Source organism: Mesorhizobium sp. MC2-1-1 (assembly GCF_057597255.1).
Window position 1 is genome coordinate 1,998,876 of the sequence record NZ_CP195205.1, and the last position, 219,646, is coordinate 2,218,521.

223 protein-coding genes, 5 tRNA genes, 6 pseudogenes and 1 riboswitch (2 of these 235 only partly in view) are annotated in these 219,646 nt (G+C 62.8%); of the genes and pseudogenes, 96 read left to right on the forward strand and 138 right to left on the reverse strand.

Annotated elements, in window-relative coordinates:
- Both ACR64R_RS10095 and ACR64R_RS10100 read left to right on the forward strand, forming a co-directional pair.
- Positions 1-874: the 3' portion of a carbohydrate kinase family protein gene (locus ACR64R_RS10095; RefSeq protein WP_487361491.1), read on the forward strand. 65 nt of this gene lie to the left of the window's left edge; only the last 874 of its 939 coding nucleotides appear in the window; its start codon lies off the left edge, out of view; its stop codon occupies positions 872-874.
- Positions 875-913: 39 nt separating this feature from the next.
- Complete coding sequence (locus tag ACR64R_RS10100; RefSeq protein ID WP_487361492.1) at positions 914-1,831, forward strand: pseudouridine-5'-phosphate glycosidase; 918 nt, start codon at positions 914-916, stop codon at positions 1,829-1,831.
- A 2-nt stretch (positions 1,832-1,833) separates the two neighbouring features.
- On the opposite strand, the gene ACR64R_RS10105 is transcribed toward ACR64R_RS10100, so the two are convergent.
- Positions 1,834-2,157, reverse strand: a complete 324-nt coding sequence (locus ACR64R_RS10105) for a TfoX/Sxy family protein (protein ID WP_487361493.1) — start codon at positions 2,155-2,157, stop codon at positions 1,834-1,836.
- A gap of 88 nt (positions 2,158-2,245) precedes the next feature.
- On the opposite strand from ACR64R_RS10105, the gene ACR64R_RS10110 reads away from it, so the two are divergent.
- Entirely contained in the window at positions 2,246-2,743 is a 498-nt protein-coding gene (locus ACR64R_RS10110) for a GFA family protein (protein ID WP_487361494.1), read from the forward strand.
- Between the two features lie 133 nt (positions 2,744-2,876).
- Here ACR64R_RS10110 and sufA read toward each other — a convergent pair whose 3' ends face one another.
- The 8 genes from sufA to ACR64R_RS10150 form a co-directional block, all read right to left on the reverse strand.
- Positions 2,877-3,257, reverse strand: a complete 381-nt coding sequence (gene sufA / locus ACR64R_RS10115) for a Fe-S cluster assembly scaffold SufA (protein WP_487361495.1) — start codon at positions 3,255-3,257, stop codon at positions 2,877-2,879.
- 88 nt (positions 3,258-3,345) lie between these two features.
- Entirely contained in the window at positions 3,346-3,738 is a 393-nt protein-coding gene (locus ACR64R_RS10120) for an SUF system Fe-S cluster assembly protein (RefSeq protein WP_487361496.1), read from the reverse strand.
- A 5-nt stretch (positions 3,739-3,743) separates the two neighbouring features.
- Complete coding sequence (locus tag ACR64R_RS10125; protein WP_487361497.1) at positions 3,744-4,985, reverse strand: cysteine desulfurase; 1,242 nt, start codon at positions 4,983-4,985, stop codon at positions 3,744-3,746.
- 104 nt (positions 4,986-5,089) lie between these two features.
- Positions 5,090-6,361, reverse strand: coding sequence for a Fe-S cluster assembly protein SufD (sufD, locus tag ACR64R_RS10130; RefSeq protein WP_487361498.1), 1,272 nt, complete (start codon positions 6,359-6,361; stop codon positions 5,090-5,092).
- A gap of 22 nt (positions 6,362-6,383) precedes the next feature.
- A complete protein-coding gene (gene sufC, locus ACR64R_RS10135; protein WP_487361499.1) occupies positions 6,384-7,139 on the reverse strand; it encodes a Fe-S cluster assembly ATPase SufC in 756 nt (251 codons plus the stop codon).
- A 34-nt stretch (positions 7,140-7,173) separates the two neighbouring features.
- Complete coding sequence (locus tag ACR64R_RS10140; protein WP_487361500.1) at positions 7,174-7,371, reverse strand: hypothetical protein; 198 nt, start codon at positions 7,369-7,371, stop codon at positions 7,174-7,176.
- Positions 7,368-8,891 (reverse strand): Fe-S cluster assembly protein SufB, encoded by a 1,524-nt coding sequence (sufB, locus tag ACR64R_RS10145; RefSeq protein WP_487361501.1) that lies wholly within the window; start codon positions 8,889-8,891, stop codon positions 7,368-7,370. Before sufB ends, ACR64R_RS10140 begins: the two co-directional genes overlap by 4 nt.
- Before the next feature lie 237 nt (positions 8,892-9,128).
- Complete coding sequence (locus ACR64R_RS10150; protein WP_487361502.1) at positions 9,129-10,289, reverse strand: cysteine desulfurase family protein; 1,161 nt, start codon at positions 10,287-10,289, stop codon at positions 9,129-9,131.
- Between the two features lie 267 nt (positions 10,290-10,556).
- Here ACR64R_RS10150 and ACR64R_RS10155 point away from each other — a divergent pair, with 267 nt between their 5' ends.
- Positions 10,557-11,231 carry an alpha/beta hydrolase gene (locus ACR64R_RS10155; RefSeq protein ID WP_320235596.1) on the forward strand — a complete coding sequence of 225 codons (675 nt, stop codon included), beginning with the start codon at positions 10,557-10,559 and terminating at the stop codon, positions 11,229-11,231.
- A 42-nt stretch (positions 11,232-11,273) separates the two neighbouring features.
- Here ACR64R_RS10155 and ACR64R_RS10160 read toward each other — a convergent pair whose 3' ends face one another.
- Both ACR64R_RS10160 and ACR64R_RS10165 read right to left on the reverse strand, forming a co-directional pair.
- Complete coding sequence (locus ACR64R_RS10160) at positions 11,274-12,113, reverse strand: phosphatase PAP2 family protein (RefSeq protein ID WP_487361503.1); 840 nt, start codon at positions 12,111-12,113, stop codon at positions 11,274-11,276.
- A gap of 48 nt (positions 12,114-12,161) precedes the next feature.
- The gene (locus tag ACR64R_RS10165; protein ID WP_487361504.1) at positions 12,162-13,805 is read right to left on the reverse strand and encodes an ArnT family glycosyltransferase; all 1,644 of its coding nucleotides are present in this window, start codon (positions 13,803-13,805) and stop codon (positions 12,162-12,164) included.
- A 337-nt stretch (positions 13,806-14,142) separates the two neighbouring features.
- On the opposite strand from ACR64R_RS10165, the gene tyrS reads away from it, so the two are divergent.
- Positions 14,143-15,396, forward strand: a complete 1,254-nt coding sequence (gene tyrS, locus ACR64R_RS10170) for a tyrosine--tRNA ligase (RefSeq protein ID WP_487361505.1) — start codon at positions 14,143-14,145, stop codon at positions 15,394-15,396.
- Between the two features lie 64 nt (positions 15,397-15,460).
- Here tyrS and ACR64R_RS10175 read toward each other — a convergent pair whose 3' ends face one another.
- Positions 15,461-18,868: a YhdP family protein gene (locus ACR64R_RS10175; RefSeq protein WP_487361506.1), complete on the reverse strand. Its 3,408-nt coding sequence runs from the start codon at positions 18,866-18,868 to the stop codon at positions 15,461-15,463.
- 94 nt (positions 18,869-18,962) lie between these two features.
- Here ACR64R_RS10175 and ACR64R_RS10180 point away from each other — a divergent pair, with 94 nt between their 5' ends.
- The 3 genes from ACR64R_RS10180 (at position 18,963) to ACR64R_RS10190 (ending at position 21,548) form a co-directional block, all read left to right on the forward strand.
- Complete coding sequence (locus ACR64R_RS10180; protein ID WP_487361507.1) at positions 18,963-19,430, forward strand: peroxiredoxin; 468 nt, start codon at positions 18,963-18,965, stop codon at positions 19,428-19,430.
- 133 nt (positions 19,431-19,563) lie between these two features.
- Complete coding sequence (locus tag ACR64R_RS10185) at positions 19,564-20,823, forward strand: M23 family metallopeptidase (protein ID WP_487361508.1); 1,260 nt, start codon at positions 19,564-19,566, stop codon at positions 20,821-20,823.
- A gap of 191 nt (positions 20,824-21,014) precedes the next feature.
- Entirely contained in the window at positions 21,015-21,548 is a 534-nt protein-coding gene (locus ACR64R_RS10190; protein WP_487361509.1) for a hypothetical protein, read from the forward strand.
- Between the two features lie 122 nt (positions 21,549-21,670).
- On the opposite strand, the gene ACR64R_RS10195 is transcribed toward ACR64R_RS10190, so the two are convergent.
- Positions 21,671-21,747 (reverse strand) — tRNA-Asp (locus ACR64R_RS10195).
- 219 nt (positions 21,748-21,966) lie between these two features.
- Here ACR64R_RS10195 and ACR64R_RS10200 point away from each other — a divergent pair.
- A tRNA-Val gene (locus ACR64R_RS10200) sits at positions 21,967-22,042 on the forward strand.
- 271 nt (positions 22,043-22,313) lie between these two features.
- Here ACR64R_RS10200 and rbsK read toward each other — a convergent pair.
- Genes rbsK through ACR64R_RS10215 form a run of 3 tightly spaced genes read right to left on the reverse strand, consistent with a single transcriptional unit; the run spans position 22,314 to position 24,785 of the window.
- Positions 22,314-23,243, reverse strand: a complete 930-nt coding sequence (gene rbsK, locus ACR64R_RS10205; protein WP_487361510.1) for a ribokinase — start codon at positions 23,241-23,243, stop codon at positions 22,314-22,316.
- 4 nt (positions 23,244-23,247) lie between these two features.
- A complete protein-coding gene (locus ACR64R_RS10210; RefSeq protein WP_487361511.1) occupies positions 23,248-23,700 on the reverse strand; it encodes an RbsD/FucU family protein in 453 nt (150 codons plus the stop codon).
- A 26-nt stretch (positions 23,701-23,726) separates the two neighbouring features.
- Complete coding sequence (locus ACR64R_RS10215) at positions 23,727-24,785, reverse strand: ABC transporter ATP-binding protein (protein WP_487361512.1); 1,059 nt, start codon at positions 24,783-24,785, stop codon at positions 23,727-23,729.
- A gap of 283 nt (positions 24,786-25,068) precedes the next feature.
- On the opposite strand from ACR64R_RS10215, the gene ACR64R_RS10220 reads away from it, so the two are divergent.
- The 3 genes from ACR64R_RS10220 to ACR64R_RS10230 all read left to right on the forward strand — a co-directional run bounded on the left by ACR64R_RS10220 (position 25,069) and on the right by ACR64R_RS10230 (position 28,869).
- Positions 25,069-26,733, forward strand: a complete 1,665-nt coding sequence (locus tag ACR64R_RS10220; protein WP_487361513.1) for a type 2 periplasmic-binding domain-containing protein — start codon at positions 25,069-25,071, stop codon at positions 26,731-26,733.
- Positions 26,734-26,826: 93 nt separating this feature from the next.
- Entirely contained in the window at positions 26,827-27,942 is a 1,116-nt protein-coding gene (locus ACR64R_RS10225) for a carbohydrate ABC transporter permease (RefSeq protein WP_487361514.1), read from the forward strand.
- A gap of 9 nt (positions 27,943-27,951) precedes the next feature.
- Positions 27,952-28,869 (forward strand): carbohydrate ABC transporter permease, encoded by a 918-nt coding sequence (locus ACR64R_RS10230; RefSeq protein WP_487361515.1) that lies wholly within the window; start codon positions 27,952-27,954, stop codon positions 28,867-28,869.
- 38 nt (positions 28,870-28,907) lie between these two features.
- Here the strand turns inward: ACR64R_RS10230 and ACR64R_RS10235 are convergent, their stop codons facing one another.
- Together ACR64R_RS10235 and hxlB are read right to left on the reverse strand one after the other, a co-directional pair.
- A complete protein-coding gene (locus ACR64R_RS10235) occupies positions 28,908-29,651 on the reverse strand; it encodes a creatininase family protein (protein WP_487361516.1) in 744 nt (247 codons plus the stop codon).
- A 3-nt stretch (positions 29,652-29,654) separates the two neighbouring features.
- Complete coding sequence (hxlB, locus tag ACR64R_RS10240) at positions 29,655-30,200, reverse strand: 6-phospho-3-hexuloisomerase (RefSeq protein ID WP_487361517.1); 546 nt, start codon at positions 30,198-30,200, stop codon at positions 29,655-29,657.
- A gap of 202 nt (positions 30,201-30,402) precedes the next feature.
- On the opposite strand from hxlB, the gene ACR64R_RS10245 reads away from it, so the two are divergent.
- Positions 30,403-31,425: an aldo/keto reductase gene (locus ACR64R_RS10245; RefSeq protein ID WP_487361518.1), complete on the forward strand. Its 1,023-nt coding sequence runs from the start codon at positions 30,403-30,405 to the stop codon at positions 31,423-31,425.
- Positions 31,426-31,496: 71 nt separating this feature from the next.
- Here ACR64R_RS10245 and hupB read toward each other — a convergent pair whose 3' ends face one another.
- The 4 genes from hupB to clpP all read right to left on the reverse strand — a co-directional run bounded on the left by hupB (position 31,497) and on the right by clpP (position 36,854).
- Positions 31,497-31,769 (reverse strand): DNA-binding protein HupB, encoded by a 273-nt coding sequence (gene hupB, locus ACR64R_RS10250; RefSeq protein WP_040969493.1) that lies wholly within the window; start codon positions 31,767-31,769, stop codon positions 31,497-31,499.
- 196 nt (positions 31,770-31,965) lie between these two features.
- Positions 31,966-34,377, reverse strand: coding sequence for an endopeptidase La (gene lon, locus ACR64R_RS10255; RefSeq protein ID WP_487361519.1), 2,412 nt, complete (start codon positions 34,375-34,377; stop codon positions 31,966-31,968).
- A 275-nt stretch (positions 34,378-34,652) separates the two neighbouring features.
- Positions 34,653-35,927: an ATP-dependent Clp protease ATP-binding subunit ClpX gene (gene clpX, locus ACR64R_RS10260; protein ID WP_040981372.1), complete on the reverse strand. Its 1,275-nt coding sequence runs from the start codon at positions 35,925-35,927 to the stop codon at positions 34,653-34,655.
- 291 nt (positions 35,928-36,218) lie between these two features.
- Positions 36,219-36,854: an ATP-dependent Clp endopeptidase proteolytic subunit ClpP gene (gene clpP / locus ACR64R_RS10265; RefSeq protein ID WP_487361520.1), complete on the reverse strand. Its 636-nt coding sequence runs from the start codon at positions 36,852-36,854 to the stop codon at positions 36,219-36,221.
- Positions 36,855-37,199: 345 nt separating this feature from the next.
- On the opposite strand from clpP, the gene ACR64R_RS10270 reads away from it, so the two are divergent.
- Positions 37,200-37,787 carry a hypothetical protein gene (locus tag ACR64R_RS10270; RefSeq protein WP_487361521.1) on the forward strand — a complete coding sequence of 196 codons (588 nt, stop codon included), beginning with the start codon at positions 37,200-37,202 and terminating at the stop codon, positions 37,785-37,787.
- 61 nt (positions 37,788-37,848) lie between these two features.
- Here the strand turns inward: ACR64R_RS10270 and ACR64R_RS10275 are convergent, their stop codons facing one another.
- Positions 37,849-38,052, reverse strand: coding sequence for a DUF3126 family protein (locus ACR64R_RS10275; RefSeq protein WP_040969488.1), 204 nt, complete (start codon positions 38,050-38,052; stop codon positions 37,849-37,851).
- A gap of 146 nt (positions 38,053-38,198) precedes the next feature.
- Entirely contained in the window at positions 38,199-39,047 is an 849-nt protein-coding gene (cysE, locus tag ACR64R_RS10280) for a serine O-acetyltransferase (protein ID WP_042644430.1), read from the reverse strand.
- A gap of 121 nt (positions 39,048-39,168) precedes the next feature.
- Between cysE and ACR64R_RS10285 the strand changes: the two genes are divergently transcribed.
- Entirely contained in the window at positions 39,169-39,768 is a 600-nt protein-coding gene (locus ACR64R_RS10285; protein WP_487361522.1) for an HD domain-containing protein, read from the forward strand.
- 107 nt (positions 39,769-39,875) lie between these two features.
- Here ACR64R_RS10285 and ACR64R_RS10290 read toward each other — a convergent pair whose 3' ends face one another.
- From ACR64R_RS10290 to ACR64R_RS10305, 4 genes are all read right to left on the reverse strand, one after another.
- Complete coding sequence (locus ACR64R_RS10290) at positions 39,876-40,376, reverse strand: GNAT family N-acetyltransferase (protein ID WP_487361523.1); 501 nt, start codon at positions 40,374-40,376, stop codon at positions 39,876-39,878.
- Between the two features lie 16 nt (positions 40,377-40,392).
- Positions 40,393-41,160 carry an alpha/beta fold hydrolase gene (locus ACR64R_RS10295; RefSeq protein WP_487361524.1) on the reverse strand — a complete coding sequence of 256 codons (768 nt, stop codon included), beginning with the start codon at positions 41,158-41,160 and terminating at the stop codon, positions 40,393-40,395.
- A gap of 15 nt (positions 41,161-41,175) precedes the next feature.
- The gene (locus ACR64R_RS10300) at positions 41,176-41,670 is read right to left on the reverse strand and encodes a DUF192 domain-containing protein (protein WP_487361525.1); all 495 of its coding nucleotides are present in this window, start codon (positions 41,668-41,670) and stop codon (positions 41,176-41,178) included.
- A 111-nt stretch (positions 41,671-41,781) separates the two neighbouring features.
- The gene (locus ACR64R_RS10305; RefSeq protein WP_487361526.1) at positions 41,782-42,375 is read right to left on the reverse strand and encodes a cold-shock protein; all 594 of its coding nucleotides are present in this window, start codon (positions 42,373-42,375) and stop codon (positions 41,782-41,784) included.
- A gap of 260 nt (positions 42,376-42,635) precedes the next feature.
- Here ACR64R_RS10305 and gloA point away from each other — a divergent pair, with 260 nt between their 5' ends.
- Both gloA and ACR64R_RS10315 read left to right on the forward strand, forming a co-directional pair.
- Positions 42,636-43,076 carry a lactoylglutathione lyase gene (gene gloA / locus ACR64R_RS10310; protein WP_487361527.1) on the forward strand — a complete coding sequence of 147 codons (441 nt, stop codon included), beginning with the start codon at positions 42,636-42,638 and terminating at the stop codon, positions 43,074-43,076.
- Between the two features lie 119 nt (positions 43,077-43,195).
- Positions 43,196-43,483, forward strand: a complete 288-nt coding sequence (locus tag ACR64R_RS10315; RefSeq protein WP_487362410.1) for a DUF2218 domain-containing protein — start codon at positions 43,196-43,198, stop codon at positions 43,481-43,483.
- Between the two features lie 10 nt (positions 43,484-43,493).
- Here the strand turns inward: ACR64R_RS10315 and ACR64R_RS10320 are convergent.
- A pseudogene (locus ACR64R_RS10320) lies at positions 43,494-44,055 on the reverse strand (DUF1697 domain-containing protein).
- Positions 44,052-45,308 (reverse strand): threonine ammonia-lyase IlvA, encoded by a 1,257-nt coding sequence (gene ilvA, locus ACR64R_RS10325; protein WP_487361528.1) that lies wholly within the window; start codon positions 45,306-45,308, stop codon positions 44,052-44,054. Before ilvA ends, ACR64R_RS10320 begins: the two are co-directional and overlap by 4 nt.
- Positions 45,309-45,565: 257 nt before the next feature.
- Here ilvA and ACR64R_RS10330 point away from each other — a divergent pair, with 257 nt between their 5' ends.
- Positions 45,566-46,621: an alpha/beta hydrolase gene (locus ACR64R_RS10330; protein ID WP_487362411.1), complete on the forward strand. Its 1,056-nt coding sequence runs from the start codon at positions 45,566-45,568 to the stop codon at positions 46,619-46,621.
- A gap of 104 nt (positions 46,622-46,725) precedes the next feature.
- Positions 46,726-47,892 carry an alpha/beta hydrolase gene (locus ACR64R_RS10335; protein ID WP_487361529.1) on the forward strand — a complete coding sequence of 389 codons (1,167 nt, stop codon included), beginning with the start codon at positions 46,726-46,728 and terminating at the stop codon, positions 47,890-47,892.
- A 6-nt stretch (positions 47,893-47,898) separates the two neighbouring features.
- Here ACR64R_RS10335 and ade read toward each other — a convergent pair.
- Positions 47,899-49,717 (reverse strand): annotated as a pseudogene (gene ade, locus ACR64R_RS10340) (adenine deaminase).
- Positions 49,718-49,875: 158 nt separating this feature from the next.
- Here ade and ACR64R_RS10345 point away from each other — a divergent pair.
- Entirely contained in the window at positions 49,876-50,541 is a 666-nt protein-coding gene (locus ACR64R_RS10345) for an outer membrane protein (protein ID WP_487361530.1), read from the forward strand.
- A gap of 236 nt (positions 50,542-50,777) precedes the next feature.
- On the opposite strand, the gene ACR64R_RS10350 is transcribed toward ACR64R_RS10345, so the two are convergent.
- Positions 50,778-51,005: a hypothetical protein gene (locus ACR64R_RS10350; RefSeq protein WP_487361531.1), complete on the reverse strand. Its 228-nt coding sequence runs from the start codon at positions 51,003-51,005 to the stop codon at positions 50,778-50,780.
- A 193-nt stretch (positions 51,006-51,198) separates the two neighbouring features.
- On the opposite strand from ACR64R_RS10350, the gene ACR64R_RS10355 reads away from it, so the two are divergent.
- Positions 51,199-51,284: transfer RNA gene (locus ACR64R_RS10355), tRNA-Leu, on the forward strand.
- A gap of 165 nt (positions 51,285-51,449) precedes the next feature.
- Here the strand turns inward: ACR64R_RS10355 and ACR64R_RS10360 are convergent.
- On the reverse strand, positions 51,450-52,028 hold the full coding sequence (locus tag ACR64R_RS10360; RefSeq protein ID WP_487361532.1) for an NUDIX domain-containing protein: 579 nt from the start codon (positions 52,026-52,028) through the stop codon (positions 51,450-51,452).
- 151 nt (positions 52,029-52,179) lie between these two features.
- Between ACR64R_RS10360 and ACR64R_RS10365 the strand changes: the two genes are divergently transcribed.
- From ACR64R_RS10365 to ACR64R_RS10375, 3 genes are all read left to right on the forward strand, one after another.
- Positions 52,180-53,283 (forward strand): NADH:flavin oxidoreductase/NADH oxidase, encoded by a 1,104-nt coding sequence (locus tag ACR64R_RS10365; RefSeq protein ID WP_487361533.1) that lies wholly within the window; start codon positions 52,180-52,182, stop codon positions 53,281-53,283.
- An 86-nt stretch (positions 53,284-53,369) separates the two neighbouring features.
- Positions 53,370-53,648 (forward strand): DUF982 domain-containing protein, encoded by a 279-nt coding sequence (locus ACR64R_RS10370; RefSeq protein WP_487361534.1) that lies wholly within the window; start codon positions 53,370-53,372, stop codon positions 53,646-53,648.
- Between the two features lie 25 nt (positions 53,649-53,673).
- The gene (locus tag ACR64R_RS10375) at positions 53,674-53,913 is read left to right on the forward strand and encodes a DUF2188 domain-containing protein (RefSeq protein WP_487361535.1); all 240 of its coding nucleotides are present in this window, start codon (positions 53,674-53,676) and stop codon (positions 53,911-53,913) included.
- Between the two features lie 160 nt (positions 53,914-54,073).
- On the opposite strand, the gene ACR64R_RS10380 is transcribed toward ACR64R_RS10375, so the two are convergent.
- Positions 54,074-55,048, reverse strand: coding sequence for an alpha/beta fold hydrolase (locus tag ACR64R_RS10380; RefSeq protein ID WP_487361536.1), 975 nt, complete (start codon positions 55,046-55,048; stop codon positions 54,074-54,076).
- Between the two features lie 130 nt (positions 55,049-55,178).
- Between ACR64R_RS10380 and ACR64R_RS10385 the strand changes: the two genes are divergently transcribed.
- The 4 genes from ACR64R_RS10385 (at position 55,179) to ACR64R_RS10400 (ending at position 58,272) form a co-directional block, all read left to right on the forward strand.
- A complete protein-coding gene (locus tag ACR64R_RS10385) occupies positions 55,179-55,919 on the forward strand; it encodes a competence/damage-inducible protein A (protein ID WP_487361537.1) in 741 nt (246 codons plus the stop codon).
- Between the two features lie 89 nt (positions 55,920-56,008).
- On the forward strand, positions 56,009-56,842 hold the full coding sequence (locus ACR64R_RS10390) for a universal stress protein (protein ID WP_487361538.1): 834 nt from the start codon (positions 56,009-56,011) through the stop codon (positions 56,840-56,842).
- 222 nt (positions 56,843-57,064) lie between these two features.
- Positions 57,065-57,565 (forward strand): xanthine phosphoribosyltransferase, encoded by a 501-nt coding sequence (gene gpt, locus ACR64R_RS10395; protein ID WP_487361539.1) that lies wholly within the window; start codon positions 57,065-57,067, stop codon positions 57,563-57,565.
- A 218-nt stretch (positions 57,566-57,783) separates the two neighbouring features.
- Positions 57,784-58,272: an NUDIX hydrolase gene (locus tag ACR64R_RS10400; RefSeq protein ID WP_487361540.1), complete on the forward strand. Its 489-nt coding sequence runs from the start codon at positions 57,784-57,786 to the stop codon at positions 58,270-58,272.
- 128 nt (positions 58,273-58,400) lie between these two features.
- Here the strand turns inward: ACR64R_RS10400 and ACR64R_RS10405 are convergent, their stop codons facing one another.
- The 3 genes from ACR64R_RS10405 to ACR64R_RS10415 form a co-directional block, all read right to left on the reverse strand.
- Positions 58,401-58,814 (reverse strand): GNAT family N-acetyltransferase, encoded by a 414-nt coding sequence (locus ACR64R_RS10405; RefSeq protein WP_487361541.1) that lies wholly within the window; start codon positions 58,812-58,814, stop codon positions 58,401-58,403.
- 31 nt (positions 58,815-58,845) lie between these two features.
- Entirely contained in the window at positions 58,846-60,525 is a 1,680-nt protein-coding gene (locus tag ACR64R_RS10410; protein ID WP_487361542.1) for an NAD+ synthase, read from the reverse strand.
- 166 nt (positions 60,526-60,691) lie between these two features.
- Positions 60,692-61,405, reverse strand: a complete 714-nt coding sequence (locus ACR64R_RS10415) for a DNA-3-methyladenine glycosylase I (protein ID WP_487361543.1) — start codon at positions 61,403-61,405, stop codon at positions 60,692-60,694.
- A gap of 91 nt (positions 61,406-61,496) precedes the next feature.
- Here ACR64R_RS10415 and ACR64R_RS10420 point away from each other — a divergent pair, with 91 nt between their 5' ends.
- On the forward strand, positions 61,497-62,060 hold the full coding sequence (locus ACR64R_RS10420; RefSeq protein WP_487361544.1) for a DUF1003 domain-containing protein: 564 nt from the start codon (positions 61,497-61,499) through the stop codon (positions 62,058-62,060).
- Positions 62,057-62,656, forward strand: a complete 600-nt coding sequence (locus ACR64R_RS10425; protein ID WP_487361545.1) for a DedA family protein — start codon at positions 62,057-62,059, stop codon at positions 62,654-62,656. Before ACR64R_RS10420 ends, ACR64R_RS10425 begins: the two co-directional genes overlap by 4 nt.
- Before the next feature lie 22 nt (positions 62,657-62,678).
- On the opposite strand, the gene ACR64R_RS10430 is transcribed toward ACR64R_RS10425, so the two are convergent.
- Both ACR64R_RS10430 and ACR64R_RS10435 read right to left on the reverse strand, forming a co-directional pair.
- Positions 62,679-63,038: a diacylglycerol kinase gene (locus ACR64R_RS10430; protein ID WP_487361546.1), complete on the reverse strand. Its 360-nt coding sequence runs from the start codon at positions 63,036-63,038 to the stop codon at positions 62,679-62,681.
- Positions 63,039-63,116: 78 nt separating this feature from the next.
- On the reverse strand, positions 63,117-63,536 hold the full coding sequence (locus tag ACR64R_RS10435; protein ID WP_487361547.1) for a GFA family protein: 420 nt from the start codon (positions 63,534-63,536) through the stop codon (positions 63,117-63,119).
- Positions 63,537-63,856: 320 nt separating this feature from the next.
- Between ACR64R_RS10435 and ACR64R_RS10440 the strand changes: the two genes are divergently transcribed.
- The 3 genes from ACR64R_RS10440 to ACR64R_RS10450 all read left to right on the forward strand — a co-directional run bounded on the left by ACR64R_RS10440 (position 63,857) and on the right by ACR64R_RS10450 (position 66,095).
- The gene (locus ACR64R_RS10440) at positions 63,857-64,927 is read left to right on the forward strand and encodes a GGDEF domain-containing protein (protein WP_487361548.1); all 1,071 of its coding nucleotides are present in this window, start codon (positions 63,857-63,859) and stop codon (positions 64,925-64,927) included.
- 63 nt (positions 64,928-64,990) lie between these two features.
- Positions 64,991-65,368 carry an antitoxin Xre/MbcA/ParS toxin-binding domain-containing protein gene (locus ACR64R_RS10445; protein WP_487361549.1) on the forward strand — a complete coding sequence of 126 codons (378 nt, stop codon included), beginning with the start codon at positions 64,991-64,993 and terminating at the stop codon, positions 65,366-65,368.
- Positions 65,328-66,095 carry an RES family NAD+ phosphorylase gene (locus ACR64R_RS10450; protein ID WP_487361550.1) on the forward strand — a complete coding sequence of 256 codons (768 nt, stop codon included), beginning with the start codon at positions 65,328-65,330 and terminating at the stop codon, positions 66,093-66,095. Before ACR64R_RS10445 ends, ACR64R_RS10450 begins: the two co-directional genes overlap by 41 nt.
- 53 nt (positions 66,096-66,148) lie before the next feature.
- Here ACR64R_RS10450 and ACR64R_RS10455 read toward each other — a convergent pair whose 3' ends face one another.
- Positions 66,149-66,853, reverse strand: coding sequence for a hypothetical protein (locus ACR64R_RS10455; protein ID WP_487361551.1), 705 nt, complete (start codon positions 66,851-66,853; stop codon positions 66,149-66,151).
- Between the two features lie 49 nt (positions 66,854-66,902).
- Entirely contained in the window at positions 66,903-67,466 is a 564-nt protein-coding gene (locus ACR64R_RS10460) for a DUF4337 family protein (protein ID WP_487361552.1), read from the reverse strand.
- 182 nt (positions 67,467-67,648) lie between these two features.
- On the opposite strand from ACR64R_RS10460, the gene ACR64R_RS10465 reads away from it, so the two are divergent.
- Complete coding sequence (locus ACR64R_RS10465; protein ID WP_487361553.1) at positions 67,649-69,238, forward strand: glycosyltransferase family 39 protein; 1,590 nt, start codon at positions 67,649-67,651, stop codon at positions 69,236-69,238.
- A gap of 85 nt (positions 69,239-69,323) precedes the next feature.
- Here ACR64R_RS10465 and ACR64R_RS10470 read toward each other — a convergent pair whose 3' ends face one another.
- From ACR64R_RS10470 to ACR64R_RS10480, 3 genes and pseudogenes are all read right to left on the reverse strand, one after another.
- On the reverse strand, positions 69,324-70,697 hold the full coding sequence (locus ACR64R_RS10470; RefSeq protein WP_487361554.1) for a class II 3-deoxy-7-phosphoheptulonate synthase: 1,374 nt from the start codon (positions 70,695-70,697) through the stop codon (positions 69,324-69,326).
- A 157-nt stretch (positions 70,698-70,854) separates the two neighbouring features.
- Positions 70,855-74,353 (reverse strand): annotated as a pseudogene (gene mfd / locus ACR64R_RS10475) (transcription-repair coupling factor).
- Positions 74,354-74,366: 13 nt separating this feature from the next.
- Positions 74,367-74,654 carry an FAD assembly factor SdhE gene (locus ACR64R_RS10480; RefSeq protein WP_487361555.1) on the reverse strand — a complete coding sequence of 96 codons (288 nt, stop codon included), beginning with the start codon at positions 74,652-74,654 and terminating at the stop codon, positions 74,367-74,369.
- A 91-nt stretch (positions 74,655-74,745) separates the two neighbouring features.
- On the opposite strand from ACR64R_RS10480, the gene recG reads away from it, so the two are divergent.
- Positions 74,746-76,854 (forward strand): ATP-dependent DNA helicase RecG, encoded by a 2,109-nt coding sequence (gene recG, locus ACR64R_RS10485; protein ID WP_487361556.1) that lies wholly within the window; start codon positions 74,746-74,748, stop codon positions 76,852-76,854.
- Here the strand turns inward: recG and ACR64R_RS10490 are convergent.
- From ACR64R_RS10490 to ACR64R_RS10505, 4 genes are all read right to left on the reverse strand, one after another.
- Positions 76,806-77,558 carry a DUF502 domain-containing protein gene (locus ACR64R_RS10490; protein ID WP_487361557.1) on the reverse strand — a complete coding sequence of 251 codons (753 nt, stop codon included), beginning with the start codon at positions 77,556-77,558 and terminating at the stop codon, positions 76,806-76,808. The genes recG and ACR64R_RS10490 overlap by 49 nt on opposite strands.
- Before the next feature lie 106 nt (positions 77,559-77,664).
- Entirely contained in the window at positions 77,665-79,488 is a 1,824-nt protein-coding gene (gene glmS / locus ACR64R_RS10495) for a glutamine--fructose-6-phosphate transaminase (isomerizing) (protein ID WP_487361558.1), read from the reverse strand.
- A 244-nt stretch (positions 79,489-79,732) separates the two neighbouring features.
- Positions 79,733-81,100: a bifunctional UDP-N-acetylglucosamine diphosphorylase/glucosamine-1-phosphate N-acetyltransferase GlmU gene (glmU, locus tag ACR64R_RS10500; protein ID WP_487361559.1), complete on the reverse strand. Its 1,368-nt coding sequence runs from the start codon at positions 81,098-81,100 to the stop codon at positions 79,733-79,735.
- 139 nt (positions 81,101-81,239) lie between these two features.
- Positions 81,240-81,986, reverse strand: a complete 747-nt coding sequence (locus tag ACR64R_RS10505) for a cytochrome c biogenesis CcdA family protein (RefSeq protein ID WP_487361560.1) — start codon at positions 81,984-81,986, stop codon at positions 81,240-81,242.
- Between the two features lie 165 nt (positions 81,987-82,151).
- On the opposite strand from ACR64R_RS10505, the gene ACR64R_RS10510 reads away from it, so the two are divergent.
- The 8 genes from ACR64R_RS10510 to rpmG all read left to right on the forward strand — a co-directional run bounded on the left by ACR64R_RS10510 (position 82,152) and on the right by rpmG (position 91,028).
- Positions 82,152-82,529 (forward strand): COG4315 family predicted lipoprotein, encoded by a 378-nt coding sequence (locus tag ACR64R_RS10510; protein WP_487361561.1) that lies wholly within the window; start codon positions 82,152-82,154, stop codon positions 82,527-82,529.
- A 272-nt stretch (positions 82,530-82,801) separates the two neighbouring features.
- On the forward strand, positions 82,802-85,369 hold the full coding sequence (gene topA / locus ACR64R_RS10515) for a type I DNA topoisomerase (RefSeq protein ID WP_487361562.1): 2,568 nt from the start codon (positions 82,802-82,804) through the stop codon (positions 85,367-85,369).
- 5 nt (positions 85,370-85,374) lie between these two features.
- Positions 85,375-87,681 (forward strand): ribonuclease R, encoded by a 2,307-nt coding sequence (gene rnr, locus ACR64R_RS10520; protein ID WP_487361563.1) that lies wholly within the window; start codon positions 85,375-85,377, stop codon positions 87,679-87,681.
- Positions 87,681-88,127 (forward strand): DUF983 domain-containing protein, encoded by a 447-nt coding sequence (locus ACR64R_RS10525; RefSeq protein ID WP_487361564.1) that lies wholly within the window; start codon positions 87,681-87,683, stop codon positions 88,125-88,127. Before rnr ends, ACR64R_RS10525 begins: the two co-directional genes overlap by 1 nt.
- 88 nt (positions 88,128-88,215) lie before the next feature.
- A complete protein-coding gene (locus tag ACR64R_RS10530; protein WP_487361565.1) occupies positions 88,216-88,956 on the forward strand; it encodes an NUDIX hydrolase in 741 nt (246 codons plus the stop codon).
- Between the two features lie 20 nt (positions 88,957-88,976).
- Positions 88,977-90,152, forward strand: coding sequence for an MFS transporter (locus tag ACR64R_RS10535; protein ID WP_487361566.1), 1,176 nt, complete (start codon positions 88,977-88,979; stop codon positions 90,150-90,152).
- 93 nt (positions 90,153-90,245) lie between these two features.
- The gene (locus tag ACR64R_RS10540; protein WP_487361567.1) at positions 90,246-90,704 is read left to right on the forward strand and encodes a YqfO family protein; all 459 of its coding nucleotides are present in this window, start codon (positions 90,246-90,248) and stop codon (positions 90,702-90,704) included.
- Between the two features lie 156 nt (positions 90,705-90,860).
- Positions 90,861-91,028, forward strand: a complete 168-nt coding sequence (gene rpmG / locus ACR64R_RS10545) for a 50S ribosomal protein L33 (protein WP_040995604.1) — start codon at positions 90,861-90,863, stop codon at positions 91,026-91,028.
- Between the two features lie 491 nt (positions 91,029-91,519).
- Here the strand turns inward: rpmG and ACR64R_RS10550 are convergent, their stop codons facing one another.
- Both ACR64R_RS10550 and ACR64R_RS10555 read right to left on the reverse strand, forming a co-directional pair.
- The gene (locus tag ACR64R_RS10550; RefSeq protein WP_487361568.1) at positions 91,520-92,893 is read right to left on the reverse strand and encodes a PleD family two-component system response regulator; all 1,374 of its coding nucleotides are present in this window, start codon (positions 92,891-92,893) and stop codon (positions 91,520-91,522) included.
- 33 nt (positions 92,894-92,926) lie between these two features.
- Positions 92,927-93,298: a response regulator gene (locus tag ACR64R_RS10555; RefSeq protein WP_027166515.1), complete on the reverse strand. Its 372-nt coding sequence runs from the start codon at positions 93,296-93,298 to the stop codon at positions 92,927-92,929.
- Positions 93,299-93,534: 236 nt separating this feature from the next.
- Here ACR64R_RS10555 and ACR64R_RS10560 point away from each other — a divergent pair, with 236 nt between their 5' ends.
- Both ACR64R_RS10560 and ACR64R_RS10565 read left to right on the forward strand, forming a co-directional pair.
- Positions 93,535-93,834: a DUF3572 domain-containing protein gene (locus tag ACR64R_RS10560; protein WP_487362412.1), complete on the forward strand. Its 300-nt coding sequence runs from the start codon at positions 93,535-93,537 to the stop codon at positions 93,832-93,834.
- Complete coding sequence (locus ACR64R_RS10565) at positions 93,831-94,484, forward strand: type 1 periplasmic-binding domain-containing protein (protein ID WP_487361569.1); 654 nt, start codon at positions 93,831-93,833, stop codon at positions 94,482-94,484. Before ACR64R_RS10560 ends, ACR64R_RS10565 begins: the two co-directional genes overlap by 4 nt.
- A 9-nt stretch (positions 94,485-94,493) precedes the next feature.
- Here the strand turns inward: ACR64R_RS10565 and ACR64R_RS10570 are convergent, their stop codons facing one another.
- Positions 94,494-96,074, reverse strand: coding sequence for a hypothetical protein (locus tag ACR64R_RS10570; RefSeq protein WP_487361570.1), 1,581 nt, complete (start codon positions 96,072-96,074; stop codon positions 94,494-94,496).
- 100 nt (positions 96,075-96,174) lie between these two features.
- A pseudogene (locus tag ACR64R_RS10575) lies at positions 96,175-96,751 on the reverse strand (N-acetyltransferase family protein).
- A gap of 65 nt (positions 96,752-96,816) precedes the next feature.
- Between ACR64R_RS10575 and ACR64R_RS10580 the strand changes: the two are divergent.
- Positions 96,817-98,145 carry a DNA polymerase IV gene (locus tag ACR64R_RS10580; RefSeq protein WP_487361571.1) on the forward strand — a complete coding sequence of 443 codons (1,329 nt, stop codon included), beginning with the start codon at positions 96,817-96,819 and terminating at the stop codon, positions 98,143-98,145.
- A 4-nt stretch (positions 98,146-98,149) separates the two neighbouring features.
- Here ACR64R_RS10580 and ACR64R_RS10585 read toward each other — a convergent pair whose 3' ends face one another.
- Positions 98,150-98,797: a hypothetical protein gene (locus tag ACR64R_RS10585; RefSeq protein WP_487361572.1), complete on the reverse strand. Its 648-nt coding sequence runs from the start codon at positions 98,795-98,797 to the stop codon at positions 98,150-98,152.
- Between the two features lie 74 nt (positions 98,798-98,871).
- On the opposite strand from ACR64R_RS10585, the gene ACR64R_RS10590 reads away from it, so the two are divergent.
- Positions 98,872-99,759 (forward strand): DMT family transporter, encoded by an 888-nt coding sequence (locus ACR64R_RS10590; protein ID WP_487361573.1) that lies wholly within the window; start codon positions 98,872-98,874, stop codon positions 99,757-99,759.
- Positions 99,760-99,775: 16 nt separating this feature from the next.
- Here ACR64R_RS10590 and dnaE read toward each other — a convergent pair whose 3' ends face one another.
- Together dnaE and ACR64R_RS10600 are read right to left on the reverse strand one after the other, a co-directional pair.
- Positions 99,776-103,303, reverse strand: coding sequence for a DNA polymerase III subunit alpha (dnaE, locus tag ACR64R_RS10595; protein ID WP_487361574.1), 3,528 nt, complete (start codon positions 103,301-103,303; stop codon positions 99,776-99,778).
- A 120-nt stretch (positions 103,304-103,423) separates the two neighbouring features.
- Positions 103,424-105,436, reverse strand: coding sequence for an acetyl-CoA carboxylase biotin carboxylase subunit (locus tag ACR64R_RS10600; protein ID WP_487361575.1), 2,013 nt, complete (start codon positions 105,434-105,436; stop codon positions 103,424-103,426).
- Between the two features lie 249 nt (positions 105,437-105,685).
- Between ACR64R_RS10600 and ACR64R_RS10605 the strand changes: the two genes are divergently transcribed.
- The 8 genes from ACR64R_RS10605 (at position 105,686) to ACR64R_RS10640 (ending at position 111,276) form a co-directional block, all read left to right on the forward strand.
- Positions 105,686-106,813, forward strand: coding sequence for an S-(hydroxymethyl)glutathione dehydrogenase/class III alcohol dehydrogenase (locus ACR64R_RS10605; protein WP_487361576.1), 1,128 nt, complete (start codon positions 105,686-105,688; stop codon positions 106,811-106,813).
- Between the two features lie 66 nt (positions 106,814-106,879).
- Positions 106,880-107,449 carry an S-(hydroxymethyl)glutathione synthase gene (gfa, locus tag ACR64R_RS10610; protein ID WP_487361577.1) on the forward strand — a complete coding sequence of 190 codons (570 nt, stop codon included), beginning with the start codon at positions 106,880-106,882 and terminating at the stop codon, positions 107,447-107,449.
- Between the two features lie 59 nt (positions 107,450-107,508).
- Positions 107,509-107,835 (forward strand): hypothetical protein, encoded by a 327-nt coding sequence (locus ACR64R_RS10615; protein ID WP_487361578.1) that lies wholly within the window; start codon positions 107,509-107,511, stop codon positions 107,833-107,835.
- Complete coding sequence (locus ACR64R_RS10620; RefSeq protein WP_487361579.1) at positions 107,822-108,322, forward strand: YaiI/YqxD family protein; 501 nt, start codon at positions 107,822-107,824, stop codon at positions 108,320-108,322. Before ACR64R_RS10615 ends, ACR64R_RS10620 begins: the two co-directional genes overlap by 14 nt.
- 26 nt (positions 108,323-108,348) lie before the next feature.
- On the forward strand, positions 108,349-109,029 hold the full coding sequence (locus tag ACR64R_RS10625; RefSeq protein WP_487361580.1) for a DUF1345 domain-containing protein: 681 nt from the start codon (positions 108,349-108,351) through the stop codon (positions 109,027-109,029).
- Positions 109,030-109,131: 102 nt separating this feature from the next.
- Positions 109,132-110,010 (forward strand): cytochrome b/b6 domain-containing protein, encoded by an 879-nt coding sequence (locus tag ACR64R_RS10630; RefSeq protein WP_487361581.1) that lies wholly within the window; start codon positions 109,132-109,134, stop codon positions 110,008-110,010.
- Between the two features lies 1 nt (position 110,011).
- Positions 110,012-110,803: a molybdopterin-binding protein gene (locus tag ACR64R_RS10635; protein WP_487361582.1), complete on the forward strand. Its 792-nt coding sequence runs from the start codon at positions 110,012-110,014 to the stop codon at positions 110,801-110,803.
- Positions 110,803-111,276 (forward strand): GNAT family N-acetyltransferase, encoded by a 474-nt coding sequence (locus ACR64R_RS10640; RefSeq protein ID WP_487361583.1) that lies wholly within the window; start codon positions 110,803-110,805, stop codon positions 111,274-111,276. Before ACR64R_RS10635 ends, ACR64R_RS10640 begins: the two co-directional genes overlap by 1 nt.
- On the opposite strand, the gene ACR64R_RS10645 is transcribed toward ACR64R_RS10640, so the two are convergent.
- Positions 111,237-112,241 (reverse strand): hypothetical protein, encoded by a 1,005-nt coding sequence (locus ACR64R_RS10645; protein ID WP_487361584.1) that lies wholly within the window; start codon positions 112,239-112,241, stop codon positions 111,237-111,239. The genes ACR64R_RS10640 and ACR64R_RS10645 overlap by 40 nt on opposite strands.
- Positions 112,242-112,454: 213 nt before the next feature.
- Positions 112,455-112,541: riboswitch (glycine riboswitch) on the forward strand.
- Between the two features lie 149 nt (positions 112,542-112,690).
- On the opposite strand from ACR64R_RS10645, the gene gcvT reads away from it, so the two are divergent.
- From gcvT to gcvP, 3 genes and pseudogenes are all read left to right on the forward strand, one after another.
- On the forward strand, positions 112,691-113,788 hold the full coding sequence (gene gcvT / locus ACR64R_RS10650) for a glycine cleavage system aminomethyltransferase GcvT (RefSeq protein ID WP_487361585.1): 1,098 nt from the start codon (positions 112,691-112,693) through the stop codon (positions 113,786-113,788).
- A 7-nt stretch (positions 113,789-113,795) separates the two neighbouring features.
- Positions 113,796-114,164: a glycine cleavage system protein GcvH gene (gcvH, locus tag ACR64R_RS10655; RefSeq protein WP_487361586.1), complete on the forward strand. Its 369-nt coding sequence runs from the start codon at positions 113,796-113,798 to the stop codon at positions 114,162-114,164.
- A 16-nt stretch (positions 114,165-114,180) separates the two neighbouring features.
- A pseudogene (gene gcvP / locus ACR64R_RS10660) lies at positions 114,181-116,989 on the forward strand (aminomethyl-transferring glycine dehydrogenase).
- An 88-nt stretch (positions 116,990-117,077) separates the two neighbouring features.
- Here gcvP and ACR64R_RS10665 read toward each other — a convergent pair.
- The 8 genes from ACR64R_RS10665 to cpaB form a co-directional block, all read right to left on the reverse strand.
- Entirely contained in the window at positions 117,078-117,551 is a 474-nt protein-coding gene (locus ACR64R_RS10665; protein ID WP_487361587.1) for a tetratricopeptide repeat protein, read from the reverse strand.
- Between the two features lie 213 nt (positions 117,552-117,764).
- A complete protein-coding gene (locus ACR64R_RS10670) occupies positions 117,765-118,730 on the reverse strand; it encodes a type II secretion system F family protein (RefSeq protein ID WP_487361588.1) in 966 nt (321 codons plus the stop codon).
- A gap of 1 nt (position 118,731) precedes the next feature.
- A complete protein-coding gene (locus ACR64R_RS10675; protein ID WP_487361589.1) occupies positions 118,732-119,697 on the reverse strand; it encodes a type II secretion system F family protein in 966 nt (321 codons plus the stop codon).
- Positions 119,698-119,701: 4 nt separating this feature from the next.
- Entirely contained in the window at positions 119,702-121,123 is a 1,422-nt protein-coding gene (locus tag ACR64R_RS10680) for a TadA family conjugal transfer-associated ATPase (RefSeq protein ID WP_487361590.1), read from the reverse strand.
- On the reverse strand, positions 121,120-122,334 hold the full coding sequence (locus ACR64R_RS10685) for a CpaE/TadZ family protein (protein WP_487361591.1): 1,215 nt from the start codon (positions 122,332-122,334) through the stop codon (positions 121,120-121,122). The genes ACR64R_RS10680 and ACR64R_RS10685 overlap by 4 nt, the downstream gene beginning before the upstream one ends.
- Before the next feature lie 13 nt (positions 122,335-122,347).
- Positions 122,348-122,620, reverse strand: coding sequence for a hypothetical protein (locus ACR64R_RS10690; protein WP_487361592.1), 273 nt, complete (start codon positions 122,618-122,620; stop codon positions 122,348-122,350).
- A gap of 4 nt (positions 122,621-122,624) precedes the next feature.
- Positions 122,625-124,064, reverse strand: coding sequence for a type II and III secretion system protein family protein (locus ACR64R_RS10695; protein ID WP_487361593.1), 1,440 nt, complete (start codon positions 124,062-124,064; stop codon positions 122,625-122,627).
- A gap of 29 nt (positions 124,065-124,093) precedes the next feature.
- Positions 124,094-125,014, reverse strand: a complete 921-nt coding sequence (cpaB, locus tag ACR64R_RS10700) for a Flp pilus assembly protein CpaB (protein ID WP_487361594.1) — start codon at positions 125,012-125,014, stop codon at positions 124,094-124,096.
- Positions 125,015-125,265: 251 nt separating this feature from the next.
- Between cpaB and parE the strand changes: the two genes are divergently transcribed.
- Together parE and ACR64R_RS10710 are read left to right on the forward strand one after the other, a co-directional pair.
- Positions 125,266-127,320: a DNA topoisomerase IV subunit B gene (gene parE, locus ACR64R_RS10705; RefSeq protein ID WP_487361595.1), complete on the forward strand. Its 2,055-nt coding sequence runs from the start codon at positions 125,266-125,268 to the stop codon at positions 127,318-127,320.
- A 42-nt stretch (positions 127,321-127,362) separates the two neighbouring features.
- A complete protein-coding gene (locus ACR64R_RS10710; RefSeq protein WP_487361596.1) occupies positions 127,363-129,444 on the forward strand; it encodes an FUSC family protein in 2,082 nt (693 codons plus the stop codon).
- 4 nt (positions 129,445-129,448) lie between these two features.
- On the opposite strand, the gene ACR64R_RS10715 is transcribed toward ACR64R_RS10710, so the two are convergent.
- Positions 129,449-130,570 (reverse strand): DUF2336 domain-containing protein, encoded by a 1,122-nt coding sequence (locus ACR64R_RS10715; RefSeq protein WP_487361597.1) that lies wholly within the window; start codon positions 130,568-130,570, stop codon positions 129,449-129,451.
- A gap of 151 nt (positions 130,571-130,721) precedes the next feature.
- Here ACR64R_RS10715 and ACR64R_RS10720 point away from each other — a divergent pair, with 151 nt between their 5' ends.
- Positions 130,722-131,174: a MaoC family dehydratase gene (locus ACR64R_RS10720; RefSeq protein ID WP_487361598.1), complete on the forward strand. Its 453-nt coding sequence runs from the start codon at positions 130,722-130,724 to the stop codon at positions 131,172-131,174.
- The gene (locus ACR64R_RS10725; protein ID WP_487361599.1) at positions 131,174-132,055 is read left to right on the forward strand and encodes an HpcH/HpaI aldolase/citrate lyase family protein; all 882 of its coding nucleotides are present in this window, start codon (positions 131,174-131,176) and stop codon (positions 132,053-132,055) included. Before ACR64R_RS10720 ends, ACR64R_RS10725 begins: the two co-directional genes overlap by 1 nt.
- A gap of 265 nt (positions 132,056-132,320) precedes the next feature.
- Here ACR64R_RS10725 and ACR64R_RS10730 read toward each other — a convergent pair whose 3' ends face one another.
- Together ACR64R_RS10730 and ACR64R_RS10735 are read right to left on the reverse strand one after the other, a co-directional pair.
- A complete protein-coding gene (locus ACR64R_RS10730) occupies positions 132,321-132,929 on the reverse strand; it encodes a flavin reductase family protein (protein ID WP_487361600.1) in 609 nt (202 codons plus the stop codon).
- A 6-nt stretch (positions 132,930-132,935) separates the two neighbouring features.
- Positions 132,936-133,520 carry a nitroreductase family protein gene (locus ACR64R_RS10735; RefSeq protein WP_487361601.1) on the reverse strand — a complete coding sequence of 195 codons (585 nt, stop codon included), beginning with the start codon at positions 133,518-133,520 and terminating at the stop codon, positions 132,936-132,938.
- Between the two features lie 161 nt (positions 133,521-133,681).
- Between ACR64R_RS10735 and ACR64R_RS10740 the strand changes: the two genes are divergently transcribed.
- Positions 133,682-134,647: a hypothetical protein gene (locus ACR64R_RS10740; RefSeq protein WP_487361602.1), complete on the forward strand. Its 966-nt coding sequence runs from the start codon at positions 133,682-133,684 to the stop codon at positions 134,645-134,647.
- Positions 134,648-134,671: 24 nt separating this feature from the next.
- Here ACR64R_RS10740 and ACR64R_RS10745 read toward each other — a convergent pair whose 3' ends face one another.
- The 5 genes from ACR64R_RS10745 to ACR64R_RS10765 form a co-directional block, all read right to left on the reverse strand.
- Positions 134,672-135,613 (reverse strand): lysophospholipid acyltransferase family protein, encoded by a 942-nt coding sequence (locus tag ACR64R_RS10745; protein WP_487361603.1) that lies wholly within the window; start codon positions 135,611-135,613, stop codon positions 134,672-134,674.
- Between the two features lie 83 nt (positions 135,614-135,696).
- The gene (gene thrS / locus ACR64R_RS10750; RefSeq protein ID WP_487361604.1) at positions 135,697-137,670 is read right to left on the reverse strand and encodes a threonine--tRNA ligase; all 1,974 of its coding nucleotides are present in this window, start codon (positions 137,668-137,670) and stop codon (positions 135,697-135,699) included.
- Positions 137,671-137,818: 148 nt separating this feature from the next.
- Positions 137,819-138,631 carry a class D beta-lactamase gene (gene blaOXA / locus ACR64R_RS10755; protein WP_487361605.1) on the reverse strand — a complete coding sequence of 271 codons (813 nt, stop codon included), beginning with the start codon at positions 138,629-138,631 and terminating at the stop codon, positions 137,819-137,821.
- Positions 138,632-138,776: 145 nt separating this feature from the next.
- Positions 138,777-139,151: a membrane protein insertion efficiency factor YidD gene (gene yidD / locus ACR64R_RS10760; protein ID WP_487361606.1), complete on the reverse strand. Its 375-nt coding sequence runs from the start codon at positions 139,149-139,151 to the stop codon at positions 138,777-138,779.
- A gap of 287 nt (positions 139,152-139,438) precedes the next feature.
- Positions 139,439-139,885 (reverse strand): iron-sulfur cluster assembly scaffold protein, encoded by a 447-nt coding sequence (locus ACR64R_RS10765; protein ID WP_487361607.1) that lies wholly within the window; start codon positions 139,883-139,885, stop codon positions 139,439-139,441.
- Positions 139,886-140,116: 231 nt separating this feature from the next.
- Here ACR64R_RS10765 and folE point away from each other — a divergent pair, with 231 nt between their 5' ends.
- The 3 genes from folE to ACR64R_RS10780 all read left to right on the forward strand — a co-directional run bounded on the left by folE (position 140,117) and on the right by ACR64R_RS10780 (position 142,299).
- A complete protein-coding gene (gene folE, locus ACR64R_RS10770; RefSeq protein WP_487361608.1) occupies positions 140,117-140,749 on the forward strand; it encodes a GTP cyclohydrolase I FolE in 633 nt (210 codons plus the stop codon).
- A 40-nt stretch (positions 140,750-140,789) separates the two neighbouring features.
- Positions 140,790-141,248, forward strand: a complete 459-nt coding sequence (gene hisI / locus ACR64R_RS10775) for a phosphoribosyl-AMP cyclohydrolase (RefSeq protein WP_487361609.1) — start codon at positions 140,790-140,792, stop codon at positions 141,246-141,248.
- A gap of 85 nt (positions 141,249-141,333) precedes the next feature.
- A complete protein-coding gene (locus ACR64R_RS10780) occupies positions 141,334-142,299 on the forward strand; it encodes a patatin family protein (protein ID WP_487361610.1) in 966 nt (321 codons plus the stop codon).
- A gap of 181 nt (positions 142,300-142,480) precedes the next feature.
- Here the strand turns inward: ACR64R_RS10780 and recJ are convergent, their stop codons facing one another.
- The 6 genes from recJ to ACR64R_RS10810 form a co-directional block, all read right to left on the reverse strand.
- Positions 142,481-144,265 (reverse strand): single-stranded-DNA-specific exonuclease RecJ, encoded by a 1,785-nt coding sequence (recJ, locus tag ACR64R_RS10785; RefSeq protein ID WP_487361611.1) that lies wholly within the window; start codon positions 144,263-144,265, stop codon positions 142,481-142,483.
- The gene (locus tag ACR64R_RS10790) at positions 144,262-144,444 is read right to left on the reverse strand and encodes a DUF6434 domain-containing protein (protein ID WP_487362413.1); all 183 of its coding nucleotides are present in this window, start codon (positions 144,442-144,444) and stop codon (positions 144,262-144,264) included. Before ACR64R_RS10790 ends, recJ begins: the two co-directional genes overlap by 4 nt.
- Positions 144,445-144,498: 54 nt before the next feature.
- Complete coding sequence (gene glpX, locus ACR64R_RS10795; protein ID WP_487361612.1) at positions 144,499-145,482, reverse strand: class II fructose-bisphosphatase; 984 nt, start codon at positions 145,480-145,482, stop codon at positions 144,499-144,501.
- Between the two features lie 295 nt (positions 145,483-145,777).
- Positions 145,778-147,091: a homoserine dehydrogenase gene (locus ACR64R_RS10800; RefSeq protein ID WP_487361613.1), complete on the reverse strand. Its 1,314-nt coding sequence runs from the start codon at positions 147,089-147,091 to the stop codon at positions 145,778-145,780.
- Between the two features lie 42 nt (positions 147,092-147,133).
- Complete coding sequence (locus ACR64R_RS10805; RefSeq protein ID WP_487361614.1) at positions 147,134-148,351, reverse strand: LL-diaminopimelate aminotransferase; 1,218 nt, start codon at positions 148,349-148,351, stop codon at positions 147,134-147,136.
- A 48-nt stretch (positions 148,352-148,399) separates the two neighbouring features.
- Positions 148,400-148,867: a hypothetical protein gene (locus ACR64R_RS10810; protein ID WP_487361615.1), complete on the reverse strand. Its 468-nt coding sequence runs from the start codon at positions 148,865-148,867 to the stop codon at positions 148,400-148,402.
- A gap of 43 nt (positions 148,868-148,910) precedes the next feature.
- On the opposite strand from ACR64R_RS10810, the gene phaC reads away from it, so the two are divergent.
- The 3 genes from phaC to ACR64R_RS10825 all read left to right on the forward strand — a co-directional run bounded on the left by phaC (position 148,911) and on the right by ACR64R_RS10825 (position 152,448).
- Positions 148,911-150,746, forward strand: coding sequence for a class I poly(R)-hydroxyalkanoic acid synthase (gene phaC, locus ACR64R_RS10815; protein WP_487361616.1), 1,836 nt, complete (start codon positions 148,911-148,913; stop codon positions 150,744-150,746).
- A gap of 326 nt (positions 150,747-151,072) precedes the next feature.
- A complete protein-coding gene (locus ACR64R_RS10820) occupies positions 151,073-152,230 on the forward strand; it encodes a YcbK family protein (RefSeq protein WP_487362414.1) in 1,158 nt (385 codons plus the stop codon).
- A 143-nt stretch (positions 152,231-152,373) separates the two neighbouring features.
- Positions 152,374-152,448 (forward strand) — tRNA-Glu (locus ACR64R_RS10825).
- Between the two features lie 161 nt (positions 152,449-152,609).
- On the opposite strand, the gene ACR64R_RS10830 is transcribed toward ACR64R_RS10825, so the two are convergent.
- From ACR64R_RS10830 to ACR64R_RS10860, 7 genes are all read right to left on the reverse strand, one after another.
- Positions 152,610-152,903: a hypothetical protein gene (locus ACR64R_RS10830; protein WP_487361617.1), complete on the reverse strand. Its 294-nt coding sequence runs from the start codon at positions 152,901-152,903 to the stop codon at positions 152,610-152,612.
- Positions 152,900-153,127, reverse strand: a complete 228-nt coding sequence (locus ACR64R_RS10835) for a hypothetical protein (protein ID WP_487361618.1) — start codon at positions 153,125-153,127, stop codon at positions 152,900-152,902. The genes ACR64R_RS10830 and ACR64R_RS10835 overlap by 4 nt, the downstream gene beginning before the upstream one ends.
- Positions 153,124-153,372, reverse strand: a complete 249-nt coding sequence (locus ACR64R_RS10840) for a hypothetical protein (RefSeq protein WP_487361619.1) — start codon at positions 153,370-153,372, stop codon at positions 153,124-153,126. The genes ACR64R_RS10835 and ACR64R_RS10840 overlap by 4 nt, the downstream gene beginning before the upstream one ends.
- The gene (locus ACR64R_RS10845) at positions 153,369-154,154 is read right to left on the reverse strand and encodes a hypothetical protein (protein ID WP_487361620.1); all 786 of its coding nucleotides are present in this window, start codon (positions 154,152-154,154) and stop codon (positions 153,369-153,371) included. The genes ACR64R_RS10840 and ACR64R_RS10845 overlap by 4 nt, the downstream gene beginning before the upstream one ends.
- A 144-nt stretch (positions 154,155-154,298) precedes the next feature.
- Complete coding sequence (locus ACR64R_RS10850; protein ID WP_487361621.1) at positions 154,299-154,481, reverse strand: hypothetical protein; 183 nt, start codon at positions 154,479-154,481, stop codon at positions 154,299-154,301.
- Positions 154,482-154,562: 81 nt separating this feature from the next.
- On the reverse strand, positions 154,563-154,769 hold the full coding sequence (locus tag ACR64R_RS10855) for a hypothetical protein (protein WP_487361622.1): 207 nt from the start codon (positions 154,767-154,769) through the stop codon (positions 154,563-154,565).
- Positions 154,766-155,314: a hypothetical protein gene (locus ACR64R_RS10860; RefSeq protein WP_487361623.1), complete on the reverse strand. Its 549-nt coding sequence runs from the start codon at positions 155,312-155,314 to the stop codon at positions 154,766-154,768. The genes ACR64R_RS10855 and ACR64R_RS10860 overlap by 4 nt, the downstream gene beginning before the upstream one ends.
- 354 nt (positions 155,315-155,668) lie before the next feature.
- Between ACR64R_RS10860 and ACR64R_RS10865 the strand changes: the two genes are divergently transcribed.
- Positions 155,669-155,863, forward strand: coding sequence for a hypothetical protein (locus ACR64R_RS10865; protein ID WP_487361624.1), 195 nt, complete (start codon positions 155,669-155,671; stop codon positions 155,861-155,863).
- A gap of 12 nt (positions 155,864-155,875) precedes the next feature.
- On the opposite strand, the gene ACR64R_RS10870 is transcribed toward ACR64R_RS10865, so the two are convergent.
- On the reverse strand, positions 155,876-156,160 hold the full coding sequence (locus tag ACR64R_RS10870; RefSeq protein ID WP_487361625.1) for a hypothetical protein: 285 nt from the start codon (positions 156,158-156,160) through the stop codon (positions 155,876-155,878).
- Positions 156,161-156,914: 754 nt separating this feature from the next.
- On the opposite strand from ACR64R_RS10870, the gene ACR64R_RS10875 reads away from it, so the two are divergent.
- On the forward strand, positions 156,915-157,151 hold the full coding sequence (locus ACR64R_RS10875) for a hypothetical protein (protein WP_487361626.1): 237 nt from the start codon (positions 156,915-156,917) through the stop codon (positions 157,149-157,151).
- Between the two features lie 296 nt (positions 157,152-157,447).
- A complete protein-coding gene (locus ACR64R_RS10880; RefSeq protein WP_487361627.1) occupies positions 157,448-157,732 on the forward strand; it encodes a hypothetical protein in 285 nt (94 codons plus the stop codon).
- 281 nt (positions 157,733-158,013) lie between these two features.
- Here ACR64R_RS10880 and ACR64R_RS10885 read toward each other — a convergent pair whose 3' ends face one another.
- The 8 genes from ACR64R_RS10885 to ACR64R_RS10920 all read right to left on the reverse strand — a co-directional run bounded on the left by ACR64R_RS10885 (position 158,014) and on the right by ACR64R_RS10920 (position 162,327).
- Entirely contained in the window at positions 158,014-158,400 is a 387-nt protein-coding gene (locus ACR64R_RS10885; protein ID WP_487361628.1) for a hypothetical protein, read from the reverse strand.
- Positions 158,401-158,570: 170 nt separating this feature from the next.
- Positions 158,571-159,014 (reverse strand): hypothetical protein, encoded by a 444-nt coding sequence (locus tag ACR64R_RS10890; protein ID WP_487361629.1) that lies wholly within the window; start codon positions 159,012-159,014, stop codon positions 158,571-158,573.
- 178 nt (positions 159,015-159,192) lie between these two features.
- Positions 159,193-159,852 (reverse strand): hypothetical protein, encoded by a 660-nt coding sequence (locus ACR64R_RS10895; protein WP_487361630.1) that lies wholly within the window; start codon positions 159,850-159,852, stop codon positions 159,193-159,195.
- A 151-nt stretch (positions 159,853-160,003) separates the two neighbouring features.
- Positions 160,004-160,438: a hypothetical protein gene (locus ACR64R_RS10900; RefSeq protein ID WP_487361631.1), complete on the reverse strand. Its 435-nt coding sequence runs from the start codon at positions 160,436-160,438 to the stop codon at positions 160,004-160,006.
- A 178-nt stretch (positions 160,439-160,616) separates the two neighbouring features.
- Complete coding sequence (locus ACR64R_RS10905; RefSeq protein ID WP_487361632.1) at positions 160,617-160,856, reverse strand: hypothetical protein; 240 nt, start codon at positions 160,854-160,856, stop codon at positions 160,617-160,619.
- A gap of 99 nt (positions 160,857-160,955) precedes the next feature.
- A complete protein-coding gene (locus ACR64R_RS10910) occupies positions 160,956-161,180 on the reverse strand; it encodes a hypothetical protein (RefSeq protein WP_487361633.1) in 225 nt (74 codons plus the stop codon).
- A gap of 12 nt (positions 161,181-161,192) precedes the next feature.
- On the reverse strand, positions 161,193-161,978 hold the full coding sequence (locus tag ACR64R_RS10915; RefSeq protein ID WP_487361634.1) for a glycoside hydrolase family 108 protein: 786 nt from the start codon (positions 161,976-161,978) through the stop codon (positions 161,193-161,195).
- A gap of 25 nt (positions 161,979-162,003) precedes the next feature.
- On the reverse strand, positions 162,004-162,327 hold the full coding sequence (locus tag ACR64R_RS10920) for a hypothetical protein (RefSeq protein ID WP_487361635.1): 324 nt from the start codon (positions 162,325-162,327) through the stop codon (positions 162,004-162,006).
- A gap of 62 nt (positions 162,328-162,389) precedes the next feature.
- Between ACR64R_RS10920 and ACR64R_RS10925 the strand changes: the two genes are divergently transcribed.
- The gene (locus tag ACR64R_RS10925) at positions 162,390-163,049 is read left to right on the forward strand and encodes an FkbM family methyltransferase (RefSeq protein ID WP_487361636.1); all 660 of its coding nucleotides are present in this window, start codon (positions 162,390-162,392) and stop codon (positions 163,047-163,049) included.
- 1 nt (position 163,050) lies between these two features.
- Here ACR64R_RS10925 and ACR64R_RS10930 read toward each other — a convergent pair whose 3' ends face one another.
- A complete protein-coding gene (locus tag ACR64R_RS10930) occupies positions 163,051-164,655 on the reverse strand; it encodes a hypothetical protein (protein WP_487361637.1) in 1,605 nt (534 codons plus the stop codon).
- Positions 164,656-164,698: 43 nt separating this feature from the next.
- Here ACR64R_RS10930 and ACR64R_RS10935 point away from each other — a divergent pair, with 43 nt between their 5' ends.
- Positions 164,699-164,947 (forward strand): hypothetical protein, encoded by a 249-nt coding sequence (locus ACR64R_RS10935; protein ID WP_487361638.1) that lies wholly within the window; start codon positions 164,699-164,701, stop codon positions 164,945-164,947.
- Here the strand turns inward: ACR64R_RS10935 and ACR64R_RS10940 are convergent.
- The 17 genes from ACR64R_RS10940 to ACR64R_RS11020 form a co-directional block, all read right to left on the reverse strand.
- Positions 164,912-166,813, reverse strand: a complete 1,902-nt coding sequence (locus ACR64R_RS10940; protein ID WP_487361639.1) for a hypothetical protein — start codon at positions 166,811-166,813, stop codon at positions 164,912-164,914. The two genes, ACR64R_RS10935 and ACR64R_RS10940, sit on opposite strands and share 36 nt — an antisense overlap.
- A complete protein-coding gene (locus ACR64R_RS10945; RefSeq protein ID WP_487361640.1) occupies positions 166,728-167,069 on the reverse strand; it encodes a hypothetical protein in 342 nt (113 codons plus the stop codon). Before ACR64R_RS10945 ends, ACR64R_RS10940 begins: the two co-directional genes overlap by 86 nt.
- A gap of 174 nt (positions 167,070-167,243) precedes the next feature.
- Positions 167,244-169,382: a phage tail tip lysozyme gene (locus tag ACR64R_RS10950; protein ID WP_487361641.1), complete on the reverse strand. Its 2,139-nt coding sequence runs from the start codon at positions 169,380-169,382 to the stop codon at positions 167,244-167,246.
- Between the two features lie 3 nt (positions 169,383-169,385).
- Complete coding sequence (locus ACR64R_RS10955) at positions 169,386-170,303, reverse strand: tail fiber domain-containing protein (RefSeq protein WP_487361642.1); 918 nt, start codon at positions 170,301-170,303, stop codon at positions 169,386-169,388.
- 98 nt (positions 170,304-170,401) lie between these two features.
- Positions 170,402-170,860: a GNAT family N-acetyltransferase gene (locus ACR64R_RS10960; protein WP_487361643.1), complete on the reverse strand. Its 459-nt coding sequence runs from the start codon at positions 170,858-170,860 to the stop codon at positions 170,402-170,404.
- Positions 170,857-172,446 carry a hypothetical protein gene (locus ACR64R_RS10965; protein WP_487361644.1) on the reverse strand — a complete coding sequence of 530 codons (1,590 nt, stop codon included), beginning with the start codon at positions 172,444-172,446 and terminating at the stop codon, positions 170,857-170,859. Before ACR64R_RS10965 ends, ACR64R_RS10960 begins: the two co-directional genes overlap by 4 nt.
- Positions 172,443-173,150 (reverse strand): hypothetical protein, encoded by a 708-nt coding sequence (locus ACR64R_RS10970; RefSeq protein WP_487361645.1) that lies wholly within the window; start codon positions 173,148-173,150, stop codon positions 172,443-172,445. Before ACR64R_RS10970 ends, ACR64R_RS10965 begins: the two co-directional genes overlap by 4 nt.
- A 6-nt stretch (positions 173,151-173,156) precedes the next feature.
- Entirely contained in the window at positions 173,157-173,957 is an 801-nt protein-coding gene (locus tag ACR64R_RS10975; protein ID WP_487361646.1) for a hypothetical protein, read from the reverse strand.
- Positions 173,958-174,041: 84 nt separating this feature from the next.
- Complete coding sequence (locus ACR64R_RS10980) at positions 174,042-174,590, reverse strand: hypothetical protein (RefSeq protein WP_487361647.1); 549 nt, start codon at positions 174,588-174,590, stop codon at positions 174,042-174,044.
- Between the two features lie 12 nt (positions 174,591-174,602).
- On the reverse strand, positions 174,603-175,604 hold the full coding sequence (locus ACR64R_RS10985) for a phage major capsid protein (RefSeq protein ID WP_487361648.1): 1,002 nt from the start codon (positions 175,602-175,604) through the stop codon (positions 174,603-174,605).
- Positions 175,605-175,630: 26 nt separating this feature from the next.
- Positions 175,631-176,770, reverse strand: a complete 1,140-nt coding sequence (locus ACR64R_RS10990) for a hypothetical protein (protein ID WP_487361649.1) — start codon at positions 176,768-176,770, stop codon at positions 175,631-175,633.
- Positions 176,771-176,795: 25 nt separating this feature from the next.
- On the reverse strand, positions 176,796-177,125 hold the full coding sequence (locus ACR64R_RS10995; RefSeq protein WP_487361650.1) for a hypothetical protein: 330 nt from the start codon (positions 177,123-177,125) through the stop codon (positions 176,796-176,798).
- A gap of 2 nt (positions 177,126-177,127) precedes the next feature.
- Positions 177,128-177,304: a hypothetical protein gene (locus ACR64R_RS11000; RefSeq protein WP_487361651.1), complete on the reverse strand. Its 177-nt coding sequence runs from the start codon at positions 177,302-177,304 to the stop codon at positions 177,128-177,130.
- Between the two features lie 3 nt (positions 177,305-177,307).
- Positions 177,308-177,559 (reverse strand): hypothetical protein, encoded by a 252-nt coding sequence (locus ACR64R_RS11005; RefSeq protein WP_487361652.1) that lies wholly within the window; start codon positions 177,557-177,559, stop codon positions 177,308-177,310.
- A gap of 3 nt (positions 177,560-177,562) precedes the next feature.
- Positions 177,563-179,956 carry an HlyD family secretion protein gene (locus ACR64R_RS11010; RefSeq protein WP_487361653.1) on the reverse strand — a complete coding sequence of 798 codons (2,394 nt, stop codon included), beginning with the start codon at positions 179,954-179,956 and terminating at the stop codon, positions 177,563-177,565.
- On the reverse strand, positions 179,953-181,317 hold the full coding sequence (locus ACR64R_RS11015) for a hypothetical protein (protein ID WP_487361654.1): 1,365 nt from the start codon (positions 181,315-181,317) through the stop codon (positions 179,953-179,955). Before ACR64R_RS11015 ends, ACR64R_RS11010 begins: the two co-directional genes overlap by 4 nt.
- Positions 181,314-181,598, reverse strand: coding sequence for a DUF5681 domain-containing protein (locus ACR64R_RS11020; RefSeq protein WP_487361655.1), 285 nt, complete (start codon positions 181,596-181,598; stop codon positions 181,314-181,316). Before ACR64R_RS11020 ends, ACR64R_RS11015 begins: the two co-directional genes overlap by 4 nt.
- Positions 181,599-181,650: 52 nt before the next feature.
- Here ACR64R_RS11020 and ACR64R_RS11025 point away from each other — a divergent pair, with 52 nt between their 5' ends.
- The 4 genes from ACR64R_RS11025 to ACR64R_RS11040 all read left to right on the forward strand — a co-directional run bounded on the left by ACR64R_RS11025 (position 181,651) and on the right by ACR64R_RS11040 (position 184,100).
- Positions 181,651-181,806: a hypothetical protein gene (locus ACR64R_RS11025; protein ID WP_487361656.1), complete on the forward strand. Its 156-nt coding sequence runs from the start codon at positions 181,651-181,653 to the stop codon at positions 181,804-181,806.
- Between the two features lie 86 nt (positions 181,807-181,892).
- Positions 181,893-182,534, forward strand: coding sequence for a recombinase family protein (locus tag ACR64R_RS11030; RefSeq protein WP_487361657.1), 642 nt, complete (start codon positions 181,893-181,895; stop codon positions 182,532-182,534).
- Between the two features lie 495 nt (positions 182,535-183,029).
- Positions 183,030-183,665, forward strand: coding sequence for a hypothetical protein (locus ACR64R_RS11035; RefSeq protein WP_487361658.1), 636 nt, complete (start codon positions 183,030-183,032; stop codon positions 183,663-183,665).
- Between the two features lie 60 nt (positions 183,666-183,725).
- Entirely contained in the window at positions 183,726-184,100 is a 375-nt protein-coding gene (locus ACR64R_RS11040; RefSeq protein WP_487361659.1) for a DUF6166 domain-containing protein, read from the forward strand.
- Between the two features lie 49 nt (positions 184,101-184,149).
- On the opposite strand, the gene ACR64R_RS11045 is transcribed toward ACR64R_RS11040, so the two are convergent.
- Entirely contained in the window at positions 184,150-184,440 is a 291-nt protein-coding gene (locus ACR64R_RS11045; RefSeq protein WP_487361660.1) for a hypothetical protein, read from the reverse strand.
- Between the two features lie 120 nt (positions 184,441-184,560).
- Here ACR64R_RS11045 and ACR64R_RS11050 point away from each other — a divergent pair, with 120 nt between their 5' ends.
- Positions 184,561-185,058, forward strand: a complete 498-nt coding sequence (locus ACR64R_RS11050) for a hypothetical protein (protein WP_487361661.1) — start codon at positions 184,561-184,563, stop codon at positions 185,056-185,058.
- Positions 185,059-185,787: 729 nt separating this feature from the next.
- Positions 185,788-186,159 carry a DUF6173 family protein gene (locus ACR64R_RS11055; protein WP_487361662.1) on the forward strand — a complete coding sequence of 124 codons (372 nt, stop codon included), beginning with the start codon at positions 185,788-185,790 and terminating at the stop codon, positions 186,157-186,159.
- Positions 186,160-186,246: 87 nt separating this feature from the next.
- Here ACR64R_RS11055 and ACR64R_RS11060 read toward each other — a convergent pair whose 3' ends face one another.
- The 10 genes from ACR64R_RS11060 to ACR64R_RS11105 all read right to left on the reverse strand — a co-directional run bounded on the left by ACR64R_RS11060 (position 186,247) and on the right by ACR64R_RS11105 (position 192,586).
- Positions 186,247-186,906: a hypothetical protein gene (locus tag ACR64R_RS11060; RefSeq protein WP_487361663.1), complete on the reverse strand. Its 660-nt coding sequence runs from the start codon at positions 186,904-186,906 to the stop codon at positions 186,247-186,249.
- Complete coding sequence (locus tag ACR64R_RS11065) at positions 186,903-187,235, reverse strand: hypothetical protein (protein ID WP_487361664.1); 333 nt, start codon at positions 187,233-187,235, stop codon at positions 186,903-186,905. Before ACR64R_RS11065 ends, ACR64R_RS11060 begins: the two co-directional genes overlap by 4 nt.
- 274 nt (positions 187,236-187,509) lie before the next feature.
- Entirely contained in the window at positions 187,510-187,806 is a 297-nt protein-coding gene (locus tag ACR64R_RS11070) for a hypothetical protein (protein ID WP_487361665.1), read from the reverse strand.
- 8 nt (positions 187,807-187,814) lie between these two features.
- Entirely contained in the window at positions 187,815-188,204 is a 390-nt protein-coding gene (locus tag ACR64R_RS11075) for a hypothetical protein (RefSeq protein ID WP_487361666.1), read from the reverse strand.
- Positions 188,205-188,211: 7 nt separating this feature from the next.
- Positions 188,212-188,550, reverse strand: coding sequence for a hypothetical protein (locus ACR64R_RS11080; RefSeq protein ID WP_487361667.1), 339 nt, complete (start codon positions 188,548-188,550; stop codon positions 188,212-188,214).
- Complete coding sequence (locus ACR64R_RS11085) at positions 188,547-188,822, reverse strand: DUF6074 family protein (protein ID WP_487361668.1); 276 nt, start codon at positions 188,820-188,822, stop codon at positions 188,547-188,549. The genes ACR64R_RS11080 and ACR64R_RS11085 overlap by 4 nt, the downstream gene beginning before the upstream one ends.
- Complete coding sequence (locus ACR64R_RS11090) at positions 188,823-189,743, reverse strand: hypothetical protein (protein WP_487361669.1); 921 nt, start codon at positions 189,741-189,743, stop codon at positions 188,823-188,825.
- Positions 189,744-189,919: 176 nt separating this feature from the next.
- The gene (locus tag ACR64R_RS11095; protein WP_487361670.1) at positions 189,920-190,264 is read right to left on the reverse strand and encodes a winged helix domain-containing protein; all 345 of its coding nucleotides are present in this window, start codon (positions 190,262-190,264) and stop codon (positions 189,920-189,922) included.
- Between the two features lie 91 nt (positions 190,265-190,355).
- Positions 190,356-190,562, reverse strand: a complete 207-nt coding sequence (locus tag ACR64R_RS11100) for a helix-turn-helix domain-containing protein (protein WP_487361671.1) — start codon at positions 190,560-190,562, stop codon at positions 190,356-190,358.
- A 431-nt stretch (positions 190,563-190,993) separates the two neighbouring features.
- Entirely contained in the window at positions 190,994-192,586 is a 1,593-nt protein-coding gene (locus ACR64R_RS11105; protein WP_487361672.1) for a tyrosine-type recombinase/integrase, read from the reverse strand.
- Positions 192,587-193,153: 567 nt separating this feature from the next.
- On the opposite strand from ACR64R_RS11105, the gene ACR64R_RS11110 reads away from it, so the two are divergent.
- Positions 193,154-193,393 carry a hypothetical protein gene (locus ACR64R_RS11110; protein ID WP_487361673.1) on the forward strand — a complete coding sequence of 80 codons (240 nt, stop codon included), beginning with the start codon at positions 193,154-193,156 and terminating at the stop codon, positions 193,391-193,393.
- A 152-nt stretch (positions 193,394-193,545) separates the two neighbouring features.
- On the opposite strand, the gene ACR64R_RS11115 is transcribed toward ACR64R_RS11110, so the two are convergent.
- The 3 genes from ACR64R_RS11115 to ACR64R_RS11125 form a co-directional block, all read right to left on the reverse strand.
- Entirely contained in the window at positions 193,546-193,839 is a 294-nt protein-coding gene (locus tag ACR64R_RS11115) for a hypothetical protein (RefSeq protein ID WP_487361674.1), read from the reverse strand.
- Between the two features lie 165 nt (positions 193,840-194,004).
- Positions 194,005-195,249, reverse strand: coding sequence for an ATP-binding protein (locus ACR64R_RS11120; protein WP_487361675.1), 1,245 nt, complete (start codon positions 195,247-195,249; stop codon positions 194,005-194,007).
- A complete protein-coding gene (locus tag ACR64R_RS11125) occupies positions 195,246-195,971 on the reverse strand; it encodes a response regulator (protein ID WP_487361676.1) in 726 nt (241 codons plus the stop codon). Before ACR64R_RS11125 ends, ACR64R_RS11120 begins: the two co-directional genes overlap by 4 nt.
- Before the next feature lie 213 nt (positions 195,972-196,184).
- On the opposite strand from ACR64R_RS11125, the gene ACR64R_RS11130 reads away from it, so the two are divergent.
- From ACR64R_RS11130 to ACR64R_RS11155, 6 genes are all read left to right on the forward strand, one after another.
- Positions 196,185-196,865, forward strand: a complete 681-nt coding sequence (locus ACR64R_RS11130) for a hypothetical protein (protein ID WP_487361677.1) — start codon at positions 196,185-196,187, stop codon at positions 196,863-196,865.
- Between the two features lie 107 nt (positions 196,866-196,972).
- Positions 196,973-197,419, forward strand: a complete 447-nt coding sequence (locus ACR64R_RS11135; protein WP_487361678.1) for an efflux RND transporter permease subunit — start codon at positions 196,973-196,975, stop codon at positions 197,417-197,419.
- Entirely contained in the window at positions 197,403-198,692 is a 1,290-nt protein-coding gene (locus ACR64R_RS11140) for an efflux RND transporter periplasmic adaptor subunit (protein ID WP_487361679.1), read from the forward strand. Before ACR64R_RS11135 ends, ACR64R_RS11140 begins: the two co-directional genes overlap by 17 nt.
- Before the next feature lie 4 nt (positions 198,693-198,696).
- Positions 198,697-201,840, forward strand: coding sequence for an efflux RND transporter permease subunit (locus ACR64R_RS11145; RefSeq protein WP_487361680.1), 3,144 nt, complete (start codon positions 198,697-198,699; stop codon positions 201,838-201,840).
- A 13-nt stretch (positions 201,841-201,853) separates the two neighbouring features.
- A complete protein-coding gene (locus ACR64R_RS11150; protein WP_487361681.1) occupies positions 201,854-203,347 on the forward strand; it encodes an efflux transporter outer membrane subunit in 1,494 nt (497 codons plus the stop codon).
- Between the two features lie 113 nt (positions 203,348-203,460).
- Positions 203,461-204,147: an aspartyl/asparaginyl beta-hydroxylase domain-containing protein gene (locus tag ACR64R_RS11155; RefSeq protein ID WP_487361682.1), complete on the forward strand. Its 687-nt coding sequence runs from the start codon at positions 203,461-203,463 to the stop codon at positions 204,145-204,147.
- 93 nt (positions 204,148-204,240) lie between these two features.
- Here the strand turns inward: ACR64R_RS11155 and ACR64R_RS11160 are convergent, their stop codons facing one another.
- From ACR64R_RS11160 to ACR64R_RS11170, 3 genes are all read right to left on the reverse strand, one after another.
- Positions 204,241-204,546: a DUF982 domain-containing protein gene (locus ACR64R_RS11160; RefSeq protein WP_487361683.1), complete on the reverse strand. Its 306-nt coding sequence runs from the start codon at positions 204,544-204,546 to the stop codon at positions 204,241-204,243.
- Between the two features lie 270 nt (positions 204,547-204,816).
- Positions 204,817-205,053 (reverse strand): hypothetical protein, encoded by a 237-nt coding sequence (locus ACR64R_RS11165; RefSeq protein WP_487361684.1) that lies wholly within the window; start codon positions 205,051-205,053, stop codon positions 204,817-204,819.
- A 114-nt stretch (positions 205,054-205,167) separates the two neighbouring features.
- Complete coding sequence (locus ACR64R_RS11170; RefSeq protein WP_487361685.1) at positions 205,168-205,563, reverse strand: hypothetical protein; 396 nt, start codon at positions 205,561-205,563, stop codon at positions 205,168-205,170.
- A 168-nt stretch (positions 205,564-205,731) separates the two neighbouring features.
- Here ACR64R_RS11170 and map point away from each other — a divergent pair, with 168 nt between their 5' ends.
- Positions 205,732-206,559, forward strand: coding sequence for a type I methionyl aminopeptidase (map, locus tag ACR64R_RS11175; RefSeq protein WP_041008132.1), 828 nt, complete (start codon positions 205,732-205,734; stop codon positions 206,557-206,559).
- A gap of 38 nt (positions 206,560-206,597) precedes the next feature.
- Entirely contained in the window at positions 206,598-207,359 is a 762-nt protein-coding gene (gene radC / locus ACR64R_RS11180; RefSeq protein WP_487361686.1) for a RadC family protein, read from the forward strand.
- 10 nt (positions 207,360-207,369) lie between these two features.
- Here the strand turns inward: radC and ACR64R_RS11185 are convergent, their stop codons facing one another.
- Positions 207,370-207,882 carry a hypothetical protein gene (locus ACR64R_RS11185; RefSeq protein WP_487361687.1) on the reverse strand — a complete coding sequence of 171 codons (513 nt, stop codon included), beginning with the start codon at positions 207,880-207,882 and terminating at the stop codon, positions 207,370-207,372.
- Between the two features lie 191 nt (positions 207,883-208,073).
- Positions 208,074-209,588 (reverse strand): trigger factor, encoded by a 1,515-nt coding sequence (gene tig / locus ACR64R_RS11190; RefSeq protein WP_487361688.1) that lies wholly within the window; start codon positions 209,586-209,588, stop codon positions 208,074-208,076.
- A 343-nt stretch (positions 209,589-209,931) separates the two neighbouring features.
- Here tig and ACR64R_RS11195 point away from each other — a divergent pair.
- Positions 209,932-210,016, forward strand: a tRNA-Leu gene (locus ACR64R_RS11195).
- A gap of 112 nt (positions 210,017-210,128) precedes the next feature.
- On the opposite strand, the gene ACR64R_RS11200 is transcribed toward ACR64R_RS11195, so the two are convergent.
- Together ACR64R_RS11200 and ACR64R_RS11205 are read right to left on the reverse strand one after the other, a co-directional pair.
- On the reverse strand, positions 210,129-210,710 hold the full coding sequence (locus ACR64R_RS11200; protein WP_487361689.1) for a GDYXXLXY domain-containing protein: 582 nt from the start codon (positions 210,708-210,710) through the stop codon (positions 210,129-210,131).
- Positions 210,707-211,822, reverse strand: coding sequence for a DUF2157 domain-containing protein (locus ACR64R_RS11205; protein ID WP_487361690.1), 1,116 nt, complete (start codon positions 211,820-211,822; stop codon positions 210,707-210,709). The genes ACR64R_RS11200 and ACR64R_RS11205 overlap by 4 nt, the downstream gene beginning before the upstream one ends.
- 234 nt (positions 211,823-212,056) lie before the next feature.
- Between ACR64R_RS11205 and ACR64R_RS11210 the strand changes: the two genes are divergently transcribed.
- The 3 genes from ACR64R_RS11210 to trmFO all read left to right on the forward strand — a co-directional run bounded on the left by ACR64R_RS11210 (position 212,057) and on the right by trmFO (position 214,158).
- Entirely contained in the window at positions 212,057-212,197 is a 141-nt protein-coding gene (locus tag ACR64R_RS11210; RefSeq protein WP_082056373.1) for a DUF1127 domain-containing protein, read from the forward strand.
- A 51-nt stretch (positions 212,198-212,248) separates the two neighbouring features.
- Positions 212,249-212,389, forward strand: coding sequence for a DUF1127 domain-containing protein (locus ACR64R_RS11215; protein WP_071096637.1), 141 nt, complete (start codon positions 212,249-212,251; stop codon positions 212,387-212,389).
- Between the two features lie 359 nt (positions 212,390-212,748).
- The gene (trmFO, locus tag ACR64R_RS11220) at positions 212,749-214,158 is read left to right on the forward strand and encodes a methylenetetrahydrofolate--tRNA-(uracil(54)-C(5))-methyltransferase (FADH(2)-oxidizing) TrmFO (protein ID WP_487361691.1); all 1,410 of its coding nucleotides are present in this window, start codon (positions 212,749-212,751) and stop codon (positions 214,156-214,158) included.
- A gap of 196 nt (positions 214,159-214,354) precedes the next feature.
- Here the strand turns inward: trmFO and ACR64R_RS11225 are convergent, their stop codons facing one another.
- Positions 214,355-214,591, reverse strand: a complete 237-nt coding sequence (locus tag ACR64R_RS11225; protein WP_487361692.1) for a hypothetical protein — start codon at positions 214,589-214,591, stop codon at positions 214,355-214,357.
- A 97-nt stretch (positions 214,592-214,688) separates the two neighbouring features.
- Here ACR64R_RS11225 and ACR64R_RS11230 point away from each other — a divergent pair, with 97 nt between their 5' ends.
- The 3 genes and pseudogenes from ACR64R_RS11230 to ACR64R_RS11240 all read left to right on the forward strand — a co-directional run.
- Positions 214,689-214,892, forward strand: coding sequence for a hypothetical protein (locus ACR64R_RS11230; RefSeq protein WP_487361693.1), 204 nt, complete (start codon positions 214,689-214,691; stop codon positions 214,890-214,892).
- A gap of 409 nt (positions 214,893-215,301) precedes the next feature.
- Positions 215,302-216,093, forward strand: coding sequence for a phytanoyl-CoA dioxygenase family protein (locus ACR64R_RS11235; RefSeq protein WP_487361694.1), 792 nt, complete (start codon positions 215,302-215,304; stop codon positions 216,091-216,093).
- Positions 216,094-216,470: 377 nt separating this feature from the next.
- A pseudogene (locus ACR64R_RS11240) lies at positions 216,471-216,716 on the forward strand (hypothetical protein); the annotation flags it as partial.
- A gap of 291 nt (positions 216,717-217,007) precedes the next feature.
- Here ACR64R_RS11240 and ACR64R_RS11245 read toward each other — a convergent pair.
- From ACR64R_RS11245 to ACR64R_RS11260, 4 genes are all read right to left on the reverse strand, one after another.
- Positions 217,008-217,958, reverse strand: coding sequence for a sterol desaturase family protein (locus ACR64R_RS11245; protein ID WP_487361695.1), 951 nt, complete (start codon positions 217,956-217,958; stop codon positions 217,008-217,010).
- The gene (locus tag ACR64R_RS11250; protein ID WP_487361696.1) at positions 217,958-218,383 is read right to left on the reverse strand and encodes a hypothetical protein; all 426 of its coding nucleotides are present in this window, start codon (positions 218,381-218,383) and stop codon (positions 217,958-217,960) included. Before ACR64R_RS11250 ends, ACR64R_RS11245 begins: the two co-directional genes overlap by 1 nt.
- An 81-nt stretch (positions 218,384-218,464) precedes the next feature.
- The gene (locus tag ACR64R_RS11255) at positions 218,465-219,331 is read right to left on the reverse strand and encodes a phytoene/squalene synthase family protein (protein ID WP_487361697.1); all 867 of its coding nucleotides are present in this window, start codon (positions 219,329-219,331) and stop codon (positions 218,465-218,467) included.
- Positions 219,332-219,646 carry the 3' portion of an Mth938-like domain-containing protein gene (locus tag ACR64R_RS11260; RefSeq protein ID WP_487361698.1) on the reverse strand. 75 nt of this gene lie beyond the right edge of the window, so the window shows 315 of its 390 coding nt (coding positions 76-390); its start codon lies off the right edge, out of view; its stop codon occupies positions 219,332-219,334.

Below are 219,646 nucleotides of genomic sequence, written 5' to 3' on the forward strand. Positions count from 1 at the left end.
CGGCACCTATGTGCCCGCGGCCTCCAACCCCGGCATCATGCGCGAGGATGTCGGCGGCGTCGTTTTCAACGCCCTGCGCTGCGTGGTCAAGCGTGGCGTCTCGGCATCGCTGATTTCGGTGCGCGGCGGCGACGCGGCGGCGGATACGGTCGCCTTGGCGATCGACAACGCCGGGATAACGGACCTTTCGGTGGTGTTCCTCGACCGCACGACGCCAAGCTACACGGCGCTGATCGACGCCGAGGGCGAGTTGATCGTCGGGCTGGCCGACATGGCGCTCTATGACCTCGCCTTCCCCAAGCAGATAAGGCGCTCCAAGGTGCGCGAGGCGATCGCCGCCGCCGACGCCATCCTGTGCGACGCCAACCTGCCGACGGCGGCGCTGGAGCGCCTGGTGGCACTCTCCGGCGGCCGGCCGGTCTTCGCCATCGCCGTCTCGCCGGCCAAGGTCGTTCGCCTGATGCCGCTGCTCGGCGATCTGTCGTTGCTGTTCATGAACCGACGCGAAGCGGCCGCGCTGGTCGGCGCCGAGCCATTGGGAGAAAGCATCGTCCACAGGCTCAGGCAGGCTGGCCTTGACGCCGGCGTCGTTACGGCCGGCAGCGCTTCGGTTCTGGCCTTCGACGACACCGGCATCTTCGAAGTCGATCCGCCCACGCCGCGAAAGGTTGCCGACGTGACCGGCGCCGGCGACGCCCTGACCGGCGCGACGGTCGCCGCCTTGTTGCGCGGCCTGCCGCTGCGCGCCGCGCTGCGCGAAGGTCTTGCCGCGGCAATGCTGGCGATCGAGAGCCCCGAGGCCGTGCCGTCCTTCACGAACGCCAACTTCACGCAAGCGCTCGCCCTTGTGCCGGAGGCGCGGGAGGTGGCATAGGGCCACCAACGGAGCAATTCCTTCGGATCGGAGACAGAAATGACGCCGGATACCGCCCGCCCCTTCGTCGACATCCATCCGCCCGTGGCGGACGCGCTTGCCGCCGGCCGGCCCGTGGTGGCGCTGGAAAGCACCATCATCACCCACGGCATGCCCTACCCCGACAACGGCGCCATGGCGGCCAAGGTCGAGCAGATCATCGCCAATGCCGGCGCCGTGCCGGCGACGATCGCCGTGGTCAATGGCCGTATCAAGATCGGCCTGTCCGACGGCGAGCGCGAATCCCTCGCCATGACCGGCGACGCCATGAAGCTGTCGCGCGCCGATATCGGCTTTGCAGTGGCGCAAGGGCGCACCGGCGGCACCACGGTTGCGGCCACGATGATCACCGCGCACATGGCCGGCATAAAAGTCTTCGCCACCGGCGGCATCGGCGGCGTCCACAAGGGCGCCGAGAAAAGCTTCGACATCTCGGCCGACCTCGACGAATTGGCGCGCACGCCGGTCATCGTCGTCTCGGCCGGCGCCAAGGCGATCCTGGACATCGCAAAGACGCTGGAAGTGCTGGAGACGCGCGGCGTGCCAGTCATCGGCCATCGCAGCGAGACCATGCCGGCCTTCTGGTCCAGGCAGTCGCCGTTCCGCGCGCCGCTGACGCTCCATTCAGCCGAAGAGATCGCGCATTTCCACCGCACGCGCCAGGCGCTTGGCCTGGGCGGCGGCATTCTGGTCGCCAACCCGGTACCACAGAGTGACGAGATCCCGACCGCCGAGATGGACGGCTACATCCAAGCCGCGCAGAAGGCCGCCGAGGCTCTCAACGTCACGGGCAAGGCGGTGACACCGTTCCTGCTTTCGAAGATCCTGGAACTGACCGGCGGCCGCAGCCTCAAGACCAACATCGCGCTGGTCGAGAACAATGCGCGGCTGGCCGCGGAAATTGCCAAGGCGCTATAGGGTTATTTGCCCGCCCGTCGTCCCGCTTCATAGGCGCGCCGCGCCCAGATCGCCATCTCGTCTGGATCGTCGAAGGCCTGGTCGGGAATGCTCCAATAGGGCATCGCCACCTCCTTGCCGTGCCTCGAGCCGGTATAGGTCCACTGGCTGCAGCCGGCGGCCCTGAAATCGGGAATGCTCTCCTCGTCCGCCTTCAGCATCAACTCGCCGCGCACGACGACGGCGACGATGACGCCATCGCAATAGATACCCTTGCCGCCGAACAGTTTTCTAATGCTGATCGGGCCAAGGTTGTCGAACAGTTCTTCAAGGCGCGCGTCGTCCATGCAGCATCATCTCACCCGGCATGGACCTTGTCATTCCCGCAACCAAGAGCATGCTGACAAGTTGAGGTCCGAAGATGGAGTATCCGCCATGCCTGTCCTGCTCAAAGGCTCCTGCCGCTGCGGCGCCGTCGCCTTCGAAGTCGAAAGCCACACGCCGGTGCCGTTCATGCTCTGCTACTGCTCGATCTGCCGCAAGCAGCAGGGCGGCGGCGGTTTCGCCATCAATCTCGGCGCCGTCTACGAGACCATGAACATCAGGGGCAAGCGCAACCTCGGCGTCTACTGCGCCAAGATCGAGGATGACGAGCGTCCGCGTTGCGAGGTCTCGACCGGAGAGCGCAATTTCTGCAGGAAATGCGGCTCGGCGCTTTGGCTCTACGACCCGACCTGGCCGGACCTCGTCCATCCCTTCGCCTCGGCCATCGACAGCGACCTGCCGAAGCCTCCGGAAAGGGTGCATCTGATGCTGAAATACAAGGCGAACTGGGTCGAGCCGGTGATCGGCAAGAAGGACAAGGTGTTCGACGTCTATCCAGAAGAGTCGATCGCCGACTGGCACAAGCGGACAGCGATGTGGGTGGATTAGCTCTCTTCTCCCCGCTCACGGAGAAGATGCCGGCAGGCAGATGAGGGGCAGCGCCAGCCGCTCAAACCTTCGCACTTACCCCTCATCCGGCCCTTCGGGCCACCTTCTCCCGTAAACGGGACAAAGGAAGGGGTCAGGCCGAGGCGCGTGCCTCGGCAAGCGCCTTCAAGTCCGCCGGCTTCAACTCGACCGACTCGCCGCAGCCGCAGGCCGAGCTCTGGTTCGGATTCTTGAAGGTGAAGCCAGTGCGCAGCGTCGTCTGCTCGAAGTCCATCTCGGTGCCAAACAGGAAGAGCGCCGCCTCCGGCGCAACATAGACGTGCGCGCCGTCGCGCTCGATGTGATCATCCTTGGGATTGGGCTCGGTCACCAGGTCGACCGTGTACTCCATGCCAGCGCAGCCGCCCTTCTTGATGCCGAGGCGGATGCCATGTGCGTTGTCGCGGGTGGCCACGATCTCGCGCACCCGGTCGGCGGCCTTTTCGGTCATCGTGATGACGGCAAAGCGTCCCATGTCATTCTCCGCATTCGCGCAGGTTCAAGGCCTGCGGACTGAGTCTGCCTTTAAGATGGTGAAGTTTCACCTGGCGCGCAAGTCAAGCTCAATACCAGCCTACCGCGACCTGCGCCTCTTCCGACATCCGATCGGGCGTCCACGGCGGATCGAAGGTCATCTTGACCTCGACGCCTGACACGCCCTCGACGGCGCCCACGGCGTTCTCGACCCAGCCCGGCATTTCGCCGGCCACGGGGCAGCCGGGCGCGGTCAAGGTCATGTCGATCTTGACGGTCCGGTCGTCCTCGATGTCGATCTTGTAGACGAGGCCAAGCTCGTAGATGTCGGCCGGGATTTCCGGATCGTAGACCGTCTTCAGCGCCGAGACGATGTCGTCGGTCAGCCGTGCCAACTCGTCGGCGGGGATGGCCGAGGCCGAGACAATGCCATTGCCGGCCGTTTCCGGCGCGGTGTCTGTGGTGGTGCTCACATCGTCCATTGTCGTCACCCGAAGAATTTCCGCGCCTTTTCCAGCGCCTCGGCCAAAGCGTCGACTTCGGCCCTCGTATTATACATGCCGAACGATGCCCTGCATGTGGAAGTGACGCCGAAGCGTTTCAACAGCGGCTGAGCGCAATGGGTGCCCGCGCGCACCGCCACGCCCTGCCGGTCGATCACCATCGACACGTCATGCGCATGGATACCCTGCAATTCGAACGAGACGATGGCGCCCTTGCCTGGCGCGTCGCCGAAGATGCGCAGCGAGTTGATGGCGCGCAGCCGCTCATGCGCGTAGGTCTTGAGGTCCGCCTCGTGCGCGGCGATACGCTCACGGCCCACTCTGTCCATATAGTCCAACGCCGCGCCCAGCCCAATCGCCTGCACGATCGGCGGCGTGCCGGCCTCGAAGCGATGCGGCGGATCGTTGTAGGTGACGATGTCTTCCGTCACCTCCTCGATCATTTCGCCGCCGCCCATGAACGGCCGCATCTCTTCCAGCCTGTCCTTCTTGCCGTAGAGCACGCCGATGCCCGACGGCCCGTAGACCTTGTGGCCGGTGAAGACGAAGAAATCGCAGTCGAGGTCCTGCACGTCGATCGGCATGTGCACGGCGCTCTGGCTGCCGTCGACGAGCACGGGAATTCCACGCGCATGCGCGATGCGCACGATTTCCTTGATCGGCGTCACAGTGCCCAGCGCGTTCGACATCTGGGTGATGGCGACGAGCTTGGTGCGGTCGGTCAGACGCTTCTCGAATTCCTCGATGTGGAAGGCGCCGAGATCGTCGACCGGCACCCAGACCAGCTTGGCGCCCTGACGCTCGCGGATGAAGTGCCATGGCACGATGTTGGAATGATGCTCCATGATCGAGAGCACGATCTCGTCGCCCTCGCCGATCCGCGGCATGCCCCAGCCATAAGCGACCGTGTTGATCGCCGAGGTGGTGTTGGAGGTGAAGACGATGTTGTCGGTGCTCGGCGCATTGAGAAAGCGGCGCACCGCCTCACGCGCCTTCTCATAGGCATCCGTCGCGGCGTTCGACAGGAAATGCAGCCCGCGATGCACGTTGGCGTATTCCTGCGAATAGGCGTGCTGGATGGTGTCGAGCACCACCTGCGGCTTCTGCGCCGAAGCTCCATTGTCGAGATAGACCAGCGGCTTGCCGTAGACCTGGCGCGACAGGATCGGGAAGTCGCGGCGGATCGCCTCGACATCATAGGGAGTGGTTTCGATCTTCTGGTCCATTTCCAAGTCCTTGCCGGCCAAGGCCTCACTCCGTCCAACACCCCTCATCCGTCTCGGCGCTGTGCGCCGATCCACCTTCTCCCACAAGGGGAGAAGGAAGAGCGCTACCCGTGCGTCGAAAACCAGCCGTCGAGCCGCGCTTCCAGCGCCTCGACCAGCGCCTCGTCGTCCAGTTCCTCGATTACCTCGGCGACGAAAGCCTTCACCAGAAGGCCCCGCGCCGCTTTCTCGTCGATGCCGCGCGCCATCAGGTAGAACAGATGGTTGTGGTCGATCTCCGTGACCGTGGCGCCGTGGCCGCAAACGACGTCGTCGGCGAAGATTTCCAATTCCGGCTTGGTCGAGAACTCGCCATCGTCCGACAGGAGCAGCGTGTTGCAGGCCATCTTGGCGTTGGTCTTCTGTGCATATTGATGCACGTTGATGCGGCCCTGGAAGACGCCGCGCGCCTTGCCGGTCACGACATTGCGGATCACTTCGCTCGAGGTCGTGTGCGGCACCGCATGGTCGAGCACCATGGTGGTGTCGGTATGCGTATCGCCGGCCAGAAGGTTGATGCCACGCAATTTGAAATCGGCGCCCTCGCCGGTCGTCCTGACGACGACCTCCTGGCGCACTAGCTTGCCGCCGGCATTCATCACGAACAGAGTCAGCTTAGCGTCCTTGCCGATATGCGCCTTGAACTGGGCGAGATGCGTGGCCGTGTCCGGCTGCTCCTGAACGATCAGCCAGGTCACCTCCGCGCCGTCCCCGACCACGAGCTGGCTGACCGAAGAGACCAGCGCCTCGTCGCCCTCGCCCGTCTGTCGCTCGACGATCACCGCCTTGGCGCCGGCTCCCACGCGCGCCAAGAGCCGCACATGCGACTGGCCGCCAGCCTGCAGGTTCTGCAGTTCGATCGGCTTTTCCAGCTCGGCGCCGTCGGCGATGTCGACGAAATAGCCGTCGGCGACAAAGGCGGTGTTGAGCGCGCCGATCGCGTCGTCGTCGCCATAGGGATCGAGCCCGGGCGCGACGCTACCGTCGGTGAGCTTCTCCGACAGGCGCTGCACGGTGACGCCGTCGATCTCCGGCAGCTTCGTCTGCGATACTCCGTTCAGCACCGGCAGCACTGTGGAGCCTTCGAGAACCGGCGCAAGTGCCTTGGCGACGGCGCCGGCCTCAAACGCCGGCACCTTGGTCAGCAATCGGCGCAGATCCGTATAGTGCCAGGATTCGACGCGGCGCGTCGGCAGGCCGTGCTTGATCGCCTCGATCGCGTCGTCGCGCTTCACCATCACCGCGCCGTCGCCGGGCAGCTGCGACAGCCGCTCGCCGAAGGCATCGATCAGCGCCGTCTCGGCCAATGTCCTTTGGGGCTGTGCATGCATGTTCATGGCTCTTGCCTCGACTGCCATCTCACGCCGCTTCGCCGATCACGCCGGCATAGCCGTTGGCCTCGAGATCGAGCGCCAGCGACTTGTCGCCGGACTTGATGACCTGGCCCTTGTAGAGCACGTGCACGCTGTCGGGCACGATGTGCTCCAGCAGGCGCTGGTAGTGGGTGATGACGATGATGGCGCGGTCGGGCGAACGCAGCGCGTTGACGCCGTCCGAGACGATCTTCAGCGCGTCGATATCGAGGCCGGAATCGGTCTCGTCCAGCACGCAAAGCTTCGGCTCGAGCAGCTTCATCTGCAGGATCTCGGCGCGCTTCTTCTCGCCGCCCGAGAAGCCGACATTGAGCGGACGCTTCAGCATGTTGATGTCCATGCTGAGCGAGGCGGCCGCTTCCTTCACGCGCTTCAGGAACTCCGGCACCTTCAGCGGTTCCTCGCCGCGCGCCTTGCGCTGCTCGTTCATCGCCACTTTGAGGAATTCCATGGTCGCCACGCCCGGTATTTCCATCGGATACTGGAAGGCGAGGAAGATGCCCGCCGTTGCGCGCTCGGCCGGGTCCATCTCCAGGATCGACTGGCCGTTATAGAGGATGTCGCCCTCGGTCACCTCATAGTCCTCGCGGCCGGCGAGGATGTAGGACAACGTCGACTTGCCCGAACCGTTCGGACCCATGATGGCTGCGACCTCGCCGTCTTTCACGGTCAGGTTCAGGCCGCGGATGATCTCGGTGCCGTCATCGACGATGCGGGCATGGAGGTTCTTGATCTCAAGCATTTCTATTTTGTCCTATGCGTAGCCGTCTGCTCGGCTAAACCTGGTTTAACAACTGCTTCAGGGCTTCCAGAAGCCCATGCCAAAAGCCAGCCGGCGAGTAGGTCGCGATGAGCAAAGCAACGCCGACTGCGGCCAAACACAACGTCAGCTCCAAAGCCACATACCAACGGTGCATCCAATCCTGCAGATAGACATGCTTTTCCGCGGATTCGCGCTTGGGCGACTTTGTCACCCCACACTCCCCTCGAGACTGATACCGATCAGCTTCTGCGCCTCGACGGCGAACTCCATCGGCAGTTGTTGGATGACATCCTTGACGAAGCCGTTGACGATCAGCGCGATCGCCTCTTCCTCGGGAATGCCGCGCTGCATGACATAGAACTTCTGGTCTTCGGAGATCTTCGACGTCGTCGCTTCGTGCTCGAACTTCGCCGTCGCGTTCTTGGCCTCCATGTAGGGCACGGTGTGCGCGCCGCACTGGTCGCCGATCAGCAGCGAGTCGCAATTGGTGAAGTTGCGCGCGTTGGCGGCCTTGCGATGCGCCGAGACCTGGCCGCGATAGGTGTTCTGCGAGAAGCCCGCTGCGATGCCCTTGGAGATGATGCGGCTCGACGTGTTCTTGCCGAGATGGATCATCTTGGTGCCGCTATCGACCTGCTGGTAGCCGTTCGACACCGCGATCGAATAGAACTCGCCCGAGGAATCGTCGCCCCGCAGGATGCAGCTCGGATATTTCCAGGTGATGGCCGAACCGGTCTCGACCTGCGTCCACGAGATCTTCGAGCGATCGCCGCGGCAGTCGCCGCGCTTGGTGACGAAGTTGTAGATGCCGCCCTTGCCCTCGGCGTCGCCCGGATACCAGTTTTGCACCGTCGAATATTTTATCTCGGCATCGTCGAGCGCGATCAGTTCGACCACCGCCGCATGCAATTGGTTCTCGTCGCGCTGCGGCGCCGTGCAACCTTCGAGATAGGAGACATATGCCCCCTCCTCGGCGATGATCAGCGTGCGCTCGAACTGGCCGGTATTCTTCTCGTTGATACGGAAATAGGTCGACAACTCCATAGGGCAGCGAACGCCCTTGGGCACGAAGACGAACGAACCGTCGGTGAACACCGCCGAATTCAGCGTCGCGTAGAAATTGTCCGAGGTCGGCACGACCGTGCCCAGATACTTCTTCACCAGCTCCGGATGCTCGCGGATCGCCTCCGAGATCGAGCAGAAGATGACGCCCGCCTTGGCGAGTTCTTCCTTGAAGGTGGTGACCACCGAAACGGAATCGAACACGGCGTCGACCGCTACCCGGCCGGACTTGTAGACGTTGTCGCCGACCTCTTCCTCTTCCGCGTCAGCCGCGCCGGCCTTCTGCACGCCGGCCAGGATCTCCTGTTCCTTCAGCGGGATGCCGAGCTTTTCATAGACCTTGAGCAGTTCCGGATCAACCTCGCTCAGCGACTTCGGCCCCGGCGTGCTTTTCGGCGCGGCGTAATAGTAAAGGTCCTGGAAGTCGATCTTCGGATAGTGGACGCGCGCCCAGGTCGGCTCTTCCAGCGTCAGCCAGCGGCGATAGGCCTCCAGACGCCATTCCAGCATCCAGTCCGGCTCATCCTTCTTGGCCGAGATGAAGCGAATGATGTCTTCGCTCAGGCCCTTGGGGGCCTTGTCCATCTCGATCTCTGTCTGGAACCCGTATTTATACTGGTCGACGTCGATCTTTCGGACTCGATCGATCGTCTCCTGCACAGCAGGCATAAGCGTTCTCCATCCACGCCGGGGTCAAGGCCCGGCAGTTTTCAAACTATGGCACCGCTGTAATCGCACCCGACCGGGGCGCGCAGCGGAGTAAGCTCCATATAGTGCGTATCCGCCGGAAATTCACCCGGCCAGGACAAAACGCACGGCTCTACCAGGCCGAAAGGCCTGATTCATTTCCGAGCAGCGGAAATCCGGGAGCTGCCAGGCATCTCCCGCTCCACTGCCCCGCCGCCCTCAGGCAGCCTCTTCCTTGCCCGCGCGGCGAGCGACGATGCCCGCCAGTGCTGCCCGGAAGGCCTCGATATCCCCGGCGCCTGTCGCGCGTCCGATCGAAACGCGCAAGGCGCCAAGGCTGTCGCCGCGGCCCATTGCCTTGAGCACATGGCTTGGCCCGACCTTTCCGGACGAGCAAGCCGAGCCCGCCGACAGCGCGATGCCGGCAAGATCGAAAGCGATCTGCGCCGTCTCGGCCTTGATGCCGGGAATAGCGAAGAATGTCGTATTGGCAAGCCTTGGCGACGCCGCTCCAAAGATTTCCGCATCGGCAGCGAGGTTGCGCACGATCGCCTCGACCTCGTCGCGCCGGCGCGCAACTGCATCCATGTCCCCGAGACCGGCCAGCGCGGCGCGCGCGGCGGCGCCGAAACCGGCGATTCCGGGGACGTTCTCCGTGCCGGCGCGGTGGCCCTTCTCCTGGCCGCCGCCATTGATCAGCGGCCGCGGCATCATCAGGTCCGACGCGGCGACGATCGCGCCGACGCCCTTCGGCCCGCCGATCTTATGCGAGGAAAGGATCAGGTAGTCCGCATAAGGGACTGACATGTCGATCGGAATACGCCCCGCCGCCTGCACGGCGTCGATCACCAGCACCCCGCCAGCGGCCTTGACGATTTCGGCGATACGCGCGACCGGCTGCACGACGCCGGTCTCATTGTTGGCGGCATGGATCGCCACCAGAGGCAGGCCGGCGGCCTTGTCATGCGCGGCAAGCGCGGCGGAAAGCGCCTCGAGGTCGGCAATGCCGTTCCGGTCGACGCCGATCCTCGTCATCTGTGCAGCCGCAAAGTGCCCACCATTGAGGATACAGGGATGGTCGGCCGCCGAGACGTAGAGGTGGCTCATGCGGATGGCGCCGCGTCCCATCCGCCAATCGGGTCCAAGCAGCGTCGAGGCGGCTTCGGTGGCGCCGGAGGTGAAAACGACATGCTCTGGCCTGGCGCCAACCAACCGCGCCACGTCGCGGCGCGCGTCCTCGACCAGACGGCGCGAGGCGCGCCCTTCCGCATGGACCGACGACGGGTTGGCGGCATCGAGCGCGGCGACCATCGCCGCCCGCGCTTCCGCAACAAGTGGCGCGCTGGCGTTATAGTCGAGATAGGCGCGGGCTGCGGCCATTTTCGCTCAGTTCGTCCTTCTGCCAACTATCCCGCGAGGATAGCGCGTTATTTCCTTGAAATTGCAAGGCAAGCCGTCCTATTTACCCGGCTTGCGGCGCGGGTGACCGAACCATCGGGTTTCGGCCTCCCAGTTTTGAACAATTCTAAACTAGCTTCTAGGAAGACGCTTGCCCGGCGTCAAGGCCACAGAAGGTTTGGGGCCGCAGGAGAACTAGAACCGAAGCAGTTCCGGGTTAGCGCACTCATTTGCCACGTGGAGTATTTTATGCCTGAGGTCATTTTCGCTGGTCCGGCTGGTCGCTTGGAGGGACGTTATCAGCCCTCGAAGGAAAAGAGCGCCCCGATCGCCATCGTGCTGCATCCGCACCCGCAATTCGGCGGCACGATGAACAACAAGATCGTCTACGACCTCTTCTACATGTTCCAGAAGCGCGACTTCACCACGCTGCGCTTCAATTTCCGAGGTATCGGCCGCAGCCAGGGCGAATTCGACCATGGCACCGGCGAATTGTCCGATGCCGCCGCCGCGCTCGACTGGGTGCAGTCGCTGCATCCGGACTCCAAGAGCTGCTGGGTCGCCGGCTATTCCTTCGGCTCGTGGATAGGCATGCAGCTTCTGATGCGCCGGCCGGAGATCGAGGGCTTCATCTCGGTTGCGCCGCAGCCCAACACCTATGATTTTTCATTCCTGGCACCCTGCCCGTCATCCGGCCTGATCATCCATGGCGACGCCGACAAGGTGGCGCCGCCCAAGGACGTGCAGGGTCTGGTCGACAAGCTGCATACGCAGAAGGGTATCACCATCACCCAGAAGACTATTCCCGGCGCCAACCACTTCTTCGCCAACGATGCCGAATTGCTCATCCAGGAATGTGCGGATTATCTCGATCGGCGCCTGGCCGGCGAGCTCGCTGATCCGAGGCCGAAGCGGCTGCGCTAGCTACGAAAGACTGCCAGCCCAGGCATTGGAGTCTGGGTTCGGTCAGCTGGCCCTGACTGGGCCCGCCGTTGAAATCCTGCCTCTTGGCTCAATGGACCATCCCAGCCGGAATGTCCGCTTGCGCACCGGAAGCTTCGCGCCTGTCTGACCGAAGATGAAACCCAGCCGGGCAAACACCAGCCCAGACATAACCGCGAAAGCCAATCCAAGGCCGAAGCCCGCGACCGTGTCGCTCGGATAATGCGCGCCGACGAAGACGCGTGTCGAGGCAATGCAGGCGGTGACCGCCAGCGTGATGTACCAGCGCCTGGGGAACAGCAACAGCAGAATGCCAAAGACCGCGCCCATTGTCGTGGCGTGGCCGGACGGAAAGCCGGCGAAACGCGCGTCCATGGCGAAAGGATGCAGCGACAGGACGCCGAAACTGTCGAAATAGAGCGGCCGCGCCCGGCCGATGCCGTATTTCAGGAGGTTGACCGCCAGACCGGACAGCCCGGCGGAGCAGAGCACCAGGAACGCGAAACAGGTCCAGTTGTAGACGATCATCCGGCCATGCCTGGACAGGCCGCGCCAATCCGTCAGATTGGCGGCAACGAGGCAGAGCGCAGCCGGAATGAGGTACCATCCGCCAAGGCCGAACTGGGTGAAGAAATCGGTGAAGCGCACAAAGCCTGGGGACCATTCGCCGCGCAACTCACCCGCACCGGTGTCGAGGCACAGGAAGATCGCCACAGTCAGAAGCACCCAGGCCATGAGCCAGGCGCTCCACAAAATTCTCGGATAGCGCGCCGGGCGCACGGCGAAGCGCCGCTTCACGATCGACATCGTGTCGCGGAAATTGCCGAGCGAGCGGCGGTAAAGGGCAAGGGGCGCGATAGACATGGCTTTGGCGCAAGACCTATAGGGGCATTCGATGGCCGACGCTATTGTTCACGGAGCCACCCGGTAAAGACCTAGCGCTAGCTTGTCTCCTGACGAATAGTTGATGCCGTCGATCTCGGTCAGCCGCTTCGCCGACTTGCCCTGGGCAGCCAGCACATCGGTGAGCTTCTGCTCATCCTTGACCGGCACCAGGCCGAGAGCACAGGACGGATCGGCGAGCAGATGCCGGGCCACGCCCTGGACGTCGGTGAGCACGGTCTTGGTGCCGACCAGGAAGACCAGGCTCGGCTCCTGGAACTTCGCGGAAGCGAGCACCGTGGTGTCGCAAAGACGGTTGGCGTCGACCGCGGCCTTGACCGCGGGGCTGAGCCAGATCGGCTTCAGCGACGGCGCGATGACGCCGAACAGAAGACTGAAGGTGATACCGGCGCCGACGGCGATCGCGGCGATGCGGCCAAGCGGTATCTGCAACTGGCGCGGAAAAGCGAGATAGCCGGTGACCAGAGCTGCGACAGCCGCCGGTATGCTCCACCAGGAGAAGGCCTTGGTTAGGTAAAGCGGCGCGCCGACGCAGACCACGGTAAGGCCGATCGCCACCACGGCAAGGCCGAAGGCGGTTGCCCACCACAGCCAAGTCTGCCAGCGCTTCAGCGGCGCATTGGCCTGGTCCGCCGGCAAGGTCAGCAGCCAGCCTATCAAAAGCGCCACGCCCGGATAGGCCGGCATCACATAGTGCGGCAGCTTGGTCGGGATCGCCTCGAACACCAGCCAGAAGGGGATATACCAGGCCAGGCAGAAGCGCAGGCGGGGATCGTCCCAAAAGCGGTTGATCGCCTGCAGTCCAGCGCCGACCGCGATCAGCCCGAAAGGCCACATGAACAACGAATAGGTCAGCATGTAGAAGCCGGGCGGCAGGCCGTGCGATTCCTCGCCTTGCGCCACCTTGCTCAGCATGTCCTTGCCGAGCGCTTCCTGGAAGAAGGCGCCGCCGCTCTTCCAGGTAATGAGAATGAGCCAGGGCAGCACGATCACCAACACGATGCCGACGCCGCGCACCAGCTTCATCTTGAGGAGCCAGCGCCAGTCGCGGTCGAAGGCAAAGAGCGCCGCGGCGGTAAGCAGCGACAACAGCGGCGACACCGGTCCCTTGATGAGAATGCCCAGCCCCTGCGCGATCCAGAAGATCCAGGGCAGATGCCCGGGAACCGGCTCGTTGCGCTTTGCCGCCATATAGACCTGAGCCAACGCGCCCTGCGCCATCACGCAGCAGGCGAGAAGCATGGCGTCGGTCTTGGCGTCGCGCCCCTCGAAGGCGGTTGCGAAGATCGCCGCCATCATCAGGCCGGCGGCCAGCCCTGCATTGGCGCCGAAAAGGTTCGTCCCGGTCCAGCAGATTCCGACGACGGCGAGCGCGATACCCAGCGTGGAGACCAGGCGATAGATCCAGATCGGCGCCGCGGCCCCCTTGCCGCTCATCGCGACGGCCGCGGACTGCAGCCAATAGATGCCGATCGGCTTCTTGTAGCGCGTGACGTCCTGCAGGCGGATGTCGACATAGTCGCCCGTCTCGACCATCTGCTTGGTCGCCTGAACGAAGCGGGACTCATCGCGGTCGACCGGCGGCAGGCTGGCCAGACCGCTGACGGTCATGACGATACTGAACAGAAAGAGGAGGAAGTAGTTCCTGTTCATCGCGGGAGCTTTTCCGATCTGAAACTGCGGGATGGCCCCGTCGCGGCGCGCCTATCCTTGCGCGGCGCTTCATTACGCCAGCAAAAAGGGTGAGGCAAGGACGGCGCCATCACGGCGCTCGGACGCAAAACCGGAAACCACTTTTGCTGATCGAGGTCTTTCGTTTGGCGGGCGATCGGACGCAAAACCGGAAACCACTTTTGCTGATCGCGATCTTTCGTTCGGCGGGCGATCGGACGCAAAACCGGAAACCACTTTTGCTGATCGCCCGCGGATGCTAAACGCGCGCCTTCATAACAAGCATGGCCAAATGGCCGGCGATCTCCAGGAAGAAAAAATGTCCGCCTTCAAATCCGATTTCCTGCGCATCATGAGCGAGCGCGGCTTCATCCACCAGATCTCGGACGAATCCGGCCTCGACAAGCTTTTCGCCACGGAAACGGTGAGCGCCTATATCGGTTTCGACGCGACGGCAAAGAGCCTGCATGCCGGGTCGCTGATCCAGATCATGATGCTGCACTGGCTGCAGCAGACCGGCCACCGGCCGATCGCGCTGATGGGCGGCGGCACCACGATGATCGGCGACCCGTCGTTCAAGGACGAAGCGCGCAAGCTGCTGACGCCGCAGGACATCGAAGACAATCTGGTCGGCATCCGCCGCAATTTCGCGTCCTACCTCAAATTCGGCACCGGCCCGGGCGACGCGATCATGATCAACAATGCCGACTGGCTGATGCAGATCAACTACGTCAATTTCCTGCGCGATGTCGGCCGGCATTTCTCGGTCAACCGCATGCTGGCCTTCGATTCGGTCAAGCTCAGGCTCGACCGTGAGCAGTCGCTCTCCTTCCTCGAATTCAACTACATGATCCTGCAGGCCTATGATTTCGTCGAACTCTACAAGCGCCTTGGCTGTCGCCTGCAGATGGGTGGCTCGGACCAGTGGGGCAACATCGTCAACGGCATCGACCTCGGCCACCGCATGGAGGGCGTGCAGCTCTTCGCCATGACCACGCCGCTGCTCACCACCTCGTCCGGCGCCAAGATGGGCAAGTCCGCCTCGGGCGCGGTCTGGCTCGATGGCGACATGCTCTCGCCATACGAGTTCTGGCAATACTGGCGCAACACCGAGGACGCCGATGTCGGCCGCTTCCTGAAGCTCTACACGACGCTGCCGCTGGACGAAGTCGCGCGCCTGGAGAAGCTCGGCGGTTCGGAGATCAACGAGGCGAAGAAAATCCTCGCCACCGAGATCACCGCCATGCTGCACGGACGCGAAGCGGCTGAGACGGCGAGCGAGACGGCGCGCAAGACCTTTGAGGAAGGCGCGCTCGCCGACACGCTGCCCAGCATCGAGGTGGCCAAGTCAGACCTAGACGCCGGGATCGGCATCCTGGCGCTGTTCGTCACCGCCGGGCTGGCCGGCTCGAACGGCGAGGCGCGCCGGCATATCCAGGGCGGCGCCGTGCGCATCAACGACCAGCCGCTGACCGACGACCGGCGCGTCGTCACGCTCCAGGACCTCGGCCCCGAGGGCGTGGTGAAGCTCTCGCTCGGCAAGAAGAAGCACGTGCTGGTGCGGCCTGTCTGATCGGCCGCGGGCACCTTGACCGCAGTCTTTCACGAAAACCGGAAGCCGTCTTTCGGGATCATTGCTAACGGTACTCGAAGATCGAGCGGAATATCCCGGGCGCGACGACGGACAATGGGTTGACGTTGAGGGTCGGCTTGTTAGCGTTGCCGCGCAGCCGATAGGTGACGCCGATCAGGCCGCGGTCGCGCCCGTTGCCGAGCAGCGGCCCGAACAGCGGCAATTCGCCGAAGATGCGGTTCAGCCCGTAGACCGGCATGAAGGTGCCGGTCATGTCCATGTTGTTGTTGGGATCGTAGAGCGTTCCCTGGAAGGTCGTGCCGATGCGCGGGCCGCGCAGCAGGCCGTTCGCCAGTTTCAGGTAGCCCGAACCCTTGTCGATCTCGGCGAAGCCGCGTTCGAACTGCACCCTGGAAGTATCGATGTTGCCCTTGACGGCCTCGTTCAGGCTGCGTGTGTCGCCGGCCGGCGTCGTCGACACGATCGAGGCCAGCTTGGGTTCATTGACCACATAGAAATTTCTGGCATCCACCTGCCCCTTCATCGGCCCGTCGGCGGCGCCGGAAAGCGACAGCGTGATCGCGCCGCCTTCCATATGCTCGTAGACGTTGAGGAAACGCAGGATCGCGCCGGCGTCGGCCGATTTCACCCGGAGCACGCGTCCGCCTTCGCTGGTGGTGTTGGCGATCGTGATCGCGGCACCCGAGCTTGCCGCGGCAGTGACGTTGAGCCCGTTCACGCGCGATCCGGCGGCGCTGTATTCGAGCTTGAGGTTGGAAAGCACCTCGTCGTGAAAACCGGTCAGCGACGCCACATCGGCGCTCACCGAGATGGCATCGCTGCCGGCGCCCTTCGTTGCGGTGTCGACATCGGTGGTGAACTGCTTGATCAGCGAGCGGGCGTCGAGCGAAGCGCCGCTGACGTCGACAGCGTAGCTCTTGCCGGCGCGTTTGACCGAGACCGCGACGTCGTCGCCTCTGTTCAACGCAACCTTGCTGAAACGGAGCGCCGACAACGAACCGTTGACCAGCGTCACATTGCCGTCGATCGAGAAGCTTTTTCCCTCGAGAACGAAGTTCGTCAATGTGGTGGTGCTGCCGGTCTTCGCCATGTCGAAAGTGACCTTGGCGGGAATGCCGGCGCCCTTGCTCCAGCCTGCCCAGGGAATATCGAGCCTGGCGCCGGTCAGGTCAGCGGAGACCTGCTGAGCGCCTTCGCCGCTCTTGTCGATCGCCACCTTGATGGTTCCCGAAAGAAGATCCGACAGGCCTGGCATGCTGGCGTTGCGCGTCTTGTCGTCGAGTACCAGCGTAACCTTGCGGCTGCGCGCCGGCCCGTCGTCTGCGAGCGGCTCGACCAGATCGAGCTCGGCCGGAATGCCGTTGAGCCTGGCCTCGGCGGAAATCACCGCCTGCTTTGGTCCGACGGTGATCGAGCCATTGGCGTCGCTCACCGTCTGGTCCTCGAAAGGTTTGGCCAGCGACAGGTCCCGATAATCGAGTGAAACCAGCCAGTCGAGCGTCGAAGTGTCCATGCCCCTTGTCAGCGGAATGTCTGCCCTGACGTGGCCGCTGACGTTGCCAGACAGGTCTTCGGGCGCCAGTCCCACATGACGCATGGCATTGATCGGTTCGTAGGAGGCAAGCTCGGCGATCGCCGGCGCCTCGCCCGCGACGTCGATGTCGAGCCCGCCGACCACGATCGGTCGGTTCGCGTTCTTGATCGTCAGCGTGCCACCGCTTGCCGCAACCGTGCGGCCGCTCGGCATATAGACGCTGCCCGAGGAGAGGCTGATGTCGACGTCATTGCCGTGGAACGCAACCACGCCGACGGCGTCTCGAACCGGAGGGATGCGCCCGGCGGTATCGAAGCGCGATCCCTCTATCTGGAAGCGGCCGAACACTTCGTTGCCGGCAAGCGGCACGCCATCGCCAAGGCGCCCCGGCGCGACCTGAAACTGCAGATTGGCATCGGTCACCGTGCCGCCGAAAAGATTGCCCAGCACCCAGAGCCGCGCGTTTCGGGCCGAGAACCATGGCCACAATTGCTTGACGTGCGAGACTGGCATGTCGTGAACATTGAGCGACAGCGAAATGCCGGGAGAGCCGTCGTCGATGAAGGAGAGAGCGGCCGCGCCCAGCACTTCGCCCGATCCTCCGGACCGGACGCCGATCTGCTCGGCGACGAGCTTGCGGCTTTTCGGCTGATAGACCCCGGCGACACGCGCCACGAACTGAAGCGCCGGCTCCGGCGATTCCGAAGGCGCCAGCGTCGAGCCGTCGCTGGTGAGGTCGTATCGGTACGCAGGCTCCTCCCCCGCGACAGCCGGCTTCGGCCCGATCGATCCGGCAAAATCGAAGCTGGAGCGGCCGTTCCTGATCCGCAGCCGGTCGACCGAAACCTTGTTGGAGCCGGTCACCAAACTGGCGGTGGCGTCGGCGTCGACAGGCAGCAGGCCGCGTTCGTCCAGATCGAGCACCGAGCCGGTGAGCGACAGCGAGATCGCCAGGCGCGAAGGGCTGTCGCCCGACGCTTCCGAGCCCGAGAGCTTCAACGCTACCGAGCCCACCCTGGCGCCATCGGCCGCGGGGTCACCGTCGGTCGAACTGCCTTCGCCGGAGCTTCCTGCGCCTTCCAGCTCGAGTTCGGCGTTCAGAGATGCGATCCGCCTTGCCGTTGCATCGCGGGTCGCTGTCGCGTTCAAGGTCGCGTGCCGGCCATCGACATCGGCATCGTAGGAGAACTGCATGCGCCCAACGCCGGTCTGTGCGACGGTTGCCGAGCCCACGGTCACACGCTTGACGGGTCCGGTGTCGGGCAATTCGAACTCGACATTGCGCAACTCGATCTGGCGTATCGAATCCTCGCGCACGGCATCCAGCGCCTCGTTGACGCTTGCGAACACCGCCGCCGACACTTTGTCCGGGTCGACAAGGCCGTTCTCGTTGCGCAGCGCCGCCGTCCAGTCGCCTCCGCCGGAGGGCATTGCGGCCACCATGATCCGGGCATTGGAAAATCTGGCGCTGGTCAGCCGGAGATCGCCCGAAAGCAGCGGCAGCAGGCGCATGCCGAAACGCACACGACCGATATCGGCCATCGGCTTGCCGTCGGCCGTCTTGAGGCTGACTTCGTTCACCTGCAGGGCGACGAAGCTCGATCCGTCGAGCGTGAGCCGCGCCGCGCCGACGGTGACGCTGACATCGACGCCGGCCAGCCTCTCGATCGCCGCCTCCGCCTCGGCCCGGAGCCGTTCCGTGCCGATGCCCGATGCACCGAGCACATAAACGCCCGCCGCCGCCAGAAGCAAGAACGCGCAGAGCCCGGCAAATACCCGACCGAGCATGCGGAACCGCCGCCGGACGGCGGCCCGGCCGAGCGGCGGAACGCTGCACGCGGACGGAAGCTTCGCCAGGTCGGTGATTTCGTCACGCCTGAACCTGATCTTCTCGTGCTGCGGTTCTTCCTGATCCAAGCAGTATCCCGTTGTGACGAACTCGTCGTGGACGAATCCCGCTTCACGTTATATCGATGATTTCCCACGCGTAACCGCAAACAAGGGCATCGATATGGCTGATCTCGACGTTGGCGACGTTGCGCCGCAATTCGATCTTCCGCGAGACGGCGGCGGCTCCCTCAGCCTCGCCGCGTTCCTGGGCAAGCCCATTGTACTCTACTTCTACCCGCAGGACGACACCACAAGTTGCACCAGCGAGGCGATCAACTTCTCGCAGTTGAAGCCGGAATTCGAAAAAGCCGGCGCTGTTGTGATCGGGCTGTCCCCCGATAGCGTGAAGAAACACGACAAATTCAAGGCGAAGCACGACCTCACTGTCGACCTCGTCGCCGACGAGGAGCACAAGGTTATCGAGGCCTATCATTTGTGGGTAGAGAAGACGATGTACGGGCGCAAATACATGGGCGTCGAGCGCGCTACCTTCCTGATCGGCAAGGACGGTCGCATAGTCCGCGTCTGGCGCAAGGTTCGCGTCAAGGGCCATGCCGAAGAGGTGCTTGAGGCCGTCCGCGCGCTCTGACGCGCCGAAGCTGTTTCGCCACAACCGGCACCCGGGCACGGGATGGGCCGCGATTGCGGCCGGCAAAACTTTGTTAACCCTAATAATGTGTAATCAGGCTCATCGTTGGTCCCGTAACGAAAGCTTGGTCCCCGTGAAACCAACCGGTCAGTCAGCTGTCTTCGGCAGACGCAAGGAACCGCACACGGTCATCATCGCCCGGGGCAACGAGATAAGACATTTCACCATCCGCCCCTGGCTCGCCGCCTTCATCGGCTCGGCCCTGTCGGCGATCGCCATCGGCTACCTGCTCGCCACCTCCTATCTTGTTCTGCGCGACGACCTGATCGGCGCGACAGCGGCGAGGCAGGCGCGCATGCAGCAGGCCTACGAGGACCGCATCTCGGCCCTTCGCGCGCAGGTGGACCGCATCACCAGCCGCCAGCTTCTCGATCAGCAATTGATGGAGACCAAGGTCAGCGAGCTGCTCGCCAGGCAGACCCAGCTCAGCGAGCGCCATGGACGGCTCGGTCCGATCCTCGAGCGCGCCGAGAACGAGGTCGGTGACATGCCCGCGGCAACGCCCAAGCCGGAGATAACGGGCAGCCTTTCGCGGACGCCGACCTATTCCGTCGCGTCCTTGAGCGCCGGCGACACAAGGCCCTTCTCGCTTTGGTCGACTAGGTCCGATCCGCTCGAAGGCGAAACGGCCGCCGATCGGGCCGACAAGCTGTTCGTGTCGATCAACGCGTCGCTGAAAGCGATCGAGAATCAACAGCTTTCACGCATCTCCACGCTTGCCGACAGCGCCTACAAGAATGCGGATGCCATCGCGCAGGCGCTGGAGGCGGCGGGCCTGCCGGTCGACAGCGAGTTCGGCAAGAGCGATGTCGGCGGTCCGCTTGTGCCGCTTGACCCCTCGACGATTTTCGACAGCAAGGTCAAGGAATTGGATGAAGCGCTCGATGCGCTCGACGAGGTTAAGAAGGAAGCGCGCAAGCTGCCGCTCACAAACCCTGCCCCTGGCCATGCCGTGACCAGTCCGTTCGGTGTGCGAACCGACCCGCTCCTCGGCACCGCCGCCCTGCACACCGGCATGGATTTCAGGGCCCCGATCGGCATGCCAGCCAAGGTCACCGCGGCTGGTGTCGTCACCAGGGCCGGTTGGGCCGGCGGCTACGGCCGCATGGTCGAAGTCGACCATGGCAATGGCTTTGCGACGCGTTACGGGCATCTGAGCGAGATCGATGTAAACGTCGGCCAGAAGCTCGCCGCCGGCGACGTCATCGGCAAGACCGGCAGCAGCGGCCGCTCGACCGGTCCGCACCTTCACTACGAAGTGCGCCACGACGGCGAGGCGGTCGACCCGCTGCGCTTCCTCACCGTCGGCAAGAAGGTGGCGCAGTACCTTTGAGCGGCTGATCCAATAACGGCCCCCGCCTTTTACCCTGTTATTTCATTGCGCGACGGGATCAGCCTTTTGGCGGTTCTCGCCAAAGCTGTCCTTGACACGGGAGGGACCGCGCGCCGGGGAGCAAGGCATTCATCTCGCATTCAACAGCTTCGCTGTAGGGTGTGGGGCGAAATCAAAACGGGAGACGAGTCATGTCAAAAAAACCTTTCCTGGTCCGGATGGCGCTGGCGGCCATCTGCCTCGTCGGCGTGGCCGCGACGGCCACCGCCCTTTTCCCCACCACAGCTTCGGCCCAGCAGCTGCAGCGCTGCGCGGACGAAGGCGGCTTATGCCGCCTGCCCTATCCGGCCGAGGTGGTATATGGCGCGCGGGGTCAGATGACATCCCGCTTCTTCGACCGCCCTGCCATACCCTGCTCGAACCGCGTCTTCGGCGATCCGGCGCCCGGCCGCGAAAAGGCCTGCTATATCGTGAGGCGCGGTGGCCAAGACTACGGCGACAACGACTACGGTGACGATTATGGCTCGCGTCCGGATCGCGGTGGATGGGTTGCCTGCGCCAAGGAAAAGGATTTCTGCGATTTCCGGGGCCGCAAGCTGGTCCGCTACGGCGCGCGCGGGCAATATACGCAGGGCGTCTTCAGGAACGGCCTTCGCTGCGACAACAAGACCTTTGGCGAGGATCCCGCTCCGGGCGCCCGCAAGCGCTGCTACGTCAGGCAGTAGCGGCCTAAACACGGCCCTCGACAAGGTGGCGGCCCCGCAAGGGCCGCTGCCGCTCTGAACAGCCGTAACACGCGTCGAAACGCCGGCGAGCCGAATTTCCGATTGATCCTGTCAAGGAATAATGGCGCGAGTGACGGGGCTCGAACCCGCGACCTCCGGCGTGACAGGCCGGCACTCTAACCGACTGAGCTACACCCGCGCACTGACGAGCACGTGTCAGGCGTGTTCGTCGTTGGGGCGGTGGATAAGGGGTTCGTTTGCGGGTGTCAAGCGCGGCATTCAAGCATAACAACAAACAGGAGAAGGTTTTTTGACAGCGGCGCTGAAGCTGGGGAAATCCGGACCACGGGTGTGCGCGTCGTCTGTTCATTTGGCCTTGCGAATGCGGCCCTAACTGCTTAAAGGTCCGCGCTCAGGCGGGCGATTAGCTCAGTTGGTAGAGCGCTTCGTTTACACCGAAGATGTCGGCGGTTCGAGCCCGTCATCGCCCACCAGTCCGCCGACAAGGCGCAACGACGATGCTGGAGCTGAACGGCAGGATCCGGTGGCGCAGCCCTGAAAATTACTCGCCCAGGACAATCCCGGAAGCGATAATCTGGGCCGTCAGTTCGGTGAGCTTCCGGCGTTTCATCAGAGTCGGCTTTTCGTAATGTTTTCTCATCCACCGTTCCAATCGGCGTTGCCTGCCAGATCGGTGAACGCGCTCGCCTTTCATGCGTTCCGGAATAAGGAGCCGCTAACAAGGCCGCGAAATGTGGGAAGGTTTCAGGCCCGGGCGAGCAGCGCCTCAACCTCCTGCAATGTCGGCATCGACGGCGCGGTGCCCGGACGTGTCACCGAAATGCCGGCGACCGCGCAGGCAAAGCGCATGGCCTCCAGCGGCCCGACGCCTTTTGCCAAGGCCGCGGCGAGGCCGCCATTGAACGCATCGCCTGCGCCCGTGGTCTCAACCACCGGCCCGGCATTGACCGCGCCGACATGTTCGGAACGGGTCTTGGTGTGCAGCAAGGCGCCCTTCTCGCCAAGCGTCACGATGACGGCGCCGACGCCCTTGGCCAGCAGGGCATCGCCGGCGCGGCGCGCGTCGTCGATCGACGAAACCTTGATGCCGGTCAGCCCTTCGACTTCAGTCTCGTTGGGTGTGACATAATCGCAAAGTGTGTAGATGCGGTCCGGCAGGCTGGCGGCCGGCGCGGGGTTTAGGATGGTCGTCACCCCCGCCCCGCGCGCGATCTCAAGCGCCTTCAATGCCGCGTCAATCGGCTGTTCGAGTTGGGTGACGAAGACGCCGGCGGAGCGGATGAGGCCGGCATGCGCCTCGATATCGGCGGGCGAGATCAGCATCGCGGCCCCCGGGCTGACGATGATGGCGTTGTTGCCGCTTCCTTCCTCGACGAAGATATAGGCTGCGCCCGTATAGCTGCCCGGCGTGTCGATGACGGCGCTCTTCACACCTGCGTCCTTCCAGGTCTGCTTCGCCATGTCGGCGAAGGCATCGACACCGAGGCGTGTCAGGAAGGTGATGTCGGCGCCGAGCTTGCCGGCCGCCACCGCCTGGTTCGAACCCTTGCCGCCCGGGCCGAGCTTGAAGGAATTGCCGAGGATCGTCTCGCCCAGGCGCGGCTGGCGGTCGGCGCGATAGGCGGTGTCGGCGACGAAGACACCCAGGATCACAACGGGCTTGCCGATGGCCATATCTCTACTCCGCATCCGGCGGCACGACGCCCTTGCGGAAGGCAAAGCAGCCATAGAAACGACGCTCGCCGGTCTGGATGACGCAATAGGCCTTCTTTGATCGCTCGTAGAAGGCGTAGCGCTCGATGGAGATCATAGGCCATGGCTTGCCCTCGGCCGCGTCAATCTCCTTCTGGACCTCCTTCTGCACCGGCGGGATTTCGTCCGGCTTGCCGACGATCTCCATGCGCGCGGCGGCATCGTTGACGAAAGTGTCCAGCGGAAAGACCGACAGCACCGCCTTCACCACTTCGGCCGCCGTCGCGTCGACACGCAAGAGTTTGCCGAGAACCGTCTGGCGCGCCACGGAATCGGACGGGAAATTGGTGTCGGCGATGATCAGGTCGTCGCCATGGCCCATCGCCCGCAGCGCCTGGAGCACATCGGCATTGAGCAGCGGATTGATCCCTTTGAGCATGGTTTCCTCTTGCAGGGTTGATGCGGTCAGAGACGCTTGCCGGTCCCGGCGTCGAATAGGTGGACCTGGTCGAGACGGGGCTTGAGCTTGAGCGTGTCGCCCGGCTTGAAGTCGTGGCGCTCGCGAAACAGCGCAACCATCTCGCCCTCACCGAAGCGCAGGAATACCAGGGTCTCAGAGCCGGTCGGCTCGACAACGGAAATGTTGGCAGCGACACCGTCAGGATGGATTTCCAGGTGCTCTGGGCGGACGCCGTAGACGACGGCCTGACCGTCCTCACCGGCACCGCCGGCGGGCATCGGAAACGCTGTGCCGGCAATGTCGACGACCGGCCTCTCGCCCTTCCTCACGGTGCCCTTGAGCAGGTTCATAGCCGGCGAGCCAATAAAGCCGGCGACAAACAGATTGGCAGGCCGGTCGAACAGCTCAAGCGGCGCGCCGATCTGCTCGATGCGCCCGTCGCGCATCACGACGATCTTGTCGGCCATGGTCATAGCCTCGATCTGGTCGTGAGTGACGTAGATGGTGGTCGTCTTTAGCCTCTGGTGCAGTTCCTTGATTTCGGTGCGCATCTGCACGCGCAGCTTGGCGTCGAGGTTGGAAAGCGGTTCATCGAACAGGAACACCTGCGGATTTCGCACGATGGCGCGGCCCATGGCGACGCGCTGGCGCTGGCCGCCCGAAAGCTGGCGCGGATAGCGCTTGAGGTAAGGGGCGAGGTCGAGGATGTCGGCGGCGCGCTTGACCCGTTCGGCAACGACCGCCGGGTCGGTGCCGCGCAGCTTCAGCGCGAAAGCCATGTTCTGCTCCACCGTCTTGTGCGGGTAGAGCGCGTAGTTCTGGAACACCATGGCGATGTCGCGCTTGGCCGGCGGCAGATTGTTGACCACGCGGTCACCGATCGAAATGGTGCCGCCGGAAACAGTCTCCAGACCGGCCACCATTCTGAGCAGCGTGGACTTGCCGCATCCCGACGGGCCGACCAGCACGACGAACTGTCCGTCGGCAATGTCGACACTGACCTCATGCAGGACCTTGACGGTTCCGAACGCCTTGGCCACACTGCTGATCGCGACTTGAGCCATCGTCTCCCCTTTTGTCTTTTGCGGTGAAGCTAGCCATTGCCAGCGGCAACGGCAAGTCGGTATCTTATTGATAAAAAGCCAATCTTGTTGACAAGGTAATCGATTACGCGAATAGTGGCGAGTGCCAATCCGAGAGCAGGCCTGTTATCCTGAGATCGGAGCTCCGGCGACGCAGGGTGGGGTCCCACGTCCCCGTATGATCGAGGAGAACCGAGAGACGTTTCGACGTCCGAGAGATTGGCCACTTCAATTCAATGGCTGTTGTTCTGGGAGGAACCTGTAGATGAGAGTCGATCTGTATGAAAAACTGATGCGCGCCGGCGCAAGCCGCCGCGATGTGCTGAAGGGTGCCGCCAGTATGGCAGCAGTCGCCGCAGCTTCCGGCGCTGGGCTCGGCGCACTGACGCGACCTGCCGCCGCCGACGATGGTTTGCGCGCGAAGATCCTGCAGATCCCGGGCGTCGGCAAAGGCCAGCCGACCGACGCCGACTTCCAGAAAGTCGGTGAGCTTTGCCTTGGCGGCACCAAGACCAATGTCAAGGAAGGCGAATTCGCCGGGGTCGAGCTCAAATTCATGGGTCTCAACAACCAGAACCTGCACAACGTTCTGTTCCGCGGCTTTTTGAAGCCGTGGGAGGCCTATACCGGCGCGAAGATCAGCTGGATCGACCTGGCCCAGGCCGACTACAATGCCCGCTTGCAACAGTCGATTGCCACCGGAACTGTTGATTTCGACATTGCCGAGATGGGGGCGCCGTTCGAAGGCGATGTCTGCGGCAAAGGGCTCACTTCTGAAATGCCGGACTGGGTCAAGAAGCAGATCGATATCGACGACCTGGTCAACTACCTGAAGCCGCCGGTCGGCACCTGGAACGGCAAGCAGTATCGCGTGACGATCGACGGCGACACGCATAATTTCAACTACCGCACCGACGTGTTCGCCGACGCAGACCTCGCCAAGCAATGGAAGGACAGCGGCGGCGCCGGCGAATGGGGCGTGCCAAAGACCTGGCAGCAGGTTCAGGCAGTGACCAAATTCCTCAAGGGCAAGAAGTTCAAGGGCCAGGACGTCTACGGCTATCTCGACGCGCCCAAGCCATGGGGCGGATTCGGCTTCTACTTCCTTGGCAGCCGCGCGACCGCCTACGCCAAGCATCCCGACGACAAAGCCTGGCTTTTCGACGCCGACACGATGAAGCCGCGCATCAACAACCCGGCCTGGGTGCGGGCCATCCAGGACGTCATCGACGCCCTGCCGTCGGAACCCGCCGACCAGATCAATGCCGATCCGAACACCACTGGTTTCCAGCAGTTCCTGGCCGGGACCGGTTCAATGATCCCGTGGTGGGGCGACATCGGCTCCAACGCCAAAACCAACGATTCCTCTGTGATCGGTGACCTTTGCGGCTTCGACATACTGCCGGGCTCGGACGACGTCTACAATTCGAAGACCGGCAAATGGGAAAAGCTGCCAGGCGGTCCCAACTACGCGCCCAACCTCGCCTATCTCGGCTGGGGCATCTATGTTATGGCCCGCGTTGACAGCGACCCGAAGAAGCAGAAGGCCGCGTGGAGCGCCGCCGCGCATCTTGGTGGCAAGGACCTGGCAATCTGGACGGCCATGTATCCGTCCGGCTTCCAGTGCTACCGCAACAGCCAGCATAACATCGACGAATGGGTGGCCGCTGGCTATGACAAGGCGTTCATCACGAACTACCTCGACTCCCAGTTCAACTCCTACAACCATCCGAACGGCGCAATCGAGCCGCGCATCCCCGGCATCTTCCAGTACTACTCGGCCGCCGAGGACATCCTGGCCAACACCTTCGCCGGCAAGATGAAGGCGCAGGAAGGCGCCGACGCCATCGCCGCCGCCTGGGAAAAGCTGACCGACCAGATCGGCCGGGAAAACCAGATCAAGCTCTACAAAGCCTCGCTAGGCATGTAGGCTGGCTTACCAACGTCGCGGCCCGATGACGGATCGTCATCGGGCCGTATCTTTACCGGCTCGGCCGGTTTGATGCGCTAAGAGGCGAGAGGCGTGGCAGAGCAGATTTCGACCGCGAATGCGTGGCCGGCAAACCCGGCCGACCTGATCCCGGCAGGCCGCAAGCGCCTCGGCTGGGGCCTGCTGGCCATTGCAACGCTTGGCCTGCTGGCAATCATCGTCGTGCAGATCCTCTACAAGAGCGAGATGTCCACGATCGGCTTCGACACATGGCGCCCGGTGATCTACGCCTATGTTCTGTGGGGCGTCGCCCTCGGCGCCTGGCAGGTGCTGACGCGCGGCGAGGACGGCCAGCGGGCGCTCTTCCTTTTGCCGGCACTGCTCTTCACCATCGCCATGGTGATCTTTCCGACGCTGTTCGGCTTTTACATCGCTCTGACCGACTGGAACCTCAGTTCCTTCACAGGGCGCAGGTTCAACGGCCTCGACAATTTCTGGCAGATGCTGGCCGATCCCTATTACCGCAACGCGCTGTTCAACATGGTGCTCTACGTGCTTGCGGTGCTGGTCGAATATGTCATCGCCTTCGGACTGGCGCTGCTGCTCAACGCCCAGATCCGGGCACGCAAGTTCTTCCGCGTCGTCTTCCTGCTGCCGCTGATGCTGTCCCCGGTGGCCGTGTCCTGGATGGTCGGCAAATCGCTGATGGAGTACCGGTTCGGACCTGCGGCGACGCTGGCGCGTCATCTCGGCTGGGACAATCCCGCCTTCTTCTCCGATCCGATCACCGCCCGCATCTCGATCATGATGCTCGATGCCTGGACCTTCATCCCGTTCATGATGATCATGCTGCTTGCCGGCCTGCAGGCGATGTCGCGCGAGGTGCTGGAAGCTGCCCGCGTCGACGGCGCGACCGCATGGCAGACCTTCTGGCAGGTGACCTTCCCGCTGATGCTGCCGGTGTCGGTCACGGCCGTCATCCTGCGCATCATCTTCAAGCTGAAGCTTGCCGACATCGTCATCACCCTGACCTCCGGCGGCCCTGGCGGCGCCACCGATTCGGTGTCGAGCTTCATCTATCGCGAGTATCGCGATCGCTCGAATGTCGGCTACGGCACGATGCTTGCCATGGCTTATCTCGTCATCATCGTCGTGTTTGTGACCTGGCTTCTGAAATTCGCCAGTCGCTTCGTGCGCAACGTCAACTGAGCGGCCGTCATGAGCGTCCAGACAACCGACTATACCGTTTCCGAAATCCGTTCGCCGGCGGCCTTCATCGCCAGCCGCGTCTTCATCTATGGCGCGCTTGTCTTCTGGGCCTTCGTCTGCCTGTTCCCGATCTACTGGACAATCACCACCTCGTTCAAATCGGCGGTCGACGTCACGCAAGGCCATCTCATCCCCTTCGTTGACTTCCAGCCGGACTGGAAGGGCTGGCGCTCGCTCGGCCTGTCGCCGGATTCGATCTTCGAGACTTCGACCGTGCGCGACGAATTCCTGAAACGCTTCATGAATTCGGTCATTACCTCGGTCGGCGCTTCGGGCCTCGCCATCATCATCGGCAGCCTCGCCGCCTATGGCCTTGTCCGCTACCGTTACAAGTTCGCCTGGTTCAGGAACGAGGACATCTCGTTCTTCTTCCTGTCGCAGTTGATCCTGCCGCCCGTCGTTTTGGCCCTGCCCTTCCTCGTGCTCTACCGGGAAGTGGCCCTCCTCGACACGCGCATCGGGCTCGTGCTGCTCTACACGCTGATGGTGCTGCCGATCGTCATCTGGATCATGCGCGACCAGTTCAATTCCATTCCGGTCGAGCTCGAAGAGGCAGCCCTTGTCGACGGGCTCTCGATCTGGGGCGCCTTCTTCCGCATCGTCATGCCGATCGCGTTGCCCGGCATGGTCGCCGCTTTCATTCTGGCGATGGTGCTTTGCTGGAACGAGTATTTCTTCGCCGCCCTCCTGACATCGACCGACGCCAAGACCATCCCTGTCATGGTGGCGAGCCAGACCGGCTCGCAGGGCATCAACTGGTGGTCGATGGCGGCCTTGGCCACGGCCGCGATCGCGCCGCTTGCCATCATCGGCATCGCGCTCGAGCGCTATCTGATCATGGGCATGACGGCCGGTTCGGTGAAGTAGATGGCGCCTCTCTTTCTCCCTTTGTGAGGAGAAGGGGGCTAGGCCTGCAGGATCGACCGCAGATGGTCGAGGATCAGGGCGACGCCGATCCTGCCGAGATCCGCCGAGGCTTCCGCGGCGCTTTTCGTGTACCAGCCGGTGTTGTCGGCGAAATGCTTCTCGTCCACCGCCTCCGGACAAAGCGCCAGCATCAGCGAGGTTTCGCCGATGCCTGCGTGGTCGAACGGATATTTGCCGTTCATCACGGCCGGCATCAGCGGATGCACCTGCACCCAGTTGAAGACATTCTCGCCCTGGGCATGGCCGGCATAATAATCGGCCATGGTGTTCGACCCCCACCAGCCCTCGCCGCGTTCCTTTTCAAGGAAGCGGAAGATCGCCTGCCGGCCGGCGGTCTTGAAGGCGAGATCGGTCGGCATGCCGGCAATGAAATTCTCGGTCTGGTGGTGGATGATGGCGTGGATGTTGCGAAAGCCGATGCGCAACAGGCCGTAGAACAATTCCTCCGCGAAGGGCGAAAGCACCGGACCCCCCACCTGCACCGAGCCGTTGCCTTCCGGCGCCGCCACCGCATAGCTCGCCGCGCCGTAATAGAAGGGCGGCAGGATGACGATGTCCCTCTCCTTTTCGATCAGCTCCACCGTCTTGATGACGGCCAGCGTATCCATGCCCACCGCCATGTGCTCGCCATGGTATTCGAGCACACCGAGCGGCAGCACGACCGGCCAGTTCTCCTCGATCGCCTTGCGGATCTGGTGCGGCAGCATCAGCTCGTAGCGCATCCCCTACTCCATATTGGTGTGCCTGGCGCGCATGGCTTCCGGCGACGCCCCAGTCAGCGCCTTGAGCTTCAGCACCATGATTTCGAACAAAAGGAACAGCGCGCCCTCGAACAGCGAGCCCATCGGCAGCACCGAGGTTACTGCCGCGCCCTGGTCGCTAGCCATCGTCTGCGCCGGGATGAGCAGGGTGAAGTCGGCAAGGCTGGCGGCGCTGCTTTCCGGTTGCGCCGTCAAAAGCAGCACCTTGGCCCCGGCGTCGCGGGCCACACGCATCAAGGTCAGCACAGTGGTGGTCTCGCCCGGACCTGAGCTTGCCAGGAAGACATCGCCCTGCCCCAGCGGCGGCGTGGTCATGTCGCCGACGACCGAGACCGGCAGCCCGAGATGGTAGAGCCGCATGGCGAAGCCCTTCACCTGCAGCGCCTCGCGGCCGCAGCCATAGACGGCGATCCTGCCGGCGCCGGCAAGCATTGTGCAGGCGGCGTCGATCCGGGTCTCGTCGGTGCGCGCCAGCACTGCGCCAAGCTCGTCCAGCGCGGTCGCGAACATCCCGGATCCGGTTTTGATCATAACGGCTCACCCTGTCTACGAGATGTCACCAGGCGCTATGGACGTGGCTCCCGCAGCGAAACACTTGTTTTTGTTCATGCTATCATCGCGAAAATTGCTGTCCAACGAGCCTCGGCGCTTTTGCTGGGCCACGAGCGTGATAGTGTCATGTCAGACAAATCGCTCCGGGACATCGTCAGACATGAAGACACGGCATTTCGACCGCATCGGCAATGGCGGCATCACCTTTACCGAACTCGGTTTCGGCACCGCGCCGCTCGGCAATCTCTACCGCGCCATCACGAATGACGACGCCAATGCCACCCTGGAAGCGGCATGGACGGCAGGCTGCCGCTACTATGATACCGCACCGTTATACGGCTTGGGCCTGTCGGAAACCCGCCTGAATCCCTTCCTGCGCGGCAGGAAGCGCGACGACTATGTGCTGTCCAGCAAGGTCGGACGCATCATGCGCGTCGCCCCTCCGGACCAGCGCACCGGCATCGGCAAGTTCTTCGATACGCCGTCGCGCCGGGAGATTTACGACTACTCATATGACGGCGTCATGCGCTCCTTCGAGGCCTCGCTGGAACGTCTGGGCGTCGACCGCATTGACATCCTCTTCGTGCATGACGTCGACATCTTCACTCATGGCAGCAAGGAAGCCTCCGATGCCCGCATCGAGGAATTCATGTCGTCCGGCTATTACGGGCTGCTGGCGCTACGCGACCAAGGGGTGATCAAGGCCTTCGGTGGCGGCATCAACGAGTGGCAGGTCGCCCAGACGCTCGCCGAACGCGGCGATTTCGATCTGTTCCTGCTCGCCGGCCGGTACACGTTGCTCGAGCAGGAGGCGCTTCAATCCTTCCTGCCGCTTTGCCAGAAGCGCGGCATCGGCATCGTGCTTGGCGGCCCCTACAATTCCGGCGTGCTTGCGACCGGACCGAAGCCCGGCGCTTTCTATAACTACAGCGAGGCGCCGCGGGAGATCCTGGAGCGCGTGGCGCGTATCGAAGCCGTCTGCAAGCGCCACAACGTGCGCCTGATCGAGGCCGCGCTGCAATTTCCACTTCAGCATCCATCGGTGATGTCGGTCATCCCGGGCGGCCAGCGACCAGCCGAGGTCGAAAGCAACCGCGCACTGCTCGACACCAGGATACCGGCGGCGCTCTGGGCGGATCTGAAACAAGAAGGCCTGATGCGCGCTGACGCGCCAACGGGCTGAGCCGGGTCCGAGCAGCCGCAAAAAAGAAAAGCCGGGCAACCCCGGCTTTCCTGCACTTAAAGAGAAAGGTCTTAGTTGACCGCGTCCTTGAGGCCCTTACCGGCCGAGAACTTCGGCACGGTGCGCGCCGGAATCTTCACTTCCGCACCGGTCTGCGGATTACGGCCGGTCGAAGCAGCGCGTTTTGACACGGTGAAATTTCCGAAGCCGACAAGCCGCACATCGCCGCCCTTCTTCAGTTCGCCTGTGATCACGGAGAACACCGCATCGACGGCGGACTGCGCATCAGCCTTCGAAATGCTTGCGGCGTCGGCGACAGCGGACACCAGTTCGTTCTTGTTCATCAAAATTCCCTTCCATGAGAAAACCGGAACCTACGACTCATCCGGCAGGAAACGGACTTTAGAAAGAAGCGTTCCGGAACCCAAGCCGAAAACCGCGGAATTCCGGGCTTTTTTCCATTTTTTCATGGCTTTTTCACATGAAAAAGCCGGGCTCAAGGCCCGGCTCTCTCTTTGTGCAGTGCACTGTTAGAATATTCTAATGTGCAAGCGACTTTCCGGCGTCATCGCCGCTGTCGACCGGAGCCGGCGCATTAACCGGCTCGACCCACTCGATCGGCTCCGGCATCCGGGTAAGCGCGTGCGCGAGCACCTCGCCGACCCGCGAGACCGGAACGATCTCCATGCCGTTCTTCACATTGTCCGGAATGTCCGCCAGATCCTTGACGTTCTCTTCCGGGATCAGGACCTTCTTGATGCCGCCTCGCAATGCGGCGAGCAACTTCTCCTTCAGGCCGCCGATCGGCAGGATGCGCCCGCGCAACGTGATCTCGCCGGTCATTGCCACATCCGCCCGGACCGGGATACCCGTCAGCACCGACACGATGGCGGTGGCCATCGCGGCACCGGCTGACGGGCCGTCTTTCGGGGTCGCGCCTTCCGGCAAGTGCACGTGGATGTCGCGCTTGTCGAACAGCGGCGGCTCGATGCCGAAATCGAGCGCTCGGGAGCGGACATAGGACGCCGCCGCCGAAATCGATTCCTTCATCACGTCGCGCAGGTTGCCGGTCACCGTCATGCGGCCCTTGCCGGGCATCATGACGCCTTCGACCGTCAGCAGCTCGCCGCCGACTTCCGTCCAGGCAAGGCCCGTCACCACACCGACCTGATCGTCAGCCTCGACCTGTCCGAAGCGGAAGCGCGGCACGCCGAGATAATCGGCGAGGTTGTTCGCCGTGATCTTCACCGTCTTCTTCTTCGTCCGCAGGATTTCGGTCACCGCCTTGCGGCCGAGCTTCATCAGCTCGCGCTCCAGGCTGCGCACGCCGGCTTCCCGCGTGTAGGTCTGGATGATGCCGCGGATCGCATCCTCGCCGACCGAGAATTCGTTCGGCTGCAGGGCATGATCGCGGATCACCTTGGGCATCAGGTGGCGCTTGGCGATTTCGACCTTCTCGTCCTCGGTGTAGCCGGCGATGCGGATGATCTCCATGCGGTCCATCAGGGGCGCAGGGATGTTCAGAGTGTTCGCCGTCGTCACGAACATCACGCTCGACAGGTCGTATTCAACCTCGAGGTAATGGTCCATGAACGTCGAGTTCTGCTCCGGATCGAGCACCTCGAGCAAGGCCGATGACGGATCGCCGCGGAAGTCCTGGCCCATCTTGTCGATTTCATCGAGCAGGAAGAGCGGATTGGACTTCTTGGCCTTCTTCATCGACTGGATGACCTTGCCGGGCATCGAGCCGATATAGGTCCGCCTGTGACCGCGGATCTCGGCCTCGTCGCGCACGCCGCCGAGCGCCATGCGGATGAACTCGCGGCCGGTCGCCTTGGCAATCGACTTGCCGAGCGAGGTCTTGCCGACGCCGGGCGGTCCGACGAGACACAGGATCGGCCCCTTCAGCTTCTTCTGCCGGCTCTGCACGGCAAGATACTCGACGATGCGCTCCTTGACCTTGTCGAGGCCGAAATGATCGGCGTCGAGCACGTCCTGCGCATAATTGAGGTCCTGCTTAACCTTGGAGTTCTTGCCCCACGGGATCGACAGCAGCCAGTCGAGATAGTTGCGCACCACGGTCAATTCAGCCGACATCGGCGACATCGACCGCAGCTTCTTCAATTCGGCTTCCGCCTTCTCGCGGGCCTCCTTGGAGAGCTTGGTCTTCTTGATGCGCGCCTCGATCTCGGCCGCCTCGTCGCGGCCGTCCTCGCCCTCGCCGAGTTCCTTCTGGATCGCCTTCATCTGCTCGTTGAGGTAGTACTCGCGTTGCGTCTTCTCCATCTGGCGCTTGACGCGCGAGCGGATGCGCTTCTCCACCTGCAGCACGGAGATCTCGGCTTCCATGAAGCCCATCGCCTTTTCCAGACGCTCCTTGACGGAAAGCGTGGCGAGCATCTCCTGCTTCTCGGGGATCTTGATGGCGAGATGCGAGGCAACCGTGTCGGCGAGCTTTGAATAGTCGTCGATCTGGCTGGCCGCACCCACCACTTCGGGCGAGATCTTTTTGTTCAGCTTGACGTAATTCTCGAAGTCGGTGACGACCGACCGGGCAAGCGCCTCGATCTCGACCTCTTCCTCTTCCGGTTCGGCGAGCGCGGTGGCGCGGGCTTCATGGAAATCGGCGCGGTCGGTGAACGAGACGATCTTCGCGCGCGATGCGCCCTCGACCAGAACCTTCACGGTGCCGTCGGGCAGCTTCAAGAGCTGCAGCACATTGGCGAGCGTGCCGATGTCGAAGATCGCATCGGGCTCGGGATCGTCGTCGGCTGCATTCATCTGGGTGGCGAGCAGGATCTGCTTCTCCTGACCCATCACCTCTTCCAGCGCCTTGATCGACTTTTCACGGCCCACGAAGAGCGGAACGATCATATGCGGGAACACGACAATATCGCGCAGTGGGAGGACTGCGAAAACGCCGTCGCCGGAAGCCTTGGATATCTTGGCCATTGTCCAACCTTTCATGTCGCGGCCGCTAATTTTAGCCAACCGCGAATCTCATATTAACGACCGACTGTCGTTCCGCCTACCACCGTTTGTGACGGGAATTTTACAGCACGGAATCCGGCGCCTCGGCCTTCCGCTGTTAGGTGGATGCGCCGGGGGCAAAGATCAAGGGTTAACACGGCCTGGACGTCCATTCCGTCACCTCGTGGCAGGCCCAAACAGCAAAACGGCGCCACGCGGGCGCCGTTCCATGAAAATCAGAGGGTCGGGAGGCCGTTTCAGGCACTGACGTTGCCCTTCTTTTCCTTCTGCTCGGAATAGATGTAAAGCGGCCGGGCGTTGCCCGAGACCACCTCTTCCGAAATCACCACCTCGCGCACGCCTTCCAGCGCAGGTAGCTCGAACATGGTGTCGAGCAGGATCGCTTCCATGATGGAGCGCAGGCCGCGGGCGCCCGTCTTGCGCTCGATGGCGCGCTTGGCGATCGCCGACAGCGCGTTCTCGTGGAAAGTCAGGTCGACGTTCTCCATCTCGAACAGCCGCTGGTACTGCTTGACCAACGCGTTCTTCGGCTCGGTCAGGATCTGGATCAGCGCCGGCTCATCGAGGTCTTCCAGCGTCGCCAGCACCGGCAAACGGCCGACGAATTCGGGAATAAGGCCGAATTTCAGGAGATCTTCCGGCTCGACCTGGCGGAACAGGTCGCCGGTGCGCCGATCCTCGGGCGAGGCAACGGTCGCGCCGAAACCTATCGAGGTCTTGCGGCCGCGATCCGAGATGATCTTGTCGAGACCGGCGAAGGCGCCGCCGCAGATGAACAGGATGTTGGCGGTGTCGACCTGCAGGAATTCCTGCTGCGGATGCTTGCGGCCGCCCTGCGGCGGCACGGAGGCGACGGTGCCTTCCATGATCTTGAGCAGCGCCTGCTGCACGCCCTCGCCCGACACGTCGCGGGTTATCGAGGGATTGTCCGACTTGCGCGAGATCTTGTCGATCTCGTCGATATAGACGATGCCGCGCTGCGCGCGCTCGACATTGTAGTCGGCCGACTGCAGCAGCTTCAAGATGATGTTCTCGACGTCCTCACCGACGTAACCGGCTTCGGTCAGCGTCGTGGCGTCGGCCATGGTGAACGGCACGTCGATGATGCGGGCAAGCGTCTGCGCAAGCAGCGTCTTGCCGCAACCGGTGGGGCCGATCAGCAAGATGTTCGACTTGGCCAGCTCGACGTCGTTGTTCTTGCCGGCATGCGCCAGGCGCTTGTAGTGGTTGTGGACCGCCACCGACAGCACGCGCTTGGCGTAGGGCTGGCCGATGACGTAGTCGTCGAGGACCTTGAGGATCTCCTGCGGGGTCGGTACGCCCTCGCGCGACTTCACCATCGAGGTCTTGTTCTCCTCGCGGATGATGTCCATGCAGAGTTCGACGCATTCGTCGCAGATGAAGACCGTCGGCCCCGCGATCAGCTTGCGGACTTCGTGCTGGCTCTTGCCGCAGAACGAGCAGTAAAGCGTGTTCTTTGAATCACCGCCGCCGTTGCTGACCTTGCTCATTTTTCTGTCCTTTCACCGACGCCCGCCGATGGCCTGGCTTTGAGTGACGTCTCACCAATCTATCGCGGGAATCCGCCACCGCCAGTGTCCCGGCTCACACAGCGCATCCCGTACGAAACACAAATCAGAAAACGCGGCAATGATTCGCAGCAACCCCATGCAAAGCTAAGCCGTCGAAAATCAACATAGCCTTAACGTAGGCAATCCCAACGCCTGAGGGAACAGCCAAATGTGGCCGAAATGCCGCAAGGCGCGCCAAAAGCGCGTTATGCTGCCATTTGCCGTCGATTGTTAGGCTGAAGCCGCGCTTGTCTCGGGGCCCTCGCGGCTTGAGATGACCTTATCGATCAGACCGAAATCCTTGGCCTCGTCGGCGGTCATGAAATGGTCGCGGTCGAGGGTCCTTTCGATCTCCTCATAGCTCTTGCCGGTATGCTTGACATAGACCTCGTTCAAGCGGCGCTTCAGCTTGATGATGTCCTGCGCATGACGTTCGATATCCGAAGCCTGCCCCTGGAAGCCGCCGGACGGCTGATGGACCATGATGCGGGCGTTCGGCGTGGCAAAACGCATGTCCTTGTGACCGGCGGTCAAAAGCAGCGAACCCATGGAGGCCGCTTGGCCGATGCAGAGCGTCGACACGGCCGGCTTGATGAATTGCATGGTGTCGTAGATCGCCATGCCCGAGGTGACGACACCGCCCGGCGAATTGATATAAAGGTTGATTTCCTTCTTGGGATTCTCCGCCTCGAGGAACAAAAGCTGTGCACAAACCAGCGTCGCCATCCCGTCCTCGACCGGACCGGTGATGAAGATGATGCGTTCCTTCAAGAGGCGCGAGAAAATGTCATAGGCGCGCTCGCCGCGATTGGTCTGCTCGACCACCATCGGAACGAGGTTCATGTAGGTTTCAACGGGGTTCTTCATGGACTACCCTTGTTGGAGATGGATTTCCGGCACCTTGGTATACGAGCAATGGCGCGGAATCGTTCTGGATCGGTTACGACCTAAATAGGATGCCGGCTCACCCTAGCGCAAGGCCGCCTCTCCTAGCCATCTGGTTAAGTCGAGTAAAGCGCGGCAAGACCGGGAAACACGGCCGACTTGGTCCCGCGGGGCGGCTCGAACATGGTTGCCCGGGCGAAGCCGTCCGCAAAGTAGCAATTCCTTAACCGCGCCGCTTAACGAAAAGCCCTGAAATCACTGTCCGCCCGCGGACCTTCCGCTACAGTCCTGCGTTGTGAAGGCGTCCTTTTTCAACGGGGGAATGTCATGATCCGCAAACACTCCGCATCGCTGGCGGCAATCGCGATGCTTGCCAGCGTCTGCGAAACCGCCGCCGGCGGCCGGGCGCTCGAATGCTATGAGCCGATCCACAGGCCGGCGGTATACGACACCGTCTACGAGGATGTGATGCTCAGCCCCGGTGGACAGGTGGTCGATTACGACGCGCCCATCTACGGCACCTATCAGGGCGTGGAGCAGATCGCGCCGAAGCGCATCACCTATGAGACCGTGCCTGCGGTCACGCGCACGATCTACCACACGGTGAAGATCGACGATGGCGGCTATGCGTGGGAATGGCGCGTCATCCACGGCCGCAAGGTGCTTTGCAAGGTATGGCGCAAGGCCCACTATGCGCGCGTCGCCGAAACGGTCGTGGTTCAACCGGAGCGTGTCCGGCGCGTCTTTCATCCGGCGGAATATGAAGCAGTGGCCCACGAAGTCCTGGTGCGGCCGCAACAAGTCCGCATCAGGGAAATTCCGCCCTCATACGGGACGGTGGCGCGACGGGTGGTGGTGCGGGAAGGCTCGACAAGCTGGCGGCGAGTGCATATCCCCCGGCACTGCCCGGATTAGCCCGCGGGTTGCAGCCGGCCGGGCGGCGGTGTCGCGCTACCCGGCCAAAGCAGTTTCTGGCTCAGGCCAGATCGACGTCGAGGATCGCCATCGAGAAATTGTAGTCGCCGTCGTCCTCGTCCTTGAAGACGATGCCGAGAAACTCGTCGCCGACATAGACCTCGGCGGAGTCTTCCTTGCGCGGACGCGCCTTCACCTGCAGCTTGGGATTCTGGAAGACGCGCTTGAAATAGGCGTCGAGCTTTCTGATTTCGTCAGGCTTCAAAAGTCTTCTCCGAAATGTCGGGCTTGTTCGTTGGAACGCGCTTCTGACACGCCAACAATGGCCATGTAAAGGCAAGCCCACAGGATAACACGGGACAACGGCCAGCCAGAACCAGCGCTTACCGGCCGCCGGCGGTGAAGGCCTGTTCAGATGTCGAAGCTGACCACGTGGTCCATGCTCTGCGACGGCAGGAGCTGGTCCATCTGCCGCGAGGGCTGGTCGCAGCCGGTCTCGCCGACGACGCGCGCGGGCACGCCGGCGACCGTCTTGTTGTGCGGCACGGGCGACAGCACCACGGAGCCGGCCGCGATCTTCGAACAATGGCCGATCTCGATATTGCCGAGGATTTTGGCGCCGGCGCCGATCAGCACGCCGCGGCGGATCTTCGGATGGCGGTCGCCATTGGCCTTGCCGGTGCCGCCCAGCGTCACTCCGTGCAGGATCGACACGTCATCCTCGATGACGGCCGTCTGGCCGACGACCAAGCCCGTGGCGTGGTCGAGGAAGATACCCTTGCCGATGCGGGCCGCCGGATTGATGTCGGTCTGGAATACCGAGGACGAGCGGCTCTGCAGATAGAGCGCGAAGTCCCGGCGGCCGTGGTTCCACAGCCAATGCGCCAGCCGGTGCGTCTGGATCGCATGAAAACCCTTGAAATAAAGAACCGGCATGATGAAGCGGTCGCAGGCCGGATCGCGGTCGTAATATGCCTGGATGTCGACGCGAACCGTGGTGCTCCACTCCGGATCGTCGTCCAGCATGGCCTTGAAGGTCTGGCGGATGAGGTCGGAGCCGATGTCCTGATGCGCCAGGCGCTCGGCGAGCCGGTGGATCACCGCTTCTTCCAGGCTCTCCTGGTTGAGGATGGTGGAATAGAGGAAGGCCGCGAGCAACGGATCGCGGTTCACCGCCTCCATCGCTTCGTCACGAATCGACCGCCAGATCGGATCGACCGGCTGCACCATGCTGGGGCGGGCAATCGTAATGCTGTTCATCGACGCTCTCCGGCCTTGCTCTTTCTCCGGCGGCACATATAGGCCAAATCATAGCACGGTTGAACTCAATTTTCCTTAGTGTCTCGTCAAATGGACATGGTTCACGCGGATTCAAGCGACGATGGAAAACGAACCCTTGATCGGCGAAGCGCTGAAAAGCGAGCTTGTGGCGCTCTATGAGGCCGCGGATCGCCACTACCACGGCCTGGCTCACATCGAGGCCATGCTGGCGTTGGCGGCCGAATACCGGCGCCTTATGCATGATCCCGAGGCGGTCGAAGCGGCGATCTGGTTCCATGACGCCATCTATGACAGCCGAGCCAAGGACAATGAGGCAAGGAGCGCGGCGATGGCCGAAAGGAAGCTCGCCGGTCGCATCCAACCGGCGCGCCTTGCCCGGATCATTGCCATGATCAACGCCACGGCCACGCACCAATTGCCACCGCTCGAAGACGAGGGTCCCGCCGGGGACGCCGCCCTTTTCCTCGACATGGACCTGGCCGTACTGGGCGCCGGGCCGGACACCTTCGACGCCTACGAGAGAGCGGTCCGGCGCGAGTATGGCTGGGTCGAGGAGACGATGTGGCGCGCCGGCCGCGCTTCTGTCCTGAAAACCTTCCTTGCCCGCCCGCGGATTTTCCATACCGCCGAATTCCGCAGGCGCTTCGAACCACAGGCCCGACACAACATCGAGCGCTCGCTGGCGATGCTGGAGCGTTGAGAGGGCTTAGAGCAACTCCAGGAACAGTGCGAGCGGTTTTCCGTCCGGAATTGCGTAAAAACAAAGGGATAGAGCGTATCATCGTTTCATGGAAACGGTGATACGCTCTAGTCGGGGAAAGTCTCCATCCGCTGCGCATAGGGCTTGAATCCCGCGCGTCCGTAAACCGACCGGGCGGTCGGGTGGTCATAGGTGTCGGTGTGGAGCCAAAGCCTTTGCGGCCGATGCGACCAAGCCGCGCGCAACGCGCGGTCGAGCAGGAACGGCCCCAGCCGCTTTCCCTGGAGCGCGGGGACCAGTCCGAAATGAACGAGTTCGATGGCCGCCTTCCCGACATGATTGAACTCGCAGAAGCCACCGGCCTCGCCGTCGACACGCAGCACATGGATATGCGTGGCATCGTCGGCGAGCAGCGCTTCGAGTTCCACCTCCGCCATGCGCAGACGCTGATCCCATTGCACCGGTCCGCCGACCGCGCGGTAGAGACCGAGATAGCCGGCCAGATCAAGCGCCTCGCGCGCCACGAAGGCGCCGGCCAAAGGCGGCGCGCGCGGCGCGCTCTGGGGCGGCGCGAGCATCTCCATGTACGTGACGAGAAGATCGACCATATGTCGGCCCGCATGCTCAGAGCGGGTTTTCGGCGTAGAATTCCAGTACGCGTTGCTTGAAGCTCTTGTCGCCGACCGCGAGCATGTGGTCGCGGCCTTCAATGTGAAAAGCTCTTGCGTTGGGCATCAGGGCGGCCAGCTCGTCGGGCGAGCCGGCGATATCGTCCCTAGTCCCGACCGCAATCAAGGTCGGCTGGGCAATGCGCGCGACGTCGTCCTCGCCCATGGATGCGCGTGAGCCGACGATACAGACCGCAAGCGCCCGCCGGTCGCTCCGCGTCTGGTCGGCGAAGGCGCGAAAGGAGCGGCCGCGCGCATGGCCGATCGCTCCGGGATCCTCAGCCAGGAGTGCATCGGCAATCGGATCCCAATCGCCGACGCCGTCGACAAGACCGATGCCGAGCCCGCCGAGCACCAGCGTCGCTACCTTGTCCGGATCGGACAGGGCCATGAATGCCGATACCCGCGCGCCCATCGAATAGCCCATCACATGCGCGCGCTCGATGCCGAGATGGTCGAGCAGCGCGGCGGCGTCGGAAGCCATCCTGGCCGGCGTGTAGTCGGCTTCGTGATAGCTCTTCGATGACGAGCCATGGCCGCGATTGTCGAAGGCAATTGCCCGGTAGCCCGCGTCGTTCAGCGTCTTGAACCAGCCCGGCGACACCCAGTTGACATAGTGACTGGAGGCAAAGCCATGGATCATCAGCACGGGATCGCCCTGCCCCGAGGCCGGCTGACGATCGAGATAGGCGAGATCGAAACCCTCATGCGAAAAGAAATCCATCGGCGGAACTGCTTCTCAGTTGGAACTGGAGCCGATCGCCGGATGGCGCAGAAGATCGCCTTCCTTGATGCCGTCCCTGGAGGCCGTGCCTGCCTTCAACTCGAGCACAAAGCGCACGGGCTGTCCCGGCGAGATGATCGCTTCGGATTCGGGCTCGCCGCGCCTAATGGCTTTGATCCTGCCGTCCTCGCCGACAAAGACGAGGTCGAGCGCCATAGGCGTGTTTTTCATCCAGAATTCGACCTCTGCGGTTCTTTCGAAGACGAACAACATGCCGTGGTCGTCGGCCATCGTCTGGCGAAACATCAATCCGGCCTCGCGTTCGGCGGAAGTATCGGCGATCTCGATGGAGAAGGAACGGTCGCCCGAGCCGGTCGACACCACGAGCGGCGTCCGATCGATGGGCAGCAGCATCGCATCCGCCAGCCCCGGCTTCAAAGCGCTGAAATAGGCAGTGAAGATGATCGCGGCACAGAGCGCGCCCGCAGTCAGCCAATTGCGATGAGCCATGGAGTACCTCGTCCAGAGCCTCGTCCTAGACCATCATCCGTACAAGTGGAACAGGTTTTCGGAGGAGATTTGCCCCCCGGGGCAAGGCCATCGCGACCTAACCGGGAAAGACTAGTGTGAGATCGACAAGGTACCCATATCGGGATGGATTTCGGCGGCCATGAGGCCTTTGTCGCCGCGTCCGAAGCGGACGAGCACGACCTGGCCTGGCCTGAGCTCGGTTATGCCGTAGCGCCGCAGCGTCTCCATATGGACGAAGATGTCTTCCGTCCCCTCGCCCCTCGTCAGGAAACCGAACCCCTTGGTGCGGTTGAACCACTTGACCAAGGCTCGCTCGAGACCGCTTTCCGGATTGACGGTAACGTGGGTGCGCTGTTCCTGTTCTGCCGGATGGACAGCCGTCGAGGCATCCATGGAAAGGACCCGGAAAGCCTGCAGCCCGCGCTCGCCCTGTTTCACCAGGCAAACGACACGCGCGCCTTCGAGCGCCGTCTGGAAGCCGTCCCTTCGAAGACAAGTCACATGGAGGAGAATATCGCCCGAGACACCGTCGTCGGGGAGAATGAACCCGTAGCCCTTGGCCACGTCGAACCATTTGATAGCGCCGGCGATTTCGACAAGCTCGGCGGAGTCGCCGCCATTGTCTCGCTTCAAGGCGTCGTCAAGGCTTCCGTCCCGCCTCGTGAAAGAGGCTTTTTCCCCCATAAGAATGCCCCCCTTTTCAAACTGCACCGCTGCTGATTCTTGCCAAGAGAATAACACTGCGGCTTCCGGGGTGTGCAAGGGCTGACGTGCCTTTTTTCACCGTTCAGCACCGGAAAGCCTGAAATGTTGTTTGCCGGGGCTTCCGGAAGCCGAATGGAAAGGTGCGAAATTGACGGCGCAGCCCTTATTGTCGGGCGATTGCCCTTTCGCCGGGTGGCCCCTATGTTGCCCCGCAACCCCAACACTCCGAGGAAGCCGCCATGCGCTATCTGCACACAATGGTCCGCGTCGCCGATATCGACCAGTCGCTCGATTTCTACTGCAACAAGCTCGGCCTGAAGGAAGTGCGCCGCTATGAAAACCAGCAGGGGCGCTACACGCTGATCTTCCTCGCAGCGCCCGAAGACGAGCAGCGCGGCATCGATGAAAAGGCGCCGCTGGTCGAACTGACCTACAATTGGGACCCGGAGGACTACAAGGGCGGCCGCAATTTCGGCCACCTAGCCTATGAGGTCGACGACATCTACGCCACCTGCCAGAAGCTGATGGACAATGGCGTGACCATCAACCGTCCGCCGCGCGACGGCAACATGGCCTTCATCCGCTCGCCGGACGGCATCTCGATCGAGCTCCTGCAGAAGGGCCCTGCCAAGGCAAAGGCAGAACCATGGGCCTCGATGCCCAACACCGGTGTCTGGTAAGCGGCGATCAGAGCCGATTTGAGCTACGGCCGGTGGCGTTTCGCCAGACCTTGCCTATCTATCGGGAATTGACGCCAGCCTCATCCAAGCTGGCGTTTATTCATCCGCTGGAGAATTTCATGCCGACAAGCCGCGCCGATATCCCCACAGAACATGCCAGCCGCTACCTGCAGCAGCTCTGCAAGCACTGGTCGCACAAATTCCCGGTTGAGTTCGACCCACGGCACGGCGCCATCCAGCTTTCGATCGGTCGCACCGTGATGGACGCCGACGATCATGTGCTGCATGTCACCTTGGCTGCCGATGACGAGGCTTCGCTGGGACGGCTGGAGACGGTGGTTGCCGACCACATCAAGCGCTTCGCCTTCCGTGAGGAATTGGCTTTCGACTGGAAAAAGGCCGCCTGAAACTGGGCGATCAGGTGCCGGCCTTGCCGGCCATTTCGAGCAATGCCAGCACGCTGCGCCAGTTGCGCGCCGTGCCCGGCACTTTCAGCGTACGCGGGATGAGGTTCGCGAATACGGATTTGCCAAGCCCGTCCGGCGCGTGGAGGTAAAGCACGTCGTTCTTGATCTGGAAGCGTTCCGGGCCGGTGCATTTGTCGGCGAGCCGCTGCGCCTGCTCCTGCGTCGGCTCGCGCTCCAGCGCATAGGCATGAAGCTTGGTCGGCTCGCCGGTGACCTCGGGATAGGGGTTGTCCTTCACCAGCCGCTCCAACCAGCTGGCGTCGCGCACCATGATGCGCGAACTGAAGCCCCACTTCTTCTCGAATTCCGCTTCCAGCTCGCTGGCCAGCGCAAGCGCGTCCTGCTTCTTCGCCCGGAACACGACGTTGCCGCTCTGCACATAGGTCGAGACATCGGCGAAGCCGAGGCTTTCGAAGAAGGATTCTGAGCTCCGCCATCTTGACGATCCGGTTGCCGCCGACATTGACGCCGGAAAACAGAGCGACGAAGACCATGTTTTGTTTTGCGCTCAAATGATGAACCCCGCCAGCGTCTCGTTGTCGGTGATGTCCTGATACTGGACGCCTTCGGCGTCGAAATTGGCCTTCAGCAGGTCGAAATTGCGCCGGTCCTTGGTCTCGATGCCGATCAGCACCGAGCCAAAATTGCGCGCCGACTTCTTCAGGTACTCGAAGCGGGCGATGTCGTCGTCGGGACCGAGCATTTCCAGGAAATCCCGAAGCGCGCCCGGCCGCTGCGGGAAGCGGATGATGAAATACTTCTTGAGCCCCTCGAATCGCAACGCCCGCTCCTTCACGTCCGGTAGCCGCTCGAAGTCGAAATTGCCGCCGGAGACGACAGCGACGATGGTCTTGCCCCTGATCTCCTTGCGCGAAAAATCCTTGAGCGCGTCGATCGCCAGCGCGCCGGCCGGCTCCAGCACGACGCCCTCGACATTGAGCATCTCGATCATGGTGGCGCAGAGCCGGTTCTCCGGAACCAGCCGCACGGCGTCGGCGGGGAAGTCCTTGAGGTGGCGCAGCGGCTCGCGGCCGATCTCGGCTACCGCGGCGCCGTCGACGAAATTGTCGACCTTGGCGAGCTTGACCCGCTTGCCGCCGGCAAGGCTCTCGGCGAGGCTCGGCGCACCCGCTGGCTCGCAGAACACGAAGCGCGGTTCTCGATGCTGGTCTGCGAAATAGTGGGTCACCCCGGCGGCGAGGCCGCCGCCGCCCACGGGCAGCATGACGATGTCCGGCACGCGCCCGCCCGGCATCTGGGCCGCGATCTCATAGGCAACCGTCGCCTGCCCCTCGATGATGTCCTTGTGGTCGAAGGGCGGCACCATATGCGCGCCGGCGTTTTCGGTGAATTCGATGGCGGCGCGGTAGCAATCGTCGAAAAAGTCGCCGAACAACCTGATCTCGACGAAATCGCCGCCGAACAGCCGCGTCTTGTCGATCTTCTGCTGCGGCGTCGTCACCGGCATGAATACGACGCCTCGCTTGGCAAAATGGCGGCAGACGAAGGCAAAGCCCTGCGCATGATTGCCGGCCGAGGCGCAGACGAACAGTTCCGCATTGTTGCCGGCGGCAAGCGCCTTGCGGAAGAAGTTGAAGGCACCCCTGATCTTGTAGGAGCGCACCGGCGTCAGGTCCTCGCGCTTCAAAAGGATGCGGGCTCCGGTCTTCTTCGACAGATAGTCGTTTTCCTGCAGCGGCGTTTCCGGAAAGATTCCGCGGATCGCCTCGGCGGCCACGGCAACGCGGGCGGAAAAGCTGTTCACCACAAGTCCCTCTCTTTTGACACCGGCTACCCGCGCCGGGAAAGCCAATGGTCCGCGCGGAAAACCTTCCTGACGCCGTTTTGGCTTTCGCGCAACACTGCGGTGACGGTCGCCCGGCGCGAAGCGGATTTCCGCTGTATACGACTTACTTTGGCCGCACTTCGCCTGTCCGGGAGGGTTCGCGGAGGTGGACGGCCAATCTCGGCCGGGGTGGAAGTGCAAGTGGAAGTGTCGACGTGCGGTTGAAGACGATCTTGATCATTGCCCTTGCGCTGCTTACGGCAGGCTGCGCGGGTCATCAAACACAGGAAATCCTGGGCAGCGTCGTCGTACCGACCCAGGCGACCGAAATCGCGGGCAACCATTCGATCTTCATCGCCACCACCCGTAAGCCGTCCAGCGACCCCAACAAGATTTTTGACGGCGAACGCTCGGCGACGTTGAATTATGCCCGTGTCAGCGTCACTGTTCCGCCCGTTCACCAGGCAGGCCAGATCGAGCGCCGTTCGCGCGGCAAGTCGGACGACCCGACCAAGTACTTCATGGCCTCCGAAGTTGTCGGCTACGACACGCAGCCGAAATTCGCCAGCGCTCTCAATGCCGACATCGCCGCCCGCGGCGGCCGCGTGATGGTCTTCGTCCACGGTTACAACACCGGCTTCGACGATGCCGTCTACCGGCTGACCCAGATCGTCCATGATTCCGGCTATCCGGGCACGCCGGTGCTGTTCTCCTGGGCTTCGGGGGCCAAGACGACCGACTATGTCTATGACAAGGAAAGCGCCGCTGCCGCCCGCGACCAGTTGGAAGTGACGCTGAGGATGCTGGCGCAGACCGGCGCCCGGCGCATCGATATCGTCGCCCATTCGATGGGAACCTGGGTGACGATGGAGACGCTGCGCCAGCTCGCCATCACCGGCGACCGCGATCTCAGCGGCAAACTGGGCGATGTGGTGCTTGCCTCGCCCGACATCGACGTAGACGTCTTCAAGAGCCAGATGCGCCGCTACGGCAAACCTGACAAGCCCTTCATCCTGCTCCTGTCGGATGATGACCGGGCGCTGAGGCTTTCCGGGCTGATCGCCGGCTCGCGGCCGCGCGTCGGTGACTACAGGGATGCCGCCGACCTCGCCTCCTATGGCGTCACGGTGGTCGACCTTTCCAAGGTCAAGGGCAGCGACAGCTTCAATCACACCAAGTTCGCCGACAACCCCGAGCTGGTGAAGATGATCGGCCAGCGTCTGCGCGAGGACGATGGCTTTGCCAGCGATCGCGACGTCACCGACCGCATCAGCCAACTGGCGACGCAGTAACCGCATCCGCGCGGTTTCCGCGTCGCATTGACTTTGAACTGGACCCGGCAGCCCTCTGGCCTTATCGGAATAGCCGAGAGGTTTGCCACCCTTGGGGGCTCCAGGTGATCGTGCGTGTTAGGATTGTGCTCGGCCTTGCCATTGGGCTCGCCATCAGTGGCTGCGCTGGCCAGGGCGCGCATGACCTTCTCAACCGCAAGGTGGTCGCGGCGCCCGCCTCCGACATCGCCGCCAGTCACGAGATTTTCGTCGCCACGACCCGCCGGCAGGCGACCAAGGACCCACGCCAGGTGTTCGACGGTGATCGCTCGCTGACGACCAGCTATGCCCGCGTCGATGTCACCGTTCCGAAGCTCCACCAGGTCGGCGCGATCGAACGCGCCAAGGGCTCGGCCGACTCCAACCCCGCCAAGCAGTTCACGGCCACTGACGTTCTCCACTATGGCGACGCGCAGCAATTCGCCAAGGCGGTCGGTGCCGACATCTCCATGCGCGGCGGACGCGCCCTGGTGTTCGTGCACGGCTTCAACAACGGTTTCGACGACGGCATCTACCGGCTGACGCAGATCGCGCATGACACCAACTACCCTGGCACGCCGGTGCTGTTCTCATGGGCGTCGAGCGCCAAGGCGACCGGCTACATCTACGACAAGGACAGCGCCAACGCGGCGCGCGACGACCTCGAAGCGACACTGCGCATGCTCGCCAAGACGCGGGTGAAAAGCATCGATATCATCGCCCATTCCATGGGAACCTGGCTGACGATGGAGGCGCTGCGTCAGCTCGCCATTACCGGCGACCGGGATCTCGGCGGCAAGCTCGGCTACGTCATCCTCGCTTCGCCCGATATCGACGTCGATGTCTTCAAGAAGCAAATGATCCGCTACGGCAAGCCGGACAAACCCTTTGCGATCCTGCTTTCAGGCGACGACCGGGCGCTGAAGCTTTCAAGCTTCATCTCCGGCGACAAGCCGCGCGTAGGTGACTACGGCAACGCGGCCGATCTCGCAAACTATGGGGTGACGGTTGTCGACCTTACCCGGACCAAGGGCGGCGACGGCGGACTGAACCACGCCAAGTTCGCCGACAACCCGATCCTGGTGCAACTGCTGGGCAACCGGCTGCGCACGCCGGCCGGCCTCGCTTCGGACGAGCCCGACCCGACGCAGCTCAACAATATCGGCCAGGGCCTCGGCCAGGCGGTCGGTTCGGTCGCCGAAGTGGTCATCACCACGCCGTTCAAGGTGCTGACCATCGCGACCGGCGGATGACTTGCGCTAGATAAAGAGGTCGACCTTTTGAAACGTGGTCACATCCACCAGGCCGACATCCGAGAGTCCTTAGCTCCGGAATGACCACCAGCGCCAGCAGCGAGTGCTGCATATAGGCGTTGTTGAGCGAGCAGCCGACCTTGCGCATGGCCTCGGTCAATTGCTCGGCCTTCGCCGCGACGATCTCGGCGCGTTCGTCGGACATCAGGCCGGCGATCGGCATCTCGACAAGCGCAAGCTCCACGCCCTTGGAATAGAGCACCACGCCACCGCCCACCTCGCTCAGCCGGTTGACGGCCAAAGCCATGTCTTCCTTGTTGGTGCCGACGACGATGATGTGGTGCGCGTCATGCGCCACGCTGGACGCCATCGCGCAGTCTTCCACATAGCCGAAACCGGACACGAAGGCATTGGTGACGCCGCCGGTGCCGCGATGGCGCTCGACCAGGGCGATCTGGCAGATGTCGTTGCGCCGGTCCATTGCGACGAGCCCGTCCTCGACGGGGAGGTCAGCCTCCAGCGCCCGCGTCGGCGCCTGGTTCTCGATCACGCCGATCACCCGCGCCCGCACCTCGTTGGCGCCTTGCGGAGCGGCGATATCGAAATCCACGGCCTTGAGCTTCTTGCCGAGCTTGACGGTGTTCTTCGCCGATTGCGGATAGTCATAGGCTGGAATGTCGATCTCGAGCTTGCCGGCCCTGGCCAGCCTTGTGCCGCGGCCATAGACCTCGTCGATGGTCATTTGGGCGAGATCGGAGACGATCAGCAGGTCGGCCAGCCGGCCAGGCGCGATGGAGCCGATCTCGCGTTCCAGCCTGAAGTGCTGCGCGGTGTTGAGCGTCGCCATCTGGATCGCCGTCACCGGCTTCAGCCCCTGGCTGATGGCATGCCGCACCACCCGGTCCATATGGCCTTCATGCACGAGCGTGCCGGAATGGCTGTCGTCGGTGCAAAGGATGAAGTTGCGCGGGTCGATGCCGCCTTCGGTCACCGCCTTGATCTGCGCCGCGACGTCATACCAGGCCGACCCCAGCCTCAGCATCGCCTTCATGCCCTGGCGCACTCGGGCTATCGCGTCGTCGGCTCGCGTGCCTTCATGGTCGTCCTCCGCCCCGCCGGCGACGTAGCCGTGGAACGGCAGGCCGAGATCGGGCGAGGCATAGTGGCCGCCGACAGTCTTGCCGGCCTTGACCGTCTCGGCGATCTCGCCCGACATCACCGGATCGTTGGCGGCCACGCCCGGGAAATTCATCACCTCGCCGAGCCCGATGATGTTTTCCCAGGTCATCGCCTCGGCCACATCGGCGACCGTCAACTCGGCGCCGGCATGCTCCAGCCCCGGCGCAGACGGCACGCAGGAGGGCATCTGCACATGCACGTTGATCGGCATGGCAACGGCTTCGTCATGCATCAGCCGCACACCCGGTAGCCCAAGCACATTGGCGATCTCGTGCGGATCGATGAACATCGAGGTGGTGCCGTGGGGGATCACCGCGCGGCAGAACTCCGTCACCGTCACCATGCCGCTTTCGACATGCATATGCGCGTCGCAAAGCCCAGGCACAAGGTATCGCCCGCCGGCGTCGACGACCTTTGTCCCCTGTCCGATGGCGTGGCTGGCATTTGGCCCGCAATAGGCGAAGCGGCCGGCGGCGATCGCGATGTCCGTGCCAGGAATGATCTCGCCCGAATGGACATTCACCCAGCGCCCGTTGCGTATGACCAGGTCGGCCGGCCTGCGTCCCATCGCGACATCGACGAGATGCGTCGCGACCTCTGTCCACAGCTTCGGTTTTGCGGCGCTTGTCGGCTTGGCGTTCGTCATCGGCTGAGTCCTCTACATGGGCCACTTTGGCAAATGTCGCTCGCCGTAGCCAGTGCGTCAGGTCGTAAACCACTGTTGCACAGATGCAATTCCGTTTCACGCCGAATGGGACTAGTGTGTGCGGCGGAGTATTCGGAACCGCCATTTCGGAGCGCTCGATGCGTCGACTGACGCTTGCCAGTGCCGTGTTTCTTGCCTTGCTGCCCGGGTCTGCCTGGGCGGCCGATCTGGGCGCGGACGTGCCGATGACGGCGCCGGGGTTCGACTGGACCGGCTACTATGCAGGCATGCAGGCCGGCTACGGCTGGGGCCGGTCCGACATCACAGGCAACGATGGCGGTCCGTTTTCGGCGAAGCCCGACATCGACGGCGGTTTCGTCGGCGGTCATGTTGCCGGGCTTTGGCAGTTCGATCAGGCCGTGCTCGGCGCCGAGGCCGACCTCAACTATGCCTCGATCGACGGTACCGCCGACGCCGGCCCGGCAAACACGTTCGGTACCGACGTCAAGTGGTTCGGATCGGTCAACGCCAAGGCCGGTTACGCGGTGGATCGCCTGCTGATCTACGGCATTGGCGGCGTCGCTTTCGCCGGCATCGAAACCTCGCAGGTGGCAGCCACGAGCTATGCTCGCACCCGCGCCAGCACCGGTTGGACGCTCGGCGCCGGCGTCGACTACGCGTTGACCAACAATGTCGTCGTCGGCGCGCAGTACCGCTACTACGATTTCGGCAAGGAGCACTTCGATGCTTCGGACACCTTCACCGAGCGCGACCAGGACGTGAAGCTGCAGACGCTCGGCGTGAATTTCAGCTATAAATTCTGAAACTTGCGACCCCCGCGCCAAAGCTGAAGCCCATCTTGTGCCATGTATCTTAAGTCGGCCGGCCGGCGCCCAGAAGGGCTGGGGAATGGGTAGGAGCCTGACGGACGTCGGTCTCGGCGGATCATTGCGCCGCGTAAGGACTCCAGAGATGACGCGGCGAGCCGTCATTCCGCGCTCGCGCCGCCCTACCCTGGTGGAGCCGGACGCGGCGACACATGCCGACGGGCCGGCGAGGGTCAGTATCCGCCAGGAATCGTCCTTCTCCTCGGCATGGCCGCCAGGCACTCCTCCAGCCGCCGAAGCCGGGCTTTTTGCCAACGCAGCGTGTGCGCCACCTCGTGCAGGTTCCATTTGGCCTTCGAATTGGCGGCCTCGATAAGACCCCGCTCGAGCAGATCGATCTCACATCGCAGTTGCCGCGCCTCCGTCTCCCGCAGTCCTCTAATCCAGCCCGCCCCGCGCATGGTCTTTCACCATCAAAAGCCAGACTGATAGTCGCAGACAAACGCTAATGAGATCGGTCTGGAGAAACTCTCATTTTAAGTATTACTAATGTTGCATTGGCATCGTTGGCGGGTGCCGGCGGCCCGCGCAAACTGCGCCCGGTCCGAAACATCGCTTGACGGCTCATATCAGGCGTCTGAAAAGGGCACGCCTGCGGACGTGGCGGAATTGGTAGACGCAAGGGACTTAAAATCCCTCGATCTCTGATCGTACGGGTTCGATTCCCGTCGTCCGCACCACCTCTCCGGGTTTCGGGCTCGGCCCCGGACGGCTGGACGAGGGAAGAACCATCGCAGGCCTGAACGGCCAGCCGCGCGCCTGCGCATCGCTTCGCAATTGCGCCAGCCGCCAGGAGAAACCACAAAGACTTTCGCCGCTTTCTCGGCGCAGAGGAGTTCGTTGGCTCATGCCTTGATCGGATTGAGCTTCAGGTGCTGGATCAGGATGATCGTCTTGGCGTCGACGATGCGGCCGTCGGCGATTGCGGCCAGCGCCTCGTCCAAGGGTATTTCCAGAACCTCGATATCCTCGCCCTCCTCGGGCGCGCCGCCGCCGTCGGAAATGCGGTCGGCCGGTGAATAGCGCGCGGTGAAGAACCAGAGCCGTTCCGTCACGCTGCCCGGGCTCATGAACGGCGCGAACAGCCGCTCGACATCCTTCAAGCGGTAACCAAGTTCTTCTTCCGCCTCCTTGCGAATGGCGGTTTCGGGGTCGTTTTCGTCCAGCAGCCCGGCGCAGGCCTCGATCAGCGGCTCGCGGTGGCCCACGGCGTAAGCCGGGAAGCGGAACTGCCGCACCAGGAGCACGGTCGAGCGACGCGGATCGAACGGCAGGATCACCGCGCCGTCGCCGCGGTCATAGGTCTGGCGGACCTGCGTCTCCCACCGCCCGTCACGGCGCCGATAGTCGAGCACTGTCTTCTTCAGCACTGCCCAGTCGTCCGAAAGGACCTCTTCCGAACGGATGCGAACGCGATCTTCCATGACGGCCTCCGTGTTGGCGGCAATGGGTAGCGGCGAAGGGCGACACGCGCAATCCTGGAAACCCACTGGTCCAGCGCCGGTTTCACCGGCTCGTGTCTGGCGCGAAGCGCCGCGACTGCCTAGATAGCGGTATCTCTCCAGGAGCCCTTTCATGACGTCATCGCTTTTCCAGCCGATCACCCTCGGCGGCCTCACCTTCCCCAACCGCATCGCGGTGGCTCCCATGTGCCAGTATTCGGCCGAGGACGGCTCCGCCAGCGACTGGCATCTCTATCACTGGATGAACCTGGCGATGTCGGGCGCCGGCATGGTCACTGTAGAGATGACCGATGTCGAGCGGCGCGGGCGCATCTCGCATGGCTGTCTCGGCCTCTATTCGGACGATAACGAAGCGGCCGCTAAGCGCACTCTCGACGCTGCCAGGCGCGTCGCCGCGCCCGGCACGAAGTTCGGCGTCCAGCTTGCCCATGCCGGCCGCAAGGCCTCAAACCGCAGACCCTGGGAGGGCGGCGGTCCTTTGCAGCCCGGCGAAGATCCCTGGCAGACGGTTTCGGCCTCGGCCATCGCCTATGACACGGGCTGGAATGTGCCGCATGCGCTGGAGGATGATGAGATCCTGCAGCTCATCGCCCGTTTCGCGCAGTCGGCGGCGCGCGCCGAGCGCGCGGGCTTCGACTTCGCCGAGTTGCACGCCGCGCATGGCTATCTGATCTTCCAGTTCCTTTCGCCGCTTTCCAACCAGCGCACCGATCGGTGGGGCGGCTCGCTTGAGAACCGCATGCGCTTCCTGCTCGAAATCGCAAGGGCGGTGAAGAAAGCCGCCCCGACAATGATGCTTGGCGCGCGCCTTTCGGTGAAGGAATGGGTCGACGGCGGTTTCGACGTCGAGGACGCGATCAAGGTGGCCAAGGCGCTGAAGGCAGAGGGCGTCGCCTATCTATGCTGCTCCAGCGGCGGCAACTCGCCCTTGCAGCAGGTGCCGCCTGGGCCCGGGTACCAGGTGCATCTGGCGGAAGCGGTGCGCAAGGGCGCCGGCATTCCGACGCGCGCCGTGGGACTGATCGACAACCCGGGCCAGGCCGAGGCGATCGTCGCCGATGGTCGGGCCGACATGGTGGCGCTGGCGCGCGCTTTCCTGGCCGATCCGCGCTGGGGCTGGCGCGCGGCGGCGACCTTGGGCGAGGAAATCCATCCCGCACCGCAGTTGGCGCGTTCGGTGACGACGATGCGACATTGGATGAAAGCCGCCGGCTGAGCGGGAGGTATCAGGGAGCCTGAGACGTTTGGGCGCAGTCCCCTTGCCACAACTGAAACCAAATTGGCCGCTTTACGTTGGCGGCCATGATAGACAGCAAACCCTTTGAAAAGCCCGTGGTGGTCGAGCTCGGCCATGTCGGCAAATATCGCCAGATAAGCAGCACCCGCGAGGCCGCAGAGTGCCTGATGACTGTTTGGCCGCTCAATCGCGGCGAGCGCCATCGTGATGCTCTGGACACTTGCCTCAAGGCCCTGGAAGGATATCGTTCGACAGCGGACGCACGCCGCGCCCTTGTCGAGGCGGCCAGGGAATCTGAAGTACTGGTTCCCGAAGACAGGTTGCCCGACGGAAAGCTGCACTGAGCAGGCTAATTAACTGGAGGATTTCATGGCGAAGCTGACTTACAAGATCGTCGAGCATGATGGTGGCTGGGCCTACAAGGTCGGCTCGACGTTTTCCGAGACTTTCCCCACGCACCAGGAGGCGCTGCGCGCCGCCGAAATCGCCGCGTCCGAGCAGCAGGTTGCAGGCACCACCGACGGTATCCAATACGAGGACGCCGAAGGAAAGTGGCACGACGAACTCGCCGACGGCCGCGACCGCCCTCAGACCGAAGTCTCCGACTGATTTTTTTTGCGCACCCGCGACCGACGATGCCCGAGCCTTCATGCGGGCCGCTGGTGGGTGCCCAGAGCAATTCCAGTAAGATTGCGTAGCGGTTAGGCTCGGCGACTGCGAGGCGGCGGAGGCTCGATCCTTCCCCAGTCCGCGCAAAGGTCGCCGAAACTCACTTCACGCCCACCAAGGCGCGGGCGGCGATGCGCCGGATGAAGGCAACGACCCGCTCGGCTTGGACGAATTGCGGCATGTGACCCAGGCCTTCGACCCGTTCGAAGTCGAGACCGCTGATCTTGTGCAGCATCGGCTCGCCGTGGACGGCCTCGCCGATGACCCGGTCGTCGGTGCCGAACAGAATGCCTGCCGGCATCGCTATTTCGCGGTAGCGCTTTTCGATCCGGCCAAGATCCTGTTCCACAGCCACGACATCTGTCGATGTGGCGAAATAATGGGACGGGCGCAAGCCGAGCCATCCCCCGCCGGCGACCATGTAATCCGGGGGAACCGCTTGCGGCGCGAAGATGAACCTCAGCGTCGGCTGTGCGTAGCGAAGGCTAAGTGGGATCGCCACCGTAAAGGCCAGAAGGCGCCGCAGCAGGCGTGAGGGAACATAGAGCAAGTCAAATTGCTGACGCGTCCTGGCTTTCAGATGCGTCAACGGGGAGAGCAGCGCGATGCCGGCAATGGCCGTCGGATGCTCGACCGCAAGCGCAAGCGCGATGGCGCCGCCGAGCGAATGGCCGACGATCAATGGTCGTTCCAGGCGCAGTTCCTCGATGAAACGCCGCACGACGTCGGCCTGTTCGGACAGCCCGCCGGTGGCGCCGTTTGCACGAACCGAATAGCCTGAGCCCGGCCGGTCGAGCGCGACCAGCCTATTGCCGGCGCCGAAAAGTCCGAACAGCGTCTGCCGGAAATGGTGCAGTTGGGCGCCCAACCCGTGCAAGAAGATGATCGGACGTCCCTCGCCTTCCTCGACATAGTGGATGCGGTTGCCGTCGATCTCGACGAACTTTCCGCAGGCCGGCACCAGCCTTTCGGCCTTCGCCGCGATCCTCCAGGTCGCGAGCATCAGCGCGAGCAGGACGAGCACTGCCACGACGAGCAAGGCGGCGAGCAGCCACCAGACAATCGATATCAGCATCTTTCACCCCGGTCCGACCGACCGCACCATATCCACCACGACCGCCGCCACAAGCGCGTATCCGGCTTTCGCATTGCGGCCGGCCTCAGGCCGCGTTATCTCAGGCGACCTTCTTGCGCCGGAGCCCGCCATGCCTGAAATCGTCACCGCCGCCATGCTCGTCATCGGCGACGAGATTCTCTCCGGCCGCACCAAGGACAAGAACATCGGACATCTCGCCGACATCATGACGGCGATCGGCATCGACCTGAAGGAAGTGCGCATCGTCCCCGACGAGGAGGACGAGATCGTCGCTGCGGTGAATGCCGTGCGCGCCCGCTATAGCTACGTCTTCACCACCGGCGGCATCGGCCCCACGCATGACGACATCACAGCCGACTCGGTGGCGAAGGCCTTCGGCGTGGCTTGCGAATACGACGCCAAGGCCTATGCGTTGCTCGAAGCAAGTTACGCCCAGCGCGGCATCGAATTCACGGAAGCGCGCAAGCGCATGGCCCGCATGCCGCGCGGCGCCGACCTCATCGACAACCCGGTCTCGGTCGCGCCCGGCTTTCGCATCGGTAACGTCCATGTCATGGCTGGCGTGCCATCGATCTTCCAGGCCATGCTCGACAATGTCGTGCCGACGCTCAAGGCTGGCACCAAGATGCTGTCGGCCACGGTACACTGCCCGTTTGGCGAGGGTTTGATCGGCGGGCCGCTGGCCGACATACAGAAAGCGCATCCCGACACCATCATCGGCTCCTACCCCAAATATGGCGACGGCAAGTTCTGGACCGAGCTCGTCGTCCGCGCCCGAAGCGAGGAAGCGCTCGAGGCCGCGCGCAAGGACGTCGAGGCGATGGTGGCGGGCTTCGCCAAGGCAGGCTGACCTGCGGAACCCGATTGGGTTTACTGACGTTTCTGGGCTAGCCTGTTGAGGGCCAAGGCGTTGCCGGGCCGGCAGATTTGAGGGACGTCATGCGCTTCAAGACAATCGTCGCCATCTTGCAGAACGAACAGGACGCCGAGCGCGTTCTCGATTGCGCCGTTCCGCTTGCCGAGAGATTCGAAAGCCACCTCGTCGGCATCCATGCCGAGGCGCTTCCCGTCCCTTACACATCGGCCACCGGCTTCCCGGATGCAGAGTTCCTGCAGGTCTCGGCCGAGATGAACAAGGAGCGCGCCGACAAGCTGCAGGCGTATTTTCTGAAACGGGTCGAAGAGTCCGGCCTGTCTTTCGATTGGCGAAGCCTGGAAAGCTTCTCCGGCGATAGCGCGCTGAGCGGCATATCGAGCGTGCGTGCAGCCGATCTGGTTATCGCCGCGCAACGCGACGCCGCCGGCGACCCGAGCGCCGATGTCGACACACTGGTCTACGATGCCGGCCGGCCAGTTCTGGTCGTACCCAACGCCGGACCGCTGATAACCACCTTCAGACGTGTGCTCCTTGCCTGGAACGGCAGCAAGGAAGCGGCTCGCGCGGCTTTCGACGCCCTGCCTTTCATCGCCGAGGCCGACAAGACGGACATTCTCGTCATCGACCCGCCCGAGACGCCGGACGAAACTCCTGAAGCGGCCGGCGCCCAGATCGCCGCGGCTTTGTCGCGCCATGGCGCCAATGTCAGCGTTTGCGTGCAGAGATCGGACGGCACCTCGGTCGATGATATCATCCAAGCCAGGATAACGGAGTCCGGCGCCGATCTTCTGGTGCTGGGCGCCTACAGCCATTCCTGGCTGCGCCAGCTCTTGTTCGGCGGCGTCACCCGCACCGTTTTGCGAACCACGAACGTGGCTGCTTTCCTGTCGCGTTGAGCATGCCGGCCGTAAGGGGGACGCTGTTCCGGGTTGAGCTGGCGCCGTCACGCCGGCGCCACCAAACCCGAAGGGCATAGGTCGAAATTCGTTTGAGCGCGGCGCCCAAGTCCACAGCGATCGCCTGCTCCCGCCCTTGCCAAGCCTGGCGCTTTCCGGCTAATTCCGCCTGCATTCCACCGAATTTGCGCGCCATGGCGCGCCTTGCGGAGTGCGCGAACCATGTCCCTTCCCGAAAAAGCCTTTCCCGTCTCCTGGGACCAGTTCCATCGCGACGCCCGCGCGCTTTCCTGGCGGCTTTCCGGCGCCAGCAAAGGACAATGGAAAGCGATCGTATGTATCACCCGCGGCGGACTGGTGCCGGCAGCCATCATTGCGCGCGAGCTCGGCATCCGCGTCATCGAGACGGTTTGCGTCGCCTCCTACCATGACTACACCAGCCAGGGTCAGTTGCAGGTCCTGAAGGAGATTTCGCCTTCGCTGCTTGCCGATGACGGCTCCGGCGTGCTGATCATCGACGATCTGACGGACACCGGCAAGACGGCCGCCATCGTGCGAGCCATGATGCCGAAGGCGCATTTTGCGACCGTCTATGCCAAGCCGAAGGGGCGGCCGCTGGTCGACACATTCGTCACCGAGGTCAGCCAGGATACATGGATCTATTTTCCGTGGGACATGGGTTTCACTTACCAGAAGCCGATCGCCGACGATCATGCCGGTTGAACAGCAGCGAACGCAGACGATCACCTGGCTGAGCGCCTGATATCTACCAGAGAACACGCCTCGAAGGCGCACCGTGTAGTCGTGCCGATGAGCACAACTACTTTGTAAGTCCGACCTTTTCTGGTGTCATTTCCCGACAGGGTGAAGTTTTTTACTTTTAAAGCCCACAATTCGCCGTAACCTCGTAAGGTGGCAAATGATTCTGGGGGCTTCTTCTCATGTTGACGAGGCCGACAACGCACAATCAAATGGCTGAAAGGGTCCGGCGACTCTTCGGCACGGCGCCTTGTCGCCTGCAGGTTGCCGCCTTGCCTTGGCGTGAAGGCGAGAACGGCATCGAGATCATGTTGATCACCAGCCGCGACACCGGGCGTTGGGTTCTGCCGAAGGGTTGGCCGGAAGCCCGGGAACCGCTTTGCGAGGCGGCCGCCCGCGAGGCCGGGGAGGAAGCCGGATTGCGCGGCACCGTCTCGCATCTTGAAGCCGGCCGCTACTTCTATGCCAAGGTCCTTGGCTCCGGCGAGGAAGTGCCCTGCGAGGTGCTGGTCTTTCCCCTGCATGTCGACCGAGTCGCGGATCGCTGGAAAGAGAAGCGCGCGCGAACGCGCAAGTGGTTTGGCGCCATCGAAGCCGTCCAAATGGTCAATGAGCCCGACCTTAGCCAGATCATCGATGGCTTCTGCGCCGCTTTGCACAGATTCGGCTGATCGTCAGGCACGGTCGAAGGGCTCGCAGCAATTGCCGACCGGCCCAGCCGCGATCGGTGCTGGATCGGTCATGAACGGACCGATGATGGCCGCGTTCAATGCCGTTCCGTTGAGCTCCTAGCGAGCTTTCAGGCTGTCGGCCCGCGATCCAGCCGCATATAGCGCCCGTCGGTCGATGCCTCGAATCCGAACTTCTCGTAGAGGCTGTGGGCATCATTGGTCGACAGGCTCCAATGCGTCACCGACGCGACCTCTGGGTGTTCGATCAGCGCCTGGACAAGCCTTTTGCCGATTCCCTGCCCGCGGTGCTCCGGCCAGATAATGACGTCGGCGAAATAGGCGAAGACCGTGTAGTCGGTGATCGCGCGGGCGAAACCGACCTGCCTGCCGTGAAGATAGGCGCCGACGCAAAGCGAATTGGCGAAGGCGCGGCGGTTCATTTCGTCGGTTCGCGACGAACCCCAATAGCTTTGCATGATCTGATCCGAGGTCGCCCGGAAATCGATCCGCGACAGCTCGAAACTGATTTCAACATCTTGCATGTGCCGCGCTGCCGCCATCTCGCCGTCGAGGCTAACCCCGATCACGGAAGCGGTTGGTGATCGGATAACGGCGGTCGCGGCCGAAATTCTTCCTGGTGATCTTCACGCCGGGCGCCGCCTGCCGGCGCTTGTATTCGGCGATGTAGAGCAGATGTTCGACGCGCGTCACCGTCGCCCGGTCGTGGCCGCGCGCGACGATGTCCTCAACGCTCATCTCGTTCTCGACCAGGCATTCGAGAATGTCGTCCAACACAGGATAGGGCGGCAGCGAATCCTGGTCGGTCTGGTTTTCGCGCAGTTCCGCTGACGGCGCCTTGTCGATGATGTTCTTCGGGATGACCTCGCCGGAGGGCCCGAGCGCGCCGGGCGGCACATGGCTGTTGCGCCAGCGCGACAGCGCGTAGACCTGCATCTTGTAGAGGTCCTTGATCGGATTGAAGCCGCCATTCATGTCGCCGTAAAGCGTGGCGTAGCCGACCGACATCTCGCTCTTGTTGCCGGTGGTGACGACCATGGAACCGAACTTGTTGGAGATCGCCATCAGGATGGTGCCGCGCGCGCGGCTTTGCAGGTTCTCTTCGGTGATGCCTTCCTGGGTCCCCTCGAAGAGCTGGGTGAGCGCGTGCTTGAAGCCTTCGACCGGCTCGAAGATCGGCACGATGTCGTAGCGGCAGCCGAGCGCCCTGGCGCAATCCTCGGCATCCTTCAGAGAATCCTTCGACGTATAGCGGTAGGGCATCATGACGGCGCGCAACCGCTCCTCGCCGAGCGCGTCGACAGCCAAAGCCGCGCAGATCGCGGAATCGACACCGCCGGAAAGGCCGAGCACCACGTTCTTGAAACCGTTCTTGTTGACGTAATCGCGCAGGCCGAGCATGCAGGCGCGGTAATCGGCCTCCTCGCGATCGGGGATCTTCGACATCGGGCCTTCCGAGCAGACCCAGGTCTCCCCCTTTCTCTTCCAGGTGGTGACATCGAGCGCGTCCTCGAACTGGCTCATCTGGAAGGCAAGCGTCTTATCGGCGCCGATGGCGAACGAAGCGCCGTCGAAGATCAGCTCGTCCTGCCCGCCGAGCTGGTTGGCATAGATCATAGGCAAGCCGGTTTCGATGACCTGCCTGATCACGACCTGGTGGCGGACGTCGATCTTGGCGCGGTAGTAGGGCGAGCCGTTCGGCACCAGAAGGATCTCGGCGCCGCTTTCGGCCAGCGTCTCGCAGACCGCGATGTCGCCCCAGATATCCTCGCAGATTGGAATGCCGATGCGCACGCCGCGGAAATTGACCGGCCCCTGCAGTTCAGGTCCGGGCTGGAAGACACGCTTCTCGTCGAACTCGCCATAATTCGGCAGATCGAGCTTGTAGCGCTCAGCGATGATCTTGCCGCCGTCGGCGAAGACGATGGAATTATGCGTGCCAGTCTTGCGCTTCAGCGGCGTGCCGATGATGACGCCGGGTCCGCCGTCGGCCGTGTCCTTTGCGAAATCCTCCGCAGCCTTCTCGCAAGCCTTCAGGAACGAAGGCTTGAGCACCAGGTCTTCCGGTGGATAGCCGGCCAGGAAGAGCTCGGTATAGAGCACCAGATCTGCGCCCTGGCGCGCAGCATCGGCCCTCGCCTCCCGCGCTTTTGCCAGATTGCCGGCGACATCGCCTACGGTCGGGTTGAGCTGGGCGATGGCGATGCGCAGGATATCGGGAGCGGTCTTGGTCATGGCACGGATTTAGCGTGGCTGAAATCGCCGGGCAATGGCGATCACTTGTGCCAAATAGGATCGATCGACAGATGTCGATCGCATCCTGACTGATCGGCACAGCCGATCATGTTCGTGATCGATCGCGGATCGTATCCCGATCGGTCGTGGATCGGCGGTCTCGGTGCTAGTCGCCCATATATTCGCGCAACGCCTCCGCCGAGCGGTTCTCGCCGATCGACATCGCCAGGATGCGCGAGATGTGGCGCCGCGGCAGGCCGCTCTCGGCCGACCATTGGTTGATCTGCGCCTGGATCTTGTCGAGGTCCCGCTTCGAGGTCGGGTTCTCGGCGATATCGAGGCCGGCGTCGCGCAACGCCGCCGCCATGTCGGGGGAAACGACAAACGTGTCCCATTCCAGCCAGCGCAGGAAATACTGACCGGTGTTGCCGCCGAGCCGGCTGCCATGCTTGGCGAGATAGGCGGTCAGGCCGACCTGGTCGTCCGCCGGCCAGGAGGCGATGAATTTGCCGAAGCTTCCATGCTCCTTCGAGACGCGATCGACGAAAGCGGCGTTGTCGCGCACCGACTTGATCTTCTGCGGATTGCGAACGATGCGGCTGTCGGATGTCAGTTCGTGCCAGAAGTCGTCAGGCTGGAACAAAAGCCGCTTCGGCTCGAAGCCGAGGAACGCTTCCTCGAAACCAGGCCATTTCTGTTCGATGACCCGCCAGACGAATCCGGCGGCGAAAATACGCTCGGCCATGGTGGAGAGAATGCGGTCGTCGGGAATTTTCGCCACCGCGTCATTGTCGGGGGCGGGCCCAAGAAGCGGCGCCAGCACGGCCTCCCCACCCTTGCGCTTCGCAGCCCGCGCGTGGATTTGCTTGAAATCGAGCATCGTTGTCCTCGCCTGTTCGGAGCAATCTATCACTTCACGTTCTGCCCGGCAGCCTCTACCTCTATCGACGCTCTGCCCAAGGAGAGGACAAATGAACAAGATCGTCGAGGACATGGCCAACCGCCTGCTCAAGCGCAAGCCGGGAGGTTTCGGTCCGCTGGAAAGCCGCGTGCTGCAGTCGACGCTCGAGCGCACCACCATCACGCGCGACACCAACAAGGCGGTGGCTTCTCACGAGACCTATGGCGACCGCATCGCCGACAGCATCGCCAGGATCGGCGGTTCCTGGTCCTTCATCCTCGCTTTCCTGGGCTTTCTTGCGGTGTGGACCGCCGGCAATGCCTGGCTGCTCACGCGTGATGCCTTCGACCCCTACCCCTTCATCTTCCTCAACCTCGTGCTGTCGATGGTCGCGGCGATCCAGGCGCCGGTGATCATGATGTCGCAGAATCGCCAAACCGAGCGCGACCGCATCGACGCCGCCCATGACTACGAGGTCAATCTGAAGGCCGAGATCGAGATCATGGCCTTGCATGAAAAGCTCGACGAGCTGCGCCATAGCGAGATCATCGGCCTGCGGGACGAAATCCTGCGCATGGCCGAACAGATCAGACGCATCGACGAGAAGCTGTCGACGCGGCCCGCAGCAGAATGAGCGAGACCATCCACCACCTCATCGAGCAATACGGGCTGATCGCGGTCTTCCTGGGCTGCGTGGCCGAAGGCGAAAGCGCAGCGATCCTCGGCGGCTTCTTTGCTCATCAGCATGTCTTCGTTTTGTGGCAGACTTTGCTCGCCGCCTTCCTCGGCGCCTTTATGGGCGACACGTGCTTCTTCACCCTCGGACGCGGCTTCGCCGAGCATCGCTATGTGAGAAGGCTGCGCGGGCGGCCCGGCTTCAGCCGCGCTTACCACCTGCTCAACACCCATCCCAACATTTTCGTGCTGACCAACCGTTATATCTACGGCATGCGCTTGGTCGGCGGCATCGCCGCGGGCCTGTCGACGGTGTCCGTCGCGCGTTTCGTCATCTTGAATGCCATCTCTTCAGCGGCCTGGGCGGCCGTGTTCAGCGGCATCGGCTATGTCTTCGGCCTGGGCGCGGAACGCATCGTGGGCCAGGCGTTCGAACGGCACCAGCGCCTGCTCATTGCCCTTGCCGTCGGCGTCGTCGTGGCAATCATTGCCTGGCTGGTCGGCCACTACATCGCCAGTCGGGAACGCGCCAGGGAAGGTCGGGGGGAATCCTGATTCCGAGCGCAGTTAGCCAGGATCAGATCGGCGCGCCGATGAGGCGCTCGATGACGGCGATGCCCCAGACACCGCCGGCGATCACGATCGAAATCAATACCGCCAGTGAGCCGCAGTCCTTGGCGAGCTGGATCTCTATGTTGAACTCGCGCGAAATCGCGTCGCAGGCTGCCTCGATCCCGGTGTTGAGCACTTCGACCATGATAAGGAGCAGCACCGCGCCGACCAGCAGGGCATAGCCACGCCAGGAGACGGAGATGAACCAACCGGCAGGCAGGGCGAGAGCGAGCAACAGCAGTTCCTGCTGGAATGCCTTTTCGTGAGCGGCCAACTTGCGGAAAGCTCGAACTGAATTCACGAAAGCATCGATCAGCCGCTGCATGCCTCTGCCCCTTTGCGAGTCACCGGCAGGGGATATCGTAACGGCGGGATCAAGGGAATAAGGCAGCCGCCTCAAAAATCATCCGTCCGCGACCTTTATCGACGGCGTCGATTTTTCAAACTGCGGCAGCCCGTCTTCGATCGAATAGTAATCGCCCTTGTCGCCGACGAAGATGTGACTCTCGCCGGACAGGCCGCTCGGCCTCTCAAAGGATCCGGCCATGATCGAAATCGTGTCCAACTCATTGTGCTTCCAAAAAAGTAGCGAGCCGCAGATGCGGCAGAAGCCTCGTTTCGCCACGTCGGAGGCGCCGTACCAACTGAGCGCGTCGGTTCCTTCTATGACGATATCGGCATCCTTCGAGGCGGTTGCCGCGACGAAATGACCGGTTTGCCGACGACACTGCGAACAGTGGCAATAGACTACGCCGCGCAACGGACCGCTGGTCCTGAACCGCACCGCCCCGCACAGGCAAGATCCGCCGTGTTCGTAGTCCATTCCTGCCTCCTTCGACGTCATCTGCCGCTCGTTACCGGATAGAATTTCAGTTCCGGGAAGATCGGGCACAGACAAATGCGACACCGAAGCGACGCGTTTCAAAGCTGCGCCTGCACGGCATTACCTCCCGTGAATGGCAAGATATCGAGCAAATGCAGGCCATTAAGGAAACTTTAGCGGGACCGCATGTATGATTACCACAAGCGACGGTCGTGATCGGGGACACACCGCCGCAAGCGCAAATCTGATTCAAATCCCCGCGTTAGCGACTCCTGGCGGTGGCAAGTCTCCGGTCGCACTGAAGGGGCAGTGAACAGAACATGCAGCCGGCAGCCGTTCCGAAAGACAGGAATATCGACTTCGCCAGCACGGTCGTGGCGACGATGCGGCAGCTCGGCGTGCTTGGCCTGCCGCGCAACTATGAAATCTTCTACGAGGCGCTCAGCGGCAGCAGCCACGAACTCAGCCTTGCCGTCGTTGCGTTGAGCAACCGCCCGACCCAGGAGGAGCTCGACGGTATCGGGCGCACCTTCTTTCCCCAGCATCACGCTCCGGCCATCGTCGAGCATGCTCGCGAGATGGTCGCCAAGGAGCTCGAGGAGATCGCCGCGCTGTTGCGCAGCGAGCGCTCGCATATCGAGAAATATGGCCGCATCCTCGACGAGACCTCGAGCGGCCTGAGCAATCGCAGCCTGCTTTCGCAGGAACTCCTGCAGAAGATCGCCGGCGCGATGTCGGCCGCCACCAGCTCCACGATTGATCATGGCCGTAAGGTCGCCAGCACGCTCAGTGAAAAGACGGCCGAGCTTGAGAGCGTCAAGTCGAAGCTCGAGGAGTATAAACGCCTTGCGGACACGGACCCGCTTACGCACCTTTGGAACCGCCGCGCCTTCGACAAGGAGATCGCCCGGATCTACAACAGCAACCGCGGCATACTGTTCAACGCCCTGATCATTGCCGACATCGATCATTTCAAGGACATCAACGATCGCTTTGGCCATCCCGTCGGCGACAGAATCCTGCAGATCATCGCCGATATCTTCCAGTCGAGCGTGCGCTCCGACGTGTTCGTCGCGCGCACCGGAGGCGAGGAATTCGCGTTCATCGTCGAAGGCGCCAGCGAGGAAGCCACCTTTGAAATCGCCGAGCGGATTCGCGCGCTGATCGAACAGACCCCGTTCACCAGCAGCCAAACCGGCATGAACTACGGCACGGTGACCATATCACTGGGCATCTGCATGGCCTCCGAGGCGGAAGGCCCCGAAGATCTCTACACCAAGGCGGACCGGGCGCTTTACCGATCCAAGGTCGGTGGCCGCAACCGCGTCACCAGGCATTCGACGATGGCTGGACGTCCCACCAAAGGCTGGCTGCTTTACAAGAAAGACTGACACACCCCTTTCCAGAAGAATTTCTGGGGACTATATTTTCCACAGAAATGAATGGGTGCGATCATGCAACGTCCAGTCGCGGCCACGGCGGCCGCTGAAAATGCCGTTATCACCAAGGCTACGCTGCGCGCTGCCGACCTGCTCGACATAACCGCCAGAACGCTCGCTTTGGTCATCGGCGTGTCGGAGGCAACGGTTTCGCGCATGCGCCGGCAGGAATTCCTGCTTGAGCGCGGCACCAAGCCGTTCGAGTTGGCGGTGCTGTTCGTCCGCCTGTTCCGCTCGCTCGACGCCATCGTCGGCGGCGACGAGACTGTCGCGCGGACATGGCTGAGGAATCCCAACACCACGCTCGACGGCACGCCGCTCGAGAAGATCCTGACGATTGCCGGACTTGTCGATGTCATTGCCTACCTGGACTCCCGGCGCGCTCTCGTCTGAGGCCGTCAAGCTCGAAGGCAAGTACTGGCGCATGGTCGAGGCGCAGCATCGCGTTTCGACCCTCAAGCTGGTCGAAACGCTCGACGAACAGGCGCTGCTGGAAAACCTCATCGAAGACACCAAGCCGCATATTCCGCTGGAATGCCGCCATCTCCATTATCTTCTGGCGACGCCTTTCCGCTACGGCTCCGTCTATCCATACGGCTCGCGCTTCCGTCGCGCGGGCAAGACGAAAGGCGTCTACTATGCGGCCGAGACAGTGCTGACGGCCGTGGCTGAAATGGCCTTCTACCGCCTGCTGTTCTTCGCCGAATCGCCGGCAACGCAGTGGCCGAACGACGCGGCCGAATACACCGCCTTTGCCGCCGCGATCAAATGCGACAGCGCCATCGACCTGACGCGCCAGCCGTTCGATCGCGACGAGAAGGCCTGGACTCATGTGACCGACTATGCCCCCTGCCAGGCTATCGCCGATGTCGCGCGCGAGGCCGACTTGCAGGCGATCCGCTATCGCTCGGTGCGCGATCCGAAGGGCGCGAACATAGCCCTGTTGACCTGCAAAAGCTTTGCCAAGGCCAGGCCTCTGGAGCCGCAGACCTGGCGCATCCGTATCGGCTCGTTCGGCATACAGGCGATCTGCGAATTCCCGGACAAGCGGCTCGAATTCTCGCGCACTGCCTTTGCCGATCCAAGGCTGGCCGGCATGCGTTGGGATCGGGCCTCCTGAGCCCGGAAAACTCCATCGAGGTCAGGTCGGCCTTTCCTGAATATCGGCACCGCTCAGGCCAGGATATTGACCGCACGCGCGGCAACCAGCGCGATCGTCAACAGCGAGATCATCGCTTCGGCCATCATCAGGAGCTTAGCGCGCTGCGTGAGCGGCAAGGTGTCGGTCGGCGAGAATGCCGTGGCATTGGTGAAGGCCAGGAAGACGTAGTCGACGAAGCCCGGCAGCCAGCCTTGTATCTCGCGATCAGGCAGCGTCATTTGCGGGAATAGGAAGTCGGCATGCGCCCGCTTGACCAGGCCGCAGGTCGGCGGGCCGCCGCGGTCAGTGCTCCAGAACCACAGCGCAAAGACAATCACATTGGTGACCCAGATATTGAGGGCGTCGATGAGCAGGGTGGTGCCGGCGCCGGCATGCCCTTCGAGCAGCGCCCGCACCAGGAACATCAGCGACCCGCAATTCATGATGCTGATGATGCCGGTCATCACCAATGCCGCGCGGCGGATATAGAGGCGCAACTGGCCGATCGCATACCAATGCTCGTGATCGACCGCCTTCTGCGTCTGCATCTGCGTCCAGGCCGTTGCTATCGACAGGGGCACAAGGAGTGCGGTCTCGATTGCCGGCGCCAGCCAGCGCGGACCGAAGGACAGGTCGTTGATGACCAGAAGCTGCAGGCAGATGACGACGAGAACCGCTGCGCGCGCCGACCAGAAGTCGAGCCCGCGGTGATGAATGATGGCATGTTCGTGGCGCATGGCGAACCCTGCATTGCTGATGGCGGAGGACGAGCGAGATCTTGGCCCGTCAGGCATAAGCGAGACCTGCCGCGACCATGCCCAAGGCACCCAAGGCCAATGATGCCAACCAAGGCCAGCGTTTGCCACGGGTGACGATCGACAGCGTCGCGACCGCGATGGAGATATGGAGCAGCGTGAGGCCGAACGTCAGCACGTGATGCCGGTGCTCGCGTATATCGCTGTCGCGCAGCTTTTCGTCGACCTGCTTTTCGAAGTCGGTCGCCTTGGCCTGTATCTGCGCCTCATCGGCCTCGTTGCGTTTCGCGTCGGACTGGAACTGGGCAGCGGCGGGCCCGCCCATGGCAGCCGCGATCTCATAGCTGTTCTTCTTTATGCTCTTGGCCTGGAAGAAACCCCACTGGTCGCTCGCCTTGTTCTGGAGATAGGCCGCTTCGCTTTTGTCGTTGATCGCCTCGGCGGTCTCGAGGGACTCGAAGCTGCCCACCGTCGCCGCCAGGACTGCGAGCACGGCTATTGTCACCGAGACGGTGGTCAGAAAGGGATTATCTTGATGTGCGGCATGTTCGGCATGCTCTGCGTGTTCCAGGTGTTCCTGTGTTTCGTCTTCCATCGAAGCCCCGCCGGAATCCTGCCGGATTATTTGGTTTCAGCAGCGACACCTCCTCCGCAATCTTGGTTTTGCAATGGTGGCGAAAGCATACATTTTCGTAAGGTTTGCGGTGGGACTATTGGAGAACTGATCCGATGTGATCTAAGCGCACGCAATTTAGCCGATACACCAATCAAGAAGCGATGTCGGGCACCAGCGAATCCAGGAATGTTTGGCCGGCGGGCGAGCTGACATCAACCACGCTGGCGCGCCAGGCGCCTTGGTGGGACGACCTGCTGCGCAAGCCTTCACACGTCCTTGCGCTTCTGTGCGTGGCTCAGCTTCTGTGTTGGACCGTCATGCCGGCGCTCATCAACGTCGGGCCGCCAACCGACGTCGTTGAGGGGTTCATGTGGGGCCGGGAATGGGTGCTGCTGACCTATAAACACCCACAACTCCCCTGTTGGCTGCTCGAGATCAGCCACCTCCTGACCGGCTCCTTCCGGTGGCCGCAGTATATGCTGTCGCAACTTATGGTCACGACGACATTCGTTCTGGTCTATCTTCTGGCGCGCGACATCATGGGTTCGACCCGCGCTCTTGCCGCGGTGCTGCTGATGCCCTCGATCTATTTTTTTGGCTGGCCGACCCCGCAATTCAACCACGACTACGCGCAGATGCCCTTCTGGGCCGCAATCGCGTGGCTGTTATGGCGCGCCGCGCGCGACGGACGGCCCGGCTGGTGGATCGCCCTCGGTATCATCTCCGGCATAGGGATGTATGCCAAGTTCTCGACGGCGTTGCTGCTGGCATTCGGCGGCGTCTGGCTTCTATGCGATACGCGGGCCCGGAGCCGGCTCGCCACCCCCTGGCCCTGGCTAGGTCTTGCGGTCTTTGTTGGCATCGTCACGCCGGCGGCGATCGAGCTTGCCCGGCTCGATTTCCTGCCTCTCACCTACGCCGCGCACCGCGACGCGTGGGTGCTCGCCCACCGCGCCCGGCTTTACTACATCGGCGTTCAGCTTGCCGGGCTTTCCGCCCTTCCCGTCGTTCTTGCTCTTTCCGGTCTGCTGCGGCGGCAAACAGCCCCCGCGCAGGAACCTGTGCAGCCCCACCCGGGCCCGGAGCGACGCGCGCTCGTCTACCTGGCTTGGATGGGGCTGGGGCCGGCGCTCTTGATCATGATCGCCTCCCTGTTTACGGGCACCGGCGAGTCCTGGGGCGCGACGATGTACAATCTCGTGGGCGCCCTGGCCATTGCGCTTCTGGGCCAGCGCCTGGGAGCAACGGAATTGCGCCGGTTGACGGTGCTGGCGCTGCTATGCGTGGTCGGCTTGTCGAGCGCTTATGCCGTCACCCGCTGGACCGACTGCAACGTCCGCGGTCACTTGCAGCCGGTGTGCTGGCCGGCGCAATCGATTTCGCGGACCGCCGAGGCGATCTGGCATGAGGCCGTACCGGGGCCGTTGGGCATTGTCGGCGGCGAAGACGCCGTGGCCAGGCTTGCCGGGCTGGCAGCCGCTGACCAACCTTCCATCTTCACGGCTCTCGACAGGCGCCTCGCCCCCTGGATCACGGACAAGCGCCTGCACGACCAGGGAATGCTGCTGGTATGGCCGAAGGGCTGGCGACTCACTCGGCAGCAGTTGGCCTGGACCGACGGATTGCCGATCAGGACAGTGTCTTTCGACTGGTCGCTCAAGGCGCCGCCCCTGGAGATCAACTTTGCCGTCATTCCGCCCGGCAGAACAAGTTTCCCCGGCGACCCAGCCGGGCCTCCCGAGCCGGACTGACCGGCAACCGAAATCCGTCCGCTCAAATTGAAAAGGCGCCGGCTTCACAGCCAGCGCCTTCAATGATCGAGCGCCCGGGCGTCGCTCAGGCGTTGGCGACCTGCTTATGTTGGATCGGATGGCTCTTCTTGAGCAGGTCCGAGACAAGGAAGGCAAGCTCGATCGCCTGATCGGCGTTGAGGCGCGGATCGCAATGGGTGTGATAGCGGTCCTGCAGGTTCTCGGCCGTGATGGCGCGGGCGCCGCCGGTGCATTCGGTGACGTTCTTGCCGGTCATCTCGACATGGATGCCGCCCGGATGCGTGCCTTCGGCGCGATGCACCTCGAAGAAGGTCTGCACTTCCTTCAAAATCCGGTCGAACGGCCGCGTCTTGTAGCCGGCCGCCTCGATCGTGTTGCCATGCATCGGATCGGACGACCACACGACGCTGCGGCCTTCCTTCTTCACCGCCCGCACCAACTTCGGCAGGTGCTCGGCCACCTTGTCGGAGCCGAAGCGCGCGATCAGCGTCAGCCGGCCCGGCTCATTGTCGGGATTGAGCAGGTCGATCAGTTCCAGCAATCCATCCGGCGTCAGCGAAGGACCGCACTTCAGGCCGAGCGGATTCTTGATGCCGCGGCAATATTCGACATGGGCGTGGTCGGGCTGGCGGGTACGATCGCCGATCCAGATCATGTGGCCCGATGTGGCGTACCAGTCGCCGGAGGTGGAATCGACGCGGGTCAGCGCTTCCTCGTAGCCCAGCAGCAGCGCCTCGTGGCTGGTGTAGAAATCCGTCTCGCGCAGCGCGAAATTGGTTTCCGACGTGATGCCCACCGCGCGCATGAAATCCATCGTCTCAGTGATGCGATTGGCGAGAGATTCGTACTTCTCACCCTGCGGACTGTCGGCGACGAAGCCCAGCATCCAACGATGCACATTCTCCAGGCTGGCATAGCCGCCCTGCGCGAAGGCGCGCAGCAGGTTGAGCGTCGCCGCCGACTGGCGGTAGGCCATCTCCTGGCGCGCCGGATCCGGGATGCGCGACTTGGCGTCGAACTCGATGCCGTTGATGATATCGCCGCGGTAGCTCGGCAGTGTCACCCCGCCCTTGGTCTCGTTGTCCGAGGAACGCGGCTTGGCGAACTGGCCGGCGACGCGCCCGACCTTCACCACCGGCTGCGCGCCGGCAAAGGTGAGCACCACCGACATCTGCAGGAACACGCGGAAGAAGTCGCGGATATTGTCGGCGCCATGCTCGGCGAAGCTCTCGGCGCAGTCACCGCCCTGGAGCAGGAAGGCTTCGCCGGCGGCGACCGCCGCCAGTTGCTTCTTCAGCTTGCGCGCCTCGCCGGCAAATACCAGCGGCGGGAAAGTGGCGAGTTGGGCCTCCGTGGCCTTGAGCGCGGCAAGGTCCGGATAGGCCGGAACCTGCTTGATCGGCTTTTCTCTCCACGAATTCGGCGACCATTTCGTCATCGCTGCACCCAATACTCTTCTCAGCGAGCGCCCTCGCCCGCAATTTGAGCCCCAACAAGAGGTCGCGGCTCCTTACACGAAGCCGATTACCTATTCCAGCCGCGTTTTTCAGCAGTGGCGAATGCCTTGAGCCATTCGGCTCCCAATGGCGAAGCCGTCAGGCTGCCTTGTCGACCAGCCGCGCCAACTGCGTCATGACCACCGCGGAACCGGCAAGCCGCTTCTCGGCATTCGGCCAGTCGCGGATAAAGACGACGCTGTGGTCCGCCCTGATCTTGGCCAGCGAGCCCTGCTCGCCGATGAACTTGACCAGCCCGACGGGGTTGGGGAACTCCCGCTTGCGGAAATGGATGACGACACCCTTCGGGCCGGCGTCGAGCTTCTCGACATTGGCCTTGCGGCAGAGCGCCTTGATGAAGACGATCTTCAGCAGATGCGTCACCTCTTGCGGCAGCGGCCCGAAACGATCGATAAGCTCGGCACCGAAGCCGTCGATCTCCTCGGTGGTTTCGAGGTCACCAAGGCGCCGATAGAGCGCCATGCGAAGCTGCAGGTCGGGCACATAGCTTTCCGGGATCATCACGGCGGTGCCGACCGCGATCTGCGGCGACCAGCCGCCATCCTGCGCCTCGCCGGTATCCTTCACCTCGGCCACCGCCTCTTCCAGCATCTGCTGGTAGAGCTCGAAGCCGACCTCCTTGATGTGGCCGGACTGCTCTTCGCCGAGCAGGTTGCCGGCGCCGCGGATATCGAGGTCGTGGCTGGCGAGCTGGAAGCCGGCGCCCAGCGTATCGAGCGACTGCAGGACCTTCAGCCGGCGTTCGGCCGTGTCGGTGAGCTTGCGGTTCGCCGGCAGCGTGAACAGCGCGTAGGCGCGCACCTTGGAGCGACCGACGCGGCCGCGCAGCTGGTAGAGCTGGGCCAGGCCGAACATGTCGGCGCGGTGGACGATCAGCGTGTTGGCGGTCGGAATATCGAGGCCGGACTCGACGATGGTCGTCGACAGGAGCACGTCGTACTGGCCGTCGTAGAAGGCGTTCATGATGTCGTCGAGCTCGCCCGGCGGCATCTGGCCATGAGCTACGGCCACCTTCAGCTCCGGAACAGATTCCCGAAGGAAGTCATTGACTTCCGAAAGGTCACTGATGCGTGGAACGACATAGAAGGAATGGCCGCCGCGATAGCGCTCGCGCAGTAGCGTCTCCCGGATGACCAGCGGATCGAAAGGCGAGATGAAGGTGCGCACCGCCATGCGATCGACCGGCGGCGTTGCGATCAGCGACAGCTCCCGCACGCCGGTCAGCGCCAGTTGCAGCGTGCGCGGAATCGGCGTCGCAGACAGCGTTAGCACATGCACGTCGTTCTTGAGCTCCTTCAGGCGCTCCTTGTGCTTGACGCCGAAATGCTGCTCCTCGTCGATGATCAGAAGCCCTAGATTCTTGAAAGAGATCGAGCTGCCGAGCAACGCATGCGTGCCGACGACGATGTCGACAGTGCCCTCGGCGATGCCCTTCTTGGTTTCGGCCAATTCCTTGGAACCGACAAGACGCGAGGCCTGCGCGACACGGATCGGCAGGCCCGAGAAGCGCTGCGAGAAAGTCTTGAAGTGCTGGCGCGACAAAAGCGTGGTCGGCACCACCACCGCAACCTGGAAACCCTCCATCGCCGCGATGAAGGCGGCGCGCAGCGCCACTTCGGTTTTGCCGAAGCCGACGTCGCCGCAAATCAGACGGTCCATCGGCTTGCCGGCGCCGAGATCGTCCATGACGGCATCGATAGCCGTCTGCTGGTCGTCCGTTTCCTCGTAAGGGAAGCGCGCGGCGAACTCGCCATAAAGCCCTTCCGCCGGGATCATGGCGGGCGCGGCGCGCATCTGCCGCTCGGCGGCGATGCGGATCAGTTGCCCCGCCATGTCGAGCAGGCGCCGCTTCAGCCGCGCCTTGCGCGCCTGCCAGGCCCCGCCGCCCAGCTTGTCGAGCGTCGCCTCGGCGGAATCCGAACCGTATCGCGACAGAAGCTCGATATTTTCCACCGGCAGGAACAGACGGTCGTCACCCGCATAGTGGATTTCAAGACAGTCATGCGGGGCCCCCGCAGCCTCGATGGTGCGCAGGCCGATGAAGCGACCGATGCCATGGTCGGCGTGGACAACGATGTCGCCCGACGACAGCGACGACGCCTCGGCGATGAAATCGGAAGCCTTCTTCTTGCGCTTCGAACGCCGGATCAGCCTGTCGCCGAGGATGTCCTGCTCGGCGACGATCACCATGTCGTCGGTCTCGAAACCCGACTCGAGCGGCAGAACAGCGAGACCCGCCTGCCCCGGCTCGAGCTTTTCGACCTCGGCAAGCGTGGCGACCGGCTTCAGATTGCCGAGATGATGTTCGGCCAGGATCTGGCCGAGACGATCGAGCGACCCTTCCGTCCAGCCGGCGACGACGACGCGGCGACGCGCGGCGCGCTCGTCGGCAATGTGCTTCACGACGACGTCGAAGACGTTGATGTTGGGGTCGGCGCGCTCCTCGGCGAAGCTGCGGCCGTGCCGCGAACCCGCATGGAAGACTCGCCTGCCCCCAACATCCGGCGCATCGAAGACAGTGAAATCTATGTCTTCGCGCAGACCGAGCGAGGATCTCGAGATTCTCCGGCGACAGGTAGAGCAGATCCGGCGCCACCGGCTTGTAGGGCACGGCGTCCTTGAGCGCGCTGTCGGCCTGTTTCCGGCGCGCCTCGTAATGGTCGAGGATCAGCGTGTGGCGCTCCGCCAGCGCCTCATGCGCCAGATGATCGAAGACGACGGGCGCATCCGGCAGATAATCGAATACCGTCTCCAGCCGCTCGTAGAAGAACGGCAGCCAGTGCTCCATGCCGGCGAAGCGCCGGCCTTCGCTCACAGCCGCATAGAGAGCGTCGTCCCGTGAGGGAGCGCCAAAAGCCTCGATATAGGACCGACGGAAGCGGCTGATCGTTTCCGGTGTCAGCGCCACTTCGCTCATCGCCTGCAGCGACATCGACTTGCGTTGGCCGGTCGTGCGCTGGGTGGCCACGTCGAAGACGCGGATCGACTCCAGCGTATCGCCGAAGAAGTCGAGCCTGAGCGCCTCACTCCAGCCGGGCGCGAAAAGGTCGAGAATGCCGCCGCGCACCGCGAATTCGCCTAGGCCGCGCACGGTCGGCACGCGCTCGAAACCGGAAGTCTCCAGGCGCGCGACCAGCACGTTCATGTCGATCTGGTTGCCAGGCCTGGCATGGAAGGTCTGAGCTTCGATCAAATCCGCCGGCGGGATACGCTGCAGCAACGCATTGGCGGTGGTGAGGATCACGGCTCGGTGCGGCTTCCTCGCCAGCGCGATCATGGCTGAAAGCGCGTCGAGCCGCCGCGCCGCGGCATCTGCTCCCGGCGAAACGCGATCGTAAGGCAGGCAGTCCCAGGCCGGCAGTTCCAGCACCGGCAGGCCCGGCGCCGCGAAAGCGAGGGCTTCGATGATAGCCGGCAGCCGCTGGCCGTCGCGCGCGACGAACAGGACCGGCTTGTCGGGCGCTATCTCGTGTATCGTCCGCACCAGGGCGAAGGCTTCGTAGCCGTCGGCGACGCCGTCGACGATGAACTGGCCGGCGCGACCCTTGGGCAGGCCGATGGAAGGGATGAGGTTCATGGATATGCGGTTTTCAAAATGTCATTGCCCGACGCGACGCCAGGATCTTTCGCAGCACGGCGCAGTCGATATCGGGCGGAACCGGCCGCGCGCCGGTGACCATCAGCAGAAATTCGTCGTCGGGGATTTCGAGAAGCCTCTCATATTGGTCGATTTCATCGCCCGTCAAGGCGCCGATCTCGGCGTCGGCGAAGGAGCCCAGGATCAGGTCCATCTCGCGCATGCCCCGATGCCAGGATCGGAACAGGAGCTTGCGGCGGCGTGCATCGAGCCCCTCGCTTGATCGCTGTGTTCCGGTCATCGCGCGCCATCCCTGTTCGAAGGGCGCATATAGCGTGGATATAGACCGGTGTCAGCCTTGCGCTGCCGCCATCGCGACATAAGCTGACAGCATGCGTCCGTCCATCCTCGATCCGCTGTTCGTGCCCATCACCTCGCTTGCCGGCGTCGGCCCGAAAGTCGGCGTGCTGATCGAGCGCGTGGTGCCGGCGGACCTTGGCGATCGCGCGGCGCGCGCGGCCGATCTCCTGTTCGTGCTGCCCAACAGCGTGATAGACCGCCGCAACCGGCCTGGCATCGCCCTGTCAGCCGAGGGCCAGATCGTTACGATCGAGGTGCGGGTCGACCGCCACCAACCGCCGCCGCGCGGCAACAGGTCGGTGCCCTACCGGGTTTATGCCCATGACGACACCGGCGAGGTCGCCCTGACCTTCTTCCATGCCCATGCCTCCTACTTGCAGAAAATGCTGCCGGAAGGTGGGCATGTGGTTATTTCGGGTCGCATGGAGTGGTTCAACGGCCGCCCTACCATGGTTCACCCCGACCACATCGCCCCCATCGACGGGGCCGAGGCGCTGCCGCTGGTCGAACCGGTTTATCCGTTGACGGCGGGTCTTTCACCAAAGGTGCTGCGCCGCGCCATCGGCCAGGGGCTCGGCCGCTTGCCGGAACTTCCTGAATGGCAAGACGACGCCTTCATGCGCCGGCATACATTCCCGTCCTTCGGCGATGCGCTTGCCCGCATCCATTACCCGAAGGACCCGATCGACGTTGCCGTCGAAGGCTCGGCCTGGCGACGCCTTGCGTATGACGAATTGCTGGCCGGGCAGGTTTCGCTGGCATTGGTAAGGGCCAGAGTCAGGCGCCTGTCGGGTCGGCCGCTCATCGGAGACGGCAGCATTGTCGAGAAACTGCGCGCGGCCCTGCCCTACAAGCTGACCCCCAGCCAGGAATTCGCCCTCGGCGAGATCAATGCCGACCTTGCCGATCCCGAACGCATGCTTCGCCTGCTGCAGGGCGACGTCGGCTCCGGCAAGACGGTGGTGGCGCTGCTTGCCATGGCGCGCGCGGTCGAGGCCGGCGGCCAGGCGGCGCTGATGGCGCCGACCGAGATCCTGGCGCGCCAGCATCTGGCGACGATCGCGCCGCTGGCAGACAGAGTCGGCCTGCGGGTCGCCATCCTGACCGGCCGCGAGAAAGGCCGAGAGCGCACCGAAACTCTCGCGGGCCTCGCCAGTGGCGAAATCGACATCGTCGTCGGCACGCATGCTCTTTTCCAGGAAAGCGTCATCTTCCACGACCTTGTGCTGGCCGTCATCGACGAACAGCATCGGTTCGGGGTCCATCAGCGCCTCGCAATTACCGCCAAGGGCGACGCGCCCGACATGCTGGTGATGACGGCCACGCCTATCCCGCGCACGTTGGTTCTGACCGCTTTCGGCGACATGGACGTATCGAAGCTGACTGAAAAGCCGGCCGGCCGCCAGCCGATCCGCACCGTGACCTTGCCGATGGAACGGCTGGACGAACTGGTCGGGCGCATGCGCGACGCACTTGCCGAAGGGCAAAAGATCTACTGGATATGCCCGCTGGTCGAGGAATCGGAAGAGATCAAGCTGATGTCGGCGGAGGATCGCTTTGCTTCGCTGCAGCCGCTGTTTGGCGACCGGATCGGCTTGGTCCACGGCCGCATGAAGGGCGCCGAGAAGGACGAGGCGATGCGCGCCTTCAAGCAGGGAGAAACGCGCATATTGATCGCCACCACCGTCATCGAGGTCGGCGTCGATGTGCCCGACGCCACCATCATGGTCATCGAGCATGCCGAGCGCTTCGGCCTTGCCCAGTTGCACCAGTTGCGCGGCCGCGTCGGGCGCGGCGACAAGCCATCCTCCTGCGTGCTGCTTTACAAGGATCCAATCGGCGACACGGCAAAGCGGCGGCTGTCGGTGATGCGCGAGACCGAGGACGGCTTCAAGATTGCCGAGGAAGATTTGAAGTTGCGTGGCGAAGGCGAGTTGCTGGGCACCCGCCAGTCCGGCACGCCCGGCTTCCAGGTGGCGCGCCTCGAATTCCATGCGGACCTGCTGGAAGCCGCGCGCGACGACGCGCGGCTGATCCTGACGCGCGACCCGGACCTGCAATCGGCGCGAGGCCAGGCGCTGCGCTTGCTGCTCTACCTGTTCGGCCGGGACGAGGCGGTGCGGCTGCTGCGCGCCGGCTGAGCGCCAATGGCCGGGTTGGCGAGCGATCCTTCGACCGGTTCACCGTTCAGCGTTACCACCTTGGACTTGACCTCCGGCGCAACCAGGCCGGCCGAGACGATCAGCTTGGCACCGTCCTCGATCGACATGTCGAGCATCACGATCTCGGATTTGTGCACATACATCAGGAATCCCGTGGTCGGGTTCGGCGTGCAGGGCATGAACACCGCGATGAGCGGGTCGCCTTCCTGGTCGAGCTTCTCGTTGATTTCGGTCTCCTTTTCGCTCGCGACGAAGACCAGCGACCAGACGCCTTTGCGCGGATATTCGACCAGTCCGACCTGGCGGAACATGTCGCCCTTGTTCGACAGCACCGTCTCGAATATCTGCTTCAGCGAGCCGTATACGCCTCGCACCAGCGGCATCCGGCCAAGCACCCGCTCGCCGAAATTGACGATGGCGCGGCCGACTATGTTCGCCGCCAGAAAACCGATCAGCGTGATCAGCACCAGCGCCACGATCAGCCCGAATCCCGGAACCGGGAACGGCAAATAGGTATCGGGATTGTAGCGGACGGGGATGTAGGGCTTCACCCAGGAATCGACCCAGCCGATGAGCGACCAGGCGATATAGAGGGTAATTGCCAGCGGCGCGCAGAGGACGAAGCCGGTCAGGAAATAATTCCTCAGCCGGGTCATGCCAGAAGTCTTCGGGGCGTCGGACATGGGTTCACCGCGGCGCAGGTTGCGTCGCCAAGATTAGACAACCGCGATCCGGTTTGGAACTGCGAAGTTTTTAAAGAGCGACCCTCCACGAAGGCCGTATATCCCGCTACTCCACCGTCACCGATTTCGCCAGGTTGCGCGGCTGGTCGACGTCGGTGCCCATGAAAACCGCTGTGAAATAGGCCAGCATCTGGATCGGCAGCGCGTAGATGATCGGCGCGATGATCTCCGGCACCTCGGGCAGGATGATCGTCTCCATCGTCCTGATGCCGGCCTGCGCCGCGCCCTTGGCGTCGGTGATCAGGATGATCTTTCCGCCGCGCGCCGCCACTTCCTGCATGTTCGAGACGGTCTTTTCGAAGATACGGTCATGCGGCGCGATCACGATCACCGGCATGTTCTCGTCGATCAGCGCGATGGGCCCGTGCTTCAGCTCGCCGGCGGCATAGCCTTCGGCATGGATGTAGGAGATTTCCTTCAGTTTCAGCGCGCCTTCCATGGCCAGCGGGAAATTCGTGTCGCGGCCAAGATAGAGCACGTCCTTGTAGCGCGAGAGCTCGCGCGAGATGCGCTCGATCTGCTCGTCCAGTTTCAGCACCTGGGTGGCGAAGCGCGGCGCCTCCGAAAGCTCGCGCACGAGCTGCTTCTCCTGATCGCGCGAAATCGTGCCGCGCGCCACGCCCGCGCGGACGGCAAGCGCGGCCAGGACGGAGAGCTGGCAGGTAAAAGCCTTGGTCGAAGCGACACCGATCTCCGGCCCGGCCAACGTCGGCAGCACGACATCGGATTCGCGCGCCATGGTCAATTCACGCACATTGACGACGGCGCCGATCTTCATGCCGGCCTGGCGGCAATAGCGCAGCGAGGCCAGCGTATCGGCGGTCTCGCCCGACTGTGAGATGAAGAAGGCCGCGTCGTTCGCCGACAGCGGCATCTCGCGATAGCGGAACTCGGAGGCGACATCGATATCGACCGGCAGACGGGCATAGCGCTCGAACCAGTATTTCGAGATCAGCCCGGCGAGATAGGCGGTTCCGCAGGCCGAGAGCGCCAGCCGGCCGATCCTGGCGAAGTCGAACGGCAGGTCGAGCGGCTTCGACACGCCCGAGACGAAATCCACGTAATGCGCCAGCGTGTGCGAGATCACCTCCGGCTGCTCGTGGATCTCTTTTTCCATGAAATGCCGGCGGTTGCCCTTGTCGACCATGAAGCTGGTCGACAGCGACTGCTGGCGCTTGCGGTCGACCTTTTTGCCGTCGATGTCGTAGATGGTGACGCCCTCGCGGCGCACCACCGCCCAGTCGCCGTCCTCGAGATAGGTGATCGAGTTGGTGAAGGGCGCCAGCGCGATGGCGTCCGAGCCGAGGAACATCTCGCCCTCGCCATGGCCCACGGCCAGAGGCGGGCCGTTGCGGGCGCCGACGATCAGGTCCTCGTCGCCCTTGAACATGATCGCCAGCGCAAAGGCGCCCGATAGGCGCTTCAGAGCCGCATGCGCGGCCTCGACCGGCTTCAGCCCCCTTGCGAGTTCGCGCGCCACCAGATGGGCGACGACCTCGGTGTCGGTCTGCGAGGAGAAGCTGTAGCCATCGCGGATCAGTTCGTCGCGCAGCTCGGCAAAATTCTCGATGATGCCGTTATGGACGATGGCGACGCCATCGGAAAAATGCGGATGCGCGTTGGTCTCGTTGGGCACGCCATGCGTCGCCCAACGAGTGTGGCCGATGCCGATCGTGCCGCCGAGCGGCTCGTCCTTCAGCCGGCGTTCGAGGTTGACGAGCTTGCCTTCGGCGCGGCGTCGGCCAAGTTCGCCCTTCTCGATGGTGGCGACGCCGGCCGAATCATAACCGCGATATTCAAGCCGCTTCAGCGCATCGACGATGAGCGGCGCGACTTGGCTTCGACCGACGATTCCAACAATACCGCACATGGCGCCTGCCCCCGATTCCCAGCGGAAAACCCGGCGTTATCTAGGGATTGCCGGCCTGCCGCGAAAGTCACTTTGCGTTTCGTTGCGTGTCAGCGAAACGGTCTTTTGCTCCATGCACCATGCCAGACTGCGCTTGCAATCCGGTTACTTGAACCGCTCGGCTTTTCGGCGCCGTGATTTCCACTCGTTCATATTCGATCGAGCCGCGGCCGCTAGGGAACCGCCCCGAGATCGCCAGCCGGGTTTATTCCGCCGCCTTCTTGTTCGCCGCGGCGGCCGAGGCGAGGCGCTCGCGCAATTGCTTGCCCTTGCCGGGGATTGTCTTCTGGCGGGCGCGGCCAAAGGCCAGCGCGTCGTCGGGCACGCTCTCGGTGATGACGCTGCCGGAGGCGATGTAGCCGCCCTTGCCGATCGTGACCGGCGCCACCAGCGACGAGTTCGAACCGACAAACGCGCCCTCGCCGATATCGGTGAAGAATTTCGAGTAACCATCGTAATTGCAGGTGATGGTGCCCGCGCCGATATTGGCGGCCGCCCCCACGCGCGCATTGCCGATATAGGTCAGATGGTTGACCTTGGCGCCCTCCTCGATCGTCGCCTGCTTGACCTCGCAGAAATTGCCGACTTTTGCCTTTTTGCGAAGATCCGCGCCCGGCCTGAGCCGCGCGAACGGCCCGACATCGCAGTTCGAGCCGATCGTCGCACCCTCGATATGGCTGAAGGCGTGGATCTTGGCCCCTGACGCGATCCTGACGCCCGGGCCGAACCAGACGTTCGGCTCGACGATCGTGTCGGCGCCGATTTCGGTGTCGTGCGAGAAATAGACGGTTTCGGGCGCGATCAGTGTCACGCCGGCAAGCATCGCCTGGCGCCGCCGGCGCGCCTGCCAGATGGCTTCCGCTTCGGCAAGCTCGGCCCGGTTGTTGATGCCGAGCGCGCTTTCGAAACTCGCCTCCGTAGCCACCACGTTGAGCCCCTCCGCGCCGGCGATCTCGACGATATCCGTCAGGTAGAACTCGCCCTTGGCGTTGTTGTTGCCGACTTTGTCGAGCAACTGAAGGGCATGCTTGCCCGCCACCGCCATCATTCCAGCGTTGCAGAAGCCGATTCTCTTCTCCGCCTCGGAACAGTCCTTTTCCTCGCGTATGGCGATCAAGTGACCACCTTTCTCGATCAGCCGGCCATAACCGGTCGGATTGGGTGGACGGAAGCCGATCACCGCGACGGCGGCGCCCTCCGCCAACTTTTGCCGCGCGGTCGCCAGCGCGCCTGCATCGATCAGCGGCGTATCGCCGAACATGACGAGAATGTCGTCATAACCTTTTGATATCGCATCGCGGGCGGCGAGCACCGCATGCGCGGTCCCCAGCCGCTTCTCCTGCACGAAGGTCTCGGCGTTGGCCGCGAATTTCTGCGCCGCCTTGCGCATATCCTCGGCCCCATGGCCGATCACCAGCGCCACGCCGGTTGCGCCGGCCGCCTCCGCCGCTTTCACCACATGAGCCGCCATTGGCAGGCCGGCAATGGCATGCAGCACCTTGGGCATGGCGCTCTTCATGCGCGTGCCCTCACCGGCGGCGAGGATGACGGACAGGCAGGATCTCTGGCTCATGGAGGACAACCGTATGAAATGATTTGATTCAATGCATGCTAGCAGCGGCGTGATGCTGCACCAATGCGGTTAAATTCCGGTGAGACGGCGGAGCGGCTGGCTCTCGATCAGCGCGCCGATGCCGTTCCCAGGCGGCAAATCAGCCCAACCGCCCCAGCACCGGGAAATTCTCCAGCAGCCAGTAGGACGTGCTCTGCACGCCGCCGGTGAGGAAGAACAGGCCGGCGACGACCAGCAGGGCGCCGATCGTCTTCTCGACGCGGCCGAGATGGACGCGGAATTTGCCGAGGAATCGCATGAAGGCGCCAGAGAACAGCGCAGCGACCAGGAACGGGATGCCGAGTCCAAGCGAGTAAGCCGCAAGCAGCAACGCGCCCTCGCCCACCGTTTCGCGCCCGCCGGCCAAAGTCAGGATCGGCCCCAGAACCGGCCCGATGCATGGCGTCCAGCCGAAAGCGAAGGCCAGCCCCATGACATAGGCCGCGGCCATGTTGGCCGGTTTCCCCTGGGACTGGAAGCGCGCCTCGCGCGACAGCAGAGGGATGCGCAATATGCCGAGGAAGTTCAGGCCCATTATGATGATGAGCACGCCTGCCACCATCGCCAGCGGCTCCTGCCAGATACGCAGCAGGCGGCCGATGGTCGAGGCGCCGGCGCCGAGCGCGACAAAGACCGTGGAGAAGCCAAGTACGAAGGCTAGCGACGCATAAAGCAACGCGCCCCGCGCGCCTTCCCGCGCCGTCACGCTGTGATTGCCACGGAAATCGTCGACCGAAACGCCGGCCATGTAGCAGAGATAGGGCGGCACCAGCGGCAGCACGCAGGGCGACAGGAACGATATCGCCCCCGCTCCGACCGCGCTGACATAGCCGATGTCCAATGCCATTTCGTCCGCCCTGATTGTGCTGGCGACGATATAGCGACGCAAAGAGGTCTTCGCCAATCACCATTGTGTGGCACGTCGCCGCTCGCCAAGGAAGAAACAACCGCGCCGAGACGTTGGTGGAAGGAGCGCGTGATTGCCGCGCGCTTGTTCTCAGGGAGATTTATCATGAAAGCGATCGCACTGGGGTTTGCCGCCCTCCTACTCGGCACCGCCGCGTCCCACGCCGCCGAGGCCTGGAAGGAAGCCGAAGTCGGCGGCAAGAAGATCTTCACCGACGCCAAGGGCATGACGCTCTATACCTTCGACAAGGACGAGAAAGGCAAATCCAATTGCTACGACAAATGCGCCGCCAACTGGCCGCCGCTGAAGGCCGAGGCCGGCGCGAAGGCCGACGACGAATGGACGGTCGTCGACCGAACCGACGGCACCAAGATGTGGGCCTATGACGGCAAGCCGGTCTATACCTTCGTCAAGGATAAGAAGGCCGGCGACATGACCGGCGAAGGCGTCGCCGGCGCCTGGCACGTCGTCAAGGCCAATTGAGTTCGCGCTACACAGCGATCCGGCTGCCGGATCTTGGTCCGGCAGCCAGTCACCTTCCAAGGTCGCCCGGCGGCTTAAGGCGCCCACGCCCCGATCCCAAAAAATGTGATCTTTGCCATACACTCTAAGAGTGTATCCCCGATGGCCGCTTCCCAAATTGGCCGCTTCCCCTTGACCGATCGCAAAAGCACGGCCATGTGAGCGACGAAAAGATTGGGATTTCGTCGCGTCGCGGGGTTCTTCCGCCACCTCACAGCTGATTAAGAGACCTCATGGACGTCGTCGTCGTCGAATCGCCGGCCAAGGCGAAGACAATCAACAAATATCTCGGCAAGAACTATAAGGTCCTGGCCTCGTTCGGCCATGTCCGCGATCTGCCTGCCAAGGACGGCTCGGTGCGCCCCGATGAGGACTTCGCCATGTCCTGGTCGGTCGACACCGCCTCGGGCAAGCGCCTCGCCGACATCGCCAAGGCGGTCAAGGATGCCGACGGCCTGATCCTCGCCACCGACCCCGATCGCGAGGGCGAGGCGATTTCCTGGCACGTGCTGGAAGTCCTGAAGCAGAAGCGCGCGCTCAAGGACAAGCCGGTGAGCCGCGTCGTCTTCAACGCCATCACCAAGGCCTCGGTGCTGGATGCGATGGCCCATCCGCGCCAGATCGACGCCCCACTGGTCGACGCCTACCTCGCCCGCCGCGCGCTCGACTATCTCGTCGGCTTCACGCTGTCGCCGGTGCTGTGGCGCAAATTGCCGGGCGCCCGTTCGGCCGGCCGCGTGCAGTCGGTGGCGCTGCGCCTGGTCTGCGACCGTGAATCCGAGATCGAGCGCTTTATCCGCGAGGAATTCTGGCAGATCGCCGCCATTCTCAACACGCCTCGCAATGATAGTTTCGAGGCGCGTCTGACCGCCTTCGCCGGCAAGAAGCTGCAAAAACTCGACATCGCCAACAAGGCGCAGGCCGACGACATCAAGGCGATGCTGGAAGGCGCGACCTTCAAGGCATTGTCGGTCGAGGCCAAGCCCACCAAGCGCAATCCGGGCCCGCCCTTCACCACCTCGACGCTGCAGCAGGCCGCCTCTTCCGGGCTTGGCTTTTCAGCCAATCGCACCATGCAGGTGGCGCAGAAGCTCTATGAAGGCATGGATGTCGGCGGCGAGACCGCGGGCCTCATCACCTATATGCGAACCGACGGCGTTCAGATGGCGCCGGAGGCGATCGAGGCTGCACGCAGCGCCATCGTCAGCGAATTCGGCGCGAAATACCTGCCGGAAAAGCCGCGTTTCTACACCACCAAGGCCAAGAACGCCCAGGAAGCGCATGAGGCGATCCGCCCCACCGATTTCAAGCGCACGCCGGCTTCCGTCCGGAAATATCTCGACGCAGACCAGGCACGCCTCTACGAGCTGATCTGGAAGCGCGCCATCGCCAGCCAGATGCAGCCGGCCGAAATCGAGCGCACCACGGTCGAGATCGAGGCGGTCAACGGCGCCCGCACCGCGGAGCTGCGCGCGGTCGGCTCGGTCATCCGCTTCGACGGCTTCATTGCCGCCTATACCGACCAGAAAGACGAGGACGCGGAGGACGAGGAGAGCCGCCGCCTGCCCGAGATCCGCGCCGGCGAGCAGCTTGCCCGCGAGGCGATCAACGCCACCCAGCACACGACCGAGCCGCCGCCGCGCTATTCCGAGGCGTCGCTGATCAAGAAGCTGGAAGAGTTGGGCATCGGCCGGCCGTCGACCTACACCGCAATCCTGAAGACGCTCGAGGACCGCGACTACGTCACCATCGACCGGCGCCGGCTGGTGCCGCAGGCCAAGGGCCGGCTGCTATCTGCCTTCCTCGAAAGCTTCTTCGAGCGCTATGTCGAATATGACTTCACCGCTTCGCTCGAGGAAAAGCTGGACGAGATTTCCGACGGCAAGCTCGCCTGGAAGGACGTTCTGCGCGACTTCTGGAAGGATTTCTCCGGTGCCGTCGACGACATCAAGGAGCTGCGTGTCACCGACGTGCTCGATGCCCTCAACGAAGAGCTCGCGCCGCTGGTCTTCCCCGAGCGCGAGGACGGCTCAAATCCGCGCATCTGTCCGAAATGCGGCACCGGGAATCTGTCGCTGAAGCTCGGCAAGTTCGGTGCCTTCGTCGGCTGCTCTAACTATCCGGAGTGTTCCTATACTCGCCAGCTCGGCGACGCCGCCAATCCCAATGGCGAGAACGGCAATGGTGAGGACGGCGTCAAGCTGCTCGGCAAGGATTCCTACACCGCCGAGGAAATCACACTGAGGAGCGGCCGTTTCGGCCCCTACATCCAGCGCGGCGAGGGCAAGGAGGCCAAGCGCTCCAGCCTGCCCAAGGGCTGGACGCCGGAATCGATCGACCATGAGAAGGCGCTGGCGTTGCTGGCCCTGCCGCGCGATGTGGGAAAACATCCCGAGACCGGCAAGATGATCTCGGCCGGCCTCGGTCGCTACGGCCCGTTCGTTCTGCATGACGGCACCTATGCCAATCTGGAGAGCATCGAGGACGTGTTCTCGATCGGCTTGAACCGCGCTGTCTCGGTGATCGCCGAGAAGCAGCAGAAGGGCAAGGGCGGCCGCAACGGCGCCACGGCGGCGGCCCTGAAGGAACTTGGCGACCATCCCGACGGCGGCGGCAAGATCGTCGTGCGCGACGGCAAATACGGTCCCTATGTAAACTACGGCAAGGTCAATGCGACGCTGCCCAAGGGCAAGGACCCGCAATCGGTGACGATGGAAGAAGCGCTTGCCCTGATTGCCGAGAAGGAAGCCAAGGGCGGAGGCGGCAAGAAGCCTTTCCGTCGGGGCGCGAAGAAGGGGTAGCGGACGTGGCGCGCAGGATCTCCGGACGAAGCCACGGCGATCCGCGCAACGCCGACACGAGGGCCAAGGTCAAGGACGACTACCGACCCTCGCGCGACGAGCTGCTGCGCTACATCGCCGAGAACCCGGATCGCTCCGGCAAACGCGAGATCGCCAAGGCCTTCGCCCTGCGCGGCGAGGACCGCGTCTGGCTGAAGGACATGTTGCGCGATCTCCAGGATGAGGGCCTGCTCAACAAGGAGCGGAATCGGCTCACCCGCGTGGGCGCCGTGCCTCACGTCGCTGTGCTCGACATTTTCGGCCGCGATGAGGACGGCGTGCTGCTGGCGCATCCCAACGAATACGCCGGGCCCGGTTCGCCACCCGTTATCGCCATCCGCGTTTCGCGCGGCGCCAGCGGCCCGGCGCCCGGCATCGGCGACCGCGTTTTAGCCAAGACTTTCCCGACCGACGATCCGTCAGGGCCTGCCTATACCGGGCGGGTGATGAAGATATTCGAGAAGCGCAGCGACGCGGTGCTCGGCGTCTTCCGTGTGCTGAAGGATGGCACGTTTCGCATCGAGCCGGTGGAACGGCGGCAGCCGGAACTGGTCGTCGACAAGGAATTCCAGAACGGCGCCAGGAACGGCGACCTCGTCGAGGTCGAACCGGCGCGCGCCTCGCGCTTCGGCCTGCCGCGCGCCAAGGTGCTGGCGGTGCTGGGGTCCTTGGCCAGCGAGAAGGCGGTCTCGATGATCGCCATCCACGCCCATGACATTCCCCATGTCTTTCCGGCGGACGTCATCGACGAGGCCGATGCGGTGAAGCCGGCGACTCTTGCTCACCGCGAGGACTGGCGCGACCTGCCGCTGGTGACTATCGACCCTGCCGACGCCAAGGACCATGACGACGCCGTCTTCGCGGCGCCCGATACGGACGAGACCAATGCCGGGGGCGTAGTCGTCACCGTGGCGATCGCGGATGTCGCCGCCTATGTCCGCTATGGCACGCCGCTTGATCGCGAAGCCTTGAAGCGCGGCAATTCGGTCTATTTCCCGGACCGGGTCGTGCCGATGCTGCCCGAGCGCATCTCCAACGATCTCTGCTCGCTGCGCGAAGGCGAGAACCGGCCGGCGATCGCCGTGCGCATGACCTTCTCCTCGGAGGGCCGCAAGCTCCGGCATTCCTTCCACCGTGTCATGATGAAATCGGCGGCCAAGCTCTCCTACCCCCAGGCGCAGGCCGCGATCGACGGCGCTCCCGACGACAAGACGCGGCTGATCCTCGACGGCGTCTTGAGGCCGTTATGGGATGCCTATGCGGTGCTCAGGCGGGGCCGCGACTCACGCCAGCCGTTGGAACTCGACCTGCCGGAGCGCAAGATCCTGTTGAAGGCCGACGGCACCGTCGACCGGGTCATCGTGCCGGAACGGCTCGACGCGCATAAACTCATCGAGGAATTCATGATCCAGGCCAATGTCGCGGCCGCCGAGACATTGGAGGGCAAGAAAGAGCCCCTCGTCTACCGCATCCATGACGCGCCCTCGCTCGCCAAGCAGGAATCGCTGCGCGACTTCCTGCAGACGCTCAGCCTGTCGTTGGCGCGCGGCGCGCAGATGCGGCCGAGCCAGTTCAACGGCATTCTGGAGCGGGTGCGCGGCGCAGACAACGAGGCGCTGGTCAACGAAGTCGTGCTGCGCTCGCAGAGCCAGGCGGAGTATTCGCCGAAGAACATCGGCCATTTCGGGCTCAACCTGAGGCGCTACGCGCATTTCACCTCGCCCATCCGCCGCTATGCCGATTTGATCGTGCACCGAGGGCTGATCTCCGCGCTTGGCCTTGGGCCCGGTGGGCTGACGCAGCAGGAGGCGGACCGGCTGGAAGAGGTCGCCGCGCTGATCTCGGCCACGGAACGCCGCGCCATGGCCGCCGAGCGCGACACGGTCGACCGGCTGATTGCAGCCTATCTCGCGGAGCGCGTCGACGATACGTTCGACGCGCGCATCTCCGGCGTCACCAAGGCGGGGCTCTTTGTCCAATTGCCGCAGTATGGCGCGGACGGCTTTATTCCGGTGTCAAGTTTGGGTGGCGACTACTATATCTACGACGAAACCGCCCGATCGCTCTTCGGAGAACGCACAGGCAAGGGCTACCAGCTTGCCGATCGCGTCGAAGTCCGGTTGGTCGAGGTCGCGCCAATGGCCGGCGCGATGCGTTTCGAGATGCTGACCGACCCGAAGCCCCTGCCCGGCTCGAGGCGGTCGTTCCACAAGACCAAGGGCCGCGCCCGCGCGTCGCAATCACGTTCGGGACCGCGCGGCAGGAGACGATAATGCCAGGCGATCTGCGGGTGCAAGAACAGGTTTTCGGCGGCGAGCATCATTCGGGGCGCCTCGCGCGCCCGCTGTGGACGGCGATCAGGCGCGGCTTGCTCGGCCGTTGCCCGCATTGCGGCAAGGGAAAGCTGTTCAGCGCTTTCGTGAAACCCGTGGATAGGTGCGAGGTCTGCGGCGAGGAGCTCCACCACCATCGCGCGGACGACCTGCCTGCCTACCTGGTCATCGTCATTGTCGGCCATATCGTGGTCGGCTCCTTCATGGCGGTCGAGGCCACGACCACGCTGTCGACCTGGCAGCACGCGCTGATCTGGGTGCCGTTGACCATCATTCTCGCGCTCGTGCTGCTGCAACCGGTCAAGGGTGCCGTCATCGGCCTGCAATGGGCGCTTTATATGCACGGCTTCGGCGACGAGAAGGACGAATTCGAGAGCCATCCGTAAGCCGGGCCGAACGGCTGTCCGTCCTGGTGCAAAAGCCGCGACGCGTAAGCCACTTTCGCATCCTGAGAGTTTCCGCTAGGTCGGGCGCATGAGAGGAATGACCAAGGCCGATGTCGACAAGCTCGATAAAGGCCTGGCCGTGAGCAGCGGCCGGGCGCTGCGACCGCGCGATGCCGCGACCCTCATTCTCCTCGACCGCAGGGACAATGATGTCCTGGTGCTGATGGGGCGGCGCCACGCCGGCCACGCCTTCATGCCCGGGAAATTCGTCTTCCCCGGCGGCCGCACCGACCCGGCGGACAGCCGCATTGCCGTTTGCGCTCCCCTGCACGGCGAGGAAGAGAGCAAGCTGCTCGCCGGTCCCGGCCGCGCGAGCGCGGCGCGGGCGCGCGCGATCGCCCTGTCGGCAATTCGCGAGACCTACGAGGAAGCCGGCCTGCTGATTGGCCGCAAAGGCGCCTTCTCGACCGCGAAGCGCGACTGGCAGGGTTTCGTCGACCATGGCGTGGTCCCGTCATTGGACGTGCTTCGCGTCATCGCCCGCGCCATCACCCCGCCCAACCGCGTGCGCCGCTTCGATACGCGTTTCTTCAGCGCCTGGCGCCACGACGTCGCCGTGGAATTGCCCGACGGAGGCCCGACCAACGAACTGGAAGAACTGGTCTGGCTGCCGCTGGCCGACGCCCGCAAGGCCGACATCCCCGATATCACCGGCATGATCCTGGAAGAACTGGAAAAGCGGCTTGCCGATGATCCATTGCTGCGGCCGGGAGGCGCGGTGCCGTTCTTCCGGCTCGTCCGCAACCGGTTTGTCCGTGAAGTCCTTTAGAAACAGAGCATTTTCATCCCATGACGGTCGATACCCAAGACAAGGGCGACGAACGCGTACACTGGCTGCCTATGATCGCGGCGATCTCCTCGATCAGCGTCGTCGGCATCGCGATCGGCCTCGGCATGCCGCTGCTCAGCGTCATTCTGGAAAGCCGCGGCCATTCCGCTTCGATGATCGGCCTCAACACCGCTGTGGCCGGCCTCGCTTCGATTGCCGGCGCTCCGCTCGCGACACCGCTTGCCATGCGGCTCGGCGTCGCCTGGACCATGTTGTTGATGATTGCCGTCGGCGCGTTCGCCTTCGTCGGCTTCCATTTCGCACCTGACTTCTGGATGTGGTTTCCCCTCCGCGTCGCGCTGCATATCTCGCTGACGGTGCTGTTCATCCTGTCGGAATTCTGGATCAGCACTTCCGCACCGCCAAACCGCCGGGGCCTTGTGCTCGGCATCTACGCGACCGTGCTGTCGCTCGGGTTTGCAGCCGGACCGTGGCTGTTCGCTCACCTCGGCAGTTCGGGCTTCCTGCCATTCGGCGTCACCATAGCGCTGGTCACACTTGCCGCTATCCCGGTGCTGGCGGCCCGAAATGAAAGCCCGACCATCGTTGCCGACAGCGAAACGGCCCATTTCCTGCGCTACGTCTGGCTGGTGCCGACCGCGACGTTTGCCGTCCTCGTTTTCGGCGCCGTCGAGACCGGCGGCTTCTCGCTGTTTCCCATCTACGGCAGCCGGATCGGCTACTCGGAAGCCGACGCAGCCCTGTTGCTGACGATGATCGGGCTCGGCAACGTACTTCTGCAGATCCCCATCGGCATGATCAGCGACCGTATCTCGGATCGCCGCTATCTGCTCCTGGCCTGTGCCACGGTCGGTCTGGTCGGCACGGTGTTCATGCCCCTCTTCGCTCAAAACTGGCATCTGATGGCGGCTCTCCTTTTCGTCTGGGGCGGCGTTGTCGCGGCCATGTACACGATCGGCCTTGCTCATCTCGGCTCCCAGCTTTCCGGGCATGAGTTGGCGTCGGCCAACGCGGCCTTCGTGCTTTGCTACGGCGTCGGCATGGTGATCGGCCCGCAGGCGATCGGCATCGGCATGGATGCCTTCGGCCCATCCGGCTTCGGCTGGTCGCTGGCGATATTCTTCGCCGCCTACATGGCCCTGGTCCTGGTCAGGCTGGTGCGTAAGATCGTCTAGCGGCGAACGCCGCCGGCACCGCGTCTGCTGACATCACCGTGTCAGCAGCACCCCTGCTATATCCTGCCTCAAACGCGAAGCAGGAGAATTGCGATGATCGACAGCGGTTTTGAAACCAGATCCCTGAGGATGGAATTGCTTCTGCTCGTCACGTTCCAGGCGCCGGCCGCCGATGTCGAGCGCATAATGGAGGCGGTGGTGGCAATTACGCCGCTGCGCATGGGCAAATATGACAGCAACGCCTACCAGTCTGCGCAAGGCATCGAGCGCTACCGTCCGCTCGACGGCGCCGCCGCCGGCGCCGAGACCGAATTGCGCCGGCGTCCCGGCACCGTCGAAGTGTCGTTCGAGATCGCCGACGACCAGGCGCTCGCAGCCCGTATCGTCGAGGCGATTTTCCAGGCCCATTCCTACCAGGAGCCCGTCATCCGCATCCAGCCGCTGCTGGCCAGCCGCTCCAAGGGCCTGGACGATCACGCCAACCCGAACCGATGGTGGAACACGACGGGCGATTGGAAGAGGGTGGGCCAGTTGGTCGAGCAGAACGCCTGAAACAATTGAATCAGCCATGCCGGAATGAGGCAAGGAACGCGCTCGGGGTTGACTTTCCGGGCGCGTTCTTTATGTGTCGCGCCAAGTTTCCCGCGTCCGGGTGTTTTCCCCGTGCTCCAGCGGCCAAAACTCCACGAACGTTAACGGACGAAAATCATGGCCAAAGCCGCAAACATCAAGATCAAGCTTCTGTCGACCGCCGACACCGGATTCTTCTACGTGACCAGCAAGAACAGCCGTACCAAGACGGACAAGCTCTCGTTCCGCAAGTACGATCCGATTGCCAAGAAGCACGTCGAGTTCAAGGAAACCAAGATCAAGTAATCTGGTTAGGCCGAGAAATCAAAACGCCGCCTTCAGGGCGGCGTTTTTGTTTTGCGGAAGCGCCGGCGGCAAACGAACCCCACTGCGGTGCAGCGCAAGGTTCCGACGTCGGTTGTTCGATAAGGGGGCCGGTCGGCGTTTGGCAGCGGTACGAGGAGGCCACTATGTGCCAGCGCCGGCCGGCCGACCCCACGGACCCAGGAGATGCGGCGGACCTGAGCATCATGGGGTATTTTTGGATCGAGCCGGCTAGTCTACCCTCGTGCCGGCCTCGTCTTCTGTCTATGCGTCGCAGATTTGCGCAGGACCTTATAAAAATCAACCATTTCTTAACCACCGCACCCGAATCGCTTGGGTTAAGGTAAATTCGTAACCTTGTCGGGATGGCCGGGAATCGGCGCCTTTCAACGAGCATGTCCCCGGAAGAGGTAACATGCTCCACAAGCTAAACCTAAAGTGTGACCCACGAATCTGGAAGGTCGCGGCGCGCGTCAGGCAGCCTTGGCAACCACCCGGTTGCGGCCTCCGCTTTTGGCCTCGTAGAGCGCAAGGTCGGCGCGCTTCATAAGCGCGGCGACGCTGTCGGCGCCTTTCAGCAGCGAGGATACGCCGACACTGACCGTGACCTCTATCGCCTTGCCGTCATCGCCGACGGCGAAGGGCGCTTGCGCGATCTCGGCGCGGATACGCTCGGCCACCTTCTCGGCGACCGCGCCGTCGGTGTCCGGCATCACCACTACGAATTCCTCGCCGCCGAAGCGGCAGGCGAGATCAATGCCACGCACATTCTTGCGCAGCCGCTTGGCGAATTCGCGCAGCACGTCGTCGCCGCCGTCATGGCCATAAGTGTCGTTGATCGACTTGAAGCGGTCGAGGTCGGTGATCATCACCGACAACGGCCGCCGCCGCGCCACGGCGCGATCGAACAGCGTCTGCAGATGACTGTCGAGATAGCGCCTGTTGTGGAGTCCCGTGAGCCCGTCGATCACCGCCATCTCGATCGTCTGGGCGACGCTGGCGCGCAATTGGTCGTTGTAGCGTTTGCGCCGCACTTGCGTGCGCAGGCGCGCCGTCAGTTCCTGCTGGTCGATCGGCCGGATCAGATAGTCATTGATGCCGAGTTCGAGGCCGCGCAGGATACGGCTCTCGTCGCCCTCGTCGGCGAGCAGCATGATCGGCAGGAAGCGGGTGCGGTCGAGCGAACGCAGCTGCGAGCACAGCCTGAGCGCATCGAAGTTGGAAAAGGCGGTCGAGACCAGCACGCATTCATAGGGTGTCTCCGCCGCCTGGAAGAACCCCACGTTCGGATCGGTCGCGACATCGAGCTCGGCGCTGTCGCGAAGCATCTTCCGGATTCGTTCGACCGAAGATCTACGCTCGTCGATCAGAAGCACCCTCGGCTTGGCATCCTCGGTCGCGAAATCGCGGTTCAGAAGCTCCTCAATGCCGATATTGCGGGTGGTGGAGGCGCGCAGCCGCAACTCGTCGGTCAGCGACTTCAGGCGAACAAGGCTCTTGACGCGCGTCATCAGCTGCAGGTCGTTGACCGGCTTGGTCAGGAAATCATCCGCCCCGGCTTCGAGGCCGCGCACCCGATCCGAGATCTGGTCGAGCGCGGTGATCATCACGACCGGGATATGGGAGGTGGCCGGATCGCCCTTAAGGCGCTTGCAGACCTCGAACCCGTCCATGTCGGGCATCATAACGTCGAGCAGCACGACGTCGACCTTGCCATTCTCGCAGGTCTCGATCGCATCCGGGCCGTTGCTGGCGCTCAGCACCTCGAAATACTCGGCAAGCAGCCGGACCTCCAGCAGCCGCACATTGGCGGGGATATCGTCGACGACGAGGATCCGCGCGGTCATCTCAAAAGGCTCCGGTTCTACTGATCTCGGGCATCAGGCATCGCCCAGATAGGATTTGATCGTCTCGATGAAGCGCGGCACCGAAATCGGCTTGGAGATGTAGGCCTCGCAGCCGCCCTGGCGGATGCGCTCTTCATCGCCCTTCATGGCGAAGGCGGTGACGGCGATGACTGGAATCGAATGCAACTCGTCGTCTTCCTTCAGCCATTTCGTCACTTCCAGGCCGGAGACCTCGGGCAGTTGGATATCCATCAGGATCAAGTCCGGCCGGTGCTGGCGCGCCAGATCCAGCGCCTCCAGCCCATTGCGCGTGCGGACCGTCTCATAACCGCTGGCTTCGATGAGGTCCCGAAAGAGCTTCATATTGAGCTCATTGTCCTCGACGATCATCACCTTCTTGGCCATAATTTCCCGTCCCGACAGCCTTCGGTGCCGAAGACCGCCGCAATGCGTCCCTTCGGACCGCACCCAACCCTGTTCCACCCTAGTCCAATATGATTGACGAAACGGAAACCGGAGGTTGGAAAAGCTGCACCAATTCCGCCCTTCGGACGTTGTGCGATGGAGCGGAGGCTTGCCGCAAGCGACGCTTGCAGTTACTGCGGAGAGAGACTCAAAAATCCACCATCCCAAAGGTAATGATGGCGAACGCAGCGTCAATGCTCGAGGAAGCTGAAACCATTGCCGTCAAGGCGCTGGGCTTCGTCGCCGCGGACCCCGAACTTCTGCCCCGCTTCCTGTCGATCACCGGCATTGAGGCGAACTCGATTCGAAGGGCCGCCGCAGAACCCGGTTTCCTTGCCGGGGTTTTGCAGTTCATCCTTGCCCACGAGCCGACGCTGCTGCGCTTCGCCGAGGAGACCGGCACGCCGCCGGCCGCTGTCGGCAAGGCGCTGCGCGCCCTTCCGCTTGGTAACGACGATCACGAGCGTTCGACGTGAGCGACGATCCCGAAACGGCGCGGCAGATCGAGGAACTTGCCCATGATGACCGACCGCTGCTGGTGCTCGACGTCGACGATGTGGTGCTCGAATTCGTCCGGCCCTTCCCGCACTTCCTGAGAACGCGCGGCTTCGGGTTGACGCTGGCTTCCTTCCGCCTCACTGGCAACATCTCCGAAACGGCGACCGGCCGGCTGATCGAACAGCCGGAAGTGACGGAGCTGCTCGGCGAATTCTTCGACACCCAGGCAGAGTGGCAAAGCATCACCGAGGGAGCCGCGGACGCGCTGAAAATGCTCGGAAAAGGCGCCGAGATCGTCATGCTGACCGCCATGCCGCACAAGCATCGCGCCGTGCGCCGTGCGCATCTGGATGCGCTCGGCCTGAACTACCCGCTGCTGACCACCGAGATGGCGAAGGGGCCTGCGATCGCCAAACTGCGCGGCCTTAAGGCCCGACCTGTCGCCTTCGTCGACGACCAGCCTTCCAACTTGATCTCGGCGCGCAATTCCGTGGCGGACGCGCATCTCTTCCATCTTATGGCCGACAACTCGCTTCGCGCCTTCCTGCCGCCGACGCCGCCAGACATCTTCTCGGTCGAGGATTGGCGAGAGGCGGCGCCGAAGATCGCGGACGCCCTCGGGCTCTAGCTCAGGCGCTCAGGGCTGCAGCTTCGCGCCTGCCCCGCCATTGTCGCCTCCGTCCGAACCGTCGCCTCCGGTTGAATCATCCGATCCGTTCGCGCCGCCATCGCGGCTCGGATTGTCGCCCTGTCCCGAGTTGTTGTCCTGGACCTCATCCGGCCCCTTCAGCATGGCGCCGTTGACCGCGACGGATCCGTCGGCCTTCGTGTTGATCACCCACTCCAGCCGGCCGTCGGGCAGCGTCTTGCCGAAGCCTTTGACGGCCAGGGCGAAAGGAAAGGCCTGCGCCATTTGCTCGTCGCTCTTGGCGCCTTCCTTCAAGGCATCGACGATCTTGTCGTAGCCGGCGATGTCGACGGTCAAGGTCGCATCGGGTTTTTCGCCGGGAAACGTCATCTCGCCTTCCATCGCCACCTCGATATCGCCATTCTTCACCGTGCTGTGCCCGATGACGACCTTCGGATTCTTGGCCTTGAAATCGGCGGCCAGCGCCTTGCCGAATTCATCCGACAGCGGCGGATTCTTATTGAGATCAAAGGCTTCGATTGCCTTTTTCGCCATAGTATCGAGATCGATATTGGCGCCGCCGAACTTCAGGTCGATGTCGGTGGGCAGCAACGGGACGGTCCAGTCGGGCAGCGTCTGCCGCGGGATTGTCAGGCCGGTAGCCTTGATTGCGTAGTCGACCTTGCCGTTCTGGGAGACCCCGTCCATGCCGAATGCCGTGCTGAATTGCGTGGCTCCGAATTTGCCGACAGGGCTGTCCACCTCGAAATCCTTGAAACCGTAATTGCCCTCGACCCTTTCCCAGATCGGCAGCGCGGCGAGCATCAGCGATTTGAGCTCGGCCTGGTTCGCCTTGAGTTTGGCTTCGTCCTCGTTGGCCACGACAAAGGCCAGCAGGTCGAGCAACGGCTTCGTCCGCACGCCTTTGCCGCTTGCATCGACCGCGAGTTCCGGTGTTTTCAAGGTGAGCGGGAAATTCATTCCGTTGTTGGGATCATCGATCTTGATCCTTTCCACGAAGTCCGAGACTTTCTGGGTCGCCGTGAAGTCTACGCCGCCATTGGCGGATTTGGTCGCGACAACCGTGGCGGTACCGGCGCCGGTCGAAGCCTCGGCCTGCTGCTTGGCGTCCCGGGACGTCATGGTCATTCCGGCCAATGAGCTGGTTGCATTGGTGAAGGCCGCGAGGGCCGGATCGTAGACGCTGGTCAACTTGCCTTCCTTGATCGTGAATTCCATGCTCTGGCGGCCTTCCGGACCATCGAATTCGAAAGACGCCCCTTGCGAGAAATTCGACGAGACATCCCAAGACCCGTCGCTACGCGGCCTCACCATCAGCGCGTAAGGCGCCATGTCGAATTTCAGGAGCTTCTGTTCCGGCAGCGCGGAGACGAGCGCCTTGACGTCGAGCGCGATCTTGTAGGCGTCGCCTTCGACCGAAACCGTGAGCACGCCCTTGTCGAAAGCCTGCTTGCCGAAATAGCGCGCCAGATTGTCGGAAAGCTCCTTGGCGCCCTGGCCGTCGATGGTCTGGGCAAAAGCGGGCGCGCTGAGCGCAAGGGCAAAGGCAAGTGGCAAAATACGCTTCACGTGAGTTCTCCGTGATCCGGAAGTCGAGATGTCTGCGCTTCTGGTAGGCAAGAAGCGTTACAGCCGCAAGACGCCGACTGTAGGCTAAAAGCGCACGCGGCTAAAGCACCAGACGCATCAGCGGCCGGCCGGGCTTGCGCTCCACAAGCCTCTCGAAGCCAGCCCTCTCGAACACCCGCGACGAGCCGACGAAAAGTCCGATCGAGCGCGAATCGCGCGACAGGTCCATCGGACACGCTTCCAGCAGCCTCGCCCCGTTCTCGCGCGCGAAGGCGATGCCTCCCTCGACGAGCCGGTGCGTGATGCCTCTTCCCCTCGCCTTGACGCGGATGAAGAAGCAGGAAATCGCCCAGACGGCCGGATTCTCCGGCATCGGCCGGATCGACCGGGGCCGATCCCCTGCCCTGATTGTTCCACTCGGGCACGTCGGCGCGCGGACCGACCTGCATCCAACCGACGGCCTTGCCGTCCTCGATTGCCAAGAGTCCAGGCGGAGGGCCCGCCTCGATTCGAGCCCTGATAAGGTCCTTGTTGCGCTCCTTGTTGCTGGCGCGCCGCTCCGCCGGCCCCAACCGGAAATGCGTACACCAGCAGCCATAGCAGGCGCCCTGCTTGCCGAACAGGTCCTCGAAATCAACCCAGCGCTCGGGGGTAAGCGGTGCTATGGTCGTGCTCATGCGTTCTCTCCAGGGCAAGCTTGTTGCCGGCCTTGCGCTGTCGTACCATTGCGTTTGTTCTCTTTATGTTCGCAGTGATGACGGCCTCTGTCAACAATCCCGAGCACGGTTTTTGCCGTGACTGCCTGGCGCTCCAGCGCTCGGAGACGCGACGCTGCGACCGTTGCGGCAGCCCGCGCTTGGTGCGTCACCCGGAGCTTTACCGGCTGCGGATCGCTCATATCGATTGCGACGCCTTCTACGCGGCGATCGAAAAGCGCGACAACCCGGCGCTCAAGGACCGGCCCGTCATCGTCGGCGGCGGTCGGCGCGGCGTCGTCTCTACCGCCTGCTACATCGCCCGCATCCAGGGCGTGCGCTCGGCCATGCCGATGTTCAAGGCGCTGGAACTCTGCCCCGAAGCAGTGGTGATCCCGCCCAACATGGAGAAATATGTCGGCGTTGGGCGCGAGGTCCGCGCGCTGATGCTGGCGTTGACGCCACTGGTCGAGCCGCTGTCGATCGACGAGGCGTTTCTCGATCTGGCCGGCACCGAACGGCTGCACGGCATGCCGCCGGCGCTGGTGCTGGCGCGTTTCGCGCAGAGGGTGGAAAACGAGCTCGGCATCACCGTTTCGGCCGGCCTCTCCTACTGCAAGTTCCTCGCCAAGATCGCTTCGGATTTCCGCAAGCCGCGCGGCCTATCGGTCATCGGCGAAGCCGAAGCGCTGAGCTTCCTGGCCGCACAGCCGGTGACGACGATCTGGGGCGTCGGCAAGGCGCTGGCCGCGACGCTTGAGCGCGACGGCATTCGCATGATCGCCCAGCTGCAGCGTATGGACCGCGGCGACCTGATGCGCCGTTACGGCGTGATGGGCGACCGGCTCTATCGGCTGTCGCGCGGCGAGGACGACCGCCCCGTCGATCCCAGCGGCGATGCCAAGAGCGTCTCGGCCGAAACCACCTTCGACACCGATATCGGAGCGCTGGCGGACCTGGTGCCGGTGCTGCGCGGCCTGTCGGAAAAGGTCTCGGCGCGGCTGAAGAAATCCGGCATTGCCGGGCGCACCGTGGTGCTGAAGCTGAAGACGCAGGATTTCAAGACCCGCACCCGCAACCGCCAGCTCGGCGATCCAACCCGTCTCGCCGACCGTATCTTCCAGACCGGCCTCGACCTGTTGCGCCGCGAGGCCGACGGCACGAAGTTCCGCCTGCTCGGCATCGGCGTCAGCGACCTCTCCGACGACGAAAAGGCCGATCCGCCGGACTTGGTCGACCTGCAGTCGCGCAAGCGCGCGCTGGCCGAAGGCGCGATGGACACGTTGCGAGACAAGTTCGGCAGGAAGGCCCTCGAGACCGGCTACACATTTGGCAAGGGTCGCACCGCCAACCCGCCGGAGCCGCTGGAAGATTGAAGGGTCAGGTTCGCTTCAGATCGATCCGGCTCGTCACAACCATATTGCCGGTCGCCGGATCCCTGTCGGTCACCGTCATCCGCATATTATCCGGACCAATCTTCTCCACGGTCAGTTCCGCATCGCGGTCGCCATTGATGACTTTGGCCCAATGGATGTCCAGGTCGATCGCATCGCCCTTTCGGGTTCCGCTGAGCCCGGCGGGGCCGCTGCGCGAGCCGATATAGGTTCCCGTGTAGCCCGCCCCGCTGACCTTCAGGTCGGCGCGGATTTCCCGCGACATGATCAAGAACGCACGGCAGGTGCCATCAAGCGACAGCGAGTCCGCCGTCGCGTCCGAGGTGAAGGTGCAATTGATATTCATCACCGGCGTGTTCGTCCTGATCCTGACGGTTCCCTTGCCGGCGAACTTGCCCTGCAACGAACGCAGGAAAGCCGTCTCATCGGCATGCGCGCCCGTCACGCAGAAAAGACAGGCGGCGGCCAGCAAAGCAGCGGTCGATTTCATCAACGCGTTCCCCTCTTGTGATTCCTCAGGCAAATTCCAGGAAAAGTGTGAAAGGTTTGCGGCGGCACCTGCCGACGCAAGGCGTGCGCTTAACGGATGCCCGGACGTCAGGTTCCGCCGTGGCGATGACTGTTTTCTTGGCAAGGATCCCCTGGCCCAGCGGAATGACGCCAGTAACGGTTGCGGCCCCGATCCGGGCCTGCGACATAGGCCTCCAAATGGCACCCGCACCCTCGATCCCCAAAGCCGCATTCTGGATGGCCCTGTCAATCGCCTCTTTCCTGGCGATGTCTATCTCCGGGCGCGAGACGACGGCCGAGCTGAACGTCTTCCAAGTGCTGGAATTGAGGTCGGTGATCGGCTTCTTCATCCTGCTGCCGCTGGTGATGACGAGTGGGGGGCTCGCGGCCATGCGCACGCAACGACCACTCGCTCATATCGCCCGCAATGTCATCCACTATAGCGGCCAGGCAGCCTGGCTCTATGCGCTGACCCTGATCCCGCTCGCCGTGCTGATCTCGATCGAATTCACCACACCGATCTGGACGGCGATTTTGGCCGTCAGCTTTCTGGGCGAAAGGCTCTCAAAGGCAAGGCTGGCTTCGATTGTTCTCGGCCTTGTCGGAGTGGTCGTCATCGTACGCCCAGCCGCCGGATTCCTGGACCCGGGACATCTCTTTGTTCTGGGCGCCGCCGTCTGCTTCGGCATCTCGATGGTAACGGTAAAGTCGCTGACCCGAACCGACAGCGTGTTGCGAATCATCTTCTGGATGCTGCTGATCCAATCCGCTGTCGGCCTGGTCCCGGCCCTGTACGAATGGCGCAATCCCTCGCTCGCGCTCTGGCCATGGATCGTCATCATTGCCTTCAGCGGCATGTCATCGCATTTCTGCCTGGCGCGCGCGCTGGCTCACGCCGATGCCACGATCATCTCGCCGATGGATTTCCTGCGCGTGCCGCTGTCGGCCCTGGTCGGCTGGCTGCTCTATCACGAGCAGATAGACATCTTCACAGCCGGCGGCGCTGCCCTGATCCTGGCAGGCAATTTGCTCAACCTGCAGCGCAAGACGCCGCGGTTGGCAGAGGCGGAAACGACAACCCCCTGAGCTACACCAGCTCGAGCTAGACCAGCTCGACCTCGACAACACCGGGCACGGCGCGCATCGCCGAGGCGACCTGCGGCGAGATTCGGTAGCGGTTGGGCAGCTCGATCTCGACCTCGCCCTGGCCGGCGTCCTTGATCAGCACGAAGCTGACTTGGCCTTCGCCCTTGACCGAGAGCTGGCTGGCGAGCGTGCCGAGCGGCGCGGCGTCGCGCACGAAGATGCGCAGCGCCTTCTGGATGCGGCTGGCCTCATCCTCCAGCGACTGCACGGTCTGGATGCGCAGATTGATGCCTTCCGGCCGGTCCTCGGCAGAAACGGTGATCACCACCGAACGCCCAGGCTCCAGCAGGTCGCGATACTGCGCCAGACCTTCCGAAAACAGCACCGCCTCGTATTGACCCGTCGTGTCGGAAAACTGCACGACGCCCATCTTGTTGCCGGTGCGGGTCTTGCGTTCCTGCTTAGTGGTGACGGTGCCGGCGAGACGCCCGGCGGCGGCGCCGCGTTTGACGGCGGCCGAGAACTCGCCCCAGTTCTGGACCCGCATCTTTTGCAGTGCGGCCTTGTATTCATCCAGCGGATGCGCCGAGAGATAGAAACCGACCACCTGGAACTCGCGGTGCAGCCGGTCCGCGGCAAGCCACGGATCTGTCGCCGGTAGGTTGAGCGCCTGCGACTGGCTCCCAAGCGACGTACCGAAAATGTCGGCCTGGCCTGAGATGGCGTTCTGCTGCGCCAGAGAGGCGAGCCCCATCATCCGCTCCACGCCGGCCATCATCTGTGCGCGGTCATGCCCGAAGCAATCGAGCGCGCCGGCCATGATCAGGCTTTCGAACACGCGTTTGCCGACAATCTTCGGATCGACCCGCTCGCAGAAATCGGCAAGGTTTCTGAACGGCTTTTCGCCGCGCTTCTCGACGATGTGCTCGACTGCCGCGTCACCGACGCCTTTGAGCGCCGCAAGCGAATAGAAGATCTTGTTCTCGCCGACCTCGAACGCACGAAAACTCGACATCACCGAAGGCGCCACCACCTCGATGCCGAGGCGCATGGCATCCTGCCGGAAATCGGCAAGTTTGTCGGTGTTGCCCATGTCGAGCGTCATCGACGCCGCCAGGAACTCGACCGGATAATGCGCCTTGAGATAGGCGGTCTGGTAGGAGACGACCGCATAGGCAGCCGCGTGCGACTTGTTGAAGCCGTAGTCGGCGAACTTGGCCAGAAGATCGAAAATGAAATCGGCCTGCGGCTTGCTTACGCCGCGCTCGACCGCACCGGTGACGAAGCGCTCGCGCTGCTTGTCCATCTCCGCGCGGATCTTCTTGCCCATGGCGCGTCGCAGGAGGTCGGCTTCGCCGAGCGAGTAGCCGGACAGCTCCTGCGCGATCTGCATCACCTGTTCCTGGTAAACGATGACCCCTTGAGTCTCCTTCACCAGATGGTCGATCTTGGGATGGATCGAAGCCATCTCCTCCTCGCCATGCTTTCTGGCGTTGTAGGTCGGGATGTTCTCCATCGGACCGGGGCGATAGAGCGCCACCAGCGCGATGATATCCTCGATGCAGTCCGGCCGCATGCCGATCAGCGCCTTGCGCATGCCGGCGCTTTCTACCTGGAACACGCCGACCACCTCGCCGCGCGACAGCATGGCATAGGTGTCGGGATCGTCGAGCGGGATCGTGGCGAGATTGATGTCGACGCCGCGCCGGCGGATCAGCTTGACCGCGGTTTCCAGCACGGTCAGCGTCTTGAGACCGAGGAAGTCGAACTTCACCAGCCCGGCCTGCTCGACATATTTCATGTTGAACTGCGTGACCGGCATGTCGGAGCGCGGGTCGCGATACATCGGCACCAGCTCGGACAAAGGCCTGTCGCCGATGACAATGCCTGCGGCATGCGTGGAGGCATGGCGATACAGGCCTTCGAGCTTCTGCGCCGTGTCGAGCAGCGTCTGCACGATCGGCTCCTTCTCCGCCTCCTCGGCGAAGCGCGGCTCGTTGGCGATGGCGTCCGCCAGCTTGACCGGATTGGCCGGGTTCTGCGGCACCATTTTGCTGAGCTTGTCGACCTGCCCGTAAGGCATCTGCAGCACACGACCGACGTCGCGCAGCACCGCGCGCGCCTGCAGCGTGCCGAAGGTGATGATCTGGCCGACCTGGTCACGGCCATATTTCTGCTGGACGTAGCGGATCACCTCTTCGCGCCGGTCCTGGCAGAAGTCGATGTCGAAGTCCGGCATGGAGACGCGGTCCGGATTGAGGAAGCGCTCGAACAGCAGCGAAAAACGCAACGGGTCGATGTCGGTGATGGTGGTCGAGTAAGCGACCAGCGAGCCTGCGCCCGAACCGCGCCCCGGCCCGACCGGGATCCCTTGCGATTTGGCCCATTTGATGAAGTCGGCGACGATCAGGAAGTAGCCAGGGAACTTCATCTTCTCGATGATGCCGAGCTCGAATTCGAGCCGCTCGCGATATTGCTCGACCGTGTAGCCAGGCGTCGGCCCGTGCGCGGCAAGCCGTGCTTCCAGGCCTTCGCGCGCCTGGCGGGCGAGCTCGGCGGCCTCGGCCTTCTCGGCCGCATCCTTGTCGGCTGCATCGGCGCCGGTGAAGCGCGGCAGAATAGGGCTGCGGTTCTTCGGATAATAGGAACAGCGCATGGCGATTTCGACCGTGTTGTCGATCGCTTCGGGCAAGTCCGAGAAGAGCCGCGCCATCTCGGCCTGGCCGCGCAGGAAATTGTCCGGCGAAAGCCGCCGGCGGTTGTCGGCGGCAACCACGGAACCCTCGGCGATGGCGATCAGCGCGTCATGCGCCTCGTAGTCGTCACGTTTGGAAAAGAAAGCCTCGTTGGTGGCGACCAGCGGCAGTTCGTGGCTATAAGCGAGGTCGACGGTTGACTTCTCGACCATGCGGTCGTAGCCCGCGACCCGTTCCAGTTCGACATAGAGCCTGTCGCCGAACAGCCCTTTGAGGAAGAGCAGCCGCTGCTCGGCGAGATCGCGGCGATCCGCCTTGAGGGCCCTGCCGATCGGGCCGCGCGGACCACCAGTCAGACAGATCAAACCATCGCAACGGCCTTCCAGCATGGCGCTGGTCAGGTGCACCGGCTCGCCGGGCGGCGTTTCCAGATAGACCTTGCTGATCAGTCGCACCAGATTGGCATAGCCGGCCTCGCTGGCAGCAATCAGCACGACCGGCGCCATTTCAGGCCCGTGTCGGCGGCGGTCTCGCTGGGCGTCGCTCGCTTCGCCGGCAAAGGCAAGGTCGACCTGGCAGCCGATGATCGGCTGGATGCCGTCCTTGACCGCCTTCTGGGCAAATTCGAGCGCGCCGAAGAGGTTGTTGGTATCGGTGACGGCGATCGCCGGCGCCTCGTCCTTGACCGCATGGCCGACAATCGCGCCGAGCTGCAAGGCGCCCTCCAGCAGCGAATAGGCCGAATGAACGCGCAGATGAATGAAGGTCCGCGCCGGCGCTTCGGGCCGCGCGGCCTTCACGGCTGCTTCGCGCTGCAACGGGTCGCGTGGAAGTCGTTCATCCGCCATATCTTTTAGCGCCGTCCCAAAGACTCAGATCTGTGCGGATGTATTGTCCCGGACGAGACCATGCCAGTCCAGCGCAAACGACCGACAGGACACAGGCTCGCGGCCCCGTACCGCCTCTTCTTAGGCAAACTCCATGATCACCGCATCGACCGCGAGGCTGTCGCCAGGCTTTGCGTTGAGTTTCGTAATCGTCAGGTCGCGCTCGGCGCGCAGCACGTTTTCCATCTTCATTGCCTCGACCACGGCCAGCGTCTCACCGGTCTTGACTTCCTGCCCTTCCGCGACGGCGATCGAGACGACGAGGCCGGGCATCGGGCATAGCAGCATCTTCGAGGTGTCCGGCGGCAGTTTCTCCGGCATCAGCTTTTCGAGTTCCGCTATGCGCGGCAGCATGGCGCGCGCCGTCACCGACATGCCTTTCCAGGCGATGCGCATACCGTTCAGCGTCGGTCGGATCTGCGCCGCGATCCTGTTGGCCCCGACCGTTCCCTGCCAGATCGCGTCGCCCGGCCGCCAGTCGGAAGCGACCGTCAACGGCCTGCCGCCATCGATCGACAGGTCGACTTCCATTGGGATGGAGACCATGCCGTCGACGATCCCGACCGAAAGGTAGTTCGCGCCGATCCTCACCACCCAGTCGCGCTTGAGATGGCCCGAATGCGGCGCCAGCCTGCCGCCGAGGCGATCGAGCCGGTCGCGCCGCAGCAGCTCGATCGCGATTGCGACCGCGGCAAACACTGCCCTCTCCTCGCCATCCGGCTCTGCCGGGGCGAAGCCGTCCGGATATTCCTCTGCGATGAAACCCGTCGAGAGACGGCCCTCACGCCAGCGCGGGTGCTGCATCAGCGCCGCCAGGAACGGGATGTTGTGCTCGATGCCGTCGACGACGAAGCTGTCCAGCGCCTCCGACATCGCGTCGATCGCCTCGAGCCTCGTCGGCGCCCAGGTGCAGAGTTTCGCCACCATGGGGTCATAGAACATCGAGATTTCCGAGCCCTCGGTGACGCCGGTATCGTTGCGGACGACGATTTCGCCGAACCTGCCTTCATGCGGCGGCCGGTAGCGGGTCAGCCGGCCGATCGAGGGCAGGAAGTTGCGGAACGGATCCTCCGCGTAAAGGCGACTCTCCACCGCCCAGCCATTGAGCTCCACGTCGTCCTGCATGATGGCGAGCTTTTCGCCGGCGGCGACGCGGATCATCTGCTCGACCAGGTCGATGCCGGTCACGAGCTCGGTCACCGGGTGCTCGACCTGCAATCGTGTATTCATTTCAAGGAAATAGAAGTTCTTGTCTTTGTCGACGATGAACTCGACCGTGCCGGCGCTCTGGTAATCGACGGCCTTCGCCAGCGCCACCGCTTGCTCGCCCATGGCCTTTCTGGTTCCGGCGTCGAGGAATGGCGATGGCGCCTCCTCGACCACCTTCTGGTTGCGGCGCTGGATCGAGCATTCGCGCTCGCCGAGATAGAGCGCGTTGCCATGCGCGTCGGCCAGCACCTGGATCTCGATATGGCGCGGATCGACGACGAACTTCTCGATGAAGACGCGATCGTCACCGAAGGAGCTTTTCGCCTCCGAGCGCGCCCGCTCGAAGCCGTCGCGTACCTCCGCCTTGCTCCAGGCTATGCGCATGCCCTTGCCGCCACCGCCGGCCGAAGCCTTGATCATCACCGGATAGCCGATCTCGCCAGCTATTTTCTCGGCGTGGTCGGCATCTTCGATGACACCTAACCAACCGGGCACCGTGGAGACCTTGGCCTCGCTTGCGAACTTCTTCGATTCGATCTTGTCGCCCATCGCCTTGATGGCCTTGGGCTTCGGTCCGATGAAGACGATGCCTTCCTTCTCAAGCGCCTCGCAGAAAGAAGCGCGCTCCGAAAGGAAGCCATAGCCCGGATGCACGGCTTCCGCCCCGGTCTCCTTGCAGGCGGCGATGATCTTGTCAGGCAACAGATAGCTCTGTGCCGCCGGCGGCGGTCCGATATGCACCGCTTCGTCGGCCATTTCGACATGCACGGCGTCGCGATCGGCATCCGAATAGACCGCGACTGTGGCGATCCCCATCTTGCGCGCCGTCTTGATGACGCGGCAGGCGATCTCGCCGCGATTGGCGATCAGGATCTTCTTGAACATTCGGATGTCGTTCCTCCGGCGAAGAGGTCCAGTTCTATGGATAATTACGGCCCGCCTCAAGTGTCCGCGGTTGGCTTGCAGCCGCTTACGATTGCAGGAACCACGCCGAAAAACGTCGCAAAAGACATTGGCCGGCAGCCCGGGACTCGCTAATACTATTCCCAACGTCAAAGGGGTGGCAGGCTGGCATTCGCCACGGGCAGCTTGCCGTTAGCTAAAACTTACAGATCGCATGGGAGGAAGTGCCTCATGAAAACGCGTGCCGCCGTTGCCGTCGCCGCAGGAAAGCCGCTGGAGATCATGGAGGTGGACCTCGAGGGGCCGCGCGATGGCGAGGTTCTGGTAGAGGTCAAGGCGACGGGCATCTGCCACACTGACGAGTTCACGCTCTCGGGCGCCGATCCGGAAGGTCTGTTCCCGGCGATCCTCGGCCATGAGGGTGCCGGCGTGGTCGTCGATGTCGGCAAGGGCGTGACGTCGGTCAAGAAGGGCGACCATGTCATTCCGCTCTATACCCCGGAATGCCGGCAGTGCCCGTCCTGCCTGTCACGCAAGACCAACCTGTGCACCGCCATCCGCGCCACCCAGGGTCAAGGCCTGATGCCGGACGGCACCTCGCGCTTCTCGATCGGCAAGGACAAGCTGTTTCATTACATGGGCTGCTCGACCTTCTCCAACTTTACCGTGCTGCCCGAGATCGCGGTGGCGAAGGTCAATCCGGACGCGCCCTTCGACAAGATCTGCTACATAGGCTGCGGCGTGACGACCGGCATCGGGGCGGTGATCAATACGGCCAAGGTCGAGCAGGGCGCCACGGCCGTGGTCTTCGGCCTCGGCGGCATCGGCTTGAACGTCATCCAGGGCCTGCGCCTTGCCGGCGCCGACATGATCATCGGTGTCGATCTGAACAACGACAAGAAGGCCTGGGGCGAGAAGTTCGGCATGACGCACTTCGTCAATCCGAAGGAGATCGACGGCGACATCGTGCCTTACCTAGTCAACATGACCAAGCGCGGCGCCGACCAGATCGGCGGCGCCGACTATACATTCGACTGCACCGGCAACACCAAGGTGATGCGCCAGGCGCTGGAGGCCTCGCATCGCGGCTGGGGCAAGTCGGTCATCATCGGCGTCGCCGGCGCCGGCCAGGAGATTTCCACCCGGCCGTTCCAACTCGTCACCGGTCGCACCTGGATGGGCACCGCCTTCGGCGGCGCGCGGGGCCGCACCGACGTGCCGAGGATCGTCGACTGGTACATGGAAAAGAAGATCCAGATCGATCCGATGATCACCCACACCCTGAAGCTCGAAGAGATCAACAAGGGCTTCGACCTCATGCATGAGGGCAAATCGATCCGGAGTGTCGTGGTTTACTGAAGCAATGCCACCGGGTCGCCGGCCGCAACGCCGGCGACCTCAGTGGTCAAACATGGGAGGAATGGAATGGCGGAGAAACTGCATCCGAAGATAGACAACGGCCTGCCGAAGGAGAGCGCGAGCTTTGCCGGGGGCACGCTGGTCTGCCTGTGCACCAGCAAGCCGGTGAAGGTGAAGGTCAAGGGCCAGATCGCCCACGATCACGCCTGTGGCTGCACCAAATGCTGGAAGCCCGAGGGTGCGATCTTCTCGGTCGTGGCCGTCGCCGGCAGTGGCGATGTCACCGTCACCGAGAATGGCGACAAGTTGAAAGTGGTCGACCCGTCGGCGCTGATCCAGCGCCATGCCTGCACGGGCTGCGGCGTCCACATGCACGGCCCGGTCGAGCGCGACCATCCTTTCAAGGGTCTGTCCTTCATCCATCCCGAGCGCTTCGAGGAGGACGGCTGGTCGCCGCCCGGCTTCGCCGCCTTCGTCTCATCGATCATCGAATCCGGCGTCGATCCGAGCCGTATGGACGGGATCCGCGCGCAGTTGCGGTCGATCGGGCTCGAGCCTTATGACTGCCTCAGCCCCGGCCTGATGGACTACATCGCCACCTGGACCGCGAAGAAATCCGGCGCGCTGCCGGGATAGTTCCGAGTCAAGGCAGGGCTGGTCGACAGACCGGCCCTTCTTGCCTGGGAAAGCGCTCCATGGATCTTCGCGGCGTCAAGAATTGGAAGCTGAAACTCCGATACGGACGAGCGAAAACCCAGTTCCGTCACTTCACCGTTCTTGCGGATGGTGATGTGACAGAGGCGAATGCGGACTTGAAAACCCAGGTTGGTCCGGCCTTCTTCGGAATGAGTGTCTGGGCTTCAGATTCCGATGAGGCGATCGACATGGCCCAGGTTATCGGTAAGCATCTGGGTTTCGCCTGCACCCGCAACATCTATGTCTATGATACTGAGCCTGCCGAACCACCCGGCGATGAGCCGCGCGGCTATAATCTGAATTTCACGCCCTATGAACGAGATTGAAGACCTGGCTCGCCGAGAGCACGTTCGCCCGCAAATATACGTCGACGCGGACGCCTGCCCGGTGAAAGCCGAGGTCGAGAAGGTCGCGGAGCGCCATGGCGTAGTCGTGACTTATGTCTCCAATGGCGGCCTTCGCCCGTCCCGCGATCCTATGGTCCGCAACGTCGTCGTCTCCAAGGGCGCGGACGCGGCCGACGACTGGATCGTCGACAACGCCAGACCGAATGACATCGTGGTGACGGCCGACATCCCCCTTGCCGCGCGCACGGTGGCGCTCGGCGCGCATGTGCTCGGCCCCACGGGGCGGCCCTTCACGCCCGAAACCATCGGCATGGCGGTAGCGATGCGCGATCTGAAGCAGCACCTGCGCGAAACCGGCGAAAGCCGCGGCTTCAACGCCTCCTTCACACAGAAGGACCGCTCGCAGTTTCTCGGCGAGCTCGACCGCATCTTGCGGCGCGCCCTGAAATCGGTCACACCGGACTAGCGAGAACCGTCGCCATCAGGCCGGCCATGACCACCGATACGCCCATCAGCGACCCGTTTCACCGGCACGTACAATTCGCGGTGTCGGCCTGTGTCGGCTTTGCCGTTCTGGCGATCGCGCTGCTCCTGCGCGCGCCGTTCCCCTATTCCGTCTCGATCGGCGCCAACGCGTTCTTCGCCGCTTACATCATTCTCGTTCTGCGCCAGATGCCGCAACTGACCGGGCGCTACCTGAGCAAGAATGCGCGAGAGATCGATCTGCCGCTGCTGGGCATCTTTGGCGTCACGCTTGCCATCGTCGGCGTCGCCATCGTGTTGCTGTTCCAGTTGATCAATCACAGGGGCAGCAGTCCCGTCGTGCTGAGTTTCGCGCTGCTGTCGATTCCGCTCGGCTGGTTCGCCATCCATACGATGGCAGCGCTCCACTATGCGCATGTTTATTGGATGGACGGGGATGCGATCGATGCTGAAACCAAGAAGAAAATGCCGGTAGGCGGTCTTGATTTCCCCGGTGGCAAACGGCCGGAAGGCTGGGATTTCCTTTATTTCGCAACGGTGATCGGCATGACCGCGCAGACCGCCGACACAGGTATCACGACCTCACATATGCGCCGGGTCGTGCTCGTCCATTCCATCCTGGCGTTCTTCTTCAACACGGTCATCGTCGCCGCTGCCGTCAACCTCGCCGTCAGCCTCGGCAGCCCGTAATAAATCCGTGATGGGGTGAAACATCGCTTGGGTCGGCGACGTATTGGGAGGAGAACGATACGCTGAGGCCGCTACGGGATTGCGGCTGAAAGGGCAGGAACAATGGAATCCGTTGCCAGAAGCCAACCCGCCATCGAGGCGGATGCCTCGCCGAAGGACCCGACCCTCATTTACCGGCAATCGCGCTGGACGCGGTTGACCCACTGGCTGTGGGCCTTCTCGCTCTTCTTCATGATGCTGTCCGGCCTGCAGATATTCAACGCGCGGCCGCAGCTTTATCTTGGCAAGCAGTCCGGCTTCGAGTTCAACAACACCATTCTCGAGATCGGCGCCGAGAACACCGCCAACGGTCCGCGCGGTTTCACCGCAATCCTTGGCCACCGCTTCGACACCACCGGCGTGCTTGGCTGGTCGGGTCCGCCCGGGCAGGAAACGCCCCGCGCCTTCCCGGCCTGGGCGACCATTCCCTCCTATTACGATCTGGGCACGGCCCGCGTCGTGCATTTCTTCTTCGCCTGGATCCTTACCACGACGCTGCTCATCTGGTTGATCGCCGGACTGATCAACGGCCATATCCGCCGCGATCTCGCCCCTCGTGTGTCCGACCTGCGCAAGCTGCCGCGCGACATCGTCGATCACGCGAAGCTGAGATTCCATCACACGCGCGAATACAACACGCTGCAGAAGATGGCTTATGGCGGCGTGCTGTTCGTGGCTCTGCCGCTGATGATCGCTACAGGGCTAGCCATGTCGCCGAGCATGAATTCGGTGCTGCCCTGGCTCAATGAAATCCTCGGCGGCCGGCAAACCGCGCGCACCATCCATTTCACCGTCATGGTGCTGCTCGTCCTTTTCTTTGTCGTCCACATGCTGATGATTCTTGCCGCCGGCCCGATCAACGAACTTCGCTCGATCATCACTGGCTGGTATCGCACCGACCCGCCCGCACAGCATGATGAGCCAACCGAGAGGAGCGTCTGACATGGCAAAGTTCCAGATCAGTCGCCGCGGATTCCTGACCGCCAGCAGCCTCGGCCTGTCCGGCATCGCGCTATCCGGCTGCGACGCCTTCGACAGCGGCCTCGGCATCGGGGGCGGACTGCGCGGCTTCCTTGAGAACGCCAACGGCCTGACCTACCGCGCGCAGCGCCTTCTCGCCGGACGCGACGCGCTGGCGCCGGAATTCACCGAGGCCGATATCCGCCAGCCACAGCGACCGAATGGCGTTACAGCGCCTGATGACGACACCTACAAGGGGCTGCTCGCCAATAATTTCGCCGACTGGCGCCTGGAAGTAGCCGGCCTTGTCGAGAAGCCGCTGTCGCTGACCCGCGAGCAGCTCCAGAACATGCCGAGCAGGACCCAGATAACCCGCCATGACTGCGTCGAAGGCTGGAGTTGCATCGCCAAATGGACAGGTACGCCGCTGTCGCTGGTGCTCGACCAGGCGGTGGTCAAGCCGCAGGCGCGTTACGTGATGTTTCACTGCCTGGACACGATCGAGCAAAGCCTGTCCGGCGCCGTCAAATATTACGGCACCATCGACCTGATCGACGCCCGCCATCCGCAGACAATCCTTGCCTATGGCTTGAATGGCAAGCCGCTGCCCGTGGAAAACGGCGCGCCTCTGCGCGTGCGAGTCGAGCGCCAGCTTGGCTACAAGATGCCGAAATACCTCTACAAAATAGAGCTGGTCGACAGTTTTGCCAATGTGGGCGGCGGCCGCGGCGGCTATTGGGAGGACAATGGCTATGACTGGTATGGCGGCATTTGATGATGGCCCGCCTGCAGGCCGAGCATGATCTTCCGGCGGCCGAGCTTCAGGCCGTCGAGGAGCAATTTGACAGCGACAACCGGAGGCTGACGGGTCGCGCTGACGACCGCAACCTCGTCTATGTTCTACGTGACGAGGCGAGGCGCGCGATCGGGATCGCCTCCGGTTTTTCCTGGGCTGGCATCGCCGAGCTCAAGCTGTTGTGGGTCGACAAGGCCTATCGGGGCTTTGGGCACGGCAGGAAGCTGCTAGATGCCTTTGTCGCGGAGGCCGCAGCGCGAGGCTCGCGGCGGATATGGGTTTCGACCCACGACTTCCAGGCGCCAGGTCTTTACGAGAGGGCCGGCTTCGAGCGCATGGCCGAATTCGCCGGGTGGCCCGAAGGCCATTCCAGCATTGTCCTGCGCAAAACCATCGCAGCGGACGTGTCCGATCAAGCAACCTTGTCGAGCAAATGCGTCAGAGCCGGGTGAATTTCCGGCGACGCGTGCTTGATCAGCGCAAGCAGCGCGCGTTCATTATCGCGCAGCGGACGCTGGCCTCCGCCGACGCGCTCTAGCAGCCATTTGGCCTCCCCGCCATCGATCGTTTCGGCACGACGGGCCAATGCTTCGGCGGCTCTGTTCCTTGCTTCCCATTCGGCTTCAACGTCGCCGGGCGAGCGGTAAGCTTCTCTGATGCCGGCGAGCCCGCCAGACACCATACGGCTGAAAAAGACGCCGATCTCCGGCTCGGTATGGCCCAGGATCGTTTCCTGCCGCAACGCCACCTCGCGCGTCGGCGCCTCGTAGCCGGCCGAGCACATCACGTGGTTGGCGATCGCCTTGACGAAGAAGTCGTTCCAGGACGGATCATTGTCGGCCGCCGCGGTCCGGTCATTGATCCTGAACAGGACCTCCGCCTCGGCCCTTGTTACGGCGATGTTGCCGTCGCCGCCGAAGGCATGGAGAATGCGGCGCAGGAGATCGACCTCGGCCTTGGCGATCAGGCCCGGAACCAGTTCGCCGCCGAGCATCAGCGGGCCCTTGCCCTCGACCACCGCATGCGCGACCTGCTCCAGCGCATAGACCGAAAGCTGGCCGGGCGAGGATTTCGCTTGCTCCAGCACATGCACCAGCAGTTCGAGCTCGGTTCGGCTGTCGACCATGCCATCGCGCGAGATTGCGCGAACCAGCCACTCTGCCTTCTCTTGCGAGATATAGCCGACCGGCTTCTCCCGATGGACGATGTAATCCGTCACCGCCTCGACGAAGAACGGCGCCCACTCCGCGCACTTGTCGCGCGCTGCCTGATCGAGCGCGAACAACGCCTCCGCCTCGCCGCGACTTACCACGCCGTCAGCGAAGACCTCGCGCCGCAGCATGGTCACGTCCTCGGCCGTGATCTTGCTTTTCGAGGTCAGCCCCGCCACGGGAGCGCTCATGATCAATTCGCCCATACTGCCGTCCCTGCCCGTCGCCTTCTGCCGGCGTTATCCCTGAGGCTTATCAGCATTGTCTTGAGAAACCGGCAAATGAAGTGGTTAGCGAAGCCTTGTCGGTGCGGACGATCTGGTCCAACAGCGCCTTGCGCCTGAAAATGTCGCTGGGAGGTGACAAGGTGTCGCCGACGGGCTATGGATGGCGCGTCGAGGGCTCAGGCAACTGAGTCCTACCTGTTTGCGGGAGAGAGCAGCGCGAGCTGTCGCCGAAGGGGAAATCGCCCGAAATCTCTCAGGCAAAAGAACCGTTGACGGGAAAGACAACTCTGGAAAGTCGGGAATCTTCCCGCGCCGAAGGTGTAAGCGCTGCCGACAGGGTTACGGGGCGCGAGTCTCTCAGGCTTCAGACAGAGGGGCACGACTAGGCCGCCATTGGCGGTCGATTGCCGTGCGACTCTGGAGAAGACATGACAGGCGAAGACACCAGACATCTACCCCTTGAGGATTTGCATCAGGCCGCGGGCGCGCGTTTCGGCGCCTTCGCCGGCTGGTCGATGCCGCTCACCTACCCACCCGGCGTGATGAAGGAGCACCTGCATACGCGTGAGCATGCCGGCCTGTTCGACATCTCGCATATGAAGCTTTTTGCGGTCAGCGGTGCGGGCGCCGTGGCACTGCTGAACCGCGCCTGCCCGATCGACGCCGACGCGCTGGATATCTCGCAGTCCAAATACACCTTCTTCCTCAACGAGGCGGCAGGCATCATCGACGATTTGATCGTCACGCGCCTCGCTGACGACCGCTTCATGGTCGTTGCCAATGCCGGCAACGCTGTCGAGGACGAGAGGCATCTGCGCGCCCTGGCCGGCGGTTTCGACGCCAAGGTTGAACCGCTCGACCGGGTTTTCGTCGCGATCCAGGGGCCGGATGCCTGGGCGGCCCTGGCGCGGGCTGGCATCGAGACCGGCTCGTTGCTTTTCATGCATGGCATCGAGCCGCGCAAGAACTGGTTCATGAGCCGCTCCGGCTACACCGGCGAGGACGGGTTCGAGATCGGCCTGCCGGAAGCCGACGCGCGCGATCTCGTGGCCGCGCTGCTCAAGGACGAGCGAGTGCAATGGATCGGCCTTGCCGCCCGCGACAGCCTGCGCCTCGAGGCGGGTCTTTGCTTGCATGGCCAGGACCTGACACCGCAAATCGATCCGGCAAGCGCCGGCCTAATGTGGGCGATCCCCAAGGAAGTCCGCGCCGGCCATTTCATCGGCGCCGAAGCGCTGCGCTCGATCCTGGAGCACGGGCCGTCGCAAAAGCGCGTCGGCCTGAAGCCCGACGGCCGCCAGCCGGTGCGAGCGGGCGCGGCACTCGTCGATGCCGGCGGCAATCCGGCCGGCCAGGTCACCTCCGGCGGTTTCGGCCCCTCGACCGGCCATCCGGTCGCCATGGGCTACGTTGACACCGCGCTGGCCAAGGCCGGCGCGCAACTCTTCGCCGATGTCCGCGGAACGAAAATCCCGGTCGACGTCACGTCCCTGCCCTTCACCCCGCATCGCTACCGCAAAGGATAAATTCCAGATGGCAAAGACCTATTTCACCGAAGACCACGAGTGGCTGCGCGTCGAAGGCGGCGTCGCCACCGTCGGCATCACCGACTACGCCCAGGAGCAGCTTGGCGACCTCGTCTTTGTCGAACTGCCGGAAGTCGGCCGCAAGCTCGCCAAGGGCGACACCGCGGTGGTCGTCGAATCAGTCAAGGCGGCATCCGACGTCTATGCTCCGGTCGACGGCGAGATCACGGAAGCCAATGCCTCGCTGTCGGCCGATCCTGCACTCGTCAATTCGGCGGCAACCGGCGACGGATGGCTCTGGAAGATGAAGCTTTCCAACGAAAGCCAGCTCGACGGCCTCTTGGACGAGGCCGCCTATAAAGCGCACATCGGCTGACAGCAGGACGACGAAAATGACCGCAGCATCCACCCCCTTCTCGGCCCGCCATATCGGTCCCGGCCTCAACGACGTCCGCGCCATGCTTGCCGTGATAGGCGTTCCGTCCGTCGAGACGCTGATCAGCCAGGCCGTGCCGAGATCGATCCGGCTGGACGGGCCGCTGGCCTTGCCGGCGCCGGTGAGCGAAGCCGAAGCGCTGTCCGAATTGTCGGCGACCATGGCGAGGAACACGGTGCTGAAGAGCTTCATCGGCGCCGGCTATCACGGCGTCCATGTGCCGCCGGTCATCCAACGCAACCTGTTCGAGAATCCGGCCTGGTACACGGCCTACACGCCTTACCAGGCCGAGATCAGCCAGGGCCGGCTGGAAATGCTGTTCAACTTCCAGACCCTGGTCACCGAGCTCACCGGCCTGCCGGTGGCGTCGGCCTCGCTGCTAGATGAGGCGACCGCCGTCGCCGAGGCTGTCGGCATCGCGCTGCGCCACCACCGCGACAAGCGCACCAAGGTGGCGATTGCCGGTACCCCGCATCCGCAGACACTGGATGTCGTGCGCACCCGCGCGGAGCCACTCGGCATCGAGGTCGACGGCGAAACGATCGACGACAATACGGCCGCCCTGCTGGTTTCCTGGCCGGATACCTTCGGCGTCTATGGCGACCACAAGGCGGCGATCGAGAAGGCGCGCGCCGCCGGCGCGCTGGTCGTGTTCATCGCCGATCCGCTGGCGCTCACCCTGACGGACGCGCCCGCCAAGCTCGGCGCCGACATCGCCGTCGGCCCGATGCAGCGCTTCGGCGTGCCGATGGGATTCGGCGGTCCGCACGCCGCCTATTGCGCCGTTTCCGACAAACTGACCCGCCTGATGCCCGGCCGCCTCGTCGGCCAGTCGACTGATACCAAGGGCCGTCCCGGCTACCGGCTGGCGCTACAGACACGTGAACAGCACATCCGCCGCGACAAGGCGACCTCCAACATCTGCACCGCGCAGGCGCTGCTGGCCAATATGGCGACGGCCTACGCGATCTGGCATGGTCCTGCCGGCCTGCAGGCAATCGCCGGCCATGTCCACGGGCTCGCCGATCGCCTCGCGTCAGGTCTCAAGGCCGCCGGCATTCCGGTGCTCGGCGCGAGCCGCTTCGACACGGTGACGGCCGAGGTGAAGGGCCAGGCCGCCGCGATCGCCGCAGCAGCGGAGAAGACAGGCCGGCTGCTGCGTGTCATCGATGCGGACAGGATCAGCATCGCCTTCGACGAGACCTCGACGGAAGCAGATCTCGAGGCGATCGCCGGGCTCTTCGGCGCCAAGCCTGGCACGGAAGGCGGCTCGATGCCCGGCAAACCGCGCGGCAAGGAGTTCCTGACGCAGCCGGTCTTTCACGAGAACCGCTCCGAGACCGACATGATGCGCTTCCTGCGCCGGCTGGCCGACAAGGATCTCGCGCTCGACCGCGCCATGATCCCGCTCGGTTCCTGCACCATGAAGCTCAATGCGGCCGCCGAAATGATGCCGGTGAGCTGGTCGGACGTCGCCAATCTGCATCCTTTCGCGCCGGCCAATCATTCGGCAGGTTACCGCGCCATGATCGCGGATTCTCGAAGCCTGGTTGTCGGAGATCACCGGCTTCGACGCCGTGACCTTGCAGCCCAATGCCGGCAGCCAAGGCGAATATGCCGGCCTGCTCGCCATTCGCGGCTATCACCGCTCGCGCGGCGAGGGCCATCGCACCATCTGCCTGATCCCGTCTTCCGCGCATGGCACCAATCCGGCGAGCGCCGCGATGGCCGGCATGAGCGTCGTCGTCGTGCGCTGCACGGAGGACGGCAACATCGATGTCGAGGACCTCAAGGCCAAGGCCGCCGAGCATTCGACGAACCTAGCGGCGCTGATGTTCACCTACCCCTCGACGCACGGCGTCTATGAGGAAGGCGCGCGCGACCTCTGCGCCATCGTGCATGAGCATGGCGGCCAGGTCTATTTCGACGGCGCCAACCTCAACGCCCTTGTCGGCCTCGCCCGTCCAGGCGATATCGGCGCGGACGTCTGCCATATGAACCTGCACAAGACCTTCTGCATTCCGCATGGCGGCGGTGGCCCGGGTGTCGGCCCGATCGGCGTCAAGGCGCATCTGAAGCCCTACCTGCCTGGCCACGTCGCCGAAGGCACGACCCATGCCGTGGCGGCGGCGCCGTTCGGCAGCGCCTCGATCCTGCCGATCACCTGGATGTATATCCGGATGATGGGCGCTTCCGGCCTGAAGCAGGCGACCGAGACGGCAATCGTCTCGGCAAACTACATCGCGACCAGGCTCGCGCCGCACTTCCCGCTCCTCTACAAGGGCAGGCACGATCGCATCGCGCACGAGTGCATTCTCGACACCCGCGTGCTCAAGGAGAGCTCCGGCATCAGCGTCGACGACATCGCCAAGCGCCTGATCGACTACGGCTTCCATGCGCCAACCATGTCGTTCCCGGTCGCCGGCACGCTGATGATCGAGCCGACAGAGTCCGAGCCCAAGCGCGAGCTCGATCGCTTTTGCGAGGCGATGATCGCCATCGCCGGCGAAGCGGCGAAAGTGGCCAAGGGCGAGTGGCCGTCCAGCGACAACCCGCTGGTCAACGCTCCGCACACCGCGGCGGAGGCGCTGGCCGGCGCATGGACCCATCCCTATTCGCGGCTGGAGGCGGCCTATCCGGCGGGCGACGCCGATCTGGCGGCGAAATACTGGCCGCCGGTCTCACGCATCGACAATGTCGCCGGCGACCGGAACCTCGTCTGCTCCTGCCCGCCGCTGTCGGAATATCTCGGCGCGGCCGAATAGCCGCTGACGTTCGACCGGTTTTGAAGGCCGGCCCGGCATCGGGCCGGCGATCTTGCCGCGGCCGGCACGCCGCGTGAACCTGCGCGGTTCAGCCCTTGTCGAGCAATGCCAGATTGGCGTTGACCACCGTCTGGTCGGCCATGCCGGCCTTGGCTTCGAGCAGCAGCGCGCGCGCCTTCTTCCTGTTGCCGCGCAGCAGCTGCGAATAGCCCATATTGTTGACGATCTGAGGCTTGCGACCGGCGACCTTCAGAAGCTGCGCATAGGCGCGGTCGGCGAAGTCGAAACGACCGAGCTCGTCATAGGACGCGGCAAGCCCCATCCAGGCTTCGGCATTGTCGGACTTGAGCTCGACCGCCTTGCGGAAATGCTGCTCGGCAAGGCCGAAATTCGCCTCGCGGAACTGCTCCTTGCCTTCGACGAGGTCATTGGCGCTGACATCCTTGGCCACCGGCTGGATCGCCGTGGTCTTGGTCGTGTCGACGTTGCTGTTCGTCGTGCAGCCGCCGACCATCAAGACGGCCGCCAACGCCGCCGCAGCCCTGGGAAGTCTCTGACGCATGCCCTGCCCCATAGCCCGATTTGCCGGGTCGTTCTTCAGGAAAGGACGATACAGGAGAGCGATTAAGCTTCGGTGCCGAAATGCAGCTAAAATTCGGTTGCGCGCCAAGGATGCGTTAACCAGCCCATCAGGGTTAGTCCGTCGAGGTGTGCTTATATTGGGTCAGATCGAGCCACTGTTCGCAGGTCGCCCTCATCCGAATATCAGCATACCTTAGTGGAGGGCGGTCAGCTTCACGATGATCGGAATGATGGCGATCATCAGCACCACCGGCAGGATGCAGACCGTCACCGGAACCGACATCTTGGCCGGCAAGGCATGAGCCTTCTCCTCGGCCAACGACATGCGCTTGTGCCGCATTTCATCGGAAAATACACGCAGCGAGCCCGACAGGCTGGTGCCCAGCTCCTTGGATTGCTGCAAGAGCGTCGCGAAGGAACGCACCTCGTCGAGGCTGAGGCGGTCGGCTAGCGCCTTTAGCGCGTCGTCGAGGCTGCGGCCGGCCCGCAATTCGAGCGAAACCAGGATCAGGTTCTGGCTTAGCGAAGGATAGGTCCTTGCAAGCTCCCTGGAGACGCGCTCGATGCCGGCCTCCATGCTCATGCCGGCGTCGGAACAGACGATCATCAAATCCATGAAGTCGGGAAAGCCGTTGCGGTATTCGCGCATCTTCTCCCGCACCTTCTGCGTCAGCACCAGGCCAGGCAGGAAATAGCCGCCGGCGCCGGACAGGATGATGAAGGTCCAGCGGCTGGTCATCGTCGACTCGGCGCTTGCCGCCCAATGATTGACCAGGAAGGCGCCGACCGCCGCGCCGATCAGGGCAGCGAAACGGATGAGGAAGAACATGCCGACGGCGCGCGGCTCCATATAGCCGGCCTGGATGAGCTTCATGCGCAGCCGCGCGACATTCTCCGGATCGCTCCTGGCGTAGAATTCCTGCGCCCGCTTCACAGCCTTCTCGCGCACGGCGCTGGGGTTCTTCCTGGGCGCGGCTTCGGACTGCTCGGCCGGCTTCATCTCCTCGACCCTCAGCCGGCGCTTGACCTCGCTGCGATCGCCCTTGGCCTGCACCAGGGGCCAGGCGACAGCGCCGCCGCCCATCACCAGCAGCAGCACGGCAACCGGCATCGGCGAGGTCGGCGCAAGAGAGGCCAGGAAGCGGATGATGTCTTCCATCTCAGAACCTGAAATTCGACATCTTGAACATGATTGCGTTGCCGAGCAGCAGCCAGGCGATCGAGCCGCCCAGCATGTACCATGTCTTCGGCACGTCCCAGACATCCCGGTAGAACTGCGGCATCAGCACCATGATGGCCGTGAACAGAAGCACCGGCACCGCGGTCAGGATGTAAGCCGACATGCGCCCTTCCGTCGAAATGGCGCGGACCTTGCGGCGCAGCTTGCCGCGGTCGCGGATCGTCGCCGACAGGCCATCTAGGATCTCGCGTAAATTGCCGCCCGAGCTGCTCTGGATCGACACCGCCGTGACGAACAGCGGCAGGTCCTCATGGCCCACACGGTCGAACAGGTTGTTAAGCGCCGAGACGAGGTCGGAGCCATAGGTCACCTCGTCGGCGACGACGCCGAATTCGGTGCCGATCGGATCGGCCATCTCGCGCGACACCATGGCGATCGCCACCGGCACCGGGTGGCCGGCCTTCAGGCCGCGCGTTATCAATTCGAGCGCCTCGGGCAGTTGCATCCCGAACCGCTTGTGCCGGCGCTTGCGCATGGAGCGCAGGGCGATCACCGGCAGCACCGGCAGCAGCACGAGAAGGAGGATCAGGCCGAACAGGAGGGGCAGGCCCTTCCAGACCGCCACGAGCGCCAGCGCGAGAGCGATCCCCGATGTGATCATCAGGAACTTCGGCAGCGGCGTGGTCATGCCGGACTGCGTGCGCAAGGCGCGGAAGCGGTCGAGGGAAAAGATGGAGCCGCCGCCGTCGATCCCCCGCTCCTTCCGCAGTTGGATCAGCACCTGCTCCTGGCTGATCTTGTTCTCCGCGAGCTTCATGCGGCGGTTTATCGCCGTGCGCTTGTCGCTGCGCCCCGCATAGAGCAGGTAGCAGCCCTCGGCGATCATGATGCCGGTGAGCGCCGCCGCGGCGTACATGACGTAGATCGGGCTCAATCCCTCCAGCACCGGCCTAGTCCTGCGGCCTGCCGGGTTCGAAATACTTGCCCGGGAATTCGATGCCCATATTGCGCAGGTCCTCGAGGAAGCGCGGACGGATGCCGGTCGCCTCGAAGTGACCGAGGATTCTGCCGTCCGCCTCCATGCCGGTGCGAACGAAGCGGAATATCTCCTGCATCTGGATGACGTCGCCTTCCATGCCGGTCACCTCGGCGACGCTGGTCACCTTGCGCTTGCCGTCGGAAAGGCGCGTCAGTTGCACGATGATGTCGATGGCGCTGGAGATCTGGCTGCGTATCGACTGCACCGTCATCGGCATGCCGGTCATGCCGAGCATCTGCTCGAGCCGCGAGATAGCGTCACGCGGCGTGTTGGCATGGATGGTGGCCATGGAGCCTTCATGGCCTGTGTTCATCGCCTGCAGCATGTCGAAGGCCTCCTCGCCGCGGCACTCGCCGAGGATGACGCGGTCGGGCCGCATGCGCAGCGCGTTCTTCACCAGGTCGCGCTGCTTCAGTTCGCCGTGGCCCTCGATGTTGGCCGGGCGCGTCTCCATTCGCGCGACATGCGGTTGCTGCAACTGCAGCTCGGCGGCGTCCTCGATGGTGATAAGGCGCTCGTCTTCCGGAATGAAGGCCGACAATGCGTTGAGCATCGTCGTCTTGCCGGTGCCGGTGCCGCCCGAGATGATCGTGGTCTTGCGCGCATGCACCGCTGCGGCCAGCACCTCAGCCATGCTCTGGGTGATGGCGCCGAACTCGACCAGCTTGTGCAGGCCGAGCTTGTTCTTGGAGAACTTGCGGATCGACACCAGCGGCCCGTCGACGCCGACCGGCCGGATGGCGGCGTTGAAACGCGAACCATCGAGCATGCGGGCGTCGACCATCGGCTGTGATTCATCGACGCGGCGTCCGACGGCCGCGACGATCTTGTTGATGATTCGAAGCAGATGCGCTTCATCCTTGAAGGGGATGTGAACCTGCTGCAGCTTGCCCCGCTTTTCGACGAAGCAGTTCTGGTGGCCGTTGATCAGGATATCGTTGATCTCGGGGTCCTTGAGCAGCGGCTCCAGCGGGCCGAGGCCGACCATCTCGTCGACGATGTCGTCGACCAGCGCGTCGAGTTCGGCGTTGTTGATAGCCATCCGCTCATTACGCGTCTTCTCCGAGACGAATTCATGCACCTGCCGTCGCATTTCTTCCTTGGGCAGCCGTTCGAGCGCCACGAGGTTGATCTCTTCGAGCAGCATGCGATGGATACGCACGCGCGCATCGAGCACCTTGTTGGCGCTTTTTGCGGGCGCGGCTTCGGGCTTTGGCGGCGCCGGCTTGCGGGTCGACGGGATGATCACCGCATTATGCGTGACGGGCGCAGGCTCGTGCGCCCGCTGCGGACGGAGATCGCGGTTCTGCAGGTTGGAAAAGCGACTGGTCATCCCGCCTTCCTCCTCAGCAGGCCCTTGCCGAGGCCGAACAGCGATTTCGACTTCACCGTGGTCTGGACGGCCTCCTCCGGCAGGATGATCTTCTTCAGGTCGTTGACGACATTGGCGTTGGGGTCGATGGCGTGCAGCGGCACGCCCCGGTCGACGGCCTCGCGCACCAGCCGGTAATTGTTGGAGATGCCGCCGACGAAATGCTCGCCGAGTATGTCCTGGACGTCGGCCTGCCTGATGCCGCTGTCGAACATCTTCTGCTCGAAGCGATTGACGATGACGTTGGGCTTAACTTCCTTGCCGGCGGTCTCATAGACGGCCTGGATTAGACGCTGCGTATGACGCAGGCAAGGCACCGTCATCTCCGCGACGATATAGAGCTTGTTGGACCCCAGGAGCACCGTCTCGGTCCAGGGAAACCACGTGCGCGGCATGTCGATCACGACATTGTCGAAATAAGCCGCCACAAGGTCCAGCATGCGTACCACCACGTCGGTCTTGAACGATCGCATGTCCGAGGGACGCGTCGGCGCCGCCAGCACGCACAGCCCGCTCTCATGCTTTGACAGCATCACATCGAGCAGTTGCCGGTCGAGGCGTTCCGGCTGGTTCTCGATTTCCGTGATGTCGAAGCGCGGTTCGAGGTCGAGATATTCGGCGCAGGCGCCCTGCTGGAAATTGAGGTCGACGACGCATGTCGAGGCGCCGCGCATCACCGAATGATGCAACTGGAAGGCCGTTTGCAAGGCGAGCGTGGTGGTGCCGACGCCGCCGGCGGCCGGCATGAAGGTATAGATGTGCGATTCTGTATTTTCTTCCCGCCCCGGACCTTGCAGCGCGCGGATGACCGAACGCACGAGATCGGCCGTCGTAATCGGCTTGACCAGGAAATCGGCCACCTTGAGCTGCACCAGGATGCGCACCGCCGCGGCGTTGAATTCCTGGGTGACGACGACCACTGGAACGCTGCCTTCCAGTCGTCGCATGACGCGCTGCAACGACTCGATCTCTTCGAGTTTCGCAGCATCCATGTCGACGATGACGGTGCCGAAATCCGCCTCGAGGACCTCGCCGCGCAATTCGTTGACGCTCTTTTCCAGCGTCAGGAGCTCGATGACCTCGGAGGCGGCGAAGGCCGTCCGCGTGTCCTGCGCAAACACCCTGTCGGTGGAGACAAGCAGGATCTTCTTGGTCTTGGTGCCAGATGCCATCGTCGTCGGCCCATCAATTCGATGTCGTTGATGATGATGTCGTCGTCGGTGCCGAACCGGCTTTGGCGCCGACGGCTGTGCTCTCCGAGCTCGGACGCTGGGCCGGCACCAGGAGCCTGGTGTTCTGGACGCCGTACTTCCAGGGATCGACCATCTGCATGGCGGTGTTGGCTGCCTGCGCGTTGCCGACCCCCGGCGTCACGCCCTCGGTGCGCACATAATCGTCGCTGGTGCAGCCGCCAACGAGCCCGGCCATGAGCAGTGCGATGCAAGTGTAGATGCGCATGGCCTTATTCCTTCGGCAGGTCGAGGAAGTGGCCGGACTTGGTGGCGGCCACCGGGCGGGCGGCGCTGCCATCGGCCAGTGTCACCGGGCGCTTCGGCGCCGAGGCATCGACCTCCTCGGTGTTGTTGAGGAAATAGTCGGCGACGCTTGCTGGCCGGGTGCCGTCGGTTGGCTCGACCATCTTTTTCGAAGGATCGACCGGCTTGACCAGGTAAGGCGTGACGATAATCACCAGATCGGTCTCGCGCCGCTGATAGGATTTCGACGAAAACAGCGGACCGAGCACCGGCAGCTTGCCGATCCCCGGCACACGCGACGTGGTGATGTCGTTCTGCGACTGCAAGAGACCGGCGATCATGAAGCTCTGGCCGTTCTTGAGGTCGACCGATGTCCTGGCGCGGCGCACGATGAAGGCCGGAATGGAAATGCCGCTGCTGACCTGGATGGAAGCCGATGGGTCGATCGAGGACACTTCCGGCGCGATGTCGAGGCTGACCAGCCCGTCCTTCAGCACCGTCGGCGTGAAATCGAGGCCGACGCCGTATTTCTTGTAGGTGACGCTGATCTTGCCATTGTCTTCCGAGACCGGGATCGGGAACTCGCCGCCGGCAAGGAAGCTGGCCGTCTGGCCCGAACGGGCAATCAGGTTCGGCTCCGCCAGCCGCCGTGCCAGACCGCGTTCCTCCAGCGCCTTGATGGCGATATCGATCGACAGGCCATTAGACAGCAGGCTGCCGATAATCTCACCTGTCCCGGCCGTCGGCACGTTTCCCCCGTCCGGGTTCAGCACGACGTTGCGATTTCCGATGCCATAGGCGAAATTGGCTGCGTATTTGGCGCCGAGGTCCTGGCCGGCCTGGCGGTTGATCTCGACGAAGCGGACGTTGAGCTGCACCTGCTGCGAAGACGAGATGTTGACCGAGTTGATGACTTCCTCATTGCCCGAGAAACGCGACGCGATCTTGCTGGCCTTGTCGGCAGCAACCGCGTCGTCGGCCTCTCCCGACAGCACGACGCGGCCGTTTGCCGACCCGACCTTGATCTTGGCGTCGGGCACGCTGGCGCGGATGGTGCTGGCCAACTGGTCGGTATCCAGCGTCACTTCGATGTCGATGGTGCCCACCAGCTGCTTGTTCTGGTCGAATAGGGCAATGCCGGTGGTGCCCAGATTGTTACCCAGCACATAGAAGGACTTGTCGGTCAGCGGGTTGACGTTGGCGATCTCCGGATCGCCGATGACGATCTGGTAGAAGGCGGCGCTCGTCATGATCGTCTTCGGCTTGCCCTTGGCGACCTTGATCGACGCGTTCTTGTTCGCCGAGACATAGACGATATCGTTGCCGGCTCTTGCGGGCGCGGCGACGCCCAGCATTGCCGCGGCCAGCGCGATCACGCCGAAAAGACGCCATCCCCTGGTCGCCCGAAATGCATCAAACCCGAACATCTTACCTCGTCCCCGCCGGTCCCCACCGGCTATTGCTGCAGTTCCTGCGGCGGTTCCCGCGAAGGAACCTTGTATTCCTCGACCTTGTCGCCGCGCGTCACGATGACCGTCCTGAGTTTCGGCTCGCTGGATTCCTTCGTCACCGCGCTCACCAGCGAGGCGGCGCCCGCCTGCGCGTTCGCCGCAACCGAGCCGCCGAAGGACGAGATGGTCGTAAGTCCGCCCTTGCTGGCGCTGGCGTCGGCCGCCGAACGCAAGGACAGCGACAGGGTCCCGACGGTGCGGGCAAGCGCCACTTTCTGCGCACCTTCGTTGGTGACTTCGATAGTCACCGAGTTGGCGACCTGAGGCTCCGTCTTGCGCTCGTCGGCGCCCTGCCCGACCGAAAGCACCTTGGCGTCGGAAACGACGATCTCGGACGTCACCGTCGAGCCGGCCGCGCCTTGAGCGTTCTTCGACACTTCCTGGATATCGCCGGCATCGCGCGTCAACACGACGTCGACCCGGTCACCCGGGGTAACGAAGCCGCCGACACCCGCGATCTCGTCAGTGCGGATGGTGACGGCCCGCATGCCCGGCGACAGAATGTTGGAAAGCGTGGCGCGGCCGTTTGGTCCCGACAGCTTGGCGAGCAGCACCGGTTCGTTGACCTCGATCGGCGACAGCACGACCCGGCTGCCGTCGGCAAGCAGCTTGTCGATCGTTGGGAAAGCGCCTTGCGGCAGCGAATCCTGCGGCCACGGGATCTCGGCGAGTTGCGGGCGACCGAGCTCCATGCCGTATCGCAGCGGCGCTTGAGCCACCACGATGGTCTTGAACTCGATCTTGGGCTGCTGCGGCGCCGCGACGGAGACGACCTTGACCTCAGGCAGAGCCCCTGCCTGGCTCTTGACCCAGAAGTCCGCCGCGAAGATCGAGATCGCGCCGAAGACGGCGGCGATGCCGATCATGGTTATGGCCCTGCCCCTCACAACGAAACCCCTGACGCCCTTGGTCTTTTTAGTTGGACCTAACGCTAGACATCATTGTTAAAGAATCAGGAATAACGAGGCGCGCGGACCGCCCTATTTCGGCCCGCTTGGTTATCGAATGGTTTTGGAATAAGAGACAGTTTGATCCCTGAACGGAACAGGAACTCGTTCGCTCGCCAAAAGCGTGGCAGTATCGAGAACTGATTCGCATTACCGACGCTAGGCCTCACATGGACGACAGCAACGACCTCTTCGGCAAGATTGAAAAGCCGGTACAGCCGGTGCGTGCGCCCTCGCGCCCCGCCGATCCGCTGGTGCAGGCCGCGAAGCGCCCGACCACTGTCCGTGACGGCAGCGAAAGCTATAGCGCCGCCGACATCGAGGTGCTGGAAGGACTTGAGCCGGTGCGCCGCCGTCCGGGCATGTATATCGGCGGCACCGACGACAAGGCGATGCATCACCTGTTCGCCGAGGTCATCGACAATTCGATGGACGAGGCGGTGGCCGGCCACGCCACCTTCATCGACGTCGAGCTTTCCGCCGACGGCTTCCTCACCGTCACCGACAACGGCCGCGGCATCCCGGTCGATCCGCATCCGAAATTCAAGAAGCCGGCGCTCGAAGTCATCATGACGACGCTGCACTCGGGCGGCAAGTTCGACTCCAAGGTCTACGAGACCTCCGGCGGTCTGCACGGCGTCGGTGTTTCGGTGGTCAACGCGCTGTCCGATCACCTCGAGGTCGAAGTCGCGCGCGGCCGCCAGCTCTACCGGCAGCGTTTTTCACGCGGTGTACCGGTCAGTGGCCTCGAACATCTTGGCGAGGTCCATAACCGCCGTGGCACCAGGACGCGCTTCCATCCCGATGAGCAAATCTTCGGCAAGGGCGCTGCGTTCGAACCGGCGCGGCTTTATCGCATGGCGCGCTCGAAGGCCTATCTGTTCGGCGGCGTCGAGATCCGCTGGACCTGCGACCCCTCGCTGATCAAGGAGAAGGACCAGACGCCGGCCAAGGCGGAGTTCCATTTCCCCGGCGGCCTCAAGGACTATCTCAAGGCGACGCTCGGCGACGAGTTCCAGGTCACGCGGGAGGTCTTCGCCGGGAAGAGCGACAAGCAGGGCGGCCACGGTTCGCTGGAATGGGCCGTGACCTGGTTCGGCGGCGACGGTTTCCTCAACTCCTACTGCAACACCATTCCGACCCCCGAGGGCGGCACGCATGAGGCTGGCTTGCGCAACGTGCTGGCGCGCGGACTGCGCGCCTATGCCGATCTCATCGGCAACAAGCGCGCCTCGATCATCACCACCGACGACGTGATGATCTCCGCCGCCGGCATGCTGTCGGTGTTCATCCGCGAGCCGGAATTCGTCGGCCAGACGAAGGACCGGTTGGCGACGATCGAGGCGATGCGCATCGTCGAAAACGCCATCCGCGACCCGTTCGACCATTGGCTGGCCGACAATCCGCAGGAAGCCTCGAAGCTTCTCGAATGGGTCATCGCGCGCGCCGACGAGCGCGTGCGCCGCCGCCAGGAAAAGGAAGTGTCGCGCAAGAGCGCGGTGCGCAAGCTTCGTCTTCCTGGCAAGCTCGCCGACTGCACCCAGAACGCAGCCGCCGGCGCCGAGATCTTCATCGTCGAGGGCGACTCGGCCGGCGGCTCGGCCAAGCAGGCGCGTGACCGCGCCAGCCAGGCGGTGCTGCCGCTGCGCGGCAAGATCCTCAACGTCGCCTCCGCCGGCAACGACAAGCTCGCCGCCAACCAGCAGATCTCCGACCTGATCCAGGCGCTCGGCTGCGGCACGCGCTCGAAATATCGCGACGAGGACCTGCGCTACGACCGCGTGATCATCATGACCGACGCCGACGTCGACGGCGCGCATATCGCTTCGCTGTTGATCACCTTCTTCTATCAGGAGATGCCGAACCTGATCCGCGGCGGCCATCTCTACATGGCCGTGCCGCCGCTTTACTCTATCCGGCAGGGCGGCAAGGTCGGCTACGCCCGCGACGATGCGCACAAGGACGAGCTGCTGCGCACCGAATTCACCGGGCGCGGCAAGGTCGAGATCGGCCGATTCAAGGGCCTGGGCGAGATGATGGCCTCGCAGCTCAAGGAGACCACGATGGATCCGAGGAAGCGCACGCTTCTGCGCGTCGATGTGATCGACGCCGAGCAGGCCACCAGGGATGCCGTCGACGCGCTGATGGGCACCAAGCCCGAAGCGCGTTTCCGCTTCATCCAGGAACGCGCCGAATTCGCCGAAACGGACGTGCTGGATATCTGATCGCCTGCTGGTCCATAACACTCTCCGGTACGGAGAACCGAGGTGACTTGGACGCGGCTGAAAGAACTTGCCGAGACGACGTTAAGCGGTTTTGCGCAGCCGACCCGTTCGGACTGGATTTTTGCCTTGCGCACCGTTTCGGCCGGGCTGATTGCGCTTCTTGTTGCCTACGCACTGAAGCTCGACCATCCGCAATGGGCGATGATGACGGTGTTCATCGTCGCGCAGCCGGTCGCAGGCATGGTGCTGGCGAAGGGCTTCTATCGGCTGCTCGGCACGCTGGCCGGCGGCCTGGCGGCTGTCGGCATCACATCCCTGTCCGGCGCCAATCCCTGGCTGCTGGTCACGTTCCTGGCGCTCTGGATCGGCATATGCACGCTGGTCTCCTCGCTGCTGCGCAACCCGGAGGCCTATGGCGCGGCGCTTGCCGGCTACACGGCGATGATCATCAGCCTGCCGGCCCTCGGGCAGCCGGTTGTCGTTGTCGATCTTGCCATTGCGCGCTGCGCCGAGATCGTACTCGGCATTGTCTGTGCCGGCGTGACCAGTCGGCTGATCCTGCCTAAGCTCGCGGCAGACGCCATCATTTCCAGGCTGAAGCGCAGCATCCTTGACCTCGCCGAATATGCTGGTGGTGCCTTTTCCGGTGGCGACCCGGCAAGTCTGGTCGCGCTTCAGCGCAAATTGATCACCGATGCCCAAACGCTTGCGGAGATGCGTACCTATGCGCGGCTGGAAGGGCCTAGTTTCGCCACCCGCGCCCACCCGGTAAGGCGCACGATCGGCCAGCTACTGTGGGCGCTTTCGGCTGCGCGCACGCTGCACAGCCACCGCGCGCCGAAGAACGCCGCGCTCATTCCGATGCGCCGCGATTTGAAAGCCTTCGTCGGCGAACTCGCTTCGACACCCGGCGCGCTCGACGACACGGGGCCATGGTTGGCGCGGCTCGACGAGATCGCGAGCAAAGCCAGGGAGGTGCCGGCCCTGCCAGACCATGCCGATATAGGCGACGGCGCCGAGGACAAGGTCGGCACCATCACCCGCCTTACCATTGCCGGCGATTTCGCCGAAGCGCTGAAACAGGTGATGGTTGGCCTTGACGCGCTTCGCTCGCCCGTCCTCCGGAAATCGCATGACCGGACCCAGCCGGCGCTGGTCCTCCATCGCGACTACCAGGCCGCATGGCGCAATGCCGTGCGCGCCGCGCTCGCGACGTTGCTGGTCGCGGTCTTCTGGCTGACGACCAAATGGTCGGAGGCGGCCGGCACAGTCATTCTCGTCGCCGTGGTCTCCAGCCTGTTCGCGACGCGCCCGGATCCGGTGCGGTCCGCCTGGGGTTTCTTCACCGGAACCCTGATCGCGCTGCCTTTTGCCTTTCTGGTCGGCCAAGTCGCGCTGCCGGCGCTGCCCGGCTTCGGCTGGTTCACCCTGTTCGTCGTGCCGATCCTGGTGCCGGCGGCGCTCGGCATGGCCAATCCGCGCCATGTCGGCGTCGCCACCGCTTTCGCCATCAACTTTCTCGCCTTTATGAGCCCGCATCAGCAGATGATCTACGATCCCGGGCCGTTCCTGGCCGGCTCGGCCTCGATCCTGGTCGGCATACTGATTGCCATCGGCGTCTTCATCGTCGTGCTGCCTGCCGATCCATGGGGCACCGTGGAGCGTATATCGCAGGCGATACGGGAGGATCTGGCACGGCTTTGCCTGCATGAGCGAATACCTCGGCGTTCGGCCTTCGAAAGCCTCGCCTATGATCGGATCAACCAGTTGATGCCGCAGGTGCAACAGACAGGTCGCAGGGGCGACCCCATTCTTGGCGGCAGCATCGCCGCAGTCACCGTCGGGCTGGAGGTGCTGCGGCTGCGTCATGCACGGCTGGACTCGGCCGTGCCGAGCGAGACGGTCGAGTCCATCGGCAATTTCCTGCGCGGCCTGGCGCGCGAATTGCTGTTTCGACGGGAGGGCGACCCGCAGACCGCGACCGTCGCCGTTGCGCGGCAATACGCGGCCGCCATCGCCGACCGCAGCGATCGGTTCGAGATGCTGCGGATCGCCGCCTCGCTGCGCATCATCGCCGCGGCGATGGAAGATCACCCGGATTTTTTTGCCAACGGGCGCGCTTGAGGCTTCACGCGGCCGCGATCGCCAGCGCGTGTCCGCGCGCGTTTTCCCGCAGGGCGTCGAGATGGATCGACTTCACCAGCGTAGCCAAGTCGCCATCGGCGGACTGGCCGCCGAGTTCCTTCAGCATCAGCCAGCTCACTTCCTGCACGCCCGCGACACGCCGGCCGTTGGCGACCTCGCGCCAGACCTTCAGCGCGCGCAGGATGATGCCATGCGTGGCCGGCGCAAGTCCGGCGCTGCGGAACAGCGCCTGCAGCGCAACATCATGCCCGCCGGCGAGAAGCGCCGTCACCCGCTGCTCGGACTGCTGGGCTAGCGCCACCAGCGTCGACCCGAAGAAGTCGACCTTGCCATGCGCGATGGTGCGGATGATGAAGCTGGCGGTGAGGTCGCCTCGCAGCCTCAGATGCTCGATCAGCGCTGCGTGCTCCTCCATGCGCGTTCCCTCGATCAGCGTCACAGAAGCCTTCACACAGGCATCACGCATAACGCGATCGGCGCGCGCCGCACCCATCATCGCCAGCACCAGTGGCGATCCTTTCAGGGTCTCGCCGAGCTTGACCAGCAGCATGTGCCGGCAGTCGGCCGGCAGGCGGTGATCGGCGATCAGCGGCTCGCGCACCAACGGCAGGTGGCCATGCCGTTCGGCCATGCGGCGGAAGCTCACGGACGCAATTTCGGCTCCGCTGTTGGCGACCAGCGCGGCGCAGGCTTCCGGCTCGCCGATCTCGGCGATTGCCGCCGCCAGCGGCATCGAGACGACCGGACGGCTGGCGATTAGCTTCTGCGTCGCCTTCTGGCCGCAGGCGACGCGCTCGACCAGATCGGCATCGGTAAGCAGCGGCGAACGCGCCAGCACCAGCGCCGCCACTTCCGGCTGGTCGGCGGCCAAGGCGCTGATCACCTGCGGCGGCGCGTGATGGCTCATCGACAGCGCCTCGGCCAGCGCCAGGCGCACCTTGCAGGACGCGTCATCGAGAAGCAGCGTCAGCGCGGCCTCGGCGGCGCAGCGATCCTCGAACGGCAGTTCCGAGTTGATATAGGCACGTGCCAGCGCGCTCGCGGCGGCTGCGCGCTCGGAGACCCTTGCCGTATCGATCCATTTTAGAAAATGCGAAACAACCATGCCGACCAGCTGCGCCCCTTGCCGGAACGTCCCGGCCCCGCTGGAAACGGTATGCCGGAAATGGTTTACGAACGGTTCACCATATTTCTTAACCGGCTTGATGGAGGCGCAGCCAACGCCTATCAAGCAGGGAAATTGGAGGAGATCGACCATGGCCGGGTTTTATCTGGAAGAATTCGTCGTCGGCCATGTCTTCCGCCACACGCTGCGTAAGACCGTGACCGAGAGCGACAACATGCTGTTCTCGGTGATGACGCTGAACCCCCAGCCCCTGCACATCGATTTCGACTTCGCCGCGAAAACCGAATGGGGCAAGCCGCTGGTCAATTCCCTGTTCACGCTCGGCCTGATGATCGGCATTTCGGTAAACGACATCACCGTCGGCACGACGGTCGCCAATCTCGGCATGAAGGAAACCGTGTTCCCGCACCCCGTCTTCCACGGCGATACCATCAGGGTCGAGACGACGGTCGTTTCCGTGCGAGAGTCCAAATCGAAGCCCGATCGCGGCATCGTCGAGTTCGAGCACCGCGCCTACAATCAGAACGATGTCCTTGTCGCCAGATGCACAAGACAGGCGATGATGCTGAAGAAGCCGGCTTGATGCGTTCCCTGCTCTTCGTGCCCGGCGATTCCGAGCGGAAGCTGGAAAAGGGATTCGGAGCCGGCGCCGACGTGGTCATCGTCGATCTCGAAGATTCGGTCGCCGGCTCGAACAAGGTTGCGGCGCGTGCGGTCGCGGCCGGCTTCATCTCGAACCAGAAGCAGCGGACAGACGCCGCCATCTATGTACGGGTCAACGACCTTTCCACTGGCCTCACCGACGACGATCTCGCAGCCCTTGTCCCCGCGAAGCCCGACGGCATCATGCTGCCCAAGTCGAACAGCGGGCAGGACGTCCAGCAACTCGCGGCGAAGCTTCGGGTTCATGAAGCCGAAAGCGGGCTGCCGGACGGCGCCATCAGAATCGTTCCGATCATCACCGAGACCGCGGCAGGTGTGCTGGCGGCGGCGAGCTATGCCGAAACAAGCGCGCGGCTTGCCGGCCTGACCTGGGGCGCGGAGGACCTGTCGGCGGCCATCGGCGCGCGATCGGCCCGCGACGAGACGGGCCGCTACACGGACGTGTTTCGCCTGGCGCGCGCCATGACCATTCTGGCTGCGGGAGCAGCCGAGGTCGCCGCCATCGACACCGTCTTTCCCGATTTCCGCGACATGGCCGCCTTCGAGACAGAATGCCGCGAGGCCGAGCGCGACGGCTTCACCGGCAAGATGGCGATCCATCCGGCACAGGTGCCTGTCATCAACGCCGCCTTCACGCCGTCCGCCGAGGCGGTCGGGAGATCTCAAGCAATCGTCGACGCCTTTGCGGCGGCCGGAAACCCGGGCGTCGTCGGCATCGACGGCAAGATGTATGACCGGCCGCATCTGCGGCTGGCCGAGCGCTTGCTGGCTCGCGCCAAAGCGGCGGGCAGACCTGCCTGACCGTTACCAGACCCTGGGGATAAGCTCGTAGGGAACGCGCGCGGCTTAGTCGTCATAGTCCCGCACGCCGACCCGCAAGGTCATCTCCTCGATGAAGGCGACCACGACGATGAAGGCGGGCACGGATGCCGGCACCGCCAGGAGCCAAGCAACAGCGCCTTGCAGGCACGAAGGACAGTCGCGACCATGAAGATGAGACCAAACCAAGGGAACGTCTGGAGAATCAGTCTCGTAACGAACCGTCTCCTCGATAATGCGCCCTGTGCTAGCCCTTTCCCCAGCGCGGCCGCCGCATCGAAAAAATCTCGTTGACGCTGGCATAGTCCATATAGCCGAGCCGGCTGACATTGCCGGCCCTGACGATGTCGAAGAGGCCATCCTTGAGATACGCGTCGTCGATGTGAACGCCGACCACTTCGCCCGCGACGACGACTGCGCTGGTGGTGGCGCCGTCCAGGCCCCTGGGCCGAAATATCTCCGTCACCCGACATTCGAGCGCCGCCGGCGCTCCGCCGACGCGCGGCGGCGCGACGAGGCGCGACGGTGCCATTGCAAGGTCGGCATAATCGAACTCGCTGACGCCGCGCGGCGCATCGACGGATGTGAGGTTCATCTTCTGCGCAAGGTCGCGGCTCACCAGATTGGCGACGAACTCGCCCGTTTCCGCAGCGATCGTGGCGCTATCCTTCTCGTCTTCGGACGAAAACCAGACAATGAACGGCCGCGTCGAAAAGGCGTTGAAAAACGAATAGGGGGCTAGATTGACCCTGCCGTCCTTGTCGACGGTCGAGATCCAGCCGATCGGACGCGGCGCCACGATCGCCTTAGACGGATCGTGCGGCAGGCCGTGGCCTTTTGAAGGTTCGTAGAACATCAAGTCCTAACCTGCCCAGGGACCGGTATAGTCGGCGTAGAGCTTCGCCGGATCCGGTCGCGGGCGCTCGGGCGCCGGCCCCTGATAAGAGCCGATATGGACGAAGCCGACGACGCGCTCCTGCGGCGAAAGCCCCAGGATCGCCCTGCCCTCGGGGACATCGGAATACCAGTTGCTGATCATGTTGGTGCCGTAGCCCAACGCGTTGGCCGCGATCATCAGGTTCATGGCCGCCATGCCGCCCGACAGGAACATCTCCCATTGCGGGATCTTCGGGTTTTCCTTCGGCACCGACACGACGCCGATCACCAGGGGCGCGCGCGAGAAACGCGCCAGTTCCTGGTTGCGTCGGCCCTCCGGCAGCGGCCCTTCGCGCTGCTCGGCAAGTGCTGCCAGCTTCTTGCCGATCTCGACGCGCGCCTCGCCACGATAGAGGATGAAGCGCCAGGGCTCGAGCCGGCCATGGTCGGGAACGCGCGAGGCCGCCGCGATCATCGTCGCGATCTCGGCATCGCCCGGCGCCGGCTCCTTGAGGTCGGGAATCGGCGCGGAATTACGGGTGAGCAGGAAGTCGATGATCGGCGACGCCATGGGCGTAAGTCTCCTGGATGCATTTCGATTTTGAGCTGAAGCACGCCTCGGGAGGTCGGGCGGCTCGGGCGGTGGCGTTTTGCGCCGGATAAGGACCCGTTGGGAAGGCAACGCACTCCTAGGCCTTGAAATTGCCACCGCCTTGGGCTTCAACGCAAGGCATGTTTGAGGGGACCTTGCGCCTTTTCGTGATCGCACTCGTCGCTGCGTTGTTCGCGGTGCCGGTTTCCTTCGCGCTGGCCCAGAATGCCAATGATGTCGGCGACATCAAACTTCCAGACATTTCAAGTTACGCGACGCCGAAGACCGGGGCGCCGTTGGCGATCGGCAATGGCGGCGCCATAACGCTGTCGGCGCAGTTGACCGACAAGGGTGCCGACATCACCCGCGGCATCGTCTGGCGCGTCTTCAAGCCGGAGCCGGCCAGCGGCGGCAAGCTGCCGATGGTGGCATCAGCCCATGGCGGTACGGCGGTGTTCCAGCTCGACCCCGGCAGCTACCTCGTCCATGCCTCCTATGGACGCGCTGGCGCCACCAAGCGCATCACCGTCGGCAAGGACGCCAAGCATGAGAGCCTGGTGCTCGACGCAGGTGGCCTCAAGCTCGACGCGGTGACATCGGGCGGCGCCCCCATACAGTCGAAGAAACTGCGTTTCTCGATCTATGAAGGCCAGCCCGCGGCCAATGGCGACCGGGCGCTGATCGCGCCAGACGTGGCGCCGAACACCGTGGTGCGGCTGAACGCCGGCACCTACCATGTCGTTTCAACCTATGGCGCGGTCAACGCGGTGATCCGCTCCGATATCCGTGTCGAGGCCGGCAAGCTGACCGAGGCGACCGTGGAGCACCGCGCCGCCGAGATGACCATGAAGCTGGTGCGCGAGCCCGGCGGCGAAGCGATCGCGGACACGTCCTGGTCGCTGCTCAACGAATCCGGGGATCCGATCAAGGAAGCGGTCGGCGCCTTCGCCTCGATGGTGCTGGCAGAGGGCCAATACACAATCATCGCCAAGAACCGCGACCGCATCTATCAGAAGGATTTCACGGTCGTCGCCGGCCAGAACCAGGAAATCGAGGTTCTTGCCAATGAACAGTCGGCCATCGACCCCGCGGAAGGCGCCGATTAGCAGCAAGCCTACCGGCAGATCCGGTCAGGCGGCGTTGCGCATCCGCTTCGGCAGGAACGGCACACGGCCGCGCCGTGCTGCCGGCGTCGACAGGTCGAACACCGAGCGATAGAGCCGATCTAGCAGCATCTTGCGGTCGCGCAGTGGCTCGAGCTCGCTCCATCTCAGCACCTCGCCGATGCGCACCTCGATCGCCTTGCCCGACAGGCGGGCGAACTCGCGGATGAGCAGAGAGGTGCGCAGCGTCAGCGATGCCTTGCCGATGAACTTCGCCACGCGGTTGTCGCGCTCGGCCATGTTCATCGGGCCGCTGACGAGATGGAACAGACGACCGTTCTGGCCTGAGAAATGCATCGGGATGACAGAGGCCTTGGCGTCCTGGACGAGCTTGGCCGGAAACATCTTCCACGGCAAGTCGATGGCGCGGCCAAAACCCTTGGGCGCCGTGGCGACGCCGCCGGCCGGGAAGACGACGATGGTGACGCCTTCCTTCAGGAGCCGAACAGCCTCATGGCGCACCGCCATGTTGTTCTTCATCGCTTCCTTCGTCTCGGAAAAATCGATCGGCAGCGAATAGGGTTCCATCTCGCGTATCCTCAGCAGATCCTTGTGGATCATGACGCGGAAGGGCCGCCCCAGTTGCTCGGCAAGCGAAAGCACCGCAATGCCGTCGCCAATGCCGAAGGGATGGTTCGCGACGATAACCAGCGGCGTGTCGGGTAGCGTCGCCGGCGGCCAGTGGACGGCGTTGCTGACCTTGACGTCGATCAGTTCCAGCATGCGGCTGAACACGCGATCGCCGGTGGGAACGACCTGGCGACGCCAGAAATCGTAAAGCGCGGCGAAGCGGTCGCGGCCGGACAGGCCCTCGACGGAATGAATGAACCAGCGCGTCAGCACCGGTTGGTGCGCGTTGGCATAGGAGAGCTCGGGAAAACGTCTTTCCCGCGGTTTCAATTTGAGCATGGCGGCTCGTTACAGGGCTGGCGTGACAGGCGTATGAAGATGGCGGTGGACTGGCCACCGCCATTTCAGGACTTGCAGGTATGTCAGGCAGCGCGGCGCTTGCGGTCGGGCGAGACCGCCTCGTCGGAAAGCAGTTTCACCGCTTCCTCGAGCCTGAGTGATTCCTGGTCGCGAGAGCCCAGCCGGCGGATATTGACGGTTTCCTCTTCCGCTTCGCGCTTGCCGCAGACGAGGATGACCGGCACCTTGGCGAGCGAATGCTCGCGCACCTTGTAGTTGATCTTCTCGTTGCGCAGATCGGCTTCGGCAAGCAGCCCGGCGGCCTTGAGCCGCTCGACCACCTTCACGGCGTACCCGTCCGCATCCGACGTGATCGTCGCAACCACCACCTGCAACGGCGCGAACCACAGCGGGAAATGGCCGGAATAATTCTCGATCAGGATGCCGAGGAAGCGCTCCATAGAACCGCAGACCGCGCGGTGCACCATGACCGGCTGCTTCTTCTCCGAATCGGAGCCGATATAGAAGGCACCGAAGCGCTCAGGCAGGTTGAAGTCCACCTGCGTGGTGCCGCATTGCCATTCGCGGCCGATGGCGTCCTTCAGCACGTATTCGAACTTGGGACCGTAGAATGCGCCCTCGCCCGGATTGATCGAGGTCTTGATGCGGTTGCCGGAGCGCGTGCGGATCGTCTCCAGCACGTTGCTCATGATCGCCTCGGCATGATCCCACGCCTCGTCGGTGCCGACGCGCTTGTCCGGCCGGGTCGACAGCTTCACGCTGACCTCGTCGAAGCCGAAATCGGCATAGGTCGACAGGATCAGGTCGTTGATGCGAAGGCATTCGGCCGCGAGTTGTTCCTCGGTGCAGAAAATATGCGCGTCGTCCTGCGTGAAACCGCGCACGCGCATCAGACCGTGCAGCGCGCCCGACGGCTCGTAGCGATGCACATTGCCGAACTCCGCAAGCTTGACGGGCAGTTCGCGGTAGGACTTCAACCCATGCTTGAAGATCTGCACATGGCCGGGACAGTTCATCGGCTTCAGCGCGAAGACGCGGTCGTCGTCGGTCTCGTCGCCGGCGACCGTGACCTTGAACATCGCGTCGCGATACCAGCCCCAGTGCCCGGATGTCTCCCACAGGCTCTTGTCCAGAACCTGCGGCGCATTGACTTCCTGGTAGCCGTGCTCGTCGAGACGGCGACGCATGTAGTTGATCAGGTTCTGCACCATCTTCCAGCCCTTGGCGTGCCAGAAGACGACGCCCGGCCCCTCTTCCTGGAAATGGAACAGGTCCATCTCGCGGCCGAGCTTGCGATGGTCGCGCTTCTCCGCCTCTTCCAGCAGCGTCTGATAGGCATCGAGCTGCGCCTGATCGGCAAAGGCGGTGCCGTAGATGCGCGTCAGCATCGGATTGTTGGAATCGCCGCGCCAGTAGGCGCCCGCCACCTTCATGAGCTTGAAGGCGTTGCCGATCTGCCCGGTCGAGGCCATGTGCGGACCCCGGCAGAGATCGAACCAGTCGCCCTGAGCATAGATCTTGAGATCCTGGTCTTCCGGAATGGCGTCGATCAGCTCGAGCTTGTAGCGCTCGCCCTTCTCGGAAAAGACCTTCTTCGCCTTCTCGCGCGACCAGACTTCCTTGGTGAACGGCTTGTTGCGCGCGATGATCTCGCGCATCTTCTTTTCGATCACCGGAAAATCGTCCGGCGTGAACGGCTCGTTGCGCGCGAAGTCGTAGTAGAAACCGTTCTCGATAACCGGCCCGATGGTCACCTGCGTTCCCGGCCACAGCTCCTGCACGGCCTCGGCCAGAACATGCGCCGTATCGTGCCGGATGAGCTCAAGCGCGCGCGGATCGTCGCGGGTGATGATCTCGACCTTGCCGGACGTGCCGAGCGGATCGGAAAGATCGCGCAGGATGCCGTCGAGGCTGTAGGCGACGGCCTTCTTGGCCAGCGACTTGGAGATCGATTCGGCAAGACCCGCGCCGGTCAGGGCCGCGTCGTAATCGCGGATCGAACCATCGGGAAATGTCAGGGAGACGGAATTCGGCATCGGGGTTCTCCTATCCAGTCCCGCAAACGAGCGCGGGTGGTGAAATGCATGCCGCAGGATGCGTTGCGGCATGCTTGGGTTAGCCGGGAGCGCCCGGCAGCGGCAGTCTTTTATGAGGAGTTTCCGCCGCCGTAAAGCCGCGAGCAGTCTATTTCATAAGGCCCGGCAAATCCTTCAGGAACGACGCACGAGTCGCGAGGCCCTTCGGCTCCCCGCTACGCTTTGTATCGACGACAAGTCTTGCAAAGACGATGCGCCTCCCGCCCTTCTCGGCCCAGCCGACAAACCAGCCGAGCGAGCGCTTGCCGTCCTGGCCGAGCCTTGTGCTGCCGGTCTTGCCTTGCACGGTCCAGTCGCTCGCCGTGAAGGTCGGCAGGATCGCCCTGGTCATCTCATGCGCCCTCGCCGACACCGGCATCTTGCCTGCGAGCAACTGGCGCAGGAAAGCCGCCTGTTCGACCGGCGATATCTCGAGCGAGGAGTTTATCCAGGATTGCGTCAGCCCGTTGTCCTTGCCGGCATCGCCGGAGACGTCCTTGTTGCCATAGCCGAGTTTCGACACATAACCCGCGAACTTCTCCGCCCCGAGACGCCGGGTGATCTCGCGCGAGTACCAGACGATGGAATCGCGTTCCCAGATCGTCGGATCGACGGTCTTCTGGTCTCGCTTCGCCGCCTTGAATTCCGGCTTGTAGTTCCAGCTAGGCGTGTGCTGATCGTTCAGGATCCCGGCATCGTAGCCGATCAGCGCGAGCGGCACCTTGAATGTCGAGGCCGGACTGACGCGCTTGTCGCAGACGCCGTCCTGGTAAAGCGTTTCGCCGCTTTGCTGATCTTGGATCAACGTGCAGTGGATGTCGTCAAGCGGCGCCGATTGCGCCCGCACCGGCAAGCCGAGCATCCAGGCCAGAATGAACAGGACGATGGCAAAAATGAAGGGATAGCGGTCCATCTGGCGCATGGCGAAGTCACTCCTGAACGGGATTGCAGGCAGCGGCTTAGCGAGGCGACTTGTCTCGATTTTGTCTCAAATTGGCATTGTTTGTGCAGCTTCGCGTTAACCCTACCGGATCGTAAAGACCCGGCGGCCGGTGATCGCAAGGCAATCAGATCTCGGCCTCGCCGCTTTTCTTGCCGATCCGCCAGTAGCGCCAGGGCATGAACCAGACATAGCGCGCCGCGAGCGTCTCCGGTACACGGTCGATGCCATGCGTTCCGAACGGCCCGCAGCGCAGGACCCTGAACAGGCCCATCCACCCTCCGGCCCACAGGCCGTGGCGGGCGATCGCCTCATGCGCGTATTCGGAGCAGGTCGGCAGGTGCCGGCAGTTGTTGCCGACGAAGCCCGAAAGCGTCAGCTGATAGAGGCGCACGAGAGACGTGCCCAAGATGCGCCCGGGCGTGTTGCGCCACGGCCCTGGCCAGTTGCGTCCGCGCTGTACGGGCCGGACGCCGTGTGTATGCCCCGAATGGTCGCCCATCGCTCCGCAGCCTGTTTCACTGCGCGATAGATGTGAACTTCGGCGCTAAAACGCAATGCCCTCAAGCGCTGGTGGCCACGAGCCTTAAGGATTTGCCGCGGAGCCGTCAAAGGCCTTTGCCGACTGCGTGAGGAGCAAATTTACCGGGAGCAGGCGAGCGCTGACACTGTAGGGACGGCCGTGTCTTATGATCATTCCAGAGGTGTTCTATTTTGGTTGTCCGCTGTGAGACATCTCGCGCGCCGCAAGCTCCCCGCCATAATAGCCTCGCAGCAAGACAGATGCTGTCACGCCGCCTGTTCGGCGCGCTTCTTCTCGATCTGGCCGATCGCATCGACGACCGCGTCGAAGGTCAGCATGGTCGATGCGTGGCGCGCCTTGTAGTCCCGCACCGGTTCCAGATATTTGAGGTCGGCGAAGCGGCCTTCCGGCGGCGCGCCGTTCTCCTTCAGCATCTTCAGCATGGCTTCGCGCACCGCGCGCAATTCACCGGCGCTGGCGCCGACCACATGCTGGGCCATGATCGAGGACGAGGCCTGGCCGAGCGCGCAGGCCTTCACGTCATGGGCGAAATCGGTCACCATGTCGCCCTCCATCTTTAGATCCACGGTGACCGTCGAACCGCACAATTTGGAGTGCGCCTTGGCCGTAGCGTCGGCGTCGGCAAGCCGGCCGATCCGGCCTATGTTTCCGGCGAAGCCGAGAATTTTCGCATTGTAGACGTCGTCGATCATATTTTTCCGGTCCGTCGCCGCCCATCGAACAGGCTTTGCCGCTCTCGCGTCTTCCTTTCGCTCCGCTACGACCATATATAATGATCGCAGTCGGGCAACGACAAGGCGGCTGGAAGCTGCCGTCGATGCCCCTCTGTTCACGCCGCTTGCGGGATGGAAATGGGCGATTTTCACCCAAAAGGTCATGTTCAACTCGTCCCACCTTTGAGCGGGACTACGGGAGACACCTTTATGGATGCTGTCATCAAGAAAATCATGCGCCCATCCGAGTATATGGACAAGCCCGTCACCGACCGGCCGAGCGAAGCCGAGGTCGAAGCCGCCGTGCGCACACTGTTGCGCTGGACCGGCGACAATCCGGACCGCGAGGGCCTGATCGACACCCCCAAGCGCGTCACCAAGGCCTTCCGCGAAATGTTCAACGGCTATGACATGTGCCCGGCCGACGAACTTGGCCGCACCTTTGAGGAAGTTGCCGGCTATGACGATCTCGTGATCGTCAGGGACATCAAGTTCCATTCGCATTGCGAGCACCACATGGTGCCGATCATCGGCAAGGCGCATGTCGGCTATCTGCCGGACGGCAAGGTCGTCGGCCTGTCGAAGATCGCTCGTGTCGTCGACATCTTCGCGCACCGCCTGCAGACGCAGGAGGCGATGACCGCGCAAATCGCCGGCGTCATCCAGGATGTGCTCAATCCGCGCGGCGTCGCCGTCATGCTCGAAGCCGAGCATATGTGCATGGCCATGCGCGGCATCCGCAAGCAGGGCTCGACCACGCTGACCTCGACCTTCACTGGCGTCTTCAAGGATACGCCCGAGGAACAGGTCCGCTTCGTCACAATGGTGCGTGCCGGCGGCTGATTTGCCGGCCCTCGCCGGCCAACATGTATAAGGATCGGCGATGTCCGCAGTCGAATTTCCAAAAGCTCCATCAGATAAGAAAGCGCTGGAGGAAGGTTCTGTCCTTTCCCCGCGCTTCGACGCCGCGGGCCTCGTCACCGTCGTCGTCACCGATGCCGGTGACGGCATGCTGTTGATGGTCGCGCACATGAATGCCGAGGCGCTGGCACTTACGCTGGAGACAGGCATTGCTCACTACTGGTCGCGCTCGCGCAACGCGCTGTGGAAAAAGGGCGAGACCTCCGGCAATTTCCAGCACGTCGTCGAGATGCGCACGGATTGTGACCAGGACGCGATATGGTTGCGCGTGAAAGTGTTGGGCCACGACGCAACTTGTCACACCGGCCGGCGTTCCTGCTTTTATCGGACGGTGGGGCTGAGTGACGGCAGGGCGACGCTTGCCGACGACGGCAGCAGGCCGCTGTTCGATCCGGACCAAACGTATCGGAAGCCCCTGTGAACCGTTCAACATTCACAAACCGCTCATATTTATTATTCTTCAAACGTCCTTGTGATACACGGGATATGGGACATGGGAGAACATGATGCTCGAATGGGCGTCATTGCGCAGCAGACCTGACCTTCGGGAGGCCAATGGCCCCGCATCGTCCGGTGGCTTGCCAGATCCGAAGCCTGGCAGGAAGACCGGCATCTCGCTGGCGCTCGGCGGTGGGTGTGCCCGCGGCTGGGCTCATATCGGCGTGCTGCGCGCTCTCGACGAGGCCGGCATCGAAGTGTCGATGATTGCCGGTACCTCGATCGGCGCGCTGGTCGGCGGCTGTTACCTCGCCGGCAAGCTCGATGAGCTGGAAGAGTTCGCGAGAAGCCTGACCAAGCGACGCATCTTCGGCCTGCTTGACCTCAATCTGCGTGGGAGCGGCCTGTTCGGCGGCATGAAGCTCGATCAGCGCCTGCGCGAGCACCTCAATGGCGCACGCTTCGAGGATTTGCCGAAACCCTTCGTAGCCGTCGCCTCCGAAATCCGCACCGGCCATGAGATCTGGCTGTCGAGCGGCTTGCTGGTCACCGCCATGCGCGCCTCCTACGCGCTGCCGGGCGTGTTCGAGCCGGTGGCCTGCAACGGCCGCGTGCTGGTCGACGGCGCGCTGGTCAATCCGGTGCCGGTCTCGGTCTGCCGCGCCTATGAGCAGCCGCTCGTTGTGGCGGTGAACCTGCATTATGACCTGTTCGGCCGCGCAGCCGTCATCAAGCACAGCGCCGGCGAGCTTGTCGTCGAGAACGACGCGCCGCGACCCGGCCAGGTCAATCCCCAATCGCACCAGACCCGCCTCGGCATAACCGGCGTCATGGTCGAGGCCTTCAACATCATCCAGGACCGTATATCGCGTGCCAGGCTCGCCGGTGATCCGCCCGACATGTCGCTGCAGCCGAAACTCAGCCATATCGGCCTGACGGAATTCCATCGCGCCGACGAGGCGATCAGCCTCGGCTACCAGGCGACGATGTCCCAGATCAGCGAACTGACCCGGCTGCAGTCCGTTCTGGTCTGAACGCAATCCACCCTTCCTGAGGTGTGGTGAGATTCGGTCAGGCTGATACGGAGTCGAAGACGGGCGCGAAGCGACCAAACTGGCTGGCCTCCGAGAACCGGAGCGGAGCGAACTTACGTGAGCACCGGAAGCGCAGGATGCCGCCATTTGCAGGCCGGTCTCAGCTGAATATCAGCAAACCTTACGCGAGGGCTGCATCGCTGATGCGGAATTGTACCGTGCGGTTGCCGTTCCAGTAGTTGCCCGACAGCGAACCGGCGACGTGCACGGTCTTGCCCCTGTTGCGGAACAGGAATTCGCCGAGCGCGGTGTCGACGGCGCGGAATGCGATCGCCTGGATGTTCCCGCCGCTTTGCGATTGCAGGGCCACTCGAATGTGATTGGTTCCGATCGCGCGCGCGTCGGTCAGCCGGTGGCGCGGCAGCACGAAGACCGGCGCGATGTGCCCGGCGCCGAACGGCCCGGCTTTCTCCAGTGCATCGAGCAGCGCGATCGTGGCGCCCTCCGCGGCCAAGGCACCGTCGATAGCCAGGCTTTCCTCGTTCTGCAGCCGGAAGACATCGGCGGCGGCGCGTTCCTCGAAAAAAGCGCGCAATTCGCCGAGCTTGGCGCGTTCGACGGTGATGCCGGCGGCCATCGCGTGGCCGCCGCCCTTGACGATCAACCCGGCATCCGCCGCCTCGCGGACCAGCCGACCGAGATCGAAGCCGGTCACCGAACGGCCTGAGCCCGTGCCGATCCCGGTCGAGTTGAAGGCGATGGCAAAGGCCGGCCGGCGCGCATAGTCCTTGAGCCGCGAGGCGATCAGCCCGACGATGCCTGGGTGCCAGTTGTTGCTGGCGGTAACGATGATGGCCGGGCCGTTGCCGCCGGCAAGCTCGGCATCGGCCTCGGCGCGCGCCTGCGCCAGCATCTCCTGCTCCATCTGCTGCCGTTCCTGATTCAGCCGGTCGAGCGTCTCGGCGATGCTTGCCGCCTCGACGGGATCGTCGGTTGCCAGAAGCCGGCTGCCGAGCGCCGCATCGCCGATGCGGCCGCCGGCATTGATGCGCGGACCGATCAGGAAGGAGAGGTGGAAGGTGTTGATCGGCTCGCCGATGCGCGAGACCCGCGCCAGCGCCGCCAGCCCCTCGTTCTTCTGCTGGCGCGCCACCTGCAGCCCCTTGACCACGAAAGCGCGATTGACCCCGGTGAGCGGCACCACGTCGCAGACCGTGGCCAGCGCGACGAGATCGAGCATCGATAGCAGATCGACCGGAGCGGCATCCGGCAGCCTTTCGCGCAGCAGCTTCGCCGTTTGCACAAGACACAGGAAGACGACCCCGGCGGCGCACAGATGCCCCTGCCCAGACAGATCGTCCTCGCGATTGGGATTGACCACGGCGTCCGCCGCCGGCAGCGGACCGCCAACCTGGTGATGGTCGAGCACGACGACGTCGGCGCCAGCCTCTCTGGCCGCGTCTATCGAGGTCGCGCTGTTGGTACCGCAGTCCACGGTCACGATCAGTTTCGCGCCGCGCGAGATCAGGTCGCGCATCGCTTCCGGATTGGGTCCGTAGCCTTCGAAGATGCGATCCGGGATGTAGATCTCCGACGGCACCAAAAAATGCGTGAGAAAGCGTTTCAAGAGCGCCGACGAGGCAGCGCCGTCGACATCGTAATCGCCGAAGATCGCCACTTTTTCGCGCGCGACGATCGCGTCGGCGATCCTCGCCGCCGCCTTCTCCATATCGGTCAGCGAAGCCGGATTCGGCAAAAGCTCGCGAATGGTCGGATCGAGGAAGCGCTCGGCCTGCTCCGCGATGACGCCGCGCCCGGCAAGCACCCGCGCCACGATATCGGGCACGCCGTGGCCCTGCGCAATGGCCAAGGCAGCCATGTCCTGCCGCTCGGTCAGCCGGTGTTGCCAGGAAACACCAGTCGCCGACTGCCTGACATCGAGGAAGAGGCGCTTTTCGCCGCTCAATTACGCTTTCCGCTTTTCAGCCTGACGGCCAAGCCATCGTCAGCCGCATCGCCCATGGTCTTCTCCGTACCATCCTTGAGCCAGGCCATGAAAGGGCGGACTAAGCGGAATGCACTGCCGCATTCGCACGCGAGAAAGCGGCGCGCATGCTGGGTGCCGCGATAGGACGTCGTGACCACCGAGGCACACGAAATCGGATCAGGGATTTCCGTCCGGAATTGCGTCAACAAACGTCAGAACTTTTCCAGATCCTGGTGGCGCGCCTTGATCTCGCGAACAGTGCGCGAGGACGAGCGCAGCACGATGGTGTGCGTGGTGATGAAGGTGCGGCCGAACTTCACGCCGTCGAGCAGGTTGCCGTCGGTGACGCCCGTCGCCGCGAACAGCACGTCGCCGCGCGCCATGTCCTGCGCACGATAGACGCGCTTCGGGTCGGAGATACCCATCTTCTGCGCCCGCGCCACCTTCTCCGGCGTGTCGAGGATCAGCCGGCCCTGCATCTGTCCGCCGGTGCAACGCAGCGCGGCCGCGGCCAGCACGCCTTCCGGCGCCCCGCCCGTGCCAAGATAGATGTCGATCCCGGTCTCGTCAGGGTCGGTGGTGTGGATGACGCCGGCGACATCGCCGTCGCCGATCAGCCGGATCGCCGCGCCAGTGGCGCGCACGGCGTCGATCAGCTTGGCGTGACGCGGCCGGTCGAGGATGCAGGCGGTGATGTCGGAAACGGCCACGCCCTTGGCCTTGGCCAGATTGGCGATGTTCTCGACCGGCGAGGCGTCGATGTCGATCAGGTCTTCCGGATAGCCGGGGCCGATGGCGATCTTGTCCATATAGACGTCGGGCGCAAACAGCAGGCTGCCCTTTTCCGCGATGGCGATGACCGCGAGCGCGTTGGGCAGGTTCTTGGCGCAGATCGTGGTGCCTTCAAGCGGATCGAGGGCGATGTCGACCGCCGGGCCTTTTCCGGTGCCCACCTCTTCGCCGATATAGAGCATCGGCGCCTCGTCGCGCTCGCCCTCGCCGATCACCACGGTGCCCTTGATGGCCAGCCGGTTGAGCTCCTGGCGCATCGCGTCGACCGCCACCTGGTCAGCGGCCTTCTCATCGCCGCGACCGCGCAGCCTGGCGGCCGCGACAGCGGCTCGTTCGGTGACGCGCACGACTTCCATGGTGAGGATCCGGTCTAGACCGGCAGCGATGTTTGAGGCCATGTTCATGAAGGGCATTCCTCGTTGATGTTTGCTTCGGACAATCCCTGGTGAAACCCGAGGGTTATCTTCCGTGGATTGCTCCCGCCTCCCGCCAGAGGCGGGCTCCTTCTGGCAAAGCTCCATGACAACGGCAAGACCGCCGCTGTCATTTTTTGAAATCACAGCAATATCAATCGATTAAAGCGAAGTATGACCGAGGGTCGTCCTGCGGGAATGAGTCGCCGACGTCGCCGCGGGGAGGCGCGTGAAATCAAAAACGGAAGCGGCCCGAGTGCGATTGACCCCTGCGATGCGGCCGATCTTATTCCGCCCGCTCGATGCGGATCACCTGCGGCTTGTCGGTCAGATGGCCGTCCTTGGTAATGCCTTCGACAGCCTTGCGCACCGCCGCTTCCGTCGTCTCATGGGTGACGAGGATGACGGTCTTCTGCGCCTCAGTATCCGTGCCGGCCGCCTGCTGGACGATCGATTCCAGGGAGATGTCGTTGTCGGCCATGCGCTTGGCGATGGCCGCGAAAACACCGATGCGGTCGTGCACGGTGAGGCGGATGAAGTAGCCCCCCGCATGGCTTCGCATGCGCGCTTTCTTGTAAGGCTTCAGTTCCTTAGCCGGCCAGCCGAACACCGGAGCGTGCTGGAAACCGGGCCGGCTCTTGGCGATATCGGCAATGTCGCCGATTACCGCCGACGCGGTGGCGTTGCCGCCGGCGCCTGGACCGGAAAGCAGAAGCTCGCCCAGAATGTCGGTCTCGATCGCCACGGCATTGGTGACGCCGTGCACCTGCGCGATGACGGACGCCGTGGGCACCATCGTCGGATGGACACGCTGCTCGATGCCGCTGTCGGTACGCTGCGCGACGCCCAGCAACTTGATGCGGTAGCCGAGATCAGCGGCCGCGCGGATATCGGCCTGGGTGATGTTGGAGATGCCTTCCATATAGATGTCGTTGGCGGCGATCTTCGTGCCGAAGGCAAGGCTGGTCAGGATCGACAGCTTGTGGGCCGTGTCGTGACCTTCGATGTCGAAGGTCGGATCGGCCTCGGCGTAGCCCAGCCGCTGCGCGTCCTTCAGGCAGGCGTCGAAGGAGATGCCCTCCGCTTCCATGCGAGTCAGGATGTAGTTACAGGTGCCGTTGAGGATGCCGAAGACCCGCGTCACCGCGTTGCCCGCCATCGCCTCGCGCATCGTCTTGATGACCGGGATGCCGCCGGCCACCGCCGCCTCGTAATTGAGCAGAACGCCCTTCTTCTCGGCGATCTCGGCAAGCGTCACGCCATGCTTGGCAAGCAGCGCCTTGTTGGCGGTCACGACGTGGCGGCCCGCCTCGAGCGCCGCCTTAACCGCCAGCCGCGCCGGCCCTTCGTCGCCACCGATCAGCTCGACAAAGACGTCGATGTCGGCCTTTTCGGCCATCTTGACCGGATCGTCGAACCATTTCGCAGCGCTGAGATCGATGCCGCGGTCGCGTTTCCGGTCGCGGGCCGAAACGGCCGTCACCACGATCTCGCGACCGCATTGGCGGGTGAGCTCGGTCGCCTTGTCGCGCAGCACCCGCGCCACCGAGGCGCCAACCGTGCCGAGGCCGGCAATTCCAACACGCAACGCTTCAGCCATGTCCGGCGACGCCCCTCAAAATTCCACGGAAATAAGGCAAACTCAACGACGAGCGGCTAAAGGCACCACATTGTCGGGCTGCTTGGCGGTCGAGGTCAGAAAGCGCTTGATGTTGCGCGCGGCCTGGCGGATCCGGTGCTCGTTCTCGACCAACGCCACGCGTACATAGTCGTCGCCATGCTCGCCGAAGCCGACACCTGGCGCCACCGCGACATCCGCATGCTCGATGAGCAGCTTGGAGAATTCGAGCGAGCCAAGATGGCGGAATTGTTCGGGGATCGGAGCCCAGGCGAACATCGAAGCAGCGGGCGCCGGGATTGCCCAGCCGGCGCGGCCGAAGGAATCGACCATCACGTCGCGCCGCTTGTGATACACCTCGCGCACCTCCTCGATGTCGGCGCCGTCGCCGTTAAGCGCATGCGCGGCCGCCACCTGGATCGGCGTGAACGCGCCATAGTCAAGATAGGACTTGACGCGCGTCAGCGCCGCGATCAGCCGTTCGTTGCCGACGGCGAAGCCCATTCGCCAGCCTGGCATGGAGAAGGTCTTCGACATCGAGGTGAACTCGACGCAGATATCCATCGCGCCCGGCACCTGCAGCACCGACGGCGGTGGGTTGCCGTCGAAATAAATCTCGGAATAGGCAAGGTCGGACAGGATGATGATGTCGTTCTTCTTCGCGAAGGTGACCACGTCCTTGTAGAAGTCGAGCGAGGCGACAAGCGCCGTCGGGTTCGACGGATAGTTGAGGATCAACGCCAGCGGTTTCGGGATCGAGTGGCGGATGCCGCGCTCGACCGCCGGGATGAAGCCGTCGTCGGGCTCGACCTGAAGCGAGCGGATGACCCCGCCCGACATGATGAAGCCGAAGGCATGAATGGGATAGGTCGGGTTGGGGCACAGGATCACGTCGCCGGGGGCGGTGATCGCCTGCGCCATGTTGGCGAAGCCCTCCTTCGAGCCCAGAGTCGCCACCACCTGCGTGTCAGGGTTGAGCTTCACGCCGAAGCGGCGCTGGTAATAGTTCGCCTGGGCGCGGCGAAGGCCTGGAATGCCGCGCGAGGACGAATAGCGGTGCGTGCGCGGATCGCGCACAACTTCGCATAATTTGTCGACGATGGCTTTCGGCGTTGGCAGGTCCGGATTGCCCATGCCAAGGTCGATGATGTCGGCGCCGCGCGAACGGGCGCTGGCCTTCAGCCGATTGACCTGCTCGAACACGTAAGGCGGAAGCCGGCGGACCTTGTGAAATTCTTCCATTTCAGTTCCAGACGATCGAAGGAGGCGCTCTCGGCGCGCGATATAGACCTAATTGCAGTTAGGGTCGAGGGTCGGGTCGCATTTGCCCTCGATCTGCTTCAGCGTGTCGTCGCCATGCGTTTTGGCAAGCGTCTTCAGCGCCGCGGGATTCGTCGGCGTTTTGACGCTGCCGCCCTTGGCAATCTGCGCCTGCTGCTCGGCCTTGAGCTTAGCCAGGTTCGCCGCGGTCTCCTCCTTGGTGAGCTGCTTGGCGGCCACCTGCGGCGGGATGTTGAGGTTCGGGTAGGAGCCGGTGTCCCTCGGGCCTTCGGTCAAGGCCGTCGGCGCCGCATTGTTGGTGCTGGTGCCCGTGCTCGTGCAGCCGCCCGCGGGCAACAGCACCCCGACCAGCCCGGCCAGGACCGCCTTGCGGCAGATCGCACCCGGCCTGAGAAAAAAATTCCCGCCAACATTAATCGTCATATTGTTTTCCTGGCAGCCGGGGTACAGCGAATTGGACCCGGTCAGATGTCCCATGGTAATATGTCAAGAAAACGCCCCGGGAGGAACCCCGCGAACCATGTCCAAACCTGACGATTCGGACAAAGCGGAAAATGGCGGACCTTCGGCCATCGAGCAATATCTGGTGAAGGATCCCGAGCGCTTTGCCTTGAACATGGCCCGCATGATCGAGCAGGCCGGCAAGGCGGCTTCCGCCTGGACCGAGCCGCGCGAGAAGGGTGAAGTGCGCGACCATGTCGCCGAACCCGTCGTCGACATGGTCAAGACGTTCTCCAAGCTCTCGGAATACTGGCTGGGCGACCCGCAGCGCGCGCTCGAAGCGCAGACGCGTCTGTTCGCCGGCTATATGACCGTCTGGGCAAACGCCATCCAGAAGGTCACTCCCAATGCCGAGGCTCCCGAGGATGCGGTCACGCCGGAGCGCGGCGACAAGCGCTTTCAGGACCCCGAATGGGGTCGCAATGCGTTCTTTGACTTCCTGAAGCAGGCCTATCTCGTCACCTCGCGCTGGGCGAACGAGCTGGTCGAGCATGCCGAGGGCCTGGACGAGCACACCCGCCACAAGGCGAGCTTCTACGTCAAGCAGGTATCGAACGCGATCGCCCCGTCGAACTTCATCTTGACCAATCCGGAGCTGTTCCGCGAGACCGTGGCCTCGAATGGCGAGAATCTGGTGCGCGGCATGAAGATGCTGGCGGAGGATATTGCCGCCGGCCGCGGCGACCTGAAGCTGCGCCAGGCGGACTACACGCCCTTCGAAATCGGCAAGAACATCGCCACGACGCCTGGCAAGGTCATCGGCCGCAGCGACGTCGCCGAGATCATCCAGTACGACCCGATGACGGAGACGGTGCTGAAGCGGCCGCTGCTGATCTGCCCGCCATGGATCAACAAGTTCTATATCCTTGACCTCAACCCGCAGAAATCCTTCATCCGCTGGGCGATCGAGCAAGGCCACACGGTCTTCGTCATCTCCTGGATCAACCCGGATGAGCGACACGGCGCCAAGGGTTGGGAAGCGTATATCCGCGAAGGCCTGCAATACGGCCTGGACATGGTGGAGAAGGCGACCGGCGAGAAGGAAGTCAACGCCATCGGCTATTGCGTCGGCGGAACGCTTCTCGCCGCGGCGCTGGCACTGCTGGCGAAGGAAGGCGACCACCGCATCAAATCGGCCACCTTCTTCACCACGCAGGTCGACTTTACCCATGCCGGCGATCTCAAGGTCTTTGTCGACGAGGACCAGGTCGCCGCCGTCGAGCGCTCGATGAACGAGAAGGGCTATCTCGACGGCACCAAGATGGCGACGGCCTTCAACATGCTGCGCTCGGGCGACCTGATCTGGCCCTATGTCATCAACAATTACATGCGCGGCAAGGAGCCCCTGCCCTTCGACCTGCTCTACTGGAATGCCGATTCCACGCGCATGGCCGCCGCCAACCACTCCTTCTATCTGCGCAACTGTTATCTTGAGAACAATCTATCGCGCGGCGTGATGGAACTTGCCGGGCGCACCGTCTCGCTGGCCGACATCACGATACCCGTCTACAACCTGGCCACGAAAGAAGATCACATCGCTCCCGCGCTTTCGGTGTTCCAGGGATCGCGATTTTTTGGCGGCGATGTCGAGTATGTAATGGCGGGCTCAGGCCACATCGCGGGCGTCGTCAACCCGCCGGCCGCCAGGAAATACCAGTACTGGACCGGTGGCAGGCCGGTGGGCGACTTCGACACGTGGCTCGCCGCAGCGCATGAGCATCCAGGCTCCTGGTGGACCCACTGGCAGCACTGGATCGAGACCCAGGACAATGTCCGCGTACCCGCCCGCAAACCCGGCAAGCGTATGAAAACCTTGGGAGATGCGCCGGGGACCTATGTCAAGGTGCGTGTGTAACGGACTGTAATGTCTGGTGAGTTGACGGGCCGCCAAAACAGGGCGAAATGGTGGCGTCAATCGTTTGGCGGCCTCAAATCACCTTCCGACGCAGAATAATTCCGAGGCTTGCAGATTCGACACATATCCCGTTTCCGGTTGGGAACAGGAGGGTTGTCGCGGCGCGGTGCTGGAGTGGCGCGGCGATGACGAGCCGACCGGATGCCGAGGGGGAATTTGTTTTGAAATCAGCAGGTTGGCGTCTTGCACGAAGGGAGAGCCGCAGCATCGCGGCGGCGCTTTTCTCCGTGCTTCTGGCCTCCTGCACGTCGACCGGCGATCCGACGATGTCGGTCGTTTCCCCTGCTTACAATTCGACCGCCAGTGAAATGAGCGCGACATCGGGCGCCAAGACCGCAGCAGCGACCGATTCGTCACTTCAGGCACCAGCGCCCGGCACTGAGGCGGCATCGACCGTGATGAGCGAGAGCGATACCCCTCTGCCCGAGAAGATCGCCTATGTGCCGGAGACGCGGCCGGACGGCACCTTCCCTGTAACCGTCCCCGCCGGCGCCCAGGCCATTGCCGGCAGTACGCCGCAACCGCTGGTTCAGCAGGCGCAAACGGCGGAACAGACGCAGGCCGTTGCCCAGCAGGTCGCCGCCGGCGATGCCGCGGCCATTGCGTCGAAGGCGCAGGCGACCACGCAGGCCATGAGCAACGGCGTCTATGTGACAGCGGGCGAGCCGGCGCAGCCGCCGATCGCCGCGCCGAAGAAGAGCCTGTTTGCATCGCTTTTCAGCACCACGCCGGCCTCGGCCGCGCCCGCGCCGCTGATCAATTCGCGCTCGGGGACCCAGCCGCCGGCGCAAGCCAAGGCCGTGACCGCCCCCGCCAAGCCGATCGTCGAGCTGGCCTCCGCGACGCCGGCCGCAAAGCCGGTGCAACTGGCCTCTCTGGATGACCCGAGCAATCACATCACCGGCGCCGATGCCCTCCCCGGCGTGCGACAGACCGCGCTGTTCGAGATCAAGCGCAAGTCCGGCATCGACGACGAGAGCGACGTCGATCTCAACGAGGATGAGGGCGGCGGTTCCTATAAGGTGGCATCGGCCGCCGGCATGGCGAGACTCGCGCCCAACGGCCTTCTGAAGCAGAACGAAAGCGTCGACGTCGCCTGCCTGAAGCCGTCGCTGGTGCGCGTGCTGAAGACGATCGAGGGCCATTTCGGCCGCAAGATGGTCGTCACCTCCGGTTATCGCGACCCCTCGCGCAACCGCCGCGCCAACGGCGCCAAGAACTCGCTCCATATGTACTGCGCCGCGGCCGACATCCAGGTGCCCGGCGTCTCCAAATGGGAGCTGGCGAATTACGTCCGCACGATGCCCGGCCGCGGTGGCGTCGGCACCTACTGCCACACCGAATCCGTCCATATCGACGTCGGCCCCGAGCGCGACTGGAACTGGCGCTGCCGTCGCCGCAGCGGCGGTGGCGAGGACGGCTGAGCCCGTTGCCCTTCGGCTGCGCTCGCGAACCGCTATTCGCCTAAAGCCGCGCGTTTCACGGCGCGGTGAAAAAAGTTGTCGCATGTGGCGGCTGATGGGTTGCCGGTTGGCAACAACGCAATTATAAGCCGCTTCGTCTGAGCGCGCCCATCGTCTAGCGGTTAGGACACCGCCCTTTCACGGCGGTAACAGGGGTTCGATTCCCCTTGGGCGTACCAACAATTTCAAGCACTTAGCTGCCATCATTGCTCTTCCGTTAAATAACCGTGCAATAAGCAGCCGCGCATTTTGGCGGACAACCCCGCACGAATCACGACCACGAACGCAAAAAGGCCCGCCACCTTGAGGCAGCGGGCATGCCGTAAACCTTGCGACTTGATTAGTCGTCGCCGTCGACGCCGGCAATGTTATGGCAACCATTGCGCTCCCAGGCGTCACGGCCTCGGCTGCTCGAGTCGGACCAGCCGAGGCTATATTCCGCGTCGGCCCCCTCTTCGTCGTCGCTGCTGTCCCCCTTCCCTATATCGGTGCCGACGACTTCGCCGCCGCCGGCCAGATACGGTTCAAGATCCGGGTCCGGCTCTACGAAATCGAGCAGAGAAATAAGCCGCTCGATTTCGTCTTCGATCGACCGGCGGACGGTGGGGTCGGAAAGGCGAACGGCCGGGATCATCGAGCCGCCCCTTCTTTGTTCAGATGCTCCCTCAACGGCTGGAGCACATCCTGCGCATAAATCAGGACATACGCTATCGAGGCCATCTCGTCCTTCGAGACGTTTGATGGGTCCGCCTCATATGCGTTGATAGCGAGCCGGACAACGCGAAGCAGATCGAGCGCACGATCCAGAATGTCGACCGGCTCGTTGCCGGGGTATTGCGGATCAAGGACGGGTATCATGCTGCACCGCCCTTCAGCCCCTCGTGGCTTTCGAGAGCGTCCTGTATAGGCACGAGCATTTCGCCCGCCAGCCGCAGGGCGAACTGAATGTCCTCCGCCACCAGTGCTACTGCTGTGCCATTGCTGCCGTTCTGCAAATCACTCCACGATGCGCGCTCGCATAGGCTGATGATGGCGTGGGCCTCCACGCAGAGAGCGACGAGCTGTTCGGCCGACATATCGGCTTGAGGTATGAAGCGGTTCATGCTGCAGCCCCCTCTCCCGCCATGTGGACGACCGAGCGGGCAAAGTCTGAGCCCCACGTCAGCGCACCGGGATAGGACATGTTCCAGAGCGCATCCGCGTATCGCCCCCATGCCGCAAGCGCCAGCGCCTTGATCATGACGCCAGTCATGCCCATTGCCGGTATAGCCACGGCCTCGCTGACCAGGTCGCCCAGATTGCGCATCGCGATTTCGCGCGCCGCCTTCGCCCCCTTATATCCAGATTGCTTCATGACCTTTGCGCGACGTGCTGCATGACGCTTGGCAATGGGCAGAAGACGTTGAACGCGGGCAAGCTCGTTCTCCCAATCAGCCCGGTCTCCACCCCGAATGTTGCGCTTGTCGATGGTTCGGCCGCGCACGATGCGGCTGGCATTGTTGATCTGCCAGTCAATATCGCTTGGCCGCGCGTACTTCTGGTGACGCCATGGCTTGCCAGGGTCGTTGATCGCATAGCCTTGGAAGTCCCGGTCTATCTCGCCGCCTTCTCCTAGCAAAGCCGCAGGCGTCTTCGGCCAACGTGGAGCCCACGCGGCCTCGATGGCATAGACCTTATCCCTTGTCTTGAGGCATGCCGCCTCCAAGGCAGGAAGCGCGTTCCCGAGTTCGATCAGACGCGGGTTTTCCATGGATGCGGGACTAATTTCAGCCGCAACTTTGAGGGTGGCGGCTGCCGTGGAGGCAGCGGCGAGCCCCAATAGCAGGCGGCGGCGGTTGATTTCGGGCATACCTTCGGCGGCTGCCCGAACATGGGTGTTCGGCATTGCATTTCTCCCGTTTTGTGGTTCATACACGATAAGCTGTGTATCATTAACGTAAACGAGAAATGGCTGTTGTCAACTTGTTCCTGTGTGTGATACACATTTTTGCCAACAGAGGGGATATCAATGCTGACTACCGGCAACCAACTAAAAGCCGCGCGGGCGCTCGTCGGTATGGAGCAACAAGAAGCGGCGAACGCTGCAGGCGTTCATGTGAATACGATAAGGAGCATGGAGGCGGCCGGGGCGGCTCCCATCGCTGGTCGGGCTCAGAATGTCCACGCCGTCCAGCGCGCGCTCGAAGAAGCTGGCATTGAGTTCCTGAACCACGGGAGCCCCGGTGTAAGACTTCGGGCGAAGGGGTGAGACCTCGCTGCCGGGGCATACGCCCCGGCGTCCTATAAGAGCGGTCTATTGATAGGTTTTGCGATACCGCCGAGTCGTTTCGGCTAACACGAATGCCAGTATCGCCCTGTCTGGCGTACCGAGTTCGGCTTCTATGTCGCGCTGCTCTTCGAACGTTTCGGGCTCAAAGTCTGGATCGCCGTCCAGTTTGTCCAGGATGGTGATTAGGCGCTCGATGGTGGCTTCAAGGCGCCTTCTAAAGAACGCGCTCATTGGTCGGCCCACTCAATCTTGAGTTCCCCACCGAGCGCTTTGACTGCGCGGTGAATGTGTCTCGGGTGTATCCTCCTTTCTTTACAGGCCGTTCCAAAAATACGCCGCTTACCCAGAGACCGATCCAGTTCAACCAAGCTTATGTTAAGTTCAAATGCCCGGCGCCTAATCTGGTCAAGAAGACCGTTCCCGAGCACAACTGGCGGCCTCTTCGCCAGATTGATTTTTCGGTAATTCATGCGGTTGGCCACCGGTAATACGGTCAAGCCAAGCTCAGCGGCAATATCCTTGCGAGTGTGGCCAGCTGCCGCCATGCGTTGGAGCGTTTTGTCTTGGACGCCCGTCCAGATATTCTGGTCCTTCGGAGGGATCAATCCGCATCGTTTTGCCATATGCTGAAGCGCTCGCTCTGTCCTGTGCGGAAGAAGCCTTCGAAGTTTCTTTATATCAGGCCAGTGCTCTCGAAGAAGTTCGCTCTCGTTGAAAGTCCATGTGTTACCCATGCGAACAATGCGCGCTGGGCGCGGTTCAAAGGTGCCGTGCATCTTGATCTCCGGGCTGATGCCGCCTGCCCGACAGAAACGATGGCCCAAGCCCTGGGCACTTCCAATCAAGGATTTTCGCGATCCACTCATTGCACAGGTCGGTGGACGAGTAGCTTGAATTGAGCGATGAAATCTTATGTGAGTTGACGCTAGGGAAATCGATTGTCGTTCGTCCCGCTCTACACGCTGCAATCGGTCTCGCGATGCTCGCCAGCGCGGTCTGGTGCTACCGGCGGAGGGATACGGTTGGGATGGCCGCTTGCCTGATCATGACGGCACTTGCAATTGTGGCGCTGGTACTGCCGGCGCGGCCTTAGCCCGCGAGCCGGCAACAAAACGCAAGGGACACTGATCATGATCGACGCCTACACAAAGACTGTCCTAACCGTAATTGCTGCGGCGCTCTGCGCGATCACGGTTCACATGTGGGTGGGGCCTGCATCCGCGCAACTTGCAGGCCCAAGCTGCGGTGAAACATCCATGACCGCCTGCCACGTCGAGGTGGACAGCAGCAGCACGGTTGATGTCAACGTCCTCTCGATGCCCTAAGGGGGCGTCCACTCATCGAGGTAGAGACAGGATTTCCAACCGCACTGGCTCACCCCAGTCGCAGCTTGTGCAGAAGAGTGCACGCTCGACCGAATTGAATAACGCTGCCTTGCCATGTCGGCGGATTAACGCCTCGGGCTTCACCTGGGTATGATGTGAACAGTTCTTGCACCAGGCGCGCAGCGTGTGCCAAGTCCGCAGATCGCCAAGGGCGACGTCGAGGCCCGCATGGACGCTCCAATCGACGATGGTCTCGGGCGGAATCGTTGGCTTGCCAGGCGTCAGAAGCTTCTCCATCTGGTGTCCTGCATTGCGATGGATGAGCAGCGTGCCCGGCCGGCGCCGGATTGCCGCCTGCCATCCGGCTTGCGACACGATGAGGTCCGGCTAGCGTGAGATAGTTTCCACAAGTGCGGATTCGTCGCGCTCCCAGACCTGACCTTGAAATTGTCCTCCGCCGTTTTCCCCATAGCTCTGCCGTCGGACGCGTGGGCGCCCGCCTACCTCCTTCGATGTGCTGATCTCCCTGAATAGAGAACAAATTCCTAGCCAGTCAATGGCCCGCCTGACAATTTCGTTCTCATTCCGTTCACTGCCGGCAAAGGGGAGAAAGCTCATGAAGAAGCGCAAACGTCGACAGGGCTGCCTATAAGACAGCATGGAGACGATAGCGACTTGCGATTCGGCGACGGGCACATTCACGCTTGAGAAAGGTATATGGCGAGGAACGTTCCCGATAGCCGACCTGCCGAAGTGGCTGAACTTCTATCGTCAGCAGCAGGAACGATATCCAACGCATGCCGCTCAATACGCACCCGACGTGGAAGCGCTTGAGGCACTGCCGGCCGAACTCCTCAGCCTGTCGGGCTGTGGATAGTAACCGCCTATTCACCATGGCACGGCCTTCCCATTGCCGGTAAGCTCTACGCGGAACTTCATACTGGCATTGCCTAGTAACCGGGTGGCCAAGTTCACGCCCGGCACAACCCCATCTCGGCCGCCTGCCTTTTGACGGAGAACCGAAATAGCAGCGCTTCGGCAGGCGACAAACATGATCATCGTGCCGCCACGCATGTGCGCGGTCACGCCATCGCTTGTCGACGACCTAGCTGACGATCTGCGCGTTGCACTGCCAGGCTACCAATTCCTGATCGTATCCGATTACATTGGCCGGCAGAGCCATGACTATTTCGTGGAAGCGGATGGCGTGGTGCCTGATGCCGTAGTCGAAAAGCTGCAGGCTGTGCTGGCTCGGTACGGCGATAGCAACAAGACAATGCTGCGCTGAACAAAAGAAAAGCCCGCCGGCCGGAGCCTGCGGGCTTGCTACCCACTAGCACTGTCTATCAGGGCGGCGGTGGCGGAGTGGAACCGGCGGCCGCCACGACGCTGCCCAATCTCGCTCGCTTGAGCAAGGTTGCGTCTCATATGTCTTCTTCATCTGGAAACCCCGATTTTCAACGAGGGCTAACAAAGCGTGGAGGGTCGAGCCCGTTAAGGCGCAACCTGCGCGATTACACAGGTTGCCCTGCGCATTTATATCCACCAACCTCCGGCTGCATCCAACGAAGGAGATCACTTGCGATGGCCGGTACGAAGAAAACCATGAAGGCGAGCGACATCCCCGCTTTCGTTGACGCGGTGATCAAAGCCGGATGCGACATCTGCGCCATAGGCCATTTCGGATATGTCTTGGGCGATACCGATGGACACCTGGAGGACCACGAGGAACTCGATCGTATCGAGGAAGAGTTCGGAGATCGAGACTTCTTGCTCCCGGAAATCGTCGCCTACCTGCGCTCGATCGGTCGGTACCTGGACCCGGGCTCGCCAGCGACGCATTGGACCGAGAATTCGAGGCCGCAGTAGGGCCTCAGTCCGCCTTTTTCCGAAGTTGCAAAAATCAAGCCTTGAGCAGTTCCGCGATCACGCCATACCGTGCGCACCTATGATGCCGCTAAAAGCTTTTCGCGGCGGACTTACTCTCCGCTGAGGCCGGCGTCCAAACCCCAACGCCCCCCGCCCAACCTGGGCGCCGGCCTTACCTCTGTCGACCGACAAGCCTTACCAAAATCACAGTGGCTATCACCGAGAGCGAAGGAACGCCGCCAGCTCCGAAGGGCGACGATCACCTGCCTTTGGCCGGACCTTCAATCGTGCGGTGGTCGAATAGCGACAATGATCCGGGCAACAATCGTCAGAGCAAAAAGCATCAGAAATCCAAAACTAACTAGCGCGACTGATAACGGCAAAACCTCAAGAACCCGGTGCCAGCCCAGCCAGCTATGAGGCGTATAGACCCACGGCCAAAACGTTCCATTGGTAGTGAAGTATGGGTTTTGGAAACTACGGTGATGCTGTGCATATTCATCCACCCACACAAAGAGCTGCAAGGTGGGAACCTGGGCCCACACTCCGTCACGGATGTAATAAATCACCTGACCGACGAAAACCGCTGGGCCAGCCATAATACACAGGCTAATTGCCAGTCCAGTTGCTTTGTAAAAGTCTTCGCAGAATTCCCTAAAGCTCCCCACGTAACCTCCTGAGCGACCGGCTTCCACCCGGACGCTTATTCCCCCTAGGAGAATCCTTTCAGCGACGCGCAAAGGCGCAAGATGCCTCCTGGACTCGTCGCTGGCTTCAATCGATGCAAGAGCACATGCCAATCTCAACGGAAGGCGTGTTTTCGTTATTATCCACTCCGTCAACAAAGCCCCAGGAAGTAGGCGGTTAAGTAGCGCAAATTGACCAGGTTGAACTTGTATTCTTGCAGGTTCGCGCTGCAGCTCAGGTTGCCGGTAGGACCAGCGGTTGCGAAAACAGAGCCATCAGATACGCACGGCGCTTCGTCTCGCCCGAACGGTCTTACGGAAACTGAATATTGCATCGCCGGAGTTGCTTCATCGAACAGCTTCACCTCAGACATCCCGGCGGTCTTCACGCTAAGAACGAATTTGCTGTTCGAGGTGTTGAAGGTGGCCGATCGCCACTGCTTCGTTCCGCTGTCATAGGTCGCGCCGCCTGCGGCTTGGCCTATGCAAAGATAGCTCCCAGCGAACTTTCCTGATGTGTCCAAGAGGTCCTTAGCCACGCCGTGTGTCGTGGCGCATAGCAGAGCCGCCACCAAGGCAACCGCAGTTCTCATCATTATGCCTCCCGCTTCCGCTCCCAAATCAACCACCAGAGGGGACCGGCAGGCAACAAAAAAACCCACCGGCCCGAGCCAGCAGGCTTGATACCAGATGCCTCTGACTACAAGGTCAGCGGGGCGGTGGCGGAGCGGAAATGGTGGCTGGGCGGCGATATCCAGTTGGCGGAGGTTCGGGCTATTCATAGTAGCGGGCCAAGACTATCAAGTGTTGGCCGAATTCGATCATTGGAGCCACGTTTCCGTCGGCAACATTGATGTATCTCTTGCAGCAGCCGATGACATATTCATTTGGCAGCGCCCAGGGATTTAAGGCAAAAGCTTCGACGCTCGGAGCGTCGAGGTTAATTGGGTTGTGCAAAGCCTCCTGGTAGCTGTACGACATCGAACTGTCGAACAGGTCCTTGGCCTGTTCCATGTTTTCTGCTTCCAGATAGGAAAATACCTTCCTTCGAAATTCCACGACGCCGCGCATTGCCTGATGAAATTGCGGTGTTCCCGGCTCTGTCCGCTGGATCGCCTCGATCTGTTTTTTCAATGCCGCGGCGTCGCGCCCAATCCATGCGGCATACGGAAACGCCGCCCTACGTGCGCGCAGCCGGTCGCCGCGCAGGTTGAGCTTCATCAACTGATTGTGCCGACGTCTCTGGCCATCTTCCGCATTGTTCATCGCGTTGACCGTGATGAATGCTGCAGCCACCGCCAAAACGCCGGTAATGAGGGTTTGATATTCGTACACCCATTTGGTCTGGTGATCCAAATCCCCCCATGCCCGGCCGAAGATGAAGGCAACTACCGCGCACGTCACCGCGATGAACCAAGCGTCACTGCGTTGCATGAAAGCGCCCCTCCCGCCGCGATCCTAGCCAGCCAGCCCGCATTCGCAACACGTGCCGCACACGGTGCGTCCGAAGCTTGCGCTCGACAGCGACTAAAATCGTTTTCTCTTTGGACCTCTGCATATAGAAGCGTGTCGTGGCTTGTGTTGATCACTGCGGGCCTCTGGCGCGCTTGTCGTCAGCAATGGCTTGAACGGTGGCAGTCAGCGCCGCAACGGCATTGGACAGCCCGACAATGCTGTCCTGCACCCTATCGAGCCGAGTCAGCGTCGCGTTCTGGAACTTCTCACTTGAGACCGCGTCTTGCGCCTGCTTGGTTTCGACCGAGATCAGCCGGTCATTGACCTTCGTGGCCTGGTCGCTTGCCGCTGCTGCGGTTTTCTCGACAGTCGTTACTCTGTCATTGATGACGTCGAACTTGCCTTCAAGGTACTGGCCGCCCAGCCAAGCGATCAGTCCGATAATCGGCAACGAAAGCGCCATAGAAACCCGCGCTATCGCCTGGAGCAGGACGTTCTCAGCAATCTTTTGTGTGCCGTTTGACATCTCTTCATCCGCCATTTGCCCGAGCTGCCCTTCATGCACTGCTATGGTCTCCAGCCGCAAAGACGCTGGCCCTTCTCGTTATGAGCCAGGATCTCCGCAACTGATGCATAAGACAAAGCCGCAATCTCCGCTTTTGTCGGTCGAATAGGATGCTCGACGGCACAGAAAGAACCGCCGGACGTTTGGCAGGCCGCGAGCGCAACCAGGCTCACCACAGCTAGGACTTTGACCATGTGCTGAGCCTTCCCCGATTGTCGGCTGCGTTGCGGCCAGCCACGGCGTCGTCGATCCGCTGGCCTTCGGTGCGTGCGGAAGCGTCTGCCACGATCTGCTTATTACGCTCGGCAGCTGCACCCGAAAGGCGGCCATGCACCCAGGCACCGGCCGCCGCGATGATGCCAGCGCCAGTCGCAAGGACCGTGGGGTTGCTCAGCAGGAAGCCCATGAGCGCCATCATAGCAGCACCCCAAGAATGAGGCCGATCCCGAGGCCGATGGCCAGCATGGGCCACGATTGGCGAAGATAGGCGGCGAAGAGTTCGACGCGGCCTTCCATCTCACGAATCCTTCCCAAGGCTGGGATCGTTGCGGCGCCGCGCATATTCGAGCACCACACCGAAGACCAGGAGGTAGATTGGAACCCACTGCGGCGGCACGTAGCTTTGGAACAGACCGGGGTCCATCTTCAGGAAAACGCCGAGAACGACACCGACGAATACGTGCAGGCGAGCCAGAAGGATGGTCTCGCTATAGGCGAAGAAAGCTTTGATCTTGTCCCACATGTGATTTGCCTTTCAAAAGATGGAGGAGAGCCAGGCGGTGATGTCGTGCCACCAGTTCGCGAGCACGAGGATGAGTGCGCCGATGATGCCGATGGCGGCGGCCGGCTTAGCGGCAGGAGGCGCTGGGATCGGCACCCTGGGAGTGAGGACCGGAGGCAATCCTTGGCGCACAAGGGGCGGCTCGGATGCTTGCGCAGGCGGCACAGGAGTGACGGGCGGCGGTGCAGTCTGCACAGGAGCAGTAACTGGCGGGACGCTCGCTGGCGGACTCGCCTGAGGCTGTGCGGCCATCTTCAGCGCTTCCGCCCGCACCGAGGCAACGCGAGCGCCCCAGCCGCGGCCGAAGGTCGGCCATGTGGCAAGCCGTTCCAGGAATTTCAGCCGGGCATCGCAGAGCGTGTTTATCAGGTCGTCAGCCGACTTCGCACGCACTGCGGCAAGGGTCGCTGAGCCGATCTTGCCATCCTGGACAACGCCGACGCCACAAGCGGCCTGAAGGTACTTAACCGACCTTTCCGGGCCGCTGTTCACACTGAAATCCAGAACGGCGTAGTCCACGCCATCGGGGAGCTGGTCGCCCGATACGGCGTCCCAGTAGAATTTGCGGTAGACCGTCGCGAGCTGCGCGTCTGTGATGCGCCGCAGATCGTCCTTGGTGCCATTGGGATCGAGGTAGCGGCGGAAATTGGCCAGGGTGACGCCCTTCATGGTGGCACCGCCCGGGTCGGCGGGGTTGTCAGACCATCCGCCCTCGGATGTAAGGACGAGCGAAAGCGCCCGCGCGAAATTACGGTCCATGGTTGCCTCTTGGAATTTGTGAAAGTTACGGAGCGAGGATCACTGCCGGGTCGAGGTCGAGCGCAGTGATGAAGGTGACTGCCGCATGGTCGTCGCAATCAACATCCGGGTAGCCAGGCGCAAACCATTTCGCGAACAGCTCGGGGCTGGCCCAGAGGGAACTCTGCGCCTGCGCCATTTTGCCGGCCGAGATCACGCGGTCCATGACAACCGCTTTCGCCACTATCGGACTCGGCGGTTTCGGCGGCACATAGCCAGGAAACGCGGTCGCCAGTTGCGCATCTGTGGCATAATCAGGGAAAAGCACTTCCCCGGCCTGAACAGTATAATCTGGATCGACGGCACGCATTGACGCGCCATTATTAGAGTAGCAGAACACCGGACGTTGTCCTCTCATTGGAGAAACAAAAAATGCTGGAGGAGAGTGCCTTCGAATGCATGGTTCGTTGGCATCTATATCGGCGCTGGCACCGGCCGCCTCGTCGGCTTCGTCTCGGGGAATACAACTTCCATCAGATGATGAAGCGCGTTGCCAAAGGTGACCTCTTTGTCGATCTTGGTGCCAACGTTGGTGACGTTACGAGACAAGCTCTTCGCTATGGAATGAAGGTAATCGCCTTCGAGCCCGATCCAGTGGCTCGTCAGGTGCTATCTGACAGATTTCGCGGAGATGATCGGGTCACGATCATCGCCAAGGCAGTTGGGGCGGGCGCCCGAACTGCCACCTTCCACCAACAGCGCAACACCAACGAGGTTTGGCGAACCGAAGCGTCGTCACTGTATGTGAGCGACGGCCATTCTGGCGGCAACTCCTTCGAGGTCGAAGTCATCGATCTGGTCGATTTCCTGAGAAATCTCAAAGATCCGGTTTCAGTTCTAAAAATGGACATCGAGGGCGCGGAGGTCGAATGCATCGAGAGCATCATCGACTCCGGGGTTTACCGCTCGATAGGTCGGATCCTGGTTGAAACCCATGCCGAAATTTTCCCGGAGCTGGCAGATCGGACGAACGCGCTGCGCGAACGCATCCGGCACGATGAGATCACGAACATCGACCTCTCGTGGGTGTAGATCAGAGATTGTCATCATAACCGCCAGCAAAAAGCGCACCGCCAGCGCCGTCCGACACCCAAGCTATGTTGGTGCTCTCGAGAGCCATATCGACCACATCGAATGATGACGTGACGCCGCCCTGTATATAAACGGGCGGCGGGTTGCTCGGATTTGTTGCATAGCTTGCATATGAGGTATTTGGTGCAACAAGAACATTCGCGCCGCCGGCAGCGCCATTATAGTTCGCTATCGCATGAACCCTGATGGACGCCGCAGTCGGCGGGACGAAAGCACCGACCGCTACGCTGGCATATACTGGAGCGGTTGATGACCATGTCCCGGCGGCTCCGTTGGCCATCCGCGGAAGCGCCGTCGGATTTGTGCCAACGATGTATTGCACCCGGCGATCAAACTGAATCTTGAACCGCAGCTTCGAACCGCTGTCGTAGTAGATCACACCGACGCGAGCCTTGAAGGTATAGCCCGACGGCATTGTCGGCGCGGTCGACGAGAGCGAAAGCAGCGAGGCCAGCGTGTTGGTGGTGGGGTTATAGAGGACCCACTCATAGTACCAGGTCGAGGCGGCCATAGCGCCGGTATCGAGGCCATTGGCGCCGGCCGTTCCGGTCGCGTAAGACACGTTGACCGATGTGGCCCGATACGTGTTGCCGAGTGGGTCTTCAAGAACCAGCTGATCGGCAGTGATCGTGCTTGCCGTGATCGAAGTCGTGACAATCTTTAGGTTCTTGCGGGCGGTGTTGGTCGGAGAAGCCGCAACGACTTCCTCAACCCGCCACCCCGTCGATGCAATGTCATACCAGAGATTGACCGACTGGTTCGGCTGAAGAACGATCGGCGCATTGATCAGGAACCGGTTGGCCGCGAGCGAGCCCGCATTGTTGCCCAGAAGCGTGAAGTTCGCGGTGCCGATGTTGGTGAGGTAAAGGAACGTTCCGGTGCCGCCGGCGGCAAGACCGGTCAGGACCGAACCAGCAGCGTTAGGGGTCAGCCGCAGGACCGAGGCCGCCGCGAGGCCTGTTGGCGCGTAATCATTGGTGTTTCCGGCAGCGAGGGCGGCAGGCGAAATGATGCCGGTGAGCGCGAATGACCCGCTATCCGTGATCTGCGAAAAAGTGCTGGAAAGAGGCTGCCCGCTTGCCCGCTGGTAGCCGACGCAAGTCCAATTGCCGCCGCCAAGCGAGCGCATGACCACGGCGTCACCGGCCGCCGTGGTGATGTTCGCGGCACCCGGCAGGATGAGGCTCGTGGCGTTGTAGGTGAGCGTCAGCGCGCCAGCAAAGACTAGGACGCGCTCGGCGCCAGCCGGCAGCGTGCCGAATGAGGTGATCGCCGTCGTACCTGTGATGGTGACGAGCACGCCGGTCGCGGTAGAGAGATCGGTGGTCGCTGCCGATGCGATATTGGTGCTCTGCGTGTTCAGCGCGTCGTTGCCGCCGACAGCCGTGATTGCCGCTGTACCGCCTGCCGTGATCGGCCGGGCAGAGTTCAAATCGGCGAGCAGATCAGCCAGGAACGCATTGTAAGGCGCGGATGCAACTGTCGTGGTGGACACCGCATTGGTGTTCGGCGGCCACGACATCACGCCGCTTCCGTTGCGAGGCATCGGTTACCATCCTATGTTCTCTGGGAATTGGTGGGGAAGGACCGTGTTTCAGATCTTGCGCGTCGTCATCACTCTCGGGCTTTTCATCCCGATCATGTGGGCGTTCATGCACTTCGTCCGGCCATACACGGACATGGGATCAAGCTGGCTCTTACACCAATTTGGCTTCTGGCCGGCTGTCGCCATTATGCTTGGCGTACCGGCCTTGGTGGCTATTCTCGGCAAGGTTTTTGAACGCCCAGCCAATGCGCCGCCGTCACGGTTCGACTGGCTTCTCAAACGCCGGTATTAGGCGCGGGCCAAACCGAGCCGCCAGCGGCGCGAGAGCCCGCGAAACCGCCGCCGCTCCTAGACGAATAGCCGGTAGGTTGGGCCTGCCGCGCTCATAGGCCATGAGAGCATCAATCACATTCTGGCGCATCGGAGAAGTCAGCACATTGGCCACGCCCGAGCGTGCCAGTCCGGCCGATGCCTCCCGGGCGGAGTTGATCGCGTTCGTCACCATGCGGACGCCTCCGGCAGCGCCAAGCCCCAGCGCCTCGCCAACGTCTGGATGGCCGAAATAACCACCGGCGAGTTCGCCAAGCTTCGAACCGATAAAGGCGCTTGCCAGTTCGCCGCCATGACGCGCCGCGCCACCAATGGGCTGAGCGGTCGGGATATCGGCATCCGCAGCCGATGCCATTGCCGTCTTGGAATTGCCGAGCACGACATTATTGGTGCCCTGCATGGCAGCCTGGTTATCGATCTCCTTCAAGAGCGCGTCCGTCTGATCGCTGCCAATGACCTGACGCAGCTTTTGGACCGCATAGCCGTTGTCGTTGGCAAGCTTTGCTTTCACACCGGCGGCATCGGTGCGCGCCTGCCCCATCGTGTCTGCGAGCGCCTTGCGAGTGCCGAGCTGGAAGGCGCCTTTCTCAGGCTGCGACATGGTGCTAAGGCGCGATTCCAGCAGATCGGGATCGTAGACCTGGCCATCCGACTTGGACGCGAAGATCGATCGGCCGTTTTCAAAGGCGTTCTCAATCGACTTGTCCGACGCATATTGCGCGCGCGCGGTTGCATAGGCTGGATTGGACTGATCCATCGCATTGAGCAATTGAGTGCGTACGCCCCAGAGCGCCCGTGCTTTGGCATTGTCGCCAGAACGGAAGGCGGACGATGCCATGTCGTCGATCACGTCTTGCGCCCGGTGGAGGGTTTCCAATCCCATTCCGCCCTGGCGGTAGCCAGCGATATAGGTCCGCGCTTCTGTCAGGGCTTTCGAGATCGGATCATTGGCAACGCCAGACTGGAGCGGCGTCAAGGTCTGCTGACCGATATTGGCGATGATCGGGCGCACGTCTACCGGCTTGGGATTTGCAAAAGCGACGTCGTAATTTGCCTTCCCATTGGCACGCGTCGCGGCCTTCAGAGCGGCCATTTGTTGCGGCGCATTGATGTCCGGGCCGGCAGCGGCATCAACTGCGGCATTCATGCGCGGCCCCATCTGATCGGCGCGCGCGACGAGGTTCTGAGACATCTGCGGGCCGACTTCGGGGTATTGTGCAGCGAGCTTCACCGCCATGCCCTGGGCCGCTGGACCGGTATCGGCGAATGTCGCGCCCTGTCCCATATCCGCGACCTTCTGAACTGCACTTCCGACCGTATCGCCCTGCCGACTTAGATTGGAGGTGATGGATTGGGCGACAGGACCAGGAAGATCAGAGCCGTGGTTGAACCAGTAGAGCGCGTCGGCAACCTTTTGCGCGGCAGCAGACCCAACGCGGCCAACGAGTGACGCCATAGGCAATGCTGCAGCGCCACCGACGCCGCCCCAGCCTATTCCGTTCACAGTGACATTCGGATCGCCTCCGGAACGCGCGGCAGCGTCCGCGCCACCGAGTGCTGCGCCTGTGAGCGTCGAGAGGCCAGCACGCGTCATGACGCCGCCAGCACCCGCACCAAAAGCCTCGGGAGCGGCCGCAACTGCTGGCACGGTGCCCGCCACCGCTCCGGCGATATTTCCCGAGGTGGCGGAAAGAGGGTTTGCTTCCGATGCTCGGTCAAGCGCCTGCTGCGCCGCATATTTCTCATCGGCGAAGGGCGTCCCCTTCGAAACGGAGTTGAGATAGGCGCCGAAGATCCTCAGTTTTATCCAACAACTGCGGCCCGACAACCGGCACACCATTGAGCACGCCGGCAGCGAGCGCGCCAAGGGAGCCGGAAACACTAGACTGCGGCCGCGCGACGTTACCGGTGACGGGATCATAGCCGTCAACACCGGGCGGGACATATGTCGGCACGCCGGCCGGCTGGTTGATGCCCTGCATCGTCGCCGGGTCGATCACAAAGCCGGCGGGAGGCGGCGGCGGAGCGCCTTGGGCGCCCTGAAGGACGAAGCCGGGCGGCGGTGGCGGGATAACGTCGGTCATTGCACGGGCACCCAATTCGTGCCGTCCCATTCGACCGATTGGCCCTGCGCGTTGGTGGCGCGCGGACGCACTGCGGAGGACGCGCCATTGGCACCAGGCGTCTGCAGATCCTTCAGCTTCACGTCCTGCGTAAGATCCTGGCCGGTGATCGGGTCGGTGATGTGGTGGCCGGCATCATAATCGCGGATGATTCTGCTCGATCTGGGCCGGATTGACCTTTCTGCCCGATGCAACGGCGCTCGCCGTCGCCGAACGGATGGCCTGACCGACCTCGATATTGCGCTGAAGCACCTGGGATTGAATGCCGAGAAGGCGTTCGTTGCCCTGCGGCGACATCTCCAGGCCGGGATTTGCCGCCAGATAATTCTTCATCTCGAAGTTTGTGACGCGCGCGCCGGCCGCAGACTTAGCCTGAGCCCCCGCCATCTGACGGTTGAACTTCGACAGGAATTCCTTGTCGGAGATGTCGAACGGCTGATCGATGCCGAGCGCATTGGCGCCCGAGTTGACCGCCGACTGAAGCTTCATGATCTCCGGCTGAAGCATGCCAGTCGTGCCGCCATTCTGCTTGATCTGCTGGACCGCCGCCTGCATAGCGTGGACATCGCGCAACTGCTCCTGAGCGGCTTCGACGCCGCTTTCCAGCGCCATATGCGGGCCGGACAGCCCCTTCGCCATCTCGTCGGAATATTGCGACTGCGGCTGGCCGGTGTTCACAGTCACGCCGGTGCTCACCATCTTGCCATCCGGGCCAATCTGGATCGGCGTGTCGAGCGGCAGGCCGGCCGCCTGCTTTTCATCCGTCGTCATGAAGCGGTAGGGAAGCTGGCCGGTGTTGTTGCCGCCAATCTGCTGGCCCGTCATTGGATCAACGAGACGCTGATCGTAGCCCATGGCGACCGGTGGCTTGATGCCCTTGATGGTGCCGACCTGGCGCCCGGTGATGCTATCGACTTCGGCGGTCGAGCCGTCGCCTAGCGGAACCATCTCGATCTTGTGCGGCGTTATGCGCGCGGAAAGCATCGCGCCCAGGATCTGCTGTTGCTGCGGCGTCGCCCACGGATTGCTCAGCGCACGCATCAGTGCAGGTGTCGTCATGTCCTGGCCAGGCTGGATGACATCGGAAGTGCCGCCAGCCATAGCGGGCAGACTCGGATCACCGCCCTGAAGCGCCTGCGCGACCTTCTGGACACCCGGAGACACCGGAGCGGCCTGTTGAGGCTGCGAAGATCCAGCAAGCGCCTGCGTGACCGGAGAAGGTTGCGCGGAGGGCGCGGGCGGGTTTGCCGCAGCGAGCGCCTGGACGACGCTGCCTGGGCCTGACAACGAATGCGGATCGATCAAAAGCTGCTGGCCGGCCGCCGACATCGGCACCGAGCCCGAAACGGTCGGAACCGTTGTGACCGGCGACGGGCGGCCCTGCGGTACTGGAGCTTGCGACGGCAGATCGGGCGCGCCGGCATCGGCCGGCAGGCCAGCGCTCGGATCGAGGCTGGCGACCTGTGCAGGCGGCGTCTGGCCACTGGCGGCCGCATTGGCACCGCTGGCGGCCGGCGTCGCGCCTGCCCCGCCATAATTCAGCTTCTGATACGCCAGCGAATTGGCGAGACGCGTTCCCTCACCGCCCTTGTCGTAGGGGCTGCCGTAGGCAATGAACGTCTTCAGCGCCGCGTTTGCCGATGGGATGTCGTTGGCTGCCATGAAGGCTTGGCCGCCCGCATGGCTCTTCAGTTCATTGACGTAGAAATCCATCTGGGTTTCAGGGTCATTGACGCTGCGGCCGGTCTGCTGTGCGAACTGACGAAGGGCGTCGGCGCGGCCAAGGCGCCACTGATCGAGGCCGATAGCGCCTTCCCCGGGATTGACGGCGCCCGGATTGAGTTCGCTTTCCTGCTTCCAGTTGCCGAGCGTGGCATAGGCCTGCGCGTCATTGAGACCACGAGCCTTCAAACCAGCATAGATGGTATGCGGGTCAACCGAGCCAGCCGCGGTCTTGCTCACATCCACAGACGGCGATGAGCCGTCGGACGGCGCTGCGTTCGCCGCGCTGCCCGGCGCCGGCGGAAAGGCGCCTCCGCCAGAAATCGCGCTGTTGAAATCGCCCTGTGCGGAGGCCATGCCCGCCCGCTCGGCCGCATCGGCGCGCCGGTTCAGCACGTTCTCCACAATGCCATCGCCAAGGGCGTTCAGGCCCTCGCCGACATTGCGCGGCGCGCGTTGCGACTCCATGAGCGCCTGCACAATGGCGCGCTGGCGCGCGACTGTAGCCGGCGTCTGGGCCTGATTGGCGTCGAAGATGAATGAAAGGGCCATGGATCAGGCTCCCAGCAGCAGCGCTTTGCCGTAGTCGACCTGGCGATAGCCGTCAGGACGCCGCGAAACAGCCTCTGGAACGACCTTCTCGACCTCGTTGGCCATGAGACCCAGCCGCATCGGCGCTTCCTTAGCTTCGCCCTTGTAGTGGAACTTCCACAGGCCCATCTCGGGCGTGATGTCAGCGATGCGCTCCTTGTCCTTCTTGGCATCCGGATCGGACAGGCTGATGATCTTGCCTCCGAGGCCGAACAGGCCTCCGAGCAACCCTTGCGATTGGGCCATCTGCGTGTTGTAGGCGCCGAGCTTGTCCTGATAATTCTGCTGGATCAGGCCCGCGACATCCGTGGTCGGGATCGTGCTCTGGTTGAAATTCGCCGGCTGCGGGCCGGCTACCTGTGAGCCAGACAGAAGCGCCGTGATTTCGTTGATCGGCTGGTTGCGGATCGTCTGCGCTTCGTTGAAGGCCTGCCCGTGACCCTGCAGGATCAACTGGTCATAGGCGTCATTGTCAGCCTGCGACTGCTGAGTCATCGCCCGGTCATAGGCGGAAGAGCCAAGCTGAATGCCTTGATCGGCCAATTGCGTGGCCAGCGCATCGTGCTGGTGTTGGATGATCGGGTCGAGCCGCTCCCGGCCGAGCTGCAACAGCCGCGATTCCGTCGCGTCGTTCGAGCCGTCGAACGGCTTCGACATATAGTCCTTCAGGAAGCCCGATTGAGAATTCGCAAGCTCCCCAAGGTTGAGCTGCGCGGCGTCGGTCTGGTTCTTGATCGCCTGCCCGGTCGGCGAAAGCGTCTGCGTCGCCGTGAATGTCGGGATATCGTAGCTTTTGCCCGTATAGGGGTCGTTCCAGGTATGGCTGCCGGTCTGATTATAGGTAATCGAGCCGTTCGGCGTGGCCTGGTTCGCGTTGTTCATGAACGCGTTAGCAATCGCGGTGCCAACGTTCGTCGATGTCGACGCGGCCGACGTGTCCTTGGGATCAGGAGGTGATGGCGGTGAAGGCTTGCCCAAGGCTAGTCTCCCTTATTCTCGCGGTGAAAGCCGTTGGCCCGCCAAACGTCGTCGTAGAGGACGAAAACCAACTCATCCTGATCGCGGCCGCGCAAACGCCTGATGCGCGTTTCCTCGTAGCCGTAGGCCCGCAGGATGCGTTGAATCCGGGTGTTCTCTGGCGCCACGCGCATTACAAGAGCCTGGCAGCCAATTTGGTCGAAGACATAGGAAAACAGCGCATAGAGCACCGGCCGCGTCAGCCATCGAGCCGAGATAGCCGCCCCCGATACCTCGATGACGCCCGCTTCCGGCACCCAGTTGTGAAAGACCATTACGCCGAGCAATTCGCTGCCGTTGAAAACGCCAAGCGACGTGAAGTTCGTGAACGGACGAGGCAGGCCGATCTTGTGCTGGCACCACTCGCCCAACGCGATGTTCAGCTTCGGCTCCCTCGATGTGCCCCAGAGCATATCCATCACACGACCACCGCGCCGACTTCATAGGTCATGTCGATCGCCACCAGCTCAGCGTCAGGCGTCGGCGTGACGCCGCAGGTGACCTGTATCTGAGGCGCGACGGTAAAACCGGTCTGACCAACCGAGGACCACTTCGTCGATACCGTCTTGCTGCCGGTCGCGTCCCAGGTCGTGACATCCCAGAGGCCGATATCCCAGCCGCTATAGGTCACGTTGTCGGGCGTCGATGCAGGCGCGGCCGGCAAATTCACCTGATAGTTGGTCGAGACCGAGAGTTTCGGGATGAAGGCGCGGCTGGCCAGGAATACCGAGCGCGCCATGTGCAGGATCTTGGTGCGAGCAATCGCCTTCATATGGTCGAATAGACCGACCCACGTGCAGACATACGGCATGCCGTCGTCATTGCCGCCGATCTCGCACTGCATGATCTTGCCGTCCGACGTGCCGAAGTAGGCCCAATTGTTGAACAGCACCAGGCATTGCGTGTCCCAGCCGGTATAGGTGGCCCACGCACCGGTCTGGAGGTTGACGACAAAGCAATATTTGCTTTGCCCAGCGCCGGCCGGCAGCGAGACGATGCCCATGTTGTAGCGCGGCCACTTCAGCAGTTCCCAAGGCGCGCTCGGGCGGTTCAAAACCTCTGCCTGCCAGTCGGGGAGGATGTTCGCCGAGACGGCGATCATCGATAGCGCGGCGCGATCCTTGTATACGGCCTGAGAAATCGGGACGAGGCCTTCATCCATACCGATCAGGAGGTCGCCCCCGGCACGCATGGTGCAGCGTTTTCCCCGCGGCGGCGACATCTCGTAGTAGCCGACGAGAGACCATTTCGTCGGGTCGGACGGATCGGAGCCCTGGAAAATCGCGACCTCGCCCTTGTCCGACATGAAGACGCATTTGTCGTCGATGCCGTTGCCCGCCTCAAGCGACCATGTGGCGCCGAAGAGCAACGATCCGCCCTTCTTGAAGATGCCGGCCATGGTGACGCTTTGCGCGACGCCGGTGATCGAATTGACCGGCAGATACCAAGCCGTCATGCTGCTTTTCTGGACGAAAAACTGGCGGTTTCGATAGACCCAGACATGCGATAGCTGGTTGGTGTTGATTGCGCCGCCGAACGAGGTGACCGTGCTCCATGCTGTGCCGTTGAACTGTTGCAGCGAATCCGTGCCGTTCACGGCCGACAGGAAATCGCCGCCGACCGTCGAGAACTGTACATAGGAATAGTAGCCACTCGTCTGGCCGGAGACGGCGGCTGCCGGCGGCACGGTCGGACTGGCAGGGTTCGTGACGTCGTAGATGTGTGTGGCGTCGGCCGCGAACAGGAAGAGGCCGGCTGAGCCTTCATAGGACATCAGGCTCACGACCTGGCCTGTGCCGATCGTCGCCTGCCGCTTCGTGCCGCCGCGCAAACGGATGCCGGTTGTGGTCGGGAACCAGTTTTCCAGCACCTTGGCGCCCTGCGGCCCGGACGCGGCCAGATTCTCGTTCGATATCTTGCCGCGGATCGGCGCCGGGAAGGTATAGGTCTGGTGCCGTTGGCGCGCCGGGGCGGCCACGGGGACGCGGCGGAAGCCCATATAACTCATGGGCTTACGGAGATGATGCCTGGGAAGGCGTAATCGGCATCGTAGGGCAAGCGAGCCTGACCGACCTCGATGATGTTCGAGCCCTTGTCGGTGCCGATGGAGACCGCCAGCGCGTCCCCGTAATTCGCCATATCCTCTTCGTAGGCCAGACCCTTGTTCGCCTTCCATTGCCAGATCATACCGAGCTTCAAAACACGCTCGTCCAGCCGGAAAACGTCGGTATCTGCGGTGAAAGCCGTCTTCGGGTTGCCGTTGGCATCCGCGACAATATTGTTGGTGATGTAGTAATATTGCGCGGTCGCGCCGGTGGCGATTGCCGGCCGGATCATGATCTGGGCGCCGATCATCGTCCACGAACCGATGATGGTGCGGAAATTCTGCACCGTCAGGCCAAGCCAATCGTCGCTGTCAAGGACATGGCGATAAGGCGCGAACGGGCTGGCTGAGGGCCAAATCCGTGCCTTCTTCAGCATGCGCTTGTAATCGGCCTGCCGATTGAAGCCCATCGTAACGCCGTCCCCGGTGATCGTGGCCAAGGTCTTCAACAGGGTCCAGTCGTGGGTATCGAAAGCGATCCTCTGCGCCATTTCGTTGGCGAGCGCCTGCAATTCGACCGACGCGCGATCTGTTGCCGAAAAGACGGCCGTCGGCACGTCCAGCCCAATGACCGGCGTTACCTGCTGGATGACGCTGAGGATCGTCATGGCGACTTAGGCCACCATCGCCAGTTCTTTGGCCGCCGCGAGCAGCGTGGCATGGCTCGGATTGCCCCGCGGTCGGCTACCGGTCTCGCTGGCGATGTAGTTTTTCAGCGCGTCGTCATCCATCGCCTCGATTGCTTCGGCGGAAGGTGCGGTCGCAGGCTCAAAATCGTCATTGTCGTCCGGATGCGCTACCGGGTCGAGACCATCATCGAGTTCGGCCACCCGATCGAGCTTGGCGCCCTTCAACATCTCCTCGCGAAGCTTGCGCTCTTCGGCCAGTTGCGCGGTCAGCGCGGCGACCTGAGCGGCAAGATTGGTCACGTCGGCGCTGCCGGCGGCCTTGTCCAGATAGGCCTGCGCCTGGTTCTTCAACTCGCGGCCACCCATGCCGAGTTGCTTCAACGGATTGCCGTCCAGCGAGGCCAGTTGCTCGACGGTATGGACATGGAGCGCCCGCAATTCGCGGCGCTTGGCCTCGGTCAGGAACGGCGCTTCGGTGAGAGGCGTACCGGACGTGGGCTGCACGGTGCCCTCCTTGAAGGCCAGATACTGCTTGTTGTAGAGTTCGGCGTAGGTGACCTCGGGGCCGCCATCCTTGACGCTCTCGCGCGTCGCATTCGGCTCAGGATCGTGTGCTGGGAACGTGGCCTTGGTCTTGGGGTTTGCCGGGAACGTGATGTCGCAAACCTCGTGATCGATGAAAATCGGGCGGCCAGCCTGCTTGCTCGCCTGCTCGTCCTGCACCGTGTGGTTACGGAACGTGACGTTCACGAGGCTCTGTTTAGGGTCGATTTGAACTGCGGTCATGGAAGGTTTTCCTTTCTGAAAGGGCGCGAAAATGAAGACGGGAGCCGAAGCTCCCGCCCTGATGGTTGAATGCCGGGATCAGGATTAGGTGATCTGGCCCTGCATGAACGGGCGGTTGATCTCGATCACCGCCTGGTTGGCCGCGGGTGTGCCGGTCGCCGTGTCGCTCTTGGCGTTGAGCACCTGAAGGCCGGCACCAGCAGTCGAGGTCAGGGCGCCGGCCGTGGCCGAAGCAAAGACGCTCGCTCCAGCGGCAAGCGTGCCGTTGGTGGCAACCACGGCGGCACCAGCGATCTGATACCAACCCCACTGGCCGGCAACATTCGCCGACATGGCAACAGCGACGGGACGCCCCTGGTTGGCGGTGTTGGTGAGCAACGCCGTCTGCCACGAGGGGCCACCGCTGCCGTTGTTGCCGTCATAGGTGACGACCGAGCCTACCACCGTGCCGGCGACGCCAAGCAGATAGATGAACTCGCCCGTGCCATAGACGGGATCTTCCGCGCGGATGATGTCCCCGGCATTCATGCCGGGAATGCCGCGGCCGAGAGGAAGGGCGCCGGCGGCAGTCGCCGGCAGCGTCGATGCAATCGCCGGACGGCCGAGTTGAGCAGTGTGAGGAACGTAAGCCATATCTCGACCTCCTTAAGCCGTGAGCTTCCACTGGAAGAGCGGGTTGACCATGGTCAGCTCACCCATGAAGCCGATGTACTGGACAACGGCATCCTGGTTGATCGGAACCATCGCCTTACCGATCTTGTTGAAATTGCGCTCCGGGTGGTAACGCATCCGGAGGCTGTCGGTATCGAGGCCGTAGGTTGTCGACGTCGGCATGTTGGAACCGATGCCGCCTTCCAGTACGATGTCGGCCGAGCGGCCGGCGCCGTAATACTTCAGCGACGTGAAGCCCAGTTTGCCTAGGTTGTTCGCATCGTTGATGCGCTGGATAGCCACTGTCGCCGCGTCGTAGGCCGCATAATGATCGCCCGACATGAGGATCAGGTCGGCGGCTTTCTTGCCGCGCGCGCGCTGGGTCATGATCGAGTTGAGCATCGGGCGGACGGTCGTGGACGAGACGGTCGTACCGATCGACGGGAAGGCTGTCGCCGCCGAGAACGTCGATGTGCGCCAGATCGCATTCGCGCCGCGATCGATGCCGCCGTAGACGCCGGAATTGACCACGGTCGGAACAGCGAGCTGCATGCCGCCGAGTTCACGCCCGCCAAAGCGGGTGCCGTTGCCGTGGAGCGAGATGTCCATCTCGTCCTGCAGCTCGTTCTCGGCAGCCGCGATATGGGCTTCCATCATGTCCATGATCTGGTTTTCGCCCTCGTTGTTGAGGATATCCTCATTGGCGAGGGTGACGGCCACCGCGACCATTTTGGGGGTGTATTCGGCGTCGTTGAACAGCTCGGTCGGAACCGGGTTCAGGAAGCCGAAGCCGTTGTACCAGACGGCCGATCCGGTCTTCGTGTAGAGAAGACGTTCACGGATGCGCGGGCCGGAATACTCCTTGAACAGGCCCTTGCTCTGAAGCACGTGCAGGAGCACGCACGCGTTGGAAACCAGATCCTGGTAGCCTTGGGAGCGATCCTCAAGGGCCAGCGACAAGATTTCCTGGTTCTTTTCGACTGAAGTAAGAGGCATCTCGCCCCTCCTTTATGACCAGGGGATCACCCGGCCTGGGCAACAGCCCGCCGGAGTGCATCCTTGATTGAGGATGAAGCCCGCTTCTGCACCGGGTCTGAGCCGGGCGATGGCGCGCCTGTGACGGATTTCGAGCCCTTCAGGGTCTGAGCCTGCGGGTCTGGAGCGGTGCGCGTCTGAGGCGCTGCCTGGGCCGGAGCCGCTGGAGCGGGGTTGAGCCGCTCGGCCAGCGAATATGCTTCGGCCAAATCCTTGGTCCTTCCGGACTTGATGAAAAATTCAATGTCGCCGGCCAATTCCTCGGCACGAGGATGATCGTTCCAGAATTTCTGGACCTCGGCGCCGATCCGATCGACATGCTGTTGCTGGATCGAGGTCGTGACGCCGCCCAAGTTCTGTTTCAGGCTGGCGATTTCCTGGCGCAGCTCGCGGATAGTGGCGTCGTTCTGGCTTTGCGCCTGGTCGGGCTTCTGCCCCATGATTGCGGCGGCGACATCGCGCAGCGAGACGCCGATATAATCGCAGACCATGTTCAGGCCGCGCATCGGATCCTGCAGCAACGTCCGCTCGAAATTGGTATAGCGGGTCATCGCGTCGCGCATGGTCGTGTTGTTGCGCTTGGCGAGCTCGTCGAAGTCGCGGACCTTCTCGTATTCCTCCGCCGCGACGCGGTGCTTTTCGATACCGGATTCCATCTCGCGGATCGTGCGATGAACGGCGGCCTTCACGGATTCCGGAGCGTTCGCCCACTCGGCGGACGCGGCCTGATCGCTTTTGAAACGTGCCGGGGCTTCGTGATGGCTGCCCTGTAACTTCGGCTCGACCTTGGCGGGCTCGGCCGACTTCGACAGCTGTTCCTGCGCCTTGGCAGGCTGCTTCGGATCGGGCGGCGACTTATCGGCCGGCTTCTCGACCTGTTTCGGCTGCGACTGCACCGGATCGGGCTTCTTGCTCCCGTCGTCTTCCTTGGCCTTTTCGCTGACCTTCTGCGAGGCAGCCTTGATCGCATCGCGTACGGATGGGGTTTTCTTCTCCTCGGCTTTGGCCACCGGCTTCTCGACCGTCTTCGGATCAGTGCTGATCGGCGCGGGAGGCGTGTTGTCTTCGGCGTTGGCAACAGTCGTCGGTTCGGCTGGCGCTGACGCGCCTCCGTTCAGGTCTTCCATGGAATCTGCTCCGTCTGAGGGATTGCTACTGCTTGAAATTCAGGCGCTCGCCACGGTCGAAGCGAGCCTTTGCCTTCTGCAACGTGTCGTGGATTGCCTTGCGATCCGGCTTCGGCTTCTTGGGCTTGCGCAGCCTGGCGGGATCGTTGCCCACCTCCTCGACGCCGGCCTGCCGATAGGCCCGCCGCAGCGCCGATTTCGAGGTGTAGTACTTGCCGTCCAGCATGGATTGCGTCTCATCCATGGTGTCGGAATTGATCATCGGCGCCGGCAGATGTGAGCGCTTGGGCTGTTCCGTCTCGACTTTGCGGAAGACGCTTCGGCCATCGCCGATATCGAACCAGGCATATTCCATCGTCACACCGTCACCACGGGGAGGCCGCCGGACGCGACGTATACGACCGGAGTGCCATAACCGTTCGTCACCTTCGTCACCGGCTTGCCCTGCCCGTTCGTGGCTTCCGTCACCGGGACGCCAAGACCGTTGCCGGGAGGCGAGGTCACGTCAATAACCGGGGTTTGGGTGATCGCCATGACTTAGAGCCCGCTCAGGCGCTTCAACGTGTGCGCAAGGGATGGGTTGATATGGGCCAGCGCCAACTTGTGGGAATCGAAGCTGCCGGCATTGATCTGCTTGGCCAGTTCCGTAGCCTGATCCATCGGAAGGCCGAGCGCCATCAGCTTCGCGGCGCTGCCGTTGGTGAGGCCAAGGTTCATCTGGCGCGCCACCTCTGTCGCGAGGGGATAAGCCAGACCGGCGGCGACAAGTTCATTCGCGTTGACTGCCATGGATTACGGTCCTTTCGGCTGTTTCGGCGCTGCGGCCGCTTTCTGGGCTTGTTTCGCGGCTTGCTGGGCGGCGGCATGCGCGGCGAGCGTGTCCGGCGTCAGGTGAATGCCTGCCTGCGCTGCCATCTGCGACTGTCCCTCGGGTGGCAGATCACCGAATGCGATCGATTCCGAAGGCTTGTCGGGCCTTTCAGTCTCAACCGGCGCGTTCTGCAGCGCGGCAAGCTCGAAACGCTTGATCTCGATGTCCATGCGCTTGATCTGCACGTCGGCGCCGATCTTCTGCATCTCCTCGGCGTGCCGTTCGGCGTCCATGCGAGCCTTGGCGTTGATGTGCGCTATCTCGACCTGGGCCTTGGTCTGCCGGATCTGGTCTTCCCGCTGTGCCGCAGCGTCCTTTATCTGAGCGTCATGCTGGGCCGTCTGTTGCCGCAGTTGGAAATCCTGCTGCTTGAGCTGCATTTCCGCCTGCTGAGCCTGGGCCTCAGGATTGGGCTGCGGCTGCTGGGCGACGGCCTGCATCTTGTCCACGAAATCGTCGATCGCGGCGTCCATCGTGCGGCCGGGCCTGAACGGCGCGACCGCGAATTTGATCAGTTCTCCGGCAAATTGCGCCGTTTCAGGATGCGACTGCACCAGCGGCGCCACCTGCTGCATGACCGTGGCCAGCGCGCCCAGGAATTCGGTGCGCCGCTGCTTTTCCGCGTCATCATCGGGCTGGATCGTGCTGTCCGTCTCGATGTCGAGCATGAACGGACGGGTGCGCTGATCGCGCAAAAGCCCCATCACCTGGTCGATGGTGACGGTCTTCTTGGCCTCCTCGAGCTGCGATGCGATCTGCTGCATCTGCTGCTGCGCCTGACCCATGATTTGCTGTGCGGCGTCGGGATTTTGCTGCGCCATCTGGCGGATTTCAGGGTCCGACTGCGCCTGCTGCAATTCGGCCTGGATCTTGGCTCCTTGCGCCTCCAATGCCTTGACGTTCTTGGCCACCATCGCATCCGACGGCAGGTCCATCTGGCTCATTTCCAGGAAGGTCTCCTTCTGGAAATTCTCCGCCATGATCTCGGCGACGATACGCACCGTGTCGAGCGCGATGCGTACGAGCTCGTTCTGCCGGTCGCGGATGCGGATCGAACCGTATTGCGTCTTAAGCCGCTGGGCGCCCAGCGTCTCCTCTGGGTCGCTGTCGCCGCGCATGATGTCGGACAGCCCGCTGATCTGGTAGATGTCGTCGATCAGCTGCTTTCGAAGCGTGACCACCTGCGTGATGGTCGTGGCGACCATATCAAGCGGCAACCAGACGACAGTATCTTTCGCCGAACCGTTCCCAAACGCGGCCCAGTTGCTGACTGGGATCATCACCTGCCGGTCGTTGACCGATTTCAGCGCCGCCTCGACCGCATCGCCGATTTCCCCAGCGCCGGCCGGATAGAAGCCGCGAACACGCAACGCCTGGGCGAGCGCCGAAATGCGGTTCGTGAGGTCGTTCACCTCCTCGATCTGATCCTTGTAGAAAAGGAAATCCGGAACCGGGACCAGACTGTCACGCTGGACGGTGCTGTAAGCCGGCCGTGGGCATGGGAAGAAGTTATCCAGCGTTAGGTGCGGCTCACCCTCATCAAGCACAACATCGACGCCGGGCGATACCCAGACGACCTTGTTCTGAGACTTCGACCAAAGCTCCCAGACGCGCGCCTTCAGCTTGCCGTCGCTGTTATTTTTGTCGTCCTTCCGCTTGGCGAATTCGGCGTCCTGGTATGCATTGCCGGATGTCGCCTTGAAGCGCTTTCGCATCTCGTTGCGCGTCATCCAGGCGCCGCCGGCTACCCAGTCGACTTCCTTCCACTCGCGGGCCGGATCATGCACGAAATCGCGTCGGTTCTTGTGCTCAATGCAGACCTGTTCGGTATAGTCGCCGGCCGCATAGGTGCCGTCTCGCTTATCCTTGGCCTCATAGCGGACCCAGATGCACCCGCGGGCGAGGATGGCCAGATCGTCACGCACTAGCCTCATGACGCTGTCGATCTGCTGGCGTTCCAGCACAACGGACGTAGAGCGTTCCAGCATCTCGGAAGCGGTGCGCGGGATCGGGCGCCGATCCTGGAAACGTGGCGTCACCACGGGCACGGGCGGCCTCGCATACATCGACGGCTTCAGGACCTCGATGTTGGCCCAGAAAATCTGAAACTCGCGGTCACGCGTGACGCTGGCCAGCCGCGCCATGTCGGCATAGCGCTTTTCGATGTTGGTGCAGCGTTCCTGATAATCCGCGTATCCGGCTTTCTCCTGATCGGTGATCAGCTTCAGCCACGCTTTCGAGGATTTAGGCTTGAGCGACGGATCGACCGCGTCGTCATTGGGGTCGATACCGTCAGCCGTATCGGCTTCGGTCATACTCTAATCCTTGCGCCGTAGCCGGCGTTGTCATCCGGCAGGCCGGGAAGCAAAAGCTGTCCGGGTTTGATGACCGTCTTGGTCTCTTTTACCGGCTCAGGAACGGCCCGCCACGCCATGGCGAGATACCGGAAGGCGTCGGCCAGGTGACTGGTCCAGTCGTGAACCTCAGTCGCGCGGAAAGTCTTTTTCTCGTCGTCCCATTCGCGCCGATACTGTTCCAGTGCCGCTATGCCGGTGTCTTCCGTCCGAGGGTGGAAAACGCATCGGCCGAGCGTGGTGCGCACCGCCTGGATGCCATCCATCTTCGAGGCATTGGGGACCAGGCTTGGGGATAGCCCGAATTCCCGCATCGTCTCGACACGGGTTCGGCCGGTGCCCCACTCCTTGACCTTGGCGTCATGCGGCACAAAGTCGACGCCGCGCCGCCATGGCTTCGAATGGCAGACCTGGGCGTAATGATCGACGCCAGCGCCAGAGGCCGTGTAGCAGTCCAGAATGAAAATCTCGGTGCCGACGACCTGAAACCACCATATCGATGTATCGTCCCTGACACCGATGTCCCATGCCGTATGAACCGGCCTGCTTGGGTCAGGCTCGATCTCGACGATACGGCCTCCAGACCGAACCGCCAGCATCTCACGGGCATAGAATGCGCCCAGGATCGCGGCGTTGAACGAGCAGAGATATTCCTGTTCGAATTGCGCCCGGCCGACATCCTCGCCATAGAGCGCGATGTATTCCGCCAAGCTTTCATCCAACTGGTCTGGCGACAGGGCGCCAGTGTCCTTAACGGTGCTGATTTCAGCAAACCAGCGCGGATTCTTGACCGCCATGTCGTACATGGCCTTGGCATGGTTGCGGCCGCGCGGCGTGGTAATGAAGGCCGCGCCGCCGCCGTTCTCCTCCAGCATTGGCCGGTGATACGCCCAGGCTGATGGGTTCCCGAGCGCCCATTCCGAATAGCCGATAAACACGGGGCCAGCGCCCACGGTCGCGTCATACCGATCGGAGCCGATGAGCTGCCATGTCGATCCGCATTTCAGGCGGATGAACATCTCCTGCTCGTTGGTAGTTTCCCGCAGATCGAGCGGGAACGCCTCGTCGATCCTCCGCTTGGCTGTATGCGCATTGACGGCGGTCCAGAGTGCTTTCCGGGCCTGCCCGTACTCCGGGAGGCAATGCCAGTATGTGCCGATGCGCTTGTGGGCCAGCTCGCATTCTGCGGCCAGGACCACCTCATCCTTGCCCCATCGCCGGTGAGCAATTTCGATTGCTCGCGGCGACGGCGTGTTGACGAGGTATTGATGAAGCGGCTGCTGATACCAGCGAATGCGCCTCTCAATCTCCACGGCGCTCATAGACCGTTTTGAAAAGGATCCTCCGCTCTGATCGGATTTCCCGGATCGCCTGCTAGCTGCATCGGCAGCACCTTGCCCAACAGGCTCAGGAACGGCCCCGGGTTCTCCCTGGCCTGCTTTTCGAGGTAGGCAGCCATGTCGCCATCGCCAGCGGCAGCAGCGGCCTTCAGGACGGCATCCTTCAGAAGCTGCGTGGTCTTGTTCGGGACGCCTTTCGGCCGACCGTGGGGATTGCCGGACTTGCCCTTCTGAAACTGGGTCTTTTCGGGGCTGCGGATCATAGGAAAACTCGCTTTGTGCTAGGATGCCGCTGATCGGACGCGGGAGGCTGTCGTGGCTGGAAGGATCATCATGGGAATCGCGGCGCTGGCATTCCTGCTCGCTGCGATTTCAACCGTTTACTCTCTGATTTTCGGCTGTCCGCATGGCGGCAAGTACCATTGTGAGCAACGCATCAATCGCTATGTCTGTGGCTGCCCGGAATCATAGGCTGAACGATAAAAGTCGCTTGTAACGGGGCGTAACATTGCTTAAAACGTAACAGCGCTAAAGCGACGTTACAAAAGGGGCAAAAAATGCGGGTTTTCGGGTACGTCCGCGTCTCGACGATCGAGCAGGCTTCGAACGGTGAAAGCCTCGATACACAGACCGCGAAGATCACCGGTTATGCGATGATGCAGGGCTGGACAGTCGATGAGGTTTTCGTTGAAGGCGGCGTTTCCGGCTCCGTTCCTCTCGCTGAAAGACCGCAAGGTCAGCGCTTGCTTGCCGTTGCTGGCAAAGGCGACATGATCATCACGCCCAAGCTCGACCGCATGTTCCGTAGCGCATCTGACGCCCTCGGCACGCTGGAAGAGCTGAAAGCGCAAGGCACGGGCCTGGTCATGATCGACCTTGGGGGCGACGTCACCGGCAACGGCATTTCCAAGCTGGTGTTCACTATCCTGTCAGCCGTGGCTGAGAACGAGCGCGACCGCATTCGTGAGCGCATCCGCGAAGTGAAGCGCCATCTAGCATCGCAAGGCGTCTACGGCGGCGGCAGAGTTCCTTACGGGTTCGACGAGGTTGACGGCCGACTCGTCGAGAATGCCGAGCAACAGAAAGCTCTGGCTGAAATGCGATCGATGCGAGCTGGCGGCAATAGCTTCCGCAAGATCGGTGACGCCTTCGGGCTCAAGGCGATGTCGGTGAAGCGCATGCTCGACCGGACGGCCTGAAGTCGGCCAGTTGTTTTCAGGATTCTCGCTTACCTGTTGCTGAGCACGGCTTGCGCACGCGATCTGGTTGCGCGATGCTGAATTTCAGGGGGGATCCGTGGGAGGGGAGAGAATGTCGTGCGGGGACTATGGATAGTCTGTGCTCTCGTAATCTCGGGCTGCAATAGCACTTCCAACCAATGGCGTGAGGTGTCGCCGTCGCCATCGTTTCAAATACGGTTTGAACGGGCCAAGGCCATTTGCAACGGGCGAGCTTCGACCAATTTCGCGAACGCCTACGGCGGACTGTTGACCAAGGCCATATCTTCGGACGGTGTTTTCCGAGGGTGCATGGCCGAACAGGGCTTCGTTTCGAAATAGTGACGAAGCGAAGGGCGTCGACTTCATCCCCGAGAACGGCGCCGACTGAGGAAGAGACTGGTGGACGGCCGTCCGGCCTGAAGCCGACAAGACAGCCTCACGTGTTCGTATGGTCCCGTCAGGACGAGAACTGGAATGCCAAAGTTTAAAGCGTATGTCTGGATAAATGGCCATTTCCCTATCGAGCCGATCATCGAAGCCCCGGACATCTCTGTGGCTCGATGGATGCTTGAGGCTCAGTATGGCCACGGTCAGGTCCAGGGAGTGACCGGCGTCTCCGAGACCCCTGCTCCAAGTCCATCATTCGTTGGAAGTCCATCTCGTCGACCGGAGAGCCGGCGCGCCAATGCTCGTTCAGACGACATTCCCGAGTATTACCCGCAAGACAGGAACTACCATGACGGCCCAAGCATCTCGTCGGCAACAACTGCGTCCGATGAAACGCTCGGAGGAGTGGGAGGGCGATCGCTTCTGAAAGGCTTGGTGTCGTGGCTATTCCTATCGAATGATGATTGGGAGAAGGTGAGCACGACTCCAGAACCGGAGCTCGAAGTCCCACCTACGGCATCGCCGGACAGAGAGGTCGCGGACGCCCTCGCGGCTCTCGGTTTGGATGACAATGCTTCACCTCTTGAGGTTCTAGAGCAATACATCCGCATATTGAAGAAGCTTTGCCCCGATGGAGAAGAGGTTGACCCCCTTCTTTCAAAGCTTATCAAGAACTACAGGTATGCCTATGAAGTTCTTGTAGAAGCCGGATATAGAGTTTGAGGATGACTCGCCGTGATAAAAACTCGTTACTGATTGTGAATGACAGAGGAGGCAGCGCAAGTGGCAGAACAGGTGGAAGACAGCACTATATATAAGGGAGAGATGGTCGACGGGGCGCCGAGTGTGACCGCTGGAGGAAGTCCGTTGGACCTTCGGCGCGATCTGATAGACTACTCCGACAAGCTTAGTTGGGGAGCCGAGTCGCGACAGTTAGCTCTGGCGCTGGTAGCTCACGCGACTGGTGACGACGAGTTGGCTCTGTACATACACAAGCTCTTCGCTGACGAAGAGGTCTCGGCCTGGACAGAGGGAGACCCGTGGTCACTGACAGCGGCCGCGGTCAGAAGGCACGTAAAGCGGCTAGAGAGAGTTCGTCACTTCACCTGGATGCCGAGCGACATCCAGATCATCAAGCCAGGAGGAGAAGAGTTTTAAGCTTGCGATCGGCGTAGGATTGCGCCGATCTGCATTTATCCTTGGATGGTCAGACGGCAGGTTGCGCGGCTTGCGTAGTAGTCGGCGGCGGATCGGTCGCAGGCTCAGCCGGCGGCAGAGCGGCCTGCAACGCCTCGGTCGCGGTCGTGAGCTGAGCCGTCAAAGTCTGAACCTGAGAGTTTGCTGTGTCGAGATCCTGTTGCGCGGTGGCGAGGTCGGACGACAGCTTGGCGATCTGCGCATCCTTCGCGACCGACGATGAAAGTTCGGTCGCGACTTCCTTCGCCAGCGTGACAGCAAGCTCGATCCTGGTGGACAACGCGGAATAGTCGACGGGCATGGATTCGCTCCTGCGAAACAGGTTGAGGATCTTGGAGAGGCTGGACATCCGTCGGTGTGCTGCAGCGTTGAGGCAGCCCCGGTCTGAGCGGGTGCAAAGAAGAATGGTGGTGGGCGCTCTATGGCTGTGATCAGTCTACAGGCCGAAATGCAGTACTATGAGACCATGAGCGGCAACGATGCGTTCACGGTCATCATTCGCGGGGTCGCCTACCTCGATTTTGAGCTGGAGAAGTTGCTAGGCCTCTGCGTGAGAGTACCGGCCGAACTCAAAGCGATGAACTTGGATTTTTCGAAGCGCTGCTCTCTGGCTTTCGCGCTGGGCCTGGACAGCGGTATCAAGCCTGCGCTGAGTGCCGTTGGTAACTTGCGGAACAAGCTTGCGCATCAGCCGCACAGAGATCTAAAGGCTGAAGACGCGAAGAATCTGTATCAAGCGCTTTCACCTCGAGAGAAGCAGAACCTCCCGATGTTCCTCGACCGAATGGCGCGCTCCCCTCGAGCGCCGTTTCGGGAACTGAGCCCAATGGACCAATATGTCATGATGCTGGTGATGCTTCGGTCTATCGTGGTCGCCGCTCAGCACAACATTGAGAACGCCCGGAAACCGATCGCCTAGCGGGTTTTCCAGCGGCCCCGCTTCCCCGGATAATCCGACCGCACCGCCACCCCGGCCGGGTTCTTCTTAGGATCGAGCGAGAAGCTTTCCGCGCGTAGCCGGTATCAGCGTTGAGAGACCGCGGAAGCAAAGATTTGAGAAGGGCCACTCAGTGGCCCGCCGATGGTATTGAAGCTTGCAAGACCGCCCTGCTACTGTCTGATATTGCTACAGGGGCGTAGGGAGGGGCAGTTGGATTTCGTCGGGATTTTGAATTTAGGCGTTGTGGGTTTAGGTTTTTTGCTCGCCGCTATGGCCGCTCGTCTAATGTCTAACGGACGAACAGACCCCAGATGGTTTCTTCTTTTCGCAGTAGTCGTAGTGTGTCTCGGAATTGTGAGCGAGTATCTGCGTCAGCATGATATCGGTGGATGTCCGCCTGATTCTCGCTACGATGCGCTTAAGTCAAAATACGACAAGCTCTATGCAACGTTGCCATTACTCAAAGAGGTGGCCGATCAAGCGACGAATTGCAGGGACCTTGGCTTTGCTGCTTCCACAAACAGATCCGATCTGAATGGTTGCATTACACGGGGCAGCCAAGCCCGACAATCTGGGCAAGCTTCGGTGGATGCCGCGAATAAGGTTCTGGCAGTATTCACAGCAGTCGGGCCATAGACTAACTGCCTCGCGATTCCAGGGGGCTACATTTGTGTCGGTCAGCCCGAACGCTTGGGGGGAGAGAGACCAATGTCCGACGAGTTGCGCAGGTTCTCGGATCCGAGTGGCCCACTTGCAGAAATGCAGGCGATAGCTCACCGAAGGAACAATCCAGCAAAGTACATGCACGAGCGCCTGATGGAGCTCATACTTTCACAACAAAAGCACCTGAGCGATGAGACCGAGCTAGGCGTTCACGTCGTGGGCGGCGCCGTCCCGGCTTTCCATTTGCGGCAGATTCGTTACTCCAACCCAGACATCCTGATTTTTGTTGGGCAGGATGATCAGGGAAACGCGGTGCAATTGCTGCAACACCACTCCCAGATGGGGATTATGCTGGTGTCAGTTCCGAAACTTGAAGAAAAAGCGTTTCGGATAGGATTTGTCCCGCGCGGCGAATAAAAAAATCCGCCTGATGTAGCGAGTTCTCGGCGCACCTCGGCACCTGAATATATTCCTATAGGGTTTCGCGTTGAAAGTCAACCTTCGTTACCCTGCCAAGAATTTGAAATGCATCGCGCATGCCCGAAGGTCCGAATGCAGCACCGGTGCCATATCGCGCTCTTTCGATCCATGCTTTCTGGCAAGCTCGGCCGTCGTCAGGCCAGCCACGCAGTAGTCTATGAGCCGTTCGGCCGGCAACCTCCCCATCTCCTGTACGAAGCCCTCCAGGCGGTCGATCGCCGCAACGCGCCCATCTGAGATCCCGGTGGCGAACCCTGACTTGGTTCCGCGCAGAAAATCGGCCGAGCTTGCGATGGCTATGCCAGCGCGCTCCCACAGGACCGCAAGATGGCTACCGGCATGGAAAAGCGCATCCTGCCGGTTTCGACCGTAGCGCCATTCAAATGTGCCTGGCCTCGACCGGATCGCCTGGGTTTCTGCTCGACTTCCTGAGATGCGGACCTTGACCGCGGTGACCTTCGATCCAGCCTTGCCGCCATCGATCGCCTTCAGCCGGGCAATGGCACGTGCCTCCTTTGCCCGACCAACTTGACGCTCCGCAGCACTTTCTGCTCGCGAAGGCCTAGGCCTTGCCGTGCCGGCCGAGAAGGGAACTTCATTGAAAAGCTTTGGGGAAACGTTCATTGGTTCCTTTCGATGAATGGCTTGCCGTGCGCTATAGATGGCGTGCGAGCACGCGGTCATATTGTCTTCGATTTCAGGACTACGACCTCGCCGCCGTTTCTTTGGTGCTCGCGGATCACCTTCCGGCATTCGTCATCATAGAGGTCCGACTTTGTCTTAATGCGACTGCCGGTGACCACGGCGAAGACGTCGTAGGTCACCTCCGCGATCCATGAATTGCCAGCCCTCTTGGGCTGGATTTCGATCACGGGCTTCGGTTTGTTTTTGCCGGGCGTCTCGATGCGTCGGCGAGACCGCGCCACCGTGATCACGCTCCTTTGCTCAGATGATCCGAATAGCACCCGGGAAATCCGTGCTTCGAGTTCTTCTTCGGTGGGCTCACCAGGCATATCTTAGTCCGCTGCCCTATCTCTGACCGTGGCTGCAAAGGCGCCCACTGGTCTCGCCGTCAACGACGCCTCATCCTATCGAACAGAAGTTTCTCGGGAAGTTGGCGCCCCCTGTTATCAACAAAACCTTGACGGTGATCCAGGACGACGGTCGCGTGTGGGACCTTGCAGCGCTCTACTGTGGTCAAGGCCGCTGCCTCGCTCGGATATACCCAGTCATCCCAGATCTGACCGGCCGAACAGATCAGCCATCCATTGCGCGAATATTCCCGCCTCATGCCTTCGCCCTTTGCTTGATAACGTTCCGTCGCTCAGGCGTCATGCGGACGCACGCCGGGCGCCAATTAATCGGGGTTGCGGGGAGCACAGATATGTCTTCTGGCGGATCAATCCGATACCAGCGACCGTCTTTGTCGAGGAAGTAGTGAAAGTTCGGCGTGCCGTATTCTCCTACCATATCGTTGAGGAGCAGCTCACAGATAAGCCCGTCTCCCCGAACGGCGGTATTCATTGGCCGCCACGGGTTTTCACGGTCATAGGCCTCCCGCGCTTGTCGTTCTGCAATAGTCATAGGGTTTCCTATTTCGATGCGAGGTAATCAGCCGGGTCAATGCGCCTTACTTCAGACGCGGCACCGAAAGTGCCGAGCTGCCAATGTGTGCGTTTCCCATTCGGATCGAACTTTGCCGCCGCAATGTCGCGAACCCAGCGTGGCGCCTTCGCCGCGGCCCGCTTCATTTTCTTGGTCCGCTTCTTTTCCTTGCGAACCGACTTCGGCACCGTCGGCTTAGGGCCGCTCGCCAGGATCTTGTTCGATATCCAGTCCGCCCGCTTTTCCGCTGGCGATATCGGCGAGCCCTCCAGCCGATCGGCCGCGCGCCATGCGTCTGCATTGGTCGGGAACGGACCCGCGAGCGTGTCGCCGCCATCTACCAGAAGGAAGCCGCCACCGCCTTCAATCACTGTCAACGAGCGCTCAGCCGCCATTCTTGTTAAATTCCTTCATCTCAGCGAGCACCGTTTCCATGGCCTTCAGGACTTTGTAGGCGGCGCTGACGGTTGATAAGATGATGACACAGTCTTCCGTTTCATAGGCACCGTCTCTCTCTTGCCGGATCACCAGGCCGCCATATCTGCTCATGTAGATTGCGATTGCCTTCTGGTCGCGGACCACCATGACCTCACTGTCGTTGTCGAATGGATTGTCTTCGGCTTCGTCGTCGTCTTCGTCGACAGGCTGTTCAACTGTCGCCGGCAGCGCATCGTCCAGAGGCAGCGTCAGCGACCCACCATCTTTGTCTTTGCTCTTCGTCATGCTGCATCACCATCCTGTTGAGCCGCCGACGAGCGCAGCGCGTCGAAGACCGCCAAGGCGAACTTCTCGATCTGATCCTTGATGATGGCATCGTCTCGGAGGCCACAGACCTGCATCTGCCCGATCTGCTGGCGAACAGTAGTCCGCCAAAACCGATCAGCGGCGGCGCCGTGGCGCTTCTGCAGAATGTCGATGGTTTCCCGCACCAGCCGCACATTGCGATGTAGTGGAAACGGAACGATGGATGCCTGTTTGTCTCGGTTCTGTTCCATTTAACTCGCAACTCCCATCTGGCCGAGTGCTTCATCAACGCCGCACTGTTCGGCGCCGCCGTTGGCGTTTACGGCTCCGAGTCTGCTTTGGAGGGAAGGAAGGGACTTTGAACGCAGCGCCACGACCACCACCGCCCCGCCAAGAACAGAAGATTTTTCTGCGAGCGTGAGCGAGCTTGGACCCCGTGAGGGGGTCTCTTGCGACGGACCGACTGGGGCCGATGAGACAAGTGTGTCGCTTTTGGTTGAAATACCTACTAGCGACGGACCTGTCTCACGAAAGCGCCGATACCATTGGGCGCGAGAAATCCCCTCGGCATCCCACGGGCGACCTTTGGACAGAGAATTTCTGGCCAGCCAGCTTTCGCGAGGTTCGACACCACGAGCACGCCGCTTTGCCGTCTGCCTTGCCCGATCACTTGACCGCTTAACGTCTTTCGCGATGCCCTTTCGAATTCGGGCAGAAAAATCGCAGGCGCCCATCGTTTTAATTTCGAGCACCGTCCGCTCCAACAAGGTCAAGCAGATTTTGTGCGCGGCTTCGTCGGCCTTCATCTGGTAGCGGCGGCCGACAAGTTTGTTGAGGATCGGGCGGATTATAGTTCCCGCCCGCCGCAACGCCCAAGGCGCCCATCTATGGCACCAGTCGCCCAAGACCTTATCAAGATCGAGCCCCTTACTCAGGCAATGGGCGTTCAGCGAATAAGCGGCAACCTCGATAAAAAGGTCGGCATCGTCGGTCTCGGGCAGAACAGTGCCGTAACGGCTCGTGATGACCCGCTCCAGCTCGCGAAGTCTGGCGTTGGTGATCATGAACGGGGCGTTTGGCTTTGGCTTGTCGGCCAGGATGCACCGGCCGACTTTCATCTTGCCCGTCCGGTTCGCGCGATGCCGCGCTAGGGCTGCGTTGGCGACGCTCATCTAGTGCGACCTCCCCGGGATAAGGTGGCTCTCTCGGATCGCGGCGATAGCTTCAGCGGCGGTTAGCCCGAAGCGCTGGCGAAGTTGAGGAACGGCCGCCTTGGTCCTGTCGGCACCGCCGGTTGCCAGCCAATTAGCTGCAGTGGCGATCAAATCGTGCGAGCTTGTATTGTCCGTCATGCAGCCACCGCATCCGCAGAAAGGATCGATACCTCGGTGCGCAAAAAATACCGCGCATGGTGGCCGGGGAACTGGCCGTCGTGGCTCTCGTGGACCGTTTCGATGACGAAGCCGAGCGCCCTGGCTTTGAAAACGTAGTCGGACCAGCGCGGCCCCGGATGCGTGATCGGAGTACAGCCGCCTTTGCCAGCGTCGATGAGCTGCTTCACCGCCCAGGCCACTCGGCCATTCAGGCGCATGGTCTGGCCATCCGGCTCGACCTTGACCCTGATCGAGAATTTCTTGTTCGAAGTTGTTGGAATTGATTTCGCTTGGGGAAAATCCCCTGCTATGCCGTCCATATCTGGTTCCTTCGTGGTCCCTGGGGAGGGGTTACGGTGAAATTCAAGGGGTCAGATTGGGCTTGAGCGGCTTTGGTTTGGCGACCGCCGCTCAAGCCTCCTCTGCCACCTTGGCAGGCTTCACTTCTGGCAGATTGTCCAGCCAGGCCTGGGCATCCTCCTTCCTGATCAGCGTTCGCCGACCGGCCTTTCTGACCGAGATCCGGCCAGCCCGAATTTCTTCGTAGAGGAGCGATCTACCGACACCGTAGGCGGAGCAGAATCCGTCCACAGTGAAGGCGTTGGGCGTTACTTCCATGACTTTCTCCGTTGTTATTCGAACAAACACGAACACGTACACAAACTCAGGAGATTCTAGCGGATACCGAGTCGCGTTGCCAACACTGCACGATGCTTTCCACCAGAATTTTTGTTGCGCTTTATTTCGTTTAAATTCAATTGTTTAGCCATGATATATCCACAGCTTATCCACATCGATGTTCGAGCTTTGTTCGCACTTCGCCGTCAAACGAATCGGATTAATCCGTTTCGACGCTGATCCGGCTTCGCTGCGTTTCTTGGGAGAAGTGACGCAAGAAGTCAGGAAGGGTCGCGGACCATCAAAGGCCCACGGCGAAGCGGGATCTTGCCCGCACGGTCCCTAAACTGAAACTTTTGTCGATTCCCTCCGAAAGAGGGACTTAAATTCTGCTCGCTTCGGTCTCGCCAGTCAAGACCGCCAGCGCATTGTCACGCATTAAGGCGGATAATATTCGAATCGTCTTGGCCCGGCACCAGCGGAACGATAGCCGACCTCGCCAAGTCTTCGAGCCCAGACGTAATCCACTTGCTGTAATGGCGTTCGACCATCGCGGTGCTTGTGTCGTGAAGAGCTGCGACAAGCCGGATGGGCAGATTTGCCCGGATGCCCTTCACGATACTGGTATGGCGCAGCGCGTAGGGTATTACATCGGGTAGCTTGGCGCGGTCTCTGATCGCCTGCCATGGCCGTGCCAGGTCGGCCGCCGACTGCCACTGGCCGCGACTATCGCGTTGCCATTCCAGCTTGCCGGGTGCCTGTACATGGCGCCAGCGCTCTAGCAGGAGCGCATCTGGGGAACGGTTGACGGTAACCGGCACCAACTCGTCCACGACATCGCGCCCCACCGGGACGGTAATCGTGCCGTTCCTTAGGCCCCTGCCCTTGCGGCTGGTCGGCACCAGCAATCGGCTTTGCGCAATCTGGCAGTCAGTTACACGGATGCGGGCAACTTGCGAAAGGCGCGCCCCCGTGGCTGTAAGGACAAGCACCAGACGGAATAGGTCGCCCTCCCAGCCCTCTTCGGCGTCGACCTCACGGGCGGCGCGGAGCAGTCTGTCAATGTCGGCGTCGGGCAATATCAGATTGTCACGAGCGACCGGCTCAGCTTCCTCTGCCGCGTTAGCGCGGAGGCCTTGCTTGATCACGCCGGGGAGCCCTGCCGGCAGCTTTGCCCGATTCGCCGCATAGGCAGCGTTCAGTGCCGCCTTCAGATCATTGATAAGGCGCTGACGGGTCGTGGCCTTCATGGTCGCCGGCAAACCGTCGCGCCAGGACAGCAGTTCTTGCTCGCTGAGCGCATGCAGATCCACACCAGCCAGCGCAGCCTCCTGCGGGATTGCTTCCTGTTCGCCTCTCTCGCCCTTACCGAGGACATACCGGCCGAGACGTTGGCCGGCATCAGAGCGCTTATCCCGCCCCCGCCTTTTCGCCTCCCGAGCGTCCCGTGTGGCAACGTAGGCTTCGACCGCCCCTCTCACCTTGAGAACTGGCCCAAGCGCCTCGATATCAGCCTGGGTGCGGTGCTCTTCGACAAGCCTGCGAGCAGTTTTGATAGCTGTCTCATAACTCAGGGGTCCAACCTTGGTTGAGCCCCTATCGTCAGCGGTGCCTATAGTGACATACTTGTAGTTCAGCCCATTGCGCCAGCGAACGAGCCAAACGCCGCCGCGCTTTCCTTTTCGGTAGCCGAGGTGCACTTCCGGGTCGATGCCTCGCCAGTGCGTTCCAATATCAAGAGTCGCACGAGCATTCGGGGTGGTGATCGGGGATTCCTTGAGAGACTTGGACACGCGGCCTTTTCCGAAACCGTAAAATATACGTAAAATATACCCTCTCACACGACCGCGCACAATTGCGGGTGAGAGATATCCAACCATTTGAGAAATATGGACTTTGGCGGACAGCGGCGGACAATAAATGGCCGCTAGTGATGCCCTTTCACGGCGGTAACAGGGGTTCGATTCCCCTTGGGCGTACCAGTTTTTCCAACCTTTTAGCTCACTTGCGTTCTTTTCAGTCAATGGCTGAGACCGTTGATGTCAGCACGAAGCGCTGGAATCCTCGCACCCTGTCGGTTTCATGAGAAGATCGGCTGAAGGCCGCTTTTCGCCTGCTGGCCTACAAGCCCCAGGACGCCAGCAAACCGATAACGTTAGTCTGGTTTTTTGCGACCTTTCCGTCCGCGGGCGGTTCGAAGCCACCCGGGAGACAGACTACCCGCGCACGTCCAACCTTGGAACCAAGGCAGCCGGACGCGGTTTCCCTTGCATGCAGATCGGAGATTTCAACACCCACGAGCATGCACATGGTGGCCTGTATATGGCCGCCAAGGTTGCGCTCCTGCAGTTCCGGACTGAGCACCAGATGCACGTTACCGACGCTGCGGCTGACGAGGTACAGCGGGCCTTGCTGGAGGTGGTTGAGGCCACGCGTCGGTCTGCGGGTGACGCGCCTCGATCTTCACCGTGAAATCGGCGAAACGCCGGGCCGGTGACCTAGTTCTCACAATGGCGCGGTAAACCTACTGCGAAGGTTGAAGGCTCTCCGCCCTATGGTGATCTCGCTGCAAGAACTGACGTGAGCGACGGTTGGCCGAAGATACCCCGCCGCTGGGAGGCGTAGCAGCGTTGTTTGAACCACCGGCCATTGATGAGAGACGTGCCGAGCTGCATCAGCTCATGCGTCTTCGCCTTCGGATCATGCGGCGCTTCGATAAGGTCGAGCGCTCGGCAGAGCATGTGATGTCGGCGGCGGCCGAACTGATCAAAGCTGCCGAGCCTGACCGGCCACTCAGATTGCCGAAGGCCGGGTGGCCGCTCGGGTTGTGACGCTCGATTGTTGCCACTGAAAGTTGGCCGGTTTGTGCTAGCCACCCTTCATAGGCGGGTTTTGGAAACACGGGAACCGGGCTGTCTATGCCGCACTGATGCTCCGCGGGTTGATCGGTGTATTTCACCTGGAGAGAAGCCGCGAGCGCAAATCAATCCGGAACCATTGGCGCCGGCTGCTCGCACCGGTAGACCATGCATTGACCGTCACTGGCCGGAACATAGCCGACCATCGGCACGTAGGGAGCGTCGCACTCATTACCGAATTGGCGGACATAGCGATCATACGTGTTCGACCCGGTGCTCAGCACCACCGCATGCCGGCTCTCGATCAGCGCCTGGGTCTGCGCGCAGGTCATTGTGCGTGTATCGGGCCGTGCATCGGCGAAATTTGTGGCGGCAACGATCATCGCTGCCGCGCAAAACGCAATCTTGCCCATGGGCATGCTGGCATCCTCGCAAAACATCGTATCGACAAGTTCACATCTTGAGGCTCCGCTCCGCAACAGCGGTGCGGTCACGATGGCGCGAGCAAGCAATTGAAAGTGGCCGAAAGCTTGAGACCGCGCCAAGGATCCGGATAGCCCTGAGCACGGAAGAACGGGTCGGTGCTAGGCTGTTGCGAAAACCACCCTCTGCTGCAGTCCTCCCCCCGGCCTGTTCTCCAGCGTGATGGTTCCGCCATAACGCTCGATGATCTCCTTCGCGATCGCAAGCCCTAGTCCCGCGCCCGGAATGGATTGCGTGCGTGCCGGATCGACCCGGAAGAACGGCTCGAAGGCCTTGTTCAGAAGGTCCGGCGGAATACCGGGGCCGCGGTCGGCGATGGCGAGAACCGCCTGGCCGCCCCGCCCCGTAAGCGAGACGGTGCAGCTCTTGCCGTGCGTCGCGGCGTTGACGATCAGGTTGCGCAGCGCCCGGCGCAGGCCGAGCGCGCCGGCCTTGACCGACACATGGTCGAGATGGTCGATCGTGACCGCATGGCCGAGCGAGACCATCTCGACCTCGATGTCGCGAACCAGCCTGTCCAGCGCCACCGGCTCGACAGCGTCCAGGTTCACCTCTTCGCGCACAAGGCGGATGGCGCTGTCGGCGATGCGGTCGAGCTCGTCGAGGTCGCTCAGCCATTTCTCGCGGTCCTCGTCGAGGAATTCGGCACGGAGCCTCATCCTGGTCATCGGGGTCCTGAGATCGTGGCCGGCCGCCGCGACCAGCCGCATGCGGCTTTCCATCGCCATCTTCAGCCTTGCCGACAGCTCGTTGAGCGCATGGGCCGTGGCCCTCACCTCGGCCGAGCCTTTCTCCGGCAAAGTCGCCAGCATGCCGTCCGATCCGATCTTGCTGACGGCGGCTTCAAGCATTTCGAGCGGCCGCACCAGTACGCCGGTAAAATAGATCGACACCGGCGTGGCGCCGAGCACGATCAGCGCCATCCAGCCCGCCAGTCCGATCCAGACATCGCGCTGCGGGCCGAAATCGGGAACATCGACGATCATCCAGCGATGGTCGGGCAGCACGACCGAAGCGACCATTCCCGGTCCGCCGGCCTTGCGGCTAACCACGGCCGAAACATCGAGGCCGTCATGGCGCAGGATCTCGTTGAGCACCTTTGTGTGCTTGAGATCCTCGACGCCGTCGGCCGGGCGATCCCGTACGTTGACGGGCGCATCGCTTGAATTCGGCATGTGCCCGGGAGCCAGTTGCACCATGTACTGGATCTGGTGGGCGAGCGGACCCATGATCAGCTCGGGCGACGGCCCGCCGAGCACCTTGACCGCCACGAAGGTGGCGAGGCCGACCACGCCGAGGATCGACGCGACGAGCAGGATGATCAGCCGCCGGCGCAGCGAGGTCATGCCTCGGTCTCCGCGGTCTCGACCCGCGCGGTCAGCTGATAGCCACCATTTCGCACGGTCTTGAACAAGCTCTCCTCGCCCGCTTCGGCAAATTTCCGGCGCAGCCGGCTCATCAGCACGTCGACGGACCGGTCGAGCGGCTCGCGTTCGCGCCCTTGCGTCAGGTCGAGCAGCTGGTCGCGCGACAAAAGCCGCCCCGGCCTGTCGAGAAATACCTGCAGCAGGTCGAACTCAGCGCCGGTAAGGTCGACCAGGGCACCATCGGCATCCATCACCTTGCGCGTGTCCGGCTCCAGCCTGTAACCGGCGAAATGATAGACGCGAACCTTGGGCGGGATGGCCTCTTCCGGCGCCGAACGCCTGAGCACCGCGCGGATGCGGGCAGAAAGCTCGCGCGGATTGAACGGCTTGCCGAGATAGTCGTCGGCGCCGAGCTCAAGCCCGATGATGCGGTCGACATCTTCCTTCAGCGCCGTGAGCAGGATGACCGGAATATGCGGTTTGCGATCGCGCAGGCTCCGGCAGATGTCCAGCCCGGAGCCGTCCGGCAGCATCACGTCGAGCACGATGAGGTCGAACTGGCCGGAGCCGAGCTTTTGCTCGCACTCGCGCCTGTCCGCCGCTACCGACACGCGAAATCCCTGCCCGTCGAGATAGCGCCCGAGCAGCGTCCGGATCTCGCGATCGTCGTCCACGACCAGGATGTGGGATTGTGCCTGCATTCTTCGCCCGCTTGCCTTTCCGTGCCTGATTATAAGGAGCGACGACGCCCAGCGGCATGGAAAATTGCAACGGAACGTTTCCACAACGCCGCCGGAAACATTCGGAAACAATTCTCCTTTTTCCGGAAACCTTCGGCAACGCGCCGAAGCAAAGCGGCAAAAGACGCTTCCTATCCTCCCCTTCATCCGAAGCATGCAGGAAAGGATCACGTCATGCGAAGCAGACTTTTGGCGCTCGGCCTCTTTTCGGTCGCGGCCATCCACCCCGTGTTCGCCGCTCAACCGGACTCTGGCGCGGCGCCCGGAGGCGAGCCGCCGGCAATCGGCCGGCAGGACGACGCAGGTCCCGGCCCGATGCCGTGGCACGGCCCGCGCCAAGCAATGCGGCACGGCCCAGAGGACTTCGGCCCGCGGCGCATGGGGCCGCCGCCGGAATTTCTCGCTGCCCGGCTAGCCGCGCTCGAGACCCGGGTCGGCATCCGCTCCGAGCAGCTCGACGCCTGGCGCGACTACACCAGCGCGCTGCAAGCGGTGCTGGCGCCGCCTCGGCCCGATTTTGGCCCGCCCGGCCGAGGGCCTGACGATGCCGCCGGCGGCAAGCTGGATCAGGCAAGGCCCGATCAAGCAGGGCATGACCCCTTCGCCTTCCAGGAAAAGCTAGCCGACGAGGTGACCAAACGCGCCGCCTCTGCCGCCAAGCTCAAGGACGCCATCGCTGTTTTGCGCGCCAAGCTGACGCCCGAACAGCTCGAAATACTTGCTTCGGCGGATCGGCCGCACGGCCCGCCCCCCGGTCCATGTGGAGATCCGCCGGAGGCAGCCGGCCAAGGAGGTCTGCCCGATCACGGTGGACAGCTCCCTCCACCCCTACCCCGGAGTGACGAGCAACTCTGATCGGCTGCGCCGGCCGGCCCCCTGACCCACCCGTTCACGGGCCGGCCGGTACTTTCTTTGCGAGTTGGCGGGCGCGTCCGCGCGACCGCACCAGAACGGAACACATGATGATGTGGGAAGCCCTGATGATGCTGCGGTTGCTTGCCTCCCTGAGCTCGCTCCTGACGATCCGCCCCGGCGCCCATGCCGGGCAGCGGATCCTGTCGAAGCAGATGCTGACGGGCGCGATCCAGCTGTGCTTCGCCGCCCGCAAGCGGGCTCGGCCCATTGCCATGACATCGATCGCCATGGGCGCCGGCATGCTGCCGATCACGCTCGGCATCGGCGCCGACGCGGAGACCCGGGCGCCGATGGCGATCGCCGTGCTCGGCGGGCTCGTCTCGTCCACCATGCTCGGCCTCGTCTACGTGCCGGTGGTCTACATCTTCATCAACGACATCCAGAGCTTCCTCGCCCGCCACCTCGGCAAGCTGTTGGTCGAAGCGCCCGGCGCGAGCGGCCAGCGGAGGACCGAAATTCCAGGGAAAGACCCAGCCAATGCATATCCAGCCTAGTCGTTCTCCGCCGGCGAGGCCACGCCGCCTGTCTCCCTGGACGGGAATCCTGTGCGCCGCGCTTCTTCTGGCGGCCTGCTCGCAGGAAAAGAGCCAGGTGCCGGCGGGCATGGGGGGTGCCGGCAGGCCCGAGGTCGGCGTCATCACGCTGCACCCGCAGTCGGTTGCGATCACCGCCGAGCTGCCTGGCCGCACGGCTGCTTCGCTCATCGCCGAGGTGCGCCCGCAGGTCGACGGCATCATCCAGCAGCGGCTGTTCCAGGAAGGGGCGGAGGTGGTGGCGGGACAGCCTCTCTACCTCATCGATCCGGCGAGTTATCAGGCCACTTATGACAGCGCCGTCGCCACACAACAGAAGGCGGAAGCCGCGGTGCCCACGGCGCAGGCCAAGTTCGACCGCTATGCCGGCTTGCTGAAGCAGAATGTCGTCTCCAAGCAGGATTACGACGATGCCGCCGCGACGCTGGCGCAGGCTCAGGCCGATGTCGCGTCGGCCAAGGCCAGCGTCGAGACAGCGCGCATCAGCCTCAACCGCACCTCGATAACTGCGCCTATCGCCGGCCGCATCGACAAATCGACATTGACGCCGGGAGCATTGGTCACCGCCAACCAGGAGACTGTGCTGACCACCATTCGTTCGCTCGATCCGATCAATGTCGACGTCACGCAATCGAGCACCAACCTGCTCAACTTGCGCCAGGCGATCAACGAAGGCCGCGTAAAGTTCAGTGGGGCAAATGTCAGCGTCAAGCTGAAGCTCGACAACGGCACCATCTATGCACAGAACGGCAAGATGGAATTCACAGGCGCCAATGTCGACCAGTCCACCGGCACGTTCGCGCTCAGAGCCCAGTTTCCCAATCCCGACCGCTTGCTGCTGCCTGGCATGTATGTGCGCGCCATCGTCGAGGAAGGCGTCGCCCAGAACAGCTTCCTTGTGCCTCAGCGCGGCGTCACCCGCGATGCCAAGGGCCAAGCGACGGCCCTGGTGCTCAATGCCCAGGGCAAGGTCGAGCAGCGCGTGCTCAGCGTGCGCAGCAGCGTCGGCAATAACTGGCTGGTGGACTCCGGCGTCAGCGACGGCGACCGCGTCATCGTTGAGGGCCTGCAACTGGTACGCGCCGGCGGCGACGTGACGGCGGTCGAGGTGACGATCGACGAAACGACCGGCGAGATCAAGGATCGCGAGCAAAGCTCCGCCTCGGCGGAGCCTGCCGGAGGCAATGCCGCCGGCGCCGCCAGGCAACCAGCTTCTGGCGCAACTGGGAACTGAAGCGATGTCGGCTTTCTTCATCAACCGGCCGATCTTCGCCTGGGTGATCGCCATCGTGATCATGCTGGGCGGGCTGCTGGCGCTTCAGTCGCTGCCGATCTCGCAATATCCGCAGATCGCGCCCACCACCGTGAACATCGGTGCCAGCTACCCCGGCGCGGATGCCCAGACGGTCGAGAACTCGGTGACCAAGGTCATCGAGCAGGGCATGACCGGCATCGACAACCTCGATTATATGACGGCGACGTCGACCTCGACCGGCCAGGCCTCGATCACGCTGACCTTCACCAGCGCCGCCAATCCTGACACCGCGCAGGTCCAGACGCAGAACAAGCTGCAGCTCGTGCAGTCGCAGCTGCCGCAGGTCGTCCAGAGCAACGGCATCACCGTCTCCAAATCCTCGACCGGTTTCCTGATGGTCATCGGCTTCGTCTCGAGTGACGGCAAGATGAACTCGACCGATCTCGCCGACTATGTCGACAGCACCATCAACGACACGCTGAAGCGCGTAGAAGGCGTCGGCTCGACGCAGCTCTTCGGCTCAGGCTACGCGATGCGCATCTGGCTCGATCCCGACAAGCTTGCGCAATATGCATTGATGCCGGGCGATGTAGCGACCGCGATCGAAGCGCAGAACACGCAGGTGTCGGCCGGCCAGCTCGGCGGGCTTCCGGCGCGCAAGGGCCAGCAGCTCAACGCCACTGTGACGGCCAAGAGCAGGCTGCAGACCGCCGAGCAATTCCGCAATATCATCCTGAAAAGCAACACCGATGGCTCGCTGGTGCGGCTGAACGATATCGCCAGGGTCGAGATCGGCGCCGAAAGCTACACCACGCAAGCCCATTACAACGGCAATCCCGCCGCCGGCGTCGCCGTCAACCTGGCGACGGGCGCCAACGCGATCAGCACGGCCGAGGCTGTGCGCGCGACCATCAACCGCCTGAGCTCGACTTTCCCGCAGGGCGTCGAGGTCGTCTACCCCTATGACACCTCGCCCTTCGTGCGCCTGTCGATCGAGGAGGTGGTGAAGACGCTGGCCGAAGCGATCGTGCTGGTGTTCCTGGTGATGCTGCTGTTCCTGCAGAACCTGCGCGCCACCATCATCCCGACGATAGCCGTGCCCGTGGTGCTGCTCGGCACATTCGGCGTGCTCTCCTTCTTCGGCTACTCGATCAACACGCTCACCATGTTCGCCATGGTTCTGGCCATCGGCCTGCTCGTCGACGACGCCATCGTCGTGGTCGAGAATGTCGAGCGCGTGATGCACGATGAAGGCCTGCCGCCGAAGGAGGCGACTCGCAAATCGATGAAGGAAATCACCGGCGCGCTGATCGGCATCGCCACCGTGCTGTCGGCCGTGTTCGTGCCGATGGCTTTCTTCGGCGGCTCCACCGGCATTATCTACCGGCAATTCTCGGTCACCATCGTCTCGGCCATGGTGCTTTCGGTGCTGGTCGCGCTGGTGCTGACGCCGGCGCTCTGCGCCACCATCCTGCGCCCGCCAAAGGACCATGCGACGCAGAAGGGGCCGTTCGGATGGTTCAACCGCGTCTTCGACCGCGGCACGATCGCCTATCGAGACGGCTCGCAGGGCATCATCAACCGGTCCTGGCGCTTCCTTGCCGTATTCCTGGCCATAGTCGTCGCCATGGGCTGGATGTTCGCCCGACTGCCGAGCTCATTCCTGTCGGAAGAAGATCAGGGCATCCTGATCACCAGCGCATCGCTGCCGGTCGGCGCGACGCAGGATCGCACCGAGCGTGTGCTAGCTGAGGTGACCGACCATTATCTGAACGAAGAGAAGGACGCGGTCGAAGGCGTGTTCACCGCTTCCGGCTTCGGCTTTGGCGGCGCCGGGCAGAATGTCGGCATCGCCTTCGTGCGGATGAAGGATTTCAGCCAGCGCAAGACGCCGGCTCTCGCCGCATCGGCGGTGGCCGGCCGCGCCATGGGCGCCTTCTCGAGAATCAGGGACGCCCAGGTGTTCGCGCTCGCCCCGCCCGCTATCCAGGGTTTCGGCAACACCAACGGCTTTGATTTCTACCTGCAGGATGTCAACGGCGCCGGCCATGAGGCGCTGATCCAGACGCGCAACAAGCTGCTCGGCCTTGCCGCGCAGAGCAAGCTGCTCGCCAACACGCGCCCCAACGGCCAGGAGGATCAGCCGCAATTCTCGGTCGATATCGACCAGGAAAAGGCGAGCGCGCTGGGCATCAGCCTCGCCGACATCAACAACACGCTGTTGACTGCCTGGGGCAGCGACTATGTCAACGACTTCATCGATCGCGGCCGGGTGAAGCCGGTCTATCTGCAGTCGGACGCGGACTTCCGCATGCAGCCGGAGGATCTCGACAAATGGCAGGTCCGCAACTCTGGCGGCGTCATGGTGCCGTTCTCCGCCTTCGCCTCCAGCCACTGGACATACGGATCGCCCCGCCTCGAACGCTACAACGGGTCGGCGGCGGTCGAGATCCAGGGCGCGGCGGCAGCCGGCCAAAGCTCGGGCGCGGCCATGGACGAGATCGACAAACTTGTCGCGCAACTGCCCGCCGGATATTCGCATGAATGGACCGGGCTGTCGCACCAGGAGAGGCTTTCCGGCAACCAGGCGATGTCGCTCTATGCAATCTCGGCGCTGGTCGTCTTCCTCTGCCTCGCCGCGCTCTATGAAAGCTGGTCGATCCCGTTCGCGGTGATGCTCTCGGTGCCGATCGGTATCTTCGGCGCGCTGGCGGCGGCGACCCTTTTTGGCCAGACCAACGACGTCTATTTCAAGGTCGGTCTGCTGACCACGATCGGTCTTGCCGCCAAGAACGCCATCCTTATCGTCGAGTTCGCCATCGACCGCCAGTCGGCTGGAATGGGATTGGTCGAAGCGACGCTCGACGCGGCACGGCAACGCCTGCGGCCGATCCTGATGACGTCGCTTGCCTTCATCCTTGGCGTCACGCCGCTTGCGATCGCCAGTGGCGCGGGCTCCGGCGCGCAGAACTCCGTCGGCATCGGCGTCATGGGCGGCATGATCGCGGCGACGGTGATCGGCGTCTTCCTCGTGCCGCTATTGTTCGTCACGGTGCGCCGCATCTTCAAGGGCAAGGCGGCCAACAAGAATTCGGGCGGGACACCAGCCACAGCCACACCGGAATAAAGGTTTCTCTCAAATGTTTGATTTTGAACGCGGTCTCGCGACCGCGAAGGGGTTTCTTTTGCCTGCCTTTGCCGCTGCCCTGCTCTCGGGATGCGTTGTCGGCCCGGATTACCAGAAGCCTTTTCTGGCGCTGCCGGCGAACTGGAGCGGGCAGAAGCCGGCGAAACCGGCGAAGCCTGCGCAATTGTCCAAATGGTGGCAGCGCCTGCGCGATCCCGAGTTGAATGCACTTGTCGACGAAGCTGTTGCCGGCAACCTCGATGTCGCCACCGCCAAGGCCAAGATCCGCGAGGCGCGGGCAAGCTATCGCCAATCGGTGGGCACGTTGCTCCCATCCGCCGACGGCTCGGCCTCGGCCACCCGCAACAGGGTTTCGGCCACCTCCGCGGGCACGACAGCCAGCGAGACCTACGATCAATACCAGGCGGGCCTCGACGCCAGCTGGGAGATCGACCTCTTCGGCGCCAATCGCAGGGGCGTCGAGGCGGCGAGCTACGGGCTGGATGCATCCGAAGAGGAATTGCGCTCGACCCTTCTCACGCTGGTTGGTGATGTCACCTCTAACTATGTCCAGGCACGCGGCTATCAGGCACGCATAGCGCTTGCCCGGCGCTCCGCCGCATCGCAGCGGCAAACCGCCCAGCTCACTCGCACCATGGCCTTGGCCGGCTCGGCGACCGCGGCGGATGTCGCCAAGGCGGAGGGGCAGGCCAGCGGCACGGAAGCCGGCGTTCCGAGCCTGGAGGCGAGCTATGCCGAGGCGGTACATCGCCTTTCCGTGCTGACCGGACGACCGCCGGCGGCACTCAACGAGCGCTTGAAACGCGTGACACCGATCCCGGCGCCGCGCCTGCCGATCCCGACCGGTATCCCGGCCGACATCCTGCTCACCCGCCCGGACGTGCGCATGGCCGAGCGGCAGTATGCGCAATACACCGCCAAGATCGGCCAAGCCGAGGCGGCGCGCTATCCGAGCGTCAGCCTGACCGGCGACATCAGCACCACGTCCCTGAAGCTCGGCGACCTCGGCAAGAGCTCCACCATCGGCTGGTCGTTCGGACCGTCGCTCAGCGTGCCATTGTTCAACGCCGGTCAGTTGCAGGCGGCCGTCGACGTCGCCAGGGCCCAACGCGACCAGTATTTCGTCGCCTACAAGGCCGCGGTGTTGACGGCGCTGGAAGACGTGGAGAACGCCACGGTTTCGTTGTCGCAGGAGCGTATCAGGAACGGCAAGCTCGCCTCCTCGGCGAAGTCCTATGGTGATGCCGCACGGCTTGAAGGAACGCGCTACAAGGCCGGCGAGACCAGCCTTCTCGACGTGCTCGATGCCGAACGCTCGGCCTATTCCGCCGACGACTTCGTCCTGCAGAGCCGCGTTGCGATCGCCACCGACTACATAGCGCTCAACAAGGCGCTTGGCGGCGGCTGGAACGGCGAGATCGACACCGTCAGGCCCGAAATCATCGATGTCCACACCGGTCCGCGGTTGGCATCGAAGACGCAGTGAGGCCAATATCCGGAAGTTTCCGGCGGGATGTCTGTCCGCCCGTCATACAAATCTCCGTGAGGCATCGCCGAAAGCAGCATCCCGCTATATAACAGCCTCGTTGAGGGAATGAGATGTCAGGCGCCTACGATCTGGGAACCAATCTGGTCCGCCGTATCTATGAAAAGCGCATAGATGCACCGGCCATTCTTGATGCCGGAAGACATTTTCCCAATGCGACGAAGTTCGCTGCCGCCTGGCGCGACATTCGCGACGAAGCGCTCGCCGCGAAGCTGAACAAGGCGCCGCGCTTCCACGACATCATGCCGGAGCAGGCCGATATTTCGGCCAATGACGGGCTCGACTGGCGCATGTTCGTGCTGAAGGCCTACGACATGGCGGTGCCGGAGAATCTGGCAAGGATGCCGGTGCTGAGCCGCCTGCTCGCCGAATGCCCCGAGGTCAAGTCGGCGGCTGTTTCCTTTCTTGCCCCGCACAAGCACATCCCGCCGCACCGCGGACCGTTTCGCGGCATCATGCGGTTTCACCTCGGCCTCGTGATCCCCAGACAGCCGGACGGCCGCCCGGCAACGATCATGATGATCAACCATGAGGAAAGGCGCATCGCCGACGGCGAGTGCATGCTGTGGGACGACACGTTCGAGCACGAAGTCACGAACAACTCGGATCAGCCGCGCGTCGCTCTCCTCCTCGACGTGTGGCGTCCGCAGATGCCGCTGGATATGGAGATCCTGTCGCGCGTGATCGTGCGCGGCGTGCAGGTGGGAATGCGCTATAGGGGCGTGTCGTTCGGCGGCTGAGCCGGTTTGTCGCTAACGCCCCCAATCCATGCCCGAAGCGCGCTCCTGTTCGGGGACGGCGCGCATAAAGACAGGATTAGAGCGCTTCGCGCCTCAAGCACGCGCCTCTCGATGCGTAACCGCCACGTTGCGCCGCTTGCCGGGAAACATGGCGTCCCTCGCCAGCAATCCGCTGACGCGGCAGAACGCCGCGAATGCCCGGCAGGCTTCCTCGGGGCTGACCACGTCGACCGTCGCGCCGAAGCAGGCATTGAAGGCGGCTTCGTAGATTTTGCCCTGCCGGCGTTTCGGCCAGCCCTGCAGGAAGTCGAGCGCCTGCTCGACGCTGTAGATCTCCTCGACCGGCATGCCGGGCGCGGGCATGATGCGCACCGGCACCTCGAATTGCAGTCTGTCCATTCCCTGTCTCCCGAACTTGCGCAGCCCCGGCAACGCCGCTCGATGTGAAAAGTTGCTTGAGCGGCCTTCTGAATGAGGATTGTGACCTCAGTGCGGTCAACAATCGGTTCACCGGCCTGCTCTCCACGCGCGTTGCCAATGGCGCATCTCCAGCAAATTGCCGGGAAGGCCCAGCTGTCTTGGGCGGAACATGAGCGAAACCCGGGTCGAGCGTGGCAGGGCGAGGCAATGCGCGTCGCCCTGCCCCCGTCCTGTTCCCAATCATCGGCACTACTGGTTGGCCGGGTCGGTCTCGGCGTCGTAGGCCATGCGGGTGACCACCATCAGCACATAGGCTGAAGGCAGAGCGAAGATGGCGCCGAGCACGATTGACGCTGTTGCGTCCATGCGAAGGGTGGCGGCTACGGCCCAGTAGACGGTGCCGATGCAGATCACCGCCTGAACCGCCAGAAAGGACGCCGCGGCAGCCGCGCGGGTGAGTGTCTTGAATGTCTTGATGCGTTGCATTGGATGAAATCCGAACTGCACGCCCGCATCCGGCGGACGGCCTAGAGCCGTCGCCGAACCGCGACGCGAAGGAATGTCAATGGTTTGTTTGAATGCCGCGCTTGCGGCCATGCCTTACGCGGCGGGTGGCGCTCGCGGCTGGTTGGCGCGCGAAGCCGATGCGCCTGCCGCTGCGGGCGTGATGCCTATCTCGGCCGGCAACGCCTGTGCGATGACCAGGTAATCGGATGCGGGCACGAGCGCGCCTGGATTGCCGCCAACGAGCTTCACGGGAAGCGGCCGACTGGCCCGGACTTCGAGCGCCTGCGCCTTGCCGGTCGTCCTCAGCAGCGCGATCGTATCGCCCTGGCGCGCGGCGCTGATGCTTGAGCCGCCGGAAGACAGGACGGCCGACCCAGAGATTGCGGTCTGGGCAAAGCCTAGCAGCGCGAGCATCAAAAGCACCATCAGGCCCGCAAAAGCGGTCCTGACCGGCAGCAGCATCGATCTTTCGCGTTCAAGTGCCGTCAAGGCAATCTCCGAATATCGGGACCGCCCTAACCCATGGAATGCTCAAAGGAAAGCCGCAATAGGCCCCGCAACCGCACTTCGTCCTTGAACCTTGCAGCTTCCGGTGCCAAATCTGGAGCAGATCTTCGCATCCGGCTCTTTCGAGCCGACGCCGGCAAACGGACAAAAATGGTTACCTATCTCGACGCCTCAACGGCTCCCCTTCGAAATACTGGCCAGATACGCCTCTATGGCGAGGAAGGCTTTGCCGGCATGCGCAAGGCCTGCGACCTCACCGCGCGCTGCCTGGACGAGCTCGTGCCGATGGTGAAGCCCGGCGTGACTACGGAAACGATCGACCGCTTCGTCTTCGAATTCGGCATGGATCATGGCGCGCTGCCGGCGACGCTGAACTATCGTGGCTACACCAAGTCGTCGTGCACCTCGATCAACCACGTCGTCTGCCATGGCATTCCCGACAACAAGCCGCTGAAGGAAGGCGACATCGTCAACATCGACGTCACCTACATCCTCGACGGCTGGCATGGCGATTCCTCGCGCATGTATCCGGTGGGCACGATCAAGCGCGCCGCTGAGCGCTTGCTCGAAGTGACCTATGAATGCCTGATGCGTGGCATCGCCGCGATCAAGCCCGGCGCTCGCACCGGCGCCATCGGCGCCGCGATCCAGACCTATGCCGAGGCCGAGCGCTGCTCGGTGGTGCGCGATTTCTGCGGCCACGGTGTCGGCCAATTGTTCCACGACGCGCCGAACATCCTGCATTACGGCACCGTCAATGAGGGCGTCGAGATGCGGCCCGGCATGATCTTCACCGTCGAGCCGATGATCAATCTCGGCCGTCCGCATGTGAAGGTGCTGTCGGACGGCTGGACGGCGGTCACACGCGACCGCTCGCTGTCGGCGCAATACGAGCACACGATTGGCGTCACCGACACTGGCTGCGAGATCTTCACGCTGTCGCCGAAAAAGCTCGACCGCCCAGGGCTCCCGGCCTAGTCTTCGGCCGAAGCCTTCGGGGGGATGCAGGGCAGGCCATGGGGAAAGTCGAGGACGAGCGGGCGTTTTTTTCCGAAGGTTGGATCGAACCGCCGCAAAGATCCGTGAAAAAGGCGGCGGTAGAAGAAAAGCCGCACTATCACGGCCATCGCGACCGCCTGCGCGAACGTTTTGTCGCCGGTGGGCCGGACGCCCTTCCCGACTACGAGCTGCTCGAGCTCTTGCTCTTCCGGCTGATCCCGCGCGTCGACACCAAGCCGATCGCCAAGGCGCTGATCGCCCGCTTCGGGTCGCTCGCCGAAGTGCTCGGCGCGCCGACGTCGCTGCTGGAGGAGGTGAAGGGCATTGGACCCACGGTGGCCGTCGACCTCAAGGTCATAGCCGCCACGGCTCAGCGCATGGCGCGTGGCGAGGTGCGCGGCCGCGAGGTGCTGTCCAACTGGACGCAAGTGCTCGACTATTGCCGCTCGGCCATGGCCTTCGAGACCCGCGAGCAGTTCCGCATCCTGTTCCTCGACAAGAAGAACGGATTGATCGCCGACGAGGTGCAGCAGACCGGTACCGTCGACCACACACCGGTCTATCCGCGCGAAGTGGTGAAGCGCGCGCTCGAACTATCGGCCAGCGCGATCATCCTGGTCCACAACCATCCTTCTGGTGACCCGACGCCGTCGCGCGCCGACATCGAGATGACCAAGCAGATCATCGACACGGCCAAGCCGCTCGGCATTTCCGTGCACGACCACATCATCATCGGCCGCAAGGGCAACGCCTCGATGAAGGGCCTTCTGCTGATCTAGCCCTGCCCGGTTATGGCGGATCGGTCTTGCAACTGGCGGCGAGCTGACCGACCGCGTCCGCAAGTCCGGCAAGCTCGAAATCCGCCTCACCTCGCCCCGACAGCAAGCCGAAGCGCCATGACAATGTCAGCCGGTTCGCAGAGATCAGGCGCTTGATGCCGTCGTCTCCGTCCCTGACCAGCGTCCTGCCACGAGGGCCGACCGACCAGCTTTCATCGGTTTTGCCGCCGCCGTCGACGGTGACGGTGATGGTGATCTTGCGGCTGGCGGAAACCGCGTCATTGAGCTGGAGCCATTCGCTCCAGCGCGGTTCGCCATCGGGTCGGCAAGCCAGTGTAAGCACCGGGCTGTAACCGAGTGCTCCCCCACCGGTGATCAGCTTGTTGTTGGCGTGCAGCGATGCCGTGATCTGGCCATTGTTGCCTGGGCCGACGTTCCAGTTGCCGGCATCCGGCCCGGCCTGTGCTGCCTCGGCTGCCGCGGCTATCAAGAGCGCCGCGGCTACGACCACGTCTCTTACCATGAACCCGGCCTCACCAGTGTCTCCAAACGCCCGCGAATGCGACGAAGCGCAGATAATGTTCAAGGGTTGGTATCGCCAGCGCCGGCCGATCAAGACAAGTTGTCTGTGTTGCCGCGTGGCCACAATGAAATGGTCATGACATGCAAAAGGCCGCCCGGAGGCGGCCTTTCGAAATCGGCAGCTTGAAACTGTTACTCGGCTTCCTTGGCGGCTTTCTTCTTCGGGGCGGCTTTCTTTTTCGGCTCTTCCGCCTCAGCGGTGGCTTCGCCCGCCTTTGCTTCGCCCGCCTTTGCTTCGCTTGCCTTGGCCTCGGCCTTCTTAGAGGAAGCCTTCTTCGCAGGCTTCGCCTTGGTCGCGGTCTCGGCTTCCTCGTCGTCGGCCATCAGCTCGTCCTTGCCGACTTTCACGTCGTTGACCGAAATCTGGCCGAGAAGATAGTCGACGACCTTCTCCTCGAACATCGGCGCGCGCAGGGCGTTGATGGCTTCCGGGTTGCTGCGATAGTATTCGAATGCTTCCTGCTGCTGGTTGGCCGGGAAGCGGCGCACCTGCTCGAACAGTCCGCGCTGCAGTTCCTCGTCCGAAACGGTGACACCGGCCTTCTCGCCGATTTCGGCGAGCACCAGGCCGAGGCGCACGCGGCGCTCGGCAAGGCGCATATATTCGGCGCGCGCCTCTTCTTCCGTCGTCTCTTCGTCGGCGAAAGTGCGCCCGGCGGCTTCAAGGTCGCGGTTGACCTGAGCCCAGATATTGTTGAACTCGGCCTCGATGAGCTTGGACGGCGCCTCGAACGAATAGGACGCGTCCAGCTGGTCGAGCAGCTGGCGCTTGACCTTCTGGCGGGTCATCGAGCCGAACTGGCTCTCGATCTGGCCGCGCACGACCTCGCGCAAGCGCTCCAACGATTCCAGGCCGAGATTCTTCGCCGTCTCGTCATTGACTTCGAGCGCGCCGGGAGCCGACACTTCCTTCACGGTGACGTCGAAGGTGGCTTCCTTGCCGGCCAGATGCGCCGCCTGGTAATTTTCCGGGAACGTGACGGTGACCTGCTTCTGGTCGCCGGCCTTGGTGCCGATCAACTGATCCTCGAAGCCCGGGATGAATTCCTTGGAGCCGAGCACCAGCGGCTGGTCGGTGCCGGCGCCGCCGGCAAATGCCTCGCCGTCGATCTTGCCGACATAGTCGATGGTCACGCGATCGCCCTCGGCGGCCTTGCCGGTCTTCGGCTCATAGCTGCGCGCCGATTCGGCGACGCGCTTGACCTGCTCCTCGACCTCCGATTCCGGCACGTCGTAGACCTGACGCGTCACCTTGATATCGGAGAAATCCTTGATCTCGATCGCAGGGATGACTTCGTAATTGAGGCTGAACTCGAAGTCGGTGCCGCCGGCCAGGATCTTCTCGGCCTCCTTCTCGTCCTCGGTCATGATCACTTCGGGCTGCATGGCCGCCTTTTCGCCGCGCCCCGAGATGATCGACCGGGTCGAATCGTTGAGGATCTCGTTGACGACCTCGGCCATGAACGACTTGCCATACATCTTGCGCAGGTGCTGCACCGGCACCTTGCCAGGGCGAAAGCCGTTGATGCGCACCTTGTCGCGGGCGTCGGTCAGCCGTGCCATCAGCTTGGCTTCCATATCACCGGCCGGCACGGTGATCTTGATCTCGCGCTTGAGACCGGAGTTGAGCGTTTCGGTGACCTGCATCCTAGAACCTTTGTTTTCAACAATGAGACTGCGAAACGGTCGTAGCCGTTTACAGCCTGCCGGTATGATCTTGCCGGAAATGGCTTTTGGGACGGAACCTGGCGATTTGACCGCCGATGCGGTTCAAACTCTCCTGAACTGCGCCTAGCGGGATGCGAATAAGTTTTTGTTTTTCCTATAACTTTTCACATCTTGCAGAACCGCGAATTCACGTTCCGTCACATTCGACACGCCTTTTGTCACAGGCTAGGCTAATTTTCAACTATCTTCGCTACCTGCCGCAGAAGCATGATTTGAGCGCCGACATTGACAGAATGATGGCTACATGGGATTGCCGGGCAAAGCGGATGTGGCGGAATTGGTAGACGCCCTGGATTTAGGTTCCAGTGCCGAAAGGCGTGGGGGTTCGAGTCCCTTCATCCGCACCATCCTTTGCTCTTCAGTTTCGGATGGCTCCGCAAACCAAGGCTCGAAGAGCCGAGGGTATCTTCCAAAGCCTTGGCGAAGGAGGATCGGCGCCGTCAGTGTCGAGCAAAGTTGCTAATAAAGCGGCTCCTCGAACAGCGTCTTGTCGCCGTCCATCAGCGCCTTGATCTGCGCCGTGCCGTCGGCCGCGAGTGCGAGCTTGATGCCGAACGGCCGCACGCGCATGTCGTCCTGGATCGCCATGCCCTCGCCTTCCGGCACGTAGAAACGATCGATCCCGTACTCCGGAGCGATCGTCGAGTCCGGACTGCGTAAGTCCCATCCTGCCGCGACATGGCCCGCGATATCCGCCTCGTCTGGGCCGGCCGGAACCGGCGCTCTGCCGAACCAGGCTGTCGACGGCTGCCAGTAGCCGTCGCCACCCTTCTTCAATCGCACCGTGATCGAGCCGTCGTCGCTGGAAAACGAGCCTTGCGGAATGTTGGCAATCAGCTTCACCGGAATCCGCGAAATGTTGTTGTTGATCGACACATAGTCGCCGCGCAGGAGATCGCGCGGGTCGACTGGCTCGACTTTGAGCAGCACTTCCTTGCCGTTGCGGAGGATCGCGGCGCGACCCGCGATGATCCAGCTGAGAAAGCCGATCTGGACAAGCGCCAGCACCATCGCCGATAGGATCAGTTTCTTGCCGATCATGCTGTTGCTTCCTTCTCGGACGCCCTCATGCGCTTCTCGATACGGATGACGACCAGCGCCAGAATGCCGAGCAGCACGGCCGCCGCCAGGAAGAATCCGGCCGTATCGAGCGTCGACCGCAAGGTAACTCCGTAGATGATGGCGAGTTCGAAAGCGAAACCGGCGTAGGCCAGCCAGCGCAGGCCCCTACTCTCCCGACCGGCCAGCATGATTGCCGTCACAATGCTGGCAAGCGCCACGATCGAGGCAACTGCGAAACCGCTGTCGTAGGTGCTTTCATCCGCCAGCTCGAACTGGATGATCGCCATGCCGGTCAGGAAACCGACCAAGGCGTGCAAGGGCAGTCGGCCGCCCAGTTGAAGGATCCTGTCTATCGAATCGCCCGCAAAGACCGAGGCGGCAAAGAGCAGCGCCGACGCGATGGCCAGCGAGACCGCCACCGGCAGCGTGTCGTGGTCCGTCGCCAGCAAAACCAGATAGAGAATGACGGACAAAATGATGAGGTGGCGCGCGGCCCCGCTTCGCGTCCAGAACGAAATCGCGAACAGGACGATCGCCATGACGATGAAGAGATGCGGAATCTCCGCGCGCCAGTAGAAGCCGAACCCTTTGAGAACCAGCCAGGCGTCCGCGATGCCGACCGCCGCCACCGTCAGCGGGTTGGAACGCAGCGCAACCGCCGCCAGCGCCGTGCCGGCGCACCAGGTCAGCAACGCCGAAGCCTCGTCGCCCGAGAGGTGATACATCTGGCCGATCAGCGCGATCGATCCGCCGAAGGCCGCGGCTGCAACGATCCACAGTGCCTCGCCGATCGCGGCATGGTCGCGCGTCTTGAGGACCGCGCCGCCCACATAGCCAGCCAGGATGACGGCGAACAGCGCCGCGACCCGAGCCAGGCGCGGGATGGCCTCCCAATTTGCGGCAACGAAGATCAGGATGGCGGCGCCGAACAAAAGCGCCGCCATCATTGCCAGGATGGATCCGAAACTCAGCGAGGCGCGCTCATTGGCGGCGATGTCGCTCGTCAATGCTTGCGCGGTGGCGGGGTCGATCAGCCCACTCTCCCGCCAGCGAGCGATATCCGCCCTCACCCGTGTCGCATAGCTCGCCATGCTTTCCCCCGAAGCCTGGTCATTTCCTTAGCCGAAACAGACAAGCCGTTGACGCAGCGGCATTTTTCGATTCGGTCACCTTTGTGACGCAGGCATGAATGGCCGTTAATGTTGCATTGCACAAATTGCATTGCTGCCATGCGCCAACGGCACTTTTAAACCGATACGATCCCACCTATTTTCCGTTCGTACACAAACGGAATGATCCGAACTAAAGACGAAACGAGAACTACCATGAACCTGATCCGCAACTACCGCAACTGGCGCCGCTACCGGGAAACCGTTTCCGAGCTGAACCGCCTGTCGAACCGTGAACTGACCGACCTCGGCATCAGCCGTAGCGACATCCACTACGTCGCCCGCAAGGCGGTCTAATCCGCTTCGGGCCGCAAATGGTCCGAACCAGTTTTGAAGAGAGTTAAGACAATGAACCTGATCCGCAGCTATCGTAACTGGCGCGTTTATCGCGAGACGGTTTCCGAGCTGGGTCGGCTTTCGAACCGTCAGCTCCATGATCTCGGCATCGTTCGCGACGAGATCAAGATGATCGCCCGCAAGGCGGTCTGATAGGGAATTTCGCCAGGGTCGACCTCCTCCCCGACCCTGACGGATACGGTCAACCTTCACCTCCTCCCGAGGGCTGACCACAGAAACGGCGCCCGCCGGACCTCCTCCCCCGGCGGGCGTTGTTCCCGAATCGAACGCAGTTCGTCTTCTAGGCGAAAGGAATTTCGTCAAAGCCGACCTCCTCCCCGGCGATGGCGAATAAGGTCGATCTTCACCTCCTCCCGAGGATCGACCCGCAAAACGACACCCGCCGGACCTCCTCCCCCGGCGGGTGTTGTTGTTTTTGACGGCAGCTTCTCGCCTCACCCGTTGCCGCCTGGCAATTGCAATCGGGCCGCCAAGCGACTATTCCGGCGCTCATGAGCAAAAATCCCGTACACGTCATCGGCGGCGGCCTCGCCGGCTCCGAAGCCGCATGGCAGATCGCCGAGGCTGGCGTTCCCGTCGTGCTGCATGAGATGCGCCCGGTGCGCGGCACGGACGCGCACAAGACCGATGGTCTGGCCGAGCTCGTCTGCTCGAACTCCTTCCGTTCCGACGACGCCGAAAACAATGCCGTTGGCTTGCTGCATGCCGAAATGCGGCTGGCCGGCTCGCTGATCATGAGCGCCGGCGATGCGCACCAGGTTCCGGCCGGCGGCGCGCTGGCCGTCGACCGGGACGGCTTTTCCGACGCCGTCACCGCAAAGATCAAGGCGCATCCGCTGATCAACATCCAGCGTGAGGAAGTGCCTGGTCTGCCGCCCAAGGATTGGGACCAGGCGATCATCGCCACCGGCCCGCTGACCGCACCTTCGCTGGCGCAGTCTATCGCCGAGGCCACTGGCGCCGATGCGCTGGCCTTCTTCGACGCGATCGCGCCGATCGTGCATTTCGACACGATCGACATGAATACGGCCTGGTTCCAGTCCCGCTACGACAAGGTCGGCCCCGGCGGCACCGGCAAGGACTACATCAACTGTCCAATGGACAAGGACCAGTACTTCGCTTTCGTGGGGGCGCTGCTGGAGGGACAGAAGACCGAGTTCAAGCAGTGGGAAGGCACGCCCTATTTCGACGGTTGCCTGCCTATCGAAGTGATGGCCGAGCGCGGCCTCGAGACGCTGCGCTACGGCCCGATGAAGCCTATGGGCCTGACCAACGCCCACAACCCCTCGGTCAAGGCCTATGCGATTGTACAGCTTCGCCAGGACAATGCTCTTGGCACGCTCTACAACATGGTCGGTTTCCAGACCAAGCTGAAGCATGCCGAGCAGGTGCGCATCTTCCGCACCATTCCCGGGCTTGAGAACGCCGACTTCGCGCGTCTCGGCGGCCTGCACCGCAACACCTACATCAATTCACCGACGCTGCTCGATGCCTCGCTGCAGCTCAAATCGCGGCCGGGCCTGCGCTTTGCCGGCCAGATCACCGGCTGCGAAGGCTATGTCGAAAGCGCCGCGATCGGCCTGCTTGCCGGCCGCTTTGCCGCCGCCGAAAGGCTCGGCCAGGCAGCTTCGCTGCCGCCGCCGACCACTGCCTTCGGCGCTCTGCTCAACCACATCACGGGCGGCCATATCGTCTCGGACGACGAGCCCGGCAAACGCTCCTTCCAGCCGATGAACGTCAATTTCGGCCTGTTCCCGCCGGTGGAAGCGCCGAAGATCGAGGGCAAGCGCCTGCGCGGCAAGGACAAGACCGTCGCCAAGCGTCACGCGATCACCTCGCGGGCACTGGCCGATTGCCGGGTGTGGCTGGGGGTACCGGCGCAGGCGCAGGCGGCCGAGTAGCTGTGGCTGAGGTCTCCAGGTTGCCTCAACTTCTGCCGCCGGGTTTGCCGGCAAGTGAAGGGCCTTTCGCGGACGGCTACGAGATTGTCTGGAGCGTCTATATTCGCTGCAAGAGCCTCCAAAAATTGCGCGAGGTTCATATCCCAGCGCTCGAAGCGATGATCGGCCAGCCACATGGCGGCAAAGGCTAGGCTGCTTAACCGTCATTTTCGGCTGTGCGCTCGGCAATGGCGAACGCCTGAAGGTTCCGCGCCTTCCCGCGATCCTCATCGGCATTGGAGATGATTGAATAGAAGGCCGCCCTTGCTATGTCCTTCTTGGACGCAGTCGGGTGCTGCTGTCTGACAGCCTTGACAAGCTGCTTGGCGGTCATGTCGGGCGTCGCGATACGCATCAAGGTGTCCGCCAGGGCCTGCATCTCGTTCGCCTTCATCGCTCACTCCTACTCCGTAATGATGGATCAGATACGACCTGAAGACGCTTGATCAGGCAAATCCGTTTGCGTAATTCTCGCATCATACAATAGGTGGATGATGCGCCCCGATGGCAGAGATACGCCTTTCGCGCCGACCGAATTTAGGGTCAGCATGGCCAAGGACGATAAGGGCGCCATCGGCGTTCTGACCGTGAAGACCACCAACGGTCAGTTGGATTTCGCCCTTGATGGCGATGCGGTGGGCGCGCTTGTCAAGGCAGCCAGCCAGCTCCAGTCGAAGCTGGACAAGGCCCGATAGATCCACGCTGGCCATTTGCACAAGAAAGGGCCCGGTCGAAACCGGGCCTTGGAGGTTCAGGTGCCGAGCGGTCAAAATATTCGGCTCCGTCAGTGTCCAGCAATATCGTGACAGCTGCATGAAGCCGGAAGCGGTTGTCGAGCAACCTTGCCGGAGGAACGATGCCATTCGTCCTGACAGGCCGCGCTCCTCACCTGGGCAAGGCGGGAGAAACAGTCGAGCTGACCCTTTCGCAGGCCGCCTGACTTCATTGCGAGCGGAAACATCACGTGCTAGTCACGCGTAATCATGATGTTCACGTCCGCGTTCTTCCCGCTGATCTGACGACGTTGCAGTCGTCGCGGCACCAAGGTGCCTCTTAGATCATAACGGCCTGTCCCCGTGTGGAGGCCGTACGGAGAATTATTGAATGTCGGACGTTACACAAACCGGCCTGAGCCAGGCTCAGGTCGAGCATTTCATTGAACATGGGTACCTTAAGCTCGAGGGTGCCTTCGATGGCGAACTCGCCCGCCAAGGGCGGGAGCGGCTGTGGGCGCTCATGGGTCTGTCCCAGAATGCACCAGAGACGTGGAAACAACCTGTTGTTCGCTTGGGCTTCCAGACGGGCAAGCCTTTCGTCGAGGCGGCAAATACCCCGCTGCTGCACGCGTCGTATGACGCCTTGGTTGGCGAGGATAGATGGTTGAGACCCAATGGCCTGGGCACCTTCCCGGTCCGGTTCCCCTCACCAAATGATCCGGGCGATGTGGGATGGCACGTCGATGTCAGCTTCGGCACAGACAACGCCGACTTCATGCAGTGGCGGGCCAACGTGAAAAGCAGCGGCCGCGCGCTGCTCATGCTGTTCCTCTTCTCCGATGTCGGGCAACTCGATGCGCCAACAAGGATCAGGAAAGGATCGCACCGCGCTATCGCCAGGCAGCTGCTGCCCGCAGGCGACGGTGGCCTTACGCTCGGAGAACTCGCCGCTGACGGCTTCGCTTCGACCGCGCACTGTGAAGAAGACTTGGCCACCGGGCCTGCCGGAACCGTCTATCTCTGCCATCCCTTCCTTGTCCACTCGGCGCAACCGCATCGCGGAGCAGAGCCTCGCTTCATGGCCCAACCGCCGCTTTTACCGAAGGGTGAGTTCGACCCGTCGCTGCCACCCTCTGCGGTGCAGATAGCCATCCGCAAGGCCATAGGAATGCAGCCCTAAGCAGCCGGGGCTCCGGCACATACCGTTCGGGGCCCCACCTGCCTTCGTACAGTCCGAAACTCGGAAGCAATCTGCTCAAAGCCGACCGTCGCGGAGCGTTCGGCGTTCACCACCACCAGGAGGGCCCTTGGATGAAGTTCCTCGTTACCCACCGCGCTCCGCAGCTCGGCGCTCCCGGATCAACGATCGACCTAACGCGACTTCACGGCCGCCGGCACCGTTTCGCTGCGCCTCGCCCAGGCCGTCGGCAATCTGATGTTCACGGGGTAACGGCGCAGCCCGCAAGCCCGACCGGCCGTCGCAGCTGATGCCGCGCCCCGCCGGAGGGCCAGCCGCGAAGCGGCGGTGCGGCCCGAGAGGCAAAACAAAGGATCACCATGCTGGAATTGTCCCACCTCGAAGGCCTCCCGACCCCGGAGGCGACCGACGTCGTCGCCGAAGCCGATGCGCTCGCCGCGATCAAGGCCAAGTTCGTCGAGCTTGCGACCAGCTATGGGCTGGATGTCACCGGCATCATCGCCCTCGAGGGCGAGCCGGGCAACATCCAGCTTCAGGTCGACGTCTTCCGCGAGGTGGCGATCCGCGCGGCGATCAACGATGCGGTCAAGGCCAACCTCCTGGCGTTCGCCGCCTGCGCCGATCTCGACCACCTGGCGGCCTTCTATGACGTCATCCGCCTGGTGGACGAGACGGATGCAAGGCTTCGCGCCCGCACCGTGCTTGCCATTTCCGGCCGTTCCACCGCCGGATCGGAAGACTGGTACAAGAGCGCCGCCTTCCGGCGAGCGTGCGCGTCGAGGATGTCGCAGTCGTCGACGCTATGGTTGAATTGGAGGCTAATTTCACAGACGCCATGGGTGGCGAATCCGGACGGTATCTCGGCTCCGGTCAGCGTATCAGCTAGTGATTTCCAACTATTCCGCTGGCTCGGCACTCGCCTCCGGCAATCCCGGCTTGCCCGCCTCTCCCGGATTCCTCCGCACATAAGCCGCCTTCAGCGTCTCCGAGGTGTCGCGCGAACCGTCATGGCTCCACCCCGGCGGCTGGATGAGATAGTTGACACGTTGACTAGGCGTCAGCCCGGGCATCAGCGCATCCCTGAACATGCCGATCCATTCATGGAACGCCACCTTCAGCGGATTGAAGGTGCCGACGTTCTTGACGATACCGTAGCGTGGCCGGTCTTCCTCCAGTTCCTCGACGAAGGTGCCGAACATGCGATCCCAGATGATCAGCGTACCGGCGTAGTTGGCGTCGAGATAGCGTGGATTGGTGGCGTGGTGGACGCGATGATGCGATGGCGTGTTGAAGACGAACTCGAACCAGCCCCACATCTTGCCGATCGTCTCGGTATGGATCCAGAACTGCCAGACAAGGTTGAAGCCGAAGACGAAGGCGATCACCGCCGGATGGAAGCCGAGCAGCACCAGCGGCGCCTGCAGAATGAAGGTGAAGGTAAACAGGCCGGTCCAACTCTGCCTGAGCGCCGTCGAGAGGTTGTAGTGCTGGCTGGAGTGATGGTTGACGTGCTCGGCCCACACCCAGCGCACCCGGTGCGCGATGCGGTGATAGACATAGTAGCGCAGGTCGTCGAGCAGGAAGGCGGCGACGAACACCCAGATCGACAGGCCGAGATTGAAGACACGGAACTGCCAGAGCCACAGCAGCGCCCAGTAGGACACCACACCGAGCAGCAGGCCGGCAACGACGTTGCCCGTTCCCATTATCAGGCTGGTCAGCGTATCGCGCGTCTCGAACGATCCTTTGGCGCGCCCGCTGCGCACCAGCCAAAGCTCGATTAGGATTGCCGCGACGAAGAACGGGATCGCAAGCTGGGTGACCTGCGGAAAATTGTACTCGTCCATCACGCCGCCTCCTGGATTTGATCGCGGTTCTGCAGCCTTGACTCTACGGCCAGCGCGCCGGCCTCGTCCGCAAAGACGAAATTGCCGCCCTTCCAGGTGAAATCGTTGAGCCGCAGCGAGACCGTATTCCCTTCCCTGGTCAGCGCCATAACGTCACGCGGCGTGACGATGCGCGTCAGAAAACAGTCGCCTATGCTCTGGACGATGCCGCAACGCCGCGGGCCGAGGTCGAGAAACGCGGCGTGTTTGCCGGCAGTCAGTCGCACGGCGCTTGGCCTTTCGTCGGGAAAATCCTCGGCAAAGCGAGCGAGCGCGTGGTCGTCGCCGGCAAGCGTCGCGGTCGTCGTGCCGCCGGTGAAATGTACAGCCGCCACGGACAGCGCGATGCCGAACACAACAAGCACGACCAGGACTGGCAGACTCATGGAAAGGCGGCTCCTCCGACGGCCCGCATTTCTTTGACGCGGGTCCACCTGGGCGAATCCCTAGCATGATTGACGTTTACGTCAAAGGGGCGGCCAGCCCCGCATCGCATGACGCAAGAGCAACCAGTGTCGGCTCAAGGTTGAGAGCGTCGCCGTCATATTGAGCGGCGACCTGCCCGACTTTTCCATCTTGTCGAGATAGGCTCGGGTCAGTGCCAGCGCCAGGAAAGCGGGCCGGAGCGCGACGGGAAGCGCCGGCGCGCCCTTCTCGAAGGCGTTGAGATGCTCCCGCGCCAGCGCGATCATCGCTGCAACCGCGCGCTCGGCGGCGCCCCCGCCGTCGCCTTTGACGAACTCGTCCGGCGTCGTGCCGGCGGCCGCGAGTATGTCGGCGGGCACGAAACATTGTCCGCGCCGGCGGTGCAGCGGCAGCAGAAGCAACAGGCCGGTAATGGCCTGCGCGCAGCCGGCCCGGCCGGCCAGTTCGGCAAAGCCTGGGGCCGCGACCGGATCGAGCACCATTGCCGCTAGCTGGATAAGCGTGGCGGCCGTTTCGCCGCAATAGCCTTCGAGATCGGTCCGCGACGGCATCGGGTCGTCATAGAGATCGAAGATGCGGGCCTCGAGCATGTTGTCGAAAGCAACTTGCGGCAGTCGGTTCGCGGCAATCGTCGCACGCAGTGCATCGGCGGTCGGGTGGCCGGTCTCGGCGTCCCCTTCGGCCGCGATCGCGTCGCGCCACCATTGCAGCCTGACCTCGCCCGGCAGCGGCTCGTGGATGCGATCGCGCACGCCGGCGATTTCGGCGTTGAAGGCATAGAGCGCGAAAAGCGCGTCGCGCCTGTCGGCCGGCGCGTAGAGAGCCGACAAGTAACGGTCATGGTCGGCGGCGCGCACCGCATCCATGACCACGTCGCCATTCTTGACGTTGTTGTGCGGGCCGGCCATTCAATCGACGGCGATCAGGGCCGCTGCCACCGCGCGATCTTCGGCGAGCAGCACGTTGTAGGTCCGCACCGCGGCTCCCGTCGACATCGGGTCGGCCGAGATGCCGGCCTCCTTGAGCGCGGCGCGCAACGCGGCCGGCAGCGGCCGCAGCTCCTTGCCCATGCCAACCAGCAGGATCTCGACCTTGCCGGCTTCGGCGAACAGCTTGTCGAAATCTGACGCCTTCAACGCCGACGGGTCGACCGGCTCCCAGCCATGGATGCCAGACGGCAAGGCGAGCAGCGATCCGCGATGCGACATGTCGGCAAAGCGGAA

What these genes read in the sequence shown, in the direction of transcription:
- ACR64R_RS10370 (WP_487361534.1), top strand. Translation starts at nt 53,370, where the DNA reads ATGATAGACAGCAAACCCTTTGAAAAGCCCGTGGTGGTCGAGCTCGGC.
- ACR64R_RS11045 (WP_487361660.1), bottom strand. Translation starts at nt 184,440, where the DNA reads ATGCCCGTCGACTATTCCGCGTTGTCCACCAGGATCGAGCTTGCTGTC.
- ACR64R_RS10360 (WP_487361532.1), bottom strand. Translation starts at nt 52,028, where the DNA reads ATGGAAGATCGCGTTCGCATCCGTTCGGAAGAGGTCCTTTCGGACGAC.
- cysE (WP_042644430.1), bottom strand. Translation starts at nt 39,047, where the DNA reads ATGAACAGCATTACGATTGCCCGCCCCAGCATGGTGCAGCCGGTCGAT.
- rpmG (WP_040995604.1), top strand. Translation starts at nt 90,861, where the DNA reads ATGGCCAAAGCCGCAAACATCAAGATCAAGCTTCTGTCGACCGCCGAC.
- ACR64R_RS11000 (WP_487361651.1), bottom strand. Translation starts at nt 177,304, where the DNA reads ATGGCGATCACCCAAACCCCGGTTATTGACGTGACCTCGCCTCCCGGC.
- ACR64R_RS10580 (WP_487361571.1), top strand. Translation starts at nt 96,817, where the DNA reads ATGTTCGCAGTGATGACGGCCTCTGTCAACAATCCCGAGCACGGTTTT.
- ACR64R_RS10910 (WP_487361633.1), bottom strand. Translation starts at nt 161,180, where the DNA reads ATGTGGGACAAGATCAAAGCTTTCTTCGCCTATAGCGAGACCATCCTT.
- ACR64R_RS10510 (WP_487361561.1), top strand. Translation starts at nt 82,152, where the DNA reads ATGAAAGCGATCGCACTGGGGTTTGCCGCCCTCCTACTCGGCACCGCC.
- ACR64R_RS11060 (WP_487361663.1), bottom strand. Translation starts at nt 186,906, where the DNA reads ATGACCGCGTGCTCGCACGCCATCTATAGCGCACGGCAAGCCATTCAT.
- ACR64R_RS10435 (WP_487361547.1), bottom strand. Translation starts at nt 63,536, where the DNA reads ATGGACTACGAACACGGCGGATCTTGCCTGTGCGGGGCGGTGCGGTTC.
- ACR64R_RS10725 (WP_487361599.1), top strand. Translation starts at nt 131,174, where the DNA reads ATGCGTTCCCTGCTCTTCGTGCCCGGCGATTCCGAGCGGAAGCTGGAA.
- ACR64R_RS10840 (WP_487361619.1), bottom strand. Translation starts at nt 153,372, where the DNA reads ATGAACCGCTTCATACCTCAAGCCGATATGTCGGCCGAACAGCTCGTC.
- ACR64R_RS10305 (WP_487361526.1), bottom strand. Translation starts at nt 42,375, where the DNA reads ATGGGGGAAAAAGCCTCTTTCACGAGGCGGGACGGAAGCCTTGACGAC.
- blaOXA (WP_487361605.1), bottom strand. Translation starts at nt 138,631, where the DNA reads ATGCGCCAGATGGACCGCTATCCCTTCATTTTTGCCATCGTCCTGTTC.
- ACR64R_RS10695 (WP_487361593.1), bottom strand. Translation starts at nt 124,064, where the DNA reads ATGTTCGGGTTTGATGCATTTCGGGCGACCAGGGGATGGCGTCTTTTC.
- ACR64R_RS10150 (WP_487361502.1), bottom strand. Translation starts at nt 10,289, where the DNA reads ATGGCCGCAGCCCGCGCCTATCTCGACTATAACGCCAGCGCGCCACTT.
- ACR64R_RS10505 (WP_487361560.1), bottom strand. Translation starts at nt 81,986, where the DNA reads ATGGCATTGGACATCGGCTATGTCAGCGCGGTCGGAGCGGGGGCGATA.
- parE (WP_487361595.1), top strand. Translation starts at nt 125,266, where the DNA reads ATGGACGACAGCAACGACCTCTTCGGCAAGATTGAAAAGCCGGTACAG.
- map (WP_041008132.1), top strand. Translation starts at nt 205,732, where the DNA reads ATGGTTACCTATCTCGACGCCTCAACGGCTCCCCTTCGAAATACTGGC.
- ACR64R_RS10290 (WP_487361523.1), bottom strand. Translation starts at nt 40,376, where the DNA reads ATGGTCGATCTTCTCGTCACGTACATGGAGATGCTCGCGCCGCCCCAG.
- ACR64R_RS10950 (WP_487361641.1), bottom strand. Translation starts at nt 169,382, where the DNA reads ATGGCCCTTTCATTCATCTTCGACGCCAATCAGGCCCAGACGCCGGCT.
- ACR64R_RS10220 (WP_487361513.1), top strand. Translation starts at nt 25,069, where the DNA reads ATGAGAGTCGATCTGTATGAAAAACTGATGCGCGCCGGCGCAAGCCGC.
- ACR64R_RS10865 (WP_487361624.1), top strand. Translation starts at nt 155,669, where the DNA reads ATGATCGACGCCTACACAAAGACTGTCCTAACCGTAATTGCTGCGGCG.
- ACR64R_RS10930 (WP_487361637.1), bottom strand. Translation starts at nt 164,655, where the DNA reads ATGCCTCGCAACGGAAGCGGCGTGATGTCGTGGCCGCCGAACACCAAT.
- recG (WP_487361556.1), top strand. Translation starts at nt 74,746, where the DNA reads ATGCGTCCGTCCATCCTCGATCCGCTGTTCGTGCCCATCACCTCGCTT.
- ACR64R_RS11150 (WP_487361681.1), top strand. Translation starts at nt 201,854, where the DNA reads ATGTTTGATTTTGAACGCGGTCTCGCGACCGCGAAGGGGTTTCTTTTG.
- ACR64R_RS10690 (WP_487361592.1), bottom strand. Translation starts at nt 122,620, where the DNA reads ATGCGCATCTACACTTGCATCGCACTGCTCATGGCCGGGCTCGTTGGC.
- ACR64R_RS10975 (WP_487361646.1), bottom strand. Translation starts at nt 173,957, where the DNA reads ATGACCGCAGTTCAAATCGACCCTAAACAGAGCCTCGTGAACGTCACG.
- ACR64R_RS10120 (WP_487361496.1), bottom strand. Translation starts at nt 3,738, where the DNA reads ATGGACGATGTGAGCACCACCACAGACACCGCGCCGGAAACGGCCGGC.
- ACR64R_RS11215 (WP_071096637.1), top strand. Translation starts at nt 212,249, where the DNA reads ATGAACCTGATCCGCAGCTATCGTAACTGGCGCGTTTATCGCGAGACG.
- ACR64R_RS11250 (WP_487361696.1), bottom strand. Translation starts at nt 218,383, where the DNA reads ATGAGTCTGCCAGTCCTGGTCGTGCTTGTTGTGTTCGGCATCGCGCTG.
- ACR64R_RS10230 (WP_487361515.1), top strand. Translation starts at nt 27,952, where the DNA reads ATGAGCGTCCAGACAACCGACTATACCGTTTCCGAAATCCGTTCGCCG.
- ACR64R_RS10590 (WP_487361573.1), top strand. Translation starts at nt 98,872, where the DNA reads ATGGCACCCGCACCCTCGATCCCCAAAGCCGCATTCTGGATGGCCCTG.
- ACR64R_RS10920 (WP_487361635.1), bottom strand. Translation starts at nt 162,327, where the DNA reads ATGCGTGCCGTCGATCCAGATTATACTGTTCAGGCCGGGGAAGTGCTT.
- radC (WP_487361686.1), top strand. Translation starts at nt 206,598, where the DNA reads ATGGGGAAAGTCGAGGACGAGCGGGCGTTTTTTTCCGAAGGTTGGATC.
- ACR64R_RS10615 (WP_487361578.1), top strand. Translation starts at nt 107,509, where the DNA reads ATGGATCTTCGCGGCGTCAAGAATTGGAAGCTGAAACTCCGATACGGA.
- ACR64R_RS11185 (WP_487361687.1), bottom strand. Translation starts at nt 207,882, where the DNA reads ATGGTAAGAGACGTGGTCGTAGCCGCGGCGCTCTTGATAGCCGCGGCA.
- ACR64R_RS11005 (WP_487361652.1), bottom strand. Translation starts at nt 177,559, where the DNA reads ATGGCAGTCAACGCGAATGAACTTGTCGCCGCCGGTCTGGCTTATCCC.
- ACR64R_RS10680 (WP_487361590.1), bottom strand. Translation starts at nt 121,123, where the DNA reads ATGACCAGTCGCTTTTCCAACCTGCAGAACCGCGATCTCCGTCCGCAG.
- sufD (WP_487361498.1), bottom strand. Translation starts at nt 6,361, where the DNA reads ATGAACATGCATGCACAGCCCCAAAGGACATTGGCCGAGACGGCGCTG.
- ACR64R_RS11230 (WP_487361693.1), top strand. Translation starts at nt 214,689, where the DNA reads ATGATGCGCCCCGATGGCAGAGATACGCCTTTCGCGCCGACCGAATTT.
- ACR64R_RS10345 (WP_487361530.1), top strand. Translation starts at nt 49,876, where the DNA reads ATGCGTCGACTGACGCTTGCCAGTGCCGTGTTTCTTGCCTTGCTGCCC.
- ACR64R_RS11115 (WP_487361674.1), bottom strand. Translation starts at nt 193,839, where the DNA reads ATGCCCATGGGCAAGATTGCGTTTTGCGCGGCAGCGATGATCGTTGCC.
- ACR64R_RS10685 (WP_487361591.1), bottom strand. Translation starts at nt 122,334, where the DNA reads ATGGCATCTGGCACCAAGACCAAGAAGATCCTGCTTGTCTCCACCGAC.
- ACR64R_RS10535 (WP_487361566.1), top strand. Translation starts at nt 88,977, where the DNA reads ATGACGGTCGATACCCAAGACAAGGGCGACGAACGCGTACACTGGCTG.
- ACR64R_RS11255 (WP_487361697.1), bottom strand. Translation starts at nt 219,331, where the DNA reads ATGGCCGGCCCGCACAACAACGTCAAGAATGGCGACGTGGTCATGGAT.
- ACR64R_RS10645 (WP_487361584.1), bottom strand. Translation starts at nt 112,241, where the DNA reads ATGGGCGAATTGATCATGAGCGCTCCCGTGGCGGGGCTGACCTCGAAA.
- ACR64R_RS10905 (WP_487361632.1), bottom strand. Translation starts at nt 160,856, where the DNA reads ATGATGGCGCTCATGGGCTTCCTGCTGAGCAACCCCACGGTCCTTGCG.
- ACR64R_RS11205 (WP_487361690.1), bottom strand. Translation starts at nt 211,822, where the DNA reads ATGGCGAGCTATGCGACACGGGTGAGGGCGGATATCGCTCGCTGGCGG.
- glpX (WP_487361612.1), bottom strand. Translation starts at nt 145,482, where the DNA reads ATGAACATGGCCTCAAACATCGCTGCCGGTCTAGACCGGATCCTCACC.
- ACR64R_RS10315 (WP_487362410.1), top strand. Translation starts at nt 43,196, where the DNA reads ATGCCGACAAGCCGCGCCGATATCCCCACAGAACATGCCAGCCGCTAC.
- ACR64R_RS11225 (WP_487361692.1), bottom strand. Translation starts at nt 214,591, where the DNA reads ATGAAGGCGAACGAGATGCAGGCCCTGGCGGACACCTTGATGCGTATC.
- clpP (WP_487361520.1), bottom strand. Translation starts at nt 36,854, where the DNA reads ATGAAGAACCCCGTTGAAACCTACATGAACCTCGTTCCGATGGTGGTC.
- ACR64R_RS10180 (WP_487361507.1), top strand. Translation starts at nt 18,963, where the DNA reads ATGGCTGATCTCGACGTTGGCGACGTTGCGCCGCAATTCGATCTTCCG.
- ACR64R_RS10740 (WP_487361602.1), top strand. Translation starts at nt 133,682, where the DNA reads ATGTTTGAGGGGACCTTGCGCCTTTTCGTGATCGCACTCGTCGCTGCG.
- ACR64R_RS10915 (WP_487361634.1), bottom strand. Translation starts at nt 161,978, where the DNA reads ATGGACCGTAATTTCGCGCGGGCGCTTTCGCTCGTCCTTACATCCGAG.
- ACR64R_RS11020 (WP_487361655.1), bottom strand. Translation starts at nt 181,598, where the DNA reads ATGATCCGCAGCCCCGAAAAGACCCAGTTTCAGAAGGGCAAGTCCGGC.
- gloA (WP_487361527.1), top strand. Translation starts at nt 42,636, where the DNA reads ATGCGCTATCTGCACACAATGGTCCGCGTCGCCGATATCGACCAGTCG.
- ACR64R_RS10830 (WP_487361617.1), bottom strand. Translation starts at nt 152,903, where the DNA reads ATGATCCCGGCCGTTCGCCTTTCCGACCCCACCGTCCGCCGGTCGATC.
- ACR64R_RS11210 (WP_082056373.1), top strand. Translation starts at nt 212,057, where the DNA reads ATGAACCTGATCCGCAACTACCGCAACTGGCGCCGCTACCGGGAAACC.
- ACR64R_RS10270 (WP_487361521.1), top strand. Translation starts at nt 37,200, where the DNA reads ATGATCCGCAAACACTCCGCATCGCTGGCGGCAATCGCGATGCTTGCC.
- ACR64R_RS10425 (WP_487361545.1), top strand. Translation starts at nt 62,057, where the DNA reads ATGAGCGAGACCATCCACCACCTCATCGAGCAATACGGGCTGATCGCG.
- ACR64R_RS10955 (WP_487361642.1), bottom strand. Translation starts at nt 170,303, where the DNA reads ATGAACAACGCGAACCAGGCCACGCCGAACGGCTCGATTACCTATAAT.
- ACR64R_RS10210 (WP_487361511.1), bottom strand. Translation starts at nt 23,700, where the DNA reads ATGCTCAAAGGGATCAATCCGCTGCTCAATGCCGATGTGCTCCAGGCG.
- ACR64R_RS10990 (WP_487361649.1), bottom strand. Translation starts at nt 176,770, where the DNA reads ATGGAAGACCTGAACGGAGGCGCGTCAGCGCCAGCCGAACCGACGACT.
- ACR64R_RS10450 (WP_487361550.1), top strand. Translation starts at nt 65,328, where the DNA reads ATGTCATTGCCTACCTGGACTCCCGGCGCGCTCTCGTCTGAGGCCGTC.
- ACR64R_RS10745 (WP_487361603.1), bottom strand. Translation starts at nt 135,613, where the DNA reads ATGCTCAAATTGAAACCGCGGGAAAGACGTTTTCCCGAGCTCTCCTAT.
- ACR64R_RS10455 (WP_487361551.1), bottom strand. Translation starts at nt 66,853, where the DNA reads ATGCGCCACGAACATGCCATCATTCATCACCGCGGGCTCGACTTCTGG.
- ACR64R_RS10555 (WP_027166515.1), bottom strand. Translation starts at nt 93,298, where the DNA reads ATGGCCAAGAAGGTGATGATCGTCGAGGACAATGAGCTCAATATGAAG.
- ACR64R_RS10765 (WP_487361607.1), bottom strand. Translation starts at nt 139,885, where the DNA reads ATGATCGACGACGTCTACAATGCGAAAATTCTCGGCTTCGCCGGAAAC.
- ACR64R_RS10640 (WP_487361583.1), top strand. Translation starts at nt 110,803, where the DNA reads ATGATGGCCCGCCTGCAGGCCGAGCATGATCTTCCGGCGGCCGAGCTT.
- ACR64R_RS10805 (WP_487361614.1), bottom strand. Translation starts at nt 148,351, where the DNA reads ATGGAAGAATTTCACAAGGTCCGCCGGCTTCCGCCTTACGTGTTCGAG.
- ACR64R_RS10730 (WP_487361600.1), bottom strand. Translation starts at nt 132,929, where the DNA reads ATGTTCTACGAACCTTCAAAAGGCCACGGCCTGCCGCACGATCCGTCT.
- ACR64R_RS10625 (WP_487361580.1), top strand. Translation starts at nt 108,349, where the DNA reads ATGACCACCGATACGCCCATCAGCGACCCGTTTCACCGGCACGTACAA.
- ACR64R_RS11070 (WP_487361665.1), bottom strand. Translation starts at nt 187,806, where the DNA reads ATGACTATTGCAGAACGACAAGCGCGGGAGGCCTATGACCGTGAAAAC.
- ACR64R_RS11155 (WP_487361682.1), top strand. Translation starts at nt 203,461, where the DNA reads ATGTCAGGCGCCTACGATCTGGGAACCAATCTGGTCCGCCGTATCTAT.
- ACR64R_RS10410 (WP_487361542.1), bottom strand. Translation starts at nt 60,525, where the DNA reads ATGACCAAGACCGCTCCCGATATCCTGCGCATCGCCATCGCCCAGCTC.
- ACR64R_RS10980 (WP_487361647.1), bottom strand. Translation starts at nt 174,590, where the DNA reads ATGGCTTACGTTCCTCACACTGCTCAACTCGGCCGTCCGGCGATTGCA.
- hxlB (WP_487361517.1), bottom strand. Translation starts at nt 30,200, where the DNA reads ATGTTCGCGACCGCGCTGGACGAGCTTGGCGCAGTGCTGGCGCGCACC.
- rbsK (WP_487361510.1), bottom strand. Translation starts at nt 23,243, where the DNA reads ATGGCCATCGGCAAGCCCGTTGTGATCCTGGGTGTCTTCGTCGCCGAC.
- ACR64R_RS10490 (WP_487361557.1), bottom strand. Translation starts at nt 77,558, where the DNA reads ATGTCCGACGCCCCGAAGACTTCTGGCATGACCCGGCTGAGGAATTAT.
- ACR64R_RS10780 (WP_487361610.1), top strand. Translation starts at nt 141,334, where the DNA reads ATGCTCGAATGGGCGTCATTGCGCAGCAGACCTGACCTTCGGGAGGCC.
- lon (WP_487361519.1), bottom strand. Translation starts at nt 34,377, where the DNA reads ATGGCCAAGATATCCAAGGCTTCCGGCGACGGCGTTTTCGCAGTCCTC.
- ACR64R_RS10895 (WP_487361630.1), bottom strand. Translation starts at nt 159,852, where the DNA reads ATGCAACGCAGTGACGCTTGGTTCATCGCGGTGACGTGCGCGGTAGTT.
- ACR64R_RS10560 (WP_487362412.1), top strand. Translation starts at nt 93,535, where the DNA reads ATGGCGAACGCAGCGTCAATGCTCGAGGAAGCTGAAACCATTGCCGTC.
- ACR64R_RS11015 (WP_487361654.1), bottom strand. Translation starts at nt 181,317, where the DNA reads ATGAGCGCCGTGGAGATTGAGAGGCGCATTCGCTGGTATCAGCAGCCG.
- ACR64R_RS10540 (WP_487361567.1), top strand. Translation starts at nt 90,246, where the DNA reads ATGATCGACAGCGGTTTTGAAACCAGATCCCTGAGGATGGAATTGCTT.
- ACR64R_RS10890 (WP_487361629.1), bottom strand. Translation starts at nt 159,014, where the DNA reads ATGATGAGAACTGCGGTTGCCTTGGTGGCGGCTCTGCTATGCGCCACG.
- ACR64R_RS10720 (WP_487361598.1), top strand. Translation starts at nt 130,722, where the DNA reads ATGGCCGGGTTTTATCTGGAAGAATTCGTCGTCGGCCATGTCTTCCGC.
- ACR64R_RS10635 (WP_487361582.1), top strand. Translation starts at nt 110,012, where the DNA reads ATGGCAAAGTTCCAGATCAGTCGCCGCGGATTCCTGACCGCCAGCAGC.
- ACR64R_RS10105 (WP_487361493.1), bottom strand. Translation starts at nt 2,157, where the DNA reads ATGGACGACGCGCGCCTTGAAGAACTGTTCGACAACCTTGGCCCGATC.
- ACR64R_RS10605 (WP_487361576.1), top strand. Translation starts at nt 105,686, where the DNA reads ATGAAAACGCGTGCCGCCGTTGCCGTCGCCGCAGGAAAGCCGCTGGAG.
- ACR64R_RS11010 (WP_487361653.1), bottom strand. Translation starts at nt 179,956, where the DNA reads ATGACCGAAGCCGATACGGCTGACGGTATCGACCCCAATGACGACGCG.
- ACR64R_RS10365 (WP_487361533.1), top strand. Translation starts at nt 52,180, where the DNA reads ATGACGTCATCGCTTTTCCAGCCGATCACCCTCGGCGGCCTCACCTTC.
- ACR64R_RS11090 (WP_487361669.1), bottom strand. Translation starts at nt 189,743, where the DNA reads ATGAGCGTCGCCAACGCAGCCCTAGCGCGGCATCGCGCGAACCGGACG.
- ACR64R_RS10465 (WP_487361553.1), top strand. Translation starts at nt 67,649, where the DNA reads ATGTCGGGCACCAGCGAATCCAGGAATGTTTGGCCGGCGGGCGAGCTG.
- ACR64R_RS11065 (WP_487361664.1), bottom strand. Translation starts at nt 187,235, where the DNA reads ATGCCTGGTGAGCCCACCGAAGAAGAACTCGAAGCACGGATTTCCCGG.
- ACR64R_RS10235 (WP_487361516.1), bottom strand. Translation starts at nt 29,651, where the DNA reads ATGCGCTACGAGCTGATGCTGCCGCACCAGATCCGCAAGGCGATCGAG.
- ACR64R_RS10860 (WP_487361623.1), bottom strand. Translation starts at nt 155,314, where the DNA reads ATGCACGGCACCTTTGAACCGCGCCCAGCGCGCATTGTTCGCATGGGT.
- ACR64R_RS10405 (WP_487361541.1), bottom strand. Translation starts at nt 58,814, where the DNA reads ATGCAAGATGTTGAAATCAGTTTCGAGCTGTCGCGGATCGATTTCCGG.
- ACR64R_RS10380 (WP_487361536.1), bottom strand. Translation starts at nt 55,048, where the DNA reads ATGCTGATATCGATTGTCTGGTGGCTGCTCGCCGCCTTGCTCGTCGTG.
- ACR64R_RS11030 (WP_487361657.1), top strand. Translation starts at nt 181,893, where the DNA reads ATGCGGGTTTTCGGGTACGTCCGCGTCTCGACGATCGAGCAGGCTTCG.
- ACR64R_RS10285 (WP_487361522.1), top strand. Translation starts at nt 39,169, where the DNA reads ATGGAAAACGAACCCTTGATCGGCGAAGCGCTGAAAAGCGAGCTTGTG.
- ACR64R_RS10400 (WP_487361540.1), top strand. Translation starts at nt 57,784, where the DNA reads ATGTTGACGAGGCCGACAACGCACAATCAAATGGCTGAAAGGGTCCGG.
- hisI (WP_487361609.1), top strand. Translation starts at nt 140,790, where the DNA reads ATGTCCGCAGTCGAATTTCCAAAAGCTCCATCAGATAAGAAAGCGCTG.
- ACR64R_RS11055 (WP_487361662.1), top strand. Translation starts at nt 185,788, where the DNA reads ATGTCCGACGAGTTGCGCAGGTTCTCGGATCCGAGTGGCCCACTTGCA.
- cpaB (WP_487361594.1), bottom strand. Translation starts at nt 125,014, where the DNA reads ATGATCGGCATCGCCGCCGTCTTCGGCGCGATCTCGATCTTCGCGGCG.
- glmU (WP_487361559.1), bottom strand. Translation starts at nt 81,100, where the DNA reads ATGAGCCAGAGATCCTGCCTGTCCGTCATCCTCGCCGCCGGTGAGGGC.
- ACR64R_RS11100 (WP_487361671.1), bottom strand. Translation starts at nt 190,562, where the DNA reads ATGGAAGTAACGCCCAACGCCTTCACTGTGGACGGATTCTGCTCCGCC.
- ACR64R_RS10300 (WP_487361525.1), bottom strand. Translation starts at nt 41,670, where the DNA reads ATGGCTCATCGCAATTGGCTGACTGCGGGCGCGCTCTGTGCCGCGATC.
- ACR64R_RS10215 (WP_487361512.1), bottom strand. Translation starts at nt 24,785, where the DNA reads ATGGCTCAAGTCGCGATCAGCAGTGTGGCCAAGGCGTTCGGAACCGTC.
- ACR64R_RS10480 (WP_487361555.1), bottom strand. Translation starts at nt 74,654, where the DNA reads ATGACCGGAACACAGCGATCAAGCGAGGGGCTCGATGCACGCCGCCGC.
- clpX (WP_040981372.1), bottom strand. Translation starts at nt 35,927, where the DNA reads ATGAGCAAGGTCAGCAACGGCGGCGGTGATTCAAAGAACACGCTTTAC.
- ACR64R_RS10525 (WP_487361564.1), top strand. Translation starts at nt 87,681, where the DNA reads ATGCCAGGCGATCTGCGGGTGCAAGAACAGGTTTTCGGCGGCGAGCAT.
- ACR64R_RS10735 (WP_487361601.1), bottom strand. Translation starts at nt 133,520, where the DNA reads ATGGCGTCGCCGATCATCGACTTCCTGCTCACCCGTAATTCCGCGCCG.
- ACR64R_RS11200 (WP_487361689.1), bottom strand. Translation starts at nt 210,710, where the DNA reads ATGATCGGCAAGAAACTGATCCTATCGGCGATGGTGCTGGCGCTTGTC.
- ACR64R_RS10550 (WP_487361568.1), bottom strand. Translation starts at nt 92,893, where the DNA reads ATGACCGCGCGGATCCTCGTCGTCGACGATATCCCCGCCAATGTGCGG.
- ACR64R_RS10110 (WP_487361494.1), top strand. Translation starts at nt 2,246, where the DNA reads ATGCCTGTCCTGCTCAAAGGCTCCTGCCGCTGCGGCGCCGTCGCCTTC.
- phaC (WP_487361616.1), top strand. Translation starts at nt 148,911, where the DNA reads ATGTCCAAACCTGACGATTCGGACAAAGCGGAAAATGGCGGACCTTCG.
- ACR64R_RS10470 (WP_487361554.1), bottom strand. Translation starts at nt 70,697, where the DNA reads ATGACGAAATGGTCGCCGAATTCGTGGAGAGAAAAGCCGATCAAGCAG.
- ACR64R_RS10820 (WP_487362414.1), top strand. Translation starts at nt 151,073, where the DNA reads ATGTCGGTCGTTTCCCCTGCTTACAATTCGACCGCCAGTGAAATGAGC.
- ACR64R_RS10870 (WP_487361625.1), bottom strand. Translation starts at nt 156,160, where the DNA reads ATGGAGAAGCTTCTGACGCCTGGCAAGCCAACGATTCCGCCCGAGACC.
- ACR64R_RS10100 (WP_487361492.1), top strand. Translation starts at nt 914, where the DNA reads ATGACGCCGGATACCGCCCGCCCCTTCGTCGACATCCATCCGCCCGTG.
- ACR64R_RS10845 (WP_487361620.1), bottom strand. Translation starts at nt 154,154, where the DNA reads ATGCCGAACACCCATGTTCGGGCAGCCGCCGAAGGTATGCCCGAAATC.
- ACR64R_RS10715 (WP_487361597.1), bottom strand. Translation starts at nt 130,570, where the DNA reads ATGGTTGTTTCGCATTTTCTAAAATGGATCGATACGGCAAGGGTCTCC.
- ACR64R_RS10160 (WP_487361503.1), bottom strand. Translation starts at nt 12,113, where the DNA reads ATGTCTATCGCGCCCCTTGCCCTTTACCGCCGCTCGCTCGGCAATTTC.
- ACR64R_RS10925 (WP_487361636.1), top strand. Translation starts at nt 162,390, where the DNA reads ATGCTGGAGGAGAGTGCCTTCGAATGCATGGTTCGTTGGCATCTATAT.
- ACR64R_RS10530 (WP_487361565.1), top strand. Translation starts at nt 88,216, where the DNA reads ATGAGAGGAATGACCAAGGCCGATGTCGACAAGCTCGATAAAGGCCTG.
- ACR64R_RS10385 (WP_487361537.1), top strand. Translation starts at nt 55,179, where the DNA reads ATGCCTGAAATCGTCACCGCCGCCATGCTCGTCATCGGCGACGAGATT.
- ACR64R_RS10420 (WP_487361544.1), top strand. Translation starts at nt 61,497, where the DNA reads ATGAACAAGATCGTCGAGGACATGGCCAACCGCCTGCTCAAGCGCAAG.
- ACR64R_RS11120 (WP_487361675.1), bottom strand. Translation starts at nt 195,249, where the DNA reads ATGACCTCGCTGCGCCGGCGGCTGATCATCCTGCTCGTCGCGTCGATC.
- ACR64R_RS10600 (WP_487361575.1), bottom strand. Translation starts at nt 105,436, where the DNA reads ATGTTCAAGAAGATCCTGATCGCCAATCGCGGCGAGATCGCCTGCCGC.
- ACR64R_RS10190 (WP_487361509.1), top strand. Translation starts at nt 21,015, where the DNA reads ATGTCAAAAAAACCTTTCCTGGTCCGGATGGCGCTGGCGGCCATCTGC.
- sufA (WP_487361495.1), bottom strand. Translation starts at nt 3,257, where the DNA reads ATGGGACGCTTTGCCGTCATCACGATGACCGAAAAGGCCGCCGACCGG.
- sufC (WP_487361499.1), bottom strand. Translation starts at nt 7,139, where the DNA reads ATGCTTGAGATCAAGAACCTCCATGCCCGCATCGTCGATGACGGCACC.
- trmFO (WP_487361691.1), top strand. Translation starts at nt 212,749, where the DNA reads ATGAGCAAAAATCCCGTACACGTCATCGGCGGCGGCCTCGCCGGCTCC.
- ACR64R_RS10855 (WP_487361622.1), bottom strand. Translation starts at nt 154,769, where the DNA reads ATGAGCGCGTTCTTTAGAAGGCGCCTTGAAGCCACCATCGAGCGCCTA.
- gfa (WP_487361577.1), top strand. Translation starts at nt 106,880, where the DNA reads ATGGCGGAGAAACTGCATCCGAAGATAGACAACGGCCTGCCGAAGGAG.
- ACR64R_RS10390 (WP_487361538.1), top strand. Translation starts at nt 56,009, where the DNA reads ATGCGCTTCAAGACAATCGTCGCCATCTTGCAGAACGAACAGGACGCC.
- ACR64R_RS11080 (WP_487361667.1), bottom strand. Translation starts at nt 188,550, where the DNA reads ATGACGAAGAGCAAAGACAAAGATGGTGGGTCGCTGACGCTGCCTCTG.
- topA (WP_487361562.1), top strand. Translation starts at nt 82,802, where the DNA reads ATGGACGTCGTCGTCGTCGAATCGCCGGCCAAGGCGAAGACAATCAAC.
- ACR64R_RS10375 (WP_487361535.1), top strand. Translation starts at nt 53,674, where the DNA reads ATGGCGAAGCTGACTTACAAGATCGTCGAGCATGATGGTGGCTGGGCC.
- ACR64R_RS11245 (WP_487361695.1), bottom strand. Translation starts at nt 217,958, where the DNA reads ATGGACGAGTACAATTTTCCGCAGGTCACCCAGCTTGCGATCCCGTTC.
- ACR64R_RS10670 (WP_487361588.1), bottom strand. Translation starts at nt 118,730, where the DNA reads ATGGAAGACATCATCCGCTTCCTGGCCTCTCTTGCGCCGACCTCGCCG.
- ACR64R_RS10155 (WP_320235596.1), top strand. Translation starts at nt 10,557, where the DNA reads ATGCCTGAGGTCATTTTCGCTGGTCCGGCTGGTCGCTTGGAGGGACGT.
- sufB (WP_487361501.1), bottom strand. Translation starts at nt 8,891, where the DNA reads ATGCCTGCTGTGCAGGAGACGATCGATCGAGTCCGAAAGATCGACGTC.
- ACR64R_RS10880 (WP_487361627.1), top strand. Translation starts at nt 157,448, where the DNA reads ATGGCCGGTACGAAGAAAACCATGAAGGCGAGCGACATCCCCGCTTTC.
- ACR64R_RS10295 (WP_487361524.1), bottom strand. Translation starts at nt 41,160, where the DNA reads ATGGATTTCTTTTCGCATGAGGGTTTCGATCTCGCCTATCTCGATCGT.
- ACR64R_RS10125 (WP_487361497.1), bottom strand. Translation starts at nt 4,985, where the DNA reads ATGGACCAGAAGATCGAAACCACTCCCTATGATGTCGAGGCGATCCGC.
- ACR64R_RS11135 (WP_487361678.1), top strand. Translation starts at nt 196,973, where the DNA reads ATGATGTGGGAAGCCCTGATGATGCTGCGGTTGCTTGCCTCCCTGAGC.
- ACR64R_RS10440 (WP_487361548.1), top strand. Translation starts at nt 63,857, where the DNA reads ATGCAGCCGGCAGCCGTTCCGAAAGACAGGAATATCGACTTCGCCAGC.
- dnaE (WP_487361574.1), bottom strand. Translation starts at nt 103,303, where the DNA reads ATGGCGGATGAACGACTTCCACGCGACCCGTTGCAGCGCGAAGCAGCC.
- ACR64R_RS11050 (WP_487361661.1), top strand. Translation starts at nt 184,561, where the DNA reads ATGGCTGTGATCAGTCTACAGGCCGAAATGCAGTACTATGAGACCATG.
- ACR64R_RS11160 (WP_487361683.1), bottom strand. Translation starts at nt 204,546, where the DNA reads ATGGACAGACTGCAATTCGAGGTGCCGGTGCGCATCATGCCCGCGCCC.
- gcvT (WP_487361585.1), top strand. Translation starts at nt 112,691, where the DNA reads ATGACAGGCGAAGACACCAGACATCTACCCCTTGAGGATTTGCATCAG.
- ACR64R_RS10350 (WP_487361531.1), bottom strand. Translation starts at nt 51,005, where the DNA reads ATGCGCGGGGCGGGCTGGATTAGAGGACTGCGGGAGACGGAGGCGCGG.
- ACR64R_RS10630 (WP_487361581.1), top strand. Translation starts at nt 109,132, where the DNA reads ATGGAATCCGTTGCCAGAAGCCAACCCGCCATCGAGGCGGATGCCTCG.
- ACR64R_RS11165 (WP_487361684.1), bottom strand. Translation starts at nt 205,053, where the DNA reads ATGCAACGCATCAAGACATTCAAGACACTCACCCGCGCGGCTGCCGCG.
- gpt (WP_487361539.1), top strand. Translation starts at nt 57,065, where the DNA reads ATGTCCCTTCCCGAAAAAGCCTTTCCCGTCTCCTGGGACCAGTTCCAT.
- ACR64R_RS10835 (WP_487361618.1), bottom strand. Translation starts at nt 153,127, where the DNA reads ATGATACCCGTCCTTGATCCGCAATACCCCGGCAACGAGCCGGTCGAC.
- folE (WP_487361608.1), top strand. Translation starts at nt 140,117, where the DNA reads ATGGATGCTGTCATCAAGAAAATCATGCGCCCATCCGAGTATATGGAC.
- ACR64R_RS11140 (WP_487361679.1), top strand. Translation starts at nt 197,403, where the DNA reads ATGCATATCCAGCCTAGTCGTTCTCCGCCGGCGAGGCCACGCCGCCTG.
- ACR64R_RS11145 (WP_487361680.1), top strand. Translation starts at nt 198,697, where the DNA reads ATGTCGGCTTTCTTCATCAACCGGCCGATCTTCGCCTGGGTGATCGCC.
- ACR64R_RS11085 (WP_487361668.1), bottom strand. Translation starts at nt 188,822, where the DNA reads ATGGAACAGAACCGAGACAAACAGGCATCCATCGTTCCGTTTCCACTA.
- ACR64R_RS10970 (WP_487361645.1), bottom strand. Translation starts at nt 173,150, where the DNA reads ATGACGATCCTCAGCGTCATCCAGCAGGTAACGCCGGTCATTGGGCTG.
- ACR64R_RS10245 (WP_487361518.1), top strand. Translation starts at nt 30,403, where the DNA reads ATGAAGACACGGCATTTCGACCGCATCGGCAATGGCGGCATCACCTTT.
- ACR64R_RS10460 (WP_487361552.1), bottom strand. Translation starts at nt 67,466, where the DNA reads ATGGAAGACGAAACACAGGAACACCTGGAACACGCAGAGCATGCCGAA.
- ACR64R_RS11125 (WP_487361676.1), bottom strand. Translation starts at nt 195,971, where the DNA reads ATGCAGGCACAATCCCACATCCTGGTCGTGGACGACGATCGCGAGATC.
- ACR64R_RS11130 (WP_487361677.1), top strand. Translation starts at nt 196,185, where the DNA reads ATGCGAAGCAGACTTTTGGCGCTCGGCCTCTTTTCGGTCGCGGCCATC.
- ACR64R_RS10665 (WP_487361587.1), bottom strand. Translation starts at nt 117,551, where the DNA reads ATGCGTCAGAGACTTCCCAGGGCTGCGGCGGCGTTGGCGGCCGTCTTG.
- ACR64R_RS10430 (WP_487361546.1), bottom strand. Translation starts at nt 63,038, where the DNA reads ATGCAGCGGCTGATCGATGCTTTCGTGAATTCAGTTCGAGCTTTCCGC.
- ACR64R_RS11235 (WP_487361694.1), top strand. Translation starts at nt 215,302, where the DNA reads ATGTCGGACGTTACACAAACCGGCCTGAGCCAGGCTCAGGTCGAGCAT.
- ACR64R_RS10800 (WP_487361613.1), bottom strand. Translation starts at nt 147,091, where the DNA reads ATGGCTGAAGCGTTGCGTGTTGGAATTGCCGGCCTCGGCACGGTTGGC.
- ACR64R_RS10445 (WP_487361549.1), top strand. Translation starts at nt 64,991, where the DNA reads ATGCAACGTCCAGTCGCGGCCACGGCGGCCGCTGAAAATGCCGTTATC.
- hupB (WP_040969493.1), bottom strand. Translation starts at nt 31,769, where the DNA reads ATGAACAAGAACGAACTGGTGTCCGCTGTCGCCGACGCCGCAAGCATT.
- ACR64R_RS10810 (WP_487361615.1), bottom strand. Translation starts at nt 148,867, where the DNA reads ATGGGACATCTGACCGGGTCCAATTCGCTGTACCCCGGCTGCCAGGAA.
- tig (WP_487361688.1), bottom strand. Translation starts at nt 209,588, where the DNA reads ATGCAGGTCACCGAAACGCTCAACTCCGGTCTCAAGCGCGAGATCAAG.
- ACR64R_RS10165 (WP_487361504.1), bottom strand. Translation starts at nt 13,805, where the DNA reads ATGAACAGGAACTACTTCCTCCTCTTTCTGTTCAGTATCGTCATGACC.
- gcvH (WP_487361586.1), top strand. Translation starts at nt 113,796, where the DNA reads ATGGCAAAGACCTATTTCACCGAAGACCACGAGTGGCTGCGCGTCGAA.
- ACR64R_RS10995 (WP_487361650.1), bottom strand. Translation starts at nt 177,125, where the DNA reads ATGGAATATGCCTGGTTCGATATCGGCGATGGCCGAAGCGTCTTCCGC.
- glmS (WP_487361558.1), bottom strand. Translation starts at nt 79,488, where the DNA reads ATGTGCGGTATTGTTGGAATCGTCGGTCGAAGCCAAGTCGCGCCGCTC.
- ACR64R_RS11095 (WP_487361670.1), bottom strand. Translation starts at nt 190,264, where the DNA reads ATGGACGGCATAGCAGGGGATTTTCCCCAAGCGAAATCAATTCCAACA.
- ACR64R_RS10945 (WP_487361640.1), bottom strand. Translation starts at nt 167,069, where the DNA reads ATGACCGACGTTATCCCGCCACCGCCGCCCGGCTTCGTCCTTCAGGGC.
- yidD (WP_487361606.1), bottom strand. Translation starts at nt 139,151, where the DNA reads ATGGGCGACCATTCGGGGCATACACACGGCGTCCGGCCCGTACAGCGC.
- thrS (WP_487361604.1), bottom strand. Translation starts at nt 137,670, where the DNA reads ATGCCGAATTCCGTCTCCCTGACATTTCCCGATGGTTCGATCCGCGAT.
- tyrS (WP_487361505.1), top strand. Translation starts at nt 14,143, where the DNA reads ATGTCCGCCTTCAAATCCGATTTCCTGCGCATCATGAGCGAGCGCGGC.
- ACR64R_RS10985 (WP_487361648.1), bottom strand. Translation starts at nt 175,604, where the DNA reads ATGCCTCTTACTTCAGTCGAAAAGAACCAGGAAATCTTGTCGCTGGCC.
- ACR64R_RS10965 (WP_487361644.1), bottom strand. Translation starts at nt 172,446, where the DNA reads ATGAGTTATATGGGCTTCCGCCGCGTCCCCGTGGCCGCCCCGGCGCGC.
- ACR64R_RS10620 (WP_487361579.1), top strand. Translation starts at nt 107,822, where the DNA reads ATGAACGAGATTGAAGACCTGGCTCGCCGAGAGCACGTTCGCCCGCAA.
- ACR64R_RS11035 (WP_487361658.1), top strand. Translation starts at nt 183,030, where the DNA reads ATGCCAAAGTTTAAAGCGTATGTCTGGATAAATGGCCATTTCCCTATC.
- ACR64R_RS10875 (WP_487361626.1), top strand. Translation starts at nt 156,915, where the DNA reads ATGATCATCGTGCCGCCACGCATGTGCGCGGTCACGCCATCGCTTGTC.
- ACR64R_RS10415 (WP_487361543.1), bottom strand. Translation starts at nt 61,405, where the DNA reads ATGCTCGATTTCAAGCAAATCCACGCGCGGGCTGCGAAGCGCAAGGGT.